This window comes from Sphingopyxis sp. SE2 (assembly GCF_032227185.1).
Classification (GTDB): Bacteria; Pseudomonadota; Alphaproteobacteria; order Sphingomonadales; family Sphingomonadaceae; genus Sphingopyxis.
Window position 1 is genome coordinate 4,000,451 of the sequence record NZ_JAPMXW010000001.1, and the last position, 227,010, is coordinate 4,227,460.

The window sequence follows — 227,010 nt, forward strand, 5'->3', positions numbered from 1 at the left end:
GAACGTCTTCACCTTCTTCGACCCGACCAATCCGCGCGTTTTCGCCGACATCGACCGGGCGAAGGCGAATGCGCTCGGCGTCCCGCCCGAGCGGGTGTTCGAGGCCTTGCAGGTCTATCTCGGCTCGGCTTTCGTGAACGACTTCAACCTGCTCGGCCGCACCTACCGCGTCACCGCGCAGGCCGATGCACCGTTCCGCCAGAGCGTCTCCGATATCGCGAACCTGCGCACGCGGTCCGATTCGGGCGCGATGGTGCCGATCGGGTCGGTCGCGAACTTCGAGGACCGCACGGGGCCGTACCGCGTCACGCGCTACAACCTCTTCCCCGCGGTCGAGATCGACGGCGACACCGCCCCGGGTTCGTCGTCGGGCGCATCGCTGACGACGATGGAAAAGCTCGCGAGCGAGTCGCTCCCGGCGGGTTACGGCACCGAATGGACGGGCATTGCCTTCCAGCAAAAGGCGGCCGCGAACACCGCGGGGATCGTCTTCGCGCTCGCGGTGCTGTTCGTCTTCCTCGTGCTCGCCGCCCAGTATGAAAGCCTCGTGCTGCCATTGGCGATCATCCTGATCGTGCCGATGTGTCTGCTCGCGGCGATGATCGGGGTGAATCTGCGCGGCATGGACAACAACGTCCTGACGCAGATCGGGCTCGTCGTGCTCATCGCGCTTGCGGCGAAAAATGCGATCCTGATCGTCGAATTCGCCAAGCAGGCCGAGGAACAGGACGGGCTGTCGCCGATCGACGCCGCGGTGCGCGCCGCGCGCGACCGTCTGCGCCCGATCCTGATGACGAGCTTTGCCTTCATCCTCGGCGCGGTACCGCTGCTCATCGCGAGCGGGGCGGGCGCGGAACTGCGCCAAGCGCTCGGCACTGCGGTGTTCTTCGGCATGCTCGGGGTGACGGCGTTCGGCCTTATCTTCACGCCGACCTTCTACGTCGTCTGCCGCGCGCTCGGCGACTGGTTCGCCGCGCGGCGCAAGCGCGGAGATGACGACCATGGCACGGCGCTGCCCGTGCCCGCGGAATAAGGAGAAAAACAATGACGCTCCGCAATCTCGTCACCGCCGCTTCGGCGCTCGCGCTCGCCGCCTGCGCGGTCGGCCCCGATTACAAGGCGCCGCAATCGGCGTCGGCGCCCGCCGCGACGGGGGCCTTCGTTTCGGCGAACAGTCCCGCGGTGTCGCTCGCGCCCGTCGCGGCCGACTGGTGGCGCCTCTATGACGATCCCGTGCTCGACGGGCTCGTTGCCGATGCGCTCGCCAACAATACGGATGTGCGTGTTGCGGTCGCGAACATCGCCAGGGCGCGCGCGGCGCTGCGCGGCGCGCGCGCCGACCGGCTGCCGCAGGGCGAGATCGGCGCGGGTGCCAATTACGGCCGCAACCCCGCGGGCCAGCGCCTTCCGGGCGCCGACCGCGAGGATTGGACCGTCGATGTCGGCGCCAATATTTCCTATGAGGCCGACCTGTTCGGCCGCGTGAGCCGTTCGGTCGAGGCCGCGCGCGGCGACGCCGAAGCCGCCGAAGCCAACGCCGACGCGGTGCGCGTGATCGTCGCCGCCGATACGACGCAAGCCTATGCGGACGCCGCATCGGGCGCCGCGCGGCTCGACGTCGCGCGGCGGATCGTTGACCTGCTCGATCAGCAGGTGAAACTCACCGAGCGGCGCAAGGAGGTCGGCATGGCGACCGGGCTCGACGTTGCGCGCATCACGACGCTCCGCGACCAGCGCGCCGCGGACATTCCCTCCATCGAGGCCGAGCGGCAGGCTGCACTTTTCCGCCTCGCGACTCTGACCGGTCGCGCGCCCGCTGCGCTCCCCGCCATCGCGGGCGACCGCAACATCAGCCTCGAAATCACCGATCCCATCCCGGTCGGTGATGGGGCGGCGCTATTGAAGCGCCGTCCCGACATTCGCGCCGCCGAGCGCCGCCTCGCCGCCGACACCGCGCGCATCGGCGTCGCGACGGCGGATCTCTATCCGCGCATCACGCTCGGCGCTTCGGCGGGCTCGACCGGTACCGGTTTCGGCGACGTGTTCGGCGGAGGGCCGCTGCGCTGGCTGCTCGGCCCTTTGCTCAACTGGGCCTTCCCGAATCAGGAACCCGCGCGGGCGCGAATCGCGGCGGCCGAGGCCGACACGCAGGCGTCCCTCGCCGAATTCGACGGCACCGTGCTGCGCGCGCTCGAGGAGACCGAGACGGCGCTCTCGTCCTACGCACGGTCGCTCGAACAAAGGCAGGCGCTGCGCGCCGCGCGCGACCAGGCCGAACGCGCGGCGCGGATCGTGCGCGCGAAGCGGCAGGAAGGCGCGTCGGATTCGCTCGAATGGCTCGACGCCGAACGCACCTTCGCCGAAACCGAAGCGGTGCTCGCGGCGCAGGACGGACAGATCTCGCGGCGCCAAGTCGCGCTGTTCCGCGCGCTTGCAGGGGGCTGGTCGAGTTAAGGCTGCGCGGGCCCGGCGCCGCGCCCCCACCATCGTTTACGCCGCTTTTACCAGTCCCGGTGCATAAGGTTTACCGATATTTATGGCTGGGGATAAATGATGGACAGCATGCGCGGCCTGCTTTCGGGCAGCCACGACCAGGAGGATGGGGCGATCGATGCGCCCGCGTCGGTCGGCGTCGATGAACGGCGGATGCAGGTCAGGGCCTATAATTACTGGGCGTCGCTGCTCGGCGATCGCGCTTATCCTTCGGTCGAGGACCTCGATCTCGAGAGCGCCGATTTCGGGCCTTATTCGGTGCTGCTCGACTTTACCGCGGGCGTCGAAAATCCGGGCTTGGCCTATATCGGCGAGACCCTTCGTACCGAGTCGCAGATCGACGAGGATGTCCATTATATCAGCCAGATTCCCGGCCGTTCGCTGCTGTCACGCCTGACCGACCATTATCTGCAGATCATCGCCAACCGCGCGCCGATCGGCTTCGAGGCCGAGTATGAGAGCGATCGCGGCGTCACGATCATGTACCGCGGCATATTGCTGCCCTTTTCGTCCGACGACGACACGATCGATTTCATCATGGGGGTGATCAACTGGAAGGAAGCGGCCCCCGCCGATCAGGCCGAGGAACTGCAATTGTCGGTCGAACAAGCGCTGCGCAGCGCCGCACCGCTGACCGCGCCGGTGCCGGTGTGGGCCGACGGCCCCGACTCGGGGCATCTGGGCGACGATGTCGACGCCGCTCCCGGCTTTGCCGCGCTGCAGGGCGAGGGTGATTTTTCTGTCGACCTGTCGGTCGACGACGATGTCGCGGCCGATCCGGGCGCGGACGCCGAACTCGCCGACTGGCTCGCGCTCGCGCGCGAAACCGCCGAGCGGGCCGTCGCCGCCGACAGCCGGAGCCGTGGTGCGCTCTATCAGGCGGTCGGCAAGGCATGGGATTTCGCGCTGGCGGCCGACGCGCAGCCCGAAGCCTTCGCCGCGCTGCTCGACGACGCCGGGCTGACGGTGCAGGATCGCGCGCCGATGACGCCGATCGTGAAGCTGGTCTTCGGCGCCGCCTATGACAAGACGCGGGTCGCCGAATATGCCTGCGTGCTCGGCCACGCAAAGGATCAGGCGGTCGGTCGCGGCGAACTCGCCGCCTATCTCGATCGCTATCCGGGCGGGCTCAAGGGTCTCGTCAAGGACGCGCGTGCGCGCCGCAAGCCGGCTGAGAGCGGCGAGCGGGCGAACGCGAAGCTCGAAGCGCTGCGCCGCGCGCAGCCCGCACTGATCCTCGAACATGATGCCGGCGACGCCGAATTCGTCGTGCTGATCGCGCGCGCGATGCCCGGCGGCCATATCGGGATCGTCGCCAAGGCGGCCGACGATCCGGCGCTGGTCGCGAAACTCGCGAAAAAGGCGGTCGCGATTACCCCCGGCGGCTGAACGGCGCTTGATAGCGTTCACGCAACAGACAATCCCAAAATTGAAATATTTTTACGCGGGGCCGCGAACGAGGCCTTGAGCCGCGCGCCGCTCGGGCGCATAGGAGGCGCAGCGAACGGACCCCCGCCGATCGTCGGCTGGGATCCCCCTCTTTGGTTCGGGATGCTGCATTTTATGTCTCAGAAACTGTCCGATACGCCGGAAACGGACACGCCGACCCCCTCCACCGTCAAAATCCCCCCAAAAGTCTCCGCCGCCTATCTGGCCGCGCTCGCCGGCAGCGCGCTGCCGGGCGAGGGCGACGATATGGACGAGGCCGCACTGGCCGACGCGAGCCAGTTCGCAGCGCGCGCCGCGCTCGACCGCACCGCCGAAACGCCGTCGCTGCTGCTCGAACCGATCGCCGCCGACGGCACCGATCGCCGGATGCGGCTTGCCATCATCAACGACGACATGCCCTTCCTCGTCGATTCGACTTCGCAGGCGGTCGCGGCGCAGGGGCTCGCCGTTCACCGCATCCTTCACCCCGTCGTCGCGGTGAAGCGCGATGCGAAGGGGCATCTGCAGGAAGCCGGCGAAGGCGGAACGCGTGAGTCGGTCATTTATATGGAACTCGAGCGCGGCGACGCGCGCGCGCGTCGGCGCCTGCTCGACGGCCTCGAAGCGGCGCTGCGCGACGTGCGCGCCGCGGTGCGCGACTGGCGAGCGATGCGCGCCGCGATGCTCGCCGACGCCGCGATGCGCGTCGACGGCGAAGGCGCCGAGCTGCTGCGCTGGTTCGAGGGCGGATCGATGACCCAGCTCGGCCACGAATGGCGCACGCGCGATGGCAAGGCACAGGATCCGCTGGGCATCAGCGAGAGCAGCGACAGCCAGCTCCTGTCGCCCGCGGCGCTCGAAGCCGCCTTTGCCTGGTTCGACGCCCGGGAAAAAGCGGGGGGAGGCCACGCGCCGCTGCTGATCAAGTCGAACCGGCTGTCGGCGGTCCATCGCCGCGTGCTGCTTGACCTCGTCGTTGTCCCAGAATTGAAGGGAAATAAGGTCGAACGCCTGTCGATCCACGCCGGCCTGTGGACCAGTCAGGCCTTGTCGTCGCCGCCGGCAAAGGTGCCGGTGCTGCGCGCGCAGCTCGAAGCACTGATGGCGAAATTCGGCTTCGATCCGACGGGCCATGCGGGCAAGGCGCTCGCCCATGCGCTCACCGCGCTTCCGCATGATTTGCTGATCGCGTTCGACTCGGCTTCGCTCGAAGCCTTGGTGCTGACCTCGATGTCGATCACCGATCGGCCGCGGCCCAAGCTGGTGACGGTGCAGAGCGCGCTCGGCCGCCACCTGTTCGCCTTCGTCTGGCTGCCGCGCGACGAAGTCTCGACCGGCCGCCGCCTCGCGGTCGAGAGCCTGTTGGTGCGCGAGGCCAAAGCGGGAGTCATCGGCTGGACGATGGTGCTCGAAGACGGCGGTGCGGCACTGCTGCGCTATACGCTCGACCTCAGGAGCGGCGGCGTCGTTCCCGATACCGAGGCGCTCAACGCGCAGCTCGAACAGATGGTGCGCGGCTGGCAGCCCGAGGTCGAGGCGGCGCTGGCGAAGCGCGGCGACCCGGGCCGCGCGGCGGCGCTCGCGGCGCGCTTTGCGCCGACTTTCCCGCCCAACTACCGCAACCTCTATAACCCCGAGGAAGCCGCGCGCGACATCCTGCGCCTGCGCGATCTCGACGCGGGCAATCCGCGCAGCGTGCGGCTCGCGCGGAAGAGCCTCGACGGCGACGACCGGCTGCGGCTCAAGGTCTACAGCGCCGCCGGCCCGCTGGCGCTGTCCGACGTCGTTCCCGCGCTCGAACATTTCGGCTTCGAAGTGCTCGAGGAAATCCCGACCACGCTGCAAGGCCGCACGCCGGGCGCCGAGGACGAAGACGAGTCGGCGATCGTCATCCACGATTTCACGCTGCGGCTGCCCGCCAATGTCGACGAGCTCGCGCTGCTTCCTTATGCCGAGGTGCTCGAAGGCGCGATCACGGCGGTGCTGGGAGGCCGCGCCGAGAATGACGCGTTCAACGAATTGGTGCTCACCAACCAGACCGACCCGCGCGCGATCGTGTGGCTGCGCGCCTGGTTCCGCTATTTGCGGCAGGGCGGCTCGGCCTATGGCATGGACACGGTGGTCAGCGCGCTGCGCCATGCGCCCAAGCTGACGGCGGCGCTGATCGAGCGTTTCCGTGCTCTCCACGACCCCAAGGCGCGCGATGCCAAGCGCGCCGAGGCGCTCGAAGCCGAGATCCTCGCCGACTTCGCCGACATCAAGTCGATCGACGAGGATCGCATCCTGCGCCTGTTCCACGCGGTGATCGGTGCGACGCTGCGCACCAACGCCTTCGCCCCTGCGGCCGAGGAAGCGCTGGCGTTCAAGATCGATTCGAGCCTCGTCCCCGGCCTGCCCAAGCCGCTGCCGTGGCGCGAGGTGTGGGTCTATTCGCCGCGCGTCGAGGGCGTCCATCTGCGCGCCGGCCCGGTCGCGCGCGGCGGGCTGCGCTGGTCCGATCGCCGCGACGACTTCCGCACCGAAATTCTCGGCCTGATGAAGGCGCAGCGCGTCAAGAACGCCGTCATCGTGCCGACCGGCGCGAAGGGCGGCTTCTATCCCAAGGCGCTGCCCGACGTGTCGCTCGACCGCGACGCCTGGTTCGCCGAGGGCACCGAATGCTATCGCATCTTCATCCGCTCGCTCCTGTCGATCACCGACAATCTGGTCGGCGGCAAGGTCGTGCATCCGAAGGGCGTGGCAATCCTCGACGGCGACGATCCTTATTTTGTCGTCGCCGCCGACAAGGGGACCGCGACCTTCTCCGACGTCGCCAATGCGCTCGCGATGGAGCGCGATTTCTGGCTCGGCGATGCGTTCGCGAGCGGCGGGTCGAAGGGTTATGACCACAAGGCGATGGGCATCACCGCCAAGGGCGCGTGGATTTCGGTCCAGCGCCACTTCGCCGAAATGGGCGTCGACGTGCAGACCGACACGATCCGCGTCGCCGGTTGCGGCGACATGTCGGGCGACGTATTCGGCAACGGCATGCTGCTGTCGAAGGCGATCCAGCTCACCGCTGCCTTCGACCACCGCCATATCTTCCTCGACCCCGATCCCGATCCGGCGAAAAGCTGGAAAGAACGCGACCGGATGTTCAACCTGCCGCGTTCGAGCTGGGACGATTATGACAAGAAGCTGATCTCGAAGGGCGGCGGCGTCTTCCCGCGCAGCCAGAAGAGCATACCGCTCTCCCCCGAGGTGCAGGCGCTGCTCGGCCTGTCGGTCAGCGAAATCGACCCGGGCTCGCTGATCTCGGCTATCCTGAAGGCGCCAGTCGACCTGCTCTGGTTCGGCGGTATCGGCACCTATGTGAAGGCCGCGAGCCAGAATAATGCCGAGGTCGGCGATCCCGCGAACGACGCGTTGCGCGTCGATGCCGAGGATCTGCGCGTCAAGGCGGTCGGCGAGGGCGCGAACCTCGGCGTGACGCAGGCCGCGCGCATCGCCTTCGCGGCGAAGGGCGGGCGGATCAACACCGACTTCATCGACAACAGCGCGGGCGTCGACTGCTCGGATAACGAGGTCAATATCAAGATCGCGCTCAATCGCGAGATGGCCGAAGGGCGCCTCAGCCAGGACGACCGCGACGCGCTCCTCGTGCGCATGACCGACAATGTGTCGGATCTCGTGCTCGAGGATAACCGGCTCCAGGCACTCGCGCTGTCGATCGCCGAAAAGGGCGGCTCTGCGGCGGTGCCGTCGCTGGTGCGGATCATGGAGACGTTCGAGGGCGCCGGCCGGCTCGACCGCAAGGTCGAGGGGCTCGCCGCGAACGACGAGCTCCTCCGCCGCGCGGGCGAAGGGCGCGGGCTGACGCGCCCCGAACTCGCGGTGCTGCTCTCGACCGCGAAGCTCGCGCTGCAGGACGCGATCGAGAACAGCGACCTGCCCGACGATCCGGCGCTTGGCGGCGACCTCGCTGCGGCCTTCCCTGACGAGATGCAGCGCGACTTCGCGCCGGCGATCGCCGATCACCAGCTGCGCCGCGAAATCATCGCGACCAAGATCGCGAACCGCATCATCAACCGCATGGGCATCGTCCATCCGTTCGAGCTGGTCGAGGAAGAAGGCTGCGCGCTCGGCGACATCGCCGCAGCGTTCGTTGCGGTCGAACGCCTGCTCGACATGCCGGCGATCTGGGAGGCGCTCGACGAAGCCAAGATCGACGAGGGCGTCCGCCTGTCGCTCTTCGCGCAAGCGTCGTCGGCGATGACCTCGCAGATGGCCGATCTCCTCCGCGTCACCCAGAGCCTGTCGCAGCCGGGCCCTGTCGTCGCGCGGCTCGAGCCGGGCGTCGATCGCCTGACCGCGGGCGTCGACGCGCTGCTCAGCCCGTCGGTCAAGCGCCAGTGGGATATGCTCGCGCAGCAATTGCTCGACGCCGGGGCGCCCGAGACGCTGACCGCCGCGGTCGTCCGGCTGTTCAAGACCGACGGCGCGATCGGCATCGTCGACCTCGCCGAACGCCGCGGCGACGACGAGGTCGCGGTGACGCGCGCCTTCACCCATCTGGGCGAAGCGCTCGGGCTCGACTGGGCGCAAACGCTCGCGGCGCATATGAGCCCCGCCGATCCGTGGGAACGCCTGCTCGTCAACAGCCTCGCGCGCGATTTCCAGCAGATGCGGCTGGCCTTCCTTGGCCAGCTGCCGAAGGGCGATCTCGACGCGGCGGTGACCAAATGGCTCGCCGACCATGCCCCGCGCGTCGAACAGTTCCGCAGCACCGTCGACCGCGCGCGGATGATTCCGAACCCCAATGGCGCGATGCTGTCGCACATCGCCGGGCAGGCGCGCGGATTGTTGGCGCGGTAATCAAATAAGGCCCTCCCCTGAAGGGGAGGGGCTTCAGGAAAGCTTCCCCTCCATGCCGTTCCAGCCCCGCGTCGCGATCCTGATCCCGGCGCCCGATTATGAAGAAAAGTGGCAGCCCGCCTTCGCCCGCAAGGCGGCGGCGCTGACCGCGGCCGGGCTGATCGTCGAGCAGCGCGTGTGGACCGATCCGGGCGATCTTACCGGTTATGACCTCGTGCTGCCGCTCTTTGCCTGGGGTTATCAGCGCGATGTCGCGGCCTGGTATGCTTTGCTCGACCGGATAGAGAGCGAAGGCCTGCCGGTGGTCAATCCGGTGCCGGTGCTGCGCTGGAACAGCGACAAGGCCTATCTCGCCGAGCTCGGCGCAAAGGGCGTCGCGGTCGTGCCGACGGTCGAGGTCGATGCGCTCGACGACGCGCGCCTCGCCGAAGCGATGGCCGAGCTCGGGGTCGACGAAGTCGTGATCAAGCCCGCGATTTCGGGCGGCGCCGACGGCACGCACCGCGTCGCGCCCGGCACGCCGATCCCCGCCGACGCGCTCGGCCAGCGCCGGCTCGTCCAGCCGCTGATGCAGGGCATCCTCACCGAAGGCGAATTTTCGCTCTTCTTCTTCGCCGGCAAATTCAGCCACGCGATCGTCAAGCGCCCGGCATCGGGCGACTTTCGCGTGCAGGAACAGTTCGGCGGGCGCGAGACGGTGTGGGACGCGAGCGACGCAGCGCAGCGCCTCGCCGCCGCCGCGCTGGCGGCCGCGCCCGCACCGCCGGTCTATGCGCGCGTCGACATGGTCGGCGATGCGGCGGGAACGCTCCACATCATGGAACTCGAGTTGATCGAGCCGTCGCTCTTCCTGCATCACGCCCCCGACAAGGGCGCGGCGTTCGGGCTGGCGGTTTACGGCGCCATCTGATCGGGTCGCCCCCGCCACAGCCATTGCCGGATCGCCGAGGTCAGGTTCGGCGGGTCCTCCGCCTCCATCCGTTCGACATCGATCCGCGCGACGAGCGCGTTGACCGGCAGCGCCTGCCGCACCGCTTCGGCTTCGAGCGCGTCCCAGAAGACGGGCTCGAGGCTGATCGAGGTCGGATGGCCGGCGATCGTCACCGAACGTTTGACCGGGGGATGAAGCGGCGGCGCCATGGTCCGGATTTATAACGCCTGTCCGGCGAGGGGTACGATTTATTTGGGGGTGACCGCGATTCGGGCGGCGCCTAGATTGGCGCGCGAATGGAAGCGAAACAGGCACGCCGATGACCGCGGGAATCCACACTCTCACCGAAAAGGAGAAAGAGACGCTGCGGCTGCTTGTCAGCGGCTATGACGCCAAGTCGATGGCGCGGCATCTCGGGCTGTCGGTCCATACGATCAACGAAAGGCTGCGCGACGCGCGGCGCAAGATGGCGGTGTCGAGCAGTCGCGAGGCGGCGCGCCAGCTGCGCGAGATCGAGCACCGGACCCCTCAAATATTGGCGGACAAGGCTTTGGGAGAAGCCGCTGCCCTACCCGATGTGGAAGACCGGACGACACCCGCCGAGGCGCCCCGCATGGTGCGGCCGCTCGGCTGGCTCGTTGGAGGTCTTCTGATGTCGCTTAGCTTGGCCCTGTTCGCTTTTTCCTCGATGACCGGCACCGCCGACACGCCCGCGGCGGCGCCGTCGACCGCGCCCGCCGAAAGCCCTGCGGTCGCGGCGGCGCGCGACTGGCTCGCGCTGGTCGAGAAGGGCGACTGGAACGGCAGCTGGGAGGCGACCGGCCAATCGTTCAAGGCGCTCAACTCGGTCGAGACCTGGGCGCGGGTCGCGCAACAGGTGCAGAGGCCGCTGGGGCCGGTTAAGTCGCGGGTTCTGATGAGCGACGAGTCGGTGCCCGCGCCGCCCTATGGCTATCAGATGGTCAAGTTCCGCACCGACTATGCGAACAAGACGGGCGCGATCGAGACGCTGTCGCTGGTGCGCGAGGGCGGAAGCTGGCGCGTGGTCGGGGTGACGGTGGAGTGAGGGTTGGAGAGGGTGGGCCAGAGATTTGAGACCACCCTCTTGTTCCGTTCGTGCCGAGCTTGTCGAAGCGCCGTTCTTCCTTTCGACGTCGCAAAGAAGGAACCAGGGGCGAACGCGTTACGGGGTAGAGTGAGCGGCGACGGCAAAGCCGCCGCCAAGACGTCAGACGGGGCGGCGATCTTTCGGATCGCCGCCCTCGGCCCGTCAATACATATGCTGCCCGCCATTGATCGACATCGTCGATCCGGTGACGAAGCCCGCATCCTCGCTGCACAGGAACGCTACCCCGCGCGCGATCTCGTCGGCCTGCCCCAGACGCCCGACCGGAATCTTGGCGACGATCTTTTCGAGCACCGGCGCCGGCACCGCGGCGACCATGTCGGTGTCGATATAGCCCGGCGCGATCGCGTTCACCGTGACGCCCTTCTTCGCGCCTTCCTGCGCGAGCGCCTTGGTGAAGCCGTGGATGCCCGACTTGGCGGCGGCATAATTGACCTGGCCATATTGGCCCGCCTGCCCGTTGATCGACCCGATGTTGACGATGCGGCCCCAGCCGCGCTCGACCATGCCGGCAAAGGTCGCCTTCGCCATGTTGAAACAGCCGCCGAGGTTGACGCGCATCACATCGTCCCAATCGTCGTAGCTCATGCGCGCAAGCGTGCCGTCGCGGGTGATGCCGGCGTTGTTGACGACGATGTCGATCGCGCCGAATTCCCCGGCGATGGCGGCGCAATTGTCGAGGCACGCCTGATGGTCGCCGACGTCCCATTTGCGCGCGGCGATGCCGGTCCGGTCAGTGAATTCGCGCGCCTTTTCGTCATTGCCGGCATAGTTGGCGACGACGGTGACGCCCTGTTCCTTCAGCTTCAGCGAAATCGCTTCCCCGATGCCGCGGCTGCCGCCGGTGACGATTGCGATGCGTGCCATAAATCAAGCTCTCCCACTGCGTTATCGCATCATGATTAGGCTGCGGCACGGAGCGCTGCAAGTTGACCGGAACGTCAATCGCAAAGCTATTCAGGAAGAAGATTGACCTAGCTGCCGAGCTGCGCCCGCACCTTCGAAAAATTCCCGATCGCCAAATCGGCCCGGTCGATGGTCACGACCAGATCGGCGTCTTCGCCGAATTTCCGGCTCATCAGCCCGCTGCTCGGCAGTTCGAGCAACACCACGTCGCGGCCGGCGTCAAAACCGGGCAGGGGGCGAACCGGTTCGCCGCCCATCGCCGCCATCTCGGACGCCGCCATCGCGCGCCACCGGGGTTCATAGAATGCGCGCGCCGGCGCCGACAGATTGTCGGGGTTGGCGCACCAGGCGTGCTTGGCGCGGTCAAACAGGATCGTCCGATAATCCTGAACCCAAAGATCGGCGTCGGGGCGATGCGTCGTCAGCGGCAGCGTGATCATCTCGATCCGCTCGGCGCCGGTTTCGGGATCGACGGTGCGAACCGCCTTGGCCCAGCGGATCGCGTGCAGCGCTGCCATCACCGCGGTCGCGTCGCCGGGCGAGAAGCTGTCGCGCGCCGCGCTGTCGTGGACGATAGCGATGATCTCGCGCGCGCGTTCGCAGGCGTCGCGGTTGATCGCGGCGCACTGGTTCGATGCCTCGTCATCGTCCATGTTCGCCGCCGCGTCCTGTTCGAGCCCGCCGAGCCGCATTTCGAGGAGCGCGACCATCGCGGTCATGCTGCCCCAGTCGAAAGGATGAAAGGCGGGATCGGCGATGTCATAGCCGCGATCGGCGCGCTCGCCGCCCGCCACCTGGGCATCGTCCGCGTCGCGCGGATCGGGATCGCCCGCGCGCACGGCGACCAGATCGACGGGCCATTCGGGAAAGGCGCGGATAGCGAAGGGCGCAAGGTCGCCTTGGCCGAGACCCCCATGGGGACCGAACCAGCCTTCGGCATCGTTGAGCGCGAACGGGGGCTGGGTCGGCATGCCGGTGTCGCGAAGATGCAGGACGCGCACCTCGGGCTTGCGGCGATGGATGAAAAAGGCGAGCGCCCCTTCGCGCGGCCCCAGCCCGCCCCACAGGTCGGCGGGCAGGTCGGTGCAATCGATCTGCGCGAGGAAATCGACCGGCTGGTCGTCGATCCGGGGCCACGCCATGCCCGCCGCGAGTCGCGGGCGGCCGCCCAGCCAGCTGTTGGTTGAAATCGCATCGCGCGGTGGAATTTGGGGAAGGAGGCGAAGCGCGACGGTTTCGGCCTCGTCGCGCTCGATCCGGTGCGCCTGCTCCGCGACTTCGGAGGCGATCGTTTCGAGCGTCGTTTCGATCGCGGCGGGCGATGCGGCCTCCAGGGGCGCAGCCGCGTCGGGCGCGGAGTCATAGCCGCTCTCATCAACCATGTCCGGCGGCGTCTGGCGGCGGATTCGCGCGAGCCGCGACGGTGAGATTTCGACGTCGTCGGGCGGAGCTTCGGCCCGGCGCGACAGTTTCGGCAAGCGATATTCGCGCGCGGCGCGCGGGGCAGGGCCGGGGGCGGCCGTGGCGGCGCGCGGATGCCGCGACCGCCAGATGGCATAGGCAAGTCCGACGAAAGTCAGCGTGACTCCGGCCAGCGTCAATGCCGCCGTCAGAATCTGGTCCATCGCCTGTCTCCATATGCGCAGGGGGTCGCGCCCTTTTGGCGCCGCGCCGGATCAATTTAGCACATGGTCCTAAACAGTTGGTAAGCACGCCTAGGCGAGCCACCCCGCAAGTTCGCGCCGCACCAGCGTTTCGATCATCGTCATGCCCGGCGCGTCGGCGTTGAGGCAGGGCAGATAGGCGAAATTCCCGCCCCCCGCTCCGGCAAATTGCTGTCGGCCTCGAATCGCCAGCTCCTCCAGCGTTTCGAGGCAGTCGGCGGCGAAGCCCGGCGCGAAGACCGTGACGCTCTTGCCCGCCTTGGCCAGTGCTTCGAGCCGGCTGTCGGTCGCGGGTTCGAGCCATTTGGCGCGGCCGAATCGCGACTGGAACGCGACCTCGACCGGGCGCCCGAGCCTTTCGGACAGCAGGCGAGCGGTCTTTTGGCACTGGCAATGATAGGGATCGCCCAGCTGCAAAGTGCGCTCGGGCATGCCGTGGAAGCTCGCGAGCAGCACGTCGGGCGCGAAATCGAGCGCGGCCAGCCCCGACGCCACCGACGCCCCGAGCGCGTCGAGATAGGCGGGATCGTCGTGATAGGGCGGCAGAAAGCGCAGCGTGGGTTGCCACCGCAGCGTCTTCAGATGATCGCCCACCGCATCGACCACGGTCGCGGTCGTCGCGGCGCAATATTGCGGATAGAGCGGCGCGACCAAGATGCGGCGGCATCCCGCCGCGACCAGCGCGTCGATCGCCGGACCGATCGCGGGCTCGCCATAGCGCATCGCATGCGAGACCACCGCCGCTTCGCCCAAGGCGCATTGCAACGCCTCGCCCTGCGCGCGCGTGATCGCGGCGAGCGGCGATCCCTTGTCGGTCCACACCTGCGCATAGGCGTGCGCCGATTTTTTCGGCCGGGTGGTCAGGATGAGGCCGCGCAGGATCGGCTGCCACAGGATCTGCGGGATCTCGACGACGCGGCGGTCGGACAGGAACTGGCCGAGGTAACGCCGCACCGAGCGCGCATCGGGCGCATCGGGGGTGCCGAGGTTGACGAGCAGCACGCCGACAAGCGGCGCCGCGACGGCGGGATGATCGGCCGGGCGGGTCATAGCGGATGCGCCGATAGCGGGATGCGGCGGATGCGCCGCCCGGTCGCGGCGAACATCGCGTTGGCGATCGCGGGGGCGACGACCGGAACGCCGATCTCGCCGAGCCCGCCGGGTTCGCGGTCGCTCTCGACGAGTTCGACCAATATCCGCGGCGTCTGCGACAGACGCGGCAGGCCGAGCTGGCCGAGCTTGCGCGCGGTCGCGAGACCGCCTTCATAATCGGTGGTCGCGCCGACCGCAGCGGCGAGGCCGAAGATCAGCCCGCCCTCGACCTGTTGGCGTGCGATCGCCGGGTTGACGATCCGCCCCGCGTCGACGACCGCGACCAATTGTTCGACCTGAAGGCCCCGGTCGCTCTGCCGCGCGGTCGCCATCAGCGCGATATGGCTGCCGCGCATCGAGTGGCAGGCAAGGCCCTGCGCGCTCCCCGGCAAGCCGCCCTCCCAGCCGCCGATGCTGGTCGCGGTGAGCAGGCAGCGCGCGAGCAGCGGCGCGTCGCCGAGCATCGCCATGCGATAGGAAAGCGCGTCGCTTCCCGCCTGCGCCGCCATTTCGTCGATGAAGCATTCGGTGAAAAAGGCCGTGTAGCTGTCGGCGTTGCCGCGCCAGCGCCCGGTCGGCAGCCCGATGTCGGCGGGGCAATGGTCGACCGCGCGGTGCGGGATCGCATAGCGCGTCATCGCCCCCTCGACCGCGGCGGCGTCGGCGCGGCCGGCGGCGGCGCGTTGCGCCTCGTCGGCGGGGCTATTGTCGAACAGCCGTGCGCGCACCTCGTGATTGGTCGCGGGCACCGCGATACGCGTCACCAGCGCGTCGATCCCGCCCGCGGCGTTGAGTGTCGCGGTAAGCTTGGCCCGCGCGGGCGCGCGCGGGGGCAGGCGCATGATTTCCTCGGCGCGCGACCAGGCGAGCTGAACCGGGCGTTTCACCTGCAACGCGACGATCGCCGCCTGCACCGCGACGCTGTGGTCGAGGCAGGCGTCGAACGACCCGCCCGCCATCATCGGGAATAAGGTGACGTTGGCGGGCGCAAGCCCGGTCGCGCGCGCGACCGCGTCGCGGCACTGGGCGGGCGCCTGCGTCGCGACCCAGAGGCGTAGCCCGTCACGATCGGGCGCGGCGGTCGCGGTGCGCGTTTCTACGGCCGCGTGAAGCGCGGGGGCGACGGCATATTCGGCGGCGATCCCTTTGCGGCCGTCCATCGCCTCGGCGACGTCGCCCTCGCTCGCGATGCGATAGCCATCGTCCTTCAGCGCTGCCTTCAGCGCGGTATCGACACGCGCGGTCGAAATCGGCGTGCCTTCGGTCTCGAACACCGGCGCGAAGCGGTCGAGCGCGTTGTTCGCCGCCCACCAGTTGCGCGCGACGGTCGCGACCCAGCGGTCGTGCGTGACGACATGCAGCAGACCGGGCGACGCCATCCCGCGCTTGCGGTCGATGCCCTTCAGCCGCGTCGCGCCGAGCGGCCCCTGCCGGATCGCGGCAAAGACCATGTCGGGAAGGCGGATGTCGCCGGCATAATTGGCCGACCCGTCGATCTTTGCCGGCAGGTCGAGCCGCGTCAATTCCTTGCCATAGAGCGGGTCGGCGGCGGGTGCGCGATAGACGGGCTCGGCAGGCGGGTCGAGCAGCGCCGCCGCCGCCGCGACCTCGCCGAAACGCAGCCTTTTCTTGCCGTGAAGGACGAAACCGTCCTGTGTGTCGCATTCTTCCCAGTCGGCGTCCCAGCGATCGGCGGCCGCCATCATCAACAGCGCACGCGCCTGCGCCGCCGCCGCGCGGCACGGGCCTTCGAACATGCGGACCGACGAGCTGTTCGCGGTGAGCATCACCGCGTTACGCACCGCCCATTCGCGGCGCGCCCAGCTCCGCACGTCGGACACGAAATCGGGGACACCCGACCGCGGCGTAAAGACCGCGCTATCCTCGTCGACGAGCAGCGTATTGGCATAGAGCGGGCTGATCGGAGCGGTTTCGACCGCGATCGTCCGCCAGTCGGCGCCGAGTTCGTCGGCCATGATCTGCGGCAGCAGCGTTGTGACGCCTTGCCCCATTTCGCATTGCGGGACGATCGCGCTGATATGGCCGTCGTCGCCGATCTTCAGGAAAGCGTTGAAGATATGCTCGTCGGGGGCGGCAGTCAGGTTCGGCTGGTAATCGCGCGGCCACAGGCTCCATGCGATCGCGAGGCCGCCCGCGGCGGTCGCGCCGACGAGTATCTGGCGGCGGCTGACCTGCGGCAGCCGCGATTTGCGCTTTCCAACCGTGTCGCGAATGCCCGCCATCGCCGATGCTGATAAGCGGGGCGAGTCTGAAGGGCAAAGGCTTTTGCCTCGATCGTCGCCCCCGCGAAGGCGGGGGCCGTTATCGGTGTTGCGCGACGCCTCCAGCGGCCCCCGCCTTCGCGGGGGCGACGAGCTATTACCAGCCCCAGGGTGAGGGCGGCGGGGTCACCGGCCGACTATAATCGAAAGTCACGCGAAAATGGCGCCCCTCGCGGTCGAGGCCATAGGTGAAACCATCGGCGGTCGTTTCGATCGACCAGATATTGCTGTTCGACACGCCGCGCCCGGTGCGGGTGAACAGCGCGATCGATTCGGCATCGACGGGGAAGGTCTGGCGCGTCGCGGTGCCGGGGCCGGCGGTGTCGCCGCCATACATGGTCAGCTCGTCCTTGCTGCCGTCGGCGTGGCGATGGTCGTGCTTCAGGCGGAGGCCGGCCGGCGTCCGGGTGACAATCCACGTGCGCGAGCGGTCCCAGCCGCCATCGGGGTCGAGCCCCTCGATATGAAAGGGGATTTCGATCCGGTCTGGCGTGCAATGACGGAGGTGCATCACCATCGCCTTGCCGCGCATGTCCGCGTCGGCTTCCTGATCGCTCGCGAGCTTCCCGGCATAGGCCTTGCCGCACCGCGCTGCGAGCGCATCGAAGAACGCGTCCTGCGGATTTGCGGTGGCGGGCGCCGGCGCTGCGCATCCCGCGAGCCCGGCTGCGGCGGCCAACGATAGCGCAGGCTTCACTTGAGCAGGCCGAGGCGCGGAATCTCGACCTTGGGGCAGCGGTCCATCACGACGACCAGCCCCGCGGCTTCGGCGCGCTTGGCGGCCGCCTCGTTGATCACGCCTATCTGCATCCACACCGCCTTCGCGCCATGGACGATCGCCTCGTCGACCGCGGCGCCGGCGCCTTCGCTGTTGCGAAAGATGTCGACGATCTCGGCCGGCGGCTCGACATTGGCGAGTGTCGCGACGACGGGCGCGCCGTGGATCGTCGACCCGGCGTGGCCGGGATTGACCGCGATCACGTCATGGCCCTGCCGCACCAGAAAGGCGAGGACGCCGTTCGACGGGCGTGCCGGGTTGGGCGAGGCGCCGACCACCGCGATGCGGCGCGGCCGGCCGAGCAGTTCGCGGATTTCGCCTTCGTCGTTGATCGCCATGTCAGCCTCCTTTCTTGCGCGCGTTCAGCCAGTCGGCGACTTTCGCCGCTATCGCGTGGAATGGTTCACCCGCGGGATCGGTTCCCGCCGCCGGCGGGACGCCGCCGTCGCTCGCAAGGCGGATGCCCATCGACAGCGGCACCCGGCCGAGGAAGTCGAGCCCCATCGTCCCCGCCGCGGCTTCGGCGCCGCCGCTGCCGAACGGGTCGCTGACCTCGCCGCAATGCGGGCAGGCGTAACCCGCCATATTCTCGACCAGCCCGATGATCGGCACGTCGGCCTGTTCGAACAGGCTGATCGCGCGCGTCGCGTCCATCAGCGCGAGGTCCTGCGGGGTCGACACGATCACCGCGCCCGCGGGCTTGTGCTTCTGGATCATCGTCAGCTGGACGTCGCCGGTGCCCGGCGGCAGGTCGACGACGAGCGTGTCGATGTCGCCCCAGCTCGCATCGACGAGCTGTTCGAGCGCGCGTCCCGCCATCGGCCCGCGCCACGCGATCGCCTGCCCGGGGGCCGCGATCTGCCCGGTCGACAGCATCGGCACGCCATAGGCGCTTTCGACCGGCGCGAGCTTCGATCCGCGCGCCTCGGGCTTCACGTTTTCGCTGTCCATCAGGCGGGGCTGCGACGGGCCATAGATGTCGGCGTCGACCAGCCCGACCTTGACGCCGAGCCGGCGCAGCGCGACCGCGAGGTTCGCGGCGAGCGTCGATTTGCCGACCCCGCCCTTGCCGCTGCCGACCGCGATGATCGTCATCGCCCTTTTCTCGGCGGTCATCGCGACGCGCACCTCGTTCACACCCGGCTGGTCGAGCAGGCCGGCGCGCAGCTTGTCCTCGAGCGGTTTTCGCGCTTCGGTCGCCAGCCCGGTGACGTCGAGAACCATCGCGAGCGTCCCCTTGTCGTCGAGAAAGCGAAGGCCCGAAGTGCGGCCGCCGGTGAGGTCGGCGGCGATGCTGGCGAGGGGAGCGGTGTCGGTCATGCTCGCGGCAGATAGGCATGCCGAAGCCGATTGCCAGCCATTTTCGCGCGCACCCCCTGTTAATCGCGCCCGCCGCCCCTATAAAAGCAGCATGAGCAACGAAAATGACGCCAGCATGGCCGGCCGCCGTCCGGGGGGATTGCGGCAATTTCTCCAGCAGATCAGCCAGATGGCGAACAGCCCGTGGGGCAATGGCCCCAAAGACGGCGACGATGGCAAAGGTGACGGCAAGCGCCCCGGGCCGCGCAACCCCTGGGTGACCCCCGATCCCGCCGACCAGCGGCGCGGCCCAAAGCCGCGCGGCCCCTCGGCGCTCGACGAGCTGCTGCGCAAGGGACGCGGCGGTTTCGGCGGCGGCGGATCGGGGGGCAGCGGCGGTCAGTTCAATCTGGGCGATTCGGCGAAGTTCTGGAAATGGGCCGTGCTCGCGGTGGTCGTCGCGTGGGTGGTCTTCTCCTCCTTCCACATCGTTCCGCCCGAAAAGGAAGGTGTGGTAACGCGCCTCGGCAGCTATTCGCGCACCGTCGGACCGGGCGTCAAATTTACTTGGCCTGCGCCGATCGAGCGCATCCGGATGGAAGACGTCCGCGCGATCCGCACGATGGCGATCGGTTCGCCCAACGCCACCGACGAGAATTTCGTGCTGACCCGCGACCAGAGCATCGTCGATCTCGCCTATGAGGTCCGCTGGTCGGTGCGCGATCCCGAGCTGTTCTTCTTCCAGCTCGCCGATCCCGAAGGCACGATCCGCGAAGTCGCCGAAAGCGCGATGCGCGCGACGGTCGCCAATTTCGACCTCGTCCAGGCGATCGGCCCGGGCCGCGTCGAAATCGAAGCACAAGTTCAGCAGCGGATGCAGGAACTGCTCGACCAGTATCGCGCGGGCGTGATGATCCAGGGCATCGCGATCCGCCAGGTCGATCCGCCGAGCCAGGTCGACGAGGCGTTCAAGGAGGTCACCGCGGCGCGCCAGGAACGCGAAGCGGCGATCAACCTCGCGCGCGCCTATGAGCAGCAGGTGCTCGAGCGCGCGCGCGGCGACACCTCAGCATTCGACCAGATTTACGCCCAATATCAGCTGGCCCCCGAAGTGACGCGTCAGCGCCTTTATTATGAAACGATGGAGACGGTGTTGTCGAACGTCGACAAGACGATTGTCGAAGCGCGCGGGGTGACGCCCTATTTGCCGCTCAACGAAGTGCAGAAGCGGCTGAAGGCGCCCGACGCCGCCCAGAAGGGAGGCGAATGATGTTCGGCTCGCTGTTCCGGAACCCGATCCGTCTGCTCGTCGTCGCGGTCGCGCTGCTCGTCATCCTGTCGCAGTCGCTGGCGATCGTGCCCGAGGACAAGCAGGCGCTGATCCTGCGCTTCGGCGAGATCGAGCGCACGGTGAACCGCTACAAACCGAACGAGGATTTCGGCCGCTCGGGCGCCGGGCTCGTCCTGCGCGTGCCGTTCACCGACGGCATCCAATATATCGACAAGCGCATCCTTGGCATCAACATGGAGCGCCAGCAGGTGCTGTCGACCGACCAGCAGCGCTTGCAGGTCGACGCGTTCGCGCGCTTCCGCATCACCAATCCGGTGCGCATGTACACCGCGATCCGCACCGAGGATAAATTGCAGACGCAGCTTGCGACGATCCTTGGCTCGTCGTTGCGCAACGAACTCGGCAAGCGCACCTTCGCCACCCTCTTGTCGCCCGAGCGCGGCGCGGTGATGGACAATATCCAGGTCGCGCTCAATCGCGAGGCGCAGAAATATGGCGCCGAGATCATCGATGTGCGCATCAAGCGCGCCGACCTGCCCGAAGGCGCGACGCTCGAAGCGGCGTATAACCGCATGCGCACCGCGCGGCAGCAGGAAGCGATCGCGATCCGCGCCGAAGGGCAGAAGGAAGCGCAGATCATCCGTGGCAGCGCCGACGGCGAAGCCGCGCGCATCTATGCCGCTAGCTTTGGCAAGGACCCCGAATTCTATGATTTCTATCGCGCGATGCAAAGCTATCGGCAGACCTTCCTCGGCGAAAACAATCAAGGTGGGACGTCGATCATCATGTCGCCCGACAATGAATATCTGAAGCGTTTCAGCGGCGGTTGAGGCGCCTGCCGCGGACGGCGGGCGCGATGAATGGAACCTGCAGCGTCCGTTCATGTTCAAACAGCGTTCAGCCGGCCCGCCGCAGACCGCCGCAGCCGGGGTTATTGGATTTTTTGAAGAACGAAGAGGATTTTTCGATCGTGCGTTATGTTTATGGCATCACTTCGGCCTTGCTGGCGGGTGGCACCGCGCTGGCGCTGGTCACTCAGTCGCCCGTCGGCGCGCAGGTTGCGCAGAACGAAAAGAGCGAGATCGCCAAGGCCGTTCCGCGCGCCGGCGCGCCCGAAAGCTTCGCCGACCTCGTCGAGCAGCTGCAGCCCGCGGTGGTCAACATCTCGACCAAGCAGGAGGTGACGCTCGGCGTCCGGCTCAATCCCTTTGCCGGAACGCGCGAGCCGATCACCCAGGAACAGCAGGGCGGCGGCTCGGGTTTCCTGATCTCGGCCGACGGCTATATCGTCACCAACAACCATGTGATTGCCGGCGGCCCGCGCGGTGAGCAGACCGTCGATCAGGTCACCGTGACGCTCACCAACCAGAAGGAATATACGGCGAAGATCATCGGCCGCGACGCCGCGTCGGACCTTGCGCTGCTCAAGATCGATGCGACCGGCATGCCCTTTGTGAAATTCGCCGACGGCAGCCCGGCGCGCGTCGGCGACTGGGTCGTCGCGATCGGCAATCCGCTCGGCCTCGGTTCGACCGTGACCGCGGGGATCATCTCGGCGGTCCAGCGCAACATCGGCCAGGGCGGCGCCTATGACCGCTATATCCAGACCGATACCGCGATCAACCGCGGCAATTCGGGCGGCCCGCTGTTCGACCTGCAGGGCAATGTCGTCGGCATCAACAATATGCTGATCTCGCCCGTCGGCGCGAACATCGGCGTCAACTTCGCGATTCCCGCCGACGCCGCGATCCCGGTGATCAACGCGCTGCGCGCCGGCGAGGCGCCGCAACGCGGCTATCTGGGTATCGGCATCGTACCGGTCAGCGAGGATATGGCGGCGGCGCTCGGCCTGCCCAAGGATCGCGGCGAGATCGTCCAGCGTATCGAGGACGGTCAGCCGGCGGCAAAAGCCGGGCTGAAGCGCGGCGACGTGGTGACCAGGATCAACGGCAAGGAAATCACGCCGCAGCAGACGCTGTCCTATATCGTCGCCAACATCAAACCGGGCACGCGCGTTCCGGTCGAGGTCATCCGCGAAGGCAAGACGCTATCGCTGTCGGCCGTCGTCGGCACGCGCCCGCCCGAAAGCGAACTGACCGGCGAGAATTTCGACCCCGAGGCCGAACAGACGCTGCCCGAGGATCCGACCGGCACCGCCGATCAGGCGATCCAGGATCAGCTCGGCATGGCGGTTCAGCCGCTGACGACCGCCATCGCGCGTTCGATCGGCGTCGAAGCCGACACCAAGGGGCTGGTGATCGCCGCCGTCGGCGGCAACAGCGACGCGGGCCGCAAGGGGCTGCGTCGCGGCGACATCATCCTCAGCGCCAACCGCAGCGCGGTTACGAGCAGCGAGGCGCTTTCGGGCGTCCTCGCGGCGGCGAAGAAGGCGGGCCGTAACGCGGTGCTGCTCGAAATCCTGCGCCGCGGCCAGCCGCCGGCGTTCATCGCGATCCGCATCGCCGAATAGGCCGGGCGCGACCCGAATCGAAAAGGGCGCCGCGGCCTTGGTCGCGGCGCCCTTTTCATTTGCCCGGACGGCCTAATGTTCCTATTATGTTCTAAGGCCAACGAGTCGGGAGATGGATGATGATCGGATATGTGACGCTGGGGACGAACGATCTGGCGCGCGCCGCCGCCTTTTACGATGCGATCGCCGCCGAACTCGAAACGCCGCGGATGATGGAATATGAAACATTCATCGCCTGGGGCAAGCCGGACGGCGGAGCGGGGATCGGCCTCACCAAGCCCTTCGACGGCAATGCCGCGTCGGTCGGCAATGGCGTGATGGTCGCGCTCGCGGCGAAGGATCAGGAGCAGGTCCAGCGCCTCTACGACATCGCGCTGGCAAACGGCGGCACCTGCGAAGGCCCCCCGGGACCGCGCGGCGAAGGTTTCTATGCCGGCTATTTCCGCGATCCCGACGGCAATAAACTGAACGCCTTCATCATGGGTTGAGCGCGCCGGTGCCGCTCCGGGGACGGGCCCTAGCTGTCGGCGGCTTCCTCCGCCACCGCGAGCCCGTTCTTCAGCATCACCGGCACCTGGCTCAGCGTGAAGAGGAAGGAGAGGGCGGTGACGCCCCAGACTTTGATCGTCAGCCACAGGTCGAAGTTCATGCGGCTGGACTGGATCAGCTCGTACATCACATGGTTGGCGATGCCGAGCGCGGCGAAGAACAGCCCCCAGTTGCGCGACAGCAGCAGCCAGCCGCGCTCGGTCAGCCCCTCGAGCGCCGACTGGAGCAGATATTTGAGCATCGGCCGCTTGAACCAGTATCCGCCGAGCAGCAGCACGGCGAAGGCGGCATAGATGATCGTCGGTTTCATCACGATGAAACGCTCGTCGTGGAACCAGATTGTCAGCGCGCCAAAGCCGAGGACGAGAATGCTCGACATCCACAGCATCGGCGAAATCTTGCCGAGCTTCCACCTCGACACCGCCATCGCGATGACGATCGCGACCATGAAGGCGACCGTGCCCTTGATCGCCGCGGTCGTCGCGGCGAAGGCGCCTTCGCCGCCCGACGAAAATTTATAGGCGAGGAAAAAGACGAGCAGCGGCCCGAAGTCGATCACGAAATTGAGCCAGCCATGTTTCGCCGGCGGCGGTGCCGGGACCGTTTCGGGCCCGGTCGGGAGCTGATCGCTCATCGGATATTTCCTGCAATGATGCCCGCGATCTCGTCGGCATCGAACGGGCGAAGGTCGTCGATGGTCTCGCCGATCCCGATCGCGTGGATGGGAAGGCCGTGGCGCTCGGCCGCCGAAACGAGCACGCCGCCGCGCGCGGTGCCGTCGAGCTTGGTCATGACAAGCCCGGTGACCCCCGCGACCTCGCGGAACACGTCGATCTGCGACAGCGCATTCTGCCCCGTCGTCGCGTCGAGCACGAGCACGACGTCGTGCGGCGCCGCGGGGTTCAGGCGGCCAAGCACGCGCTTGATCTTGGCCAGCTCGTCCATCAGCTCGCGCTTGTTCTGGAGCCGTCCGGCGGTGTCGACGATCAGCACGTCGATGCCGGTCGCAGTCGCCTGCTTGACCGCATCGAACACGATGCCCGCGCTGTCGCCGCCCTCGGGTCCTGCCATGATCGGCACGCCGAGCCGCTCGGCCCAGACCTTCAATTGCCCGATAGCCGCGGCGCGGAAGGTGTCGCCCGCGACGAGCATCACGCCATAATCCTGTTCCTGGAACAGGTGCGCGAGCTTGGCGATGGTGGTGGTCTTGCCCGACCCGTTGACCCCGATCACCAATATGACCTGTGGGCGCGGAAAGGCGTCGATGTCGAGCGGTTCGGCGACCGGACGCAGCACAGCGGCGATTTCGTCCGCGACGACCTTGCGCAGTTCCTCGGTACCGTTCGCGGCGATGTCGCGGCGCTCGGCGAGGCGGTCGCGGATGCGCGCGGCCATCGCCGGGCCGAGGTCGGCGGTGATCAGCGCTTCCTCGATGCGGTCGAGGTCGTCCTCGTCGAGCCGCGCCTTGCCGGTCAGCCCGGCGAGATTTTCGCCGAGCCGCTCCGACGTGCGGCGAAATCCGCCGAGCAGCCTTTCGCTCCAGCTTTGGCCGGTCATGCCGCGATATCCTTTGCTTCGATTTGGGTGGCGATCATCCGATCGCCGTCGCGCGCCGTCAGGCGCACGTCGATGATGGTGCCCGGCGCCGCGGGGGCGGCCAGTGTCACAGCGGCGAAATTTTCGGCGTGACCGGTCAGGCCGTCGCGTTCGACGAGCATCGTAGCGGTGCGGCCGGCCTGAGCGTCGAGCCAGCCCTGCCGCCGCCGCGCATTGGCCTCGCGCAGCGTCGCCGCACGTTCGCGTGCGACCGTGCGTCCGACCTGCGGCATCCGCGCGGCGGGCGTACCGGCGCGCTGGCTGTAAGGAAAGATATGGCCGAAAACGATGTCGCAATCGTCGATCAGCGCCAGCGAGTTCACGAACATCGCGTCATCCTCGGTCGGAAAGCCCGCGATCAGGTCGGCGCCGATCGCGATCTCAGGGCGTGCGGCCTTCAATCGTTCGATCAGGCGCACCGCGTCGGCGCGGCGGTGGCGGCGCTTCATCCGCGCCAGCACCATGTCGTCGCCTGCCTGCAACGACAGGTGGACGTGCGGCATCACGCGCTTTTCCTGCGTCAGCAGCGCGAACAGCGCATCGTCGATCCGGTCGGGATCGAGCGACGAGAGGCGCAGCCGCTCGACCGGCAGCACCAGCAGCGCCTCGACCAGCGTCGCAAGGCTGGTGCCGCTATCGTCGCCATAGCTCGCAAGGTCGACCCCGGTCAGGACGATCTCGCGCTGTCCGCGGGTCAGCGCGGTGCGCGCGGCGTCGAGCACCGCTTCGACGCTCGCCGACCGCGCCGTCCCGCGCGCCAGCACGGTCGCGCAAAAGGTGCAGCTATGCGAGCAGCCCGTCTGCACACCGAGGAAAGCGCGGGCGTGATGGGGGCCGGAGAGGGCGGGGGAATAGGGAGGGCGGGGCTTCGACAAGCTCAGCCCGAACGGAGAATCTGAGGTCGCTTTCCCCAACTCCGTTCGCCCTGAGCTTGTCGAAGGGCCGTTCTTTTCCTGTTCGAAGCGATAGCTCTCCGCCAACCCCTTGGCATCGTTGCGCACCACACGCGCGCCCATCGCAGCAAAGGTCTCGCGCTCCAGTTCCGCCGCGCACCCCGTCACCACGACCTCGGCCCCCGGCCGCTCGCGCAAGCTCCGGCGCACCGCCTGCCGCGCCTGCCGCACCGCCTCGTCGGTCACCGCGCAGCTGTTGAAGACGATCGTATCGCGCCGACCTGCGGCCTCGACGGCGGCCCGGATGGCCTCGCCCTCGGCGATATTCAGCCGGCAACCGAAATTGACGACCTTCTGGCGGTCGGCGAGAGCTGCGCTCATCCGAACTGCGCCCAGTCGGTCTCGCCCTCGTACACGCGCGTCGCGGCGCCGCTCATCACGATCGGCTCGCCGGGCGCCCAGCGGATGACGAGGTCGCCGCCGGGCAGCGATACCGTCACCGGCGACTGGACGATCCCGGCGCGGACCGCCGCGACCGCGGTCGCGCACGCGCCGGTGCCGCACGCCTGCGTCAGGCCCACGCCGCGTTCCCAGACGCGAAGTTGCAACTGGTTCTCGCCGTCGAGGCTCGCGACATTGACGTTGACGCGCTCGGGGAACAGCGGATCGGTCTCGATCCGTGGTCCCAGCTCGTCGAGCGCGACGGCGTCGGCCTCGGGCACGAAAAAGACGATGTGCGGATTGCCGACATTGACCGCGGCGCCATGCTCCAGCTCGTCCCACGCGACGGGCATGTCGCGTGTGTCCATCGGCATCGCGAGCGGGATATACTCCCAGTCGAAGACGGGTTCGCCCAATGTGACTTCGGCGCCGCCATCAGCCGGCGTGACGCGCAGCATGCCGCCCAGCGTCTCGATCACCGCGGGTTTGCCGATCAGCGTCGCGACGCAGCGCGTCGCATTGCCGCACGCCTCGACCTCGCCGCCGTCGGCGTTGAAGATCCGCATCTTCACGTCCGCACTCGCCGACGGTTCGAGCAGGATCAACTGGTCGCACCCGATGCCGTGACGGCGGTCGGCGATCGCATGCGCACGCGCCGGTGTCATCTCGACGGCATGCTCGCGCGCGTCGATCACGACGAAGTCGTTGCCGAGGCCGTGCATCTTGGTGAAGCGGTCTGCCATAGGGCGCATTTAGGGGGGCGGGGCAGCGAAGTCTAGCGAGGCGTCCGCGGTTTCCTGATCCTCCCCTCCCTGGAAGGGAGGGGTTGGGGGTGGGTCCCGCCGAGGCACTCGGCGGCCTGCGCGAGCAGATACTCGGCTGCTCCATCTGGATTGGTCATTACATCGGAATTCCATAGCCGGATGACCCGCCAGTTCATGCTTTCCAGATAGGCAGTTCACTTGCCGTCATATTCCTGTTGGTCGAGATGCTGGCTACCATCAAGTTCGATAGCGAGCTTCGCCTCACGGCACGCCAGATCGACGATGTAGGACCCAACGACAAGCTGTCTGGTGAAGGCTGGCCGGTAACCGGAAAGGATGCGCCAGAGTTTTCGTTCTGCTGGCGTGGCGTCTCGCCTTAGCTGTCGAGCACGCTCGGTCATTTCGGGCGGTACACGGTGCATCGCCAAAGGTATAGAGCGGCGAGCTTTGCTCGCCAACCCACCCCCAACCCCTCCCTTGCAGGGAGGGGAGGACTTATGCGCTCTTTCGCAGCGGCGTTCCCTCGCTGGTGTCCGATCCGACCTCCGGCACCATCGGCGCACGCAGCAGGCCGCGCTCGGCGAGCAGGCGGTCGGTGTCGGCGGCCGACGCGGCGCGGCCGAAGTGCCAACCTTGCCCCTTCGAACAACCAAGTCGGGTCAGTTCGATCGCGGTCGCCTCGTCCTCGACGCCCTCGGCGGTGATCGGCATTGCCAGGCTTTCGCCCAGCCGCACGATCGCGACGACGATCGCCTGCGCGTCGGGGCTGCCGCGCATCGCGGCGATGAAGCTGCGGTCGATCTTGATGCGGTCGAACGGCAGCGCGCGCAGGTGCGACAGCGAGCTGTAACCGGTGCCGAAATCGTCGAGGCTGAGCGACACGCCCTGATTTTTGAGGCTGGTGACGATCGAGCGCACCAGCGGCAGATTTTCGAACAGCGAGCTTTCGGTGATCTCGACCTCGAGCTGCGCGGCGGGGAAGCCCGTTTCGACGAGCAGCTTGGTCAGCTTCTGGCTGAACCACGGGTCCTTGAGCTGCTGCGGCGAGATATTGACGGCGAGCATGATCGACGGGTCCCAGCGTTTCGCGATCTCCATCGCATCGCGGATCACCTTCAGCGACAATTCGCCGATCAGCCCGCTTTCCTCGGCGACCGGGATGAAGCGTTCGGGCGGGATCATGCCATATTCGGGCGATTCCCAGCGCATCAGCATCTCGAAGCCGAGCAGCCGCCCGCTCGCGATATCGACCTGCGGTTCGAAATGCGGGACGAACTCGCCGCGCGGCATGCCGTCGCGGATCCCGGTCTCGATCTGGTTACGGACCTGCACTGCCATCTCCATCCCGGTCTCGAACCAGCAAAAGCGGTTCCGCCCTTCGTCCTTGCAATGATACATCGCGATGTCGGCCTGGCGGACCATCGTTTCCATCGTCATGCTCGCATCATTGGCTAGCGCGATGCCGAGCGACGCGCCGATGCGGATCTGCTGCGCGTCGTGCGTGATCATATTGTCGAGCGCCGTCACCAGCTCGGCGGCGAGCGCGTCGATGTCGGCGCGCGCCGCGGGCTCGAAGGCCAGCATCGCGACGAACTCGTCGCCGCCGAGCCGCGCCTTGGTGGCATTGGGCGGCAGGACGGCCGAGATGCGCTCGGCCGCGACCTGCAGCACGCGGTCGCCCGCGGCATGGCCGTGGATGTCGTTGACGGTCTTGAAATGGTCGAGGTCGAGCAGGAAAAGCGCGACGTGGCGTTTCTCGGCGGCGGCGCCCGCGATCATCCGCTGCCCCGCCGCGAGCAGCGCGCGGCGGTTGAGGAAACCCGTCAGCGGATCGGTGTCGGCAAGGTAGCGCGCGCGCCGTTCGGCCTCGGTGCGCTCGACGATTTCGCGGTTGAGATCCTTGTAGCGGCGCCAGCCGAAAAGGATCAGCGCGATGTTGAGCACCAGCGCCGTTGCGAGCGCGCGGTCGGGCCCGCCGCCGATGCCGATCAGCGCGCGAACCGCTGCCTGCATCACATTGCTGCCCGTGCCGACGAACAGCAGGATCGCCGCGACGACGATGCCGCCGGCGATGATGTCGCGTTTGGCGCCCTCGCTGCGGTCGAATGGCTTCGGCGTCGATGTCATATATATGGTCCCACCCTCGCGCGCCTTATCGGCGAAAGCGGTGAAATTTGGGTTAAGTGCGGTCCTCCCTGTCGCGCAGCGATGGGGAGGGGGACCGCCGCCGTAGGCGGTGGTGGAGGGGCGGCGGCGTCACGCCATTGCCCCTCCGTCAGCGGCTGCGCCGCTGCCACCTCCCCATGCCTACGGCACAGGGAGGAGCGTTGCTCTTGCCCTTCCGGCCGCTTTTGTATAGAGGCCTCCACGTCCACGCGCATATTGCGCACGGATTATCGATGTCCGCGACGGAAAGTCTGTCCACGGATAGCCGCTGGTTGGCGAGGTTTCGCTCACCGGCGTCTTTTGCGTTGCGGGCCTCGAAACGAAGGATTTGAGGCGCATGTTCGACAGTCTGAGCAATCGGCTTGGCGATGTTTTCGGAAAGCTCCGCGGCCGCGGCGCGCTGACCGAGGCCGACGTGCGCGCGGCGATGCGCGAAGTGCGAATCGCGCTGCTCGAGGCCGACGTCGCGCTGCCCGTCGTGCGTAGCTTCGTCGATCAGGTCACCGAACTCGCGATCGGCCAGAATGTCCTGCGCTCGGTGACCCCGGGACAGCAGGTGGTCAAGATCGTCAGCGATGCGCTGACCGAAATGCTCGGGTCCGAAACCGCCGAGCTCGATCTGAATGTCGCCCCTCCCGCCGTCATCATGATGGTTGGTCTGCAGGGCTCGGGTAAGACCACCACCACCGCGAAGATCGCGAAGCGGCTCAAGGAAAAAGAGCGCAAGAAGGTGCTGATGGCGTCGCTCGACGTCAACCGCCCGGCGGCGCAGGAGCAGTTGGCGGTTCTCGGCAGCCAGATCGACGTCGCGACGCTTCCGATCGTCGCGGGCCAGCAGCCGGTCGAGATCGCGCAGCGCGCGATGCAGGCCGCGAAGCTTCAGGGCTATGACGTGCTGATGCTCGACACCGCGGGCCGCCTCCACGTCGACCAGCAGCTGATGGACGAAATGCAGGCGGTGTCGCGCACCGCGAACCCCGCCGAAACCCTGCTCGTCGTCGACAGCCTGACGGGTCAGGACGCGGTGCAGGTCGCGCAGCGCTTCACCGATCAGGTGCCGCTCACCGGCGTCGTCTTGACCCGCATGGACGGCGACGCGCGGGGCGGCGCCGCACTGTCGATGCGCGCGGTCACCGGAAAGCCGATCAAGTTCGCGGGCACCGGCGAGAAACTCGACGGGCTCGAACTCTTCCAGCCGTCGCGCATCGCGGGCCGCATCCTCGGCATGGGCGACGTCGTCAGCCTCGTCGAGCGCGCCGCCGAGACGATCCAGGCCGAAGAGGCCGAGGCGATGGCGGCGAAGATGGCCAAGGGCCAGTTCGACCTCAACGACCTGCGCACGCAACTCAACCAGATGCGCCGCATGGGCGGCCTTGGCGCGCTCGCCGGGATGATCCCGGGGATCAAGAAGGCGCAGGCGGCGATGGCCGCGGGCGGCGCCGACGACAAGATGCTCGTCCATTTCGACGCGATCATGGGCTCGATGACCCCGAAGGAGCGCGCGAAGCCCGAACTGATCAATGCGAAGCGCAAGATCCGCATCGCCAACGGGTCGGGCACGACGGTGCAGCAGGTCAACAAGGTGCTGAAGATGCACCAGGAAATGGCCAGCGCGATGAAGAAGATCCGCAAGATGGGCGGGCTCAAGGGCCTCGGCGCGCTGTTCGGGCGCGGCGGCGGCATTCCGGGCATGCCCGGGCTTGGCGGCGGCGGAATGGGCGGCGGCGGGCTGCCCGGCCTCGGTGGCGGCGGTATGCCCCCCGACCTCGCCAACCTGTTGAATAAAAAGAAGTGATTTAACCGAATTTGAAGTTCAGACGTAGAAGGAATTACTCATGGCTACCTCCATTCGCCTCGCACGCGGCGGTTCGAAAAAGCGTCCCTATTACAAGATCGTCGTCGCCGATTCGCGCAGCCCGCGCGACGGTCGCTTCATCGAGCGCATCGGCAGCTACAACCCGCTGCTCGCCAAGGACAGCCCGGAGCGCGTCAAGCTCGACGCCGACCGCGCGAAGCATTGGCTGAGCGTCGGCGCCCAGCCGAGCGACCGCGTCGCCCGCTTCCTCGACGCCGCCGGCATCAAGGAACGCGCCGCGCGCAACAACCCGAACAAGGCGGTCCCGGGCGAAAAGGCCAAGGAACGCGCCGAGGAAAAGGCCCAGAAGCTGGCTGACGCCGAAGAAGCCGCGGCCGCCGCCGCCGCTGCTCCGGTACCGGAACCCGAAGCAGCCGAAGAAGCCGCTCCGGCTGCCGAAGAAGCTGCTGCTCCGGAGGCCGCTGAATCGGATGCGACCGGTTCGGTGAAGAGCGAGGAAACCGCCGAAGCCGTCGCCGACGCTGTGGCGGAGGAAGTCCCGTCCGACGCGACCGCCGAAGATGCGGCTGCGATCGCCGAAGAGGTCGCCGAAGGCGGCCCGGTTGCGCCCGAAGCCGAAGAAAAGGCCGAAGGCTAAACCTTTATGAACGCCGACCGTCCCGTCACCCTCGCCGCCATCGCCGGCGCGCATGGGGTGCGGGGCGAGGTGCGTCTCAAACTGTTCGGCGAAGGCGCGGAAGCTCTCCGCGCCTTTTCCGTTTTCGATGCGGGGGACCGCAAACTCACCCTTAAATCGGTGCGCCCCGCCAATCAGGGCGCGGTCGCGACCTTCGCCGAGGTCAATGATCGCAGCGCCGCCGAAGCCCTGCGCGGCGCCGTGCTCACTGTCCCGCGCTCGGCGCTACCTGCCTTGGCCGAGGGCGAATATTATCACCACGACCTGCTCGGCCTGCCGTGCGTGTCGACCGACGGCGCGGCGATCGGCCATGTCGCCGCGGTCGAGAATTTCGGCGCCGGCGACATTCTCGAAATCGAAAAGCCCGATCGCAAGCGCTTCATGGTTCCGATGACCGCGCAGGCGGTGCCGGCATGGAGCGCCGACGGCGTGACCGTCAACGCGGCGTTCGTCGAGTAACGGACCTCCCCTCCAAAATCCGTTCGCCCTGAGCTTGTCGAAGGGCCGATCTTCCTTTCTATGTTGCAAAGAGCGGTGCTTCGACAGGCTCAGCGCGAACGGAGGTTTTATGCGCGCAAGATTTGCTCTCATGCTGGCGGTGCTGACTATTCCGCTCCCCGCCACCGCGCAGCAATCCTCCCCCCAAACCCTCGACCAACTCGCCCCCGAGATCGACGCGTTGTTCGCGAAATATCAGGCCGAGCAGCATATCCCCGGCCTCGTCTACGGCGTCGTCAAGGACGGCAGGCTCGCCTATGTGAAGGGCATCGGCGTCCAGTCCCTGACCGACAAAAGCCCGGCCACGCCCGACAGCCTGTTCCGCATCGCCTCGATGACCAAGGCGTTCACCGCGCTCGCGATCCTGAAGCTGCGCGACGACGGCAAGCTCCGCCTCGACGACCTCGCCGAAGACCATATCCCCGAAATGAAAGGCTGGGCCTACCCGACGAAAGACAGCCCGCGCATCCGTATCAGCGACCTGCTCCAGCATGTCGCGGGCTTCGTCACCGACGATCCGTGGGGCGACCGGCAGCAGGTGCTGCCGCAGGAAGACTTCACCAGGATGATCGCCGCGGGCGTGCCGTTCAGCCGCGCGCCGCAGAGCCAGCATGAATATTCGAACTTCGGCTATGCGCTGCTCGGCCGCATCGTCGCCAATGCGTCGGGCATGGCCTATGCCGATTATGTCCGGCAGGCGATCCTGACCCCGCTCGGCATGACGGCGAGCGGCTTCGACGTCACCAAGGCGCCGAAGGCGCGTTATGCGCTCGGCTATCGCTGGGAAAACGGCCGCTGGTCGCCCGAGCCCGAAATGGCCGACGGCGCGTTCAATGCGATGGGCGGGCTGCAGGTCAGCGCCAATGATTATGCGAAATGGGTCGCCTTCCTGCTCTCCGCCTGGCCCGCGCGCGACGATGCAGACGCCGGTCCGGTGAAGCGGTCGACGGTGCGCGAGATAGCGCAGGGGCTTAATTTCGTGTCGGTGACCAATCGTATCGGCGCCAGCGGGGCGAGCGCGTGCAAGCAGGCCGCGGCCTATGGCATGGGCTGGCGCGTCGCGCAGGATTGCGACCTCGGGCTCACGCTCGCGCACGGCGGCGGCTATCCCGGTTACGGCAGCCATGTGATGCTGATGCCCGATCATGGCGTGGGCGTCTTCGCGCTGTCGAACCGCACCTATGCGGGCCCCTCGGCGCCCGCGTGGGATACGGCGGTCGCGATGGACAGGGCCGGGCTGCTCGAACCGCGGGTTGTCCCGTTGTCACCCGTAGTGGCGGAAGCCTATGCGGCGGCAAAGGCCGCTTATGCCGCGGGCAATCTCGGCCCGCTGCAAGGCAGGCTCGCGATGAATTTCCTGATGGACCGTTCGGCCGAAAATTGGGCGGCCGAACTTGCGGCGCTCAAGGAAGAGGTCGGCGAATGCCCGGCCGACGAGCCGCTCGCGCCGATGGGCGCGATGTCGACCGCCTTCCGGCTCAACTGCGAAAAGGGCAAGATCGACGGACTGTTGCTACTCGCCCCGACGACGCCGGCGACGGTGCAGGCGCTGCGCTTTCGCGTCGTGCCGCCCGATAAGGAATAATGAAAACGGGACGGGGTCTTTGCAAGGGACGACCCCGTCCCGTTTCGCCCTGGACCTTTTGAGAGGGGAGGCAGGGAGTTATCGCGCGCGGCGGCGCGGGCGGATGCCGCAACGCGCGGCGGCGCGGGTGAAGACGCTGTCTTCGCCGGGCGCGCTCGGCAGGGCGATCCACGCGCCAAGGCGGCGGAACGGGGCCGCGAGCCGGTGGAGGCCGCGGGTGATATCGGCGCTGAAATGATCATGACCGTCATTCCAAACGCGCATGAAATGCTCGTCTTTCATCGCTCATCTCCTTTCGCTTGAGTGCAGCCTAGATGCGCCTTTCCGCACCGCGCCGCCAACAAAAGGCGTGGACCATGGTATAAGTCTGGCTTATATGATCGCATGTCCCGCCTTCCGCCCCTCGCCGCCATACGAACCTTCGAGGCCGCCGGACGTCTGCAGAATTTCTCGCGCGCCGCCGAAGAGCTGGGGCTGACGCAGGCGGCAGTGAGCTATCAGGTCCGCCAATTGGAAGACCGGCTCGGCCGTGCGCTCTTCGTGCGCGAAAAGGGACGCGTGCGCCTCTCCGAGACGGGGCAGCGCCTGCTCCCCGCGATTTCGGGCGCCTTCGCCGCGATGGGCGACGCCTTTGCCGCCTTGGGCAGCGACGAGGCCGAAGTGCTCACAATCAACGCCGCGACCAGCTTCGGCGGCACCTGGCTCAGCGCGCGCATCGGCGGTTTCCAGCTCGCCTATCCCGAACTCGCGGTGCGTATGGCGATGAGCAACGAGCTGGTCGACTTCGACGCCTCGAACGTCGATGTCGCGATCCGCGTCGGCCCGGGAGGGTGGCCGGGGCTGCGCGCCAATTTTCTGATGCGCCAATATCTCGCACCGATGGCCTCGCCCGCCTTTATCGAGGCGCATGACATTCGTGAGCCTGCCGACCTGTTGCGCGTCCAGCGGCTCGCCCCCAACGATAGCTGGTGGGCCGAATGGTTCGCCGCCGCGGGAGTCGACACGCCGCCCGCGCCGTCGCGCCGCGGGATCGAGCTCGACAGCCAGCTGCAGGAAGCGAGCGCGGTGCAGGCGGGTTTCGGCGTCGCGATGATGACCCCGCTCTATTGGCTGGCCGAACTCGCGAGCGGGCGCATGGTCCAGCCTTTCGACACGCTCTATGTCTCGGCGCGATCGGGGATGTGGCTCGTTCATCGCGAGAATCGGGTGGGGGTGCGCAAGATCGAACGCTTCCGCGAATGGCTGCGTGCCGAACTCGACAAGGATCGCCACCTGCTCCCCGAGGCGCTATGGCAGCCGCCGTCATGAGTTTCACCGCCGTCCCCCTGACCCTCTATCCCGATATATTCCCCGGCCCGCTCGGGCACAGCATGGCGGGGCGCGCGCTCGAAAGCGGGACGTGGCATTGCGCGCCGGTGCAGATTCGCGACTTTGCGACCGACAGGCACCGCACCGTCGACGACACGCCCGCGGGCGGCGGCGCCGGCATGGTGCTCAAGGCCGATGTGCTCGCCGCCGCGATCGACCATGCGATAGAGGCACATCCGGGGCTGCCGGTCCTCGCGATGACCCCGCGCGGAACCCCGATCACACAGGCGCGCGTGCGCCAGCTTGCGGCGGGGCCCGGCGCGATCATCCTCTGCGGCCGCTTCGAGGGATTCGACGAACGCATCTTCGATGCAAGGCCGATCGAAGAAGTGTCGATGGGCGACATCATATTGTCGGGCGGCGAGATGGGGGCGCTGCTGCTGCTAGACGCTTGCATTCGGCTGCTTCCCGGCGTAATGGGCGCGGCTTCAAGCGGGGACGACGAATCGTTCGAAAACGGTTTGCTCGAATATCCGCACTATACCCGGCCCGTTACTTGGGAAGGGCGCACGATCCCCGAAGTGCTGCGATCGGGGGATCATGCGAAGATCGCGGCCTGGCGGAAACGACAGGCGGAAGATCATACACGGTTACGCAGGCCGGACCTTTGGGAGCGCCATGAGGGCGCTCGGGACCGACCTGCCTCTGGCGCGCGGCGAAAAGAAAAGGACTAGAGGACATGAACCTCATCCAGACGATCGAAGCCGAAGAAATTGCCAAGGCCGGCAAGACCATTCCGACCTTCCGTCCCGGCGACACGCTGAAAGTCGGCGTGAAGGTGGTCGAAGGTGAACGCACCCGCGTCCAGAATTTCGAAGGCGTGTGCATCGCGCGCTCGAACAAGGGCATGGGCTCCAACTTCACCGTGCGCAAAATGTCGTTCGGCGAAGGTGTCGAGCGCGTGTTCCCGCTCTACTCGCCCAACATCGATTCGATTACCGTTGTCCGTAAGGGCGCTGTCCGTCGTGCGAAGCTTTACTATCTGCGTGGGCGCACTGGTAAATCGGCACGTATTGCGGAGCGCCGCGATTACCGGTCGGAAGCCGGCGAAGGCTAAGGAGAGCTTCTCTCACCCAAAGCCGAAACAGCTTTCAAAAACGACCGGTTCCGCCAACAGGCAGAGCCGGTCGTTTTCTTTTGGGCAAAGCGAATCTGATGCGAGCACCCTCATCCTTCCAGCCGACACGGCGCGCCTTTCTCGGCGCGGTGCTCGCATTCGGCGTGTCGGGCGAAGCGATGGCGCTCACCCATGCGCAGCGGGTGGTGCGTGCGGCGCGGCGGCAGGTCGGGGTCACGCTGGCCTATGACCCCGCCTACAGCGTGCTGCGCTTTCCCAACGGCGACGTCGACCGCGCCAAGGGCGTCTGCACCGACGTCGTGATCCGCGCGTTCCGCGATGCGCTCGGCGTCGACCTGCAGGCCCTTGTAAACGCCGACATGAAGGCCAATTTTGGGGCCTACCCGAAAAACTGGGGCCTCGGACGCCCCGATCGCAACATCGATCACCGCCGCGTTCCCAATCTCGCCACCTATTGGCGGCGGCAAGGGGCGGCGCTCCCGGTCACCGACGATCCCGCCGATTGGCGGCCGGGCGATATCTTCACCCAGATGGTCGGCGGGCGGATGCCGCACACCGGCATCGTGTCCGACCGCAAGGATACCACCGGCGTGCCGCTCGTCCTCCACAATATCGGCGGCGGCACGCGCGAGGAGGACGCGCTGTTCGACCACCCGCTGACCGGCCATTTCCGCTGGAAAGTCTGATTAAGGTTTCAACCGAGTTTTGCACCGAGGAGTGAATAAATGGGTTATCGTATCGTAGTCGCCGGAGCCACGGGCAATGTCGGGCGCGAAGTGCTCGCCATTCTCGCCGAGCGCGAATTTCCCTACGACGAACTGGCGGCGGTCGCATCGTCGCGCAGCCAGGGCGACGAGATCGAAATCGGCGATACGGGCAAGACCGTCAAATGCCAGAATATCGAGAATTTCGACTGGTCGGGCTGGGACATGGCGATTTTCGCGATCGGCAGCGACGCGACCGCGATCCACGCGCCGAAAGCCGCCGCCGCGGGCTGCGTCGTGATCGACAACAGCTCGCTCTATCGCATGGACCCCGACGTGCCGCTGATCGTGCCCGAGGTGAACCCCGAGGCGATCGACGGCTACACCGCGAAGAACATCATCGCGAACCCCAATTGCTCGACCGCGCAGATGGTCGTCGCGCTGAAGCCGCTCCATGACGCCGCGAAGATCAAGCGCGTCGTCGTCTCGACCTACCAGTCGGTGTCGGGCGCGGGCAAGGCGGGCATGGACGAGCTGTGGAACCAGACGCGCCAGATCTTCGTGGGCGACGAGAAGGATATCAGCAAATTCACCAAGCAGATCGCCTTCAACGTCATCCCGCACATCGACAAATTCCTCGACGACGGCTCTACCAAGGAGGAATGGAAGATGGTCGTCGAGACCAAGAAGATCCTCGATCCCAAGGTCAAGGTCACCGCGACCTGCGTCCGCGTCCCCGTCTTCGTCGGCCATTCGGAAGCGATCAACATCGAGACCGAGGAGGAACTGTCGGCCGAGGACGCGCAGCGTATCCTGCGCGAAGCGCCGGGCGTCGTGCTCCATGACAAGCGCGAGGACGGCGGCTACACCACCCCCGTCGAATGCGTCGGCGATTTCGCGACTTTCGTGTCGCGCGTCCGCGAAGATCCGACGGTCGAAAACGGCCTCAACCTCTGGTGCGTCAGCGACAATCTCCGGAAGGGCGCCGCGCTCAACGCAGTGCAGATCGCCGAACTGCTCGGCCGCCGGCACCTCAAGAAGGGCTGAGGCTCACATCCTCCCTGTCGCGAAGCGATGGGGAGGGGACCATGCGAAGCATGGTGGAGGGGCCGCGACGGCGCGTTAAAGCCCCTCCGTCAGCGGTTGTGCCGCTGCCACCTCCCCATGCCCGCGGCACAGGGAGGATCGTCTGGGTGTCGGCGCGCGCGAGAGGCATCTCGACTTCGCTCGATGCGAACGGATAGGAGAGGGCGATGCCCGTTCCTCAATCCGCCATTCCCGCCGCCCAGCGCCGTCTGCTCGGCCTGCTCCTCGCGTTGCTGCTCGTCGCGCAGATCGACCAGCCCTATCCCGAAGTCGCGCTGCTTCAGCATATCCCGACGGCGCTGCTGCTCGCCCTCTCCCCGTGGCTGCTCCGCCGCTGGCCGATGTCGACCGCGTCGGTCGCGTGCCTCACCCTCTTCATGGCGCTCCACACGCTCGGCGGCCGCTACGCCTACAGCAATGTCCCCTATGACGAATGGGCCCGCGCGATGACGGGCACGAGCCTCGCCGACGCCTTCGGCTGGACGCGCAACCATTACGACCGTCTCGTCCATTTCGCCTTCGGCGCGCTGTCGGTGATCCCCGTCGCCGAAATCGCAAGGCGTTGGGGTGGGCTCGGATGGCGCGGCGCGGGGCTGGCCGTGCTCGGCTGGGTGCTCGCCATTTCGTGCCTCTACGAAATCTTCGAATGGCTGCTCACCATCGTCGCGGCGGGCGATACCGCCGACCGCTATAACGGGCAGCAAGGCGACATCTGGGACGCGCAAAAGGATATGGCGCTCGCGCTATCGGGTGCGATACTGGTGCTCGCGATCCCCTGCCGCGACAGGAGAGAGTCATGCGCAACTTCACCACCCTCGCGATGATCGGCCTGCTCGCGGCGTGCAATCCGGCGGCCGAGAAAGCGCCCGTGGATGCCGATCCGGCGCCGCCACCAGTGCCCGAGGCGAAGAATGACGGTCCCAACGCCGCGACCACCGCGGTCAGCCTCGACGGCGAAGGACTGCGTTTCGTTGACAAGACCAGCGGCAAGGCGAGCCTGCTCGCCTTCGGCGTCCCGCGCGCGCAGGCCGAAACGGCCTTGGCGAACGTCGCGGGCAAGGAGGACGACCGCAGCACCAATGCGGAATGCGGCGCGGGGGCGATGGAATTCACCCGCTACGACGCGATGACGCTCAATTTCCAGGACGGCAAATTCGCCGGCTGGTTCCTCGGCAACGAACCCGGTGCCGACAGCTATTCGACGATGAGCGGCATCGCGGTGGGCACGACGCGTGGGAAGGCGGCGGAATCGGTGACGATCGTGGACATCGAGGACAGCACGCTCGGCGAGGAGTTCAGCATCGGCACGGGCGACAAGGTCATCGGCGGCATGTTCGCCGCGCCGGGGGATGCGGCGAAGATCGACGCGCTGTTCGCTGGCGCGAACTGCTTCTTCCGGTAACGACCGGGATCGGACTTAATCTCCCCTCCCACTTGCGGAAGGGGAAGTCAGTACACGACCTCGACGTCCGTTCTCCACCCCAAGGCGGTCTTACGCATTGCGCGCCGTCAGTCCGCCGTCGACCGGGATCACGGCGCCGGTGATATAGCTCGCCGCGGGGAGCACGAGGCCGAGCGTTATATGCGCGACTTCCTCGGGCTCGCCATAGCGGCGGAGCGCGGTGCGGCGCCGCGCGAAGACCAGCTTATCCTCGTCGGGCACCTTGTCGGTCATGCCGGTGCGGATCGGGCCGGGGCAGATGCAGTTGACGGTGATGCCGTCCTTGCCGAGATCGACCGCGAGGCCTCGTGTCAGGCCAACCACGCCCGATTTGGCGGCGATATAGGGCGTGTCGCCGGGTGTCGCGCCGAGCCCTTCGGTCGAGGCGATGTTGACGATGCGCGCGGCGTCGCTTTTGCGGAGCCAGGGCAGCGCGGCGCGGACCATGCGCTGGTGCGCGGTGAGCATCACCGCGAGCGCGCGATGCCAGATCGCGTCATATTCGTCACCGGCGTCGAGCGCAGCGAAGCTCGAGACGCCGGCGTTGTTGATGAGGATGTCGATGCCGCCGAATTGCGCGGCGATCTCTGCGACGACGCGCTTGATCGCCTCGCCGTCGGCGACATCGAGCGCGACGGCCTGGGCGTTCGGCCCGCCCTCGGCCGCGACGGCTTCGCAGGCGGCGAGGTCGAGGTCGGTGACCGCAACCTTCGCGCCTTCGCTGGCGAGCAGCAATGCGGTCGCGCGGCCCATGCCGCTCGCGGCGCCGGTGACGATCGCGACGCGGCCGGCGATCGAGCGCGACAGCGTCAACGGAACGGCGGCTCGTTGAACGCGCGCAATTTCCGGCTGTGGAGCTTGGCGCCTTCATCGCGGAGCAGTTCGCAGGTGCGGATGCCGATCTGGAGGTGCGCGGCGATCGCCTCTTCGTAGAAGCGGTTCGCTTGTCCGGGCAGCTTGAGCTCGCCGTGGAGCGGCTTGTCGGAAACGCAGAGCAGGGTGCCGTAGGGGACGCGGAAGCGATAGCCCTGCGCGGCGATCGTCGCCGATTCCATGTCGATGCCGATCGCGCGCGACTGCGAGAAGCGCAGCGCGCTGTCGGTGTAACGCAGTTCCCAGTTGCGGTCGTCGGTGGTGACGACGGTGCCGGTGCGCATGCGCTTCTTGAGGTCGGCGCCGCTGGTGCCCGACACCGCCTCGGCGGCGCTGGCGAGCGCGACCTGGACTTCGGCGATCGGCGGGATCGGGATTGCGACCGGCAGCACCGCGTCGAGGATATGATCGTCACGAAGATAGGCGTGCGCGAGCACATAGTCGCCGATGCGCTGGCTGGGGCGCAGCCCGCCGCAGTGGCCGATCATCAGCCACGCCTCGGGACGCAGCACCGCGAGATGGTCGCAGATCGTCTTGGCGTTCGACGGGCCGACGCCGATGTTGACGAGGGTGATGCCGCCGCCATCGGGCGCGATCAGGTGATAGGCGGGCATCTGGTGCCGCCGCCACGCGCTGTCGGCGACCAGTGCGCTGGCGTTGACGCCGGGCTGGTCGACATAAAGCCCCGCGGCGCCCGCGAGCGCGGTATATTTGCCCTGGCCGACCTGCGCGCCCGCCCAAGCGACGAACTCGTCGACATAGCGGTGATAGTTGGTGAACAGGATATAACGCTGAAAATGCTCGGGCGCGGTGCCGGTGTAATGGCGAAGGCGCGCAAGGCTGAAGTCGGTGCGCAGCGCGTCGAACAGCGCGAGCGGCTGGTCGGCGGCGGGGTCCTGTCCGAACAGGCCGTCGGCGAGTTCGTCGCCGATATCGGCGAGCTCGGTCGTCGGAAAATGGCGCGCGAGTTCGAGCGGAGTGACGCCGCCCATGTCCGACCCGTCGCTCGCGTCGAGCACATAAGGGAAGGGAATTTGCTGCCCGGTGCGCGTCACTTCGAGCGTGATGTCGTAGTGGCGCGCGAGCAGCATCAGCTGTTCGCGAAGATAGTCGGCGAAAAGGTCGGGGCGCGTCACAGTGGTGACGAACTCGCCCGCGCGCTCGAAGCGGCCGAAGGCGAGATTATGGCCCTTCTGGCCCTCGCGCTGCTCGCCGGTGGTCGTGAGGCGGATCGCCGGATAGTCGAACAGTCCTTTGGCGGCGGCATCGACCGGCGGCGGCGTGCGGTCGCGCACATAGGCCGCGATCGCCGATTTGAGATTGGAGACCGAGATGCGGAAACGATCCTGCAGTTCGGCAATGATGCCGTCGACGAGCGCGGTGGGATCGGTGCTGTCTTGCGATGAGTTCGATGTCATCGCGTCGCTGTTGCATGAAAATGTGACAAAAGGGAAGGGGTGGGCAAACTATTCTCCCTGTGGCGAAGCGGCAGGGAAGAGCCCATGCGAAGCATGGTGGAGGGGCGATAGGAACCAGCCCCTCCGTCAGCCCTGCGGGCCGCCACCTCCCCATGGCTTCGCCACAGGGAGGATTTGAACTTTACAGCTGTTCGAGCATATGGTCGGCGCTCGACACCTTGAATTCGCCGGGCGCTTCAACGTTGAGCTGCTCGACGACGCCGTCGTTGACGATCATCGAGAAACGCTGGCCGCGCTTGCCCATGCCGAAGGCGGTGCCGTCCATGGTGAGACCCACGGCTTCGGCGAAGGCGCCGTTGCCGTCGGCGAGCATGGTGACGCTGTCGCCGGCATTGGCATTCTTGCTCCACGCGCCCATCACGAAGGCGTCGTTGACCGCGGTGCAGGCGATCTCATCGACGCCCTTGGCTTTCAGTTCGCCGGCCTTGTCGACGAAGCCCGGCAGATGCTTGGCCGAGCAGGTCGGGGTGAAGGCGCCGGGAACCGAGAAGAGCGCAACCTTACGGCCCTTGAAATAATCGGCGGTATTGACCTGTTCGGGACCGTTTTCGGTGACCTTTACGAAGGTCGCATCGGGCAGCTTGTCGCCGGTCTGGATCGTCATGGTCGGCATCCTTTTCGCTTGAGGGGTTTCGGTTCGGACGCGACATTGGGTGCGACGGCGCGCGAGTCAAGGACGGGAAGGGGCGCGGCGGTCGATTTGGAGGGGAGCGGTTGGCGGGCGAAACCCTTCGCCTGTCGTCCAGCAAAGAGGCTGGACCCTTTCGGCCTGTCGCGGCATTGTACGGATATGGAAACCGTCCCCACCTGGTTCACCGGCCAGCTGCTGCTCGCGCTGCCGGGCATCGGCGATCCCCGTTTCGAACATTCGGTGATCGCGATGATCAGCCATGACGAGGACGGCGCGATGGGGATCGGCATCGGCGACCCGATCGACGGAATGACCGTCGGCGCGGTGCTCGACCAGCTCGAGATCGAGCATGACGAACCGCTCGATCAGCCGGTCTTCCTCGGCGGTCCGGTCGAGCCGTCACGCGGTTTCGTGCTCCACAGCCGCGACTGGGGCGGGCAGGAAGCGGTGCAGGTCGGCGATCGCTGGATGATATCGAGTTCGCACGACATATTGCGCGCGATCGGCGAAGGGCGCGGCCCGTCGCGCTGGCTGGTGGCGCTCGGCTATGCGGGATGGTCGCCTGGGCAGCTCGAAGGCGAAATGGTCCGCCACGGCTGGCACGTCACCCCTGGTAGCGACGGCCTGCTCTTTGAAACGCCGCCCGCCGAACGATGGCAGGCGGCGTTCGCCGAAGCGGGAGTGGACGCCCGCCTGCTGACGACCGAGGGCGGCGAGGCCTAGCGAGCGAGCGCGAGAAGCGGTTTGCCCTGATTGAGGTTGGCGAGCGCGGTCCGCGCGGCCCAGCGCGAGTCCATATAGCGGCCGCTCGCCAGTTCGACATCATAGCGGATCGGGCTGCCGATCGCGGCGTCATAGGCGGCTGCGGCATCGGCGGTGCGACCCAGCCGGGCATAAGCGGTACCAAGATTGATCAGCCGCGAGGGGTCGCGGGCGTCGAGCGTCGTTTCGCCGGTCAGCTTTTCGACCGCGGCTTCATTCTCGCCGGCCTTGAGCTCGACATAGGCGACCGGCAGGATCTCCGAATCGGCCTGCGGCGCCGTCACGACGACGATCGATTGCGCCGCGGCGGGGCTCGCGAAGGCGAGAGCGACGAGCGGCAGCAGAAATTTTTTCATCCTTGTATCTCCCCAAAATCTTGAGGAGATTTTCTCGCGCATTCGGAAAATTGTCAATATTTCCGGGGCTTTGTAACACTGTTGTCACAAAGACGAATTAAGCTAATCGCAAGGCGCATTATAAGTCCGATTTTTCAGAATCTTGGGCTTTGCGACTCCATGTCACAATCGGGCCCGCCCGGTTGTCACAATTGCTGCGCGCAAAAATTATTTTTGCGGCGCGCGCATTTTTGCGCCGCCGATTCGTGCGTCCGCGCGCCGGGGCGGGCGGTGCTGCGAGTGCGATATAAAGAAAAGTTTATATTTGATCGACGACGGCGTTTCGGCTAGGGCGCGGGCGTGTTTTTCGTGGCCGCTCGCCTGCGGTCGTCTTTGCCAATATGGAGAATCCCCCCGTGGCTACTCTCGCCGCCGACGCCCGCGATTATGTCGTTGCCGACATCAGCCTTGCCGATTTCGGGCGCAAGGAAATCAACATCGCCGAAACCGAAATGCCGGGCCTGATGGCGCTGCGCGCCGAATATGGCGCGGCGCAGCCGCTGAAGGGCGCGCGCATCACCGGTTCGCTGCACATGACGATCCAGACCGCGGTGCTGATCGAGACGCTGACTGCGCTCGGCGCCGAAGTCCGCTGGGCGACGTGCAACATCTTCTCGACGCAGGATCATGCCGCCGCCGCGATCGCCGCGACGGGCGTGCCGGTGTTCGCGGTGAAGGGCGAGAGCCTTGCCGACTATTGGGATTATGTCGGCCGCATTTTCGACTGGGGCGTCGAAGACGGCACGACCTGCAACCTGATCCTCGACGACGGCGGCGACGCCACCATGTTCGCGCTGTGGGGCGCGAAGCTCGAGGCCGGCGAGACGATGCCGGCGCCCGAGAATGAGGAAGAGATCGAAATGCAGCGCGCGCTGAAGGCGTTCGTCGCGGCGAACCCCGGCTACCTCACCAAGACCGTCAAGGCGATCAAGGGCGTATCGGAAGAAACGACAACGGGTGTCCACCGCCTGTACCACATCGCCAAGAAGGGCGAGCTGCCCTTCCCCGCGATCAACGTCAACGACAGCGTCACCAAGTCGAAATTCGACAACCTCTATGGCTGTAAAGAGTCGCTGGTCGACGCGATCCGCCGCGGTACCGACGTGATGCTCGCGGGCAAGGTCGCGACCGTCGCCGGCTTCGGCGACGTCGGCAAGGGTTCGGCGCAGTCGCTGCGTAACGGCGGCGCGCGCGTGCTCGTCACCGAAATCGACCCGATCTGCGCGCTGCAGGCGGCGATGGAAGGCTTCGAGGTCGTGTCGATGGATGAGGCCGTGAAGCGTTCGGACATCTTCGTCACCGCGACGGGCAACGCCGACGTCATCACCGCCGAGCATATGGCGGCGATGAAGAATATGGCGATCGTCTGCAACATCGGCCACTTTGACAGCGAAATCCAGATCGCGGCGCTCGCCAACTATAAATGGACCGAAGTGAAGCCGCAGGTCGACTTGGTGGAATTCCCCGACGGCAAGCAAATCATCATCCTGTCGAAGGGCCGCCTCGTGAACCTCGGCAACGCGACGGGTCACCCGTCGTTCGTGATGTCGGCGAGCTTCACCAACCAGACGCTTGCGCAGATCGAGCTGTGGACGCGCAGCGAGCAGTACAAGAACGACGTCTATGTCCTACCGAAGCATCTCGACGAAAAGGTCGCGGCGCTGCACCTCGAAAAGCTGGGCGTGCATCTGTCGAAGCTGAGCCAGAAGCAGGCCGACTATATCGGCGTGCCGGTCGAAGGCCCGTTCAAGCCCGAGCATTATCGTTATTGATCGTTTCGGCGCTTTGTTGGTGGATCGAAAAGATTCGCGCAGAGGCGCAGAGGACGCAGAGAAAAGAAGGGAGAGGGCGGCTTTGCCGCCCTCTTTTGTTCCCGGGGATGCTGGACACCAGCAATTCCTGAATAATGTCTCGGCGCTCTCTGCGTCTCTGCGCGAATCCAATAATCCACCGCTACGGGTTAATCGGAAGGCGATGCACGGCAATTGGCTGTGACATGCGATTGAAACATGACTCCATCGCCTTTAGGGCAAGCGATCATGCGCGCGCGACATCCGGACAAACGAGGGCTTGAGGCGGGATGAGCGACGCGCTTTCCCCGGCCATGTTGTTCGCGCTCGGACTCTTTGCGGCGCTGTGGCTGCTCGCCGGATTGTGGGCGACGCTGCGCGGGATCGCGATGCAGCGGCGCTCGGCGTTCGTCGCGGGGCAGGCCGAACGGCTCGCGAACCTCGTCGAAGCGTCGCCGCAGCTCCCCGTGATCGTCCGCGCCGACTGGCGGATCGAGGCGAGCGAGCGGCTCGGGCGCTGGCTGGGGCTCGAACGCGGGCCGCGCAATTTTGACGAGCTTCGCGGGCTCGGCAGCGGGCTCGATGCCGAGGCTCATGACGCGTTGCGGCATGCGATCCTCGGGGCGCAGCGCGGCGCGAAGCCCTTTGTCCTGAGCCTGAAGCCCGACGGCAGCCACCGCACGATCATCGTTCATGGCGCCGCAGCGCCGCAGGCGGTCGGCGGGCCGGGCGGGGTGCTGCTGTGGCTGAGCGATGCGACCGACGGCCAGCAGGCGCTCGCGCACGCGCGCAGCGAGCGCGACGAGGCGATGGCGGCGTTCGAGGCTTTGTCGGGGCTGATCGAGGCAGCACCCTTCCCGATGTGGTTCCGCGACACCGATCTGTCGCTCGCGCTCGTCAACGGCGCCTATGTTCGCGCGGTCGAGGCGAAGAGCGCGGCGGCGGTGATCGACGGCGGGGTCGAACTGTGCGAGACCGTCGCGGGGGTGAGCGCCGCCGACGCCGCCGACGCGGCGCGCGCCGCGGGATCGGCGCAGATGCGTACGATTCCGGTGACGATCGAGGGCGAACGGCGGATCATGCGCGTCGTCGATGTGCCGCTCGCGCCAGAGGGCGGGCGGGTGATCGGCGTCGCGGGCTATGCGATCGACATTCAGGAGCTCGAAACCGAACGCGGGGCGCACCGCCGCTTCGTCGACACGCAGCGCGAACTGCTCGACCGGCTGTCGGCGGCGGTGGCGCAATTCGGTCCCGACCAGGGGCTGAGCTTCGCGAACCTGCCGTTCCGCCGCCTGTTCGCCCTGGAGGCCGAGGAGGTGGCCGAGGCGCCGCCTTTTGCGCGGCTGCTCGACGCGTGGCGCGAGGGCGGGCGAATCCCCGAAGTGCGCAACTATCCCGAATGGCGGCAGGCGCATGTCGACTGGTTCGCGCAGGCCGAGGCGAGCGAGGAAGACTGGCTGCTGCGCGACGGCACGCACCTGCACGTCGTCGCGCAGCCGACCCCCGACGGCGGCATGCTGCTGATCGCCGAAGACAAGACCGAACAGGTGCAGCTCGCGGGCGCGCGCGACACGCTGCTCCGCGTTCGCACCGCGACCTTCGACAATCTGTTCGAGGCGGTCGCGGTCTTCGCCCCCGATGGGCGGCTTCACCTTTGGAACCAGCGTTTCCGCCGCCTGTGGGGCATCGACGAACCGACGCTCGCGGCGCATCCGCGCGTCGATACGTTGATGGAAGGGCTCGCCGACCGATTGGTGAAACCGAACCAGATCAGCATCGTGCAGGAGGTCATCCGCGCCGCAACACTGGAACGCCAGCAGCGCGGCGGCGAGATCGGTTTCGCCGACGGGCGCTATTTCGATTTCGCGTCGATCCCGCTGCCCGACGGCAATGCGCTGCTCATCATGCTCGACATCACACCAAGCCGGAAGATGGAGGGCGCGCTGCGCGAACGCAACGAGGCGCTCGAGGCCGCCGACAAGGCCAAGACCGCCTTCCTGTCGCGGATGAGCTACGAGCTGCGCACGCCGCTGACCTCGATTGGCGGCTTCGGCGAGATGCTGCAGGCGGGCTATGCCGGCAAGCTCGGTGACCAGCAGCGCACCTATATCGACGCGATCATGGATTCGGTGGGCGTGCTCGGCCGCCAGATCGACAATGTACTCGACCTTGCGCAGGGCGAAGCGGGGACGCTCGCGATCGAGCGCGCGCCGGTCGATGTGAAAATTTTGCTTGAAGGCGCGCTCGCCGACGCCAAGCTCTTTGCGAAGAGCGAAAAGGTCGAGCTCGTCGGCAATATCGCGGCGAACCTCGGCAGTATCGAAGGCGACGCGCCGCGACTGTCGCGGCTCGTCGCGGGGCTGCTCGACAATGCGGTGCGCTTTACCGTGCCGTCGCGCAAGACGGGCGCGCGCGTCTTGCTGCACGCCGACGGCGATGCGCGCGGCGTCGACATCATCGTGTCCGACAATGGCCCGGGAATGCCCGACGCGGCGGTCGCGGTCGCCAAGGGGCAGCAGGCGGGCACCGCGGCCGGCGGCATCGGCCTCGCGCTCGCGCGCCAACTCGTCGCGGCGCACGGCGGGACGATGGAAGTGGTGAGCGAAGAGGGGCAGGGCACGCTCGTGCGGATCAGCCTGCCGCGCGGCGCATGACCGGCTTTTCGGTGCGCTACGACCTCGCCGATGCCGAAGGGATCGGTGCCGCGATCGGGGCGGCGCTGGCAGCGGGCGATGTCGTGCTGCTGTCGGGCGACCTCGGCGCCGGCAAGACGACGCTGGCGCGCGCGATGCTCAAGGCGCGCGGACTGGCAGGCGAAGCGCCGAGCCCGACCTTTGCGATCGTCCAGCCCTATGCGCCGCCCGAGACCGATCTGCCGATCGCGCATGTCGATCTCTATCGCATCGAGGATGCGGACGAACTGATCGAATTGGGGCTCGACGATTATCTTTACGACGGCGCCTTGCTGATCGAATGGCCCGAAAGGCTGGGCGGCGAAGGCTGGCCGGGCGCGCTGCTCCTAAGGATTTCGGGTGCGGGCGACGCGCGCGTCTTGACAGCCGCTGTGCCGACGTCTTGGGGGAGCCGATGGCCGCTCCGATGATTCCGCCTCCCCATGCGCCCGCCTTTCTTGCCGCGCATGGCTGGGGCGACGCCCAGATTTTGCCGCTCGCGGGCGACGCGTCCTTCCGCCGTTATTTCCGTGTCGTCGATGGCGGCCGGCAGGCGGTGCTGATGGACGCCCCGCCGCCGCACGAAGACCCGCGGCCGTTCATCGCGGTCGCCGAATATCTGTGCGGGCTGGGGCTCAATGCGCCGAGGATCCTCGCGCGCGACCTCCAGCAAGGGTTGCTGCTGATCGAGGATTTCGGCGACATACGTCTGCGCGAAACGGTCGATGCTGAGATCGACAAGGAAGCGCAATATTATGCAGGGGTGACCGATCTGCTCGTCCACCTCCACACGCAGCCGCCCATGGACGGGCTGCCCGTCCATGGGCTCGATCAATGGCTCGACGAGGTGATGCTGTTCAGCGACTGGTATTGCCCCGCCTTCGACCTGAAGGTCGACCGCGATGCGTTTCGCGCCGCGTGGGCCGAGGTGCTGACCCCGGTCGAGCATGATGGCCTGCCGCGCGTCACCGTGCTGCGCGACTATCATGCCGAAAATATCATGCTGGTGCCCGGCAAGGACGGCATCGCGCATTACGGCCTGCTCGATTTCCAGGACGCGCTCATCGGCCACCTCGCCTACGACCTCGCCTCGGTGCTCGAAGACGCGCGGCGCGACGTGAGCCCGGCGGTCGAGGCGGCGATGCTCGCGCGCTATAGCGAAGCGACGGGGCACGACATCGAGCACGCCTATTGGGCGCTCGCGGCGCAGCGCAACACGCGCATCCTCGGCGTCTTCGTCCGGCTGTGGAAACGCGATAACAAGCCGCATTACAAGAGTTTCCAGCCGCGCATGTGGGGGCTGCTCGAACGCGACCTCGCGCATCCGGCGCTTGTCCCGGTTCGGCAATGGTTCGACGCCAATGTCCCCGCTTCGAAGCGGGCGGAGGCGTGGTCGTGAGTACGAAGATCGAAAGCGCGATGGTGATGGCGGCGGGGCTCGGCAAGCGGATGCGTCCGTTAACGGCTACCCGGCCCAAGCCGCTGGTGCGCGTCGCGGGCAAGGCGCTGATCGATCACAGCCTCGACCGGATCGAGGCGGCGGGCGTCAAGCATGTCGTCGTCAACGTCCATTATCTGGCGGACGCATTGGAAGCCCATCTTGCGGCGCAGAAAAGGTCGTTCAGCATCTCGATTTCGGACGAGCGCGACCTGCTGCTCGAAACCGGCGGTGGAATGGTCAAGGCATTGCCGCAGCTGACGGGCGACCCGATCCTGATCGTCAACAGCGACAATATCTGGACCGACGGGCCGCAGGACAGCATCCGCCACCTCGCGCGCCATTGGGACGGCGAGCGGATGGACGCACTGCTACTGCTGATCCGGCAGGCGAGCGCGACGGGGCATGGCGGGCGCGGCGATTTCCACATGGACCCGGCGGGCCGGCTGTCGCGGCGCAAGCCGGGGCGGATCGCGCCCTTCGTCTATACCGGAATCCAGCTTATTTCGCCGCGGTTGCTCGATGGCGCCCCCGAGGGGCCGTTCTCGACCAATATCCTGTGGGATCGCGCGATCGCGGCGGGGCGGCTCTATGGGCTGTCGCACATGGGGCAGTGGTTCGACGTCGGCACGCCGGCGAGCATCGCGCCGACCGAAGCCGCGCTGACGGATGGCTGACGCAAGACCCACGCTTTTTTCCATCCCGGTCCAGCGGGCCTTCGCCGACGCGCTCGCGGGGGGGCTGATCGAGCGCTTTGCCGACGGCGCGCTCGGGCTCGCACAAGGGTTGATCCTGCTGCCGAGCAACCGCGCGCGGAGCGCGGTGCAGGCGGCGTTCGTGCGCGCTGGCGGCGCGGGGCTGCTGATGCCGCGGCTCGTCGTAATCGGCGATGCCGACCTCGACGAAAATGTGGCGCTCGCGCTCGACCCGATCGACGAGAGCGACGCGATTCCGCCGGCGATCGACGCGCTCAAGCGGCGGCTGATGCTCGCGGCGCTGATCGAGAAGCATAATGTGCCGGGCGAGGCGCCGATCACCGGCGCCGCGGCCTTCCAGCTGGCCGAAGGGCTGGGACGCGTGATCGACCAGCTCCATTATGAGGAGGTCGCGCCGGCGCGGCTCGCCGATATCGAAAGCGCGCTCGGCGATCTTGCGGGGCATTGGCAGGCGTCGTGGCGGCGGCTGTCGCTGCTCGTCGATGCGTGGCCGAAGCTGCTCGCGGCGACGGGACATGTCGACCGCGCCGACCGCCGCAACCGGTTGCTCGATCGGGTGACGCGTGGATGGCGCGTCGCGCCGCCGGCGCGCTTCGTCGTCGCGGCGGGCGTAACGACGGCGGCGCCCGCGATCGCGCGGTTGCTGCGCACCGTCGCCGACCTACCGCAGGGCATGGTGGTGCTGCCGGGGCTCGACCTCGGCATGGCGGGCGAGGAGTGGGAAGCGCTCGGGCCGGTGAGGGCCGACCCCGACAAGCCCGGAGAACGCCCGCTCGAAACGCACCCGCAATATCATCTGAAGCTGCTGCTTGGGCGGATGAGCGTTTCGCGCGAGGAGGTGCAGCCGTGGGATGGAACATCGCCGTTCGACGGCCCGGAGGCGCGCGCCTCGTTCACCTCGCTGCTCTTCGCGCCCGCTGCCTATACCGCGCGCTGGCAGCAGGCGGGCGACTTGCGTGCGGATATCGCGGGGGTCAGCGCCGCGACCTTCGCCGACGATGGGCAGGAGGCGCAGGGGATCGCGCTGATGATGCGCGCCGCGCTCGAAACGGGCGAACGCACCGCGGCGCTGGTGACGCCCGACCGCGCGCTCGCGACGCGCGTCGCGGCGGCGCTCGCGCGCTGGGACATAGCGGTCGATGACAGTGCGGGGCAGCCGCTGGGGCAGACGCCGCCCGGCGCGCTGCTGCTCGCGCTTGCCGAATTCGCCGCGGCGTTCGATCCGGTGCGGCTCGTCGCGCTGCTCGGGCACCCGCTGGTGCGCGCGGGCGAGGGCCGGCTCGGCTGGCTCGACCAGGTGCGGCGGCTCGATCTGGTGCTGCGTGGGCCGGGACTGGTGCCGGGCTGGGACGGGGTGACGATGCGGATCGCCGAGCGCGCAGCCGATCCGCAAGCGCGCGGCCATGACGCGGCGAAGCTGATCGATTTATGGTGGGCCGACGTCGCCTCCGGGCTGCGGGGGGCGCTCGCACCGTTCGCGGCTGGCGCCCCGGCGCCGCCTTCGGTCCTGCTGGGCGCATTGCAGGCGGCGCTCGGCTGGCTGACGGGCGAGGGAGCGTGGACCGGCCATGCCGGGCGCGCGCTGGCCGAGCTGTTCGACCGCTGGGCGCTGGCGAAGGGCGATGGCCCGGCGCTCGTCGCGCCCGCCGATTTCCCGGCGATGCTGGCCGATCTGCTCGCGAGCGAGAGCGTGCGGCCCCCCTATGGCGGGCACCCGCGCCTGTTCATCTGGGGGCTGCTCGAAGCGCGGTTGCAGCGCGCCGATCTGATGATTTTGGGCGGGCTCGACGAGGGGCGCTGGCCGCCGCAGCAAAGCCCCGATCCGTGGCTTGCGCCGGGCATCCGCCGCATGCTCGGGCTCGCGGCGCCCGAGCGCCAGCAGGGCGCGGCGGCGCACGACTTCGCGGGCGCCTTTGCAGCGCGCGAGGTGGTGGTGACGCGCGCGCTGCGCAGCGGCGGCGATCCGGCGGTGGCGTCGCGCTTCTGGCTGCGGCTCGCCGCGCTCGCGGGCGAATTGCGCGAGGCGCGGCTGGGGGACGCAAGCGTGACCGCACTCGCGGCGGCGCTCGACGTGCCGCCGGGCCCGATCGCGCCCGCGCCGATGCCGCAGCCGCGGCCGCCCGCCGACGCGCGGCCGGGCCAGATCAGCGTCACCGGCGTCGACCTGCTGGCGAAGGACCCCTACGCCTTTTACGCGGGGCGGATCCTGCGGCTTTCGGTGCTCGATCCGCTGCGCGCCGGGCCCGACCCGCGCTGGCTCGGGACGCGCGTTCACGCCTTCATGGAGGATTGGCAGCGGGCAGGGGCGACGCGCGAAGCGCTCGAGGCCGAGCTTGAGCGGCTGCACGACGACCCGGCGCTCGACGCGCTCGCGCGCGCTTTCTGGTTTCCGCGCATCGAGCCCGCGCTGCGCTGGGCGGCCGAACGCGTGTGGGACGCGCGCGCCGAAGGACGCGAACCGGTCGCGGCCGAGGTGTCGGGCGTGCATGAACTCAACGGCATTCGGCTGTCGGGAAAGGCCGACCGGATCGACCGGCTTGCCGACTCCAGTCTTGCGATCGTCGATTACAAGACCGGTGCGGCGCCGAGCGGCAGCGCGGCGGCCGACGGGCTCGACAATCAATTGGGACTGCTCGGGCTGATGGCCGAAATGGGCAAGATGGAGGGCATTGCGGCAGGGCCGGTCCACGCGCTCGAATATTGGAGCCTCAAGGTTGACCGCGCAAAGGGTGCGGACGGCAGCATCGCGCCCACCCACGGAAGCCGGCGCAAGCTCAAAACCGCCGAAGACGCGGTCGAGCGCGCCCATGCAGCCTTTGCCGACCTGACAGCACTCTACCTGCTGGGCGACGCGTCATTCGCGCCGGGCGACGCGGTGAAACGCTTCACCGATTACGATCAGCTGATGCGCCGCGACGAATGGTTCGGGCGCGGGCGCGATGCGAATGGGGACGCGCCATGACCCGGCTCCACGATCTCGACCCCGCACAGCAGGCGGCCGCACAGCCGGGCGAGCATGTCTGGCTCGGCGCGTCGGCGGGGACAGGCAAGACGCAGGTGCTCTCGGCGCGCGTGCTGCGGCTGATGCTCGCGGGCGTCGCGCCCGAGGCGATCCTCTGCATCACCTTTACCAAGGCGGGTGCCGCCGAAATGGCGCACCGCATCCACGAGCGGCTCGCGCTGTGGGTGCGGATGGACGACGGCGACTTGCGGCTCGACCTTCGCGCGCTCGGCGCCGATTGGGACCAGCCCGCCATTCTCGATCGGGCGCGGTCGCTGTTCGCGACGGTGATCGACAGCGCGGCGGGCGCGATCCGGGTCCAGACCATCCACAGCTTTTGCCAGACCCTGCTCGCGAGCTTCCCGCTCGAAGCGAAGATCATGCCGGGCTTTCGCGCGCTCGAGGAGGGCGAGGCGGCCGATCTGCAGCGGCGGGTGCTGAGCGAATTGCTCGCGCAGCCGGGCGCCGAAGGCGACACGATGCGCGGACAGGCGGCGATGCTGTCGCGGCGGATGGGGCAGGATGCGGCAATCGCGTTTCTCGTCCGCTGCGCCCATGCCTTTGCCGCGCCGTTTCGCGAGCGCATCCTGCCGCCGCGCGCGCAGGATTTGCGCGCGGCGCTGGGGCTTCCGGACGGCGCGCCCGACGCGTGGCTGACGGCGCGGATTGCGGGCGGCGCGATCGCCGACGATCTTGTCCGCATGGTCGCGGCGAGCGGCGCGAACTGGGGAACGAAGACCGGGCTCGCCTGCGCGGACGCGATGGCCCGCTGGCTCGCCGGCGATGCGCCGGCGCGCGCGGCGATGCTCGGCGACCTGCTCGGCTGTTTCCTCACCGGCAAGGGCGAGTTGCGCGCCGATTTCGCGGGCGACAAGGGGCGGATGACTGATTGCGCGGACAGCGCGGTGCGGATCGTCGATGCGGGGCAGGACCTGCTCGCCGCGGCCGCCGCGATGCGCATCGCCGACGAGCTGGCGGCGGCGTGGGATCTGGGCTCGCGCTTTGCTGAAGCCTATGCGCTCGCCAAGCGCGAAGGCGGGCTTGCCGATTTCGACGATCTGATTTCGATCGCGGGGTCGCTGCTGCGGCTCGGGCAGTTCGGCGAATGGGTGCGCTTCAAGCTCGACCAGCGCACCGACCATATCCTCGTCGACGAGGCGCAGGATACCAATACACGGCAATGGGCGATCGTCGCGGCGCTCGCCGAGGAATTTTTCGCCGGGGTGGGCGCGAAGGACGAGCGTGTGCGCACGATGTTCACCGTCGGCGACCGCAAGCAGGCGATCTTCGGTTTCCAGGGCACCGAGCCCGCGGCGTTCGAGGCGGCGCGCATCAGATTTGGGGAATGGGCGGCCGACGGCGGCCAGCCCTTTGCGGAGGTCGACCTGATCACCAATTACCGGTCGAGCCCCGCGGTGCTCGACGTCGTCGACGCGTGGGTGGCAGGCGGCGGCACCGAAGCGATGGGGCTCGCGAGCGACGAGCCGCCGCACCTGCCCTTTCGTAGCGCGCATCCGGGGCGGGTCGAGCTGTGGCAGCCGCTGCCGGTCGGCAAGGCGCTGACGGCTGACGCGGAGAGCGAGGAAGCGGGCGACGAGGATATCGCCGAGGGCGGCGATCCGCTCGCCCCCGCGAACGACCCCGCGAGCCTGCGGCTGTCGCGCGCGATCGCCGACGAGGTGCAGGAGTGGATCCTCCACGGCAAGGACGGGCGCAGCGTCGCGCCGGGCGATATATTGATCCTCGTCCGCCGCCGCCGCGACCTCGCGGCGCGGATCGTCGCGCGGCTGCAGTCCTTGGGCGTGCCGGTGGCGGGGGTCGACCGCTTCGCGCTGACCCAGCCGCTCGGGGTGCAGGACCTCTTGGCGGCGATGCGCTTCGCGGTGCAGCCGCTCGACGATCTCAACCTCGCCTCGCTGCTCGTGTCGCCGCTGATCGGCTGGTCGCAGGACGATCTCTTCGTCTTCGCGCACGGGCGCGGCAAGCGCGCGCTGTGGGAGCGGCTCCGCGATCGCGAGGCCGAGGTGCCGGCGGAAACGATGGCGGCGCTGCGCCACCTGCTCGGCATGGCCGATTTCACGACGCCCTATCGTTTCCTCGACCGCATATTGTCGGGGCCGATGCAGGGGCGGCGGCGGCTTTACGCGCGGCTGGGGCGCGAGGCGCGTGACCCGATCGACGAACTGCTCAACCAGGCGCTGGGCTTCGAGCGCCAGCATACGCCTTCGCTGCTCGCCTTCCTGAGCGAGGTCGAGGCAAGCCGCGCCGACATCAAGCGCCAGACCGAGGCGCGCAGCGACGTCGTGCGCGTGATGACGGTGCACGGGTCGAAGGGCTTGCAGGCGCCGATCGTCATCCTCGCCGACGCGACCGACGATCCGGTGCAGCGCCAGCGCGGGTTCGACCTGTCGCTGGAGGGCTGGGATCGGCTGCCCGTCTTCGGCCTGCCGAAGGAAGAGCGGCACGGGCCGGTCGCCATTGCTCACGATGACAAGGCGAAGGCTGAAATCCAAGAGCATTGGCGGCTGCTTTACGTTGCGATGACGCGCGCCGAGGAGTTGCTGGTGGTCGCCGGGGTCACCAAGAAGGAGGATCGCTCGCTGCCCGAACTCTGCTGGCACGCGGCGGTCGACGGGGTGATGGAGAATATGGGGCTCGGCTGGCAGGATGCCGGGCCGCGCTGGGGGCAGAAGCGTGTCCATACGGTGAACGCGAAGGCGTGGGCGCGGCAGCGCGAGAAGCCGGTTCGCGCCGCGCTGATGACCGCGATTCCAGACTGGGCAACCAAGCCCGCCCCCGAGGAAGCGCGCCCGCCGCGGCCGCTCGCGCCGTCGGCGCTCGGTGAGGACGATGTCGCGTCGCCGCCGCAGGGGGGCGAGCGGAGCGCCGCGGTGACACGCGGGCTGCTGCTTCACGCGCTGTTCGAGCGGCTGCCGCCCGTCGCACCCGAACGCCGCCGCGCCGCTGCGATGCACTGGCTGTCGGTGCAGGCCGCGGTATTGGGTGATGCGACGCGGGAGGCGATGGTCGATGAGGTGCTGGCGGTGCTGGGCGATCCGGCGCATGCGGCGCTGTTCGGGCCCGGCAGTCTCGCCGAAGTGCCGCTGTCGGCGGTGGTCGACGGCGTCGTCGTTGCGGGGATCGTCGACCGGCTGCTGGTGGCGGGCGATGCGGTGACGGTGATCGATTACAAGACCGGGCGGCATGTCCCGGCGAGCGCCGCCGAGGTCGCGCCCGCCTATCTGCGCCAGATGGCGGCCTATCGCGACGCGCTCCGCGTGATCTTTCCGCGGCGGCGGGTCGAGGCGGCCTTGCTCTATACTGCCGCGCCGCGACTGGTCCGCCTGGGCGACGCGCTGCTCGACGCGCACAAGCCGGGCTTGGCGGCAACCAAGGCGAATTTGCCGGGTTCTACCCTTGAGCCCGGCGCGCCGACGCCCTAGCTTGGAACCAACAGATTTTCAGGAGTTCAGACTATGGGTACGAAGGCCATCACCGACGCGAGCTTCCAGTCCGACGTGCTCGACAGCGACACCCCGGTGCTCGTCGATTTCTGGGCAGAATGGTGCGGTCCGTGCAAGATGATCGGCCCGGCGCTCGAGGAGATTTCGGATGAACTCGCGGGCAAGGTGGTGATCGCCAAGCTCAACATCGACGATCATCCCGACGCGCCGAGCAAATATGGCGTGCGCGGCATCCCGACGATGATCCTGTTCAAAAATGGCGAGATCGCCGACACCAAGGTCGGCGCGGCCCCGAAAAGCGCGCTCAAGGGCTGGCTTGAAGGCGCGCTTTAACGGTTGCGGGGAAAGACCGACCAATACTCGTGAGAGCGCGACGGTCTTTTATTGAATCGTCATCCGGCGAAGGCCGGGACCTCACCGTATCGGCCTGACGCGCCGGCGAGATCCCGGCCTTCGCCGGGATGACGATCGGGGCGGGGAAGATTTCTAGATCGCCCCCGCCTCGAGCTGCTTGACCGCATGGTCGGCGGCGCGCGCAGTTAGCGCCATGAAGGTGAGCGACGGGTTGACGCACGAGATCGACGCCATCTGCGCGCCGTCGGTGACGAACAGATTGGCGGCGTCGTGCGCCTGGCCCCATTTGTTGAGCACCGACTGGCGCGGATCGGCGCCCATGCGCGCGCCGCCCATTTCGTGGATCGCGTCGCCGGGCACATGTTCGCTGCGCCCGCTGGTGACATTGGTGAGCCCCGCCCGGCGCAGCATCGCCTCGCCTTCGCTGCGCGCATCGTCCATCATGCGGATCTCGTTCTCGCGGAAGGTGACGTCGAAGCGCATCAGCGGGATGCCGAAGCGGTCGACCTTATCGGCGTGCAGGCTGACGCGATTATCCTCATAGGGCAGGCATTCGCCGAACGCGCCCATGCCGAATTTCCACGGACCATAGCCGCGCATGCCGTGCTTCATCGACGCGCCGAAGCCCTCGGGCGGCAATGGATCGCGCCGCGCGCTGCCCTGATAGCCGTAGCCGCGCCTGAAACCGATCGCTTCCTCGCCGCCGACATTGCGGAAGCGCGGGACATAGACGCCGCCGGGGCGGCGGCCATATTCGATAAAGTCGGTCATCCCCGGAATATCGCCCGAGATTCCGACGCGGAAGATATGGTCCATCACATAACGGCCGAGGGTGCCGCTGGCGTCGAAATGGCTCTTGGCCGTTCCGGGGATGCGCGAGTTCATCAAGATCTGGGTCGAGGCCATGGCAGAGGCGCAGAGGAAGACGAGGCGCGCCGGGATCACCTCGGCCTGCTTCGTCTTCGCGTCGACCACGCGCACGCCGGTGACCTTCTTGGTCTTCGGATCATATTCGAGATTGGAGACCACCGCGTCGGACCGCAGCGTCAGCCGCCCGGTCGCGCGCGCCGCAGGCAGCGTAACCGCCTGCGTCGAGAAATAGGCGCCGAACGAGCAGCCGCGCCCGCACTGATTGCGGAACTGGCACTTGCTGCGCCCCTGATCCTCCTTGTCCTCGGTCATGTTCGAGAGGCGCGTGTTGATCAGCTTGCGCCCCGGCGAGGTCGCCTCGAGCCGCTCCTTCACCCATTTTTCCGCGACGTTCATCTGGATCGGCGGCTGGAACGCGCTGTCGGGCAGCTGCGGCAGATTTTCGCGCGATCCCGACACGCCGATATATTTTTCGACATAGTCGTACCATGGCGCAAGGTCGTCGTAACGGATCGGCCAGTCGATCCCGACATTCTCGCGCTTGTTCGCTTCGAAATCCTCCGGCGACCAGCGGAAACTCCAGCGCCCCCAGATCAGCGACTTGCCGCCGACCGCGGCGGGCCGGATCCAGTAGAATTTCTCGCCCTCGTCATAGGCATAGGGGTTGAGCCGGTCGTTATTGTAGAATTTCCGGTTCGACGGCGAGACATAGCCATGCTTGGCGATGAAATAATCGCTTTCCATCAGCGCCTTGGGCATCATGTCGCGCGCCGGGACCTCATAGGCCGCCTTGCCGTCATAGTCGTAATCGCCATGCTCGACCATCACCCCGCGGTCGAGCATCAGCACCTTGAGGCCCTTTTCGGTCAATTCCTTCGCGGCCCATCCGCCGCTGACTCCGGAACCGATGACGATCGCATCGAACTGGTCGGTCATGTCTTGTCCTCGAATATCGGTCAGGCGCGGAGGCGGCTGAGCGCGCTGAAGCTGGCGGTGATGTCGGGCAGGTAAGGCGCGGGCGACTGGTCGTTCTCGACATAGAAATGCTTGACGCCGGCGACGGCGTTGAGCGTGAAGATGTCGGCGAAATCGATGACGCCCTTGCCGACGCTGGTCATCTTGCCCTCGGCGGTGCGGTCCTTGACATGATAGGCATAGATGCGTCCGGCCAGGCGCCGGATGATCGCCTTGGAGTCCTCACCCGCGGCGACCGCCCAGAACAGGTCGAGCTCGATCTGCACGAGCGCGGGGTCGGCGTCGGCGATCAGCGTGTCGAACAGGCTGGTACCGCCCGGCTTCAGCGTGAACTCGAAATCATGATTGTGATAGGCGAAACCGAGCCCCGCTTTTTTAAGCCGCTCGGCATAGCGGTTGAAATCGGCGACCGCGGCCTTCCAGCTTTCGGCACTGCGGTGCGCTTCGCCCATATAGGGGACGATCAGCGTATCGGCGCCGAGCGCCTTGGTCATCGCGACCGCGCCGTCGAAATCGCTGGCGAGCGCTTCATAGCCGACATGGATCGAGGGCGATGTCAGCCCGAGCCGCTCCATCGTCTTGCGGAGCGCGGCGTGATCCATCTTGTCGTAACCGCCGCCGCCATATTCGACCTCGCGATAGCCGATCGCGGCGACCTGCTCGAGCGTCCCCATCGGGTCCTTCGCGAAGAGTTCGCGCACCGTGTAGAGCTGGATGCCGATCGGCTTTGATTTGAGGCTCTTTGCCATGAGTGGCCCCGCTGCGAGTGTCGCCCCAAGCGCGGCGCCGCCCGCCATCCATTGCCGCCTGCCGATCGTCATGACGAAAACACCTTCTTGATCTCGGAATAGGGATAGGCGCCGTCGTAGCGCCCGGGGACGGGCAGATATTCGCGTTCCTGCGTGATGCCGACTTCCGAGGTGAAATAGCCGGTGAGCACGAGCTGGCGGAACTTGTCGAAAAAGTCCGCGCCGCCCGGCAGCTTGTCTTCCATCGCGAGCGTCAGCAGCGCGTCCTGCTGCGCCGCCGTCGCCTTGTCGGCGGCGACCTTGTAATCGCTCCGGCTGCGCGCCTCGATCGTGTCGAGCCCGGCGAGGATCGGCTTGCGGTCGTCGGGCGACGCCCAGTCGGCGAGCAGTTTCTCGATATATTCGGGGACGCCCGCCGCGATCGCGCCGGGGGTGTCGGTCGTCGGCATCACGCGCTCGCTGAGCGCGGTCATCAGCGCGCGTTGCTGCGCGGTGAACACAGGGGTCGAGGGCGGCCCGTCGCTGATCGCCGGCAATTGCGCGGCGGCGGCACGGGCGATCGGCGCGAACAGACTGGCGCCGAACATCGCGGCCATGCCCGCGAGCGCGTCTCTGCGGTCGATGATCATTTCACCTCGCCTTCGAAATCATGGCTCGCCGCCGCTTCGGGCAGCGGGCGCACCCAGATGTTGCGGAACGAGACCGGGGAATGATGGTCCTGAAGCTGGATCGGCGCGGCATCGCCATGCGCCTCATATGTGGCGACCTTGCGCCAGACCGTGCTGCCGAGCCACGGCTGGCGGTTCTGCACGAGTACGCCGTTGAGGAAGGCGGTGACATAGGCCGGACGGACGAGCTTGCCGTCGGCGCCGAAGTGCGGCCGCTCGAAGATGATGTCGTAGCTCTGCCACTCGCCGGGCATCCGCGACGGGTTCACCAGCGGCGGCTTCCACGCATAGATCGACCCGACAGTGCCGTCGGCATAGGTCGGGTTCTGGTAGCCGTCGAGGATCTGGAGTTCGTAGCGCTGCATGAACCAGATGCCGCTGTTGCCGCGATCCTGCGAGCTCTTGCTCGGCGGATTGGGCGAGGCGAATTCGAGGTGGAGCTGGACGTCGCCGAAGCTTTGCTTGCTGACCAGCGCATTTTCGCCCTTGCCGTCGGCGCGCGGAGCCGAGGTCGCCGCGCCGTCCTTGACGATCCACGGCGTCGCCTGTGCCTGCCACGCGTCGAGCGATGTGCCGTCGAACAGGACGATGGCGTCGGAGGGTGGGGCGCCGGGGACATTGCCGGGCGTGACCACGGTCGGATGCGGACGGTCCGAATCATGCACATGCCACTTGCCGCCGGGCAGCATCGGCGTGTCTTTGAATCCGGGCTTTTCCTCTGCGGCGGCGGGGCTGACCGCCGCCACCGCGGCCGCGACGCCCGCGGCCCATGCGAAACGCTTCACCTGTCTCTCCCTCATGCCGCGTCGATCGCGCGATAGGCGGCGACGAGCCGCTCCTCGCCGGCGCGGCCTTCGACCGAATTGCCGTGCTCCATGCCGATCACGCCCGAAAAATTCTTCGCGCGGAGCCAGCGGACGACGTTGCGATAGTTGATCTCGCCGCTCCCCGGCTCGTTGCGGCCGGGGTTGTCGCCGAACTGGATATAGCCGATCTCGTTCCAGCAGCTCTCCAGCGTATTGATGAGGTTCCCCGCCTGAATCTGCTCGTGATAGAGGTCCGCCAGCACCTTGATCGCGGGGCTGTCGACCGCGCGCGCGACCGCATAGCCCTGCGGCACGGTCGACATGAAAACGCCCGGATGGTTCACCAGCGTATTGAGCGGCTCCATCACCATGACGAGCCCGTGCGGTTCGTAGATTTCGGCGGCGCGGCGCAGCACGTCGATCACGCGCGCGGTCTGGATCTCGACCGGCAGCTTGCGGTCCATGAAGCCGGGTACGATCGTCATATGTTTGGCGTTCAGCCGCTTGGCGACGTCGACCGAGCTTCGGATATCGGCCAGAAAACGCGCGCGATCGCCATCGTCGTTACCGCCGAGCTGCGGCCGGAAATCGCCCCAGCGCGGCATGCTCGCGACGAACACGCCCATCGTCATGCCGCGCTGCTGCAGCGCGCGTGCCATCGCGCTCTGGTCGGCGACCGAACGGCCGGCGGCTTCATTATCCTCCCACGCGGTGAAACCCTGATCGGCGGCGAAGGCGATCTGTTCGAGCCGCCCGCCGCGACTTTTGAAGCTGCCTTCGTGCGGGGCATATTTCAGCGAAAAGCGCGCCGCGTTCGATGGCGGCGCACCGGTGGCGGCCGTCGTTGCGGCCGCCACGGCGCCACTCGCCAACAGGGTTCGACGCGAGAGCGTCACGCCGCCTCGCCCGCGAGCGCCGCGCGCGACTTGCCGCGCTCGCGCAGCCAGATGAAGCCGAACACGGCGAGCAGGACGACGGGCAGGATCGCGAGCCGCTGGAAGGACAGCGACGCAGCGGCGTCCTCGACCGCGAGCTTGGCGCCGCCGGTGAGCCGCGCGAAGGCTTCGGGCCCGCCGGCGAACTCGATCTTGGCGCGGTCGAACATCGCGCCCAATTGCGGCAGCACGAAGAAGCTGGCGAGCGCACCCGCCGATCCGACCAGCCCCATCGCCCACGATCCACCGCGCGGATAGCGTTCGGCGACCGAGGCGAGCATCGTCGGCCACATCACGCAGACGCCGAGGCCCCAGACGGTCGAGGCGAGGATCGCCGCCACCGGCGACTGCGCCTGGCTCAGCATGAACAGGCCGATCGCCGCGAGCAGGCTCGACACCCAGAGCAGCCCGGGGTTCGAAATCTTGTTTGCGAGCCGCCCCGCGAAATGGCGGAAAACGAACATCAGCGCGTTGACATAGACGAGCAACAATATGCCGCGCATGCCGACGCGGTTCGACAGCGCGACGTCGATCCACTGGCCGGGGGCGAGTTCGGACGCCGCGGTCAGGAACATCGCGCCGAACCAGATGAAGAAGCTCGGGCGGCGAAACACTTCGCCCATCATCTCGCCGAAACTGACGCCGCTTTGCTCGCGCAGCGGCGGCGGAAAGCGTGTCGTTGCGGCGATGATCACGGTCGCGGCGGCGGGGATCATCACCAGCGCCATGATGCCCTGCCACGGCAGGGCGGCCGAAAGGAAGAAGCCCGCGAGCCCGCCGACGATGATGCCGCCGGGGAACCAGGCGTGCAGCACGTTGAGCCGGTGCGTCGTGTCTTCGGGATAGAGCTGCGCGGTCAGCGGATTGATCGCCGCCTCGGTCAGCCCCCAGCCGATGCCGCTGAGCAGCATGCCGGTCCAGACGAGCCAATAGATTGTCATGCCGGTCGCGACATGGCCCGCGGTGACGATCATCAACGGGCCGAGGATGAAGCATAGCCCCGCGCCCGCCAGACACCGCTTCATGCCGATCTGGTCGAGCAAGGCACTCGCCACGAACAGCGTGATCGCGAAGCTGAGGAACGCGGCGCCGAGCGCGGCGGCTATCAACTCGCCCGCCTGGAGCGGGGCGACCGGGTCGATCCATTCGGCCTTGAGCCCGCTGGCGATCGCGCCACGGATCGCGAGGCTCGCCGCGGCGGTGAACAGCGCGAGCACGCCCAGCCAGAATAATCGGCCCTTGTGCAATGTCGTGGTCATGCGTCCCTCTCCCCGCTTGTCGATTATTTTTGTCGATTATCTTTTCAGTCGAGCCCCAGCATCGCGCGGTTGAGCGCCGGATCGCTGCCGCCCGCGAAATCGTCGAACGCCTTGTCGGCCTTGCGGATCATATGCGCGGCGATGAAGGGCGCGCCTTCGCGCGCGCCGTCCTCGGGATGTTTCAGGCAGCATTCCCATTCGAGCACCGCCCAGCCGGAATAGCCGTACTGCGTGAGCTTCGAAAAAATCCCGCTGAAATCGACCTGTCCGTCGCCCAGTGAGCGGAAGCGCCCGGGGCGATCGACCCAGTCCTGAAAGCCGCCATAGACCCCCGAGCGCCCGGTTGGATTGAGTTCCGCGTCCTTGACGTGAAACATCCGGATCCGCTCGTGATAAATGTCGATGAACTGGAGGTAATCGAGCGCCTGCAGCACATAATGGCTGGGATCGTAGAGGATGTTGGCGCGCGGGTGATTATCGACGCCGGCGAGGAAGCGTTCGAAGGTGACGCCGTCGTGAAGGTCTTCGCCGGGATGAATCTCATAAGCGAGGTCGACGCCCTCTGCATCGAAGGCGTCGAGGATCGGCCGCCAGCGTTTCGCGAGTTCGGCGAAGGCTTCTTCGACCAGTCCCGCGGGGCGCTGCGGCCAAGGGTAGAGATAGGGCCAGGCGAGCGCGCCCGAAAAAGTCGCGTGGGCATTAAGACCGAGCCGCCGGCTCGCTTTGGCGGCAAGATGAAGCTGCTCGACCGCCCATTTCTGCCGCTCGGCTGGCTTGCCCTTCAGCGCATCGGGCGCGAAGGCATCGAATTGCGCGTCGTAAGCGGGGTGCACCGCGACCAACTGGCCCTGCAGATGCGTCGACAGCTCGGTGATCTCGACCCCCGCCTCGCGGCAGGTACCGGCAAGCTCGTCGCAATAATCCTGACTCTCGGCGGCTTGGACGAGATCGATGCAGCGGCTGTCCCAGGTCGGAATCTGGATGCCGACATAGCCCGCATCCGCCATCCAGCGCGCCGCCGAGGGCAATGTGTCGAACGGCGCCGCGTCGCCCATGAACTGCGCGAGGAATACAGCCGGACCCTTCATGCGCCTGCCTTCCCGGTCACTTGGTTTCGGCTTTGAGATAGGCGATCAGTGCCGCGCGGCGCGCCGGATCGGTCACTTTGACGACCATGCGCGTGCCGGGCACCTTCTTGGTCGGCGCGGCGAGATATTCGTCGAGCGATTTTTCATCCCAGCGAATTTTCGAGGCCTTGAGCGCCGGGCTGTAATTGAACCCGGCGACCGAGCCCGCCGTCCGGCCCATCAGGCCGTGCAGATTGGGGCCCATCACGCTTTTGCCGCCCGCTTCGAGCGTATGGCAGGCCTTGCACGCGGCGAACGCCTGCGCACCGGCACCTGTCGGGCCGGCATAGGCCGCGGGAAACGGCGCAAGCATAAATGCAGTAAATATGACACCCGCGAACGGCAGGGCGAACAGAAATTTCATTATCCTCTCCCGTCTGGCAACAGCCGGTGCGATGATGTAACCGTTTAAAAACGAATAATGCAAACAATTTTATGAATTCTGGCAGAGGGAATGCGATGAACGGTCGGTCGAAAATTCGCTATGGCATGGTGGGTGGTGGCGAGGGCGCTTTCATCGGTGCGGTGCACCGTATGGCCGCCGCGCTCGATAGCGAATATGAATTGGTATGCGGTGCGTTCAGCGCCGACGCGGCCCGCAACCGGCGGAGCGCCGAAGCGCTGGGACTCGATCCCGGTCGCGGCTATGCGACCTTCGACGCTTTGCTTGCCGCGGAAGCGGCGCTTCCCGCAGGCGAGCGGATGGAAGCGCTCGCGATCGTCACGCCGAATCATCTCCACGCCCCGATGGCGATCACGGCGCTCGACGCGGGTTTTCACGTCCTGTCCGAAAAGCCGATGGCGTTGAATCTGGCCGAAGCGCAGGCGATCGCCGCGGCGGTCGCGCGCAGCGGCAAGCTCTACGGGCTGACCTTCACCTATAGCGGCTATCCGCTGATCGAAGAGGCGCGCGTGCGCGTTGCGCGCGGCGATTTCGGCAAGATCCGGCTGGTGCAGGCCGAATATTCGCAAGGCTGGCTCAGCCGGCCGATCGACGCGGACGGCAACAAGCAGGCCGAATGGCGGACCGATCCGGCGCGGGCCGGGCTCGGTGGCTGTCTCGGCGATATCGGGACGCACGCCTTTCAGCTTGCCGAGCATGTCTCGGGGCTTGCGGTCGAATCGCTGAGCGCCGAACTGACCACGCATGTTGCGGGCCGCCGCCTCGACGACGATGTGGCGGCGCTGCTGCGTTTCGAAGGCGGCGCGCGCGGCGTGTTGAAGGCGAGCCAAGTCGCCGCGGGCGACGAGAATGGCCTGCGCCTGCGTATCCATGGCGAGGAAGGTGGGCTCGAATGGTCGCAGATGGAGCCGAACAGCCTGACGTTGCGCTGGCTCGACCGCCCGGCCGAAGTGATCCGCGCCGGCGGGCCGGGGCTCGATCCCTCGGCGATGGCGCGGCTGCGCACCCCGGCGGGGCATCCCGAAGGCTATATCGAGGCGTTCGCTAACCTCTATCGCAGCTTCGGCCGCGCGCTGCGCGCGGGCGACGCGACGCCGCCGCCGCGCGGCGCGGCCGGCTGGTTTCCCGGCATCGCCGACGGGTTGCGGACGATGGCCTTCGTCGAAGCGGTGGTCGCGAATGCGTCAGGCGATGCGAAGTGGACCGCGCTCGCGGACTGACGATCGCGCGGCGTCAGCTACGGTAATCGGCGTTGATGCTGATGTATCCGTGAGTGAGGTCGCAGGTCCAGACGGTCGCGCGGCCTTCGCCGAGCCCGAGGTCGGCGCCGATGCGGATGTCCTGCCCTTTGAGATGCGCCGCGACGGGCGCTTCGTCGTAACCATCCACCGGCAGCCCGTCCTTTGCGACCCAATGATCGCCGAAGCGGATCGCGAGGCGGTCGCGGTCGGCGGGTTCGCCCGCTTTGCCCACCGCCATGACGACGCGGCCCCAGTTCGCGTCCTCGCCCGCAATCGCGGTTTTCACCAGCGGCGAGTTGGCGATGGCGAGCGCGACGCGCTTCGCACTGTCGTCGCTGGTCGCACCGGTGACCTGGATTTCGATGAATTTCGACGCGCCCTCGCCGTCGCGCACCACCTGATGCGCGAGGTCGAGTGCGACTTCGCGGATCGCGGCGTAGAGGGCGTCGGCGCCGGGATCGTCGCGCGTGGAGAGCAGGGCGTTTCCGGCTTGCCCCGTTGCGAAGAGCAGCACCGTGTCGCTGGTCGAGGTGTCGCTGTCGACGGTGATGCTGTTGAAGCTGCCGCCGGTCGCTTCGTTCAGCATCTCCTGCAACAGCGCGGGCGCGACCGCGGCGTTAGTGAAGATATAGCCGAGCATCGTCGCCATGTCGGGCGCGATCATGCCCGAGCCTTTGACGATGCCTGCGACGTGGACGGTCGTGCCGCCGACGATCGCGCTCGCGGCGGCGCCCTTGGCAAAGGTGTCGGTGGTGCCGATCGTCTCGGCGGCGGCTTCCCACGAGCAGGGCTCGGCGGTGAGCGCGGCGTCGACGCCGGCGCGCGCCTTGTCCTTGGGCAAGGGAACGCCGATCACGCCGGTCGAGCTGACGAAGACTTCGCTTGGCGCGCAGCCGAGGTGGCCGGCGACCTGTTCCATGATCTGCTCGACCGCCTCGCGCCCGCGATAGCCGGTGAAGGCATTGCTGTTGCCCGCGTTGACGATGAGCGCGCGGCCCGATCCGCCCTTTACCTGTTCGCGGCCGAGTTCGACTTCGGACGAGCAGCAGACATTGCGCGTGAAGACGCCTGCGACGGTAGTGCCGGGCGCGAGCTCGACGAAGGTGAGATCGCAGCGGTCCCAATCTTTGTAGCGCGCGCGCGCGACGCGGCGCGTGACCCCGGCGATGTCGGGGAGCGCGGGGAAGGTGGCGGGGGCGAGCGGCGAATGGGTGGTCATGCCAGCGCGTGTAGCTTTCCGGTGCGCAAAGAAAAACCCCTCCCTGCAAGGGAGGGGCCTTTGATCCTCCCTGTCGCGAAGCGATGGCGAGGTGGCAGTCGCGTAGCGGCTGACGGAGGGGCTTGGGCGCGGCCCCTCCACCACCCGCTCCGCGGGCGGTTCCCCTCCCCACGGCTTCGCCGCAGGCAGGAATCGATTTACGCAGGAATGCCGCTGATCGATTTCACTTCCATAAAATCCTTCAGCCCGAACACGCCGCCTTCGCGGCCGTTGCCCGACGCCTTGTAGCCGCCGAACGCCGCGCCCGGGCCGGGGCCCCATGCGTTGACCGCGACCATGCCGGCGCGCAGCTTCGGCGCGATCTCGGCGGCCTTGGCCGGGTCGCCCGAAACGACGGCCGACAGGCCATATTCGGTGTCGTTGGCGATATCGACCGCCTGTTCGAGCGTGTCATAGGCCATGATCGTCGCGACGGGGCCGAACACCTCTTCCTTCGCGATGCGCATGTCGGGGGTGACGCCCGAGAAGACGGTCGGCTTGATATAATAGCCGCGGTTGACGTTCGAGGGCAGGCCGGTGCCGCCGGTCTCGAGCGTCGCGCCTTCATCGATCGCCGACTGGATCAGGCCCTGGATCTTGTCGAACTGCGCCTTGTTGACGACGGGGCCGATATGGCCGCCCTCGGCCTGTGGATCGCCGACCTGTGTGCCGTCGAACATCGCCTTGATCACGCCAACGGCTTCGGCCTCGCGCTCCTTCTGGACGAGGATGCGCGTCGGCGCGATGCAGCTCTGGCCGGTGTTGACGAGCACGCCCTGCACCGTCGGGGGCAGCACCGCGGCGAAATCGGCGTCGGGCAGGACGATGTTCGGCGACTTGCCGCCGAGCTCCTGATGGACGCGCTTGACGGTGTCGGCCGCCGCCTTGGCGACGAGGATCCCGGCGCGGGTCGATCCGGTGAAGCTCACCATCTCGATGCCGGGGTGCGCGCTGATCGCGTTGCCGACCGTCGGGCCGTCGCCCTGCACGAGGTTGAACACGCCGGCGGGGACGCCCGCGGCGTCGAGAATCTCGGCGAAGATCACCGCGTTGCCGGGGCATTCTTCGGAGGGCTTGAGGATCATCGTGTTGCCCGCGGCAAGTGCCGGGGCGACCTTGAGCGCGATCTGGTTGAGCGGCCAGTTCCACGGCGTGATCATGCCGACGACGCCGATCGGCTCATACGCGATCATGCCCGCGGCATATTTTTCGGTGAAGCTGAAATCCTTGAGCGCGGCGATCGTGCCGAGGAAGCCGCCGATGCCGGCGCCGACCTGCGCGGTGCCCGCGAAGCTGACCGGGGCGCCCATTTCGGAGGCCATCGACTTGGCGAGATCGGGCGCGCGCTTCTTATATTCCTCGACGATGCGGTTCAGCAGGTCGACCCGTTCTTCGCGCGTCGTCTGCGAGAAGCTCTTGAAGGCCTCCTTCGCCGCGGCGACGGCATCGTCGACGTCGGCGGCGGTACCGAGCACGACGGTCGACGCCGCTTCCTCGGTCGCGGGGTTGATCACGTCGTGAAGCTTGCCACCCTTGCTGTCGACCCAGCGGCCGCCGATGTAATTTTGTTTGAGGTGCGTTTCGGTGCTCATCATTCTTCTCCCATCGGCGGTCAATTCCGTCTCGGATTGCTACCTAATCACTGTGGCGGATGAATCAAGCAAGGCCAACTGCCAAATCTGGCGGGTCAGCGTTTTTCCGCAGCGAGCCGCGACATCAATATGGCGGCGCGCGTCGCCTGACGGCTGATGCTGGGGATGTCGACCGTCTCCTCGGGGCCGTGATCGCCCGTCGAATAGGCGCCGAGTCCCGCGAGGCTGTCGACGTGCGGCGCGACGAAGCTGATGTCGGCGGCGCCGCGCTTCAAGGGATCGAGCGCGGCCATTTCGGCGAGACCGAGGTCGCGGTTGACGGCGTTGAGCCGCGTCAGCAGCGCGCGGTTGCCGTCGGTCGGCGCCATTGCCGGATAGCCGCCGGGGTCGAAAGCGAGGGTGGCGCCGGTGCCGGGGGCATGATCGGCGACGATCGCCGCCATCTTGTCCTTCACGCGCGCCGCCTGTTCGGCCGACAGCGTGCGCAGGTCGCCGCGCGCGATCGCGGTCGCAGCGATGATATTGGTCTTGCCGTTCGCGCTCGCGCGAATCTTGCCTTCGTCGAGCGACACCTGCTCGCCGCCCGCGATCAGTCCGACGTTGAAAGTCAGGTTCGGTTCGGGCAGCTCGGTGCGAAAGCGGTGGATGATGCGCGCGAGCTCATAGATCGCGCCGTCGCCGGCATCGGCGCTGAAAATGCCCGAGCTGTGCCCCGTCTTGCCGGTCGCGGTGACCTGCCAGCTTTCCGACGAGCGCCGCGCGATCGAACTCATGTCGGCGCCGCCATCGCGGACCAGGCCTTCGAACCCCAGCGCGACGTCGACGCGCTTGCCCGCGGCGATCAGGTCGGCACGCGCGACCGCTTGCGGATGCCCCGTATCTTCCTCGTCGCCGGTCATGTGAAATTCGATATTGGCGCCCTTCAGCGTCCCCGCCTTGTGCATCGCGCGCAGCGCCGCGACGACGACGACCATCCCGCCCTTGTCGTCGCTGACTCCCGGCCCCTTCGCTTTGTCGCCCATGCGTTCGAAGCGCTGGAACGGCGAGTCGGGCTCGAACACCGTGTCGAGATGCGCGATGAGGAGCAGGCGCTTGGCGTCGGGCTTGCCGGCGTGCGTCGCGATCAGGTGGCCGGCGCGGCCGGTCTTGCGCATCGGCTTCCATTCGACCTTGAAACCCAAGGGTTCGAGTTCGGCGCGCATCATCGCACCGACCTTTTCAACCCCTTCGAGGTTGAGCGAGCCGCTGTTCTGGTTGACCAGTTTTTCGAGCAGCGCGAGGCTGCGACCCTGTTCGGCCTCCACCGTCTGCACCATCGCGCTCTCGGCTTTGCTCAGCTTCGCCTGCGCTGTGGGGGCAAGGGCGAGCTGGAGGGCGATGAGAGCGGCAAAGGGCAATGATTTCATGGGGACTCCGGATGATCCAAACGTCGCCCCCGTGAAGGCGGGGGCCGCCGGCAACCCTGCGCTACCTCTCTAGCGGCCCCCGCCTTCGCGGGGGCGACGGTCAGTTTGTGCCTCGCTTGAAGCCTTCGCGCAACCTCGTCAGCCCGGATAGGGCGCATCCTTCAGCAACCGCGCGAGATGTGCGGCGTTCGCCGCGACCATCCCGGCGGTCTCGGTCACCTTCTTCGGCGCTTCCTTCAAATCCTTGAAGTCCACCGAACCCATCGCCTCGCCGACCCAGTAACAGGCGGCGACTGCGGGGATCGTCCAGCCGACATCGTTCAGCGCCTGAAAGATTTGCGACGCAACATTATGCGCGCCATCCTCGTTGCCGACGATCGCGGCGACCGCGACTTTGGAATAGCTGGGCATCCGCCCCTTGGCGTCGGTTTCGGAGAGGAAGGCGTCCATCCGTTCCATCACGAGCTTGGCGACGCTCGATGCCTGTCCCATCCAGATCGGGGTGCCAAAGATCAATATGTCGGCGGCGAGGATGCGCTCACGAATCTTCGGCCAGTCGTCGCCTTCGCCCTCGTCCGATGTGACGCCCCATTTGATGTTGTGCGCGGCGATTCGGATCGGGTCCGCGACCGTCACCTCATGCGCGGCGAAATGTTCGGCGAGCACCGCGAGCATCGCGTCGGTCGAGCTTTTCCGCCCGCGGCTTGAGAGCGAGCAATTGATTGCGGTGGCGGTGAGGGGGGCGGCCATGATGGCTCCTTTGCGGGTTAGTCCCCCGCTCGAAAAAGCCGCGCCGCCGCGCTCAGGTTCCCTGGCGCACCATGAAAATATCGCCGCCAAGGCTGACGAGGAACAGATTGCCGGCGCTGTCCTCGCCGAAGGAGGCGATCGAGTTCAGTGTCCCCGCGTTGGGCGCGAAATCCTCGTTGCGCCGCGCGAAACGCGATGAGGCGAGCGTCTGGCCAGGGACAAGGCTGGAAAATGGGACCGTCCAGATATTGTCCGAGACGAAGTCGGCGAAGACATATTGACCCTGGAGCGAGGTCACCGGGCCGCGGTAGACATAGCCGCCGGTGACCGAATTGCCCTGCCGCGGACCGTCGCCGTGACCATATTCGGCGACCGGATCGATCAGGCCGCCGGGCGGCGTGCCGGTATAGGGCCGGGTGCCTTCCCTGAAACGCCAGCCGAAATTGAGGCCCGGCTGGGTGGTCGTCACCATATCGATTTCTTCGACCGCACCCTGGCCGACGTCACCTATGATCAGGGTCGATCCCGAGAAGGAAAAACGGAACGGATTGCGCAAGCCGGTCGCGTAGACATAGCGGTCGCCGCCGCCGGCCAGATAGGGATTGCCAGGGGCGGGCGCCAGGAAACCCTCATCGCTGGGAACCGATGCACCCGCATAGGGGTCTTCGACCACCCGGATCCGCAATATCTTGCCGAGCCGCGAATCGGGATTCTGGGCGTTATTACCCGGATCACCCGAGCCCCCGCCATCGCCCACCCCGACATAGAGCAAGCCGTCGGGGCCAAAGGCCATCGCGCCGCCATTATGGTTATTCGCCCCGGGATGCGGTATCGCAAGCCTCGCCAACACACGGGGCGATCCGGAGAGTGTTCCATATTCGCGAATCTCGATGTCACCGGAGGCATTGGTGCAATAGATCATGAAGCGATCCGAATTCGCCGGGTTGGGCAGCAGCGCCATGCCGAGCAGCCCGCGTTCGCCGTCGGTCGACAGGTCGCCGATCGTGAAGAGCAGCGTCTTCGCGCCGGTCGAAGGGGTCAGGCGATAAACGCCCCCGGCCTTTTCCAGCACATAGACGTCGCCGCTGCCCGGAATGCCGAGAAGGAAGGTCGGCTGATTAAAGCCGGTGCCGACGCGCTGGACGGATATGCCTTCCTTCGAATTGGTCAACGTGACATTGATCGTCTGGCTGACATCCGCTCTGCCGTCGCTGACGCTGAGCCGGACCGCATAGACATTGTCGCCGTCGGCATCGCCCGGAAGATCATAATCGGGAGCTGCGTTGAAGCGGAGCGCGCCGGCGGCGGTGACCGAAAAGCGCGCCGCGTCGGCGCCGCCGTCGATGGCGAAGGTTAGCGCATCGCCGTCTGGATCGGTCGCCGTTGCCTGATAGGCGGCCGTGCTGTTTTCGGCGACGCTGGTGGTCTGGAGCGAAGTGAATGCTGGAGACGTGTTTGCGGCGGGTGCCGTCCCGCCATCGCTTCCACCTCCGCCGCAACCGGTCAGAATCAGCGAGGAGAGTAAAAGGACGCGCATCCGCATGATCCAGAACCCCATTTCGTGATCAACGTCAGGGAAGGGTGACACTTGCCGGCGCAGCGCGCAAGCTCGGGTCTTGGCCGACGGATCGGAGAAATGCGTCAGGCGGCCTCGTCGATCTCCTCGAAATCGTCGAGCTTGCCGAGCGCGTCGCGCGCGATCCGTTTCAGCGCGGACCGGTTGACCTGAAGACCTTTCGCGCCGCCGCCGGTCAGTTCGTCGATGGTGAATGCGACCCGCGTGCGATCGGGCGCCAGTTCCTCGAAAGTGAATTTCAGCCCTGTCGTGAGTGCGCCGTCATCGACGCTGTAGATCAGATGCGCCTCTCGCGGGATTTCCATCGCGACGGCGACCTTGACTTTGTACGCTTCGGGCCGTTCGTCGGGGATCAGCTTTTCGAACCCGGGCTCGCCCTTTTCGGCGACAAGTTCGTAGAGCCGCGTCGATCCGCCGTTGGTGACGAGCGGCAGGCCGGCGAAGGCGCCGTCGTCGCCGAACATCTTGGCGAACACTTCCTCGCGTGGTGCGGCGACGGTGCGCGTCTGGTTCACCAGTTCGATCATCTTGTCGCAGCCGGCGGCGAGCAGGGTCGCGGCCGCCAGAATCACGATACGCATCATCGAACATCCCCCTCGATCTCGTCCGCCTTTTAACCGCGCCGGCTTACCAAAGCGTAATCGCGGCGCGGCGGAGGATGGGTGTAAAGAGTGTTTGACAGTTTGACGCGAAGCCTGTAAAGAGCTCTTGACAGGTGAAGGGATGGCCTTTGGAAAATCGGGTGCGCGAACATCGCGAAGGTGCGGGATGGAGCCAGGGCGAACTGGCCCGCCGGCTCGGCGTGTCGCGACAGACGATCAACGCGGTCGAAACCGACAAATATGACCCCAGCCTGCCGCTCGCGCTGCGCATGGCCCACCTGTTCGGGCTCGAAGTGCGCGAACTGTTTATCCATCACTGGATTCCGGAGGATGAAAAATGAGCCATTCGACGATCGACGACCGGACACGGCGGTGGAAAAAGACGGCATTCAGCGCGCTCGCCGGCATGGCGTTCGGCGCGAGCAGCTTTTCGCTGCTGATGTGGCTCGCGGGCGAGGGGCCGCTCGTCGCCATGCAGCCTTCGCGCGTGGCGTTGGCGGGTGTTGGACTGGTCTATCTGCTGACCACTGCGATGATCGGTTTCGGCCTCGCCGCGCCGCGCGCCGGGGCGCGGCTGCTCAACGTCGGCGACGCCGAGGAACTGGTCGACGACCGGGCCAAGCTGCTGCGCTCGGCGCTCTATATGGGATGGGCGGGCGTCACGCTCATGCTGGTCGCGCTCGCGCGGTCGCCCGGTTTCGCGGCCGGTCCCGTGGCGCCCGGCGTCGCGCTCGCGGCGCTGGCGGTCCTGCTGGTGGTGAGCTTGGCGTCGTTCCGCTGGCTCCGCGTCTATGACGAGTTCGACCGGCAACTCGGGCTGGAGGGCGGTTCCTGGGCCTTTTTGATCGCCTGCGCGATCCTTCTGCCCTGGGCGGCGTTCGACGCGCTCGGCTGGAACGCGTCGCTTTCGGCGATCGACGTTATCGCAGTGCTGGCGGCTTCGCTGATCGGCGGCAGCTTCGTCGCGGTCGGCAAGCGCGGCATGATGGTGCGGTAGTCCCAGATAACGCTCTAGCCGCCATCCGGATCGGCGGTTTCGGGCAGTGGCGTCACTTGGGCGTAGACCAGCCGCCAGCCGCCGTCGCGCCACAGCCAGTGATCGGCAAAGCGATGGCGATCGACGAAGGGTTCGCCATCGGCGGTGCCGCGCAACTCGTTGGTCGCGGCCAGCAGCGCGCTATTGCCTGAGATAATCCAGCGGGGTTCGCTCGCACGGAAGGGTTCGATGCGAATGGCGGGCGCCGTCAGCGCGCCGATGAAGTCCGCTTTGTCGCCCTTTGCGCCGCTACCGCGGACCCAGAGAAAATCCTCCGCGATCAGCCGCTCAAGCGCGGCTTCATCCTTTGCCGCGATCGCTGCGTCGAGCTCCAAAGCCGCCTCGCGATAGCCCGCCGGAGTGGTCGCGGGTTCCGCCCGATCGCTGGCGTAGGCGCACGCTGCCGTCAGAAGGAGCATCGCTGCCGCCGTATGGAGCCGCTTCACCAACTGTCTCTCCTCTTTGCGCGTTTGCAAAGGCTTGCCCGGGCTGGTCGCCGCGCGCAACTACGTCGGGGGTAAGCGGGCAAGGCGCGGCGAGCAAGCGCATAAGCAAAGGGGCGCCCGGTTCCCCCGAACCGGACGCCCCGCTACAAAGCCCCCTGTTGGTCAGGCGCTGTAGTACATATCGAACTCGACCGGGCTCGGCGTCTGTTCGAAGCGGTAAACCTCGTCCCACTTCAGCTCGACATAGGCCTCGATCTGGTCCTTGCTGAACACGTCGCCCTTCAGGAGGAAGTCGTGGTCGGCCATCAGGCTGTCGAGCGCTTCGCGAAGCGAGCCGCACACGGTCGGGACTTCGCTCAGTTCCTCGGGGGGCAGGTCATACAGATTCTTGTCCATCGCGTCGCCGGGGTGGATCTTGTTCTGGATGCCGTCGAGCCCCGCCATCAGCAGCGCCGAATAGCAGAGATAGGGGTTCGCCATCGCGTCGGGGAAGCGGAATTCGACGCGCTTCGCCTTGGCGCCCGCGCCGTAAGGGATGCGGCACGAGGCCGAACGGTTGCGGCTCGAGTAAGCGAGCAGCACCGGCGCTTCGAAGCCCGGGACAAGGCGCTTGTAGCTGTTCGTCGTCGGGTTGGTGAAGGCGTTCAAGGCCTTGGCGTGCTTGATCACGCCGCCGATGAAATAGAGGCACATGTCGGAAAGCCCCGCATAGCCGTTGCCGGCGAAGAGCGGCTTACCCTTTTCCCAGATCGAGATGTGGGTGTGCATGCCGCTGCCGTTGTCGTCCTTGATCGGCTTCGGCATGAAGGTCGCGGTCTTGCCATAGGCGTGTGCGACCTGGTGCACGACATATTTGTAGATCTGCATGCGGTCTGCGGTTTCGGTGAGCGTGCCGAAGGTCAGGCCGAGTTCGTGCTGCGCGGCGGCGACCTCATGGTGATGCTTGTCGCACGGCAGGCCCATTTCGAGCATCGTCGAGACCATCTCGCCGCGGATGTCGACCGCGCTGTCGACCGGGGCGACGGGGAAATAGCCGCCCTTGGCGCGCGGACGGTGCGCGAGGTTGCCGCCCTCATAGCTGCGGCCGGTGTTGGTCGGCAGTTCGATATCGTCGATCTCGAAGCCCGACTTGTTGTAGCCGGTTTCGAAACGCACGTCGTCGAACATGAAGAATTCGGCTTCGGGGCCGACATAGACGGTGTCGCCGATGCCGGTCGAGGCGACATAGGCTTCGGCGCGCTTTGCCGTGGTGCGCGGGTCGCGGGCATAGCCTTCGCCGGTCGAAGGCTCGACGATGTCGCAGAACATCACGAGCATCGGGGTTGCCGAGAAGGGGTCGTCATAGACGGCGTCGAGGTCGGGCTTCAGGATCATGTCCGACTCGTTGATCGCCTTCCAGCCTTCGATCGACGAGCCGTCGAACATCAGGCCGTCTTCGAGTTCGTCCTCGCCGAGGACCGAGGCAACCATGGTCAGATGCTGCCACTTGCCCTTGGGGTCGGTGAAGCGCAGGTCGACCCACTCGATGTCGTTTTCCTTGATCCGCGCGATGATATCCTTGGGCTTCGTAGCCATCGTTTAGCTTCCTTCTTGCGAAATGGTCCGGCGTGCCGGGTTGTCGGGTTGTCGAAAATGTGGAGAGATTAAAGCGCATCCTCGTTGCGTTCGCCGGTGCGGATGCGGAGCGCGGTCTCGACCGGGATGACGAAGATCTTGCCGTCGCCGATCCGGCCGGTCTGCGCGGCGGCGGCGATTGCCTCCACGACGCGCTCCGCCATCGAATCCTCGACGATGACCTCGAGCTTCACCTTGGGCAGAAAGTCGACGACATATTCGGCGCCGCGATAGAGTTCGGTGTGACCCTTCTGCCGGCCGAAACCCTTGGCTTCGGTGACGGTGATCCCGCTGACACCCACTTCGTGCAGCGCTTCCTTCACTTCGTCGAGCTTGAACGGCTTGATGATCGCCTCAATCTTCTTCACGCTTCTCGTCCCCCTTTGGGCTGGTCGCCGCTTTCGCACGTCAAGCCGGATCAGGCCTGCCTGTCCGGTCCGCCGTCGAGTCGGTGCGGTGTCCCGCCATCTTGCACCAATCAAAAGCCGTGCCAATTGGCGAATCGCGGGGATTTGGTAAGAATTTCGAAACGAAATGAGGCCGCTGCCCAAAGCGCGAGCAACGGCGTTATCCGGGTGCCTATAATTTGGGCAATCAGCGTCCCATCGGCGCCGACGCGTCGGGCAGGTTGGCTTTGGTCCAGTTCGAGCGGTCGATGACATAGGCGCGCAGCGCCTCAGCATCGGCGGGGCTCAGCACCTTGGCGAAGCTCACCATGCCGCGGTCCTTGAGCGCGCCGTCGATGATGACCGATTTCCAGGCGTCGGCATTGGCGAGCGTGCCCGAAACGCGCAGGTCGGGGGTGAAGCCGTTGCCGATCGCGCTGTCGCCGTGACACACGATGCAATAGCGCCCGAAATGCGCCTTGCCCGCCGCGACCTGAGCCGGCGTGCCGAACTGCGGCGGCGGGTTCCACGCGAGCGCCGCCGAGGCGGGCGGGGCGGGGAGTTTTACCGTGCCGCCGATCTTCATCACGATGAGGCGCGGGATATTGGGCACCTTGCGCGTCACCCCGCCCGCAACCCCGGCGACGAGCGGAAAGGCGCCGCCCTTGCTCGTCTGGAACGCGACATATTGGATGCCGCCGACGCGGAAGGTCGAAGGCGCGCTGACGATCCCCGACTGCATGTCGAGGTCGAGCAATTGTTTGCCGGTGTCGGCGGCATAGGCGCGAAAGCGCCCGGTACTTGTTCCCTGGAAAACGAGGTTGCCGGCGGTCGTCATCGTGCCGCCGTTCCACGCCGCGGGATAGTCGACGCCCCACGCGACCTTGCCTGTGCGCGGGTCGAAGGCGACGAGGCGGCCGGTCGTGGCCGCGACCGCGGCGCGGAACGCCGCCTTGTCGTCGGGCAGCAGCGTTCCGGTCAGCGAGGTGCCGACGTTGAAGCCGACGACCTTGCGCCGGTCGAGCTCGTTCATGTCCTGAAGATAGGCTTGCGGAATCTGCTGCGCGGGGATGTAGACGAGCCCCGTCGCCGGATTGTAGCTCATCGGGTGCCAATTGTGCGCGCCGAGCGCGCCCGGGATCGCGATGAAGGGCTTGCCGGTCTTGTAGAAGCGCGCCTCGGGATTTTCGATCGGGCGGCCGGTGGCCATGTCGTAACCCGCCGCCCAGTTGATCCCGTCGACAAACGGCTTGGCGTCGATCAGCTTGCCGGTCGTGCGGTCGATGGTGAAGAAGAAGCCGTTCTTCGGCGCATGGTACAGCACCTTGGTGGGCTTGCCGCCCACCGCCTGCTCGGCGAGAATGATCGGCTGCGTCGCGGTATAGTCCCACGTTTCGCCCGGCGTTTCCTGATAATGCCACTTGTACTTGCCTGTCGTGGCGTCGAGCGCGACGACCGACGAGAGGAACCAGTTGTCGCCCTCGCCGTTCGAGCGCGTGCCGTGGTTCCACGGGTTGCCGTTGCCGACGCCGAGATAGATCTGGTCGAGATCCTTGTCGTAGACGATCGCGTCCCACACAGTGCCGCCGCCGCCCGAGGTCTGCCATTCGCCCTTGTCGGACCAGGTTGCGTTGGCCTTGCTCGCGAAAATGTCGTCGCTGGCCGCGCCGTCCCTGGCCTTCGTCGGGTTGGGCGCGGTGTAGAAGCGCCAGCGCTCCTTGCCGGTGTCGGCGTCATAGGCGGTGACATAGCCGCGCACGCCGAATTCGGCGCCGCCGTTGCCGATCAGCACCATGTCCTTCACGACGCGCGGCGCGCCGGTGATGGTGTAAGGTTTCGAGGTGTCAAAGGTCTGCGTCGACCAGATTTCCTTGCCCGTCTTCCTGTCGAGAGCGATCAGCCGGCCGTCGAGCGCGCCGACGAACAGCTTGTCGCCCCAGACGGCGACGCCGCGGTTGACGACGTCGCAGCAGGCATGGACCGCGCGCTCACCCGGGACCTTGGGATCGAATTTCCATAGGGGTTTGCCCGTCGCGGCGTCCCAGGCGCTGACCTTCGACCAGGCGTGGCTCACATACATCACGCCGTCGACGACCACCGGGGTCGCCTCCTGCCCGCGCGCATCGTCGAGGTCGGCGGTCCAGGCGATGCCGAGCTGCCCGACGTTCGACGCGTCAATATCTTTCAGCGGGCTGAAGCGCTGTTCGTCGTAGCTGAAGCCGATCGCGCCCCAGTCGTCGCCGTTGCCGCCGGTCTTGAGCAGGGTCTCGCTGGCCTTTTCCGCCTCGTCGAGCGATCCGCCGCCCGAGATGCTGTCATTCTTCGATGCGTTGCACGCCGCCAATGCCAAAGCCGCGCAGCCCAGCAGCGCGGCCGAAAGGACCCGTTTCGCCATAACTTGCTCTCCCGTTCGACGCCTATCGTTGACGTTAACGTCAAGAGTGCGCGCGAAGGCGCATGGGCGCAAGCGGGAAAATGGGGGGTAGGAGAGGGGGCATACCGACACTCGTCATCCCGGACTTGATCCGGGGTCCACGAAGGCGAGTGCTGCGTTGAGTCATGGATCCCGGATCAAGTCCGGGATGACGAAACTGGAATCGTTGCGCCGCTTATTGCCAAGGCGGCGCGTTCAGGCCCTTGGGGCTGGCAGTGAAAATCTCGCAGCCGCTCTCGGTGATGCCGATGCTGTGCTCGAACTGCGCCGAAAGCGAGCGGTCGCGGGTCACCGCGGTCCAGCCGTCGGCGAGCATCTTCACCGCATATTTGCCGGTGTTGATCATCGGCTCGATCGTGAAGAACATGCCGGGGCGAAGTTCGGGTCCCGTGCCGGGGCGGCCGGCATGGACGACCTCCGGCGCGTCGTGGAACATCTGGCCGAGGCCGTGGCCGCAGAAATCGCGGACGACCGAATAGCGGTGCTTTTCGGCGTGCGTCTGGATCGCGTGCGCGACGTCGCCCATACGGTTGCCGGGCTTCGCCTGCTCGATCCCGAGCATCAGGCATTCATAGGTGACTTCGACGAGGCGCTTCGCCTTTACGCCCACGTCGCCGACCAGATACATGCGGCTGGTATCGCCGTGCCAGCCGTCGACGATGCTCGTGACGTCGATGTTGACGATGTCGCCCTCGCGCACCGGCTTGTCGTCGGGAATGCCGTGGCACACGACATGGTTGATGCTGGTGCAGCAGCTATGCGTGAAACCGCGGTAGCCGAGTGTCGCCGGAATGCCCCCGCCATCGAGCATCATCGTGCGGACGAGGTTGTCGATCTCCGCCGTGGTCACGCCGGGCTGGACGAAGGGAACGAGCGCGTCGAGGATTTCGGCCGACAGCCGCCCCGCCTTGCGCATGCCGGCAAAGCCCGCCTCGTCGTGCAGCTTGATCGTGCCGTCGCGGACGCGGGCGGGGGCCGATGTTTCGTCGGCGGTTACGGTGACATAGTCGTACATGGGGATGATATAGGCGATGCGGCGCCGAATTGCGAGGGCAGTAAGCCCCTCCCGCTTGCGGGAGGGGTTTGGGGAGGGGTTGTGGCGTTACAACCCTCCCCGCTGCGACTAGCGAGCAAGCTCGCAAGTCTCGCTGCCCCTCCCGCAAGCGGGAGGGGAGCTATTTGGCTTTACTCCGCCGCCTTCTCGGCCTTGCCCTTCGCCTTGCCCTTCGCGGCCTTCGGCGCGGCGGGGGTGATTTCGAAGGTCAGCGGGTTGCCGACATGGGCGTCCTCGCCGGTCTTCATCTTCACCTTGACCTCGCCGCCGTGGACGAGCTTGCCGAAGAGCAATTCCTCGGCGAGCGGCTGCTTGATCTTTTCCTGGATCAGGCGGCCCATCGGACGCGCGCCATAGAGCTTGTCATAGCCCTTGCCGGTCAGCCATTCGCGCGCCGCATCGTCGAGCTGGATGTGGACGTTGCGGTCGGCAAGCTGCAACTCAAGCTCGAGGATGAACTTGTCGACGACGCGCGCGACGACCTCGGGCGGCAGATAGCCGAAGGGCACGATCGCATCGAGGCGGTTGCGGAATTCGGGGGTGAACATGCGCTTCACCGCCTCTTCCTGCACATCCTCGCGCGTCGACTGGCCGAAACCGATCGACTCGCGCGCCATGTCGCTGGCGCCCGCGTTGGTCGTCATGATCAGGATGACGTTGCGGAAGTCGACGGTCTTGCCATGGTGGTCGGTCAGGCGGCCGTTGTCCATCACCTGAAGCAGGATGTTGAACAGGTCGGGATGCGCCTTTTCGATCTCGTCGAGCAGCAGCACGCAATGCGGGTTCTGGTCGATCGCATCGGTGAGCAGCCCGCCCTGATCGTAACCGACATAGCCCGGAGGCGCGCCGATCAGGCGCGACACGCTGTGCCGCTCCATATATTCGGACATGTCGAAACGCTGGAGCGGGATGCCCATGATCGACGCGAGCTGCTTCGCGACCTCGGTCTTGCCGACGCCCGTGGGACCCGAGAAGAGATAGTTGCCGATCGGCTTCTCGGGATCGCGCAGGCCCGCGCGGCTCAATTTGATCGCCGACGACAGCACTTCGATCGCGGTATTCTGACCGAACACCATGCGCTTGAGGTCGGTTTCGAGGCTGGCGAGCGTCGCCTTGTCGTCGGTTGACACCGACTTGGGCGGGATGCGTGCCATCGTCGCGATCACGGCCTCGATCTCCTTCGCGGTGATCGTCTTCTTGCGCTTCGACGGGGCGACGAGCATCTGCATCGCGCCGACCTCGTCGATCACGTCGATCGCCTTGTCGGGCAATTTGCGGTCGTTGATGTAGCGCGCCGACAGGTCGACCGCAGCGTTGATCGCATCGGGCGTGTAGCGCACCTGGTGGTGCGCCTCGAACGCGCTGCGGAGCCCTGCGAGGATTTTCTTGGTGTCCTCGAGCGTCGGTTCGACCACGTCGATCTTCTGGAAGCGGCGGAGCAGCGCGCGGTCCTTTTCGAAATGGTTGCGGAACTCCTTGTACGTCGTCGAGCCGATGCAGCGGATGACGCCGCCCGACAGCGCGGGCTTCAGGAGGTTCGACGCATCCATCGCGCCGCCGCTCGTCGCGCCGGCACCGATCACGGTGTGGATCTCGTCGATGAACAGGATCGCGTGCGGCAGGCCTTCGAGCTCGGTGACGACCTGTTTCAGCCGCTCCTCGAAATCGCCGCGATAGCGCGTGCCCGCGAGCAGCGCGCCCATGTCGAGCGAATAGATCACCGCGGGCAGTAACACCTCGGGCACGTCGCCCTCGATGATCTTGCGCGCGAGGCCTTCGGCGATCGCGGTCTTGCCGACGCCCGGATCGCCGACATAGAGCGGGTTGTTCTTGCTGCGGCGGCAGAGGATCTGGATCGTGCGGTCGACCTCGGCGTTGCGGCCGATCAACGGATCGACCTTGCCGGTCTTTGCCTTTTCGTTGAGGTTGACGGTGAACTGGTCGAGCGCGGTTTCCTTCTTGTTCTTGCCGCTGCTGTCCTTGTCCTTCGTCTCTTCCTTTTCCTCGGGTTCGGCCTGCGGCGAGGGTTTGCCGCCCTTGCCGACGCCGTGGCTCAAATAGGAGACGGCATCGAGGCGCGTCAGATCCTGCTGCTGCAGGAAATAGACGGCGTAGGATTCGCGTTCGGAGAAGAGCGCGACGAGGACGTTGGCGCCCGTCACCTCGTCCTTGCCCGAAGACTGAACGTGGAGGATCGCGCGCTGGACGACGCGCTGGAAGCCCGACGTTGGCGACGGGTCGCTGTGTCCCTCGACCTTCAGGCTATCGAGTTCGGTGTCGAGATAGTGGACGACCGCCGATTGCAGGTCGTCGAGCGCGACGCCGCACGCACGCATCACTTCGGCGGCATGATCGTCGTCGATCAGCGCGTAGAGCAGATGCTCGAGCGTCGCATATTCGTGATGGCGCTCCGAAGCGGCTTTCAGCGCGTTATGGAGGGTCTTTTCGAGGCTTTCCGAAAAGGACGGCATGGTCATTCATCTCCTTGCGGGGACCAGGCCGGGGAGAGGACGGCCCCCTTAGGAACATAACGTGGCGATGCCGCCGCCCCACCGCAAGGGAAAAGCGGTCGGCTTTGTGAAATTACAGTGACGGGGGTTGCACTATGGTTAACGGGGCGTCGAGGTTTGGTGACGATGGCGGTGCGGAAGTAGACGAAGTTGACACCCCTCGCGCGCGAGGACCTCGCCGGTCGAGGTCGAGAAGGGCGCGCACGGGTCATGGAGCGAGGCTAATGCGGCCGGATTTTGTAGGACAGCGATAATTTCGCGTGAAGTCCTGCGGGTAGCGGCAAAAGCCGGGCGACTACGGTCGTCAGCCGCCTTCATCTCCGCCCGTCCGGTCGACCATGTCCATGAAGTCGCGCGCCGTGTTGCGCTCGCCCTCGTCCTTGAACGCGACGTCGAGGTCGGGGGCGACGCCGAGCATGTACATCAGCGCCCACAGCGCGAAGCGGCGGCCGGGGTTGGTTTCGAGGCCGAAGTCGACGCGCATGCGTTCGGTGCCCGCGGCGTGCGCCTCGGGGCGGATCGCCGCGATGTCGGCGGTGCCGAAATAGTGGCGGAGCTGGTCGTCGAAATCCATGCCGCCCTTTTTGGCGCCTTCGCGCGGCTTGGCAAGATCGCGCGGCAAAATCCGCCGGTCCGAACCTCGCGCGGTTGTCTTTGCCCAAGCGCCCCGATAGGGCGGCCAGCGTGAAGACCAGCATCGACATCGGGACCGACAGTGCGGGGCAGGGCGTGCGCATCGACGTGCAGGAACTGCTCGCGACGCGCCTGCTCGTCCAGGGCAATTCGGGGTCGGGCAAGTCGCACCTGCTGCGCCGCATCCTCGAGGAAAGCGCCGCGCTGGTGCAGCAGATCGTGATCGATCCCGAGGGCGATTTCGTGACGCTCGCCGATGCCTATGCCCATGTCGTGATCAACGGCGGCGACTATAATGAACGCGAGATTGCGGCGATGGGCGCGCGCATCCGCGAGCATCGCGCGTCGATCATCCTCAGCCTCGAGTCGCTCGATATCGAGGCGCAGATGACCTGCGCCGCGGCGTTCCTGAATGCGCTGTTCGATGCGCCGCGCGAGCATTGGTTTCCGGCGCTCGTCGTGGTCGACGAGGCGCAGATGTTCGCGCCGAGCGTCGCGGGCGACGTCGCCGACAATGTCCGCCGCGCGAGCCTCGGCGCGATGACCAATTTGATGTGCCGCGGGCGCAAGCGCGGTCTGGCGGGGGCGATCGCGACGCAGCGGCTGGCGAAGCTCGCCAAGAATGTCGCCGCCGAAGCGAGCAATTTCCTGATGGGGCGCACCTTTCTTGACATCGACATGGCGCGCGCCGCTGACCTGCTCGGCATGGAGCGGCGGCAGGCCGAGACGATCCGCGACCTCGAACGCGGGCATTTCCTCGGGCTCGGTCCCGCGATCTCGCGGCGGCCGATCGCTGTGCGGATCGGATCGACTCAGACCTCGACACGCATGGGGACGCACGGGCTAATGCCGCTTCCGCAAGCGGGCGGCGAGGATATGCGCTCGATGCTCTTCACCGAGATGGAGGCGCCGGCCCAGCCGCGCGTCTTCGCGCCCGAACCCGAGCCCGTTGCAGCAAGCGAGGTGCTGGAACGCATCGCCGCGAGCGAAGCGTTGCACGAGGACGCCGACGCGCCGCCGGTGCTCGACATCGTCGAGGCGGCCGCGGAGGCCGAGCAGAGCGACGCGGTGGTGGTCGAGACGTTGCAGGAGATGCTCTCCGACCCCGATTGCGCCTTCCAGCCCGAAGCCTTCCTCTATCAGGATTTTTCGGTGCGCTGCCGGATGCAGAAATTGAAGAAGGTGCCGCTCGACCTCGCCGCCTTCCGCCGCCGCTTCGCGCTAGCCAAGGGGGGTGTGTTCGATCCTGCCGAGCCGCGCTGGCGCGAGGCGCTGATCGTCGCCGACCGGCTACCGCACGACATGTTCGCGCCCTTCCTCCAGATCGCGCGCGCCGCGATGGACGGCGAGCCCTGTCCCGACGACGAGATTCTCGGCCGCGCCTATGGCAGCCGCTCGCCCGGACGCATCCGCCGCCTCGTCGACTATATGGAAAAGCAGGGGGTGATCGTCGTGCGCGCCGATTTCGGCGGGCGGCGCTCGATCGGCATCCCCGAGCTCGGGCTCAGCACCGAAGCCGAATAGGCTCATCCCGTCGCGATTCCGCCGCGACCCGGCATGTTAATTCTGAATTAGCCACCTAAAATCTTGGGATTGCGCACGCGCGGGAGCAATCCTTGCCGCAGGTTCGCACCAGAACAGCGGATGTCAGCTCTCCTTGGTGGGTGGATCGTCCCGACCCAGACCATAACCAACAGGAGAGACTGCCATGCCTCGTCACGGCGTATATCCGCGCGACATCGTTCCGCCGCGCTCCAAATATTCCGACGCCGGCCGCTTCGGCCGCATGTTCGGCGAACTGCCGCCCTTTGCCGCCGACACCCCCGATGTCAGGGCTGCGCTGATCGAGATCGGCAAAGTCGGCGGCATCATGGATGCCAAGGACAAGCTGAACAAGACCCCCGCCGAACTGATCACCGACCCGGCGCTGTCAGCGAAGAACAGCGACAACCCGAACCTGACCGCGGGCTTCACCTTCCTCGGCCAGTTCCTCGACCATGACATGACCTTCGACCCGACGTCGAGCCTCGAGCGGCAGGCCGATCCCGAACAGATCGCCAATTTCCGTACGCCCAGTTTCGGGCTCGACAATGTCTATGGCGCCGGGCCGGGCGGCAGCCCGCATCTCTATGACACGCAGGGCGGCAAGGGCGGCAAGTTCCTGCTCGAACCCACGGGCACAGCGGACAGGTTCGACCTGCCGCGCAACAGCCAGAATGTCGCGCTGATCGCCGATCCGCGCGACGATGAAAATCTGATCATCGGCCAGCTTCAGGTCGCCTTCCTGAAGTTCCACAATCGCGTCGTCGACTATGTGAAGACCAAGATCAAGCTGACCGTTTCGGACGAGATTTTCGCCGAAGCGCAGCGGATCGTGCGCTGGCACTATCAATGGATGATCGTCCATGAATTCCTGCGCAAGACGTGCGGTGGTGCGGTGGTCGACGATGTGCTGACGAACGGCCGCAAATTTTACCGCTGGAACAACGAGCCCTATATTCCGGTCGAATTTTCGGTCGCCGCCTATCGTTTCGGGCACAGCCAGGTGCGTCCGTCGTATCGCGCGAATTTCACCGGCGAGGGCGGGAATCCCTTCTTTGCGATGATCTTCACCCCGACGCCGTCGGACCCCAACGACCCCGACGATCTGTCGGGCGGTTGCCGTGCACCGCGGCGCTTTATCGACTGGCCGACCTTCTTCGATTTCAGCGACGGCAATGTGAAGCCGAACAAGAAGATCGACACGACGCTGTCGACCTCGCTGTTCCGCTTGCCGGGCTCGGTCGTCCCGAACCCCGATCCCAAGACCAATCCGGCGTCGCTCGCGCAGCGCAATTTGCTCCGCCACCTGACCTTCTCGCTGCCCTCTGGCCAGCGCGTCGCGCGCGCGATGAAGCTGCCCGAATTGTCGAAGGGCGATTTGTCCGATCTCAAGCCGCACGGCTTCGACGACCGGACGCCGCTCTGGTTCTACATATTGCGCGAGGCGCAGGTGACGCAGAATGGCGAGCGGCTGGGACCCGTCGGGGCGCGGATCGTGACCGAGGTGTTCATCGGCCTGCTGCAGGGCGACAAGGGTTCCTATCTGTCGCAGGACCCCGAATGGCAGCCTTTCCTGCCGACGGTCGACGCCTCGAAAAAGGGCGACGATTTCACGATGATCGACCTGCTTCGCTACGCCGAGGTTGCGTAAGGGGCGATGTCGCCGGCGTTTCTTGCGGGCGCCGGCGATTTCCCGCTCAGCTTTTCCGGAACAGCGCTTCGGCCGCCGCCTTCTGGCTTGTCGCCGCGGCGCGGTGCGCCTTGATCCGCGCGATCTCGCCTTCGAGCGCGGCGATGCGGTCGTCGAGTTCGTTGACCGAAAGGGGTTCGAGCGGCTGTCGGGTCAGCGCCGTCAGAACATCGTCGCGGCGGCGGGGAAGGTCGTCATCGTCCATGGCGCATCCTCCTGGTCCCTAATGTGAATATGGGCGCGCGACTGTTGACCCGTGTCGCCGCACTGTCAATAAGGCGCGGCAGGGGTGATGGAACCGGGACCAGTGGGGGAATGAAGTGACCAGCGTGCCAGCAGAAATGACCGCCATCGCCATCAGTGCGCCGGGCGGGCCCGAAATGTTGCGGCCCGAAACGCGGCCCGTGCCGCAGCCGGCGCCGGGCGAGGTGCTGATCCGTGTCGCCGCGGCGGGGGTGAACCGCCCCGATGTGCTGCAGCGTATGGGTTTCTACCCGCCGCCGCCGGGCGCGTCGGACCTGCCGGGGCTGGAGGTCGCGGGGGTAATCGCGGCGGTCGGTCCGGGCGGCGATCCCGAGCTTCTCGGACAGGCGGTATGCGCGCTCGTCGCGGGCGGCGGTTATGCCGAATATTGCGTCGCGCCGGTCGGGAGCTGCCTGCCGGTGCCGAAGGGTTTTTCGATGGCGGAGGCGGCGGCGCTGCCCGAGACCATCTTCACCGTATGGCATAACCTGTTCGAGCGCGCCTGGGTGCGCGAGGGTGAGACGGTGCTGGTCCACGGCGGTACCAGCGGGATCGGGACGACCGCGATCGGGCTATGCAAATTGTTCGACATCAAGGTCATCGTGACCTGCGGCAACGCCGACAAATGCGCCGCCGCGACCGCGCTCGGCGCCGACCTGGCGGTCGATTATTCGAGCGAGGATTATGTCGAGGCGGTGAAGGCGTTCACCGGCGGCCGCGGCGTCGAGGTCGTGCTCGACATGGTCGGCGGCGACTATGTACCACGCAACCTCGAGTGCCTCGCCGACGACGGCCGCCATGTGACGATCGCCTTCCAGCGCGGCGCGAAGGTCGAGATCGACATTTCGCAGGTCATGCGCCGCCGGCTGACGCTGACCGGGTCGACGCTGCGTGCGCGAAGCGCCGCATTCAAAGCGGCGCTTGCCGACGAGATTCACGGCACGCTCTGGCCGCGGCTCGCCGAGGGCGCGTGGAAACCCGCGATGGATCAGAGCTTCGCGCTGACCGAGGCCGCCGCGGCGCATGAGCGGATGCAGGCGGGCGCGCATGTGGGGAAGATCGTGCTCCTCGTGGGATGAGCCGAGGGAACGACCCGCACTTTTCGGCGGTTGGGAAACGGGGGGCAATCAAGAGGATGATCTTTCCGAATGAATATGCGTAATCTTTTGTTTCCCGTTACAAGCCTTGCTCTTGCTCTCGCTGCCTGTTCACAGCCATCCCAGACCGAAACGGCGCCGACCGGATCCGCCGACAATGCCAAGGCGGCCGAGGCGCCCCCGCCGATCAAGCCGACCGACGTTCCGACGCGCGGCGGCGATGGCTCGCCGATCGAACTCGCCATGCTGACCGAGGCCGATGTCAGCGGTGCCAAGCTGAAAGGCGAACTCGCGTGCAGCTTCGCCGACGACGAAGGCGCGCAGCCGATCCTGCTCGCGCAGGGCGATGTCGCGTCCGAGGAGCCGTCGCGCGGTATCGTAAAGGTCGGCGACTCGATCGAGACGGTCTCCGCTAACGGCGGTTTCGACGCGATGGCGAAGGGCACGAAGTTCTACGCCAAGGGGCTGGAGCTGCGCGTCGCGCTGACCGGTCTGGCGCAGGGCGAGGGTGAATCGCCGCCGCGCCCCGCGACGCTGACCGCCGATCGTGCCGACGGCGCGCGGCGCGTCTTCGCCGGGCTCTGGCAGTGCGGCCCGTAGGAGCGCCGCGGTTTGAGGCGCCGATGCGATAGCGGTCAGGCGGCCACGCTTTCGTCCATTCCCGCGATCATCCGGTCCACCAGCGCGTCGACGGCGACTTCGGCGGCGGCGATCGACCGGGCGAGGCGTGCGTCGGCGAACTCGTCATATTCGATGGCGATCGACGTGGCGTCGCGAAGCCCGATATAGGCGAGGGGCGCTTTCAGGCCGGCCTCGACGAAATTGATGTCCGCCTGACGCCCGCCGGCGTCATAGCCATAATCGCCGCGCGCGCCGAGGACGACCAGCCGTTTTCCCGAAGGCAGCATCGGCCAGTAGGGCTCGCCCGCGCGTTTCCGGTCGAAGCCGAAGGTGACGCCGACGCGCACGATATTATCGACCCAGGCCTTCAGCGGCGCCGGCATGCCGAAATTATACATCGGTGCCCCGATGACGACGAGATCCGCCGCCACCAGCTCGGCGATCAGTCTGTCGCTTTCGGCCAGCCGGGCGCGCTGGTCGTCGCTACGCTTTTCGGGCGGCGAGAAGGCGGCGGCGATCCATTCGGCGTCGACATGCGACGGCGGGACCGCGCCGACGTCGCGGTAGGCGACCCGGTCTTGTGGCCGCGCGTCCGACCATCGGCGCACGAACCGCCCGCTCAAACGCCGGCTGTGCGAGCCGTGCCGGTCCCGACCCGAAAGGCCCGGCCGGGCGCTGGAATCGATGTGGAGTATGCGGAATGCTGGCGCTTCAGGGAGAGTCATGAGATAATCCAGTTCATTTGTTTTGACGACTGGATGAACCTATCTCGTTACAAACCCTCCGGTCGAACGCGAATATCTCAGCCAATGAATCAATTTACCTCATCCATGATGCGAAACCGGAAACTTCCGCCGCTTGGCGCCTTGCGCGCATTCGAGGCGGCCGCGCGCCATCTCAGTTTTCGAAAGGCCGCGGACGAGCTTGGGGTGACGCCGACGGCGATCAGCCACCAGATCCGGCTTCTGGAGGACATATTGGGCTTCGCGCTGTTCATTCGCCAAGTGCGGCAGGTCGCGCTGACCGAAGCGGCCGAACGGCTTTATCCGACATTGCGCGACGGCTTCGACATGTTCGAACGGACGCTTGCCGATCTTGCGCCGGCCCCGCGCCGCACGGCGGTCACATTGACGGCGACGATACAATTTACCGCGCGCAAGCTTCTGCCCGCACTCGGCTCGTTTCGCGAACGCTTTCCCGAGTTCGATCTGCGGCTGCATTCATCCGATGAGCCTGTCGATCTGACGGCGGGGCAGGCCGATGTGGCGGTTCGATACGGCCGGGGTCCTTTCGACGGGCTGGTCGGCCAACCGCTTTTTTCGGAACGCTTTGGATTGCTTTGCAGCCCGAAGCTGGGCCTGTCCGCGTCGCAAGACCTTTTGCGCGCCACCTTGCTGCATGTCGAATGGCGCCGGCCCGCGAACGCACCCGATTGGCAGCGATGGGCGGGGCTTGTCGGGGTGGAAGGGCTGGCGGTCGACGAAGGGCCGCGTTTCAATTCGGACGATCATGCCCTGCAAGCCGCGGTCGCCGGGCATGGCGTCGCGATCGGCAGCCTGATCCTCGCCCGGCCCGAGATCGACGCGGGGCTGCTAGTCCATCCCTTCGGCCCCGTCATCGAAGGCGACAGCTATCATATGCTCGCGACGCCGGCGAATATGGCCTGTGCCGATGTGCGGGCGGTCTGTGCCTGGCTCGTCGAATCCGTCGCCGGCCTCTCCTCTGCCGCCCACCCCTTGCCCGCAACCTAAAACAGGTCTACATCGACCGCCGAATGGCCGCCCCGCGAGGGGCGGCCCTTATTATTTCCGCATGGAGACTTTATCGTCATGGCCAATGCCAATCCGACCCCGCTGATGCCGCACGCGACCGCTGCCTGGCTGGTCGACAACACCGGGCTCACCTTCGGCCAGATCGCCGAATATTGCGGGATTCACATCCTCGAAGTGCAGGCGATCGCCGACGAGACCGCCGCGACCAAATATACCGGCCGCGACCCCGTCCGCGCGCACGAGCTTTCGATGGAAGAGATCGAAAAGGGCCAGAAGGACCCCAATTACAAGCTCAAGATGAGTGTGCAGGCGCAAGACACGATTCGCCGCACCCGCGGCCCGCGGTACACGCCCGTAAGCAAGCGCCAGGACAAGCCCGACGGCATCGCGTGGATCCTGAAGAACCATCCCGAAGTATCGGATGGCGCGATCGGCAAGCTGATCGGCACCACCCGCAACACCATCGGCGCGATCCGCGACCGCAGCCACTGGAACAGCGCGAACATCGTGCCCAAGGATCCGGTGACGCTCGGCCTCTGCTCGCAGCGCGAACTCGACGCGCTCGTCGCCAAGGCGGCGAAGAAGGCCGGCATCAAGGCGCCCGAGGACAGCCGCTTCGAAGGCGACCGCGAAGCACTGATCGAAGAGCTGCGCGCCGAACGCACCGCGGCGGCCGAAGCGCGCGCCGCCGAAGAGGCCGAAACCGACGGCGAAGACTGAGGCATGGCGGGGACGGACGAGGACAATATCCCGGCGGCCAGCGGCTCGCCGGACGCCTCGCTGACCCAGGACGACAGCTTCACGGCGACGAGCCATGCCGGCCTCACCTATCCGTGGGGCGACGCCGCGCCGGGGGCGGGCGAGACGATCCGCATCGCGAACGGCATCCGCTGGGCACGCATCCCGATGCCGGGGTCGCTCGGCCATATCAACAGCTGGTTGCTCGACGACGCCGATGAGCGCGGCGACGGCATGGCGGTGGTCGACACCGGCATCTGCCTCACCATGTGTTCCGACGCGTGGAAGGCGCTCTATGCCGGCGCGCTGAGGGACAAGCGCATCACGCGCGTCATCGGCACCCACCTGCACCCCGACCATATCGGGCTCGCGGGCTGGATCGCGAAGAAGCAGGGCGTCAAACTGTGGATGACGCGCGGCGAGATGCTGACGGCGCGCGCGATCGTCGCCGATTCATCCGACAGCGCGCCCGACGAAGTTCTCGCGCAGTCGCGCGCGGCAGGCTGGGACGAGGCGGCGATCGAGGCGCAGCGGGAGCGCGGCTGGAACATGTTCCAGCGGATGATCTTTGCGCTGCCGCGCTCCTATGTGCGGATCGCCGACGGTGAGACGCTCGATATGGGTGAGCACCGCTGGCGCGTCGTCACCGGATCGGGGCACAGCCCCGAGCACGCATGCCTGTGGAACGAGCGCGAGGGCGTGCTGGTGTCGGGCGATCAGGTGCTGCCGCGGATCAGTTCGAACGTTTCGGTCAACATTACCGAGCCCGACGCGGATCCGCTCGGCGAATGGCTCGCGTCGATCGACAAATTGCTCGCGACGGTGCCCGCCGACGTCACCGTCTGCCCCGCGCACGGCGAGCCGTTCAGGGGGCTGCACGTCCGCCTGATGGCGCTGCGCGACGAGCATCGCATGCGGCTCTACAACCTCGCCGAAGCCGCGGCGAAGGCGCCGATGCGTGCGGTCGACAGCTTTCCCCTGCTCTTCAATCGCCCGATCGGCGAGCATAATCAGGGGCTGGCAACCGGCGAGGCGCTCGCGCATCTCAAGCGGCTCGAGGTCGAAGGGCGCGTGAAGCGCGAGGAGCGCGACGGAGTGTGGTGGTATCACGGAGTGGCGTGAGGCTGCTTGTCTGACGTCGGCTTTGGGGTGGTGAGCGGCCATTCCCGATCCTATTTAGCCCCTCCCCTTCAGGGGAGGGGCAACGCAGACTTGGCAGCTTGCTGCCTAGTCGTAGTGGTGGGGGTCTATCGGCCTTGCGCAAGGCCGATAGACCCCACCCCAACCCAGTATCAGGTGAAACGTCCCCCGGACGTTTCAGATCGGTCCGGGGGACCGATCGACCTGATACTCCTGAAGGGGAGGGGCTTTCTTCTCTCAATGGCAGTTTCCGGTCGGAACCCTCCGGTGCTCCGTCTACCGCGGCCTTTGCATGATCCAGCTGAACGCCATCGCGTTGAAGATCGTATAGAGGCCATAGAGCATCAGCGCGGCGAACCAGTTCCGCGTCGCGATCGCCATCGCGCCGACGAGCAGCAGGAATTCGAAGACGTAGGTGATGTTCGGCCCGACCTTGTCCGCAAGCGGCTTCACCATCTGCTGGATCAGCGGATCGTCGCTTTCCATGAAGGCGCGGTGCATCGCGAAATTGCCGATTCCGGCACAGAAAATGGCGACAAGTGCGATATACATAGGTTTGCAGATGGGGCAGCCGGGGTGGAAATGCCAGAAACTTTCGGGTTATAGGAGCGCGTCGTCCGCGCGCCGGCCCCGCGCGAACGATCGAACGAACCCGGCTTCCGCCCCCGCAAGAAGGACGTCTTCGTTGACCGCTCTCCCCCGTCTGGTCGCGCTTTGCCTGCCTCTCGTGTTCGTCGCGGTTCCCTCACATGCCGCGCAGGAACCGGCCGATCCGGCGCCGCCCGAGCCGCTGGAGATCAATCCGGTGCTCGTCGACCCGGTGGTGGCGGCCCCGCTCCCGGTCGTGCTCGTGCCGCCCGATCCGCCGCTGCCCGACGCGCTGCGCGCAATGATCGACGCCGCCTTCGCGAGCGGCGACAATGACGATGTCGAAGCGGTAGCCAAGTTCGCCCGGCAGACGCATCCGGCCAATATCGGCGAAATCGACGCGCTGCTTGCCTATTACCGCAGTGGGCACCCGCCGGAGGTTCCGTTCAACCCGGTGCGCAACATGCTCGCCGCCGCGATGGCGAGCGGCAGGGACGCCGACGTCGAGGCGGTGGCAAAGCTTGCCAAGGCCACAATCCCGGAGGACGCCGCCGAAATCGAGGAGCAGGTCGTCGCCTATCGCGCCGAACGGCAGCGGCAGAAGGACGAGGCGGCGGCGGCGGCGCGCGCAAAACTGGCGGCGGCGAAATTCTGGGAGAATTGGAAAGGCGAGGGGCAGATCGGCGCGTCGCACAGCAGCGGCAACACCAGCTCGGCCGGCCTCAGCGCGGGCCTTTCGCTCGCGCGCAAGGGGATCGACTGGACGCACAAGCTGCGCGCGCAGGCCGATTACCAGCGCACGAACGGCAAGACGTCGGTCGAACGCTATCTGGCCGAGCTCGAACCGCAGTACCGGATCGACGAGCGTACTTTTGCTTATGGCCTTACCCGCTGGGAACATGACCGGATCCTCGGCTATGACACGCGCTGGAACCTGTCGGGCGGGCTTGGCTACAAGGTGGTCGACACCAAGAAGATGACGCTGAGCCTGAAAGGCGGCCCGGCGTTCCGCCAGACCGACTTCATCGACGGCAGCAACGACACCGAACTGACCGCGCTTGCAGGGCTCGATTTCGGCTGGCAATTGTCGCCGACGTTGCGGCTGACGCAGGTCGCCTCGACGATCATCGGCGAATCCAACGGTTCGACCAGTTCGCAGACCGCGCTCAACGCCAAGCTGACCGGCGCGTTGTCGGCGCGCATCGCCTATTCGGCGCAGATCGACACCAACCCCCCGCCGGGGATCGAAAGCGTCGACACGCAGACGCGCTTCACTTTGGTCTACGGCTTCTGAATCCTCCCTGCCGCGAAGCGGTGGGGAGGGGGACAATGCGAAGCATGGTGGAGGGGCCGCGAGGTTGCGTCATTGGCCCCTCCGTCAGCCTCTTCGAGGCTGCACCTCCCCATGGCTGCGCCACAGGGAAGATCCGCACTAGTCGAACGCGTTCGCGCCGCCGATCCGCTCGCCGTCGGCGAGCAGGCCGGTGCCGGGGACATGGTTGAATTCGACGCGGATGCCGTCGGGGTCCTCGAACAGCACCGAATAATAGCCCGGCGCCCACGGCTCTTCCTGCGGTTCGTGGACGATATGGATGTCGTCGCGGCGCGTGAGGAATGCATGAACCCGGTCGACCGCGGCGCGGTCGCGCATCCGGAAACATGCGTGATGCAGCCCCGGCGCGCCCTGATCGAAGCGCTTGCCGGCATTTTCGGGGCTACCGGTGCGGATGCCGATCGCGGTGCGCCCGCCGACGCCATAAAGCATATGCTCGCTGTCGAGCACGAGCTTCAATTCGAGATATTCGATCATCGCGCGCCAGAAGGCGGTCGATCGTTTGAAGTCGCCAGCGGTCAGGATGACGTGCGCGACGCCGTTGAGGTCGCTCATTTTATCGCCGCGAGGACATAGAGAAATTCGGCGAAGCCCATCGTCGCGTCGACGAGTCCGGCGACCTTCGGATTGGTCGAATCGATGAGGAAATATTCGTCGGGAGCATGCGCGCCCGACCCATGGCCGATGCCGAAATGCGCGGCGGGGATCGACACCGGCGGCGCGGTGAAGGTTGCGCCCGGCCAGCTGCCCGCCATGCGCGGGTTGAGGCTCGTTTCGATGCCGAGCTTCTTGTAGGTCGCGAGTTCGGAGCGGACGAGGCGGCTGTCCTCGGCGACCTCGGTCGGGTCGTAGCCGCCCGAAACATTGACCTCGACATCGGTGAAGCCATGCTTGTCGAGATGCGCGCGCAGCTTCTTTTCGGCCTCGGCGCGCGTCTGGTTGGGGACGAGGCGCAGGTCGAGCTTGGCGACCGCGCGGCCGGGCAGGATCGTCTTGCCGCCGGGGCCGGTATAGCCCGCGACGAGCCCCTCGATATTGACCGTCGGTTCCTGCGCGAGGCGGATCAGCGCGTCGTCGTAGGAAAGATTGTCGATCCAGTGGGTGATGCCGAGCGCCTGTTTCTGCGCGGCTTCGTCGCCGGCCTTCGCAGCCTCGCGGATCAATGTCTTTTCGCGCTCGGTCAAGGGACGGACATTTTCGAACCAGCCCTCGATCGCGGGCTTGTTGCCATCGGGGGTGACGAGCGTCTGGAGCGCCTGCACCAGCCGCCAGGCGGGCGAGTCGACCATCGCCTTGAGGCTGGAATGGACGTCGCCCTTCGGCCCGCGGCCCCATTTCTCGCCGCTCGCGACGAGTTCGAGTTCGATGATGCCTTTCGAGCCGAGGTTGACGGTGACGTTGCCGGTCTTGCCCTGCGAGGCGAAGGGGATGAAGATGCCCTCGCACTTCTTCAATGCGGCGAGGACGTTGGGTTTGGTCGCGATCTGGCGGAAGTGCGGCGAGCCGATCTCCTCCTCGCCCTCGCAGACGAGCACGATGTTCACCGGCAGCTTGCGCCCTGCCGCGCGGATCGCGTGGAGCGCGGCGAGGAAGGTCGCCTCGGGCCCCTTCTGGTTGACCGCGCCGCGGCCCATGATCGCTTGGCCGAAACCTTCGCGCTCGACCATCTTGCCTTCGAGCGGCGGCGACGACCATTCGGTCGGGTCGAACTGTTTGACGTCGTACATGAAATAGATGCCGAGCGTGCGTGGGGCGCCGACGTCGATCGTGCCGAACACGCCCGGATGGCCGTCGGTCGGCACGATCTCGACATTGGTGAAGCCCGCATCCTTCGCGAGCTCGGCCATATAGGCGGCGCCCTCTGTCATGTTGCGGTTCTCGGCGGCGATCGAGGGGAGCGCGATCCAGTCGCGGATGCGCTTGATCGAGGCGGCCTTGCCCGCCTCGGCCGCCTTGCGGATGTCGGCCATCGTTCCCGACTGCGCCCAGAGCGGGATCGGCTGCATGAAGGCCGTGCCCGCGCCGAGCATGGCGGTGCCGCGAATCACGTCGCGGCGGTTCAGCTTGTCGACGTTACGGAAATCCATGCTGCGTCCCCTGGCTGTTTATGTGGCGGGGAGTGTTGGACAAATTGAAGGGGATAGCAAGGAGGCACCGGCGGGATCCCGGCCTTCGCCGGGATGACTGAAATCGTCGTCATCCCGGCGAAGGCCGGGATCTCGCCACTTCGGCGAGGACCGTCAGCTCAGTAGCTGCTCGAACAGATCGTCCCAGTCGGGATTATTCTCGCTCACCAGCCGCCGCTTCCAGTCGCGATGCCATTCTTTTAGCGCCTTTTCGCGCGCAATGGCTTCGTGCATTTTGGCGTGAAACTCGACATGGACGAGCTTGTGGATGTTGTAGCGCCGGCAATGCGCCGATCCTTCGCCGGCTCGGTGCTGCATCATGCGCGCGGCGATGTCGCTCGTTACGCCAATGTAGAAGAGCTGGTTGCCGCGATTGGTGAGGATGTAGACGCAGGGCTGGCGCATGAAGCCTTCCTACCCTTCTTCGTCATTCCGGCGAAGGCCGGGTTCTCTCCGTTGCGGAGGTTTTAGACCGTGAGGGCGAGACCCCGGCCTTCGCCCGAGTGACGGAGAAAGTTTTGAAGCGAAGTTTGCGATTACGCTGGCCCCGCACTTGAACCAAAGGGCTTCCTCGCCTTCTCCCGGCGGTGCGGTCAACCAGCAGTCATTGTCGTTCATTGGGGCGATCCTTAAAGTCGGATCACCCCCTTAGTCGCGGAAAGTCCCCCTGTTCCAAATGATAAACATGCGAAACTAGGTTACGCTGCCGAATTCACACCTTCTCCAGCAACCCCTCGTCCGCGATCCTTTTCTGCCACAGCTTCGGCGCGTTGACGTGGACATTCTGGCCTTCGCTGTCGACCGCGACGGTGACGGGGAAGTCCTTGACCTCGAACTCGTAGATCGCCTCCATGCCAAGGTCGGCGAAGCCGACGACCTTGCTGCCCTTGATCGCGCGCGCCACCAGATAGGCGGCGCCGCCGACGGCCATGAGGTACGCGCTCTTGTGCTTCGCGATCGCACTGGTCGCGGCGGGGCCGCGTTCGGCCTTGCCGACGCAGGCGAGCAGGCCCTGACCCAGCATCATGTCCATGAACTTGTCCATGCGCGTCGCGGTCGTGGGCCCTGCGGGGCCGACGATTTCCTCGCCGACCGGATCGACCGGGCCGACATAATAGATGACGCGGCCCTTGAACTCGACGGGCAGCTGCTCGCCCTTCGCGAGCATGTCGGCGATGCGCTTGTGCGCGGCGTCGCGGCCCGTGAGCATCTTGCCGCTCAAGAGCAGGCGGTCGCCCTGTTTCCAGCTTGCGACGATTTCGGGAGTGAGCGTGTCGAGGTCGACGCGGATCGCGGCCTGATCGGGCTTCCAGTCGATCTGCGGATAATCGGCGAGCACCGGCGGTTCGAGGAAGGCGGGGCCGCTGCCGTCGAGGGTGACATGCGCGTGGCGCGTCGCGGCGCAGTTGGGGATCATCGCGACGGGCTTCGACGCGGCGTGCGTCGGCCAATCGGCGATCTTGACGTCGAGCACGGTCGCGAGCCCGCCGAGCCCCTGCGCGCCGATGCCGAGCGCATTGACCTTTTCATACAGCTCGATGCGCAGTTCCTCGGTCGGGTTCGCGGGGCCCCGCGCGAGCAGCTCGGTCATGTCGATCGGATCCATCAGCGACTGTTTGGCGAGCAGCATCGCCTTTTCGGCGGTGCCGCCGATGCCGATGCCGAGCATCCCCGGCGGGCACCAGCCGGCGCCCATCTGCGGCACCATTTCGAGCACCCAGTCGACGATCGAATCCGACGGGTTCATCATCTTGAACTTCGACTTGTTCTCGCTGCCGCCGCCCTTCGCGGCGACGTCGATCACGACCTTCGCACCGGGGACCATCTCGACGTTGAGGACCGAGGGCGTGTTGTCCTTGGTGTTGACGCGGCTGAAAGCGGGATCGGCGAGGATCGAGGCGCGGAGCTTGTTGTCGGGGTGGAGATAGGCCTTGCGCACCCCCTCGTCGACGACCTGTTGCAGGCTGCGAGGGCTGTCGAGGCGGCAGTCCATGCCCCATTTGATGAAGACGGTGACGATGCCGGTGTCCTGGCAGATCGGGCGGTGCCCCTCGGCGCACATGCGGCTGTTCGAGAGGATCTGCGCCATCGCGTCCTTCGCGGCGGGCGAGACTTCGCGCTCATACGCGGCGCCCAATGCGCGGATATAATCCATCGGATGGAAATAGCTGATGTACTGGAGCGCGTCGGCGATCGTTTCGATGAGGTCGTCTTCGCGAATGATCACGGTGTTCATGTGCAGCCTTTCGCCCATTTTGGGGATTCGCGGGCTTCCCTAGACCTGCATTGCCGCAGTGGAAAGGGGGTCAGGCGCGGCGCCGGCCAAAGACGCGGCGGGTAGGCAGGACGGCGCCCGGCGTAGCGGGCTCGGGCGCCGTGTGGCTCCAGTCGACGAGGGGGCGTTTGCGGGCGAGGGCCTGCCAACTGCCCGTAGCGGCGAGCGCGAGAAGGAGCAGCCAGCCGCCCGCCGCCGACGGGATCAGCGCCCAAGCGAAGGCCGCGGGGGTGACGATCGCCATCGCGGTCGGGATGGCGGCGAGGATCGCGAGCGTGCCGGCCAGCGCCCACCAGCGCCCGAACTGCGTCGCCGCCGCGCCGATCACGACGTTGGTCGCCGCGATAGCCAAGAATTTGGCGGCGACGGGGTAGGGAAGGCTCGCCATCGCGGGCGAATAGTCGCCGAGCGTGAAGGCCGCCTGGATCTCGAAGAGCAGCCAGTTTTCCCATGCGTCGCACAAGGCCGCGGCGACCGGCAGCACGGCGGCGGCGAGCAGCGCGCGATGCCGGAGCTCGCGCCATAAGGCGATGCAGCCGCTGACGAGAAAGCCCGCGTAGAGCAGCATATAGAGATAGTCGCGCTCGTTGCCGGTGCGCATCGCGGCGAGGCGCGTCACCTGCTGCGGGTCGGTGAAGAAGCCGAAGATCGCCTCGAGGTCGGCCTGGCTGCCCGCGAATTCGAATGCGAGCACCGGCGCGCCATAGCCCGGCGCGATGTCATGCCCCGTTTGCGGGAAGACCTGCGTCAGATGGAGGCCGAAGAGCAGGGTCGCGATCCCGAACGCGAGCGTCCAGATCCACGCGCGCGTCGGCGCGGATGGGCGCGCGTGCTGCGCCTCGATCCAATGCTGAAGCCCCCCGAACATGCTCTAACCGTCCGGTGGAGCGCGGCGGCTCACCTTATTGGCACTCGGCGCATTTGCCGCGCACCTCGATCACCGGGCGTTCGGCGGCGAAACCGGTGGCGTTCGCGGCGGCGCGGACCCCGGTCGACAGCTTGTCGTCGTCGACATGAACCGCGGTGCCGCAGCTGTCGCAGATCAGGAAGATGCAGTCGTGGAGGCAGCCCGGATGGCTGTTCGCGACGAAGGCGTTGGCGCTCTCGACGCGGCGGACGAGGTTGTTCGCGACGAACAGGTCGAGGATGCGGTAGACACTGTTCGGCGCGACGCGCTTGCCGCGCTTTTGCGAGACGATGTCGGCGATTTCATAGGCGCTCGCGGGCTTGCCGATTTCGGCGACCGCGTCGAAAATCTCGGCGCGCATGTCGGTCCAGGCTTCGCCCGCGCCCTCGAGCGCGGTCTGCGCCGCCTTGGCGAGCGAGGCGCCGCTGGCCTCGACGTGCGGATGATCATGCTTGCCCATCGGCGTTTCCTCATGCGCGGATAATTCCGCGCCAACTACGCTTTCAATGTAGGCTCTTTGGAGGGCGCCCGCAAGCCGCGGACCGGTCCGTTTCGGCGGACGCGTCAGTGCCGCGCGCGGCGGTTGAGGTCGTGGCCGAGTGCAACGACCGCAACGCCGATCATCGTTGCGAGCACTTCGCTGCCGTCGTGCGGCCGCGACAGCGCGCCCGCCATCATGCCGAGCCCGAAGCTACCGACCGCGAAGGGCATCATATAGCCATGGCTGAGCACGCCCGAAACGAGCGTGATGAGCGCAAAGCCGATCGCGATGATCAGGCCTATTTCGTGGAACAGATGGTTTTCGAGAAACACCCCGCCGACCGAGGCGATCGAGGCGAAGAAGATCGTCGTCGCAAGGCAATGGACAAGGCAGAGCCCCGACAACCCCATCGCCAGCTGGTCACCCGACAGCGACGTCAGCGGCCGCGAATCGCGTGCAGCCTGAACCAGCGCGGCCCCCCGTCTCAAGAAAGAGGCAGGGCGCGTCAGGACAGGGGCAGGGCTGGCGACATGGGTCACCCGATTCTCCGTTCAACGATTACGGGTCCTGATATGGCATAACATGACAAAGGTTACAACATCACACACGCGAATCTTTTTGACTTGGCCCGAGGGCAGGATCAGTCCGTTTTATGGAGAAAACCGGGTGAGGAGGGGCGGTTATGAGCCCATTATCGAAGCCGCTGAAACTGCCGTGCGGGGCGATGCTGCCGAACCGCATCGCCAAGGCGGCGATGACCGAGGGGCTGGCGACCCCCGACGGCCGGCCGACCCCCGAGCTCGACCGGCTCTATGGACTGTGGTCCGACGGCGGCGCGGGGCTGCTCATCGGCGGCAATCTGGTGATCGACCGCGACCATCTCGAACGCCCGGGCAACGTCGTGATCGACGGGGCGCCCGACGCCGAGATGATGGCGCGGCTGGCGCGATGGGCCGCGGCCGGAACGCGCGGCGGCAATCATTTCTGGCCGCAGATCAGCCATAGCGGGCGGCAGACTCCGGCGATCGTCAACCGGCACCCCAAATCGGCATCGGACGTTCGGCTGGGGCTTCCCGGCGGACAGTTCGGTCAGCCCGAGCCGCTGACGCGCGGCGAGATCGCCGGGCTAGTCGAACGCTGGGCGGTGGCGGCGAAAGCGTGCCAGGACGCCGGTTTCACCGGGGTGCAGGTGCACGCCGCGCACGGCTATCTGATGTCGCAGTTTCTGAGCCCGCTGTCGAACCGGCGGGCCGACGAATATGGCGGCAGCCTCGAAAATCGCGCGCGCCTGCTCCTCGATGTGATCGCCGCGATCCGCGCGGCGACGGGGCCGGCGTTCCCGATCTCGGTCAAGCTCAACAGCGCCGATTTCCAGAAGGGCGGTTTCGCTTTCGAGGACAGCCTGACCGTCGCGGGCTGGCTCGAAGCCGCGAGCGTCGACCTGATCGAGATTTCGGGCGGCAGCTACGAACAGCCCAAGCTCCTCGGGATCGAAGGCATGGAGGAAAGCGCCGCGCAGAATGTCGCGCCCTCGACGCTCGCGCGTGAAGCCTATTTCGTCGATTTCGCGCTCGCGATGCGGGCCGCTGTGTCGGTGCCGCTGATGGTGACGGGCGGCTTTCGAACGCGCGCCGCGATGGAACAGGCGCTCGAGCGCGGCGCGGCCGACGTGATCGGGCTCGGCCGCCCGATGTGCCTGACGACCGACGCCCCGAGACAATTGCTCGCCGGCGCCGAAATCTTGCCGCGTTACGAGGAGAGGCTGGGGCTGGTGCCCCGCTGGCTGGGCTTTCTGAAACGCCTCCAGATCGTCAAGGCGATCGACGGCTTTGCCGGCATCTACTGGTTCTACCAACAGCTCTGGCTGCTCGGCCATACGGGCCGGGCGGACGAACAGCTGAGCGTCTTTTCAGCCTTCCGCACGCTCGAGGCGCGCAACAAGGCGATCATGAAAGCGCGGGGTTAGGCCGCGCTCTCTTCCGCGCGCAACGCCTTGCGGTCGAGCTTGCCGATCATCGTCTTGGGGAGGTTCAACCGCACGTCCACCGCATTCACTCGCTCGTGCTTGCCGAGTTGGGGGTTGAGCCAGGCGGCGAGCGCCTCGCCGCTGACGTCGAAGCCCTCCTCGAGCGTCACGAAGGCTTTCGGCGCCTCGCCGCGATAGGCGTCGGGAACGCCGAGCACGATCGCTTCCTTGACCGCGGGATGTTCATAGAGATGCGCTTCGATCACGCTCGGGTAGACCTTGAATCCGCCGACCGCGATCATGTCCTTCAGCCGGTCGACGATGCGGATATAACCGCCCTCCTCGACCACGGCGACGTCGCCGGTGCGCAGCCAGCCGTCGTCGGTGAAGCTGTCCTTGTCGGCGTCGGGGCGGTTCCAATAGCCCTGCATGATCTGCGGCCCCTTTACCGCCAGTTCGCCGGGCTCGCCGTCGGGTGCGTCCTTGGTCGGGTCTTCCTTGTCGAGCAGGCGGATGTGCGTCGCGGGGATCGGCTGGCCGATCGTGCCCGGGCGCACCGGGCCTTCATAAGGATTGGTCGCGACGACGCCCGAGCTTTCGGTGAGGCCATAGCCCTCGACGAGCGACGCGCCGGTGGCGGCGACGAATTTCTCGCGCAGCTCGGCGGGCATCGGCGCGCCGCCCGAGATGCAGACGCGCAGGCTGGAGAAGTCGGTGGCGGCGAGCGACGGGTGATCGAGCAGCGCCTGATACATCGTCGGGACGCCGGGCAGGGCAGTGGTTTTCGTCCGCGTGATCGCCTGAAGCGCCTGTTTGGCGTCGAAGCGCGGCAGCATCGTGATCGTGCCGCCGTTGAGTATTGTGCGGTTGAGCACGCAGGTGTTGGCGAAGACGTGGAAGAAGGGGAGCACGCCGAGGATACGGTCCTCGGCATCATGGTCGGGGTCGATCGCGTTCACCTGCCGCGCGTTGGCGGTGAGGTTTTGGTGCGTCAGCTTGGCGCCCTTCGGCGTCCCCGTTGTACCCCCGGTGTACTGGATCAGCGCGATGTCGGTTTGCGGGTCGATCGCGACGGGGTCGGGGCGGCCGTCATTGTCGGTCAGCGCGGAAAAGCGGATGACGCGCGGATCGGCGGGAAGCGGCGCGACTTCGCTGCGTTTGAACAGGCGATAGAGCACCGACTTCGCCGCCGGCAAACCGCCCGCGACCGACCCGACGACGAGGCGCGTCAGGCTCGATCCGTCGAGCACCTTCAAGGCGGTGGGGAGGAGCGCCGCGGCGCTCAGCGTGAAGAGCGTGTCGGTGCCCGAATCCTCGACCTGCGCCTCCAGCTCGGCGACCGTATAGAGCGGCGAGAAATTGACCACGGTCGCGCCGGCCGCGAGCGCGCCATAATAGGCCGCGACATAATGCGGGACGTTGGGGAGGAAGAGGCCGACGCGGCTGCCCTTGCCGAGCCCCAGCTGCTGGAGTCCGCGCGCGACGCGCGCCGCGCCGCGCGCCACCTCGGCATAGCCGAACTCGCGGCCCAGAAAATCGAGCATCGGCGCGTCGCCTTTTCGCGCCACGCTGGCGGCGAGCATGTCGGGGAGCGAGAGCGGCGGATAATCCTGATCCCAGGCCGTCGGATGATGGTAATCGGTCGACCAGGAAAAGCGGCTGTCCATCGCGTGCGGGATCCTCTCGAATATTGTGCGGCTTCCTGACACTAGGGTCAGTAAGCTGCAACCGCAACCGGGCTCGCTTGCGGCGCGGCGTCGCTGCGGCTAGGCAGCGCATATCGTTCTCGCCAGGGGTTTTGCCATGCCGCAACTGTCATCGCGTGTCGCCGCGCCGCTCGTCCTTCTTGCCGGCGCGCTCGCCGTTCCGGCCGCGGCGAAGGACAAATTGCCTTCGGAACGCCCCGCGCAGATCCAGGAACTCTACGCGTGTCGCGACATCGCCGACGCGGCGGCGCGGCTCGCCTGTTTCGACCGCGAGGTCGGCGAATTGTCGAGCGCCGATCAGGCGCGCGAAATCACCTTTACCGACCGCGAAACGGCGAAAAAGGCGCGGCGCGGCCTGTTCGGTTTTTCCTTTCCCAAGCTCGGCGGAATTTTCGGCGGCGACGAGGATGAGGTCAAGGAGATCGAAACGACGATCCGTTCGGTAAGCCTCGATCGCTCGGGCAAATATACGCTGGCCATGGAAGACGATGCGGTGTGGACGCAGATCGACACGACGCGGCTGCCGCGCCAGCCCAAGGCGGGGCAGAAGGTCAAGATCAAGGTCGCGACGATGGGCAGTTATTTCGCCTCGATCGAGGGCGGCCGCACGATCCGCATGAAGCGCGACCGCTGATCGCCGCGGGCGCGCGACCGACCGTGAGATAGCGATGGCGGGCGGCGACGCGATCCCTTTGCCGGGGCCGGGCTGCCCGCCCTTCGTGCTGCTCGACGATGCACGCGCCGAGGGCGCGGCGGCGGCGCGGCTGTTCGCCGAGCCCGTCGAAATACTCACCGCCTGCTCCGCCGCCGAGGTGCCGGGCCTGCTTGCGGCGCTCGAGGGCGCGCGGGCGCGCGGGCTCCATGCTGCGGGCTATCTGTCGTACGAAGCGGGCAAGGGGCTCGGCCCCGCATGGAGGGGCGCGGTGGATACCACGGCCGGCGCGGTTCCGATCGGCTGGTTCGGTCTGTTCGAACGCGCCCGGCGGATCGCCGCCGATGCGGTGCCCGGCCTGCTGCCCGATCCCGATGCGGCGTGGGTCGGCAGGCCGCGGCCGCGCGTGGCATGCACCGACTATCTCGCGGCGGTGGAAGCCGTGCTGCGGCTGATTCGTGCGGGCGACATCTATCAGGCGAATTTGACCTTTCGCGCCGACGTGCCGGTGTTCGGCAATCCGCTTGCCGTCCATGCGCGGCTGCGGCGGACGGCACGCGCGGGCTATGGCGGGGTGATCTGGACGGGCGAGCAGGCGATCGTCTCGCACTCGCCCGAGCTTTTCTTCGCGCTGCGCGATAAGCAGGTGATGGCGCGGCCGATGAAAGGGACGGCGGCGCGGCTTGCCGATCCCGAAGCCGACGCGGCGGCCGCCCGCGAGCTTGCCGAAGATCCGAAGCAGCGCGCCGAAAATCTGATGATCGTCGACCTGATCCGCAACGACCTGTCGCGCGTCGCGGTGCCGGGGTCGGTCGCGGTGCCCGATCTGTTCCGCGTCGAAAGCTTTCCGACGATCCATCAGCTCGTGTCGGACGTCGGTGCGCGGCTGCCCGAAGGGCGCGGCGCGGTGGATGTGCTGCGCGCCGCCTTTCCGTGCGGGTCGATCACCGGGGCGCCCAAGGTGCGCGCGATGGAAATCATCGACGAACTCGAAACCGACGCGCGCGGACTTTACACGGGGTCGATCGGCTTTATCGAACCGGGGGGCGATGCCGCGTTCAATGTCGCGATCCGCACGCTCGTCTTCCCGCAAGGCGGGTTGCATGGCGGACCGGCTTGCGCCACGCTGGGACTCGGTTCTGGAATCGTCGCCGACAGCCAACCGGCTGAAGAATGGCGCGAATGTCTGGCCAAGGGGGAATTTGTGGTTGTAGCGGGCGAAAGCTTCGACCTGATCGAGACGATGCTTTTCGATCCGGTGGAGGGCATCCAGCGGCTCGAGGGGCATCTCGCGCGGATGAAGGCGAGTGCCGAAACGCTGGGCTTTATCTTCGACCGGCACGGTGCGCGCAACAGCCTGCAATCGGCGACCTTCCGCCTGCGCAGCGCCGCGCGGGTGCGGATGCGCCTCGCGCCATCGGGAGCGCTCGCGATCGAGGTGTCGCCGCTGCCCCGCCTTGCCGAATTGCCGGTGCCGGTCGCGGTGCGCTCGGCGCCGATGGCGGCGGGCGACTTTCGCCTCGCGCACAAGACGAGCCTGCGCGCCGCCTATGACACGGCGCGGCACGAGAGCGGCGCGGCCGAGGTCGTTTTCGTCGACGAACCGGGTTTCGTCACCGAAGGCAGCTGGAGCAACATCTTCGTCGAGCGCGAAGGGCAGTTACTCACCCCGCCGCTCGCGCTGGGGCTGCTCCCCGGCGTGCTGCGCGCCGAGCTGATCGACAAGGGGCGCGCGGTCGAATCGCACCTGCGCCTTGCCGATCTCGAAAGCGGCTTCTTCATCGGCAACAGCCTGCGCGGGCTGGTGCCGGCGCGGCTCGTCGACGCTGCGGCATCCTCGATAGGCTGACCTGCCCGCCGCATAGGTAAATTATCAAGCTGCGCGCTTGCGAATATCGGCCGGAGGCTTTAGGCGCGGCCGCGCGCAATTTCCTGTCCCTTTGCAGCCCGACCGCGCAAGCCACGGAAGATATCGTCATGTCGCTGAAGCCCCATGTCTCCGCCGCCCTCAACCGCATCCAGCCCTCGGCGACGCTCGCGATGACCGCGCGCGTCTCGGCGCTGAAAGCGTCGGGTGTCGATGTCATCGGGCTCAGCGCGGGCGAGCCCGATTTCGACACCCCCGATTTCGTCAAGGAAGCGGCGATCGAGGCGATCCGGAACGGGCAGACCAAATATACGCTGGTCGACGGCACGGTGGCGCTGAAGGAAGCGATCCGCGGCAAGTTCCGCCGCGACAACGGCCTCGATTTCGGGCTCGACCAGATTTCGGTCAATGTCGGCGGCAAGCATACCTTGTTCAACGCGCTCGTCGCGACGGTCGATCCGGGCGACGAGGTGATCATCCCGGCGCCCTATTGGGTCAGCTATCCCGACATCGTCGCCTTCGCGGGCGGCACGCCGGTGATCGTCGAGGGTACGGCGGCGCAGAACTACAAGATCACCCCTGCGCAGCTCGAGGCGGCGATCACCAAGAAGACGCGCTGGGTGATGCTGAACTCGCCGTCGAACCCGTCGGGCGCCGCCTATTCGGGCGAGGAGCTCGACGCGCTTGGCGAGGTCATCCGCCGCCATCCGCACGTCATGGTGATGACCGACGATATGTACGAGCATGTCTGGTACGCCGACTTCGAATTCACGACCTTCGCGCAGCGCTGTCCCGACCTGATCGACCGCGTCCTGACGGTGAACGGCTGTTCGAAGGCCTATGCGATGACCGGCTGGCGCATCGGCTATGCGGGCGGGCCCGCGTGGATCATCAAGGCGATGGGCAAGCTCCAGTCGCAGTCGACGTCGAACCCCTGCTCGATTGCGCAGGCCGCCGCCGCCGCCGCGCTTGGCGGGCCGCAGCAGTTCCTCGACGATCGGAATGCGGCGTTCAGAAAGCGCCGCGACATGGTGGTCGCGATGCTCAACGACGCACCGGGCCTCGACTGCCCGGTCCCCGACGGCGCTTTCTATGTCTATCCCGACGCATCGGGCTGCATCGGCAAGAAGACGCCCGCGGGCCATGTCATCGACAGCGACGAGGCCTTGATCGACTATTTCCTCGATTCGGCGCGCGTCGCGGCCGTTCATGGCGGCGCCTTCGGCCTGTCGCCGGCCTTCCGCGTCTCTTACGCGACGTCCGAAGCGGTGCTGAAGGAAGCGTGTGTGCGTATCCAGCAGGCGTGCGCAGCGCTAAGCTAAGCGTCGGTTTACCGCTGCATAGGAATTTTATACCGATCGGTCTTGTAATGTGGGCGGGCGGGCCTATTTGAACCTGAACGCCGGTTAAGCGCCCGGTTCACCGGATGGTAAGTCATCGCGTATAGAGTGACCGCCATCACCGACGGATGGCAAGGGGCGCGTCATATTGCCGGTGTAACCAGGGCGGCTCCGGCCGCGAACAAGATAATATGATAAGAGGCCCCTATGCTCTCCATGCTCCGCTCCGATTGGTTTTTGACCATGCTCGCCGGCTTCGCGATTGGCGCGACTTACATCGTCCTCAATCAGCCGGCGCTGCCGATCCCGGCATGACGCCGCTGCGGCGGGCGCTGTCGCTTCGCGCCGTCGCGGCGCTGGCGGCGGGCGCGATCGTCGCGCAATGCGCGCCCGCGCAGGCCGAAAGCGTCGTCAAGCTCCCCGCCGCAACCGTCGATCCCGCCGTCAAGGCCAAGCGCGCGACCGCGGTGCTCGCGGGCGGCTGTTTCTGGGGCGTCGAAGGCGTCTTTTCGAACGTGAAGGGCGTGATCTCGGTCGAATCGGGATATCATGGCGGCAGCGCCGCCACCGCCAAATATGAGCGGACGCATGACGGCAAGTCGGGCCATGCCGAGGCGGTGCGCATCGTCTATGACCCGAGCCAGGTCAGCTATGGCACGCTGCTCCGCATCCTCTTTTCGGTGGTCGCCGACCCGACCTTGAAAAACCGGCAGGGCCCCGACGTCGGCTCGCAATATCGCGCCGCGATCGTGCCCATGGACGCGAACCAGCGGCGGGTCGCCACCGCCTATCTGGCGCAGATCGGCGGCGGCAAATATTTCGCGAAACCGATCGTGGTGCCGGTCGAGGCCTACAAGCGCTTCTATCGTGCCGAGGCGAGCCATCAGGATTTCATGCGCCGCAACCCGCGCAACGGCTACATAATGCGCTGGGACGCGCCCAAGCTTGCGGCGCTGAAGCGGCTTTATCCGGACAAGGTTCGCGCGACGCCGGCACCCTGACGCTGGGTAAAAATCCCGCCGGTTCCCGCGATTGGTCGCGGCGAAAGAATCGTTCACCGCAAAACGCTGGCCCGTCCCGCGCGCCTGCGTGACGTGGGGACATGTCCGCGAGGGGTCGGGACAAGATATAAAAGTCGCAAGTGCGGGGTTTGAATGAAGCTTAGATTATCCGGCAGGCCGCTCCTCGCTGTGACGATGGGTGCCGCGGTTCTGGCAGGTTGTGTTAGCAGCGTCGCAATCGTGCCGCAGCCACGCGCGCAGCAACAACAGCAACCGGCGCCGGTGCGCGGCCCGGCCGGTTCGGTCACGGTACCGATCGGCGAGCCCGTTCGCTCGGCGATGCCGCGGCCCGCGGGGCCGATCGACCCCGGTTTCCGCCGCGCGCCCGCCGGGCTCGACGATCGCATTTTCGAGTTGTGGCGCGCCTTTCCCGGCAAGACCGGCATCGCGGTGCAGCGCATCGACGGCGAATGGTCGCTTTCGCAGCGCGGCGACGAGCTGTTTCCGCAGCAGAGCGTGTCGAAGCTGTGGGTTGCGCTGACGGTGCTCGACGCGGTCGATCAGGGGCGCCTGACGCTTGATCAGCGGGTGCGCATCGGTCCCGAGGACCTGACCCTGTTCCACCAGCCGCTCGCCGCGCGGGTGCGCTCCGAAGGTTCGGTGACGATGAGCGTCCGCGACCTTATCGAAACCGCGATCACCCACAGCGACAATACCGCGAACGACAGCCTGCTGCGCACCGTCGGCGGCCCCGACGCGGTGCGCGCCTTCATCGACAAGAAGGATCTGGGCGCAATCCGCTTCGGCCCCGGCGAACGTCTGTTGCAGGCGGGAACCGCGGGACTCAAATGGCAGCAGGCCTATTCGGTCGGGCGCGCCTTCTATCAGGCGCGCGCCGCGCTGCCCGATGCGACGCGCCTCGCGGCGCGCGACGCCTATCTCGCCAATCCGCCCGACGGCGCGAGCCCCGAAGCGATCGCGAGCGCGCTGACCCGGCTGGCGCGCGGGACGTTGCTGTCGCCCGATTCGACCGAATATCTGCTGGGCGTGATGAGCCGGACTCGAAGCGGCCCGCGCCGATTGAAGGCCGGTCTGCCCGCGGGCTGGAAATTCCTGCACAAGACCGGGACCGGACAGGATTACAAGGGCTCGACCGCCGGTTATAACGACATCGGTATCGCGACCGCGCCCGACGGCACCCGCTACGCCATCGTCGTGCTGCTTGGCGACACCAGCGCGTCGGTGCCCGCGCGCATGGCGCTGATGCAGGCGGTGTCGGGGGCCGTCGCCGACTATCACGGAAGGTAGGGGTGCCATGAAGCGCGTTCTTTTGCCGGTGCTCGCGCTCGCGCTGCTGCTCGCCGGCTGCGCGACCCCCGAAACGCGGCTGCGCACGGGCCTTCAGAACGCCGGCCTGTCGAAGGCGATGTCGGCGTGCATGGCAGAGCGCATGGTCGACCGGCTGTCGCTGCTCCAACTCCGGCGCCTTGCGTCGCTCGGCAGCCTCAAGGACAAGCATGTCAGCGACCTGACGCTCGACCAGTTCTTTCGCAAGGTGCGCGCGCTCAAGGATCCCGAAATATTGACCGTCTCGACGAGTTCGGCGGCGGTCTGCGCGCTGCGCTGACGGTCATTCGCCGGGGAAGCGCACGACGAGGTTCGGCGGGGGCAAGCTGTCGGTCACGGTTTCGGCGGCATTCGCCGCGGGCCATTTTTCGCCGCGCCCGAAGGCCTCGATCGAGGGATATTGCCCCAGGCTGACGAGCGAGGACAGGACATAAGGCTGACCCTCGGCGCCGAGGATCGACGCGCGGTCGGCGAGGTGGAAATGCAGGTGCGGCGCGCTCGCCTGGCCGGTAAAGCCGAGGAAGCCGACGACCTCGCCCGCCTTGACGCGATCCCCGACGGCGACCGGCGCTCCCTGTTTCAGATGTTCGTAGGTGGCGATGCGCCCGCCGCCGATGTCGAGCATGACATAGTTGCCGCTGGCGTCGGCGATCGAAGGATTCGTTCGGCCCGACCGCGTCGCGGGGTCGGGCACATCGTCGCGCAGCGCGACAACGGTTCCATCGGCGACCGCGAGCACTTCGGCGCCATAGCCATAGTGGTTCGCCGGATTGTCGGCATCGCCCGATGACCGCTTTCCGTTCGCATCGACCTTCATCCAGTCGATCGCAAAGCGGCCGGGCAGGGTCGCCGATCCTTCGGTGGCATAGAAGACGCGGCGGTGGCCGCGCTCCATGCCGGGGTCGTAGACCGCGACCCACGGCCCGCCGCGCAGCGGCGGCGACAGGCGGGGGAGGGCGGTCGTGTCCGGCGTCGCCGCGCCGCCTGAAAGCGTAAAGCTGGCCCCGTCGCCGCCGATCTTGCCGAGCGTGAAGCCGTGCGAGATCGACCGGGGCGCGGAGGCGGCTGCGACCGGCGCGTTGATATAAAGCACCGCGCGGCGGCCCGGCGGAATGATTCGCGTATCGGCCTCGGCTGGCCCGACGAGCCCGGTCGCCTTGGCGAGTTCGTCGTCGGCATAGCTTTTGAGCGGGGCGCCCGTGTCGTCGGCGATCGAAAGCCGGTCCAGCCGAAGCGGCAGGCCGGAAAAATTGGTGAGGTGCAGCTCGTAAACGAGCTGATCCGCCGCGCCGACGCGGACGATATGCGGGGCTTCGGGAATCGCGATGTCGAGCGACTGGTTCACCTGCGCCTTCGCCGGGCTGGCGCCGGCGAGCGTCAACAATGCAAAAACAAGAAGCTTTATCCGCATCTTCGGCTCCCTCATCCCGATCCTCGAGTCCACCCGACTATCAGCCCGGGCGCGGAACGTCATCCGGAAGACGGACCGGCTGGCCGCAAGCCTTAGCCGCACACAAGAATATCTGCGGTTTCCGGGGGTGGCGTTGCGGGCTAACTTGTGCTTAGGCGGCGCCGATCCTCTCCCTTACAGAGTCGAAAGGCCCGGTAGACCTCATGAACATCCACGAATATCAGGCGAAAGAACTGCTCGCGAAATTTGGCGTCGCCGTGCCCAAGGGCATCGCCGCGATGAGCGTCGAAGAGGCCGTTGCAGCCGCGAAGCAGCTCCCCGGGCCGCTCTATGTCGTGAAGTCGCAGATCCACGCCGGCGGCCGCGGCAAGGGCAAGTTCAAGGAACTCGGTCCCGATGCGAAGGGCGGCGTCCGTCTTGCGAAGAGCCTCGAGGAAGTCGAGGCGCATGCGAAGGATATGCTCGGCAACACGCTGGTGACGATCCAGACCGGCGAAGCGGGCAAGCAGGTCAACCGCCTCTACATCACCGACGGCGCCGACATCAAAAAGGAATATTATCTCGCGCTGCTCGTCGACCGCGCGTCGAGCCGCATCGCGGTCGTCGCCTCGACCGAAGGCGGGATGGACATCGAAACCGTCGCGCACAACACGCCCGAGAAAATCCACACGATCGTCATCGATCCCGCGACCGGGCTGATGCCGCACCACGGCCGCAGCGTCGCCGCCGCGCTCGAACTCGAAGGCGATCTTGCCAAGCAGGCGGCGAAGGTGCTGACCGGCCTCTACAACGCGTTCCTCGCGACCGATGCCGAGCAGATCGAGATCAACCCGCTTGCCGTCTGCGAAGGCGCGAACGGCGACGAGTTGCTCGTGCTCGACGCCAAATTGGGCTTCGACGGCAATGCGATGTTCCGCCACAAGGACATCGCCGAACTGCGCGACCTGACCGAGGAAGACCCGGCCGAGGTCGAGGCGTCGGAATATGACCTCGCCTATATCAAGCTCGACGGCAACATCGGTTGCATGGTCAATGGTGCCGGGCTCGCGATGGCGACGATGGACATCATCAAGCTCAATGGCGCCTTCCCGGCGAACTTCCTCGATGTCGGCGGCGGCGCGAGCAAGGAAAAGGTCACCGCGGCGTTCAAGATCATCCTGAAGGATCCGGCGGTCGAGGGCATCCTCGTCAACATCTTCGGCGGCATCATGAAGTGCGACATCATCGCCGACGGCATCGTCGCCGCGGCGAAGGAAGTGAATCTCTCGGTCCCGCTCGTCGTCCGCCTCGAAGGCACCAACGTCCAGCAGGGCAAGGACATCCTTGCAAACTCGGGCCTGCCGATCGTCGCGGCGAACGATCTGGGCGACGCGGCAAAGAAGATCGTCGCCGAGGTTGCCAAGGCGGCGTGATAGAGAATTGCCTCTCCCCTTGGGTGAGAGGCAGCGAGACTTGGCGGCTTGCCGCCTAGTCGCAGCGGTGAGGGCGGCAACGTCCGGACCCTCACCAAGTCCGACTAGGTCCTGCGGACCAAGTCTTCCTATCCTCTCCCTTAAAGGGAGAGGAACGAGGGACTGCTGGTTGACGTTTACGTAAACGCCAATTATGGCGCAGTGCACAATTTGCTGAGAGGAGCTTTGAGCCCATGAAAATCCTCGTCCTCGTCAAACGGGTGCTCGATTACAACGTGAAGCCGCGGGTGAAGGCCGACGGTACCGGCGTCGACCTCGCCAATGTGAAGATGTCGATGAACCCGTTCGACGAAATCTCGGTCGAAGAAGCGATTCGCCTGAAGGAAAAGGGCGTCGCGACCGAGGTTGTCGCGGTTTCCGTCGGCCCGGCAAAGGCGCAGGAAACGCTGCGCACCGCGCTCGCGATGGGCGCCGACCGCGCGATCCTCGTCCAGACCGACGATGCGGTCGAGCCGCTGGCGCTCGCGAAAATCTTCAAAGCCATTGCCGATGCCGAACAGCCCGGCCTTGTCATCCTCGGCAAGCAGGCGATCGACGACGACAACAACCAGACCGGCCAGATGCTTGCCGCGCTGACCGGCTGGGCGCAGGGCACCTTCGCCAGCGCGGTGAACGTCGAGGGCGACAGCGTCAATGTGACGCGCGAAGTCGACGGCGGCCTCGAAACGGTGAAGCTCAAGCTTCCCGCGATCGTCACCACCGACCTTCGCCTGAACGAGCCGCGCTATGCGTCGCTGCCGAACATCATGAAGGCGAAGTCGAAGCCGCTCGATACCAAGTCGCCCGCCGATTACGGCGTCGACACGGCGCCCCGCGTCAAGACGGTGAAGGTGTCCGAACCGCCCGTCCGCTCGGCCGGGGTCAAGGTCGCCGATGTCGATGAACTGGTTGCCAAGCTGAAGGCGATGGGAGTGCATTCATGAAAACGCTCGTTTGGGTCGAACATGACGGCAACGCCGTCAAGGATGCCACGCTCGCCGCGGTGACCGCTGCGTCGAAACTCGGCGAAGTCCATTTGCTCGTCGCCGGTGAAGGTGTCGATGGCGTCGCGAAAGTCGCTGCGCAGATTGTCGGCGTCGGCAAGGTCCACGTCGCCGACAACGCCGCTTTCGGTCATAACCTGCCCGAAAATGTCGCGCCGCTCGTCGCCGAGCTGATGGCCTCGCACGACGCCTTCGTCGCGCCCGCCACCACCACCGGCAAGAATATCGCGCCGCGCGTCGCCGCGCTGCTCGACGTGATGCAGATTTCGGAAATCCTGTCGGTCGAGGGTCCGAAGACCTTCACCCGTCCGATCTATGCCGGCAACGCGATCGCGACCGTCGAATCGTCGGACGCGAAGCTGGTCCTCACCGTCCGCGGCACCGCCTTTGAAAAGGCCGCCACCTCGGGTGGTTCGGGTGCGGTCGAAGCCGTCTCGGCGGGCGGCGACGCAGGCATTTCGAGCTTCGTCGGCGCTGAAATCGCCAAGCAGGATCGTCCCGAGCTGACCTCGGCGAAGATCATCGTGTCGGGCGGCCGTGCGCTGGGTTCGAGCGAGAAGTATGAGGAAGTCATCGTTCCGCTCGCCGACAAGCTCGGCGCCGCGCTTGGTGCTTCGCGCGCCGCGGTCGATGCGGGCTATGTCCCCAACGACTATCAGGTCGGCCAGACCGGCAAGATCGTCGCGCCCGAAGTCTATTTCGCGATCGGCATCTCGGGCGCGATCCAGCACCTTGCCGGCATGAAGGATTCGAAGACGATCGTCGCGATCAACAAGGATGAGGACGCGCCGATCTTTCAGGTCGCCGACTTCGGCCTCGTCGCTGACCTGTTCAGCGCCGTGCCCGAACTGACGGGCAAGATCTAACCGTCCGTCCATATGGCCGGCAATCATCCCGGGGTGCCCGGACTGGGCGACGCGCCGTTCAACGCCGGTGGTCGCCGGTCCGCGCGCCCCGGCGCCGGGCGCGAGGCCGACGACGACGACAATGGCATCGGCGACGACGATGTCCACGGGCGTGCGCTCGTTCTCGCGAGCGTCGCGCGCGACGCGCGGCTCAACCAGAAATTCCTGCTGCTGATCACGCTGTCGGCGGCGATCGCCACGCTCGGCCTGCTGCAGGGATCGGCGGCGGTCGTTATCGGCGCGATGCTCGTGTCGCCGCTGCTCGGTCCGATCATGGGCGTCGGCTTCGGGCTCGCGACGCTCGAAAGCAATCTGATCAAACGCTCGCTGATCACCATGGCGGCGGGGATGGCGGTTGCAGTTATCGTCGCGATGCTGATCATCTGGCTGTCGCCGATCAACGACGTCACGCCCGAACTCCGCGCACGGACGCAGCCGACATTGCTCGACCTCGGCGTCGCGGTGGTCGGCGGCATCGCCGGCGTCTATGCGATCATGCGCAAGCTGTCGGGGGTGATGGTCGGCGTCGCGATCGCGACCGCGCTCGTCCCGCCGCTCTCGACGATCGGCTTCGGCCTTGCGACCGGGCGTTTCGATTTCGCGCTCGGTTCGGCGCTGCTCTTCCTTACCAACACACTCGCTATCGCTTTCGCCGCGACGATCGTCGCGCGCGTCAATCGCTTCGGGCCGTCGCTGACCGCGCAGCATACGATGATGCAGGTCGCGGGGATCGTCGTGACGCTAGGTATCCTCTCGATCCCGCTTGCGCTTTCGCTCAATGCCATCGTCCGCGAGATCGGCGCGCGCAACGCGGTGCAAACCGAACTCGACCGGTTGCTCGACCCCAGCGACCGAGTCGACAGCCTCAACGTGCGGATGGAGGGCGACGATGTATCGGTCGACGGCGTCGTGCTGGTCGACCAATATGCCGCGCAGCTCAATCCCGCCCTGGCGCGGCAGGTGCAACGGAAGCTCAAGCGTTCGGTGCGGGTCAATATCGTCCAACTCCGGCAGCAAACCAATGCCGCTGCGCAGGTCGAAGAACAGCTCAATCGCCGCGTCACGACGCTCGAACAGCGCGAGGGCGACAGCCGCAACATCATTGCCGGGCTCACCGTCGGCGAACTGGTGCCGCGCGAGCGGGTGCTGGTCGATGCGCAGGCGCGCCGCGTCGTCGTGCAGCGCGACCGCGAGGCGGAGGGCGAGCAGGTCGCCGCGGCGATCGACCGCATCATGGCGTCGGTGCAGGCGAACCACCCGCAATGGCTGATCCAGAACGGCGCGCTGACGGTAGCGGAAGCACCCGCTGCGGAAGAGGCGGCGGCCGAATAGCCTGCCGCAGACCTATTCGGGTTGACCTGTCGCAACCGATCCCGTGGATAGGCGCCGAACCGCAGGGGAATGGCGGGACAGGGGAGAGGCGATATGCACGGCAAGCGACTGGCATTGGCGATGATGATGGCGTGCGCCGGTTTTGGTGCGACCGCCAAACCGGCGCAAGCGGCGGTGTCTGCGACCGAAAGCGTCAAAATCGACAAGGCGCGGATCGATGCCGCGCTCGCAGCGATGGTCGCCGACGGCCGCGCCGCGGGCACTTCGGCGCTGATCTGGCAGGACGGGCGCGAGGTCTATTTCGGAACCGCCGGCATGGCCGACCGCGCGGCGAAGCGCCCGATGCGCCGCGACACGATCGCGCAAATCTATTCGATGACCAAGCCGGTGACGGGCGTCGCGCTGATGCAGCTCTGGGAGGCGGGCAAGTTCCGCCTCGACGACCCGCTGGTGAACTATCTGCCCGAATATGCCGCGATGCGTGTCTATGCGGGGAAGGATGCCGCAGGCCAGCCGCGCTACGTGCCTGCCGAGCGGCCGATCAGCGTGCGCGATATCCTGCGCCACACGGCGGGTTTCGCCTATGGCGCCGGGCCGACGCCCGCGCACCACGCCTATGTCGCCGCCGAACCGCTCGCGCTGACGATCCCGCTCGCTGAGGCGAGCAAGCGGCTTGCGAACGTGCCGATGCTCTATCAACCCGGGACGCAGTGGGAATATAGCATCGCGGTCGATGTGCAGGCGGCGCTTGTCGAGAAGCTCTCGGGCCAGCCTTTCGCCGAATATGTGCGCACGCATATCTTCGAACCGCTGGGGATGACCGAGACCGCGTGGCGCCAGCCCGACGCGTGGCTGCCGCGCTTCGCGGCGATGAATGTGAAGAAGGACGGCAAACTGGTGCAGCAGCCGGCGGCCGAGGCGCAGACGCTGAACTTCAAGGATCATGCGCTGACTCCCGGCGGCTTCGGCCTCGCTTCGACGCTCGACGATTATTCGCGTTTCGCGCGCATGCTGCTGAATGGTGGCACCCTCGACGGCGCGCGAATCCTCAAACCTTCGACGGTCAAGCTGATGGCGACCGACCAGCTCGACCCAGCGATCACCGAGCGGGCATGGCTTCCCGGCAAGGGCGCGGTCGGCTTCGGTTTCGACTTCGCGGTGCGCAAGTCGCCGCCGCAAACCGCCGGGGAAAATCGCGGCGCGGTCGGCGAGTTTTTCTGGGACGGCATGGCCTCGACGCTGTTCTGGGTCGATCCGGCCAACAAGCTGACCGCGGTCTTCTTCGTCCAGACGATCCCCTATGACGGCACGCTGCACCGCGATTTCCGCGCCGCGGTCTATGGACCGGACTACAAGGGCCCCGCGGACGACTAATTGTCATCCCATTGTCATCGTCTTGCCGTTGAGCGGGGCCGAGGAGTTTCGAGATGGCCCAGTCCGACAAACGCGCGCTGCTCGCCGAAGGTCTCGCCGCCGGGGACGATGATGCCGCGCTCCATGCGCGCCTCGTCGATGCGGGCATCTCGGCGGCAGCGGCGAAATATGAGGTCGATCGGCTCGCCAAGGATCCGATGGCGGCGATGCTCCGGCGGCAGGCGGCGCGGATGGCGAAGCAGGATTGGCTGTTCGCCAACCAGCAGCGGCTTGCGTTCGAGGCCGAGGGCGGTTTCGCGCTCGACGTGCTGGCCGACCCCGAGCCCGCTTCCTTCTATCGCCACCATTATGAGGCGAACCGGCCCGCAAAGCTCAGCGGCATCATCGATCATTGGCCCGCGCTCACCCGCTGGTCGCTCGACCATTTTGCGGCCGTCGCGGGCGACGCGGTCGTCGAGGCGCAGGTCGAGCGCGAGCGTGATCCCGACTATGAACTCGCGAAAGACGATCATCGCCGCCTGATCCGCTTCGGCGAACTGATCGGCTGGCTCCGCAAGGACGAGGCGAGCAACGATATATACCTCACCGCCTATAACAGCGGCGCCAACGCCGCGGCGCTGGCCCCGCTATGGGACGATATGGCGCCGATCGCGATCCTTGACGACACCCGGCCGCGCGACGGCTTTTTCTGGCTGGGGCCGAAAGGCACGCTCACCCCGTGGCATCACGACCTCACCAACAATCTGCTCGTGCAGGTGCTGGGCCGCAAGCGCGTGCGCCTGGCGCCGCCCTGGGCGTTCGCGCGGATGCGCGACAGGCGCCATTGCTTCTCCGACTGGGGCAATGAGGCGTTGCTTGCGGGCGAAGGCGACGCGACGAACCCGCCCGTGCTCGAAACAATCATCGGGCCGGGCGAAGCCGTCTTTCTGCCCGTCGGCTGGTGGCATCAGGTCGAAGCGCTCGACCTGTCGGCGAGTATGAGCTTCACCAGCTTCCGCCGCGCCAACGCGCATGTCGACGATTATGCCTCCTATGGAGCGGTCGGCTGATTGTGCTTTCGATCCCTGCTATAATCTGGCTTCCCAACCAAAGGGGGCCGGCATGGACCGCCGTCCCCGCCCGCACAGACTTCACCGTTTCCGCACGAACTCGGCGCGCAGCACCAGCCCCTTGATCCCGGCGTGGCGGCAATCGATTTCCTGCGCGTCGCCGGTCAGGCGGATCGATTTGATGACGGTCCCGACCTTCAACGTCTGCCCCGCGCCCTTAACGTTGAGGTCCTTGACCAACACAACCGAATCGCCGTCGGCGAGCAGGTTGCCGACCGCGTCGCGCACTTCGGGGCCGGCCGCTTCGGCTGCGTCGCGCGCGGCAACATCGCTCACCGACAGCCACTCGCCGCTTGCTTCGTCATAGACATAATCGTCGTCGGCCATGATTTTCCTATTCCGGTTTGCGAAAGCGCAGCGCGAACTGGTCGGTCTTGCCGCGGATTTCCTTGTCGAAGACATTGGCGGTACGCGGATCGTCGGGGCGGCGATAGAGGTCGTTTTCGGCGTCGAGTTTGAACCCCGCGCCGGTCAGCGCGGCGACGACCGCATCCTTGTCGATCCGGTGCAGGCTGTCGGACAAGGTCGTGCCGCTGCCGTCGGCGGCGCTATGGTCGACGACGACCAAAGTGCCGCCGGGTTTGAGCGCCGCGAACAAGGCCGCGCTCGCCTTGGCGCCGGTGCCTTCGGGAAAGGGCTTCAGATACAGGTCGTGGAAATTCTGCACGGTGATGATCGTGTCGAGCGGCTCGGGAAAGGCGGGCGCCGCGAACGGCCCTGCGGCGGCATCGACATTGGTATAGGCGGCGTCGACCGCCGCCTGATCGTCGCCATATTGTTTCTTGAAGGCGATGAATTCGGCGGGCTGGAAGCCGTAAACCTTGCCCGCCGGGCCGACCGCGGCGGCGAGCAGGCGCGTAACATAGCCGCCGCCCATGACGAAATCGCCCACCTTTTCGCCGGGCGCGATCTCGGCGAACGCGAGCAACTCGGCGGGCTTGCGCGCGGCATCGCGGTCGCGGTCGGCGGCGGGGCGCGCGGGATCGGCGAGCGCAGCCTGATAGGCGGAGGCGGCCGCTTCCTTGGCGGCGAGCGGGGTTGCCGACACGGTGAGCAGCAGGGCGAGGGCAAGCGGGCGGATCATGGCATCGACTCCCTTTAGTGTATCGCGTCAATATAACAGCATCGGGCCGCCTTTGCCCCGCTTATTTGCATCTCACGATTTTGATGATAGGTTTTTCTGTGAAACTAAAAATCGGGAGAGCAGACATGTATGATCTGGTGATTCGCGGCGGTACCGTTGTCGATGGTTCGGGTGGGAAACCCCTGGTCGCGGACGTCGCGATCGACGGCGACCGGATCGTCGCAGTGGGGGAAAACCTGGGCGCTGGCGCCAAGGAAATCGACGCCGCTGGCAAGATCGTCACCCCCGGCTTCGTCGACGTCCACACCCATTATGACGGGCAGGCGACATGGGACGCCGAAATGGCGCCGTCAAGCTGGCACGGCGTCACCACCGTCGTGATGGGCAATTGCGGCGTCGGCTTCGCGCCCGCCAAGCCCGATCGCCACGACTGGCTGATTTCGCTGATGGAAGGCGTCGAGGACATCCCTGGCACCGCACTTGCCGAGGGCATGTCGTGGGATTGGGAGACGTTTCCCGAATATATGGACGCGCTCGAAAAGCTGCCGCGCACCGTCGACGTCGCGTGCCACGTCCCGCACGGTGCTGTGCGCGCCTATGTGCTCGGCGACCGGGAAAAGCCCGGCGCGATCCCGACCGACGCCGACATCGCCGAAATGTCGCGCATCGTCGAGGAAGGCGTGCGCGCGGGCGCGCTCGGCTTCTCGACCAGCCGCACCGTGCTCCACAAGTCGATCGACGGCGAACTCGTCCCCGGCACCACCGCGACGGCGGAGGAACTGATCGCGATCGGCCGCGCGATGGGCCGCGTCGGTTACGGCGTGTTCGAAATGGCGAGCGACCTCAAGCGCGAATGGAACGAGTTTCAGTGGATGGGCGATTTGAGCCGCGAAACGGGGCTGCCGGTGACTTTCGCCGCGCTCCAGTCGATCGCCAAGGAATTGCCGCTCGAGGAGCAGATCGAGGAGATGCGGCGCCAGAATGCGAGCGGCGCGAACATCGTCGCGCAGATCGCGCTGCGCGGCAACGGCGTGATCATGGCGTGGCAAGGCACCGTCCACCCGTTCCGCTTCAAGCCCGCGTGGGAAGAGATCATCGACCTGCCGTGGGAAGAGCAGCTCGCGAAGCTCAAAGACCCCGCCTTCAAAAAACGCATGATCGAAGAGGACAATATCTGGCCCGAAAGCGACATCATCGACTTTCTGAAAGTCGTCGCGCTCGGCTGGCCCGTCCAGTTCGAAATGGACCCCGATTTCAATTACGAGCCCAAGATGGGTGAAAGCATCATGGCGCGCGCTGAGGCGGCGGGCGTCTCGCCGGCCGAATATGCCTATGACCTCCTCATGAAGGACGATGGCAAGGGCTTCATCTATTTCCCGATTTTGAACTATCGCGACGGCAACCTCAATTTCCTCGAGGATCTGCAGGCGGCCGACGACACGGTGAACAGCCTCTCCGACGGCGGCGCGCATTGCGGGACGATCTGCGACGCCGCCTCGCCGACCTTCATGCTCCAGCATTGGGTGCGCGACCGTAAAGGCCATCGCATCGCGCTCGAACATGCGATCAAGCGCCAGTGCCGCGATACCGCGATGCTTTACGGGCTCGAGGATCGCGGCGTGCTCGCGCCGGGCTATCTCGCCGATCTGAACGTGATCGACATGGAGGCGCTGAAGCTCGGCAAGCCGTGGCTCGCCTTCGACCTGCCCGCGGGCGGCAAGCGCCTGCTGCAAAAGGCCGACGGCTATGTCGCGACGGTGAAGTCGGGGGTCGTGACCTTCCGGGATGGCGAAATGCAGGGACCGACCCCCGGCGGCGTGATCCGCGGCCCGCAGCGCGTCGAAATGGCGATGGCGGCGGAGTGATGCGCGGCGTCCGGCTGCGCGCACCCGCTTCGCTCGACAATCTGACGCTCGCCGACCTGCCCGACCCCGGTGATCCGGGGCCGGGCGAAATCCGCGTGCGGCTGGCGGCATCCTCGCTCAATTTTCACGACTATGCGGTCGTGACCGGAATGATCCCGGCCGCCGATGGACGCATACCGATGTCCGACGGTGCGGGGACGGTCGAGGCAGTCGGGGAGGGCGTGACGCAGTTCAAGCCGGGCGACACCGTCGTGTCGATCTTCTTCCCCGAATGGATCGACGGCGCGCCGCCCGCAACGGCGTTTCGCGGCGTGCCCGGCGACGGCATCGACGGCTACGCGCGTGAGGCGGTGGTGACGCCGGAGCACTGGTTCACGCGCGCGCCGGAGGGCTATTCGGCCGCCGAGGCGGCGACACTGACCTGCGCCGGGCTGACCGCGTGGCGCGCGCTGTTCGTCGATGGCCGGACGCGGCCGGGTTCGACCGTTCTGGTGCAGGGCAGCGGCGGCGTATCGGTGTTTGCGCTGCAATTTGCGAAGGCCGCGGGCGCGCGGGTGATCGTAACAAGTTCCTCCGATGCCAAGCTCGAACGGTTGAAGGCGCTCGGCGCCGACGAGATCATCAATTACAAGGAGGTGCCCGCCTGGGGCGCACAAGCGCTCGAGCTGACCGGCGGGACGGGGGTCGATACCGTCGTCGAGATCGGGGGCGCCGGGACGCTCGACCAGTCGATGGTCGCGGCTCGTGTCGGCGGGCATGTCGCCCTGATCGGCGTGCTCGCCGGATTCTCGGGTCCCGTTCAGACGGCGCTGCTGATGGCGAAGAATCTGCGTGTGCAGGGACTGACCGTCGGTAGCCGCCAGCAGCAACTCGATATGATCGCGGGAATAGAAGCAAACGGAATCAGGCCCGTCATCAGCGACCATTTCCCGCTTGAAAAGCTGGCCGATGCTTTTCGGCATCAGGCGGCGAACGCCCATTTCGGCAAGATCGTCGTCGATATTTAGCGCGCTAGCAAGTCCGACGGCAGCGTTGGTTCGCTGACGATTTTCGCCATGCGCCGCCACATTTCGTCGCGCGAGGGCCGGCCTCGCTCGACCCAAGCGCGCACCATCGTCTCGCCGAGGCCGTAGTTGATTACATAGCTGCGATATTGATCGGTGAAGCTGATCGATTGTTCAGCCCGTTGCGGTGAGACGAGCATATATTTCTGCGTCAACGCCACCGCGGTCGGGCGGTCGATCTCGCCGTCGAGATATTGCTGCGCGATCGTCAGCCGCGCACCCGACGCGCGCTTGATCGCTTTCAATAGCTGCCAATAGCGGTCGTCGGACGGCACCGCGATCCCGGCGATCGGCATCAGCACATCGCGTTCGGTGTCGGCCTTGCCGCTTTCGGGAAAGGCTAGGTCGATGCCGTAATTGGCGCTGCCCTCGGCGATCAGGCTTTGCGGGCTGTAGAGCGGATAGACGCTGAACTCGCTCCAGCCGTTTTCCCTCACCAGCCTCTCTTCGAGTTTCATGTTGAGGAGATGGTGGCCCGGATAACCTTCGTGACAGCCGAGGTCGAGCGCGCGCGACAGGCGGATCGGCAGGTCGGTGTTGACCTGGATCAGGCTGTGATAGCCGCCCTGATAATAATTATAGCCGCTCCAGCTCTTGCCGGTGACGAATTCGAGGCGAAAGCTCTCGTCCGCCGGCATCGGAATATGCGCTATGCTGCGCCCGCGGCAGCGCGCGATCGCGGCGTCGAAGGTCTTCTGCAGCCGATCCTTGGGAATGGTGAAGCCGTCGAGATAGGCCTCGACACGGTCGGCGAGCGCGCCGTCGCCGGGGACGAGCTTTTCGATCTTCGCGAGTTCGGCGTCGTAGCTTGCGAGCGGCTTGAGGCGAGGCCGCACGCCGAACAGCCGCTCGGCCTCGTCGGCGAAGGCGAAGCGCGTGCCCTGCATCATCTGCAATCGCGTCTCGGCGGCGCGGAGTTGCGCGCGGAGGAAGGCGGCGCGGCGGCGGTCGAGCGGATCGGAGATACGCCGCGCGGCAAGGTCGATCTGCGCCATCAGCCCGCGCGTCGCCGCGAGCAGCGCCGCCTTGTCGCGCGGCGCCGCTTCGGCCGCCTTTTGGAGTTCGGGCGGGCCGTAATAGGCGTCGATATAGCCCGGCTCATGCGTTCCGATTTCGAGGCTGAGGCGCAGATAGGCGGCGGCGATTTCGTCGAGGGCTTTGGTTGAGGCCGCCGTGCGGCGCACGTCGAGCGTCGCCACACCGGGCTCGGCGGCTGCGCTTTTCGGCCCGGCGGCGGCGCAGCCCGAGAGGAGCGCGGCGGCGACCAGTGACAGCGAAACGAGTGTCTTCATGCCCGGCTGCTTAGCCGTGGGCTTCGGACGTGTCACGCACATCGCCGTCGGTGGCGATCTCGCCGTTCGAAGCGCTTTCGACCGCGCTGTGCTGCGGATGAAGCGGCGCGAAGCGGAGTATGGCAAAGCCGGCGAGTGCCGCCACGAGCGAGCCCATCAAGATGCCGATCTTCGCTTCCTCGATCAGCAGCGCGTTGCCGGGGAAGGCGAGCCCGCCGATGAACAGGCTCATCGTGAAGCCGATCCCGCACAGCATCGCGACGCCATAGACCTGCAGCCAGGTCGCCCCGCGCAGCCGGCCCGCAATGCCGAGTTTGACCGAAAGCCAGACGCTGCCGAAGATACCGATCTGCTTGCCGAGGAACAGGCCCGCCGCGATGCCGAGGGGCAGCGGCGCGAAGACCTGGTCGATGCCCAGGCCGCGGACGTCGACCCCGGCGTTGGCGAAACCGAACAGCGGCACGATCGCGAAGGCGACCCACGGGTGCAGCGCATGTTCGAGCCGGTGCAGCGGCGAGGTCTGGCTGTCGGGTGCGCCGGGCGTGCGCTCGAAGGGGATCATTATTGCGGCGAGCACACCGGCGATCGTCGCATGGACGCCCGAGAGCAGCATGGCGTACCAGAGGAGAAGGAACATCAGCAGATAGAGGATGAGGCTCTTCACCCCCGCGCGGTTCATCGCGAACATGAGGGCGAGGATCGCCGCGGCGGCACCCAGCGCAGCCACGTTGATCTTGGCGGTGTAGAAAAGGGCGATGATCGCGACCGCCCCCATGTCGTCGACGATCGCAACGGTGACGAGGAACAGCTTGAGCGAGGTCGGTGCGCGCTTGCCGAGCAGCGCGAGCACCCCCATCGCAAAGGCGATGTCGGTCGCCGCCGGGATCGCCCAGCCCTGCGCGAGCCCCGGTTCTTTCCCGGCGAAGAGCATGTAGAGCGCCGCCGGCACCGCCATACCCGCCGCCGCGGCGATGAAGGGCAGCCGCCGCCGGTCCCAGCTCGCGAGCCGGCCATCGACGAACTCGCGCTTGATCTCGAGCCCGACGAGCAGGAAAAACACCGCCATCAGCCCGTCGTTGATCCACAGGTGAACCGTCATCGGACCGAGCTTGTCGGTGAGAACAGGGCCGGTCACCGCATGAATAGCGTGTTCGTAAGTCTCGGCGAACGCCGAATTGGCGACAATCATCGCCAAAATGGCGGCGAAAATGAGCAGCATGCCGCCGGCGCTCTCGCTCTCAAGAAAATCGCGCAATGCAGAACGGGGCGGAAAACTGCGAGTCATGGGTAAGCTATTTCCTTATTTCGTCAGCGAATTTGACAGTTAAGCGTTGATATGGGCCCGGCTTTACAAACCGGGCCCATTCACTAGCACTATAGATGGGAATGACATTAGGTCATCGAGGGGCGCGGGGCTAGCATATTGGGGCTGTCGACCGCATGGCTGGAATGGCTGGCGCTGGGGGCCGGTCATGAACTGATGCTGTTCGCATCGGTCGGAATATTGTTGTTCGGGCTCGACGACCTGCTGTTCGACGCCTTGTGGCTGGCGACGCGCGGCCGCGATCCGGCGCGGGTTACCGACGCGCCGCCGATCGAGGGGCGCTTCGCGGTGTTCGTGCCCGCGTGGGACGAAGCCGAAGTGCTTCCCGCGATGCTGCACCGCACGCTCGCGGCGTGGCAGGGGGAGGATTTCCGGCTTTATGTCGGCTGCTATCCCAACGACGCCGCGACGCTGTTCGCCGTGTCGCCGCTGATCGCGCGCGACCGGCGGCTGCGGCTGGTGATCGGGGGCCGCGACGGGCCGACAACCAAGGGCGACAATCTCAACCGGCTTTGGACGGCGCTGGGCGAGGATGAGCGCGCCGAAGGCAAGCGTTTTGCCGCGATCGTCCTTCACGATGCCGAGGATCATGTCCACCCCGAGGAACTCGCGCTTTATCGCCGCTATCTGGGCGAAGACGCGATGGTGCAAATCCCCGTCGTTCCCCTCATCAAGCGCGAGGAGCGGTGGGTTGGCGGCCATTATGGCGACGAATTTGCCGAGGCGCATGGCAAGGAACTGGCCGTTCGCTCGCGCCTTGGCCTGCCCTTGCCTTCGGCGGGCGTGGGTTGCGCGCTGACGCGGAGCACGCTCGCGCTGCTGGCGATCGAGCGCGGGGGCGAGCCCTTTTGCTGCGACAGCCTGACCGAAGATTATGAGATCGGCATGCTGATCGGGGCCTATGGCCTTGGCACGCGCTTCATCGACACGGTCGGACCCGCCGGCGACCGGATCGTGTCGCGTGGCGCTTTTCCGGGCGAGGTTGAAAAGGCGGTGCGACAAAAATCGCGCTGGATCGCGGGTATCTCGCTTGCCGGATGGGATCATCTGGGCTGGCCGGGTTCGCGGCAGGTCGACGCGGGGGTCTCCGCCAACCGCGCGTGGCTCGCGCGGTGGATGCTGTGGCGCGATCGCCGTGCGCCGCTCGCCGCCCTTGTCCTCCTCGCCGCCTATGCCGGGGCGATCCTGACCGGACTGGGCCTGGCGGGGCAGTCGCTTTTCGGCTGGGATGCGATCGTCATCGGAGAGGATATGCGGCTGCTCCTCGCGCTCAATCTGCTGCTGCTCTGCTGGCGGCTGGGAATGCGCGGCCATTTCACGGCGCGCTGGTATGGCCTAGGCGAAGCGCTGGTTTCGGTGCCGCGCGCCTTCGTCGCGAACGTCATCGCGATTCTCGCGGCGCGCCGTGCGGTCATGCTCTACTGGCGAATGCTGCGATCGGGCGAAGTGGTGTGGGACAAGACCGACCATTGCCGAAGCGAACCGGTCCCTGAGGATGCCTTCGTCCGGAGAGCCGCGCGATGATGGCGCGGCGCATCGGCGCGCGCCGCGATGCACCGGCGCTGCGCTTCCTGCTGCTGTGCGTCGGCGGCTGGATCGCCCTGCGCGTCATGATGACGTGGAATCCCGCCATGTCGGTGCCCCCCGATGTGCCGGCGATGCCGTGGGCGCCGCCTTCATCCTTTGTAACCGGAGGCGGCTTGGCGGACGGCCGGTCCTTTGCCGATGGCGTGCCGGAGAAGGCCATATCGGCGCAACGCGCGGGCCTCGATCGTCCTTCGGCGGCCCCGCGGCCAGATGACTCCAATGCACCCCCCTCCGCGGAGACCGGGACGCCTTCGGGGGGCTTTGCCGCCGACCGCCACAACCTCCGCCTTGCGCTGATGGCGCGGCTGTTGCCGTCGCGGCCGGGAGAGGTCGCGCGTTCGGCGGTGGGCGGGAGCGCGCCCTTATGGTTCCCGCCGGCCGCGACGACAATAGCCGCGCCCGGACAGGGCGCCCCCTTCTGGATCCGGCGTCAGCTTTCGAGCTGGTCGCTCGGAAGCTGGCTCTATCTGCGCCAGGGGTCGGGGGATGCGCCCGAAACCATTGTCGGTGCTGGCCAGCTCGGGGGCAGCCAGGCGGGCCTTCGGCTCGCTTATGGTTTCGGGGACACCGGCCGTTTGCGCGCCTTTGGCCGTGCGACGATCGCGCTGCAACGGACGCGCCAGCGCGAGCTGGCCTTCGGTCTCGCCTTTGCCCCGCTGGCGCAATTGCCGGTCGATCTCGCGATCGAGCAGCGCGTTGCGGCCGGACCCGAAGGCCGCACCGCGCTCGCCGTCATGGCCAGCGGCGGTGTTTCGGATGTCGCACTTCCCGCCGGCTTCCGGCTCGATGCCTATGCGCAGGCCGGCATCGTCGGCGCGCGGCGGCGCGACGGCTTTGCCGACGGGGCTATCGTCGTCGATCATCGCCTCGGCGCCCGCGAGACCTCGCTGCGGCTTGGCGCGCTTGCCGCGGGCGCGGTGCAGCCCGGCGTGGCGCGCGTCGATGTCGGGCCGCGGCTGACGCTGCGCCTTCCCGATGTGGGCGAAGGCAGCCGGATCGCGCTCGACTGGCGTCAGCGCGTCGCGGGCGACGCGCGCCCCGAGAGCGGCCTTGCCCTGACCCTCGCCGCGGACTTCTGATTGAGCACGAAATAAGGCGCTACAGCCGATTCCCCGTGCCGGAAAAATGGTCTAGGGTCCTTGGAATCGGCGCTCTTCCGGCGTCGTCGATACGCATTCGGGGCCCATGGATCTCTATCTCCCAGTTGCCAATCTTTCGGTCAATGCGCTGGTCATCATCCTGCTCGGTGGCGGGGTGGGCTTTCTGTCGGGCATGTTCGGCGTCGGCGGCGGCTTCCTCACCACGCCGCTGCTCATCTTCTATGGCATTCCGCCAACGGTCGCCGCCGCTTCGGCCGCGACGCAGGTCACCGGCGCCAGCGTGTCGGGCGCGCTCGCGCATCTCGAGCGCGGCGGGGTCGACCTGCGCATGGGAACGGTGCTCGTCGCGGGCGGCCTCGTCGGCTCGCTGATCGGCGCGGGACTGTTCGAACTGCTCACCGCATGGGGTCAGATCGATACGGTGATCAACATACTCTATGTCGTGCTGCTCGGCTCGGTCGGCGGGATCATGGCGCGCGAGGCGTTGGGCGCGCTGCGCACCATGCGCGCCGGGCTGCCCGCGCCGGCGCGCAAACGGCGCCACCACCCGATGGTCGCCAACCTGCCGCTGCGCTGGCGCTTCTATCGTTCGGGCCTCTATATCTCGCCGCTCGCGCCGCTGATCCTCGGCATGGCGGTCGGCATATTGACGATGCTGCTCGGCGTCGGCGGCGGCTTCATCATGGTGCCCGCGATGATCTTCCTGCTCGGCATGGGGACGCAGGTGGTCGTCGGGACCTCGCTGTTCCAGATCTTGTTCGTGACGATCGCGACGACGATGGTCCACGCGATGACGACGGGCGCGGTCGACATCGTGCTCGCCGGACTGCTGCTGCTCGGCAGCGTCACCGGGGCGCAGATCGGCGCGCGCTTCGCCCAGCGGGTGAAACCCGAATATCTGCGCATGGCGCTGGCGGTCATCGTGCTGCTCGTCGCGGCGCGCATGGCGGTCGACCTCTTCATACGCCCCGACGAAATCTACACGGTGCAATGACCCGGGTTCGCGCCTTTGTCCTTGCGCTCGCATTCGCGCTGCTGCCAACAGCTGCGGCGAGCGCCGCCGATCCGCGGCTCGTCCCCGACGTATCGAGCCGCGCGATCGACATCCAGTACAGCTTCACCGGCGAGGAACTGCTGCTGTTCGGCGCGATCCTCTATCCCGGCCAGCGCCTGCCCGACGACCGCGCCGACATCGTTGTCGTGCTCAAGGGGCCGGTGCGGCCGATCGTGCTGCGCGAAAAGCGCCGTGTGGCGGGGATATGGGTTAATGCGAACAGCATCCGGCTGCGCACCTCGCCCGGCTTCTATGCGATCGGATCGTCGCGGCCGATCGACAAGCTGGTCGACGAACGGACCGCGGCAATCTTCGAGCTCGGCCTTGCCAATCTGTCGATGTCGCCGACCGGATTTCCGGAAGCGAAAACGCTCGGACGGTTCGAAGCGGGGCTCATCGACCTTTATCGCCGCGCGGGGCTATTCGTCGAAAACCCCGCCGCGGTCGAAATCACCGAGGGCGTGCTCTATCGCGCCCGCATTCCCGTGCCGGCGCGCGTGCCGGTGGGTACCTATCGCGCCGAAACCTATCTGATCAGCCGCGGCCGGGTGCTCGCGGTCGCGGCGCGCGACGTTCAGATCCGCAAGGCCGGGTTCGAACGCTTCGTCGCGCTCGCAGCGGAGCGCCATGGCTTTCTCTATGGTCTTTCCGCGGTGCTCCTGTCGCTCGTGCTCGGCTATGGCGCGTCTGCGATTTTCCGCCGCCGTTAGAGACAAGCTTTTAGTCCTAAGTTCACGGCCTATTTACCCTCGTCTGCGATAGCTGGAGCCGGGACCACAATAGGCGGGGCGGATATATGGACATGCAGGGTGGCGGATTCGGCGCCGGGGATTTGACGGCGGCGCAGCATGTGCGTCTGGCGGGCGGTGGCGTGGCGGCGCCGGTCGTGCCGGTAGCCAACCATCATCGCGATGACCTGATGATCGGCGAAGTCGTCGATATTTCCGGCTCGGCCTCGCGCATCCTGCTCGATTCCGCGGTGATCGGAAAATTGGCGTCGTCGACCGATGCTGCGGTGGCGATGGCCGGGCAGGTCGGGGCGCAGGTAAAGGTGCGCGTCGGCAATGTCTGGCTGATCGCGAGCATCCGCGACCAGCAACTCGACACGCGCGGTGAAGGGCTGATTATCGCGACGATCGATTTTCTTGGCGAGGGCGAAGAGGAAAAGATCACCGGCCGCATCCATAATTTCCGCCGCGGCGTCACGCGCTATCCGATCCCGGGCAGCCAGGTTTTTGCCGCGACCAGCGCCGACCTCAAACAGATTTACGCCGCCGACGAGCGCGCGCATGTCGAGATCGGCACCGTCTATCCGACCAAGGATATTCGCGGTTCGCTCTATGTCGATGCGATGCTCGGCAAGCATTTCGCGCTGCTCGGCTCGACCGGTACCGGCAAGTCGACGAGCGCCGCGCTGATCCTCCACAAGATTTGCGAACTCGCGCCACAGGGCCATATCGTGATGGTCGACCCGCACGGCGAATATTCGGCCGCCTTCAAGGGCACCGGCGCGCTGTTCGACGTCGACAATCTCGCGATGCCCTACTGGCTGATGAATTTCGAGGAACATTGCGAAGTGTTCGTCACCGCCGAAGGACGCGACCGCCAGGCCGACTGCGACGTGCTCGCGCGCTGCCTGCTCCAGGCGCGGACCAAGAACCGGCTGGCAGAGGGCATGACCAAGATCACGGTCGATTCGCCGATTCCCTATCTGCTCTCCGATCTGCTCAACATCCTCCAGAACGAAATGGGCAAGCTCGACAAGGCGACCTCGTCGGCGCCGTTCATGCGCATCAAGGGCAAGATCGAGGAAATGCGCGCCGACCCGCGCTACAATTTCATGTTCTCGGGGATGCTCGTCGCCGACACGATGGCGAACTTCCTCGGCAAGATCTTCCGCCTGCCGTCGGACGGGCGGCCGATCTCGATCATCGACGTGTCGGGGGTGCCGTCGGACATCACCGGCGTCGTCGTCGCGGTGCTGTCGCGCCTGACCTTCGACTATGCGATCTGGTCGCGCGGCGAGCCGCAGCGCCCGATCCTGCTCGTCTGCGAGGAAGCGCATCGCTACATTCCGTCGAAGGACGTCGGGACCGGGCAGGCGGTGCGCAAGATCCTCGAACGCATCGCCAAGGAAGGCCGCAAATATGGCGTGTCGCTGGGGCTCATCACCCAGCGCCCGTCGGATCTTGCCGAAGGCGTGCTGTCGCAGTGCGGCACGATCATTTCGATGCGCCTCAACAACGAACGCGACCAGCATTTCGTGAAAGCGGCAATGCCCGAAGGCGCACGCGGCTTCATCGATTCGATCCCGGCGCTGCGCAACCGCGAATGTATCATCTGCGGTGAAGGCGTCTCGATCCCGATCCGCGTTCATCTCGACACGCTCGAAGAGGAAAAACGGCCGGCGTCGAGCGATCCGCTCTTCTCGAAGCTGTGGCGCGAAACCGGCGGTGAGGCGGAAATCCTGGAACGCGTCGTCAAGCGGTGGCGCAGTCAGGGGCGGTAAATCGCTTCACCCACCTCGCGAAAACCGCGAGCGCTGCGTTCAGCCCGAGCCGAAAGCCTCAGCCTTTCCACTCACCGCTCTTGAGGAATTCCTCGCGAATCTGGCCTGACTGGTTAAGCCGCGGATCGGTGTAGGTCGGCGTCGCGGCGGGCGGCGGCGCGGTGGTCGCCGGCGGCGTTATCGCGCCGGGCAGCGGCGCCGGGGTGACATCGGGCAGCGGCGCGGCGGGACCGCCGAGCATCGGTGCGGGACCCGCGCCGGGGGCGAGGCCCTGGCCCTTGAGGATCGCGAGCTGCTGCGCGAGCGGCAGATAGGGACCGGGAACCGGTTCGCGGCCCGGATAGGGCGCACGGAACGCGTCGGGCATTCCCCAGCGGCCGCGCCAGCGGTGAAAGATGTGCGCGCCGACGATATTGGTCATCACCAGGCTTTTGCCCCAGCGCGGCCAGATCGCCTGCGTGTGATAATGGGTCGCCAGCCCGACTTTCGGGAAGACAAAGCCTCCCAGCGCGGCCGATGCGATACGGCTCGCGCGCAGCCAGTTCCGCCGTTCGGGCGCGCGCGCCATCGCACCGTCGCAGCTGAAGGTGAATTGGCACACGCCCGCGCGCTGCGATCCCTGGAAGACGACGCCGCACACAGTGTTGGGAAAGCTCGGATGGCGGACGCGATTGATCACCGTCTGCGCGACCCCGCGCATGCCGTCGTCGGTCTCGGACGCCGCCTCATAATAGAGGGCGGCGGTCAGGCAATAATGCGCGCGCTCGCGATCGAGCGCGGTGACCCCGCGAAAGACATAGGGTTTGGCGGCCGGTCCGACGAAGGCCTCCTCGCGCAGCAGCGCGGGATCGGCGGGGGGCAGCGCGGTTGCATTGCTATATCCGATGCTCGTCGGATCGGGCAGCGACGGGTCGATTTTCAGCGCCGCCTGATAATCTTCGGCATTCATGATCGCCCAGCGTTCGGGGTCATAGGCCCGGAAATCGATCGGCACCGACACGCTGTACGGGCCGAAGACCGCGGGTGCGCGCATTTGACCGCTCGACAACAGGAAGGCGAGGCACGCGACCGCAACCACTCCGACGATCGCCGCCCAAAAAGCGCGCCCCGGCCCTGCCGGTTTTTCCGGCACCGGGTCGCGCCACGTCGAGCGGGCGGTGAGGGACAGTTCGGGCTTCATGCGCGTTTCAAATTCCGTCGGCGCTCGGCGCGCGATTCGCGCGAAGCGGCCAACCCGCCTTATACGCCGAAACGCCAATAAAATGTTTCGCCGTCGTCAGGCGCGTTCAGCAAGCGCGACGACGAAGAGGATCAGGGCCGCGGTCGAGGCGAGTGTGCGGATATGATTCCAGGCCGTCCACTCCTTGAGAAAGCGTGCCCAGACCGTCTGCCCCCCGGCTGTCATGGGATCGCTCGCGTCGAGCGCATTGTTGCGCGGGACGTTGAAGATCATCGTCACAACGAACATGCCGAGGAAATAGACCACGCCCCCGGCCAGCGCCGCGCAGGCGCCCGCTTCGTCCCAATGCAGCGCGCTGATCACCGCGAGCGCGAGGCTCGACAGGCTCGATCCAGCGAAAAGCGGCATGAAAAGCGAGCGCTGGATCACGCGATTGATGCTGTTCATTGCCGCGACGCCCGCGGGGATGTCGATGCGCGCGAACGCTGTCATCACGAAGGCAGAGAATGCGAAATAGAGTCCGGCGAGCAGCCCGCAGGCGACGATCGAGAACCAGAGCAGGGCGGTGATCAAAACGTCGGCCATGTTGAACTCCGTATGAGAGGCGGCCACCCATAGTCTCTTTCGTCGATCGCGCGAAGGCGTTCGACGGGCCATGGTCCATTCCCCCTTGCCGACTCACCGTGGCAAGCCTATATGCGGCCTACTTCTTGACATGGTTAGCCAGTTGGGACGTCGGGGCCGCGGGCCGCGGCGGCCATAGCTGCATGGCTTTCCGGTCATCCGAATTGGAAAGACGGACTTGGTCGATTTCGACGCCCTCAATGCGATCATCGCGCCCGAAGCCGAGGCGATGGGCCTTGCGCTCGTGCGCGTCGCCTTTTTTGGCGGCGATAGCGACCCGACGCTGCAGGTGATGGCCGAACGGCCCGACACGCGCCAGTTGACGATCGACGATTGCGCCGACCTGTCGCGCCGCATTTCGGACCGGCTCGACGCGCTCGAGGAAGCGGGCAAGGACCCCATCGACGCCGCTTACCGGCTCGAAGTCTCGTCGCCCGGCATCGACCGCCCGCTGACTAGGCCCGCCGACTTCGCCGACTGGGCGGGGCACGAGGCGAAAATTGCGCTGAAGGAGAAGCGCGACGGACGCCAGCGCTTCAACGGCGAGTTGGTTGGCATCGACCCTAAGGGCGATGTCGTGATGATTACTGATAAAGAAGGTGTGCAGCATCATCTGCCGTTCGACGCGATCGACACAGCAAAGCTCGTTCTCACCGACAAATTGATTGCCGCAACCGTCCCGCTCTCGACCGAGGGCGCCGACGAAATGGAAGAAGAAGGACAGGACTGATGGCCACTGCCATTTCCGCCAACAAGGCCGAGCTGCTCGCGATTGCCAACAGCGTCGCCAGCGAGAAGATGATCGACAAGGGCATCGTCATCGAGGCGATCGAGGAAGCGATCCAGCGCGCGGCGCGCGCGCGTTATGGCGCCGAGAACGACATTCGCGCCAAGCTCGACGCGCAGACCGGCGACCTCCGTTTGTGGCGCGTCGTCGAGGTGGTCGAGCAGGTCGAGGATTATTTCAAGCAGGTCGATCTCGCTTCGGGCCAGAAGCTGCAGAAGGACGCCAAGATCGGCGACTTCATCGTCGACCCGCTGCCCGCGGTCGATCTTGGGCGCATCGACGCCCAGTCGGCGAAACAGGTGATCTTCCAGAAGGTGCGCGAAGCCGATCGCGAGCGCCAATATGAAGAATTCAAGGACCGCGCGGGTGAGATCATCACCGGCGTCGTGAAATCGGTCGAATTCGGCCACATCGTCGTCAACCTCGGCCGAGCCGAAGGCGTGATCCGCCGCGACCAGCAGATTCCGCGCGAGCTGATGCGCGTCGGCGACCGCGTCCGCGCGCTGATCCTGTCGGTGCGCCGCGAGAACCGCGGCCCGCAGATTTTCCTCAGCCGCGCGCATCCCGACTTCATGAAGAAGCTATTCGCGCAGGAAGTGCCTGAAATCTATGACGGCATCATCGAGATCAAGGCGGCCGCCCGCGACCCGGGTTCGCGCGCCAAGATCGGCGTGATCAGCTACGACGGTTCGATCGATCCCGTCGGCGCCTGCGTCGGCATGAAGGGCAGCCGCGTGCAGGCGGTCGTCCAGGAAATGCAGGGCGAAAAGATCGACATCATCCCCTGGTCCGAAGATACCGCGACCTTCGTTGTCAACGCGCTACAGCCCGCCACGGTGCAGCGCGTCGTCATCGACGAGGATGACAGCCGCATCGAAGTCGTCGTCCCCGACGACCAGCTGTCGCTCGCCATCGGCCGCCGCGGCCAGAACGTCCGTCTCGCCAGCCAGCTGACCGGCAGCCAGATCGACATCATGACCGAGGCCGACGCGAGCGAGAAGCGCCAGCGCGAATTCGTCGAACGCTCGACGATGTTCCAGGAAGAACTCGACGTCGACGAAACGCTCGCGCAGCTGCTCGTCGCCGAAGGTTTCGGCGAACTCGAAGAAGTCGCCTATGTGCCGCTCGACGAACTGGCGAGCATCGAGGGCTTCGACGAGGAACTCGCGCAGGAACTGCAAAGCCGTGCCGCCGAAGGGCTCGAACGCCGCGAAGAGGCGTCGCGCGCCGAACGTCGCGAACTCGGCGTCGAGGATGCGCTCGCCGATATTCCGCATCTGACCGAAGCGATGCTCGTTGTGCTCGGCAAGGCCGGGATCAAGACGCTCGACGACCTCGCCGACCTCGCGACCGACGAACTGATCGCCAAGAAGCGCACCGACAACCGCCGCGGCCCGCCGCGCAGCGAGCGCGCCGAGGACAAGGGCGGCGTGCTCGGCGAATATGGCCTCAGCGAAGAGCAGGGCAACGAGATCATCATGGCGGCGCGTGCGCACTGGTTCGACGACGAACCTGAGGAGGCGGCTGCGCCTGCCGAAGCCGGGCCCGCGGCGGAGCCGCAAACCGGGGAGGCCGCCGATGCGGACCCCGCGCAATGATCAGCTAAGCGAAACCGACCGCGCAAAGGGGCGCGGCCACCATGTGCCCGAGCGGCGCTGCGTCGTGACCGGTGAGGTTTCGCCGGCGGAGCGGCTCGTGCGCTTGGCGCTCGGCCCCGACGGCAGCATTGCCCCCGACGTCCATGGCAAGGCGCCGGGGCGCGGCGCATGGATCGGCGTCAATCGCGCCGACCTCGAAGCGAGCCAAGTCAAGGGCAAGCTCAAGGGCGGGCTCGCGCGCGCTTTGCACGAAGGCAACATCGCGATTCCCGACGATCTCGGCGCGCGGATCGAGGCACAGCTCGCGCGCGCGACGCTCGACCGGCTGGGGCTCGAATCGCGTGCGGGCACGCTGATCAGCGGCAATGACAAGATCGAGCAGGCGGCGCGCCGCGGGCAGGTTCGCCTGCTCCTTCACACGAGCGATGCGGGCGAGGACGGCCGCAAGAAATTGGCGCAGGCGTGGCGCGTCGGCGAGGACGACGAAGGCTCGGGCCGCGAGGGTCTGGTCTTGCCGGTGGACCGCGGCACCCTATCTATGGCATTGGGGCGCGAGAATGCGGTGCATCTGGCGATTGTCGACGCCCGCGCCGCCGACCGGGTGCTGGCGCATTTGAGCCGCTGGCAGTTTTTCACCGGATGGAGTAGGGACGCGGCCAATCGCGTTTCGAACACAGCTTCCCGCACGTCGGGGACAGGGGATACGTCCGCGGCTTCCGCCGTTTCGGACGCGTTTTGAAGGAATGATGGTTTTCGATGAGTGACGAACAGGACAAGCCGACCCTTAGCCGCAAGCCGCTCGGGCTGAAGCGGACGGTCGAGGCCGGACAGGTGCAGCAGCAATTCAGCCACGGCCGCCGCAATACGGTGGTGGTCGAGGTGAAGCGTCGCCGCGTGCTTGGCCGTCCGGGCGAAGCCGCCCCGGCACCCGAGGCCGAAGAGGTCCAGGCCGCTCCGGCGCCTGCGCCCGCCCCCGCGCCCGCGCCGACCTCCAAGCCTGCCGCGCCGAAGCCCGCGCCCGACAGCCTGATGACGCGTCAGGAACGTCAGGCGCAGTTGCTGCGCGAGGCCGAGGAAGCGCGCATGGCTGCGCTTGAGGAAAACCGTCGCCGCGACGAAGCCGCGCGCGCCCGCGCCGCCGAGGAAGAAAAGGCCCGTGCCGAGGCGCGTCAGGAACAGGCGGCTGCCAAGGCTGCCGAACCCGCGCCCGCTCCGGCGGCACCCGAACCTGCCGCCGAAGCGCCCGCCGCTGCCGAACCGCAGGGCGAGGCCGCCGCGCCGCGCCCGGCGACGACGGCGAGCGCCGCGCCCGCGCCGCGCCGCTTCACCCCGGTCGAGGCGCCGAAGCGCCCCGAACCCAAGCGCCCCGAACCCAAGGCGAACCGCGGCGCCGACAATCGCCGCCAGTCGGGCAAGCTCACCGTCACGCGCGCGCTCAACGAGGATGAAGGTGCGCGCGCGCGCAGCCTTGCGGCGCTGAAGCGCGCCCGCGAAAAAGAAAAGCGTTCGCACACCGCCTCGTCGGGTCCGCGCGAGAAGCAGGTCCGCGAAGTCGTCGTGCCCGACACGATCACGGTGCAGGAACTGGCGAACCGCATGGCCGAAAAGGGCGCCGATCTGGTCAAGGCACTGTTCAAGATGGGCATGCCGGTCACGGTCAACCAGACGATCGATCAGGACACTGCCGAACTGCTCGTCACCGAATTCGGGCACGAGATCAAGCGCGTCAGCGAAGCCGATATCGACATCCGCCACGACGAGGATGTCGACGATGCCGCGCAGCTCAAGCCGCGCGCGCCGGTCGTGACGATCATGGGCCATGTCGACCACGGCAAGACCAGCCTGCTCGACGCACTGCGCGGCGCCAATGTGGTGTCGGGCGAAGCCGGCGGCATTACGCAGCATATCGGCGCCTATCAGGTGAAAACTCCCGACGGGAGCCAAGTCACCTTCCTCGATACGCCGGGCCACGAAGCCTTCACCGAGATGCGTCAGCGCGGGGCGAACGTCACCGACATCGTCATTCTGGTGGTCGCCGCCGACGACGGGCTGAAGCCGCAGTCGATCGAGGCCATTGCCCATGCGAAAGCCGCGGGCGTGCCGATCATCGTCGCGATCAACAAGGTCGACAAGGAAGGCGCCAATCCGCAGCGCGTCCGCGAACGCCTGCTCGAGCACGAGCTGGTGGTCGAGGAAATGGGCGGCGACGTCCAGAATGTCGAAGTGTCGGCGCTCAAGAAAACGGGCCTCGACAAGCTGCTCGATGCGATCGCGGTGCAGGCCGAGATCATGGAATTGAAGGCCAACCCCGACCGCGCCGCCGAAGGTACGGTGGTCGAGGCGAAGCTCGACAAGGGCCGCGGCCCGGTGGCGACGATCCTCGTGCGCCGCGGCACGCTGAAGGTCGGCGACATCTTCGTCTGCGGCGCCGAAAGCGGCCGCGTCCGCGCGCTCGTCGACGATCAGGGCAAGCAGGTCAAGGCCGCGGGTCCCTCGATGCCGGTCGAAGTGCTCGGCCTCGGCGGCGTGCCGATGGCGGGCGACACGCTGACCGTCGTCGAGAATGAAGCGCGCGCCCGCGAAGTCGCCGCCTATCGCCAGAGCGAAGCGCTCAAGAAGCGCACCGCGCAGGCGCCGGTCAGCCTCGAGGGCATGTTCTCGGCGCTCGCCGACAAGGCGAAGGTCATCGAATATCCGGTGGTCATCAAGGGCGACGTGCAGGGCAGCGTCGAAGCGATCGTCAACGCGCTCAACCGCCTCTCGACCGACGAGATCCGCGTTCGCGTGCTCCAGTCGGGCGCCGGCGCGATCACCGAGAGCGATGTGACGCTGGCTGCGGCGACGGGGGCGCCGATCATCGGCTTCAACGTCCGTCCGAACGCCAAGGCGCGCGAGATCGCGAACCGCGAAAAAGTGCGCTTCATGTATTATGACGTCATCTATCACCTGACCGCCGACGTGGCGAAGGAGATGGCGGGCGAGCTGGGTCCGGAGCGTATCGAAAATGTCGTCGGCCGCGCCGAGGTCAAGGAAGTCTTCCCGGCCGGCAAGCGCGACAAGGCCGCCGGCCTGCTCGTGCTCGAAGGTTCGATCCGCAAGGGGCTGCATGCGCGCCTCACGCGCGAGGACGTCATCGTCTCGGCAACGACGATCGCTTCGCTGCGTCGCTTCAAGGACGACGTCGCCGAAGTGCGCGCCGGCCTCGAATGCGGTGTCGTGCTGGCCGATACGAACGACATCAAGCCGGGCGACCATCTCGAAGTCTTCGAGGTCGAGCTGCGCGAACGTACGCTGTAATCAAGACCTTCTCCCGCCGGGAGAAGGATATGAAGCCTTGCCGCGGAGCGGCTAGGCGGAGTTGGATGAGGGTGGGGATAGCCCTCACCCAGCTGCGACTAGCGGGCAAGCCGCAAGTCTTCGCATCCCTCTCCCGGCGGGAGAGGGGAGGGTGAAATGAGACACAAGGAACAATCCGAAGGACCTTCCGTCCGCGTGCTGCGCGTGGGCGAACAGGTGCGCCATGTGCTGAGCGAAATCCTCGCGCGCGGCGATGTGCATGACGATATTCTCGCGACGCATCCGGTCAGCGTGACCGAAGTGCGCATGTCGCCCGACCTCCGCCACGCGACCGTCTTCGTAAAGCCGCTGCTGGGCAAGGATGAGGAGGCGGTGATCAAGGCGCTGCGCACCAACACCGCCTATCTCCAGCGCGAGGTCGCGCACCGTATCCGCATGAAATATGCGGCGAAGCTCAAATTCCTCGCCGACGAAAGCTTCGACGAGGCGAGCCATATCGACAAATTGCTGCGCGACCCGAAGGTAATGCGCGATTTGGGCGAGCCTGGGGCCGAATAATCCGTCGCCCCCGCGAAGGCGGGGGCCGCTGGCAGCTTTGCGCCACGACGATGGCGGCCCCCGCCTTCGCGGGGGCGACGGCTATTCCTACTTCCCCTTGATCCCCGCCGCCGACTCCAGCTCGACCAGCGCTTCCTCCAGATAGTCGATCATCCGCTGCGCGTGCGGGACGCTGCGGCGGCACGCGGTGATGCCGAAGTCGATATTCTTGAAATTCGACACCTGCGTGATGTTCATCGCCATGCCGTCGACCGGGATGCTCGCGGGATACATGCCGTCGAGCCTAGCGCCGTTCCAGTACATCTGCTCGCGCGGGCCGGGGACGTTCGAGATCGTCACCGAATAGGCGGGAAATTTGTCGGCGGTACGCGTCAGCGCGGTCAGCATCATCGGGAAGCTGGTGATCGCGGTATAGAGCTGGATCTGCGCCGCCGTCATCGCGCGCAGCTGCGCCTTTGCCGAATTCATCGATTCCTGGATCATCGCCATGCGCGTCGCTGGATCGTCGACATGCGTCGCGAGGTTCGCGGTCACCGACGCGACCGAATTGCCCGAATCGACATCGTCCTTAGGCCGGATCGACACCGGTGCCATGGCTTTCAATGGCTTGTCGGGCAGCTCGTTCAGCGATTGCAGATATTTGCGCATCGCCCCCGCGCACATGCCGAGCACCGCGTCGTTGATCGTGCCGTCATAGGCCTTGCCCATCGCCCTGACCCGTTCCAGCGACCAGCTTTGCGCGACGAAGCGCCGCGCGCCGGTGATGTTGCGGTTGAAGCTGGTGCGCGGCACCCCGGCAAAGGGCGTCGCGAGGCCGTCGCCGCCGATGCCGAACATCGCCGCGAGATACTGGTTCATCGCTTTCGTCACGCCGACGCTGTTGCCCCACTGCTCCTTCAGGAAGTCGCCGATCGCCTTGATGTCGGTGAGGTTCGGGCGCGCGGGTTTCTTCGGCGGTGGAAACTGGCGCTTGTAGGCCTCATAGGCTTCGACCGACAGCGGTGAGGCGGCGCGGCGTTCCGCGGGATCCGCCGACAGCATCGAATTATAGAAATGGATGCTCGCGGCGCCGTCCATCAGCGCGTGATGGACCTTCTTGAAGGTCGCGATCTGGCGGTTCGGCAGTCCCGAGATCAGCGTGATCTCCCATAAGGGCCGCGTGCGGTCGAGCAGCCCTGAGTGCAGCCGCGAGGCGAGCTCGAACATTTCACGATAGCGCCCCGGCTTTGGCAGCGCGGCGGCGCGGACATGATAGTGCATATCGATGTCGCGGTCGGGGGTGAGGCGGATCGGGCCGTACTGGCCGAAGGGTGTCAGTTTCAGCACCTCGCTGAACGGCCGCCGCAGGCCCTCGGACTGGCGGAGCAGCGCAAGCTGGTCGTTCAGCCACTCGGTCTCGTCGGCGCCATCGGGCAGCGTATAAAGGTTGATGCCGCCGATGTGCATCGGCATCTCGCGGCTCTCCCCCCACAGGAACATCGCGTCGGTCACCGGCATCAGGCGCATCGGCAGCTCTCCCCGCTCAAAAATGCTGCATCTTTTGCGCGCAGCATGGCATCCGCCGGGAACGAGTCAAGCGAGGCATAATAGTTGACATTGACAACCAATTGTACGACGGTTGCGCCATGGCTCCTTCCACTTCCCCTGATCCGCGCCCGACGCTCGTGCCCGCCGTTGCCGCGCTGCGACGATTCAACCGCTTCTATACCCGGCGGATGGGTGCGCTCGATCCGCACTATATGGGCAGCGAACTGTCGCTCGTCGAAGCGCGGATCTTGTACGAGATCGCGGTCGGCGAGCCCGCCCTCGCCAAACAAATTCAGGAAGGGCTGGGCGTCGACGCCGGTTATCTCAGCCGGATTATCGGCAAGTTCGTGCGGCGCGGCTGGATCGCGCGCGGGCGCGGCGTTGACGCGCGCGAGCGGCCGATCGTGCTGACCGCCGAAGGTCGCGCGGCCTTTGCCGCGCTCGATGCGCGAACCTTCGACCAGACGGCACAGCTTCTGGGCGGGTTGCCCGACCCGGATATCGCGGCACTGGGCGCAGCCGTCGACTGGATCGCCGACCGGCTGGGTCGCGGCGCGAGTGAGCCCCATCGCGTCAGGACGTGGGCGGTGGGCGACATGGGAATGATCACCGCGCGGCAGGCGATCCTCTACCACCAGGCCTATGGCTGGGGATCCGGCATGGAAGCGCTGATCGGCGAGATCACCGCCGCCTTCATTCGCGGTTTCCAGCCCGGCCGCGAGCAATGCTGGATCGCCGAGCGCGCGGGGCGCATGATGGGTTCGGTCTTTCTGGTCGCCGAGGACGAGGGCGTCGCGCGGCTGCGCCTCCTCTATGTCGAGCCCGAGGCGCGCGGGCTCGGGATCGGTGCCGACCTCGTCGCCCGCTGCGTCGAATTTGCGCGCGCGGCGGGGTATCGGGAGATCGTGCTCTGGACGCACGCCGTGCTGACCAGCGCGCGCAAAATCTACGCGGCGCAGGGGTTCACGGTCGAGTCGGTCGAAACGCATGACGATTTCGGCAAGCCCGAAGTGAGCGAAAGCTGGCGGTTGCGGCTCACCGCTTGAACGGGGTGGAACGCCGCCCGGATTGCTCCTAAGCACCGGCCATGGCCAAGCTCTATTTCTACTACGCCAGCATGAATGCGGGCAAATCGACGACGCTGCTGCAGGCGGATTTCAACTATCGCGAGCGCGGCATGGAAACGATGCTGTGGACCGCCGCGCTCGACGACCGTTATGGCGCCGGGCAGATCACCAGCCGCATCGGCCTGCTTGCCGAGGCGCATAAATTCGATCCCGACAGCGACATGTTCGCGGCGGTGACCGGGGAAAACCGCCAGCGCCCGCTCGCCTGCGTGCTCGTCGACGAGGCGCAGTTCCTGTCGCGTGGGCAGGTGCTGCAGCTGGCGCGGCTCGCCGACGAGGCGGACATCCCGGTGCTCTGCTATGGCCTGCGCACCGATTTCGCCGCGAACCTCTTTCCCGGCTCGGCGGCGCTGCTCGGGCTCGCCGACGCACTTGTCGAGCTGAAGGCGGTGTGCGAATGCGGGCGCAAGGCGACGATGAACCTGCGCGTCGACGAGAACGGCCGCGCGGTGGTCGAGGGGGCGCAGACCGAGATCGGCGGCAACGACCGCTATGTCGCGATGTGCCGGCGTCACTTCATGGCGAAGCGGCGCGAAGCCGCCGGAGTGCTTGCCGATGCTTGATCGTCTTTACACCGAACTCGCCGACGGCGACCTCCGGCTCGTCAAGCTGGCCGAGCCCCACCGCGAAGCGCTCCGAGCCGCCTGCGCCGCCGACGCCGACGTCTGGCCGATCTATTCGTCGAGTTTCGATCCGGAGCATTTCGATCAGAGCTTCGATACGCTGATCGGCGGCAAGTTCCGCATGCCCTATGCGATCTTCGACGGCGAGCGGCTCGTCGGCATGACCGCCTGGCTGCGTCCCGACATGTCGGCGCAGACGGTCGAGATCGGCAACTCCTATATCCATCCCGACGCGCGCGGCACCGGCCTGAACGGGCGGCTCAAGAAGCTGATGATCGACCATGCCTTCGCGGTCGGCATCCGCCGCATCGAATTCCGCATCGACGAACGCAACAAGCGCAGCCAGGCCGCGGTCGCCAAGCTCGGCTGCACCAAGGAGGGCGTGCTGCGCTCCGAGCGCATCACCTGGACGGGCTATGTGCGCGACACCGGGCTCTGGTCTTTGCTCGCGGGTGAGTGGGGGCGATAAAGACGGGGTCAGCACGGGTTCAGACTCGATCTGCTATGCGCACCGTCACTATGAAATCGAAACTCGCACTCTCCCTGGCCGCCTTGCTGCTTCCCCTTTCTGCGGCGGCGGCCATCGAGCCCGCGGGGGAAGCGCGCGCGCTCGGCGTCGAGGCCAGCATCATATTCCCCAGCGACAGCTCGATCCGCAACTGGAAGGCCGACCGCGGCCGCGGCATCTGGATTCAGGACCGCCAGCGCAACTGGTATTACGGGACCTTCGCCGGTTTTTGCCGCGACGTCGATTTCGCGCAGGCGATCGGTGTAGAAACGCGCGGCGCCGGGCGGCTCGATAAATTCGCGTCGATCATCGTGCGCGGCGAACGCTGCCCGCTCTCCTCCTTCGTCACCTCGGCGCCGCCGCCGTCGAAGCGCGACAAGACAAAGGACATCATGGGCGAAAAGCCCGCAGCAAATTGACAATTGCTGCCTGGCACGCCTAGCGGCGCTGCGATGAACGGCTGGATCATTCTCGACAAACCCGTGGGACTCGGCTCGACGCAAGCGGTCGGCGCGGTGAAGCGCGTGTGCCGCGAGGCGGGGCTCGGCAAGGTCAAGGTCGGCCATGGCGGGACGCTCGACCCGCTGGCGTCGGGGGTGCTGCCGATCGCGCTCGGCGAGGCGACCAAGCTGTGCGGGCGGATGCTCGACGCGTCGAAGATCTATGACTTCACCATCGCCTTCGGAACCGAGACCGCCGGGCTCGATGCGGAAGGTGAGGTTGTCGCTTCGAGCGATGTGCGCCCGACGCTCGCCGAAATCGAAGCGGTGCTGCCGCGTTTCACGGGGGCGATCGAGCAGGTGCCGCCCGCTTATTCGGCGATCAAGATTGATGGCGAGCGGGCGTATGACCGTGCGCGGAAGGGCGAGGCGGTCGAGATGAAGGCGCGCGCGGTGACGGTCTTCTCTCTTCGTCATGCCGGACTTGATCCGGCATCCATTCCGACAGGGCGTGAATGGACCCCGGATCAAGTCCGGGGTGACGAGAATGGGGAAGGCGCACTGGAATCCATCACCCTCACCGCGCATGTCTCGAAGGGCACCTATATTCGCAGCGTCGCCCGCGACATCGCGCGCGCGGTCGGCACGGTCGGGCATGTCACCATGCTTCGCCGCACCAAAGCGGGGCCATTCACGCTCGAACAGGCGATTTCGCTGGACAAATTGAACGCATTCGGCCAAGGGGCCGCGCAATCAGAAATATTTCTGCCGCTCGAGGCAGGGCTGGTCGACATCCCGGCTCTGAACCTTTCCCCGGAAGCGGCAGGGGCGATCCGTCAGGGTCGCGTCTGGACCGGGGGGTGCACCGAAGACGGGCTCTATTGGGGAAGGGACAGCGACATGCGTCCCGTTGCCCTGATCGAGGCTTTGGCGGGAACGCTGAAGGTCGTCCGGGGCTTCAATCTGTAACAAGGATGTTCGAGGAAAACTATTTATGTCGATTACCGCCGAGCGCAAAGCCGAAGTCATCAAGGACAATGCCCGCGAAAAGGGCGACACCGGTTCGCCGGAAGTCCAGGTCGCGATCCTGACCGACCGCATCAACACGCTGACCGAGCATTTCAAGGCGCACCACAAGGACAACCACAGCCGCCGCGGCCTCCTCATGATGGTCAACAAGCGCCGCAGCCTCCTCGACTATCTGAAGAAGAAGGACGAGGCCCGCTATTCGGCGCTGATCGCGAAGCTGGGTCTCCGCAAATAAGAGTTTCTGGCGGCCCCGGACTTCCGGGGCCGCTGTCATATTGGCTCCGCGCAAAGTGCCGGACCACAGGGCCGCTCCCGCATCCGGCGGGACCGCCATAGGGCAGACAGACGCCCTGAACCGCCCCGGGCCGGACTGCCCGGAATCAGAGGCCCCGCCCGGCATAGGGCCCGGCGGGCGAAGGAAACCACATGTTTGACGTGAAAAAAGTATCGATCGAGTGGGGCGGTGAAACGCTGACGCTCGAAACGGGCAAGGTTGCCCGCCAGGCCGACGGCGCCGTGATGGCGACGCTGGGCGAAACGGTCGTTCTGTGCGCCGTGACCGCCGCGAAGTCGGTGAAGGACGGGCAGGACTTCTTCCCGCTCACCGTCCATTATCAGGAAAAATATTCGGCCGCCGGGCGCATCCCGGGCGGCTTCTTCAAGCGCGAACGCGGCGCGACCGAAAAGGAAACGCTGGTCAGCCGCCTGATCGACCGTCCGATCCGTCCGCTGTTCCCTGAAGGTTTCTACAACGAAATCAACGCCATCGCTCAGGTTTTGAGCTATGACGGCCACAATGAGCCCGACATCCTCGCGATGGTCGCGGCCTCGGCTGCGCTCACCATTTCGGGCGTGCCCTTCATGGGCCCGATCGGCGCCGCGCGCGTCGGTTATATCGATGGCGAATATATCCTGAACCCGACCGACGCGCAGGTTGCCGAAGGCGACCTAGACCTCGTCGTCGCCGCGACCTACGACGCCGTGATGATGGTCGAATCCGAAGCCAATGAGCTGTCGGAAGAGGTCATGCTCGGCGCCGTCCTGTTCGCGCACGATGCGTGTAAGGAAGTCGTCAAGGCGATCGTCAAGCTCGCCGAACAGGCCGCCAAGGATCCGTGGGAAGTCGCCTCGGGCGACGACAATGCCGCGATCAAGGACAAGCTCAAAAAGCTCGTCGGCAAGGACATTACAGCCGCCTACAAGCTGACCGACAAGTCGGCGCGTTCGAACGCGCTCAACGAAGCGCGCGCGAAGGCGAAGGAACAGTTCGTCGCCGACGGTCTCGATCCGCAGAGCGTCATGGCCGGCATCAAGCTCGTCAAGAAGCTCGAAGCCGAAATCGTCCGCGGTGCTATCCTGAAGGACGGCAAGCGCATCGACGGCCGCACGACGACGCAGATCCGTCCGATCGTCGCCGAAACGCACTTCCTGCCGCGCGCACACGGCTCGGCGCTGTTCACCCGCGGCGAGACGCAGACGATCGCGACCTGTACCCTTGGCACCAAGGACGCCGAGCAGATGATCGACGGCCTCAATGGCCTGTCGTACCAGAACTTCATGCTGCACTATAACTTCCCGCCCTATTCGGTCGGCGAAGTCGGCCGCTTCGGCGCGCCGGGCCGCCGCGAAGTCGGTCACGGCAAGCTTGCATGGCGTGCGCTGCACCCCGTGCTGCCGACGAAGGACGAGTTCCCCTACACGATCCGCCTCACCAGCGACATCACCGAGTCGAACGGCTCGTCGTCGATGGCGTCGGTGTGCGGCGGCAGCCTCGCGATGATGGACGCCGGCGTGCCGATCAAGCGTCCCGTCTCGGGCATCGCGATGGGCCTGATCCTCGAAGGCAAGGATTATGCGATCCTGTCGGACATCCTCGGCGACGAGGATCACCTCGGCGACATGGACTTCAAGGTCGCTGGCACCGCCGACGGCATCACCACGATGCAGATGGACATCAAGATCGCGGGCATCACGCGCGAGATCTTCGAAGCCGCGCTGAACCAGGCGAAGGAAGGCCGCGCGCACATCCTCGGCGAAATGGCGAAGGCGCTGGGCGAAGCCCGCACCGAGCTGTCGGCGCACGCGCCGCGCATCGAGACGATGCAGATCGACAAGTCGAAGATCCGCGACGTCATCGGCACCGGCGGCAAGGTGATCCGCGAGATCGTCGCGACCACCGGCGCCAAGGTCGACATCGACGACGAAGGCCTGATCAAGATCTCGTCGAGCGACCTCGACCAGATCGAGGCCGCGCGCAAGTGGATCAGCGGCATCGTCGAAGAAGCCGAAGTCGGCAAGATCTATGACGGCAAGGTCGTCAACCTCGTCGATTTCGGTGCGTTCGTGAATTTCATGGGCGGCAAGGACGGTCTCGTCCACGTCAGCGAAATCAAGAATGAGCGCGTCGAAAAGGTCGCCGACGTTCTGGCCGAAGGCCAGGAAGTCAAGGTCAAGGTCCTCGAGATCGACCCGCGCGGCAAGGTCCGCCTGTCGATGCGCGTCGTCGATCAGGAAACCGGCGAGGAACTCGAAGACACCCGCCCGGCCCGCGAACCGCGCGAGCGCGGTGACCGTGGCGATCGCGGCCCGCGTCGCGACGGCGGCGACCGTGGCCGCGGCGGCCGCGATCGTGGTCCGCGCCGCGACGGCGGTGACCGCGGGGGCCGCGATGGCGGACCCCGCCGCGAGCGCAGCGAAGACGGTCCTGAGGATCAGGGCCACGTGCCCGACTTCCTGAAGGACTAAGGCCTTCCGCTTCCGGAAAAGAGAAGGGCCGCCGAAAGGCGGCCCTTTTTTTGTTGTCACGAAATGACGGCTTAGAGGTGGGAGCGGACGTTGAGGCAATTAGCCCCTCCCCTTCAGGGGAGGGGCAACGCAGACTTGGCAGCTTGCTGCCTAGTCGTAGTGGGGTGGGGTCTATCGGCCTTGCGCAAGGCCGATGGCCCCCACCCCAACCCAGTATCAGGTGAAACGTCCCCCGGACGTTTCAGATCGGTCCGGGGGACCGATCGACCTGATACTCCTGAAGGGGAGGGACTTTCTTCCTCAATGGCAGCTTCCGGTCGTTTCCAGCCATGGCGGAAGGGCCGCAGGCGCGGCCCTTCCCATCGGAATCGCAGGCAAATCAGCCGAACAGCCGCTCGGCATAGGCGTCGCGCAGCCGGACCCAATTGTCCCAGTGCGGCGCGGCCTGCGTTTCGCGCGCGCGCGCTTCGAGGACGTCGAGATGCGCGTGCCAGCCGGCGCTGACGTTGAGCAGCACTTCGGGATCCTCGATGCGCTTGTGGACGATCGTGAGCAGCACCTCGTCACCGCGTTCGTCGAGCGTGAAGGTCACGCCGCCGGTACTGCCCCAGCTGATCGACAGGAGGCGCGGCGCGTCGATCGCGACGATCTCGCACGTCATCCGGTGCTCGTCACCGAAACCTTCGGGCCGCTTCCCCGGCGGATCGGTGAGTTCGTCGTTGCGCCACACGAGTTCGACCGGCGCGCCCACCATCTGTTCCATCGCGCCTGCGGCAAGCCATTGGCGGCGCAGTTCGCTGTCGGTCAGATAGGCCCAGACGCGTTCGGCGGGGCCGGGGAGGAGGCGCTCGATCCGCAGCGTCGCGGGCTCGGCCAGTGTGCCGAAATGGTCTTGGTCAAGCATCGTCGTCATCGTCATTCTCCTTCTTTCCCGGGGAGGGGCTTCTTGGGGGAGGCGGTGCGGCATCGTCGGCGCGCAGGATTTTCTCGAGTAGGTCGAGGCGATCGGTCCAGAAGCGGCGGTAGATGCCGATCCACTGGTCCGCGCGCATCAGGGGGACGGGGTCGAGGCTGCAGACATGCGTGCGGCCGCGGATGTCACGACGGACCAGCCCGGCGGCTTCGAGCACTTTGATATGCTTCGATGCCGCCGCAAGCGACATCGCAAAAGGTTCGGCGAGTTCACCCACCGTCCGTTCGCCGGCGGCAAGCTCGCCGAGCATCGCGCGGCGCGTCGTGTCGCCGAGGGCGTGGAAGATCGTATCGAGCCTGTGCGAATCATGTTCAACCATGTGGTTGAATATGGAGTCTCAATTTTTATTGTCAACCGATTGGTTGAATTATTTGGCGGCCACCCCGCCGATCCGCTTTCCCGCGTCCTCGCGATAGAGCGACCAATTGGCCGGGCATTTGTTCACCGGCTTCGGCAGCCCCTGCATTCCTTCGGTGATCCAGCAATCGTTGAAGATCGAGCAATAGCAGGAACGAACCTTCAGCTTCCATCGCTCCTTGTTGAACGTCTGCCACAGCTTTTCGGATTCGGGAGTGCGCGGAAAGCTCACGAATTCGATGGTTTCTCCGGGCCGGACGGCAATGCCGGTCGACGGCGAGGTGGAAAGGCGCACGCCCTGCATGCCGGCTTTCGCGCAGCAGGTCTTGAGGAGCTCGACCGGCGTATCGATCGGCTTGCCTTCATAGCGGACTTCGATCGGACCGAGGATAGCGGGGCCGACGCCATTGTTCGTCAGTGACAGCGAAATATCCTGATTGCCATCCTCGTCCCCATTGCTCGTTCCGAAGGTGACGAAGGGCATCACGCCGCCGGTCTGCATCTTCTGCGTCGCGTCGGCCTGCACGAATGCGAACCAGGCGAGCGCGAGCGAGGCGATCAGCGCGGGCAGTCCGATCACGAAATGCGCGATGGTGATGAAGGGCAGGTAGCGCAGGAAACGCGAGCCCAACTCGGTCGCCGTCGAGGACGGGCGGTCCGCGGCGGGTTCGGCTTTGCGGTTCGGCGTCTCGTCCATCGCGTCTGTACCTTGATCGTTCGGGAGCGGGCGAAGCGTGCCTAGCCTGCCTCGCGCGCTTTTCCAACCGCCGGCTGGCGTCCGGCGGGGCGGACGTCGGCTCGCAAAACCGCTCGCATCGGCGGCGCGATTGCGCTTATGATCGGTTTATGCTGACCCTCCTCACCGCGCTCGCGCTCGCCGCCCAATCGACCCCCGTACCGCCGCAGGCGACGCAATTGCCGCCGCCGGTCCCGCCCGTTCCGGCGCTCGTCACTCCGGTCGTCGAAGCCGACACGCGGCCTTATGTCGCGCTCGTTACCGATCTCGGCACGATCACCGTGCGGGTCGAGAACAAGCGTGCGCCCGTCACCGCCGCCAACTTTCTCCGCTACGTCGACGCGAAACGGCTCGACGGGTTCAAATTCTACCGCTCGACGAAAAGCTGGGGGCCGGCGAACCAGCTGATCCAAGCGGGCAATCGCGGCGACGCGCGCCTGAACTTCCCTCCGATCGCGCACGAGCCGACGACGACGACCGGCCTCACCAACTGCAAGGGCGCGCTGTCGATGGCGCGGCTCAACCCCGGCGACGCGACGAGCGATTTCTTCCTGCTCCTCTCCGACATCAAGGGTTTCGATGCCGATGCGGTGGGCGGCGACGGCGCGGGTTTCGCGGTGTTCGGCGAAATGGTGGCCGGCGCCGAGGTGGCCGAGGCGATTTTCAACGCCCCGATTTCGCCCACTGCGGGCGAAGGTGTGATGGTCGGCCAGATGCTCGAACCGCAGGTGACGATCAAGACTGCGCGCCGCGTGCCGGCGCCGGCCAGCGTGCCGCAGGGTTGCGTGGTCAAGGCGCCGTAAAGCTGCGCCGAGCCCCCATCATTTATTTTGCGTTCATGCGCGCTGTGGCTATACCGCGCGCATGACTCAGCGTTCCTCCTTGCGCGTCACGACGCGCCTGCTCGCCGCCGCTCTCGTGATCACTCCGATGCTGGCGGCCTGCGCCGGTGGCGGCGGGGTCAAGAAGGATACGCGTTACGTCGCACGTGACGTCAATACGCTGTACCGCGCGGCGCAGGACCGGCTCGACCGCAAGCAATATGGGCTGGCTGCGGCGCTGTTCGACGAGGTCGAACGTCAGCACCCCTATTCGCCCTGGGCGCGCCGTGCACAGCTGATGAGTTCGTTCAGCTATTATATGGACCGCGAATATACGCCGGCGATCGAGGCCGCGCAGCGCTTCCTCGCGATCCACCCGGGCAACAAGGACGCGCCATACGCCTATTATCTGATCGGCATTTCCTATTATGAGCAGATCAGCGACGTCACACGCGATCAGAAGATCACCCAGCAGGCGCGCGCCGCGCTCGGCGAGGTGATTCGCCGCTATCCCGACAGCCGCTATGCTGCCGATGCGCGGCTGAAGGTCGATCTGGTGCAGGACCATCTCGCGGGCAAGGAAATGGAGATCGGCCGTTTCTACCAGCGCAGCTCGAACTGGCTCGCGGCATCGATCCGTTTCCGGGAGGTCGTCGACAAATATCAGACGACCAGCCACGCGCCCGAGGCGCTCTATCGCCTGACCGAATGCTATCTCGCCCTCGGCATTCCCGTCGAGGCGAAAAAGTCGGCAGCCGTGCTCGGCGCCAATTATCCGGGCAATGAATGGTACGAACGCGCCTACAAGCTGATGCAGAGGCACGCACCCAGCGCGTGATCGCGCCGGGAATAGATTCTGCCTTTGTTCTGCGGTAAGGGCGGGGCATGCTGACGGCGCTGTCCATCGCCAATATCGTTCTCATCGAACGGCTCGACCTCGATTTCGAGGCGGGGCTCGGCGTGCTCACCGGCGAAACGGGGGCGGGCAAGTCGATTCTGCTCGATGCGCTGGGTCTCGCGCTCGGCGCGCGCGCCGACAGCGCGCTGGTTCGGCAGGGTAGCGACAAGGCACAGGTGACTGCCAGCTTCACCCCGCCCGCGGCGGATACGCCGCTCGCGGTGCTGCTCGCCGATAATGAGATCGCGCCGGAGGCGGGCGAGCCGCTGCTGATCCGCCGGACATTGAAGGCCGACGGCGGCAGCCGCGCCTTCCTGAACGACCAGCCCTGTTCGGCGGCGTTGCTGCGCGAAGTCGGCAGCTATCTGGTTGAAATCCACGGCCAGCACGACGACCGCGGCCTACTCGCACCCGCCGGGCATCGCGCCTTGCTCGACGCCTATGCGCGTGCCGACACCGGCGCCGTGGCGGCCGCCCATGCGGCGTGGCGCGCCGCCGAGGACAAGCTCGCCGCCGCGCGCGCCGCGATTTCCGAAGCCGAGCGCGACCGCGAATGGCTCGAACATTGCGTTGCCGAACTGCAGGCGCTCGCACCCCAGCCGGGCGAGGAAGCCGAACTCGCCGAAGCGCGCGCCGCGATGCAGAAGGGAGAGCGAATCGCGGGCGATCTCGGCGCGATTCTCGAGGCCTTCGACGGCAGCGCGGGCGGCCCGGCGCTGCTGCGCGGCGCGGCGCGACGGCTCGACCGGCTCGCGGGCGATCACCCGCTGCTCGCCGAGGCGCTCGCGGGGCTCGACCGTGCGATCATCGAGGCCGACGAGGCCGAAACGAAGCTCAACGAAGCCGCGCGCGCGATGGAATATGATCCCGAGCGGCTCGAGGCGACCGAGACGCGCTTGTTCGAACTGCGCGCGATGGCGCGCAAACATAACGTCCAGCCCGACGAACTCGCCGAACTCACCGGCACACTCGCCGCGCGGCTCGACGCGATCGAGGGCGGCAGCGCGGGGCTCGCGAAACTCGAAGCTGCGGTTGCCGAGACCGCCGCCGCATACACCCATGCGGCGACCGCGCTGTCCGACCAGCGCGCCAAGGCCGCAGCGCGCCTCGACGTCGCGGTCGCGGGCGAACTCGTCCCGCTCAAGCTCGACGCCGCGCGATTCCAGACCGCCATCGAACGGCTGCCCGCCGAACGCTGGGGCGCCGATGGGATCGACCGCGTCGAATTTCTCATCTCGACCAACCCCGGCGCGCCTTTCGCACCCCTCGCGAAGATCGCGTCGGGCGGCGAACTCTCGCGCTTCATCCTCGCATTGAAGGTCGCGCTCGCCGAAGAGGGCGGGGCCGACACGATCATCTTCGACGAAATCGACCGCGGCGTCGGCGGCGCCGTCGCCAGCGCGATCGGCGAACGGCTGGCAAGGCTCGCGGGCGCGGGCAAGCAATTGCTCGCGGTCACGCACAGTCCGCAGGTCGCGGCCAAAGGCGCCTTCCACTTCATCATCGCCAAATCGAGCGAAGGCACGGTCACGCGCACCAGCGTCCATACGCTCGACGACGCCGGCCGCCGCGAGGAAATCGCGCGCATGTTGTCGGGGGCAGAGGTCACCGAGGAAGCGCGCGCGCAGGCCGAGCGGCTGCTGGACGTCGCGGCGTGACGGCGCATCCGCTCGATCGCCCGATCCGGTCGATGCTCACCGGACGGCAGGCGCATCTGGCCGAAGGAGACGCGCGGGCGCTCAGGATCGATCGCGGCTATGGCGTGTTCGGGGTCGCGGCCGATACCGGCGCCGCGGCGCAGGCGGCGCTGGCCGCATTGGTACCCGACGATGGTGAACTCTGGATCGTCGAGGGCGAGCCTTGGCCGGTGCCCGATGGTACGCGCGAGGTGAAGCGCGCGGTGCTTGCGCAGATGGTTGCTGAGGGCCCGCCGCCCGTGCCGCGCGATGGCGAATCGGCGATCCTCGCGCTCGGCGAGGCGGACGCGACCGAAATGGCCGCGCTCGCCGAGCATGCGAAGCCCGGCCCATGGGGGCCGAAGACGCATCTTTACGGTCCTTTCTTCGGCATCCGCGAAAACGGCCGCTTGCTCGCGATGGCGGGGCAGCGCATCCTTGTCCCCGGCATGGCCGAGGTCAGCGGTGTCGCGACCTGGGAAGACTGCCGCGGCCGCGGCCTTGCGCGGGCGCTGATCGGCCATGTCATGCGCGCGATGGTCGCGCGCGGCGAAACGCCGTTCCTGCACAGCTATGCCGACAATGCGGGCGCGATTGCGCTTTACGAGTCGCTCGGTTTCCGTATCCGGCGTCAGGTGCATGTACTGGTGATCGCCAAATGAACCGGCGCGAGCATCTCGCGGCACTGCTGGCGATGGCGGCGGCCCTGCTCCCCGCGACGAAACTCTGCGCATTGGAGGCCAAGATGGAAGAAGCCGATCCGCAATATGGCTTGCTCGGCCAGATGATGGCGCAGCCGGGAAAGCGGGCCGAACTGGTCGCGATCCTTGGCGAAGGGACGGACAAAATGCCCGGCAATATCGCCTATCTGATCGGCGAGGACAGCGCGAACCCCGACGCGATCTGGATCGTCGAGCTGTGGGACAGCAAGGCGGCGCACACCGCCTCGCTAAAGCTCCCCGCGGTGCAGGCGGCGATCGCCAAAGGGCGATCGCTTATTGCTGGATTTGGTACTCGCGCCGAATTCAGGCCGGTGGCAAAGGCCGGTGCATGACCGAAATCGAATCGCTTTCCGAGGCCGAGGCTGCCAATGAATTGATGCGGCTGGCGAAGCAGATCGCCCACCATAACAAACTCTATCATGCCGAGGATTCGCCAGAGATTTCGGACGCCGAATATGACGCGCTCGTCCGCCGCAACAATGAAATCGAGAATGCCTTCCCGCACCTGATCCGCGTCGACAGCCCGAACCGGCTCGTCGGCGCCGCGGTCGAAGCGTCGCCGCTCGCCAAGGTGACGCATGCGGTGCGCATGATGAGCCTCGACAACGCCTTTGCGGCCGAAGATGTCGAAGAATTCGTGGCGCGCGTCCGGCGCTTCCTCAACTTGGGCGCCGATGAGGTGGTCGTACTGACCGCCGAGGACAAGATCGACGGCCTCTCCTGCTCGCTGCGCTATGAAACGGGAAAGCTGGTGCAGGCCGCGACGCGTGGCGACGGCAGCGTCGGTGAAGATGTCACCGCTAACGTCCGTCACATCGCCGACATCCCGCAGGAACTGAACGGAGATGCACCCGACGTTTTCGAGATCCGCGGCGAAGTCTATATGGCGAAGACCGACTTCGTGGCGCTCAACGCGCGATTGATGGAGGAGGGCAGGGCCCTCGCGGCACAGCGCGAACAGGATTTCGATCCCGCCGCGGTTCGCCAGTTCGCCAACCCGCGTAACGCCGCCGCGGGCTCGCTCCGCCAGAAGGACGCCAGCGTCACCGCATCGCGCCCGCTGCGCTTCTTCGCGCACGGCTGGGGCGAGGTCGGCGCGCTTCCCGCCGACACCCAATATGATGCGATGAAGGCGATCGAGGGCTGGGGCGTCCCGGTCTCGCCGCTGCTCAACCGCTTCGAGAGCGTCGACGCCGTCCTTGCCCATTATGCCGAAATCGAGCGCCGCCGCGCCGAGATGGACTATGACATCGACGGCGTCGTCTACAAGGTCGACCGGCTCGACTGGCAGCAAAGGCTGGGCTTCGTCGCCAAGGCGCCGCGCTGGGCCATCGCGCATAAATTCCCCGCCGAACGCGCGCAGACGACGATCGAGGCCATCGACATCCAGGTCGGCCGCACCGGCAAGCTTACCCCCGTCGGGCGGCTTACCCCCGTCACCGTCGGCGGCGTGGTGGTGTCGAACGTCACGCTCCACAACCGCGACGAGATCGGCCGGCTCGGCGTGCGCCCGGGCGACCGCGTCGTCATCCAGCGCGCGGGCGACGTGATCCCGCAAGTCGTCGAAAATCTGACCCGCGAGAAGGATCGCGCGCCCTTCGTCTTTCCCGACCATTGCCCGGTGTGCAACAGTGAAGCGGTCGCCGAGGAGGGCGAGGTCGATGTGCGCTGCACCGGCGGCCTCATCTGCAACGCGCAGAAATTCGAGCGGCTGCGCCACTTCGTCAGCCGCGGTGCGCTCGATATCGAGGGGCTCGGCGAAAAGAGCATCGCCGAGTTTCTGGAGCTCGGCTGGCTCGACAAGGGGCCCGCCGACATCTTCCGCCTCAAGACGCATCGCGACGAGCTGCTCGGGCGCGAGGGGTGGAAGGAAAAGTCGGTCGACAATCTCTTCGCCGCGATCGAGGCGAAGCGCGAACCCGATGCCGCGCGGCTGCTCTTCGGGCTCGGGATCCGCCACGTCGGCGCGGTGACCGCGCGCGACCTGCTCAAGGGGCTGGGCGACATAAAGCGGCTCCCCGAAAAGGCGGCCGAAATACACGCCTATCTGGAAGCGAACCCGCAAGGGGAGGGCGAATCCGACGGCAAATATACGACGCGCAAGGTCGAGGCGTTTAAGGCGATCCTTGAGGTCCGCGCCGATGGCATCGGCCCCGCTGTCGCCGAGGCGCTCGCCGATTTCTTCCACGAACCGCACAATCAGGCGCTGTGGGACGACCTCCTCTCCGAAGTCGCGCCGCCGCTTTACGTCGTCGAGACGCGCGAGAGCGAGGTGTCGGGGATGACCGTCGTCTTCACCGGCAAGTTAGAGACGATGAGCCGCGACGAAGCGAAGGCGCAGGCCGAGGCGCTCGGTGCCAAGGCCGCGGGGTCGGTGAGCGCCAAGACCGACCTCGTCGTCGCGGGCCCCGGCGCGGGGTCGAAGCTCAAGCAGGCGAGCGCACTCGGCATCCGCGTGATTGATGAAGCTGAATGGGCGAAGATCGTGGAAGCGGCGGGATAAGCAACCCCCTCGTCGCCCCGGACTTGATCCAGGGTCCATAACGCCGGTGCAGTGGGGCAATCTGTCCGCTTGCCAGCATCGCGCGCGCGCCATAAGGCGCGGCGCGTGGGCCTGCTCGCCGCCTTTCGCCGTCCCGGCATCCTGCTGCTCGTGCCGCTGCTCCTCGCGCTTGCTGCGCGGGTGCTCGTCGCGCCGGGCTGGATGATCGAGAGCGATGCCGGCGGGTCGATCACCGTGCGCATCTGTTCGGATCCCGCCAATCCTGGCGGCACGATGACGATCCCGCTTGAGAAGGCGGGAAGCCACGACGCCGGCGAAACACAGCAGCATTGCCCGTGGGGCGCGCTCGCGAATGCGCCGATCGTCCCCGATCTGCCGGTGCTCGCCGCAGCGCCGCTTGCCGCCGAGCCCGCGCCCGTCGCGCTATCATCGCTCGGTTTCGCGCCGGGCGTCGCATCGCCGCTTCCCCCGAGTACGGGACCACCTTCTCTGACATAAAATTCGGTCACCCCGGCGAAGGCCGGGGTCTCGCCCTCGCGCTCTGACGCGGCGTCGAGATCCCGGCCTCCGCCGGGATGACGATATATGTCGTCGCGCCAGCCCTGTGCGCGGCCCCCCCATGCCTGTTTCCGGGGAAGAAATTTCCAATGACCAAATATGCCTATCAAGCGGCGCCCTTGCTGGCGCTCGCAACCTGTCTCGCCGCCGGTCCCGTCCGCGCCGAAGAAGCCGACTCGACGATCATCGTCACCGCGCCGCAGCTCACGAACGAAGCCGAGGAGCGCGCCGCAAAAACCGCCGGCGGCACCGACGTCGTCGGCCATGAAGATTATGCCGACAAGTCGATCGTCAGCCTGCGCGACACCCTCGCCTTTTCGCCCGGCGTCTATCTCCAGCCGCGCTACGGGCAGGAGGTGCGCATCTCGATCCGCGGCTCGGGCCTGTCGCGTGGCTATCATATGCGCGGGCTGACGCTGCTGCAGGACGGGGTGCCGATCAACCTCGCCGACGACAATGGCGATTTCCAGGAACTCGAACCGATCTTCTTCGACCATCTCGAGGTCTATCGCGGCGCCAACGCGCTGCGCTTCGGATCGGGCACGCTCGGCGGCGTGATCAACGGCGTGACGCCGACCGGACGTACGGCCGAGGGCGTCTATCTGCGTGCCGACGCCGGCAGCCTCGATAGCCTGCGCGGGCTCGTCTCGGCGGGCGTCGCGAGCGGCGCGATCGACGCATGGGGCGCGATCAGCGCCGATACGTCGGACGGCGACCGCGATCATGCGAAGCGCCGCAGTTTTCGCTTCAACGGCAATGTCGGCATGCAGTTGAGCGAGGTGGTGTCGAACCGCCTCTATGTCAGCTTCAACAATATCGATCAGCAGATCCCGAGCGCGCTGACGATGGAACAGGCGCTGACCACGCCGCGCCTCGCGACCGCGGGGACGCTCGCAGGCGACCATGGGCGCGACATCGATTCGATCCGCATCCAGAACCGGACGCGCTTCGACTGGGGCGCGGTGAAGCTCGACGTCGGCGCCTTCGTCAACGCCAAGTCGCTCTACCATCCGATCTTCGAGCTGGTCGATCAGGAGGGCCTCGATCGCGGCGGCTATTTCCGTCTCCATTACGCCGGCGGCATAGTCGAAGCCACGCTGGGCGGCGAGTTGCGCGTCGGCGACATCCGGGCAAAGCGCTTTGTCAATCAAGGCGGCAAGCGCGGCGCGCTGCGCGTGAACGCCGACCAGCATGCCCGCGCGGCATCGCTCTATGGCGAAGTCCGCGTCCGCCCCGTGCCGATGCTCACGCTGATCGCGGGCGGCATCTACGCCGACGGAAAGCGGCGGCAGACGATGAACTTCAACGCTTCCGCGCCGGCGCAGAACGGCACGGTCGGGCACGCCGATTTCGACGCATTCTCGCCCAAGATCGGCCTGTTGTTGGAACCCGTGGCGGGGGCGCAGGTTTACGCCAACTACAGCCGGTCGGTCGAATTTCCGGGATTCATCGAATTGGGGCAGGTCGCCGCCTTCGTCCCGCTCGACGCGCAGCGCGCGTGGACGGCCGAGGTCGGGACGCGCGGCAAGAGAGGGGTGCTGCGCTGGGATGTCACCTATTACCGGTCGACGATCAAAGGCGAATTGCTGCAATTCGACATCGGCCCCGACATTCCGGCGTCGACCTTCAACGCCGGCAGCACGCTCCACGAAGGCGTCGAGGCGGCGCTCGAGGTGCAAGTGGCAGAGTGGTTGAAGCTGCGCCAAGTTTACACCTACAGCAACTTCCGCTTCCGGGGTGACGCGCAATTCGGCAACAATCGCCTGCCGGTCGTGCCGAAGCACGTCTATCGCGCCGAACTGCGGATCGGAACCGATGCGCTGCACGTCGCGCCGAACCTCGAATGGGTGCCCGATGGTCCCTTCGCCGATTACCGCAACCGGGTGTCGACCCCGGGCTATGCGCTGATCGGCGTGACCGGCGGCGCGACGATCGCCGGCGGCATCGACGCCTTCGTCGATGTCCGCAACATCACCAGCCAAAAGGCGATCGGCGACATCAGCGCGGCGATCGCGGTGACGCCCACCTCGGCGATCTATTACCCGGTCGAACGCCGCGCGGTCTCCGCCGGCATCCGCGCGCGGTTCTAGGAGGGCGGGGGATGACCGACAGCAACCCAGTCCCGCTCTATCGCACGATCTGGCGCTGGCATTTTTATGCCGGGCTGTTCGTCATTCCCTTCATCCTCATCCTGTCGGCGACGGGCGCCGCCTACCTGTTCAAGCCCGATCTCGACCGGTGGGAGGAGCGCGCGTGGCGCGGGTTGCCCACCGCGGGCGCGGTCGACGCCGACGCGCAGGTCGCCGCCGCACTCGCCGATTTTCCGGGCGCCAGCGTTCATTATTACCGCATAGCCGAAGCGCCCGGCGACGCCGCGGTCGTTCACCTCGGCCTGCCGAACGGCACGATGCGCGACGTCGCGGTCTCGCCGCGGGGCCGGGTGATCGGCTCGACCGATCCCGAGCGGCGCCTATCGGCGTGGCTGTCGGCGATCCACGGCAGCCTGCTGATCGGCCGCGCGGGCAGCCTGCTGGTCGAGCTTGCCGCGAGCTGGGCGATCGTGATGATCCTGACCGGCCTTTATCTCTGGTGGCCGCGCGGGCGCGGGCTCGCGGGGGTGGTGTGGCCGCGCCTGTCGCTCGGCGCACGCACCGCGCTGCGCGACCTTCACGCCGTCACCGGCTTCTGGGTCTCGGGCCTCGCGCTCGTCCTGCTGTTCACCGCGCTGCCGTGGACCGATGTCTGGGCGAGTGGTTTTCGTACAATCCGCGCCGAAATGGGCTGGGTGTCGGGGGTGCAAGACTGGAAGGGCGGTGTGGACCCGCACGCCGCGCACGATCATGAAGCGATGGTCGATCATTCGGCGCACACGACCCCGGCAATCCCGCTCGCCCGCATCGTCGAACGCGCGCGCGCCGAACATATGCCCGCCCCCGCGATCGTCCAGCCGCCGGGCGCGCCTAATCTTTTCGGACCGCCGAACGGCGACACATGGACGCTGACCACGCAGACGCAGAACCGGCCGCTGGTGCGCAAGATCAGCTACGATCCCGCGACCGGCGCCGAGGTCGCGCGCAGCGGCTTCGCCGACAAGCATGTCATCGACCGCGTCGTGAACATCGGCATCGCCTGGCACGAAGGCCAGCTGTTCGGCCGCATCAACCAGCTGATCGGCGCCCTGACCGCGCTCGCGCTGTTTACGCTCACGGTCTCGGGCTTTTTGATGTGGCGCCGCCGCAAGCCCGAAGGGACGCTGGGCGCGCCGCCGGCGGCGCGCGACCCGGCGCGGCTCCGCGGCGTCGCAGCGATCATCCTGCTGCTCGCCGCGTTGCTGCCCTTGCTCGCCGCCTCGCTGATCCTGCTCTGGATCGCCGAACGGCTGTTGCTACCCCGCCTGCCGCGCGCCGCGCGCTGGCTCGGCGTCACCACCTAAGACGTAGCGGCCACGCTCGGCGCCGACGGCACGGCGCCGGGAATGCGCGCGTCCATATCCCTGTTCTCGGGAAAGATCGGCCACAGCAATTGCTGTCCCAGCGTCGCGGGCGGCAGATTTTCGACGCCATAGCTTTGCGGATAATGCCGCGTGATCTTCGCGGTGCCGAACAAGACGTCCCAGAAGAAGAGCAGATTTCCGAAATTGCCCTTGTAATTCACCGCCGGGTCGTCGGCGTGGCGACCGTGATGCGCGTGGTGCGTCGCCGGCGTGCTGATCGTGCGTTCGACCACCCACATCAGCGGCGACAGCGCCTTGATCCGGTAGAGCGGGGCGTCCCACGCGACATCGCTGTGCGCGCCGATGATCACCGCCATCTTGACCACCAGATAGCCGGCATAGAACCAGCCGAGCCCGAGATAGACGAGCACCCCCGCGAACCAGATGCTCGGCATCATCGCATAATAGATGATGTTGTTCCGGTAGACGAGGCGCACGCTCATATAGCGCGCGTTGTGGTGCGCGCGGTGCAAATTGTAGAGCCAGGCGAAGCTGTGGCTCGCGCGGTGCCACCAATATTGCATCATATCCTCAAAGACGAGGAAGAGCGCAAGCGCGGCGAGGAAGGGGATGTCCGCGAGCGCGCCTTCATAGTGCGGAAAGAAACGGTGACCGAGCGCGCCGACGACCAGCAGGATCGCCGGCTGGGTGACGATCAGCAGCATGAAGGTGCTGACGATCTCGATGATCCCGTCGTGGCGCGATTGCTCGCCCTTCGCGAACAAGCGCGTGCGGATCAGCTCGATCAGGCAGAAGCCGAGATAGATCGCCGCGACGATCGCGCTCGACTGGGCGGTGGTCAGGTGCATCCTCAATCTCCCTTCGCGGTCTCGCCGCTTGTTATTGCGCGCATCGTGTCGCAAAAGCGGCGACAGAAATGCAAAGATCTTATCAATTGGCACTTGCCGAGCGCACCCGCCTCGCTGGCGAGGAACGCGACCGTCTGCTCGCGGCGCGCGAGCCGCGCGGTTTCGTCGACGGCCAGTTCGTCCAGCATCAGGGCGATCCGGGCGACGCCTTCTGGGCGGTGATCGAGGGGCATGTGCTCGTCGGCCGCTATGCCGAGGATGGTGCCTTCACCGCCTTCGCGGTGCTCGGGCCCGGCGACATTTTCGGCGAACTCGCTTTCTTCACCGGCTTGGAGCGGCAGGTCGATGCGATCGCCAGCGGCCCTGCGCGGCTGGTCGCCATCGATCGCCCGCTGCTCCGCCGGCTGATGCAGGAGGATGTCGGGTGGGCCGAACTGTTGCTGCGCAGCCTGGGGCGCCAGCTTGCGGTATCGCTCGACATCATCGACGCCGAACGGCGGCTGCCGACCGCCGAACGACTGCGGCGTCTGCTCGCGGCGATGGCCGCCGACGCGCCCGACGGCCGGACGATTCGCTCGACGCAGCAGCAACTTGCCGACCTGCTCGGCGTCTCGCGCGTGACGCTCGGCGCCGCGCTCCGCTGCCTTGAAGGCCGCGGCGAGATCGCCCGTGGCTACCGCCATATCCGGCTGCGCGCGCCGCTTTCGCCGGGTGGGTGAGGGCGCTATAGCTTTGCCGATGGCCCGTTTCCTCCACCTGTTCGCGCTGCTCTTCGCCTTGTTGCTGACGCCCGCCGCGATCGCACAGGAGCGCGGACCGGTGGTGCTTGCGGCGGCAAGCCTGCAGGAATCGCTCACGGAAGCGGCGAACGCCTGGGCGGCGAAGGGTCACGCTAAACCCGTCCTCTCCTTCGCGGCCTCGTCGGCGCTTGCGCGACAGGTGATCGCGGGCGCGCCCGCCGACCTCTTCCTGTCGGCCGACGAACCGTGGATGGATGCGGTGGCGAAAGCGGGCATGCTGCGTGCGGGAACGCGCGCGACCTTGCTCGGCAACCGCCTCGTGCTGATCGCCCCCGCGGCGAGCCGGACAAAGCTGACGATCGCGCGCGGCTTCCCGCTCGCAAGAGCACTCGGCACCGGCCGCCTCGCGCTCGCCGACCCCGATGCGGTGCCGGCGGGCAAATATGCGAAGGCCGCGCTGAGCCGTCTTGGCGTATGGACCGGCGTTGTCGCAAAGGTCGCGCCTGCCGAAAACGTCCGCGCCGCGCTGGCGCTCGTCGAGCGCGGCGCCGCGCCGCTGGGCATCGTCTATGCGACCGACGCACGCGCGTCGAAAGCGGTGCGCGTCGCGGGCACCTTCCCCGCGACCAGCCATCCGCCGATCCGCTACCCGGTCGCGCTGCTCAAGGCATCGCGCCACAAGGATGCGGCCGCCTTCCGCACCTTTCTCTTCTCGAAACAGGGCCGCGCCATCTTCGCTCGCCACGGCTTTTCGGCGCCCTGATGCTATCCGCCGAAGAGTGGGGGATCGTCGCGCTGTCGCTGAAGGTCGGCGGCCTCGCGGTGCTCGCGACGCTTCCTGTCGCCTTCGGCCTTGCGTGGGTTCTCGCGCGCTACCGTTTCCCGGGGCGCGTGATCGTCGACGGGCTCGTTCACCTGCCGCTCGTCCTGCCGCCCGTCGTCACCGGCTGGCTGCTGCTCATTGCCTTCGGCCCGCTCGGCCCCGCGGGCCGCTGGCTCGAAAGCTGGTTCGGCGCGACCTTGATGTTCCGCTGGACCGGCGCCGCGCTCGCCGCGGCGATCATGGCGCTGCCGCTGATGGTGCGCGCGATGCGGCTGTCGATCGAGGGGATCGACCGGCGGCTCGAGGGCGCGGCGCGCACATTGGGCGCGGGGCGCTGGCATGCCTTCCGCACGATCAGCCTGCCGCTCGCGCTCCCCGGCATTCTCGCCGCGCTCGTGCTTGGCTTCGCGCGCTCGATTGGCGAGTTCGGCGCGACGATCACCTTCGTCTCGAACATCCCGGGCGAGACGCGCACCTTGCCGCTAGCCATCTATTCGGCGCTGCAGGTGCCGGGGGGCGAGGCGATGGTGACGCGGCTTGCGCTGCTGTCGGTTTTGCTCTCGCTCGGTGCGCTGATTCTCTCCGAATGGCTCGTCCGCCGCACCCATGGCGAAAGGCAGCGCCGTGGCGATTGATATCGACATATCGCGCCGCCTCGGCGACCGGGTCATCGCCGCGCGCTTTACCGCCGGCCCGGGGCTGACCGCGCTCTTCGGCCCGTCGGGGGCCGGCAAGACGAGTATCCTGGGCATGGTCGCGGGGCTGCTCCGCCCCGATCGCGGGCATATCCGCATCGGCGACCGCACCTTGTTCGACAGCGCCACAGACCTGCCGCCCGAGGCGCGCCGCGTCGGCTATGTCTTTCAGGACGGCCGGCTCTTCCCGCATCGCCGCGTCCGCGCGAATCTCGTCTATGGCCTCGATCTCGCGCCGCCCGCGAACCGCTGGATGAGCCTCGACGAAGCGACGCGCTTCCTGGGAATCGACCACCTCCTCGACCGCTGGCCGCAAAGCCTGTCGGGCGGCGAGGCGCAGCGCGTCGCGATCGGCCGCGCGTTGCTCGCGGGTCCCGAAATCCTGTTGATGGACGAGCCCTTGTCCTCGCTCGACGCGGCGCGACGGGGGGATATCATGGCGGTGATCGAGCGGATTCGCGACGAACTCAAACTGCCGATCCTCTATGTCAGCCACGACCGCGCCGAGGTCGATCGCCTCGCGACGCAGGTCGTGGAGATCGGAGAATAAAGTTTCACTTGAAACCATATTGATGATAGAAGCTGTCCTATGGAAAGCCAGTTTACCCACGTCCACGACACGCCGCCGCCGGGCGCCGCGGCCGACTGGACGATTCCGCAAGATTGGGACGCTTTCACCGCCGACGAACATGCGATGTGGGATCGCCTCTTCGCGCGCCAGTCGGAGATGCTGCCCGGCCGCGCGTCCGAAGCCTTTCTGCGCGGCATCGACGTGCTGCGCCTCGAAAAGCCGGGCATTCCCGATTATCGCGAACTCAATGCGCGCCTGACGGCGGCGACGGGGTGGCAGGTCGTCGCGGTGCCCGGCCTCGTCCCCGACGATGTGTTTTTTGACCATCTCGCGAACCGGCGCTTTCCCGCGGGCAATTTCATCCGCACGCCCGAACAGCTTGATTACCTCCAGGAACCCGACGTCTTCCACGACGTCTTCGGCCACGTCCCGATGCTCGCCGACCCGGTCTTCGCCGACTATATGGTCGCCTATGGCGAAGGCGGGCTGCGCAGCCTTAAATTCGATGCGCTGAAGCAACTCGCGCGGCTTTACTGGTATACGGTCGAATTCGGCCTGATCCGCGAGGCGGGAGCCTTGCGCATCTATGGCGCGGGCATCGTCTCGTCCTTCGCCGAAAGCGTCTTCGCGCTCGATTCGGACAGCCCGAACCGCATCGGCTTCGACCTCGCGCGCGTGATGCGCACCGACTACCGGATCGATGATTTCCAGCAGAATTATTTTGTCATCGACAGCCTCGACCAGCTGCTGAGCACGACGGTGAACACCGATTTTGCGCCGCTCTACGCCGCCAACGCCGCGCTGCCGCCGATCCCGATCGCCGACATCTTGCCCGGCGATGCGGTGATCACCCGCGGTACGCAGGACTATGCCCTCGCCAAGAGCGGCTGACGCTCAATCCTCACCCCGGCGGACGGCCCCCACCAGCCGGTTTCGGTGTTGGTAGGCTTCTCGGTCGGGCGGCAGGCTGTATATGCCGCGTAGCAGCGCCATGTCTTTGCCCGACAGATCGCGATGTTCCGGCTCGTCGCCGAACAGTCCCATGATCGAATCGCTGGGCGGCGGCGGATCGCCGTTGAGCTCGGCGAGCGCGACCATCGCCGTATAGGACGCGACCGAATCGAGCAACGTACCGTCCGCCCGCTCAGCATCGACGATCACCGTCGCCGAGCGCAACGCGCGCACCACCTGCGTGCTCACGATGCTGCTGTTATATTGCTTGAGCACGCCGCTGTTCGTCGGCATGCCGTCGCGGCTTTCCTCGCGCGTGCCATACCACCAGCGGATCGGCCCGTCGCCGTGCACCAGCCGTTCGCGTTCGGTCGGCGACAGGGCAGCGACCTGTCGCGGCGATTTGTCGAAGATCGCACGGGTCAGGCCGTCGCCGTCGTCGGTGAAGATCACCGCAATATTCGGGGTGCAGGGCTTTGGCGCGATGGGCGCTCCCGCTGCTTCCGCGACATCGCGGATCCGGTCGTCGACGATTCCCGCGACCTTGGCATCGACGCCGATCGTGCGGGGACAGACGGGTGCGATCCAGCGCGCGACGGGGTTTAGCGTGGCGACGCCTGTGCGGCGGACAAATTCGGCGGCACGTTTTCGCTCTTCGCGCTTGGCTTCGGGGGTCCCGGTCACGATGATCGAATCGGGGTCTTCCCCGGCGGCGGGTGCGGCGGCGAGCAGGGCGAGGGCGGCAAACAGGCTCATGGCCGATTCTCCCGATGACATGCAAAAAGCTAGCAAATCACCGGTAAAATTCAACCATTTGGCTACCAGCTCCCGAAACTGGCATCCGACGGGCTCGCGCGGTGCAGTGCGCGTTCCCTGCGCCGCCAGCCATAGCGGCGGCGTTTGACGAGCAGCAGGCACGGCCATTCGGCGCTGCCCCCGCGCGCAGCGAGGCGAAAGCCCTGCGCGCGATAGGCGGCGAGCACGGGATCCATCTGGCGCGCGATCAGCCCCGCAAGGATCGCATGGCCGCCCGGCGCGGTCGCGGCGGCGATATCGGGGGCGAGGGTGATCAGCGGCCCCGCGAGGATATTGGCGATGACGAGGTCATAGGGCGCGCGGTGGCGGATCGCGGGATGGTCGGTGCCCGGCGCGACCGCGAGCGCCAGCCGGCCGCCGCCGCGGCCCAAGGACACGCCGTTGATCCCCGCATTGTCGCGCGTCACAAAGATGCTCGCGGGGTCGATGTCCGACGCTATGACCTTCGCACGCCGCCATAATGCCATCGCCGCAAAGGCCAGCAATCCGGTCCCGGTGCCGATGTCGGCGATGTTGCGCGGGCTCGCGCCTTGTCGCGCCAGCCGGTCGAGCATGGCCAGACAGCCCGCGGTCGTATCGTGTCCGCCGGTGCCGAACGCCTGGCTCGCGTCGATCAGGAACGGCGTCGTCCCCGGCGGCACACGGTCGGCGCAGCTGCTCGTATGGACGAAAAAGCGTCCCGCCCGCACGGGCTCGAGCCCCTGCTGCGACAGGGTCACCCAATCCTCTTCGGGAAGTTCCGCGACGACCGGCTGCTGACTCTTCGCGCTTGGCACGAACGACTGCAACAGCTTCAACAGCGCCGCGCCCGGCTTGGCGTCCATATAGGCGTCGAGCTGCCACAACCCCGCATCCTCATCGATCTCGCGCGTCACGATGACGGGTGCCTCGGGCATCGCGTCGAGTTCGGGAATTTCGCCCGACAGCGCTTCGGCCTCGTCGCGCGTGCAGGGAAGGGAGACGGTCCAGCTCATCTAGCGCACATAGCTCGCGCCATTGACGTCGAGCACCGCGCCGGTCATCGACGCGGGCGCATCGAGCGCGCACCAGCGCGCCATCTCGCCCACTTCGTCGGGCATCGCGACGCGCCCCAGCGGAATGTCGGCGAGCAATTTGTCGCCGCCACGGCTCGCGAGATAGTCGTCGGCCATGCCCGTCATCGTGAAGCCGGGACAGATCGCAAAGGCGAGGATGCCGTCCTTTGCATAGGCGCGCGCGATCGTCTTGGTCATCGCGACCATGCCCGATTTCGACGCCGCATAATGCCAGTGCGCGGGGCTGTCGCCGCGATAGGCGGCGCGGCTCGCGATATTGACGATGCGGCCGGGAGCGCCGCGTTCGTGCCAATGCAGCACCGCATGGCGGCACAATTGCGCGCTAGCGGTCAGATTGACCTGCATCGTGCGGTTCCAGTTCGCGAGCCAGTCGGCATTGGCGTCGCCCAGCGGATTGCGCTCGAACACGCCGGCGTTGTTGACGAGCACATCGATGTGGCCGTCGAGCTTGTCGAGGCTCGTCTGCCACAGCCGGTCGGGGGTCGCGGGATCGGAAAGGTCGCCATCGGCGCTCGACAGCGCGACGACTTTGGTCGCGTCGCCGGTCAGTGCCTCCGCGATCGCGGCACCGATACCGCGGCTCGCGCCGGTGATCAGGATATGCGTGCTCATGCCCGTGCCTTAGGCAGCGGCGCGGGGCTTGCCAAGTTACCGCGGCCCATCAACCGCCGTCATCCCGGCGAAGGCCGGGATCTCGTCGGTGCGTCAGGCTCCAAGGGCGAGATCCCGGCCTTCGCCGGGATGACGGTGAATGGGGGAAGGCATGTTTACGCCACCCGGCGGCTGAATTCGCTCGCGGCCTGTTCCAGCTGCTGGAGGCGCCCGCCCATCTTGGCGAATTCCTGGCTCAGCACGCTGATCTCGTTCGCGACCATGCCCGAATCGTTGCGGATGCTCGCGATCGTCGACGACATGCTGTCGGCGGCGAGCGCGGTCTCGTCGACGGCGGCGGTGATCGAGGTGACCGTCTGCGCCTGCGCGTCCATCGCGTCGCGGATGCGCTGCGCCGAGGTCTGCACCTCGACGATCGTCTGCTGGATCGACTGGTTCGCGCTCACCGATCCCCGCGTCGCCTGCTGGATCGCGGTGATCTTGCCCGCGATATCGTCGGTCGCGCGCGCGGTTTCGTTGGCAAGGCTTTTCACTTCCTGCGCGACGACGGCAAAGCCGCGGCCCGATTCGCCCGCGCGCGCCGCCTCGATCGTGGCGTTGAGCGCGAGAAGATTGGTCTGCCCCGCGATCTCGCGGATCAGGCCGAGGATCGATTCGATCGACTCGGCGTGGTGCGACAGCGTTTCGGACATGGCGACGGCTTCGCCCGCCTGTTCGGACGCGCGCGTCGCGACGCTCGCCGACGCTTCGACTTCGCTGCGGGCATCCTCGATCGCGCGGATCAGCCCCGCGGCGGTCGACGCGGCCTCGCGCATCGCCATCGCCGATTGTTCGGACGCGGCGGCGACTTCGCTCGTCTTGGCGATCATGCCCTTTGCCGCTTGATCGGCCGAGGCCGCCTGCCGCGCGAGCTGTTCGCGCACGCCGTCTGTGTCCTGCACCAGCGAGGCGATCGAACGGTCGAAATCGCCCGCGAGCGTTTGCCGCTCGCTCGAAAACACCGCGCGGTCCAGCTTCGCCGCGTAACGCTGCATGATGTCGAATTCGAGCAGCGCGAGCCGGTTGATCGCGCTCGTCAGCCGCGCCAGCCGCTCGGCATCGCCGATGCACGCCTCGACGACATATTCGATCGTCAGGCGCTGGCTTTCGGCGATGCACGACATGACCGAGGCGAGCGGCAGCTTCACGCGACGCGCCATATGCGTGTTCTGGCACGCGATCGTCGCGACCTCCTGGCCCGCGGCGTCGGCATATTTGACCGCCGTGTGGCGCGCGCTGCCGCGGACATAGCTGTCGTAAAGCTCGCCCTCGACCTTGCGGTCGACGCCGGGAAGCTTGTTGAACGCGTCCCAATAGGCGCGCGCGACCGCTTCCTCGCGGCCGGCGATGATTGTGTGGATTTCGGCCCCGCAGGCGGCGAGCTGGCCGTCGAGATCGTAAAAGGGAAAACGTTCCGACATCAAAATCGGATCGATCTGCTGCTTATGAATCGGATTTTCCTTCACCATGATCTTGGCTTCCTGATCGATCCCAAACGCGCGAGTCTGCCGCTCGCAACGCATCCCGCGAAACTGGTGAACAGGATATGCGATAGAAGTGGTAAAGGCGGTGTTAACCGGCCGCAGGCACCGGATAGCCCTCAAACGCCTTGATCGTGCGCAGTGCAAAGGCACTGTGCATCGCCGCAACGCCGGGCAGCCGCGACAGGCAATGGCGGTGCAGCCGGTCGAAATCGGCGACGCTCCGCGCCGCGACGCGCAGCCGGTAATCCGACGCGCCCGAAAGCAGCTGGCATTCCAGTATCTCGTCGAAGCTTTTGACCGCGCTTTCGAACGCGGTCAGCGCCTCCTCGCTCTGCGACGTCAGGCTGATGTCGACGAAGACGTCGAGGCCCAGCCCGATGCGCTCGGGGTCGAGCCTCGCGGTATAGCCGGTGATAATCCCCGCCGCCTCGAGCGCCCGGATGCGGCGGTGGCACGCCGAGGCCGAAAGCCCGACGATGTCGCCGAGTTCGGCCGCCGGACGCGGGCCGGTGCGTTGCAGCAAGTCGAGCAGCTTTGTATCGATCCTGTCGATCATTGTGCGTCCTCAGGCCCATTCGCGCATAATCCGTGCGCACATCTCGCGAATCCGGCCGGCATATGCAAGCACCTCGCGGAGCTTTTCTGCTAAAAGCGCCGACAAGTTTTCGGCGGCGCATGACGATCGCCGATGACATCCCAATTCGGAGAGCGACCATGATCATCGGCACCCCCAAGGAAATCAAGAATCACGAATATCGCGTCGGCCTGACCCCCGAAAGCGCGCGCGAACTCGTCGTCCACGGCCACCGCGTGCTCGTCCAGACCGGCGCGGGCGAAGGCATCGGCGCGCACGACCGTTTCTACGAAGAGGCGGGGGCGGAGATCGTCGCGACCGCTGAAGAGATTTTCGCGCAGTGCGACATGGTCGTAAAGGTCAAGGAACCCCAGCCGGTCGAACGCGCGATGCTGCGCGAAGGCCAGATCCTCTACACCTATCTCCACCTCGCCCCCGATCCCGACCAGACGCGCGACCTTATGAAATCGGGCGCGGTGTGCATCGCCTATGAAACCGTCACCAGCCCGCACGGCGGCCTGCCGCTCCTCAAGCCGATGAGCCAGGTCGCGGGCCGCATGTCGATCCAGGCGGGCGCGACCGCGCTCGAAAAGGCGCATGGCGGCCGCGGCGTGCTGCTCGGCGGCGTGCCGGGCGTGGCACCGGGCAAGATCTGCGTGATCGGCGGCGGCGTCGTCGGCTTCAACGCGGCGCAGATGGCGGCGGGGCTCGGCGCCGACGTCACCATCCTCGACCGCGATCCCGAAGTGCTCGAACGCGTCGGCACCTTCTTCGAGGCGCGGGCGAAGACGCGCTTCTCGAACCGCGCCAACTTGGCCGAATGCGTCGCCGAGGCGGACCTTGTCATCGGCGCGGTGCTGATCCCCGGCGCCGAGGCGCCCAAGCTCGTCACGCGCGAGATGCTCGGCACGATGCGCCCCGGCTCGGTCCTTGTCGACGTCGCGATCGACCAGGGCGGCTGCTTCGAGACGAGCCACGCGACCACCCATGCCGACCCAACCTATGTCGTCGACGGCATCGTCCATTATGCCGTGGCCAACATGCCGGGCGCGGTGGCGCGCACCAGCACCTATGCGCTCAACAACGTCACGCTGCCGCATGCGCTGCGCATCGCCGATCTCGGCTGGAAGGATGCTTTGAAACGCGACGTGCATCTTGCGCAGGGTTTGAACGTTTGGAACGGTAAGGTGACGTTCGAGGCCGTAGCCGAAGCGATCGGAACCGATTATGTGCCTGTCGAACAGGCACTCGCCTGACAATAAGGAACGACAGAGACGATGACCGACCAAGTGCCGCCTCCCCCGCCCGAACAGGAAGAAGAAAATGAAGTGCTGCGCGCCTCGCGCGAGCTGCAGCAACAAAAGGAAGCGGCCGACGCCGCCGAGGCGGCCGACAGGGAAGCCGCAAGGGGCAAGCGCGCCGGCTGGAAAACTGCCGCCGCGGCGGGCATCGGCATCGGCTCGGCCGCGGTGATCGCCGCGCTGCTCTATGCGAACCGCGACAAGATCAGGTAATTCGGCCCGAAAGCCGGTTGGAGAGGGGGCCGTGCGCCGCCTGAGGCCCCATCGGCGGTTATGGGGTGGTGAGCGGACATTCCACAACCGTCGCCCCCGCGAAGGCGGGGGCCGCTAGCGGCCTTACTCAGCGGCATTGTGTAAAACGACAGCGGCCCCCGCCTTCGCGGGGGCGACGGCTAGGTTCGGTCGTTTCCGGCCTTTCGTCATGCCGGACTTGGTCCGGGATCCATTCTTCCCAACGTCGGCGACTGGACCCCGGACCAAGTCCGGGGTGACGATGATTTATAGGAAGCAGTCGGTCGCTTTCAGCCTTTTGCGACCTCGATCAGAATATAATTGCAAATGACTCGCAATAACATATAAGCCCGCCGATGCCGCTCCCATGCGCGTTGGAAAGGGAATCGATGTACGCCTTTGTCGACCGGCCGATGGAGAGTCTCTGCAACCCCGGGCGCTTCCTGCTCTGGGCGATGCGGGGGTGGGTCTCGGCCGCCGAGCGCGGTCAGTGCCCGCCGCAGAAGCTGCACCGGGGTTTCGTTGCCGTGAATGCGGCGGGGGCGCTGCCCGATTTCCATGTCGCGATGGCGCTGCTCGGCGACGACGCGGTGGGAACGCTCGTCCTCGCCCCGATGCCGTGCCTCCAGATTTCAGAGGATGAAGCAATTCTGCTTGGACTCTGGCGCGATATTTCGCTTGGGGATGTGGCAAATGCCCACGCGACGCTGGCCTTGCTGGCCGAGGGAGACGGCGTCGGCCCGATCGCAAAGGCGATGGGCGCCGCGGCCGACCGGTTGGTCGCGGCAGGGTTCGATATGCCGGCTCTCGCGGCCGGCACCATGACACATCAGGAAAGTTCAAAGTGATGAGTGACCGTATCGCCGAAGCCGCCAAGCTCGCCCCCTCCGCCTCGCTGACCGTCGAGGAGGTGCGCTCGGTGCGCCACTGGAACGAGCATCTGTTCAGCTTCACGATCACCCGCCCGCCGAGCTTTCGCTTCCGATCGGGCGAGTTCGTGATGATCGGCCTACCGGGCGAGGGGCGCCCCTTGCTGCGCGCCTATTCGATCGCCAGCCCCGCCTATTCCGACGAACTCGAATTCCTGTCGATCAAGGTGCCCGACGGCCCGCTGACCTCGCGGCTGCAGAAGATCCAGCCGGGCGACCCCGTCTATCTCGGGCGCAAGCCGACCGGCACGCTCGTCGCCGACGCGCTGACCCCCGGCCGGCGGCTGTTCATGCTCTCGACCGGCACCGGGCTCGCGCCCTTCCTCAGCCTCGCGCGCGATCCCGACATCTACGATCGCTTCAACCAGATCGTCATCGTCCATTGCGTGCGGCAGGTCAGCGACCTCGCCTTCCGCGAGGAGCTCGAAAGCCAGCTCGCCGGCGATCCGCTGGTGCAGGATCAGGCGCTGCTGCAATTCCATTATCTGCCGACGGTGACCCGCGAGCCCTTCCGCACCACCGGCCGCATCGACGCGCTGATCGCCGACGGTTCGCTCTTCGGTCATCCGCTGACCGGCCCGACGCAGTTCGATCCCGCGACCGACCGCGTCATGATGTGCGGCAGCATGGCGATGATCCGCGACCTGCAGGCGCGTTTCGAGGAGCTGGGTTTCCAGGAAGGCTCCAACGCCGCGCCGGGCGACTTCGTGATCGAGCGCGCGTTCGTCGGCTGATCCGCCGCCCCTTCCTCGCCCCTTGCGCGGCGCGTGGCTTTCGCGCAATCGGTGCCGAGGGAAGGGGAGCAGGTGTGACACCGATGGAAGACGACCCGCCGGGGCTGGTGGCGCGCGCCGTGCGCCGCCTGCTGCTTTTGCTGTACCGGCTGCGCGGCTGGAAAGCCGCGGGCGTGGTGCCCCGGCCGCGGCGCTTCATCCTGATCGCGGCGCCCCACACCAGTAATTGGGATTTCGTCAATTTCCTCGGCCTGACCGCCGACCTCGACATCCGCCCGCATTTCATGGCGAAGCTGTCGCTGTTCCGCTGGCCGCTTGGCGGCTTCATTCGCCAGATGGGCGGCGTCCCGGTCGACCGCCGCGGCGGCAGCAATGTCGTCGAGCAGATGGTGCGGGAATTTGCGCGCCGAAGCGAATTCATGCTCACCGTCGCGCCCGAGGGAACGCGCGGCAAGGCCAAAAAATGGCGCACCGGATTTTACCAGATCGCGCTCGCGGCCAAGGTGCCGATGGTCGTCGGGCTGATGGATTATGGCACCAGAACCGGTGGGATCGGCCCGCTGATCTGGCCGAGCGGCGATTTTCGCGCCGACATGATGAAGGTGCTGGAAAGCTATAAAAATTGCGTTCCCCGATTTCCCGAGCGTGCGGTCCGGTCGATCGATGATATAGTCGGCGCCGATGAGGAACCGGACATGCGTGCATGAGTGACGCCCTTTCGCTGCTCGGCGTCAATTTCGCGGGATTGCTTGGCGTGATCCTGCTGCTGTGGGGCGTGGCGAGGCTGATCCGCGACGTCTCGTTCATCGATGCCTTCTGGGCGTTCGGAATGGTGCTTCTCGCATGGGGCACCGCGTGGCAGGCGGGTTTCGACGCGCCGCATGCGAAGCTGCTTCTCGGCGTCACGACGCTTTGGGGGCTGCGGCTTGCGATCCACCTCATAATCCGCTGGGCGCGCGACGGCGAAGACCCGCGCTACCGGAAAATGCTCGCGAACAGGATCGAGAAGCGCAAGTGGAGCTGGGCGAAGACCGCGCTGCTCACCGTTTTCCTGACGCAGGCACCGTTGCTGTTCCTCACCTGCCTGCCCGCGCAGATCGGCATCTGGGCGAGCGCGGGCACCCCGCAGAACGTTGGGATCGTCGGATGGCTCGGCGCCGCTGCGGCGCTCGCCGGCGTCGCATTCGAAAGCATCGGCGACGCGCAGCTCGACGCCTTCCGCAAGGATCCCGCGAACAAGGGCAAGGTGCTCGACACGGGCCTGTGGCGCTATACGCGCCATCCCAATTATTTCGGCGACGCGCTGACCTGGTGGGGCATCTGGCTCGTCGTGCTCGATCTCGGCTGGGGACCCGCGCTCGCGAGCCTCATCGGGCCGGTCTTCCTGACCTTCACTCTTACCAGATGGTCGGGCAAGGCCTTGCTCGAAAAGGGGCTGCACAAGACGCGGCCCGCTTATGCCGACTATGTGAAACGTACGTCGGGCTTTATTCCATGGCCGCCAAAGACCAAGGTTTAGGCGGCGATGAACGCCCGGCGGATGTGTCGGCGCTCGGCGACGCGCCGCGCATCCGCGCGATATTGATCGAAGCGGCGCGCGCGGGGCGCAGCGTCAGCTACTCCGAACTGCTCGGCGACCTCGGCTTTCGTTTCACGCGGCCCAAGATGCGCGCGGTGTGCCGGACGCTCGAAGAGGTCGACCGGCTGAGCGCGGCCGACGGCGAACCCGACCTTGCGGTGCTCGTGGTCCGCGAGTCCGACCGCTTGCCGGGGCAGGGCTGGTGGGTCGGCGGCACCGCGCTGCTCCTGGGCTACGACGGGCCGTGGGAGGGCGCCGCCGCAGCACGCTTCATCCGCGAGCAGCAGCAGGCGGTGTTCGATTATTGGGCGGGGCGATAGGAGGAAACCTCAGTCGCCGGTGAAGCCCCGCGCCGCCAGCCAGCTCGCCAGCAGCGCGAAATATTCGGGCGAATCGGGACGTTCGGTGCCGTCGTACTTGGGGTCGAGCGATGTCTTGAGATCCTGCGACATCTGCATCGCATGGTCGGCGCCGGCAATCACATGCACCTCCATATTGGGCATCTGCGGCGCGACGGCCTTCAGGCGCTTGGCCGAATCGGCGACCGGAACGACCGCATCGTCGGCGCCAAAGAGGATGAGGGTCGGCACGGTGACCGCCTTCAGATTGACCAGCGGATCATTTTCGATCTCCTTGCGCCAACCCGATACGTCGCGGTCGCGGAAGGTTTCGCCCATATAGAGATATTTGAACCACGGCTTGGCCTTGATCCCGTCGAGCTTCGCCTGCGCTTCGGCGCGGCTCACGGTGCCGCGCATATAATCGTCGACCGCCTTTCGCGCCGCGACCATCTGCTCGATATCGGCCGCTGAATAGCCATTGGCCTTCAAATGGTTCGTCGAGGAAAAGATCATCTGGACGTCGGCGGTCACCACCGGCGCCGACACCGCGACGACAAAGGCGATGTCGGAGCTCCGCGACGCGGCGAGCGGCGAAATCCAGCCGCCCTGACTCAGCCCCCAGGTGCCGATGCGCCGCGGATCGATGCGCGGATCGCTCTTCAGGCTCCGCGCGGCGGCGATCGCATCGTCGGCGAGGAGCGTGAAATCGCCCCCGGCATTCTGGCTGCCCGACTGGCCCGATCCGCGCCGGTCGTAAGTGAAGACGGCGATGCCCAGCGCCGGCAGCATCGTCTTGAGATGATCGTAGAGCGACGCCGAACCGAGCGGCGACGAGGCGCTGTGCGTCACGACCACCGCCGCGACGGGCTTGCCGCTGCGCGGTATGTGGAGCGTTCCCGCCAGCTCGCGATCGCCGTTAGTGAACCGGCGCTCCTCGGTTACGACCTCGGTCGTCGCGGGCGCGCTCCACGGCAGGCTAGGCGATTTCGGCGCTGCCTGGGCCGCGGAGGGCGAAGCGAGGCTCGTCACCAGCGCGAACAGCGCGACGGCGGTGCGCATCACTTCTTCAGCCCGATCTCGCGCAGCCGTTCCTGCAGATACTCGTCCGCTGTAATCGGCGTCGGATAGAGGTTCGGGTGCGATGCGTCGATGCAGCTTTCGAGCGTTTCGATCGGATAGTCCGAGCGGAAGTGGAGGAAGAAGGGCATCGAATAGCGGGCGACGCTCGCGCGGCCCGCATCGGGGTTGCGGACGCGGTGCGTCGTCGACGGCAGGCGGTTGTTGGTGAGCCGCTGGAGCATGTCGCCGACGTTGACCGCCATCGCGCCCGGCGGCGGGCTGACGGGAAGCCAGCTGCCGTCCTTGTCGAGGATTTCGAGCCCCGCTTCCTCGGCGCCGAGCAACAGCGTGATCGTGTTGATATCCTCATGCGCTTCGGCGCGGATGCCCTTCGCGGGCGCTTCGACCGGCGGATAATGGAGCAGGCGCATCACGCTGTTGCCGTCCTTCACCGTATCGTCGAAGAAATCGGGCGCGAGGCCGAGGTAGCGCGCGATTCCCGACAGCAGGCGCCCGCCGACGCGGTCGAATTCGGCGAACAGCCTGTCATAGGCGGCGCGGAAGCCGTCGACTTCCTTTGGCCAGACATTGTTCGGCTGCTGCGCGGCGAGCCGGTGGCCCGCGGGCAGGTCGCGGCCGACGTGCCAGAATTCCTTGAGGTCGACTTCCTTCGCGCCCTTGGCGATTTCGGTGCCGAACGGCGTATAGCCGCGCGCGCCGCCGCCGCCCGCGATATGATAGGCGCGCTTCACCTCTTCGGGCAGCGCGAAAAATTCCTTCGCCTTCGCCCAGGCTTCGTCGATCAGGTCGGGATCGATGCCGTGATCGGTGATCATCGCAAAGCCGAAGCGTTCGAACGAGGCCCCGAAATCCTTCGCGAACTGGTCGGCGGGAAGCGACATGGAAATGACGGGAACGGCAGCGGTCATGCGGGGTAAGTCCATCTGATAAGGGGCGGCGCCACAGGCGCGTCATGAGTCGCGATTTAGGCGCTGCGTGGCGACGGTTAAAGGGAAAAAGGCGGTTCCGTCCGCCGCGCGGCTCGGCTAAGCCCGCCGCCATGGCAAAGCAATATTGGCTGATGAAATCCGAACCCGACGCCTATGCGTGGGACCAGCTCGTGCACGACGGCACGGGCATCTGGGACGGCGTGCGCAACCACACCGCGAAGCTCAACATGATGGCGATGAAAAAGGGCGACGAGGCGCTCTTCTATCACAGCAATATCGGCAAGGAATGCGTCGGGATCATGGAGATCACCGAGGAAAGCTTCCCCGACCCGACCGCCGACAAGGGATCGCCCTGGGTCGTGGTGCGCGTCGCGCCGGTGCGCGCGCTCGCGCACCCGGTGACGCTCGCGGCGATCAAGGCCGATCCGAAGCTCGCCGACATGGACCTCATCCGCCAGTCGCGGCTGTCGGTCGGACGCGTGACGCCCGCCGAGTGGAAACATATATTGAAGAAGTCGGAAAAGCCCGAGGGCTGATCTGTATTCCTCCCTGTCGCGCAGCGATGGGGAGGATATGTCAGACTTGCCGCAGTTTCGCCTGCAGATGCTGGGCGACCGACACATGGAGCGGGTGGACGAACTCGCAGCCGTAATTATTGCCGTCGGCGCGGCGGACGACGGCTTCCAGAGGCTGGAGCCCGGGCAGGTTCACCCAGATATGCTTGCCGATCTGCGGCCGGAAAGACGTCACCATGCGAAAGCCGGTCGACGACAGGTCGAACAATTCGACGTTGAAGGGGTTGAGCCCCGGTTCGCGGAAGCGCGCGCGCGCGGTTACCGGCGCGCGCTCGGCGCCGCGCCCACCCTTGGGCGCCTTTACGGCTTCGATGGTGCGATTCCCCAACACGGATTCGGTCCCTGCATGTCATTCTTGGTCGCCGCGAATTTAGGACATCGCTGGTTATCGCAAAGTGAAGCGATATGGTGAAATCCGTCTATACCGGCGGCGCGTCTCCGACCGCCATCGACTGGCCGGGAAAGGGGACGGCGAGCGCCACCGCGGCGCGCCATTCGCCGCAGAGCCAGGTCGCATGATCGTCGCGGTGCAGGATCACCGGCATGGCCTTTGGCTGGTGATGTCCGATCAGCCGGTTCGCGTCGGTCGTCAGCATTGCGAAGCACGGCCAGTCCTCGCCCTGCCGCACCACGCCGGCAAAGGCGAAGATCGGCTGCGACGGCACCCAAAACCAGTGCTGCCGCCGCGCGCCGCCCGCTCCCGACCAATAGGCAAAGGCGGTCGCGGGGATCAGGCAGCGCAGTTCGGCATGGCGCAAGGTGCCGATCCAGAACGGGCTGGTCAGGTTGCGGACGTGCGTGACGGGTTCCGTGCCTTGCGGTGGAGGCGGCACGCCCCACAGCTTCGGGCGCAGCCAGCGCCGCGATCCGCCGCGCCCGTCGCTGACGATTACCGGCGCGGGGCGTGCGGGCGCGACATAATCGCCCGTCCACGGGTGGTCGCCGGCTTCGGCGCCGAACGTCGCGGCGATCGTGCTCGCGGGCGCATCGAGGCGGTAGAGGCTGGTCAACAGGGCGTCAGTCGATGCCGCGCACCCGCCCGCGTCCGGCCTTGATGCTGCTGCGCGCCTTCTTGCTATCGACGCGCTTCGCCTTGGCGGCCTTGCTCGGCTTGGTCTTGATGCGGCGTTCGGGGCGCACGAGCGCGGCGTCGACCAGCTCGTTCAGCCGCGCGCGCGCATCGGCGCGGTTCGCTTCCTGGGTGCGGAAACTCCGCGCGAGGATGACGAGTTCGCCCGCCGAAGTCATCTTGCTCCCCGCGAGCGCCTTCAGCCGGCGATAGGCATCGGGCGCGAGGCCGAGCGCGAACACATCGACGCGCAGCTGGCACGCGGTCGCGACCTTGTTGACATTCTGGCCCCCCGGACCCGACCCCGCGAGAAACTTCTCGCTGATCGCGCTTTCGGGAATCTCAGCCACGCGTCGGCTCCGCTCCCTCCGGCGCCGCGAAGCCCAGCGTAACGAACGCGTCGGGGAAGGGTGCCTCGGCAATTATCGATGGCTTGACGTCACGTTTTACGACCAGCCTTTCAGCATGGAGCAGCGTGCGCGTCTTCGTGCCGCCGCGCCCATAAACGGGATCGCCGACGAGCGCAAAGCCAAGCCCTTCGAGCGCGTGGACACGCAGTTGGTGCGTGCGGCCGGTTTCGGGACGAAAGCGGAGCAGCGCGCGGCCCTCGACCACCGCGAGCTTCTCCCAGTGCGAGACCGACGGCTTGCCTTTCGGGTCGCCGACCATGCGCCAGCCGGTCTCGGCGGTCGAGGTCTTGGCGAGCGGCAGGTCGATCGTACCGCTGTCTCCGTCGGGCACGCCGTCGACGATCGCGAGATATTGCTTCTCGACCTCGCGGCTTTCGAACGCGCGCGTGAAGCGGCCGTGCGCTTTGGGATTGCGCGCGAGCAGCAGGCAGCCCGACGTGTCGCGGTCGAGCCGGTGGACGGGAAGCGGCCAGCGCTTGAAGCCGAACCGCAAGGAATCGAGATGGTTTTCGAGGCTGAGGCTGCCGTCGCGCGGCGCGTCGACGGGAAGCCCTGCGGGCTTGTCGATGACGAGGGCCTCGCCGTCGAGGAAAAGGACACGATCTGAAAGGAGCATGGCGCGCTATAGGCGCGCCGCTGCCTAGTCGAAAGCGTAAACGTCCATCGCGAGCAGGCCATAGGTCACGCTGTGATGCAGCCGTTCGCCCTTTAATGGCGTCCCGCCCGCGCCCATCGCGACAAAGAGCGGCAATATATGGTCGGGGGTCGGGTGATTGTCTGCGCCGTGCGGTGCGCGCTCGACGCTGTTCAGCACGTCGTCGACGGCTCCCACAGACATCCGTTCGGCAACCCAGTCGGTAAAATCGGTGACCCATGCCGGCGCGGGGGCGTCGATCGGCGGGCGCGCCGAAAACAGCGCGCGCAGGTTGTGGGTGATACTGCCCGACCCGACGATCAGTACGCCTTCGTCGCGCAGCGGCGCGAGCGCCTGGCCAAGCGCGTAATGCCATTCGGGCGTGGCATTCGAGGCGATCGAGAGCTGGACGACGGGAATGTCGGCGTCGGGATAGATGAGTGAGAGCGGCACCCACGCGCCGTGATCGAGGCCGCGGGCCGCATCGGCGGTGACGTGAAGACCGCGGCCCGCGAGCAACTCGACAACCCGTGCCGCCAGCGCCGGATCGCCCGGCGCGGGATAGCGCATCGCGAACAGCTCGTCGGGGAAGCCGCCGAAGTCGTGGATCGTCGGCGGCGCGGTCGACGCGGCCACCGTGGCCCGCCCGCCCTGATACGCCGCGTCATGATGCGCCGACACGACGAGGATCGCGCGCGGGCGCGGCAAATGGGCACCCAACCCGGCGAGGAAGTCCCGCGCCGGGCTGGGCTCGAGCGCCATCATCGGCGAGCCGTGCGAAAGGAAAAGGCTCGGCGGACGGCGCATCGGTTCAGGCCGCTTGGCTCAGCTCGCCGATCGCGGCGGTTGCGCGATTGAGGGCGTCGCCGTCCATCAGATGTCCGTCGGCGGCGATGATGGTGACATCGGTAATGCCGACGAAACCAAGGATGTGTTTGAGGTAACCGCTCGCGAAATCGACCTCGCTGCCCAGCGGCACGCCGCCCGAGGCGAAGACGATGAAAGCGCGCTTGCCCTTCAGCAACCCTTCGGGACCGGCTTCGGTATAGCGGAAGGTGCGGCGCGCGCGGGCGATCAGGTCGACCCAGGCCTTGAGCGACGCGGGGATCGCGAAATTATAGATGGGAGCGGTGATGACGATCGTGTCGGCGGCTTCGAGTTCGGCGATCAGCTCGTCCGAGCCGGCAAGCAGCGCCTTCTGTTCGTCGCTGCGCTCGGCCTCGTCGGTGAAATTGGCGCCGACCCAGCCTTCGGTCAGCAGCGCCGGCGGCGCGGCGTTGAGATCGCGGCGGGTCAGCGTCGCGCCGTAATTCTGTTCGACGAGGCGGTTGACGAGCTGGTCGGCAAGCAAGCGGGTGGTCGACCCTTCGTTGCGGGCGCTGGCATCGATGCGAAGAATATGGGCCATCGTAAATACTCCTTTTGCGGTTGGGGAGAGGGAAAGCGCGAGCCGCCGTTTCGGAGAGGCTCGCGGCGGGTGGCCGCCACCAGGGGAGGGCGGCAGCCGAGGTTTCGTCAGAGGCTGTCCACGGCACCAGTTCGGCGTCGTCGAGCGCCTCGACGCTGATCGTGCCGACATCACGAAGCGCGATGCCGTCGCGCGGATCGGCATCCTCGCCGTTGACGCGGATCCGGCCCTTGGCGGCGACCAGATAGGCGTGGCGTCCGGCGTCGAGGTCGTAGGAGACCGTTTCGCCGGCGTTCACCGTTGCCGCGGCGACGCGGGCATCGGCGCGGATCGGCAGCGCATCCTCATCGCCCTCGATCCCGCTCGCCAGCGTTACGAACCGGCCCGAGCGGTCGGCCTTGGGAAACTGGCGCGCGCCCCAGCCGGGGTTGCCGCCTTCGCGATCGGGGATGATCCAGATCTGGAACAGCGTCGTTTCCTCATCCTCGAGGTTGAACTCGCTGTGCGTCACGCCCGTCCCGGCGCTCATCACCTGAACGTCGCCCGCCGCGGTGCGGCCGGCATTGCCCATGGAGTCGCGATGGTTGATCGCGCCGGTGCGGACATAGGTGATGATTTCCATGTCGCGGTGCGGGTGCGGGGGGAAACCCGACTGTGCCGCGATGGCGTCGTCGTTCCAGACGCGCAGCGCGCCCCAGCCCATCCGCTTCGGATCATGGTAGTTCGCGAAGGAGAAATGGTGACGGGCATCGAGCCAGCCATGGTCGGCGTGGCCCAGCGTGTCGAATTTGCGAATATCGATCATTGGCCTTGTCCTTTGCTTGCCGCCCCTTGGGCCGGGGTGCCCGGCGGCTCATCTGTTGAGGACAAGATAGGCGGTTGGATCGTTTCGAAAATAGCGTAGATAGAAAACCATCGTTTCCAATTGAGAGATATTCCATGGCGCTTCCCGACTATGAAGGCTGGGCCTGTTTCGTCGCCGTCGCCGAGGGCGGCAGCTTCACCGCGGCCGCCGCCGCGCTCGGCCTGTCGAAGGCGAGCGTGTCGAAGGCGGTGACGCGGCTCGAGGCATCGCTCGGCATCACCCTGCTGCACCGCAGCTCGCGCGTCGTCGCGGTGTCGACCGCGGGCGCGGGCCTGCTCGACGAGGCGCGCGCGATGGTCGCGGCGGCGACCGCGGCGACCGAGGCTGCGCGCGGCGACCGCGTCGACCTCGCGGGTCCGATCCGCCTCGCCGCGCCGATGAGCTTCGGGATCAAGGTGCTCGGCCCGCCGCTCGCCGCCTTCCTCGAACGGCATCCCGCGGTCGAGATCGAGGTGCTGCTGAGCGATGCGCGCAACGATCCGGTGGCGGAGGGGATCGACCTGACGCTGCGCATATCGCCGCTCGCCGATTCGAGCCTGCTCGCGCGGACGATCGCGCCGGTCGCGGCTTCGGTGATCGCGAGCCCCGCCTATCTGGAGAAGCACGGCACGCCCAAGCATCCGCTCGATCTCTCGGGCCACCGGCTGATCGGTTACGGCCACCGTCAGCGCGCGATGCCGCTCCATTTCCACCGCAAGGATGAGGAAGCGACGGTGCTCCCCACCGGCCCCTTGTTCGCGAACAATGGCGATATCGCGGTGCCGCTCGTCGTCGCGGGGGTCGGGATCGCGCTGCTGCCCGACTTCATCGCCGCCGACGCGCTGGCGTCGGGCGCGGTTGTCCCGATCCTCGCCGACTGGTCGCCGCCGCAGTCGCATCTGCACCTGTTGTCGCCGCCCTCGCGGCTGCGTCCGGCGCGCGTGCGCGCGCTTTCGGACCATCTCGTCGACACGCTCAAAATGTCCTGTACCGGGGCACATGATCGCCATGTGGCGCTTCACCATGATCCGAAAACGGTCTGAGCGAGTGTTGCAAATTGGACGCGACTCGTGGACTTCCGCGGGTTAAATCAAAATTAACCTTTTCCCTTCATTGCTTTCATGGTTAATGTTCCGGCAGTCCTGCAACGGGGGTTGGTCGGTGACATCCTTGATGGTCATGCGATCGGTTCGCGGGATTATCGTGGGAAAAAGGGGTGCCCAATGCGCGTACTGCTGATCGAGGACGAGCCGACGACCGCGAAAGCGATCGACACGATGCTCACCACCGAGGGCTTCAACGTCTATACGACCGATCTGGGCGAGGAAGGCCTGGATCTCGGCAAGCTCTATGATTACGACATCATTCTGCTCGACCTGAACCTGCCCGACATGCACGGCTATGACGTGCTGAAAAAGCTGCGCACTGCAAAGGTGCAGACGCCGGTGCTGATCCTGTCGGGCATTTCCGAAATGGATTCGAAGGTGCGCTCGTTCGGCTTCGGCGCCGACGATTATGTCACCAAGCCGTTCCACCGCGACGAGCTGGTCGCACGCATCCATGCGGTTGTCCGCCGCTCGAAGGGCCACAGCCAGAGCGTCATCAAGACTGGCAAGCTCGCGGTCAATCTCGACACCAAGACGGTCGAGGTCGACAGCATCCGCGTGCATCTGACCGGCAAGGAATATCAGATGCTCGAACTGCTTAGCTTGCGCAAGGGCACGACGCTGACCAAGGAAATGTTCCTGAACCACCTTTACGGCGGGATGGACGAGCCCGAACTCAAGATCATCGACGTCTTCATCTGCAAGCTCAGGAAGAAGCTGGCGCTGGCTTGTGGGGGTGAAAATTATATCGAGACGGTCTGGGGCCGCGGTTATGTCCTTCGCGACATCGACGACGAAGGCAATGAGGTGCGCCGCGTCGCCTGACGCGTAACGCTTCAACGATTACCGAGGGAAGCCGGCGCGGAGCGATCCGCGCCGGTTTTCTTTTTGGCGGTGGTTGTGCGCGCTGGAAGGCAGCTAGCGACCGGTTGCGGACAATGGCAATGAGTGCAATCAATCTGACATGAGCGGCAATGATGTATACCTTTCCGAACTCGACAAATTCGTAAGGCCATTTATCGGCTATCCGGCTTGGGGAGCAAGGCAAGGCTATGGCAGCTTCCTGACGTTTGAGTTTGGCGATCCTGAATTAAAAGTCGAAGAGCGAAACTCCGAGAAACGCGGGTTACGCCGCGACGCTTATGTTCAAGGCGAATGGCACGTTTGGATCTACTGCTGCGTTTGGCGGTTTTCTTCGCACGGCCACCAGATCGCGTGGAGTGAAGATCCAAAGGATCAAATTTATCGCGCTACCGGGATGCTTGACGGGCAGAAGCTGGTGAGCGTCCACGTAAATCCATCGAAAGGCCAATCAAGGTTTGATTTTGACTTGGGCGGACTTCTTGAAACGTGGCCGGTCGGTGACGACCTAACTGAAGAGCAATGGTTCATTTACAGCCCGCACAATGTTTTCACATATCGCGCAGACGGTAAATATAGCCTGGAAACTCCAGATACGAGGGCAGAGCAGGAGCGTTGGCTCCCGTTTACTTAACGTCCGCTTCCCACCTCAAAGCAGACGCCGCCCTAGAAGCTCAGCTCGTCATAGATTTTCGAAAGATCGTGGTTCCACGGTCCTTCGTAGCGGTCGAGCAGGTCGTGCGCGGGCGATTTGCCGCTTTTGGCGATGCGGCGGAGCGGTTCGAGGAAGCCGACCTCGTTGTCGCCCATCGAATTGACCTCGCCGCGCGCCTTGAGCCCCGCAGCCGCGATGTCGAGCACGTGATGCGCCAGCTCGCCGACCGTGCTGCCGCCGGGCGCGAGCGCGTCGAGGCCTTCGCTTGGCACTGCGTCGCGCAGGCTCTGCTGCTCCTCGATGCTCCAGCCCTTGACCAGATCCCACGCGGCGTCGAGCGCGCCCTGGTCGTAAAGCAGCCCGACCCACAGCGCCGGTAGCGCGCAGATGCGATTCCACGGGCCGCCGTCGGCGCCGCGCATTTCGAGGAAGCTTTTGAGGCGCACTTCGGGAAATGCGGTCGACAGATGGTCGTTCCAGTCGGAGAGACGCGGCTTCTCGCCGGGGAGCGCGGGTAGTTCGCCCTTCAGGAAGTCGCGAAAGCTTTGTCCCGCGGCGTCGATATATTTGCCGTCGCGAAAGACGAAATACATCGGCACGTCGAGCATATAATCGACATAGCGTTCGTAGCCGAAGCCCTCGTCGAACACGAAGGGCAACATGCCGGTGCGCGCGGGGTCGGTGTCGGTCCAGATATGGCTGCGGTACGACATGAAACCGTTCGGCCGCCCTTCGGTGAACGGCGAGCTGGCGAAGAGCGCGGTCGCGAGCGGCTGGAGGGCGAGGCTGACGCGGAATTTCTGCACCATGTCGGCCTCGCTCGCATAGTCGAGGTTGGTCTGGATCGTGCAGGTGCGCAGCATCATGTCGAGCCCGAGGCTGCCGACGCGCGGCATATGTTCGAGCATGATCTTGTAGCGCCCCTTGGGCATGATCGGCAGTTCTGCGCGCGTCTTGTCGGGCCACATGCCGAGGCCGAGGAAGCCGAGACCGAGCTCGGCGCCGACTTCCTTCACCTGCTTCAGATGCCGGCCGGTCTCGGCGCAGGTCTGGTGCAGATTTTCGAGCGGCGCGCCGGACAGTTCCAATTGGCCCGCGGGTTCGAGGCTGACGGTGCCGTCGCTGCCCGCCAGCGCGATGACCTTTCCGCCTTCGATCACCGGCTCCCAACCGAAGCGGGTGAGCGCCATCAACAGGTCGTGGATACCGCCGGGCTCGTCATAGGAGGGCGCGCGATGATCGGCGGTGCGATAGACGAATTTCTCGTGCTCGGTGCCGATCCGCCAGCGATCCCTGGGCTTTTCGCCCTTGATCATGGGCGCCGCGAGCTGGTCGCGGGTTTCGACGATGGGATCGTTGCTGTCGGAGGCGGTGCGCGTGCTCATGCCGCGCATTTAGACTATCCGGTATAGAATGCAATCGGGGCCGGTCGTCAGTCGATCGCGACCTCGAACGCGATCGCCATCGCGGCCGCGGGCAACAGCGTCGCGGTGGTCGCGGCGACCGTCGTGCCCGCGACCGACGCGCCGAACGGATCGCTCTCGTCGGCGCCGTTCGCATTGTCGTCTTCTACGCTCGTCGCGCCCGCGCAGCTCGTGCCGCTGCGCAGCGATCCGGCGATGAAGCTCATTCCGGCCGGCAGCGCATCGGCGACGGCGATGCCGGTCGCGGTGCCGCTGCCATTGTTGGTGACGAGGATGCAGTATCGCATCCGGGCGCCCGGAATCGCCTTGGCATTGGCCGTGCCGTTGACCGAGTCGCTGACGACGCTGCTTGTCTTCGCGATCACCAGATTGGCGGTCGGGCGGCAGAAGATAATGTCGTGGAGTGCCATGCCCTGCTGCCCCGGATTGGCGGGGGCGAGGCTGTGGCTGCCATATTCGATGGTGATGCCGTCGACGGGCGCGTTGAAGGTCACGGTGACCGTGCCGTCGGCGCTGCCGTCGGCCGACAGCACGTCGCCATAGGCGCTGTTCCCGATCACATAATTGGCGGTGCCGTTAGTGAGTATGGGCGTAACGGCGACGCCATTATAGGTTCCCGTGACGGTGACGCGGTCGGCGAACTGGCCCGACGCATAATCGACGTCGAACAGCCTGAACTGCGCGCCGGGAACCGCGGTCGGCAGTGTGATTGTGGTGGTGACACTCCCCGCCTGGCTGGTGAAATCGACGAGCTCGAAGATCGAATATTGCGCGGGCGTCAGCCCGCCGGTGACGACATTCTGCCGCGTCGGCGACTGGCCGCCATAGGTGGCATTGCTCAAAAAGCTTCCGCCGCTGACCGCGATGTTGAAACTCGCGCTGCCGATCGCGATCAGCGCCGCGCCGGCGCTGGTCGTGCCCGCGGGCCAGGTGACGCTGTCCCAGTCGTGCACCGTCGTTCCGACCGGGCAGACGAGCGCCGGCGGTGTCCCCGCGACGCGCGTCCCCGATACGGTGAAACTCGCACTGTCGGAATCATCCTCGCCCGCCGCGCCATTGCCGGGGGTCGAATCGAAATCGAACGCCGAGGAGGCGCCGATTTCGGCGCTGTTGGTGACGCTCGCGCCCACGGTCGCGGCGACGGTGCCGCTGATCGTCAAGGTCCGCGTCGTCCCCGCCGGGACGCTCCCCACGGTCCACACGCCCGTCGCGCTGTTATAGCTGCCGAAACCCGACGCGCCCGTGAAGTTGAACCCTGCGGGCAGATTGTCCTGCACCGTCACGCCGGTCGCGGTCAGCGTCGACCCGCTCGCATTGGTGACGCTCAGCACATAGTCGATGCTCGCCCCGAACGCCGGGGCGGCGTTGCTGACCGATTTGGTCAGCGAAAGGTCGGCATAGCTCGACGGCACGCCGGTGAGGTAAAGGTCGGCGCGCACGAAATTGCCGTTGTCGGCCGACGGATATTGGTCGCAAATCTCGAGCCGCCAGGTCCCGGCGCTGTTCTCGCCGTTGAAAGCCGACAGCGGCGCATTGGGGCTGAAGACATTCTGATAGGGCGGCGCGCTGTTCGAATGATTGGTGCCATTGCCGTCGGTATTGACCGTCTGCGCCGCGTCGTCGTCGAGGCGGACGTTGAAATTATTGCCGTCGATGCTGCCAGTATCGCCGTTGACGAGCTGGACGCGCGTTCCGGCGGGCGATTGCAGCGTGACGCGCAGGTCGCCGCGCCAGCTGTGCGTCGCGAGCAGGCCAAGATCGACGTCGCCGACGATATGGCTGGCGCCGACGGTGAAATTGCGCACGAGCGGCGCGGTGCAGGTGGTCGCGGCGTTGATCGTGCCCGCGGTGGTGTTGCTGTAGGTCGTGGTGGTCTGCGCGATGGCGGGATTGGCGGCAAGCGTAAACGCCAGCCAGACGAGCATGATACAGGCTCGCGCAGACTGCAAACACTGGCCCCCCAGCCAGCGGTATCGGCTCTGGTCCCGCCGTTGCATGGATGCGCTATGGGCGCGGGATAGCTAATATCGGGTTAAAATTGCGATGTGGGTAGGGATTCTGTCCGGTGGCGGGACAGTTTTCCGGGCCAGTGAGGGGGCGGCGGGTTTCGACCGGGAGCTGCCATTGAGAGAAGAAAGCCCCTCCCCTTCAGGGGAGGGGTTGGGGTGGGGGCCATCGACCTTGCGCAAGGCCGATGGCCTCCACCCCAAAGCAGACCCCGCCGCATATGAAAAAGGGCGGCCGCCCTTTCGGACGCCGCCCTTGATCTTTTGGCGAAGAGGCGAAGCTCAGGCTTCGGCCATGTCCTCGTCGAACTGTTCGACCGGGCCGGAATCCTGGCCCTTGGCGTCGACGTCGCGGTCGACGAATTCGATGACGGCCATCGGCGCCGCATCCGAGGCGCGGATGCCGGCCTTGATGATGCGGGTATAGCCGCCGTTGCGGTCCTTGTAGCGTGTCGCGAGGACGTCGAACAGCTTGGTCAGCTGCGCATCGTCCATCAGGCGGCTCATCGCGAGGCGGCGGTTGGCAAGGCCACCGCGCTTCGCCAGCGTCACCAGCTTTTCGACATAGGGGCGCAGTTCCTTCGCCTTGGCGACGGTCGTCGTGATTTGCTCGTGCTTGATGAGCGAGGCCGACATGTTGCGGAACAGGGCCGTGCGATGCGCGCTCGTGCGCTGAAGCTTCCGGCCACCCGATTTATGACGCATAATCCATTCCTTCGTTTGTCAGAGGGGCCGTTTAGCGGGTTCCCATCAAAGTAGCACTTTGATGGGGCCCATCTGGTACCCCAAGCCAGGTCGATGTGCGGGCCGACCCATTCCCGTTGTACGCCCCTCTCCCGTCGGGAGAGGGTTGCGAAAGCTTGGCAACTTGTTGCCTAGCTGGAGCTGGGTGAGGGGATCGGCCCTATCACGAGAGCGCAGAACCCCTCATCCAACTTCGCCTAGCCGACAAGTCGGCAAGGCTGCGTATCCTTCTCCCGACGGGAGAAGGTTCAGAATTAACCCAGCAGTTCCTGCTCCAGCTTCTTGGCCATTTCCTCGATATTCTCCGGCGGCCAGCCGGGGATGTCCATGCCGAGACGCAGGCCCATCGACGACAGCACTTCCTTGATTTCGTTCAGGGACTTGCGGCCGAAGTTCGGCGTGCGGAGCATTTCGGCTTCGGTCTTCTGAACGAGGTCGCCGATATAGATGATATTGTCGTTCTTGAGGCAGTTGGCAGAACGGACCGACAGTTCGAGCTCGTCGACCTTCTTGAGAAGGAAGCGGTTGAGCTGGTTGACGTCCGACTCGTCGGCGGCCGCCGACGGCGCCGCCATGCCGATCAGGCCGCTGTCGTTCATCGCTTCTTCGAAGTGGACGAAGACCTGGAGCTGGTCCTGAAGGATGCGCGCGGCATAGGCGACGGCATCTTCGGGGGTCACCGTGCCGTCGGTTTCGACGGTCAGGTTCAGCTTGTCATAGTCCAGCTCCTGACCGATGCGGGCATTGTCGACCTTGTAGGCGACCTGGCGCACGGGCGAGTAGAGCGAGTCGACCGGGATCAGGCCGATCGGCGCGTCGACCGGACGGTTGGCGGTCGCGGGGACATAGCCCTTGCCGGTGTCGGCAACGAGTTCCATGTTCAGCGTCGCGCCATCGTCGAGGTGGCAGATGACATGGTTCGGGTTCATCACCTTGATGTCGCCCGACACCATGATATCGCCGGCCTTGACGGTCGCGGGACCGGTCGCCGAAAGCTGAAGCCGCTTCGGGCCTTCGCCTTCCATCTTGAGTGCGACCTGCTTCACGTTGAGCACGATGTCGGTGACGTCTTCACGCACGCCGGCGAGGCTCGAGAATTCGTGGAGCACATTCTCGATCTTGATCGACGTGATCGCCGCACCCTGGAGCGACGAGAGCAGCACGCGGCGCAGCGCGTTGCCGAGCGTCAGGCCGAAACCGCGCTCAAGCGGTTCGGCGACGAACGTCGCCTTGCGCTTGCCGTCGCTGCCAGCCTTGATTTCCAGGTTGCTGGGCTTCTTCAATTCCTGCCAGTTCCGGATATTGACAGTCATGGATTTCCCTTTGCTTTGGGCGGGACGGGCGGGGGTCGGCCACCTGTCCAGCGAGGAGTTTTATGCGGGCGGCGCCCCGGCGGTGGGACGCGCCCGAAAAGACGTCAGACGCGGCGGCGCTTGGCCGGGCGGACGCCATTGTGCGGGATCGGAGTCACGTCGCGGATCGACGTGATGTGGAAACCGACAGCCTGCAGCGCGCGGAGCGCCGATTCACGGCCGGCGCCGGGGCCCTTGACTTCGACTTCGAGGGTGCGGACGCCGTGCTCGGCGGCCTTCTTGCCGGCGTCTTCGGCGCAGACCTGCGCCGCATAGGGGGTCGACTTGCGGCTGCCCTTGAAGCCCATCATGCCGGCGCTCGACCATGCGATTGCATTGCCCTGCGCGTCGGTGATGGTGATCATCGTGTTGTTGAAGGTCGCGTTGACGTGGGCCACACCCGACGAGATATTCTTGCGTTCGCGCCGACGAAGGCGCTGCGGTTCACGAGCCATGATGAAATCCTAACCTGTATCCTGAATGGCCGGTGGCGGATGGATCGCCGCTCTCCGGCAGGGAAAGAAACAAGGAAGCGCGTCATGAAGGCGCGCTCGACCTTATTTCTTCTTGCCGGCGATCGGCTTCGCCTTGCCCTTGCGGGTGCGCGCATTGGTGTGCGTGCGCTGGCCGCGGACGGGAAGGCCCTTGCGATGACGCAGGCCGCGATAGCAGGCGAGGTCCATCAGGCGCTTGATGTTCATCGCCGTGTTGCGGCGCAGGTCGCCCTCGACCGTGTGGTCGGCGTCCAGCGTTTCGCGGATCTGCAGGACTTCGGCGTCCGACAGGTCCTGAACGCGGCGGCTGTGGTCGATGCCCAGCTTGTCGGCGATGTCGACGGCGGTCTTGCGACCGATGCCGTGGATGTAGGTGAGCGCGATGATCACGCGCTTGTTGGTGGGCAGGTTGACGCCCGCAATACGTGCCATTGGTAACTTTCTCCTGCTCCACAGGGCGCGCTGGCAATCGGCCCCATCTCAAAGCGTCTGAATTTCCAACGCAAAAAACGGACCACGATGCGCACGAAAACGCTTCGCCGTCCGGTCAGGCTGTCGGAATGCTCGGGCAGTTAGGGTGAGTCGCGTAGAAAGTCAAGCGAACTGCGGTGAATGGCGGTGAGTCCTCCCTGTGGCGAAGCCATGGGGAGGTGGCCAGCGCGCAACTCGCGGACGGAGGGCAGTGACGCGAGGTTGCGGCCCTCCACCCCTTCGGCGGCCCCTCCCATGGCTGCGCGACAGGGAGGATCGATTAGGGCTGCGCCGTCAGCGCGACCGCCCGGTCGTGCAAGCGGCTGACGACAGCCCGATGGATTCCGGGGGCGCAGGCGATGACGCCGAACGCCTGCGCGCGCGGGGTGTTGAACCGCAGTGGCTCGCCGAAGGCATCGGTCACCGCCGCCCCCGCCTCGGCCGCGATCAGTGCCGCCGCGGCGACGTCCCACTCGAAACCCCAGCGCAGCGTCGCGACGAGGTCGGCGCGGTCGTCGGCGACGAGCGCCATGCGGAGCGCGATGCTGTTCGGCTTGGTCACCATGATCAGGTCGCGGTCGATCTTGGGCAGGCTGTCGGCGGGCACGCGCGACCCGTCGAAGATCATACGGCGGCTGGCGCGCAGCGCCTCGCCGTTGAGCGTCGCGCCCTTGCCCTTTTGCGCGACCCACAGCTCGTCGAGCGCGGGGGCGTAGAGCACGCCGAGTTCGGGCGCGCCATCGATGACGAGCGCGACCGACACGCACCAGCCCGGACGGCCGCGGATGAAGTCGCGCGTGCCGTCGATCGGGTCGACGCACCACATCACGCGGCACGCCAGCCGGTCTTCATTGTCGGCGGTTTCCTCGGACAGCCACCCCGCCTCGGGCACCATCGCGCCCAGCACGGCCTTCAGCCGCGCGTCGACGGCGAGATCGACGTCGCTCACCGGATTGTCGTGCGACTTGTGCCACACGTCGACCGGCCGCCCCTCGCCGCGCCAGCGCGCCATCGCCATGTCGCCGACCTCGCGTGTCGCGGCAATTACGGCTTCGAGGTTGCGCGCGGGCATCGCCTCGCCCCTTTAGCTGCTCGCGACGGTCATGCCGTCGATGCGCAGCGTCGGCGCGTTGGTGCCGTGGCGAAACTCGAGGTCGTTCGCCGGAGTGAGCGCGGCGAACATGTCGATCAGATTGCCCGCGATCGTGAATTCGGCGATCGGCCCCGCGAGTGCGCCGTCCTTGATCAGGAAACCAGACGCGCCGCGGCTGTAATCGCCGGTCACCGGATTGACTCCCTGGCCGATCAGTTCGGTGATATAGACGCCCTCGGCGACACCCTCCATCAGCGCCGCCGGCGTCGCGCTACCCGCGGCGAGGTGGAGGTTGCTCGCGGCGACCCCCGAGGCGCCGCCGCCGCGGCTCGCGTGGCCGGTCGGTGTCAGACCGAGCTGCTTCGCCGAGGCGGTGTCGAGCAGCCAGCCGGTAATCCGGCCGTCCGCCACGATGTCGCGCGCCGCGGTCGGCACACCCTCGCCGTCGAAGGCGCGGCTGCGCAACCCGCGTGCGCGGTGCGGTTCGTCGCGGATCACGATGCCGCTGTCGAACAACATCGCCTCTTCCTTGCCAAGCAGGAAACTCGTCCCGCGCGCGATCGCCGGCCCCGCGATCGCGCCGAGCAGATGGCCGACGATGCTGCTGCTGATCCGCGGGTCGAGCAGCACCGGAAGCTTGCCGGTCGGCGCCTTGCCGGGGTTCAGCCGCGCGACCGCGCGCGTGCCGGCGCGGGTGCCGATGTCGGCGGCGCTTTCGAGATCCGACAGATGGTGCGCGCTGTGCCATCCGTAATCGCGCTGCATCGCCGCGCCTTCGCCCGCGATGACGCTCGCCGACAGGCTGTGGCCGCTCGATCCGTATCCGCCGGCAAAGCCGTGGCTGGTCGCGAGCGCGAAGCGCGTGCGGCTGTGGCTCGCGCTGCCGCCTTCGCTGTTGGTGACCCCGGCGACGGCGCGCGCCGCTTCCTCGACGGCAAGCGCGGCTTCGCGCAAGGACTGGGGATCGGCGTCGCTGCCGTCGTCGAGGTCGAGATCGGGAACGGGGCCCTTGAACAGCAACTCTTCAGGCGCGAGCCCGGCATAGGGATCCTCGGGCGCCTCGCGCGCCATGGCGACGCAGCGGGTCACGAGCTTCGCAAGCTCGCCCGCGTCCATGTCGGCGGTCGACACGCTCGCGCTGCGCTGCCCGACGAAGACGCGCAGCGAAATATCCTGCCCCTCCGACCGCTCGACATCCTCGAGCGCGCCGAGCCGCATCGAAACCGAGGTCGCGGCATTGCAATAATAGAGGGCATCGGCGGCGTCGGCGCCGGCTTGGGTCGCGGCGTCGCAGAGCATCTGCGCGCGGTCGAGAGCTTCGGAAACGGTCAGCATTGCCGCGCCCTATACGGCGCGCGGGCCAGCGTCAAACCTGGCTGCGGGCGATCAGCCGGTGATTGCCGCGATTGCGTCGGTGGCGGCGATGGCGCCGCTGATCCACAGGAAGGGCAGCGTCAGCGCGGCGAACCACAGGCGGCGAACGTCGCGGCGGAAGCGTGCGTGCAGGCCCCAGCTCGCGAGCGCCTGGCGGCTCAGATGATACCAGTGGCGTTCGGTCGAGCGTGCGACCGGAAGTGCGAGCGCGAGCAGAATGACGAGCGCGACGACGATGAAGGCGGACGGCGCGCCCGCGGCGACCACGCTCATCACGAGCCAGATCTGCAGCGCGGCGAAGGCGAGGAGGGCGGCGGCGGCATGCCACGTCATTCGGCGGCCGAGGCTTCGTGCCGGCGGCACGCTGACTGCCGTGCGCCTCCACAGGCGCGGTTCGAATGCTGATGCCATGTTACAGCCCCCTAGGCTGGCGATTCCCAGAACCGCACGTTTTGCCCCAAAAATTCCCAAGTCAAGACAGCTTGCCAGCGATTCGTTAATTTTTGCACTCGATTCGGCTCGGATTCGCAACCAAACCGCGCCGAGCCGCTGGAATCATTGCGAATCTGGCACCGTTCGTTCCGTCCGGCAGACGGGAGGGGTGAAAATACCCTCGGCCGAATGGAAGCGGCGGGCTTGACCGCGCCGCGGACCGCGGCGTAGCGCCATCACGTTCCCTCGATCGACGGAGACGCGATGCGCCGGCCCAAATTGCTCGATACGGCACACGACTATAGCTTGCCGCTCTTCCGCGCCGATGCGCTGGCCGGGGTCAGCGTCGCGCTCGTTGCCTTGCCGCTCTGTATCGCGATCGCCATCGCATCGGGCAGCACGCCATTTGTCGGACTGGTTACCGCGATCGTCGGTGGCTTCGTCATTTCGGCGACCAGCGGCAGCCGGGTGCAGATCGGCGGGCCGACCGGCGCCTTCATCGTCGTCGTCTATGGTGTGATTCAGGATCATGGCATGGACGGGCTGATCGTCGCGACGATCATGGCGGGCATCTTGCTGATTGTCGCCGGCTTCTTTCGCGCCGGCCGGCTGATCGCGCTGGTCCCCGAACCGGTGATCGACGGCTTCACCATCGGCATCGCAGGGATCATCGCCGCCAGCCAGTTTCAGGACGCGCTCGGCCTGTCGGCGGGCAAGGTCCCCGCCGACATGATCCCGAAGCTCGAGGCGCTGTGGGCGGCGCGCGCCACGCTCAGCCTTGCGGCGCTGGGGGTGACCGCGGCGACGGTGGCCGCCATCCTGCTGCTGCGTCGCTGGCGCCCGCGCTGGCCGGTGCTGGTGATCGCCGTCGGCGCGGCGTCGCTCGCGGTGCTCCTGTTCCACCTGCCGGTCGATACGGTCGGTTCGCGTTTCGGAGCGTTGCCGAGCGGATTTCCGGCGCCGCACTGGCCGGAAGTGACGACCGACCGGATCGTCGCCTTGCTCCCGTCCGCGATCACGATCGCCTTTCTGGCGGGCGTCGAATCGCTGTTGTCGGCGATCGTCGCCGACCGCATGTTCGACGGCCGCCACCGCCCCAGCGCCGAACTGCTCGCGCAGGGCTATGCCAATGTCGTGACGCCGCTGTTCGGCGGACTGCCGGTCACCGGCGCGATCGCGCGCACGGCGACCAACGTCCGCGCGGGCGGACGCACGCCGGTCGCGGGCATGGTCCATGCGGCGGTTATCCTGATCGTCGTGCTCGCCGCCGGAGGGCTCGCGGGCGCGCTCGCGCTGCCTGCGCTGGCGGCGGTGCTGCTGGTGACCGCCTATAATATGGCGGAGCCCGAGAAATGGCGCGAGCATGCGGCGCTGCCGCGGGACGAACTGTTGCTGCTGCTCGTCACCTTGCTGCTGACAATATTCGCCGACCTGACGATCGCGATCGGTACCGGCGTCGCGCTCGGTTTCATCCTGCGCTGGTGGAAGGGGCGCGGCGCGAGGCTCTGGACCCCGCGCGAGCGTTAGGGCTGCGGCGGGGTCGGAAGCGGCTCGGCGTCGGCTTCGTCGGGAGCGGTCGGCGCCGCCGGAGCCTCGCCATTCGCCTGCCGCTCGAGTTCCTCGGCCGCCTTCTGCCGTTCGGCGAGCGCGCGCTCTTCGGCGACCACGGCGGCTTCGACCTCTTCGGCCGCGGCGTCGATACCTGCGAGGCGCTTGGCGCGCTCGTCGGCGATCATCGCCTGCCAGTCGGTCTTGTCGGCGGCGCGTCGTTCGGCGCGTGCACCCGCGAGCAGCGCCTGCGTACAACCGGTAAAGCCGCCCAGGCCGGTCGGCGAGCAGCTGTCGGTGCCGAAGCGGCCGACGCGTTCGAGCGCGACGACCTTGTTCGCCCAGGCTTCGTTGCGCGGATCGAGCGGGTCGCCGCGCAGCATCTCGGGCACGCGATAGCGTTCGGTTTCGGGCAGGCGGTTACAGACGACGATTTCGTCGGGGCTCGACTGTTCGCACTTGTCGTTGCCGTAGACGATGACCTGGTTGATCTTTTCGGCGTCGACCGTGGCTTCCTGTGCGGCGGCGGGCAGGGCGGCGGCGCTGCCGGCGAGGATCAGCGCGAACAGGGGGAGACGGGTCATCGGATCTTCCTTTGTCAATTTGACGCGGCGTGGCACCGCGACCCTGCATCGGTCATGAACGACGCGGGGGCTTTCCTGTATCAGATACGTTTCGACAGCGCGATGGCTGCACGGCAACCCGCGCGGATCGCCAGGCTCAGGATCGGGTATCCGGGGGCGCTTTCGGCGCCAGCCTTCAGCGCGGCTTCCTTATGCTCGAGCTCTTCGGCACGGAAATCCTCGACCGCGGCGCTGAGTTCGGGGTCGCGGTCGCCGAGTTCGTTCAGCTGATGCTGATAATGGCGGTCGATCTCGGTCTCGACCGCGGCGGTGCACGCCATCGCCGCGCGCGGCCCCATCGCGGCGGTCACCGCGCCGAGCGCGAAGCCCGCGACGTTCCAGACCGGCTGAAGCGCGGTCGGACGCACGCCGCGCCGCGCGATCATCGCGTCGAAGAATTTGCGGTGCCGCTCTTCCTGTTCGGCCATATGCGCGATCTCGCGCGCCATCGGGTGGCGGTCGCCCATCACCGCGAGCTGGCCGGCATAGATGCGCGTCGCGCCATATTCGCCCGCCTGGTCGACGCGGATCATCGATGCGGTGCGCTTGTTTGTCATGTCACCGATGTGGTCTTCCGGCGCAGCAAGGTCAAGACGAACGCGGCCGCCGCGAAGGAGAAGATCGCGTTGAAGCCCGCGAGCGAGATGCCGAACAGCGACCATTGCACCGCGTCGCAGCGGATCAGCGGCGCGTTCATGATCGAATCGAGCGTGACGGGGCCGCCGGCACCCGTCGCGCAGGTCGTGACGCCTTCCCAGAATCCATATTCGACCCCGGCGTGAAAGACGCCGATCGCGCCGCTGACCGCAATGGCGACGGCGGCGAGCAGCGTGAGCGCGCGCATCGCCTTGTCGTTCCGGCGCATCAGCAGCGCGGCGAGCGCCAGCAGGATCGCCGCCTGATGCGGCCATCGCTGCCAATAGCACATCTCGCAAGGGTGGAGGCCAAAGCCATATTGCGAGACGAGCGCGCCGCCATAGAGCAGGAGCGGCGCCGCGAATGCGACGAGCGGCGCGGCGAGGCGCGATTTCAGCATATAAGAACCCCGGAAATCAGATCGTCATCCCGGCGCAGGCCGGGATTTCGCCGGTGCGTCAGGTTGCGAGGTCGAGATCCCGGCCTGCGCCGGGATGACGAATAGGAGGACATGGCCAAGGCGCTGACTAGTTGCGGCGCGCAGGCTTGGCGCCGGGTTTGCCGGCCTGCGCCATGCGCGCCGTTCCCGGGCCGATCCGCCCGATCGTCTGCAGCGCATAGTGGAGCTGGAAATCCTCGATGCCCTTGGCCTTCAGCTCCTCCGCGGTCGCGGTGAAGCGCGGGTCGGCCTTTTCGTCCTGTTCGAGCAGGCCGTCATCGACCTTCTTCTCGTTGATCAGGTGACGGCGCAGGTCGCTTTCACGGAATTTGGGCCGCGAGGCGTAATCGGGGTCGCTGAGCTGCGGCACCTGGATGTCGGGGTCGATCCCGCCTTCCTGCACGCTGCGGCCCGACGGCGTGTAATAACGCGCGGTGGTCAGGCGCAGCGCGGTGGTGTCGGTCAGCGGCAGCACCGTCTGTACCGATCCCTTGCCGAAGCTGCGTTCGCCCATCACGACCGCGCGATGCTGGTCCTGCAGCGCGCCCGCGACGATCTCGGAGGCCGAGGCCGATCCCGAATCGATCAGCACGATCACCGGCGCGCCGCCGGCGGCGTCGCCCGGTTCGGCGAAATAGCGTTCGATGTCGCCCTTCTTGCGCCCGCGCTGCGACACGATCTCGCCGCGTTCGAGGAACAGGTCGCTGATCCCGACGGCTTCGTCGAGGAGCCCGCCGGGGTTCGAGCGCAGGTCGAGGATCCAGCCGCGCGGCGTCTTGCCCAGCGACTTTTCGACCGCCATCATCGCGGCCTTGAGGTCGGCGGTCGCATCGGCCGAGAAACTGGTGACGGTGAGCACGCCGACGTCGCCGCTGACTTCCCATTTCACGGGTTTCAGGTCGATGATCTCGCGCGTCAGCGTCATTTCGATCGGCTTGTCCTGACCCTCGCGGACGACCGTGATCTCGATCGGCGTGCCCGGGCGGCCGCGCATCTGCTCGACCGCTTCGTCGAGCGTCATGCCGAAGATCAGTTCCTTGTTGATATGAGTGATATAATCGCCCGCCTTGATCCCCGCCTTGTCGGCCGGAGTGTCGGCGGTCGGCGCGATCACCTTGACGACGCCGTCCTCCATCGTCACCGACAGGCCCAGCCCGCCGTATTCGCCGTCGGTCTGGGTTCTGAGGTTCGAAAAACCGCGCGCGTCGAGATAGCCCGAATGCGGGTCGAGGCTGGCGAGCATGCCGTTGATCGCGCCTTCGATCAGCTTCGAATCCTCGACCGGTTCGACATAATTCGACTTCACTTCGAGGTAGACGTCCATGAAGCGCGCGATTTCTTCCTGCGTCTTCGAATCGACGGTCGCCATCGCGCCGGTCGCGAGCGGGACGAGCGCCAGCGTCGAAAGCGCGGCGGCGCCCTGCCACAAGGCGAAGCGGCGTTTCGGAGAAGCGGCGGTCTTGGTCGAGTCGGTCATTTCCATCTTTCACGCGGGCGAGATCAATCTTGCCTTATAATCCCCGGCGCGCCATCCTCCTACGCAAATCTGCGGGCGTCAAGCGGCGCATCCCTATTGCGGGGCAGGGAAGGAAGCACGTCTGAATCGTCATCCCGGCGTAGGCCGGGATCTCGACCTTGCCTTCTGATGCGCCGGCGAGATCCCGGCCTACGCCGGGATGACGAAGTTGTAGAGGCGGCGCTTCGATCCAGAATGATCAAGCCCCAAGGATCAGCCGATCATCGCGACGACGTCGACGGGGCGGCCGGCGCGGCGAAGTTCGACGGTGATGCGGCTGTCGTCCGATCCCGCGCGGCCGACCGGCGCGCCGGCATCGACCGTATCGCCGACCCCGACCGACAGCGCGATCATTCCGGTAAGCAGCGAGACCCAGCCGCCGCCATGGTCGATGATGACGATCTTGCCATAGCCGCGATAATCGCCGGCGAAGCCGACGCGGCCGGGTGCGGGAGCGACGACCTGTCCGCCGGGACGCGCGGCGATCGTGATCCCGCGCGATCGCACGCCGCTTTCATTGACCTCGCCAAGCCCGGCGACGATGCGCCCGACGACGGGCAGGCGATAGGCGCCGCGGGTCAGCTCGGCCTCTGCGGTGGCGGGCGGCGCGACGCTTCCGGTTACGCTCGCTTCGGGGTTGCGGGGGCGCGGGATCGGCCCGGCGAGCTCAGCGAGTTGGGCGCGTACCGCGCCGTCGGCTTCGAGCGAATCCATCAGTTCGACGATGTCGCGCGCCTTCTCGCCGAGCCCCAGCGCGCGGTCGGCCTCGAGCTGCGCGCTACTCATCAGCTCGCGCGAGCGCAGCCGGCCTTCGTTTTCGAGCCGGGTGAGCGCGTCGCGGCGACGCGCGAGCTGCGCCTTGCTCGTCGACAGCGCCTTCAGTGCGATCGCCTGCTGCCGCCGCGTCGTGTCCAGCGCGGTCAGCTCGCGGCGGACGCCCGCGGTGCGCCGTTCGATCACCGGCATCGCGGCGTCGATCACCGCGCGCGCGTGGACCATGTCGGACAGCGAGCCCGGCTGCGCGAGCACGCTGACCGGCGGCTGGCGGCTCAGCTGCTGGAGCGACGCGGCGAGTTCGAGCAAGGGTTGCTGTTGCTCGGCGAGCCGCGCGCGCTGCGCCGACAGCCGGCGGGTGACCAGCGCGACACGCGCCTCGCCGGCGCTGATATCGGCTTCGGCCGACTGGATGCGCGCGGCGAGCGCGGCGCTGCGTTTCTTGAGGCGGTCGGCCTCGCTGCTTGCCGCCGCCGCCTGTTTTTCGAGCAGTGCGCTCCGCGCCATCGCCGCCGCCGACTGCTGCTTCGCGTCGATCAGCTGTTCGCGTTCGTGCGCGGCGATCGCCGTTGGATCGAAAATATCGCCCTGCGCCAGCGCGAGTGCGCCGCCCGCGAAGACGGCGACCGCCGCAAGCCCCGCGAGCGCGCGTCTCATTGCCGGCCTTCGCGATGATAGGGGTGGCCCGCGACGATGCTCGTCGCGCGCCACAATTGCTCGGCGAGCATCGCGCGCGCCATCAAATGCGGCCAGGTCGCGCGGCCGAAGGCGATGACCTTGTCGGCACCCTCGCGCTCTTGCGCGGTGAAGCCGTCGGCGGCGCCGAGGCAGAAACGCGCTTCGCGCACCCCGCCGTCGCGCCACTTTTCGAGGAGCCTTGCGAATTCGAGCGACGACATCTGCTCGCCGCCCTCGTCGAGCAGGATGGTGCGGCTGTTGTCGGCCGCGGCGGGCATCCGCCCGCCGGTGTCGGGAAGTTCCGAAATCTTCTGCGCCCAGGTCACGCGCTTCATATAGCGGTCGACCAGCTCGGCCTCGGGCCCGCGCCCGATGCGCCCGCGCGCGATGATGTGCAGCAACATGGAATATTCGTTCCTGGCGGAAGCGGTACCAGCCCGCTCCCCCACCCGGCCTCCCAAACCAGTTTACCCTGTGGGTGGCCGGGTGGGGGAGCGGGCTGGTACCGCTTGGGTTCGGACGTTAGTCCGAACAGAATAGCGCCGTCAATTCGCTGCCGCGACCGGCGGCGCGTCGCCGAACGACCACATGCGCTCGAGGTTGTAGAAGCTGCGCACCTCGGGGCGGAACAGGTGGACGATGACGTCGCCCGCGTCGATCAGCACCCAATCGGCGTTGGGCAGGCCTTCGACGCGAACGCTGCGGCCCGCTTCCTGCTTGATCCGCTGCGCCAGCTTCTCGGCGATCGCCGAGACATGGCGCGTCGAACGGCCGCTCGCGATCACCATATGGTCGGCGATGCTGCTCTTGCCGGCAAGCGGGATGGAGATGGTTTCCTGGGCCTGATCCTCGTCCAGCTGGTGGAGGATCAGCGCGTGGAGCGAGTCCACGCTGTCGTCCGAAGACGTCGGGGCGGGTGCGGCGCCGGGCGCGTCACCCTTGTCGGCGGAGATCAAATGCGTCCTTTCTCGGTCGGTTCCACCAGCCACGAACGCGTCACGGGGTCGCGCAGCGCGCGGCCTTCATAGCGTTCGAACCAGCGGGGGTTGGCCTGCCGTATCGCAGTCGCGGATCGCACATCGGGCGAAAATCGCAAGAACACGAGGGCGGGCGGTCTCCAGTCTGTCCAATGGCTTTTCTGGTCTGCGGGCCGGACAAAGCGCCGCAGCCATCCCATCGCACGTCTTGCATGGGCGCGGTCGTTATAGCCCGGACGCGCAACAACCGCAATCGGCATCAATCGCGCGATCTCCCGCCAGTCGCGCCATTGGGGCAGCTGGACCAGATTGTCGGCGCCCATGATCCAGATGAACCGGCGGTTCGGGTAACGCCGGACGAGCCTTTTGAGCGTATCGACCGTATAGCGCGTGCCGAGTTCGGCCTCGATCGCGGTCGCGCGGATCGGTGCGCGCCGCGCCATGCGCTGCGCCGAACCGAGCCGCGCGGGGAGCGGGGCCATGCCCGCCTTGGGCTTCAAAGGATTGCCGGGCGACACCAGCCACCACAGCTCATCGAGCCCCAGCGCGTCGATGGCATTCAGGCTGATCGCGCGATGCCCGCCGTGCGCGGGGTTGAAGCTGCCGCCGAGGAGGCCGGTGGGGCTCACAGGAAGGTTTGCCAGTCGCTGCGAAGGTGGGCGACACGCAGGATCAGAACCCGCTTCGCATCGACTTGATAGAGCAAGGCATAGGGCAGTTTCCCCAAGCGCCACTTGCGGCCGCCTTGCGCGCCGAGCGGTGCTCCGGCCCGCGGTGAGGTCGCGAGGAAAATGGTTGCTTTGGCGGCTTCTTCGAGCAGGGCCTGGGCCGTCTCGAAATCCGCATCGACTTTTCGATCGACAGTGTTGTTCAGATCTTCGCGTGCAAGACGCGACCAGCGAACCGGCGTCACGCCGCTTCTTTATTTCGCTTGGCTTGTATCTCTTTTCGTTTGGCGGCAATCCAGTCCAGCATCTCGTCCGAAGAAATCAGAGGTTCCTCCCGCGCCGACCGTTCGCCTTCCTCAATGAAGGCGAGCATTTCGCTCTCACGTTCGGCATATTCCCGAACCGCTTGAGCGACCAGCCATGAGCGCGAACGGTCATAATATTCGGCCAGCCGGTCGAGCGTTTCGCGCGTGGCAGCGTCGAGGCGCGCCGTAACGGGTGATGTAGACTCCATAGACCGCTTATATCATTTGTATACAAATGATTCAAGGTCGCGTCTGCCCGCTCCCCCACACCAGCCATTTATAGGTGGTGAGCCCTTCCAATGCGACGGGCCCGCGCGCGTGCAGCCGTCCCGTCGCGATGCCGATCTCGGCGCCCAATCCGAATTCGCCGCCGTCGGCGAATTGCGTCGAGGCGTTGTGCATCACGATCGCGCTGTCGACGCCGGTCAGGAAGCGCTCGGCGACCCCCGCATCCTCGGTGACGATTGCATCGGTGTGCCTGCTCGAATGCGTGTCGATATGCGCGAGCGCGCCCGCGATGCCGCCGACCATCGCGACCGAGACGATCGAGTCGAGATATTCGGTGTCCCAGTCGGTTGCCGAGGCAGGGTCCACATGCGGGCTCAGCGCCGCGACGCCCTTGTCGCCGCGCACTTCGCAGCCCGCGGCGATCAGCGCGTCGATGATCGCGAGCGGGGCGGAATAGGCGCGGTCGATCAGGATCGTCTCGGTCGCGCCGCAGACGCCGGTGCGGCGCATCTTGGCGTTCACCGCCAGCGCCACCGCCTTTTCGGGATCGGCGGCGCCGTCGATATAAAGGTGATTGATGCCATCAAGGTGCGCGAGCACGGGCACGCGCGCCTCGTCCTGCACGCGAGCGACAAGGCCCTTGCCGCCTCTGGGTACGATGATGTCGATCAGCCCCTGCGCGCGCAGCATCGCGCCGACCGCGGCGCGGTCCTGCGTCGGGACGAGTTGCACCGCATCGGCGGAGAGCCCGGCCTCGACCAGCCCCACCGCGAAGGCCGCGTGGATCGCGCGGTTCGAATGCACCGCCTCGCTGCCGCCGCGCAGGATCACGGCATTGCCCGACATCAGCCCGAGCGCCGCGGCGTCGGCGGTCACATTGGGCCGGCTTTCATAGATGATGCCGATGACGCCCAAGGGTACGCGCACGCGGCTCAGCACCAGCCCGTTGGGGCGGGTGACGCGGTCGATCTCGCCGCCCACCGGATCGGGAAGCCCTGCGACCGCGTCGATCGCATCGGCGATCGCGCCGAGCCGCGCCTCGTCGAGCCGCAGCCGGTCGAGCATCGCGCCCGACAGACCGTTTTTCTGTCCTGCCGCCATGTCCTCTTCGTTCGCCGCGAGGATGTCGGCGGCGCGGGAACGGATTGCCGCCGCCGCCGCGCGCAGCGCCGCCGCCTTGTCGGCGGTCGGCGTCAACGCCAGCCGTTTCGCCGCGGCGCGCGCGCGCGCGCCCATGTCGGCGATCAGGGCGGTGGCATCGCCGGGGAGCGGCGGGACGGTGAGGGCTTCGGCGTTCATGGCGCGGCCACTACCATGTTTTTCGTAACTCTCGAAAGCCCCGTTGCGCGGCGCCGCGCGCATCTTTAGGCAGGGCGCCATGACAGGGGATATCGAGGGTATCGGCAGCGCGGTGACGGCGGGCCTCGCGGCGCGCGCGGTCGAATCGCGCCACGGCGAGGGCAAAGCGCACGGCCATGCGCCGCTGCGCTGCCTCAATTGCGGCACCAGCCTGACGGGTTCGCATTGCCACCATTGCGGACAGCGCGCCGATGTCCACCGCAGCTTCGGCGCGATCGGGCACGACCTCGTCCACGCGATCTTCCATTTCGAGGGCAAGATCTGGAACACGCTGCCGCTTTTGACCTGGCGGCCGGGCGACCTGACGCGGCGCTATATTCACGGCGAGCGTGCGCGCTTCATTTCGCCGCTCGCGCTGTTCCTGTTCGCGGTCTTCCTGACCTATGCGGTGCTCGCGATGGTCGGCAGCGGCGGCGGCTTCGGCGAGGTGATAGCGAAGGAGGCTGCCGAGCAAACGCGCACCGCGGCGATCAAGGACAGCATGCAGGTCGAGGTCGACCGGATCGACGCCGAACTCGCAAAGGCCGATCTGCCCGCCGCCCGGCGCAGCGAACTCGAAACCGAACGCGACATCCTCCAGAAAAGCGCCGGCTATCTCGGCGTCGCGCGCACCCGCAGCAAGAAGGAACGTGCCGCCGACCGCGCTGCCGGTCCGCCCGTTCTCGAAAATCCGGTCGAGCAGGTGGTGACGAGCGCTGACTTCATCTCGCGCAACAAGGTCGATACGGGGGTGCTCTTCATCGACCATGGGCTCGAAAAGGCCTTCGCGAACCCCGCGCTGGTGCTCTACAAACTCCAGGCGAACGCCTATAAATTCGCTTGGGCGCTGATCCCGCTGTCGCTGCCCTTCATGTGGCTGCTGTTTCCGTTCAGCCGCCGATTCCACACTTATGACCATTTCGTCTTCGTCACTTACTCGATTTCGTTCATGCTGCTGCTGTTCGTGGTCGTGCGGCTTTTGAACCTGACCATCTTCGGCGATCTCGCGATCTTTTTCGCGATGCTCTATGTGCCATTCCACATGTATCGCCAGCTGCGCGGCGCCTATCGCTCGTCGCGGTTCGGCGCATTTGTGCGCGCGAATCTGTTGCTCTTTTTCAGCCTGTTCGCAGTGATCTGGTTCATGCTGCTGCTGCTCGCGCTCGGGATCAGCGGATAGAGGTGAAGCTGTAACAAAGACCGGCCACAAACCCGGCGATGCGGGAGGATATGCAGTGCATCCATTGTGGCACGAGATCGATCGCCGTCTGCTCATCAAACTCGGCACCGCGGGGCTTGCCGCGCTTTCCTTGCCCGGCGCCGCGGCCGCCGCGATGGCGCAGGGCTTCACCCACGGCGTCGCGAGCGGCGAGCCGGGCGCCAATTCGGTGCTGCTGTGGACGCGCTATGCCGCGGCGAATGACGCGCTCCTGACCGTCGAGCTATCCGAAAGCGCCGACTTCGCGCGCATCGCGGCGGGCGGCAGCGTCACCGCGAAGGGCGAGCGCGATCATACCGCTAAAATCGCCATCGACGGGCTCGAACCCGGCCGCTGGTATTTCTACCGCTTCGTCGCGCCCGACGGGGCTAAGTCGGTCACCGGCCGCACGCGCACGCTTCCCGCCGGACCGACGAGCGCCTTCACCATCGCGCTCTTCTCCTGCTCGAACCTGCCCTTCGGCTGGTTCAACGCCTATGCCCACGCCGCGGCGCGCAGCGACATCGACCTCGTGGCGCACGTCGGCGACTATCTCTACGAATATCGGGTCGGCGAATATCCCTCGCTGAAGGATGCGCTGCCCGGCCGCGACATCCAGCCGACGCACGAGATGGTCAGCCTCGCCGACTATCGGCTCCGCTACGCCGCCTATCGCGCCGACCCCGATCTCCAGCGCCTCCATGCGCTGTTCCCGATGATCGCGCAGTGGGACGATCATGAGTTCGCGAACGATGTGTGGAAGGGCGGCGCCGAAAATCACAGTGAAGGCGAGGGTGACTGGCGCGTCCGCGAAGCCGCCGCCGAACGCGCCTATCGCGAATGGATGCCCGTCGCCGAAACGCGGTGGCGCCATTATCAGGCCGGCGATCTCGCGACGATCTTCCTGCCCGAAACGCGCATCACCGCCCGCGACCGCCCCTTTCAGCTGGGCGAGATACTGGAAGGCAAGGCCGATCCCGCGGCGGCGCTGAAGCAATTCGCCGAAAGCGATTACCGCGACCCGGCGCGCCAATTGATGGGCGCCGATCAGGAACGATGGCTGTTCGACGGATTGGCGCAATCGGTGAAGGGCGGCACGCGCTGGCAGATTTGCGCGCAGCAGATCGTGATGGGCAGCCTGTTCACCCCGCCCGAATCGCGGGGCTGGTTCGGTGCCGACCAGCCCGATACCGTCCGGCGCCGCGTCGAGACGGCGCAGGTCGCGGCGCGCGCCGGCCTGCCGCTCAACATGGATAGCTGGGACGGCTATCCCGCGGCGCGCGCGCCTGCTCGCGGCATCGCAGCGCGCCGACGCCGATCTGGTCACCTTGTCGGGCGACAGCCACAACGCGTGGGCGTTCGACCTGACGCACGACCACCGCCCCGCCGGTATCGAGATCGCGGGCCACAGCGTCACCTCGCCGGGGTTCGAGGCCTATACGCCCGGCATATCGGACGCCACGCGCGTGGCGGCGCTGCGCGCCGTATCGCCGCAGCTCAAATGGGCGAACACCGCGGATCGCGGCTATGTGACGGTGCAGATGACCCGCGACCGGGTGACCGCGAACTGGCACAGCGTCGAAACGATCCGCAGCCATAGGCCGGGGCTCAAGGGCACGCACAGCATGACGGCGACGCGCGGGCGCAGGAAATACGACGCTTGACACATTCATAACTCGATGGTTATGAGAAATCCATAGCCACGGAGTTATGGATTAAATGACGTCGTCCCCCGACCTGCTGTTCAGAGCGCTCGCCGACCCGACGCGCCGCGCGCTGTTCGAGCGGCTTTGTCTCGAAGGCGAGCAGACGGTCGGCGCGCTCACCGCCGAAGCCGGAATTTCGCAGCCCGCGGTGTCTAAACACCTCGGCGTGCTCAAACAGGCGGGGCTCGTGCACGATCGGCACGAAGGCCGCCAGACGCATTACAGCGCGCAGCAACGCGCGCTCGCGCCGCTGGTCGACTGGACCGGGCGCATGACCCGCTTCTGGGAAGCGCGGTTCGACGATCTCGAAGATTTGCTGAAAAGGATGGATCAATGACCGATAGCGACGTGCGGTGCGTGACCGTGGAGCGCGAGATTTCGCACCCGCCCGAAAAAATCTGGCGCGCGCTGACGACGCGGCATCTGATCGAGGAATGGCTGATGAAGAACGACTTCGGCCTCGACCTCGGTCATCGTTTCCAGCTGCGCGGCGACTGGGGGCATGTAGATTGCGAGATCCTTGATGTCGATCCGGGGCGGAGCCTTTCCTACACTTGGAATCACGCGCACGACGACCCGGCCTACCGGCTCGACAGCAAAGTCACCTTCACGCTCGAACCCACCGCCGCCGGCACCTTGCTGCGCATGGAACAGGTCGGCTTCCGTCCCGACCAGAAGCAGGCCTTCGGCGGGGCCAAGGGCGGCTGGAAGATCCACCTCGAAAATCTCGAGAAGGTCGTAGCGACGCTCGACTGAGCCGTCGTGACATTCTTCTTGCGTCATCCCGGCCTTCGCCGGGATGACGGATTGAAACCAAGGGGAGAGAGTAATGAACTGGAGCCCGTGGATCCGGCAGTTTCACCGCTGGGTATCGATTCTTTTCACCGCGATCGTCATTGCCATCTTCGTAATGCTTGGCGCGGGACAGCAGCCGGCCGAGTGGGTCTATTATCTGCCGCTGCCGCCGCTTTTCCTGCTGATGGTCTCGGGCCTCTACATGTTCTTCCGGCCATATTTCAGGAAACGCGGCGGCGCGACCATCACCTGAAGCGTCATCCCGGCGAAGGCCGGGATGACGCAGGGGGATAGGTCAGCTGTACGGCGGCGCGTCCTCGAACTCGTCGAAGCTGGGATAGTCGTCCGCGACGCTCGCGGTGAAATTGGGCGCGCGCTTTTCGAGGAAGCTCGTCACGCCCTCGGCGGCGTCGGGGCTGCGGCCGCGCGAAAAGATCACGCGGCTGTCCCAGCGGTGCGCGCTCATCGGGTGCGGCGCACCCAGCATCCGCCATAGCATGTGGCGCGTCAGCGCGACCGACACCGGGGCGCTGTCGGCGGTCATCTCGCGCGCCTTGGCGATCGCGGCGTCGATGAGGTCGCCGGGCGCGTGGACCGACTGGACGAGGCCTTTTTCCTTCGCTTCGGCGGCCGAAATCAGGCGCCCCGAATAGCAAAGGTCGACCGCGTTCGCGATCCCGACGAGGCGCGGCAGGAACCAGCTCGACGCCGCCTCGGGCACGATTCCGCGCCGTGCGAAGACAAAGCCGTAGCGCGCGGTGTCGCTCGCGAGTCGCGCATCCATCGGCAGCGTCATCGTCGCGCCGATGCCGACCGCGGCGCCGTTGATCGCGCCGAGCACGGGCTTTTTCGCCTCGAAGATACGCATCGACACGCGCCCGCCGCCATCGCGGATCAGCGGGTGCGACCAGTTTATCGTGCCGTCCTCGGCGACGGGGCTCGCGGACATGCCCTCGGGCAGCATCGCCAGCTTGTCGCTGCGCTTGTCATAATCGAAGGTCGCGGCGCCGCCGCCGAGGTCGGCGCCCGCGCAATAGGCCTTGTCGCCATGCCCGGTGAAGATCACCGCGCGCACGCCGTCGTCGGCGTCGCACTCGTCGAGCGCGGCGATGATCTCCAGCATCATCTCGCCGGTAAAGGCGTTCATCCGGTCGGGCCGGTACAGCGTCAGCAGCGCGATGCCTTCGTGGCGGTCGAGGCGAATCTGGTCGAAGCTCATCCATCTCTCTCCTTGGCTTTATGGTCATGGTTGCAAGCGCGGAGGGTGATGGCAAGCACTTTACGTAAACGTAAATCAATCGTCGCCCCCGCGAAGGCGGGGGCCGCTGGCAACCTTGCGCGAGGCCGATTGCGGCCCCCGCCTTCGCGGGGGCGACGTGAATGATGACGCGCCCTCGCTTTGTCGCTATAGGCGCCCCAACCGCCCCGGCGTCGCGCTCGCATTTGAGTCGCTTTGCCGGGGCCATTCATTTGGTTCCGACAGAAAGTTGACCGCCATGGCCCGTCGCCGCCAGATATACGAAGGCAAAGCCAAGATCCTCTACGAAGGCCCCGAACCGGGCACTTTGATCCAGTATTTCAAGGACGACGCGACCGCGTTCAACGCGCAAAAGCGCGGCACGATCAACGGCAAGGGCGTGCTCAACAACCGGATTTCGGAGCATGTCTTCACGCTGCTCGGTAACATCGGCGTGCCGACGCACTTCATCCGCCGCCTCAACATGCGCGAACAGCTGATCCGTCAGGTCGAGATCGTGCCGATCGAGGTGATCGTGCGCAACGTCGCCGCGGGCACGCTGTCGAAGCGGCTCGGGATCGAGGAGGGGACGCAGCTTCCCCGCACCCTGATCGAATATTGCTACAAGGACGACGCGCTCGGCGATCCGCTCGTCGCCGAGGAGCATATCGCCTGCTTCAACTGGTGCAGCCAGGACGAGCTTCACGACATTCAGGACATGGCGATCCGCATCAACGACTTCATGAGCGGCATGTTCGCCGCGGTCGGCATACGCCTCGTCGACTTCAAGCTCGAGTTCGGGCGTCTTTACGAAGGCGATTTCAGCCGCATCATCCTCGCCGACGAGATCAGCCCCGATGGTTGTCGTCTGTGGGACATGACGACGAACGAAAAGCTCGACAAGGACCGCTTCCGCCGCGACCTCGGCGGCGAGGTCGAGGCCTATCAGGAAGTCGCGCGCCGGCTGGGCCTGATGCCCGAGGGCGGCGAAAATGCTGTGCTCGACCTCGAGAGCCACCGCAAGAAAAAGGGCAGCTGACCAGATCGTGGCCCCCGCGAAGGCGGGGGCCGCTATTGGTGTAGCGCAAGGTTGCCAGCGGCCCCCGCCTTCGCGGGGGCGACGGGTTCGATCAGATATTGATGCTCGTCGGGATCAGGCTCGGCTGCAGATAGGGATAGGGCTGCATCCGCTGCGCATTGCGCGCCACGATTTCCGCCTCGACACCCTGCAGCGCCGCCTGGAACCAGGCGAGGGGACCTTCGGCGCCCGTCACCCGCGGGTCCTGAAACCATAGCGGATAGGGAAAGGCGTTGCTGCGATAATCGCCGAGCGGGCGGTAATGCACCGAGCCCAGCAGCTCGAGCACATTCAATTGCTCGAGCGCGAGCGCCATCGGCGGCATCATTGCGAGCCAGCCCGCCTTGTCATGCCCGCGCTGGCCGTTCGGCGCCGCCTGCCAGCCCGCGCCGGTCACCGCGGGCGCAAAAGCCATAATGTCCTTCTGTGGGAAATTGACCGCGGCATGCTGCGCGCTCGCGGTGAACATCACCATCGCGCACACTTTGGCCAGCTGCGCACGCGTCGCGATCGCGCCGAAACCCTTGATCTTCGCCTCGCCCGCAAGGCACGCCGCCCATGCGGCAAGCTCGGTGTCGGCGACGACGTCGGCGTCATGCGCATAATAAAGATCGACATATTGGCGCGCCCATTCGTGGATCGCATCCCACACGAGCAGCGCATCGTCGCGATAGGGATAGTCTGCGAGCGCCGAATCGACACCGACGCCGCGCGCGGCGAAATCGGCGTGCGGCATCTTGCCATAGAAATCGAACGCGAGCCGCGCGTCGACCGCGGCGAGCTGGCTCGATACGATCGTGCCCGCGAAAATATGGTCGATCGGGCCGTTCGCGGCGATCAGCGAGGTCGCCGCCGCTTCGTTGATGAAGAGCGTGCCCTCAAAATGCGGGACGAGCAGCGCCCAGACCGGGTGCACTTCGGCCAGATGGCGATGCGTCGCGACCGCGAACGCCTCGATCACCAGATGCGTGCGCGCGAGATGGGTGAACAGCTCGTGATAATTGCCATCGGCGACCTCGACGACGAACTTCGCCATTTCCCAGCCCCAAAGCTTGTCGGCGGCGGGCGAGGGGGTGAAGATCGGCCATTCGGCAGGATCCTGCCCGCACTGGATCGCGACGGGCACCAGCGACGATCCGCCCGGCGGCACCGCGAACAGCGCCATCGGCTGCCAGGCATATTTGGCGAGGGTGCCGTAAGTTCCGGGGTCGAGCACCTCGAGCGGCTTGTAGTCGAGCAGGAACAGCCGCCCGTCGGCGAGCGCGGCCGCCAGCGTGTCGCCGTTCACCACCGCGGCATATCGGGCGGCGCTCAGCGGGAAGTTGGCGGGCAGGGCGCCCTCGACCGCGGCGATCAGCATGCAGTTCGGCCCCTGCACGCGCAGCCGCGCGAACTTGGCATCGCCCTCGAACATATAGGAGATTCCCGGAACCGGCAGCGTCGCGAACAGCGCGCGATACGCCTCGACGCTCCGCACCGTCTTGCTGCCGAGGCCGAGCGCTTCGTCGACCTTCATCAATTCCTCGAGCCGCTCCTTATAGCCCTTGAGCAACGCCACATGCGCATCGCGCTCGGCTACGGCGACGGCATTTTCGACGTCGCCGATCATCCGTTCGAAGATTTTGCCGCCGCTGTGCACGCCATGCTCGGCCGCGATCTTGGCGGTCGAGGCTTCGATCGCGTTGCATTCGGCGAGCGCGGCCTCGTAATCGGCGCGCGGGCTATCGAGCTCGCCCTTATCGACCCCGCCAAGCTTCACCGCCAGCGCGTTGCGCACGATGTCCAGCCCGACGCCGATCAGGATCACGAGCCACGCGATCGTCGGCTCGTCATTCTTCGGCACGTCGGTCGCGAGCGGCACGCCGGGCAGCGTCGGGATGTCGGTGGTCCATGTATAGACGGCCTGCGTCGCGACGAGCTGCGCCGCGCGCGCCGCCTGTTCTGCGGGCGTGTCGTCCTGCGGCAGCGTGGGCGCCGCGGACGGCATCGCCGCCGCCGGCGCGGCGGTGGAGGGGGCAAGCGGCGGCATCGGATAAGACATGGCGTGGCTCCTGTCGGGCGCGAAACTTGTAGGGCATTATTGGACCGCGCATATCGGCGAACATGGTTAATATTTCGCAAGCCATCCGACCCCGATAGGTCCTTAGAGCCGTGATAAGACGGACTTTCATTCCTTAACCCCTGCTTTACCCGGCCTTGCTATCCCGCCCCCATGACGGGGGTCTATCTCACGCTGCAGGCGCGCTTCTTTCCGCCGATTCCGGATGCGATTCGGGACGATGTCGCGGTGCTGCGCGCCAATCGCGTCGAGACGCTGACGCCGATGCTGTTCCTGATGCTCGCGGCGACGACGCCGACCGCCATCTACGCCGGGGTCGATACCGTGCATCCGGTGATCCGCATCGGTTTTCCGGTCACCCTCGCCATTGTCGGCGTGCTCGGCTTCCTGTTCCTGCGCCACAACCGCGGACGCCGGATGAGCCCGCGCCGGGCGCGACGCGTCATCCGCGAAGCGAGCTGGGTGTCGGGCATCACCGGCGCGATGTGCAGCCTGTGGACGGTGACCAACTGGCTCGCCGCGCCGCCCGAGGCGCACAGCTATTATGCGATGATCATGGCGATGGGGTCGCTCGCGACCGCTTACTGCCTGTCGTCGATCCGCTTCGCGACCTTCCTCAACCTCGGCGTCGGGCTCGCGCCGGTGTCGGCGCTGATGCTGACCTCGGGCAATCCGCCCGAAATCGCGGCGGGCACCAGCCTCGTCATCGCGACGCTGTTCCTGCTGCGCATGGTCGTCCAGCAGCACGGGCAGGTGATCGACCTGCTCGAACTGCAGCGCCAGATGCGCGAGCTCGCCCACACCGACCCGCTCACCGGCCTCGCCAACCGCCGCGAATTCGACCTCAGGCTCGACGAGGAGATCGCCAGGGCCGACGGCGCCGGCCGGTTCGCGATCGCGCTGCTCGACCTCAACGGGTTCAAGCCGATCAACGACCGGCACGGCCACGCGATCGGCGACGGCGTGCTTTGCGAGCTCGCCGACCGCCTGCGCCGCGCCTGCGGAAACCACGCGATCGTCGCGCGTCAGGGCGGCGACGAATTCGCCATCCTCGTGCCTGCGGGCTCGCCGCTGCTGGGCACCGCGCTCGCCGACCATATCCTCGCCGCCTTGGCGGCGCCCTACCGCATCGACGGGCGTTCGATCGGTGTCGGGGCGGGCATCGGCACCGCCTATTGGCCCGAACATGGCGACAGCGCCCGCCAATTGCTCGAAGTCGCCGACCGCGCGCTCTATGCCGCCAAGGCCGCCAGTCGCCCCCCGACGTCGTCTGTCGAAAGCGTCGGCCGGGTCGCATGACGACGGCTTGACCGCCCGCCGGGCGGCCTCCACATCGAGGGTCATGACCAAAAACCTCGTTCGGCGCGCCGCAACCGCGCTGTCGCCCCTCGTCCTCCTCATCGCCAGCACCGCGCCCGCTTACGCCAGGGAAACGCCCGCGAAAGCGGCGGCGCCCGCGGCGGTCGATCCGCAGGACGCGGCGGCAAAGGCATGGAATTTCGCCGCCAGCGACATTCCGGTCGACCCGAACATCGTTTTCGGCGTGCTCCCCAACGGGATGAAATATGCGCTGCTCAAAAACAGCACGCCCAAGGACAGCGTCGTGCTCCGCATGCGCTTCGACGTCGGAAGCTTCGCCGAAGCCGACGATCAGCGCGGGCTCGCCCATTTCCTCGAACATATGGCGTTCAACGGATCGACCAACGTGCCCGAGGGCGAGATGATCAAGCTGCTCGAACGCAAGGGGCTGGCGTTCGGGGCCGACACCAACGCTTCGACCGGCTTCGACGAAACGGTCTACAAGCTCGACCTGCCCAACGCCTCGGACGATCTGATCGACACGGGGCTGATGCTGATGCGCGAGACCGCGAGCGAGCTGACGATCGATCCCGCCGCGGTCGACCGCGAGCGCGGCATCATCCTCTCCGAACGCCGCGCGCGCGACACCTATCAGCTGCGCAGCCTGATCGACCAGCTCGACTTCCAGATGCAGGGAATGACGGTCGCGAGCCGCATCCCCGTCGGCACCGAACAGGTGATCCGCACCGCGCCCGCGGCGCGCATCCGCGATCTTTACGACCGCTATTACCGGCCCGAGCGCGCGACGCTCGTGATGGTCGGCGATTTCGATCCCGCGGCGGTCGAGGCGAAGATCAAGGCGCGCTTTGCCGACTGGCAGGGGCGCGGCCCCGCGGGCGCCGATCCCGATATCGGCGATGTCGATTACAGCCGCGCCGCCGCCGCCGACGATTTCGTCGACCCTGCGATCCAGGATTCGGTGACGATCGCGCGCTTCAAGCGGTGGACCCTCGAACCCGACACCAAGGCGAAACGCGCGCGCAAACTCGCCGAGGATGTCGGCGAGGCGATCGTCAGCCGCCGGCTCGCGAAGATCGCGCTGAAGGAAGATTCGCCGATCCTCACCGGCTATTTCAGCGACGCCGAGGGCTGGAAGATTTTCGATCAGGTCACCGTCGGCGCGGTCGCCAAGGAAGGCGCGTGGAAAGAGGCGCTCGCGCTCGTCGAGCAGGAACAGCGCCGCGCCGTCGAGCATGGCTTCACCCAGGCCGAGGTCGACGAGCAGTTCGCGATCCGCCGCACCGCATTCCGCAATGCCGTCGCGGGCGTGACGACGCGGCGCAGCGAGACGCTCGCCGACGCGCTGGTCGCGGCGGCCGAGGGCGATTTCGTCTTCACGCGCCCCGAAACTTCGCAGGCGCTGTTCGAAGCGGCGGCGGCGCCGCTCGATGCCGCCGCGGTCACCGCCGCCTTTCGGGCGCGCATGGAGGGGCTCAGCCCGCCGCTCGCGCGCGTGACGACGAAGGTCCCGGTCGAGGGCGGCACCGCCGCGATCCTCGCCGGCCTGCAGGCTTCGGCCGAGGTCGCGGTCGCGCCGCCGTCCGAGGCCGCGAATGCCGCCTTCGCCTATGACGATTTCGGCACGCCCGGAAAAATCGTCAGCGACGAACGCGTCGAGGATCTCAATATCCGTCGCATCCGCTTTGCCAACAATGTGATGCTCAACATCAAGACGACCGATTTCCAGAAGGACAAGGTCATGCTGTCGCTGCGCGTCGACGGCGGCAACCTGCTCGCGACGAAGGGCGATCCGACGAAGGTGTCGCTCGCGGGGTCGCTGATGCTCGGCGGGCTCGAGGCGCACAGCTATGACGAGCTGCGCTCGATCCTCGCGGGCAAGACGATCAGCCCGGTCTTCGGCAACGCCACCGATAGCTTCGGTGGCAGCGCGGTGACCTCGCCCGAGGATTTCGCGCTGCAGGCGAAGCTGATGGCCGCCTATATCACGCACCCCGGCTATCGCGCCGACGGGCTCGCGCTGATCCGCCGCGTGCTGCCGCAGCAATATGCCGCGAACGATGCGACCCCGGCGGCGGTGATCGGCCGCGACGCGGGCGGCATCCTCGCCAATGACGACCCGCGATCGCAGACCCCGCCGCTCGCCAAGGTGATGGCGCTCGACTGGGCGCAGCTCAAACCCGTGGTCGCCGACAGCTTCGCGCATGGCGCGATCGAAATCGGCGTCGTCGGCGACATCGGCGAACAGGCGGCGATCGACGCGATCGCGGCGACCTTCGGCGCCTTGCCCGAACGGCGCGCCGCCTTCGACCCCCGAACCGAGGCGCGCGTGCGCCAATATGCGACCGACCGCAGCGAACGCACGCTGATCCACAAGGGGCCGGCCGAACAGGCCGAACTGCGCGTCTATTGGCCCGCGCGCGACGACAGCGACCTTGCCGAGGCGATGCGACTCAACCTGCTCGCGCGCGTGATGCAGCTCAAGCTCACCGAGGAACTGCGCGAGCGGCTCGGCGAAAGCTACAGCCCCGGCGCGGCGGCGAGCCTGTCGGACGAATTTCCGGGCTACGGCCACCTCTTCGCCGCGAGCAATGTCGATTATCAGGATCTCGTGACGACGCGCGCCGCGATCTTCGCGATCGCGAGGGAACTGCGCGATCAGCCCGTCGACGCCGACCTGCTCGACCGCGCGCGGCGGCCGCTGGTCGAGGCGATGGTCAAGGCGCGGCGCGAGAACAGCTATTGGCTGAACTATGTCGCCGAGGCCGCGACCCACGCCGACCGCCTCGACCGCAGCCGCAACGGGATCGGCGAGGTCGAGGCGGCGACGCCCGCCGAGCTTCAGGCGCTGGCGAAACGCTACCTCGTCGACGACAAGGCGCTGGTGATCAGGGCGGTGAGCGACAAGGCGGGAAGCTGAGCGGCCGGTTTCGGCCGATTATTGCCGTCTCTCCTCCCGCTTGCGGGAGGGGATGACTGAAACCCACCCCAAAGCCGCCGTTACAGCATATCGGCGCCAGCCAATCGGCACCGCCGATACTGCCCTGTCTCCCAAACCCGACTATCCCCTTGGAACGGACAACAAATACGGGCATCGTCGGCGAACGGGTCGAAACGCGCCGGCGCGCGATTCCGATGGTCAAGACAGGGGAGCAGCAAGATGACGACGCGTTCGCACCATAAGCATTTCATCGCCGGGGGCCTTGCTCTTGCCGGGGCGCTGGCGCTTGCCGGGTGCGCCGGGATGGGCGGGAAGGCGACGAGCACACTACCGCCCGCCGACGCCTATGCCCAGCTCACCGATTCGAGGGGTGCCGACCGCGGCCGCGCCGACATTTACCGCGACGGCAGCGGCCTGCGCGTCGAACTCGTCGCGCGCGGCTTCGGCCCCGGCACCTATGGCATGCACGTCCACGCGGTCGGCCAGTGCACGCCGCCCGACTTCGCGAGCGCGGGCCCGCACTGGAACCCGACCGGCGCGCAGCACGGCCGCGAAAACCCGATGGGCGCGCACCATGGCGACCTTCCCAATCTCGTCGTCGAACCCGACCAGATCGGCCGTGCGACCTTGCGTCTCGTCGGCTCGCGCTTCGAGGGCGACGGCGGGCTGCTCGACGCCGACGGCGCCGCCTTCGTCATCCACGCCGGGCCCGACGATTACAAGACCGACCCCAGCGGCAACAGCGGCGGCCGCGTCGCCTGCGGCGTGATCGTTCGCGGCGACAGCGAGTAACGCCGCCGCCCGCGCGCCGGCTTTAGGTTCCTGACCCTAGGCTGGCGCGCCCGCCGCGGCCGCGGCCGCGCGCTCGGCGATCGTCGCTTCGGCCTCCGGCACCGCGCGATAGGCATAGAGCAGTAGCGCGACCGCGATCGGCGCGACGCCGATCAGCGACAGGATGCCGGTGCGCAGGTCGCCGACGGGCTTGCCGTCGACGATCGTGCCCGCGAGGTCCGAAATCTGCCCGACCAGATAGGGACCGAACGACAGCCCGACCAGCGTGGTGCCGAGGAAGAAGGCGGCGGTCGCCGTGCCGCGCATCCGCGGCAATACCAGGTCCTGCGTCGTCGCCGCCGCCGCGCCCAGCGCCGCCGCGCCGAACATGCCGGCGAGGAAGTTCATGACATAGAAAAGCGTGCCGTTCGCGGTGGTATAGCCGATCCAGATCGGGGCGATCGGCGCGATCACGCCGAACAGGATCATCAGGATGCGCCCGGCGGGGTTGCGCGCGCGCAGCGCGTCGGCGATGCGGCCGCCGATGATCACCCCGACGAAGCCCGCGAGCGCGCCATTGGCGCCGAGGATGAAGGCGAGTTCCTGCTTGGGCAGCCCGAGGACGATTTCGGCATAGGGCGCCGACCAGAAGGCGAGCCCGTACGCGGCGAGCGCAACGAGGCCATAGCCCAGCGTCGTGCAGAGGAACGCCGGGGTCCCCCAGATCAGCCGGAAGGTCGCGGGGTCGTGCGCGCGCAGCGTGCAGGCCCAGGAAAAGACCGCATAATAGCCGAGCGCGACCGCCGACCATTGCGGGAAATTGCCGGTCAGCTCGATCATCCACCACGCGAAAGCGGCGATGGCGGCGGCGAAGCCGAGGTTGATCGCCAACGCTGCCGGACCGCGCTTCCACGCTCCCCAGAGCGTCAGCGGCGGCACGATCATCGCCAGATCCTTGCCGAACTCGCGGAAGGGCGCCGGCGAACTCGGGCTCGGGGTCCCGTCCATCGCGCCGCGCACGGGCTCGCGGAGGCTCGCGACCCACAGCGCGAGCAGCAGCCCGGGAATGCCGACCGCGAGAAAGGCCGCCTGCCAGCCGACGAGCCCCAGCGGACCGCCGGCGGGATAGGCGTTGTTCCACGCCTCGACGATCAGCGCGCCGATGAACAGCGACACGCCGCCGCCCAGATAAAGCCCCGACGAATAGATGGCGAGCGCGGTCGCCTTTTGCCGTTTCGGGAAATAGTCGGAGATCAGCGAATAGGCGGTCGGGCTCGCGGTCGCCTCGCCGACCCCGACGCCCATGCGCGCGAGCGTCAGCGTGAACTGGTTATAGGCGAGGCCCGAAAAGGCGGTCATCGCCGACCATAAGGTCAGCCCGATCGACAGCAGTTTCACGCGGTTCCAATTGTCGGCGAGGCGGCCGAGCGGAATGCCGAACAGCGCGTAGAAGACCGCGAAGGCCGCGCCGCCGAGGAAGCCCATGTCGCCGTCGGACAGGCCGAGGTCGGCCTTGATGTCGACCGCGAGGATGCTGATGATCTGCCGGTCGATGAAATTGAGGATATAGACGACGACGAGCACCGACAGGACGTACCAGCTGTAACCGGTGGCTTTCGGCTCTGTCGCCACCGGCGCACCGCGCGTGTCATCTTCGGCCATTGGCAACCCTCTCCCTCATTCCTTATCGTTGCGGCCCATGGCTAGCAGAGCCGGACGCGGGCGCAAGTTGAAAGTCGGTTCAACTTTATACGGAGGCAAATCGAATATGCGTGAAGATGGTGAAATTGCGAAACCCGCGATCCTCTTCCTCTGCCTCGGCAACATCTGCCGCTCGCCGCTCGCCGAAGGCGCGGCACGCGCCGCCTTCGCGCGCGCCGGCATCGACGCCAAGCTCGATTCGGCGGGCACCGGCGACTGGCACGTCGGCCACGCCCCCGACCGCCGCGCGCAGGCCGAGGCTCGCCGCCGCGGCATCGACATTTCGGCGCTGCGCGCGCGCCAATTGTCGCCCGACGATTTTTACGATTTCGACCTGATCCTCGCTGCCGACGAAACGAACCTGCGCGATGCGCGGGCGATCCGCCCCGCCGGTGCGACGGCGGACCTCATGCTGATGCTCGACCTCCTCCCCGGCCGCAAAGGGCAGGGCGTGACCGACCCCTATTATGGCAAGGACGACGGCTTCGCGTCGACGTGGGACGACGTCGAAGCGATCGCGTCGGCGCTTGTCGCCGAATTTTCGGCCAAGGGGTAACGCGCCACCGGATGGTAGCGCGAGCCGCCATGTCCCATCTCGCTTTCATAGAGCGTGACATGGCCGAATTCGAACGGCGGGCTCGCAAGGTCGCTGTTGAGCGCAAGAAAGGGTGCGACCGGTCCCGATCCGCGGTTCAGCCGCGCCAGTGTGATGTGCGGCAAGAAGGCGCGCGTTTCGGGTGCGACCCCGACGCGCGCGAGCAATTGGTCGACCTTGCGGTGCAGCGCGCCAAGCGGCTCGTGCGGCTCGACTCCCGCCCACAGCATATGCGGCCGCCCCTGCCGTTCGAACAGGTCGACGCCGGCGATCCGCGCCGTGACGGCGGGCGCGTAAATTGCGCCGAGCGCCGCCGCGATATCTTCTGCGCGGTGGCGATCGACCTCGCCGATGAAGCGCAGGGTCAGGTGAAGTTGCTCCTCGCTTTGCCAGCGCGCGCCCGAGACGCCGTGCATCGCGGAAATCAGCATTTCGCGGATGGCGCGCGGCGGGCGCAGCGCGACGAACAGGCGGTGCGTGGACATGCCGGTGAGCATAAGCGGCGATGTTCCGCGCCGCGACCCCTGTTTGCACACGGGACAATAATATTGCTGGAATATTGCTGATGTCCGGTTTCGCTTGAAACGCGCGGGCAAACCCCCGATATTGTCGATACGGCCGGTATGGGCTGGCCAGTTATGGAGATGAAAAATGGCGAATTGGAACGACCCCAATATGGCGGCTTCCGGTTTCGGCGCCGGCGCGAACGCAATGGACCAGGCCGTCGATGCCGGTCTGCGGTCGTACATGCTGTCGGTTTACAATTATATGGGCTCTGGCGTGCTGCTGACCGGCATCGTCGCAATGCTTGCGTTCAACAGCGGCTTTACCGCCTCGATGATCGGCAGCCCGCTGATGTGGGTGGTGATGCTCGCGCCGCTGGCCTTCGTGCTGGTGCTGAGCTTTGGCATCAACAAGCTCTCGACCGGCGCCGCACAGGCGCTGTTCTGGGTCTATGCCGCGGTGATGGGTCTGTCGATGTCGACGATCTTCCTCGCCTTTACCGCGACCTCGATCGCGACGACCTTCTTCGCGACCGCGGCGGCCTTCCTCGGTCTCAGCCTCTACGGCTATACGACCAAGAAGGATCTGTCGGGCTTCGGTACCTTCCTGATCATGGGCGTCGTCGGCATCCTCGTCGCGATGCTGATCAACATGTTCGTGCAGTCGAGCGCGCTCAGCCTCGCGATCAGCGTCATCGGCGTGCTGCTCTTCGCGGGCCTCACCGCCTATGACACGCAGAAGATCAAGAGCATGTATTTCTATGTCCGCGGGACCGACTTCGTCGGCAAGTCGGTGGTGATGGGCGCGCTGACGCTCTACCTCGACTTCGTCAACATGTTCACCTTCCTGCTCAACCTGCTCGGCAGCCGCGAATAAGCGGACCGGACACGGACGACATCAACGAGCCCGGCGGAGCGATCCGCCGGGCTCTTTCTTTTTGGGGGAGCGCGCGGGCGTGTTCGTTATGCCTGCGCCCCCGCCCGCGACAATCGTTCGACGAACGATGTGTATTATTCGAATAAAACCCCTTGCCAAGCACGCGCTACAAATGTAGCACGCTACAAATGTAGCGCATGAGGTGATTCGAATGCTGTCCAGTCTGCCCCCGCGGGAACGCGAAATCGTCGACATATTGTACGAGCGCGGCGCGTCGACGGTCACCGAGATCGGCGACGCGCTCGCCGACCCGCTGTCGGGTTCGGCGATCCGCGCGATGCTGAAGCGGCTCGAGACCAAAGGCTTCGTCGCACGCGAAGGGTCGGAGCGCGGCTTTGTCTACGCGCCGAGCGTGTCGGACAAGACCGCGCGCAAGTCGGCGCTGAGCCAGGTCGTGCGCGTCTTCTTCAACGGATCGGCGACGAGCGCCGCGGCAGCGCTGCTCGGGATGCAGGACGAGATGACGGGCGACGAACTCGACGAGCTCGAAAAGATGATCGCCAAGGCACGCGAAGGGAGAGGGTGATGCTGACCACCGCCATGTTGCTGGGCCTCGCCTGGAAATCCGCCGTCATTGCGGCACTGACGCTGGCGTTGCTCCGCCTCGCGCGGGCGCGTTCGGCGGGCGAGCGGTCGATGATCGCGCATGCAGGGCTTGCCGCGCTGCTCGCGCTGCCCGCCGCGATCCTGCTGTTGCCGCAATGGGCGCCGCTTCCCGCGAACTGGTTCGCGGCGCCAGCCTCGCTCGCCCTCGAAACACAGGCAACCGGGGGGTCGGCGGTCGATCCGGCCGTCGCCACGGCCCCGGTCCCTGTCGTGGTGGATGGGGCCGGATCGACGCCGATCGTTGTCGACTGGAGCGACCTTGCCCCCTTTCTCTATCTTGTCCCGCTCGTCCTGCTGTGCGGAGTGATGGCGCTGGCGGTCGTGCGGCTGTTCGCGATGCGCGGGCGCGCCGAAATATTGGTCGAACGTTCGTGGCTGTCGGCGCTCGCCGAGGCGCAGCGGCGCATGGGGTTCAAGCATGGCACCGCGCTTTTGGTGAGCAAGGAGCTGCGTTCGCCGATCAGCTGGGGCGTGCTGCGCCCGACGATCGTGCTGAGCCCGAAGGCCGTCGCGGCTTCGGGTGAGGCCGAGGCGATCATCGCGCATGAACTGGCGCATGTCGCGCGGCTCGACTGGGCGAAATTGCTCGGTGCGCGGGTCGCCTGCGCGGTCTTCTGGTTCAATCCTCTGGTGTGGGTGCTGGCGCGTGAGAGCCATCAATTGCGCGAGGAAGCGGCCGACGACGCGGTGCTGATGGCAGACATCGACGGCCCCGACTATGCGACGCTGCTGGTCGGCGCGGCGCGCCACGACAATCAGGGCGCGCTGCTCGCCGCGCACGGCGTCGCGCCGGGCAAGGACAGCCTGAAACGCCGCATCACCCGCGTGCTCGACGGCAGCCTGCGGCGCGGCCCGGCGAGCGCAAGCTGGATGCTGATGAGCCTCGTGCTGCTCGCCGGCGTCACCGCGCCGCTCGCCGCCTTTTCGGCGACGGCGAAGCCCGAGGCGGCGGCGGAAGTCCACACTGTCGCCGCCTCCACCACAACAAAGGCAAGCGTGACGTCGCGGGCGGCTGCGGTTGCAAGCAACGCTGCGGTCGATGGGGCCGCGACAGCCACGTCGAAGCCACTGACCGCCGAACAGCTCGTCGGGATGCGCGCGGTCGGCGTGACCCCCGAATATGTCGAGAAACTGCGCGAGAATGGCGGGTCGATGGATGCCGACGACATCATCTCGGCCAAGGCAAGCGGGATCGATCCCGCCTATATCCGGCAGATGCGCGCCATCATCCCCGGCGCCGGGTTTGACGATCTGGTGGGCGCACGCCACGTCGGCATCGATGCGGCCTTCGCCCGCGACATGCGCTCGCATTTCCCGGATGTGGGTATCGACGATCTGATTGCGCTGAAGGCAATGGGGGTCGACTGCGATTTCGTCACCGAGATGCAGCGGTCGGGTGTCAGGATGCGCGACGCCGACGATGCGATCGAATTGCGAGCGATCGGCGCGTTCCGGCCCGCGGCGAAATCGCGCCCCCCCGCGAAGTCGCGGCCGGTCACGAAGGCGGTGCGCGGCGGCGATGTCGCGATCCTCGACATGGAACGCGGCGTGATCGAGGCGCGCCGCGCCGATGGCCGCACCGCCCGGATTGAAATACCGGCGACCCCCGAGCCGCCGGCGCCGCCGAGGGCGCCCGACGACTGACGCCCGGACGTTCATCCGGACGCACCGACGATTGATCGAAACCTTGTTTGAAAAACGCCGCTGCGGCGGCGAGCGATGGCGCTCGCCTGGCGCACGGAGGGAGGAGTGCACCATATGAAGGCCCTGTTTTTTGCTGGCGGCTCCGCGCTGCTGTCGATCCTCGCCTGTTCGGCGCCGACCGCCGCCGCCGATCCGCTGGTGCTGACCGACGTGCGCTGGATCGCCGAGCCCGCGAGCGGGAAGAAGAGCGCGCCGCGCATCCGCATCCAGCACCGGCAGTCGAGCAGCGATCAGAGTTTCGACGGATCGCGCCGTTACTTCGCGGGTGCCGAAGCGGCGCTGCGCCGCAAGACACCCGGACCCGTCAGCTTTCAGATCGCGCACGACGCGGGCACGCTGTCGTGCACCGGCACACTGACAGGAGCCTTCGAAGGGCAAGGCGCGTGCCGCTTTACCTCCGATCCCACGTTCGAAAGGGCGCTCGGCGAGCGCGGCCTCGCGCCCGACCAGCGTTCGTCGCTGCTCGCGATGCTTCTCGTCGACGCGTCGATCGAGCTGGCCGACGGGCTGACGCGCGAGGGGGTGCGGCCCAAGGATGCCGACGACCTGATCGCCGCCGCCGCGCTCGAGGTGCGGCCCGAATATGTGCGCGACCTGAAGTCCGAGGCGCTCGTGTTGACCGACGTCGAGGATGCGATCGCCTGCAAGGCGCTCGGCGTCGACGGCGCCTATGTGCGCGGGCTCGCCGCCGCGGGATACCGGAAATTGAGCGCCGACGAGGTCGTCGGCATGAAGGCGATGGGCGTGACGGGCGAATATGCGCAGGCGATGAACCGCGCGGCGGGGGGAAAAGCCAAGTGATGCGATGGACCAGCTTCGCGGCGATCGCCACCGCGCTTTCCAACCCGGCGCTCGCGCAGGAAACGCCCGTGCCGAGCGGCGATACGGCGCCGCCCGCCGCGACCGAGGTCGCACCCACCGCGACCACCCCGGCGCGGCAGGTCTATACTCCCGCCGACTTCGCGCGCTACGCGCCCGTCAACGCCTATGACATGCTGATCCAGGTGCCGGGGTTCCAGATCCGCGACAGCGAGGAGCTGCGCGGGCTGGGGCAGGCGACGGGCAATGTGCTGTTCAACGGCAAGCGGCCGTCGAACAAGGCCGACGACATGTATACGCAGCTGTCGCGTATCCCCGGCGGCAATGTCGAGCGGATCGAGATCGTCGACGGCGCGACGCTCGACATCCCCGGACTGTCGGGACAGGTCGCCAATATCGTCTATCGCGCCGACGGCATTTCGGGGCAATTTTCGTGGAAGCCGCAGTTCCGGCCGCATTACACCGACCCGCTGTTCACGCGCGCCGACGTGTCGGTGCGCGGGCGGTCGGGCGAGATCGAATATGAGGCCTCGCTCAACAACGACGATTCGGCGCGCAGCGGCGCGGGCGGCCCGACTTTGATCTATGACGGCGCGGGCAATATCATCGAACGGCGCAAGGACATCTGGCACACCCATTTTGACACGCCGAAGCTGTCGGGGCGCATCACATGGGATCCGGCGGGCGACACCGTCGCCAATCTTGGCGGCCATTATCAGCGCAAATACGACCGCTATTACGAGGATGGCGTGCGCACCGGTCCCGGGCTGCCCGACCGCATCCGCACCGTGCGCGAAAAGGCCGACAGCTGGAATTACGAGATCGGCGGCGATTATCAGTTCGGGCTCGGGCCGGGGAAGTTGAAACTGATCGGGCTGAGGCGCTTCAGCCACGAACCCTATTCACAGGAAATCGTGACAACGCCCGACGGCGGCATCGCGACGGGCGACCGCTTCATGCAGACCGGCGACCTTGGCGAGACGATCGGGCGCGGCGAATATCAGTGGAAGATGTTCGGCGGCGACTGGCAACTGTCGGGCGAGGCGGCGTTCAACACGCTCGACAATGTCGCGTCGCTCGCGGTGCTGGGTCCCTCGGGCGACTTCGTCGACATTCCGTTCGAAGGCGGCACCGGCGGGGTGAGCGAGGATCGCTACGAAGGGCTTTTGAGCTTCGGGCGCAAGCTCACCGACAAGCTCAATTTCCAGATCATCGCGGGCGCCGAGCATTCGACGATCACCCAGACGGGCGTGAATGGCCTCACGCGCAGCTTCTTCCGGCCCAAGGGGTCGATTTCGCTCGCTTGGGCGCCATCGGCCGATTTCGACATATCGGTGAAGCTCCGGCGGCGGGTGCTACAGCTCTCCTTCTATGATTTTCTCGCGCGCGCCTTCCTCAACGACGGCAACCAGAATGCGAGCAACAACGACCTGCGTCCCCAGCAGGACTGGACCTATGAGGGCGAGATCAACAAAAAGCTGGGCCCTTGGGGGTCGACCAAGCTGATCTTCATCTACCGCGACGTCGAGGATCGCGTCGACGTGATCCCGATCGGCGAGACGGGTGAGGCGGTCGGCAATATCGCGAAGGCCAAGGCGGGTGCGATCGACTGGACATCGACGATCAATCTCGACCCGGCGGGGCTGAAGGGGGTGCGGCTCAACACGCGTCTGCTGCTGCAGAAAAGCTCGCTGCGCGATCCCTTCACCGGCGAGAAGCGGCAGTGGAGCGGTTTCACCGACACCGTAGTCGAGCTGGGCCTGCGCCACGATATTCCCGCGAGCGACTGGGCGTGGGGCGGCGACTTGGAATATTCGCATTACCAGCCCAATTACCGCCGCAACCAGACCGACAAGGTCTGGGAAGGGCCCATATGGGCGTCGCTGTTCGTCGAGAACAAGGACGTGTTCGGCCTCACCGTTCGCGCCCAGATCTCCAACATGGTGAACGCCCGGTCGAAACGCGACCGCATCGTCTATACCGGCGTGCGCGGCGGCAGCCCGGTTTCCTTCATCGAGCAGCGCGACCGGTTGATCGGGCCGATCTTCGTCTTTTCGGTGCGCGGGACATTCTGACGCGATAGGAACTCCCGGTGACGAAGCGACGCATCAAAATCTATTTCGACGGCGGATGCCGGCCCAATCCGGGAAAGATGGAAACCGCCGTGGTGACCGGCGGCGCGGCCGTCGTCGTGCGCGACGCGGGGATCGGCAGCAGCCAGGATGCCGAATGGCTCGCGTTGATCGCGGCGCTGCGGCTTGCGCGCGACCTGGGGCTGGCGAATTTCATCCTGCTCGGCGACGCGGCGGGGGTGGTGGCGCAGGCGAACGGCACGGTGCGCGCCCGTGGCGAAACGGCGGAACATCTCGCCCATTTTCGTGCGCTCGCCGGCGACGGGCCGGCGCCCGCCGTGCGCCATATCAAGCGGACGCAGAATCTGGCGGGGATCGCGCTGGCGCGCGGACGATAGCGCCGAAAGGCTGTCAAAAAGCCTCACCAGTTGTTAAGTGCTGGCCGTCCATCTTGACGGATCCAGCGAAAGACCAGCGCGTTGAAGCCGACCTATCCCTTGCCCGTCCACCACAGTTGGCCGCTCTACGAGCGAGCGCGCTTTTTCGAACTGGGGCAGCTGCACCGGTGCGAGACGCTCGACCCGATTCCCGACGTCGTCGATGTCGCAGCGCGGCTGGGACCGGGGCGCATCGGGATCGGGCACTGGGAATGCGACCTCACCGACAACAACCGTCTGAGCTGGTCGGACGAAGTCTATGATATTTTCGGGATACCGCGCGGCGCGGCGGTCGCGCGCGAAGAGGCGGCGGCACTGTATGCCGAGGGATCGCGCGCGGCGATGGAGAAATTGCGCGCTTATGCGATCCGCCACCGGCGCGGCTTCACGCTCGACGTCGAAATTTGCCCTGCGCAGGCGCCGCGCCGCTGGATGCGGCTGATCGCGGCGCCGCTGTGCGAGGGCGATCGGATCGTGAAACTGCAGGGCCTCAAATTGCGCCTTCCGGGCTCGGCTGACCCCGAATTTTGAACCGTTCGATCAACCGAACCTGAGAAACAACCGTTCTGGCAGTATTGGTGGCGGCTTTCGTTGACGCGTCGGCGGGTTCGACGCAGTCGATCATGAGACCAGACGTTGTGGGCGCCGAAGGGCCGGCACGCCTGATCCTTCCGTTCATTCCCGAAGGCATTTGCCCCGCATATGAAGTTTTTTAATCGGTTTGCGTCGGCCGCGCACAATATGGCCATCGACCTGGGTACCGTGAATACTGTCGTCTATGTGCGCGACAAGGGCATCGTCCTCAACGAACCGTCGGTCGTTGCGCTCGAAACGCGCGACGGCATCCGCCGGGTCAAGGTCGTCGGCAACGAAGCCAAGCCGATGATGGGCAAGACCCCCGACAATATCCAGGCGATCCGCCCGCTGCGCGACGGCGTCATCGCCGACATCGACGTCGCCGAACAGATGCTCAAGCATTTCATGGACAAGGCGCAGGGCGGGCCGAGCCGTTTCGTCCAGCGCAGCCATGTCGTGATCTGCGTGCCGTCGGGGTCGACGATGGTCGAGCGCCGCGCGATCCGCGACGCGGCGAGCAATGCGGGCGCGGCATCGGTCCAGCTTATCGAGGAATCGCTTGCCGCCGCGATCGGTGCCGGCTTGCAGGTCGCCGAGCCCAGAGGGGCCATGGTCGTCGACATCGGCGGTGGTACGACCGAGGTCGCGATATTGTCGCTGAGTGGCATCGCCTACAGCAATTCGGTGCGCGTCGGCGGCGACAAGATGGACGACATGATTTCGTCGTTCATCCGCCGCAAACACAACCTCATGGTCGGCGAAATGACCGCCGAGCGCGTCAAGCTCACGATCGGCTGCGCGACCCCGCCGACGGGCGACGGCATGGTCATGGGGGTCAAGGGCCGAGATCTGGTGACCGGACGCCCGGCCGAGGTGCGGGTGACCGAGGCCGAGGTCGCCGAGGCGCTCGCCGAACCGGTCGGGCAGATCGTCGGCGCGGTGCGCGCGGCGCTCGAACAGACGCCGCCCGAACTGTCGGCCGACATCATCGACGAAGGCATCACGCTGACCGGCGGCGGCGCGCTGCTCCGCCGCATGGACGAAGCGATCGCGCGCGCCACCGGGCTGCCCGTCGTGGTCGCCGACGACGCGCTGATCTGCGTCGCGATGGGCGCGGGGCGCGCGTT

The 227,010-nt window shown here is 66.6% G+C and carries 215 protein-coding genes and 3 pseudogenes (2 of these 218 only partly in view); 117 read left to right on the plus strand and 101 right to left on the minus strand.

The window, feature by feature from the left end; all coding sequences use genetic code 11:
• The 5 genes from OVY29_RS18995 to OVY29_RS19015 form a co-directional block, all read left to right on the plus strand.
• Positions 1-1,033, plus strand: partial view of a multidrug efflux RND transporter permease subunit gene (locus OVY29_RS18995; protein ID WP_313911926.1) — the 3' portion only. It extends 2,156 nt beyond the left edge of the window; only the last 1,033 of its 3,189 coding nucleotides appear in the window; its start codon lies off the left edge, out of view; it ends in the stop codon at positions 1,031-1,033.
• 11 nt (positions 1,034-1,044) lie between these two features.
• Positions 1,045-2,454, plus strand: coding sequence for a TolC family protein (locus OVY29_RS19000; RefSeq protein WP_313911927.1), 1,410 nt, complete (start codon positions 1,045-1,047; stop codon positions 2,452-2,454).
• Between the two features lie 108 nt (positions 2,455-2,562).
• A complete protein-coding gene (locus tag OVY29_RS19005; protein ID WP_313911928.1) occupies positions 2,563-3,882 on the plus strand; it encodes a hypothetical protein in 1,320 nt (439 codons plus the stop codon).
• Between the two features lie 174 nt (positions 3,883-4,056).
• Positions 4,057-8,775, plus strand: a complete 4,719-nt coding sequence (locus OVY29_RS19010) for an NAD-glutamate dehydrogenase (protein ID WP_052182025.1) — start codon at positions 4,057-4,059, stop codon at positions 8,773-8,775.
• A gap of 52 nt (positions 8,776-8,827) precedes the next feature.
• Entirely contained in the window at positions 8,828-9,685 is an 858-nt protein-coding gene (locus OVY29_RS19015; RefSeq protein WP_313911929.1) for a hypothetical protein, read from the plus strand.
• Here OVY29_RS19015 and OVY29_RS19020 read toward each other — a convergent pair.
• Positions 9,670-9,915: a ribbon-helix-helix domain-containing protein gene (locus OVY29_RS19020; RefSeq protein WP_052182016.1), complete on the minus strand. Its 246-nt coding sequence runs from the start codon at positions 9,913-9,915 to the stop codon at positions 9,670-9,672. The two genes, OVY29_RS19015 and OVY29_RS19020, sit on opposite strands and share 16 nt — an antisense overlap.
• Before the next feature lie 110 nt (positions 9,916-10,025).
• Between OVY29_RS19020 and OVY29_RS19025 the strand changes: the two genes are divergently transcribed.
• Positions 10,026-10,772 carry a DUF4019 domain-containing protein gene (locus OVY29_RS19025; RefSeq protein WP_313911930.1) on the plus strand — a complete coding sequence of 249 codons (747 nt, stop codon included), beginning with the start codon at positions 10,026-10,028 and terminating at the stop codon, positions 10,770-10,772.
• Positions 10,773-10,976: 204 nt separating this feature from the next.
• Here the strand turns inward: OVY29_RS19025 and phbB are convergent, their stop codons facing one another.
• The 7 genes from phbB to OVY29_RS19060 form a co-directional block, all read right to left on the minus strand.
• Entirely contained in the window at positions 10,977-11,699 is a 723-nt protein-coding gene (gene phbB / locus OVY29_RS19030; protein WP_037553728.1) for an acetoacetyl-CoA reductase, read from the minus strand.
• Positions 11,700-11,806: 107 nt separating this feature from the next.
• Positions 11,807-13,363 carry a DUF1963 domain-containing protein gene (locus OVY29_RS19035; RefSeq protein WP_313911931.1) on the minus strand — a complete coding sequence of 519 codons (1,557 nt, stop codon included), beginning with the start codon at positions 13,361-13,363 and terminating at the stop codon, positions 11,807-11,809.
• A 90-nt stretch (positions 13,364-13,453) separates the two neighbouring features.
• Positions 13,454-14,452 carry a ferrochelatase gene (hemH, locus tag OVY29_RS19040; RefSeq protein WP_037553726.1) on the minus strand — a complete coding sequence of 333 codons (999 nt, stop codon included), beginning with the start codon at positions 14,450-14,452 and terminating at the stop codon, positions 13,454-13,456.
• Positions 14,449-16,737, minus strand: a complete 2,289-nt coding sequence (locus tag OVY29_RS19045; RefSeq protein WP_052182015.1) for a xanthine dehydrogenase family protein molybdopterin-binding subunit — start codon at positions 16,735-16,737, stop codon at positions 14,449-14,451. Before OVY29_RS19045 ends, hemH begins: the two co-directional genes overlap by 4 nt.
• Positions 16,738-16,873: 136 nt before the next feature.
• Positions 16,874-17,455, minus strand: a complete 582-nt coding sequence (locus OVY29_RS19050) for a hypothetical protein (RefSeq protein WP_235211428.1) — start codon at positions 17,453-17,455, stop codon at positions 16,874-16,876.
• Between the two features lie 14 nt (positions 17,456-17,469).
• Positions 17,470-17,892 (minus strand): CoA-binding protein, encoded by a 423-nt coding sequence (locus OVY29_RS19055; protein WP_037553724.1) that lies wholly within the window; start codon positions 17,890-17,892, stop codon positions 17,470-17,472.
• Between the two features lies 1 nt (position 17,893).
• Positions 17,894-18,874 (minus strand): Mrp/NBP35 family ATP-binding protein, encoded by a 981-nt coding sequence (locus tag OVY29_RS19060; protein WP_037553722.1) that lies wholly within the window; start codon positions 18,872-18,874, stop codon positions 17,894-17,896.
• A 91-nt stretch (positions 18,875-18,965) separates the two neighbouring features.
• Here OVY29_RS19060 and hflK point away from each other — a divergent pair, with 91 nt between their 5' ends.
• The 4 genes from hflK to OVY29_RS19080 all read left to right on the plus strand — a co-directional run bounded on the left by hflK (position 18,966) and on the right by OVY29_RS19080 (position 23,102).
• Entirely contained in the window at positions 18,966-20,123 is a 1,158-nt protein-coding gene (hflK, locus tag OVY29_RS19065; protein ID WP_081932969.1) for a protease modulator HflK, read from the plus strand.
• Positions 20,123-20,974, plus strand: a complete 852-nt coding sequence (hflC, locus tag OVY29_RS19070; protein ID WP_037553720.1) for a protease modulator HflC — start codon at positions 20,123-20,125, stop codon at positions 20,972-20,974. Before hflK ends, hflC begins: the two co-directional genes overlap by 1 nt.
• A 140-nt stretch (positions 20,975-21,114) precedes the next feature.
• Positions 21,115-22,614 (plus strand): trypsin-like peptidase domain-containing protein, encoded by a 1,500-nt coding sequence (locus OVY29_RS19075; RefSeq protein ID WP_037553823.1) that lies wholly within the window; start codon positions 21,115-21,117, stop codon positions 22,612-22,614.
• 119 nt (positions 22,615-22,733) lie between these two features.
• The gene (locus OVY29_RS19080; protein ID WP_037553822.1) at positions 22,734-23,102 is read left to right on the plus strand and encodes a VOC family protein; all 369 of its coding nucleotides are present in this window, start codon (positions 22,734-22,736) and stop codon (positions 23,100-23,102) included.
• A gap of 29 nt (positions 23,103-23,131) precedes the next feature.
• On the opposite strand, the gene OVY29_RS19085 is transcribed toward OVY29_RS19080, so the two are convergent.
• The 6 genes from OVY29_RS19085 to OVY29_RS19110 all read right to left on the minus strand — a co-directional run bounded on the left by OVY29_RS19085 (position 23,132) and on the right by OVY29_RS19110 (position 28,984).
• Complete coding sequence (locus OVY29_RS19085; protein WP_313911932.1) at positions 23,132-23,797, minus strand: inner membrane-spanning protein YciB; 666 nt, start codon at positions 23,795-23,797, stop codon at positions 23,132-23,134.
• On the minus strand, positions 23,794-24,720 hold the full coding sequence (gene ftsY, locus OVY29_RS19090; RefSeq protein WP_037553716.1) for a signal recognition particle-docking protein FtsY: 927 nt from the start codon (positions 24,718-24,720) through the stop codon (positions 23,794-23,796). Before ftsY ends, OVY29_RS19085 begins: the two co-directional genes overlap by 4 nt.
• Positions 24,717-26,033 (minus strand): MiaB/RimO family radical SAM methylthiotransferase, encoded by a 1,317-nt coding sequence (locus OVY29_RS19095; RefSeq protein ID WP_313911933.1) that lies wholly within the window; start codon positions 26,031-26,033, stop codon positions 24,717-24,719. Before OVY29_RS19095 ends, ftsY begins: the two co-directional genes overlap by 4 nt.
• Complete coding sequence (gene dapF / locus OVY29_RS19100; protein WP_037554988.1) at positions 26,030-26,836, minus strand: diaminopimelate epimerase; 807 nt, start codon at positions 26,834-26,836, stop codon at positions 26,030-26,032. The genes OVY29_RS19095 and dapF overlap by 4 nt, the downstream gene beginning before the upstream one ends.
• A 215-nt stretch (positions 26,837-27,051) precedes the next feature.
• The gene (locus OVY29_RS19105) at positions 27,052-27,258 is read right to left on the minus strand and encodes an endonuclease domain-containing protein (RefSeq protein WP_313911934.1); all 207 of its coding nucleotides are present in this window, start codon (positions 27,256-27,258) and stop codon (positions 27,052-27,054) included.
• A 94-nt stretch (positions 27,259-27,352) separates the two neighbouring features.
• Positions 27,353-28,984, minus strand: coding sequence for a putative bifunctional diguanylate cyclase/phosphodiesterase (locus OVY29_RS19110; RefSeq protein WP_037554989.1), 1,632 nt, complete (start codon positions 28,982-28,984; stop codon positions 27,353-27,355).
• A gap of 376 nt (positions 28,985-29,360) precedes the next feature.
• On the opposite strand from OVY29_RS19110, the gene ffh reads away from it, so the two are divergent.
• From ffh to OVY29_RS19130, 4 genes and pseudogenes are all read left to right on the plus strand, one after another.
• On the plus strand, positions 29,361-30,818 hold the full coding sequence (gene ffh, locus OVY29_RS19115) for a signal recognition particle protein (protein ID WP_037554990.1): 1,458 nt from the start codon (positions 29,361-29,363) through the stop codon (positions 30,816-30,818).
• A gap of 40 nt (positions 30,819-30,858) precedes the next feature.
• Positions 30,859-31,317: pseudogene (gene rpsP, locus OVY29_RS19120) on the plus strand (30S ribosomal protein S16); the annotation flags it as partial.
• Positions 31,318-31,482: 165 nt separating this feature from the next.
• Positions 31,483-31,974 carry a ribosome maturation factor RimM gene (gene rimM / locus OVY29_RS19125; RefSeq protein WP_037554994.1) on the plus strand — a complete coding sequence of 164 codons (492 nt, stop codon included), beginning with the start codon at positions 31,483-31,485 and terminating at the stop codon, positions 31,972-31,974.
• Positions 31,975-32,083: 109 nt separating this feature from the next.
• Positions 32,084-33,598 (plus strand): serine hydrolase domain-containing protein, encoded by a 1,515-nt coding sequence (locus OVY29_RS19130; RefSeq protein ID WP_037554996.1) that lies wholly within the window; start codon positions 32,084-32,086, stop codon positions 33,596-33,598.
• Positions 33,599-33,676: 78 nt separating this feature from the next.
• Here OVY29_RS19130 and OVY29_RS19135 read toward each other — a convergent pair whose 3' ends face one another.
• Positions 33,677-33,880 carry a hypothetical protein gene (locus tag OVY29_RS19135; RefSeq protein WP_052182182.1) on the minus strand — a complete coding sequence of 68 codons (204 nt, stop codon included), beginning with the start codon at positions 33,878-33,880 and terminating at the stop codon, positions 33,677-33,679.
• 102 nt (positions 33,881-33,982) lie between these two features.
• Here OVY29_RS19135 and OVY29_RS19140 point away from each other — a divergent pair, with 102 nt between their 5' ends.
• From OVY29_RS19140 to OVY29_RS19170, 7 genes are all read left to right on the plus strand, one after another.
• Positions 33,983-34,906 (plus strand): LysR substrate-binding domain-containing protein, encoded by a 924-nt coding sequence (locus OVY29_RS19140; RefSeq protein WP_313911935.1) that lies wholly within the window; start codon positions 33,983-33,985, stop codon positions 34,904-34,906.
• A complete protein-coding gene (gene trmD / locus OVY29_RS19145) occupies positions 34,903-35,640 on the plus strand; it encodes a tRNA (guanosine(37)-N1)-methyltransferase TrmD (RefSeq protein ID WP_037555045.1) in 738 nt (245 codons plus the stop codon). The genes OVY29_RS19140 and trmD overlap by 4 nt, the downstream gene beginning before the upstream one ends.
• 5 nt (positions 35,641-35,645) lie before the next feature.
• Positions 35,646-36,023 (plus strand): 50S ribosomal protein L19, encoded by a 378-nt coding sequence (rplS, locus tag OVY29_RS19150; RefSeq protein WP_037555002.1) that lies wholly within the window; start codon positions 35,646-35,648, stop codon positions 36,021-36,023.
• A 98-nt stretch (positions 36,024-36,121) separates the two neighbouring features.
• Positions 36,122-36,730, plus strand: a complete 609-nt coding sequence (locus OVY29_RS19155; RefSeq protein WP_081933057.1) for a DUF1287 domain-containing protein — start codon at positions 36,122-36,124, stop codon at positions 36,728-36,730.
• A gap of 39 nt (positions 36,731-36,769) precedes the next feature.
• The gene (locus OVY29_RS19160) at positions 36,770-37,795 is read left to right on the plus strand and encodes an aspartate-semialdehyde dehydrogenase (protein WP_037555003.1); all 1,026 of its coding nucleotides are present in this window, start codon (positions 36,770-36,772) and stop codon (positions 37,793-37,795) included.
• 206 nt (positions 37,796-38,001) lie between these two features.
• On the plus strand, positions 38,002-38,658 hold the full coding sequence (locus tag OVY29_RS19165; protein ID WP_313911936.1) for a DUF2238 domain-containing protein: 657 nt from the start codon (positions 38,002-38,004) through the stop codon (positions 38,656-38,658).
• Entirely contained in the window at positions 38,631-39,236 is a 606-nt protein-coding gene (locus OVY29_RS19170) for a hypothetical protein (protein WP_313911937.1), read from the plus strand. Before OVY29_RS19165 ends, OVY29_RS19170 begins: the two co-directional genes overlap by 28 nt.
• Positions 39,237-39,326: 90 nt before the next feature.
• Here OVY29_RS19170 and OVY29_RS19175 read toward each other — a convergent pair whose 3' ends face one another.
• The 3 genes from OVY29_RS19175 to OVY29_RS19185 form a co-directional block, all read right to left on the minus strand.
• Positions 39,327-40,088 (minus strand): SDR family NAD(P)-dependent oxidoreductase, encoded by a 762-nt coding sequence (locus OVY29_RS19175; protein ID WP_037555005.1) that lies wholly within the window; start codon positions 40,086-40,088, stop codon positions 39,327-39,329.
• Positions 40,085-41,566, minus strand: coding sequence for an AMP nucleosidase (locus OVY29_RS19180; protein ID WP_052182184.1), 1,482 nt, complete (start codon positions 41,564-41,566; stop codon positions 40,085-40,087). Before OVY29_RS19180 ends, OVY29_RS19175 begins: the two co-directional genes overlap by 4 nt.
• 181 nt (positions 41,567-41,747) lie before the next feature.
• Positions 41,748-42,230, minus strand: coding sequence for a peroxiredoxin (locus tag OVY29_RS19185; RefSeq protein ID WP_037555049.1), 483 nt, complete (start codon positions 42,228-42,230; stop codon positions 41,748-41,750).
• Between the two features lie 186 nt (positions 42,231-42,416).
• Here OVY29_RS19185 and OVY29_RS19190 point away from each other — a divergent pair, with 186 nt between their 5' ends.
• Positions 42,417-42,980: a YqgE/AlgH family protein gene (locus OVY29_RS19190; RefSeq protein WP_313911938.1), complete on the plus strand. Its 564-nt coding sequence runs from the start codon at positions 42,417-42,419 to the stop codon at positions 42,978-42,980.
• Here OVY29_RS19190 and OVY29_RS19195 read toward each other — a convergent pair.
• Entirely contained in the window at positions 42,977-43,375 is a 399-nt protein-coding gene (locus OVY29_RS19195; protein ID WP_037555007.1) for a hypothetical protein, read from the minus strand. The two genes, OVY29_RS19190 and OVY29_RS19195, sit on opposite strands and share 4 nt — an antisense overlap.
• 395 nt (positions 43,376-43,770) lie before the next feature.
• Here OVY29_RS19195 and ahcY point away from each other — a divergent pair, with 395 nt between their 5' ends.
• From ahcY to trxA, 8 genes are all read left to right on the plus strand, one after another.
• Positions 43,771-45,186 carry an adenosylhomocysteinase gene (ahcY, locus tag OVY29_RS19200; RefSeq protein WP_037555008.1) on the plus strand — a complete coding sequence of 472 codons (1,416 nt, stop codon included), beginning with the start codon at positions 43,771-43,773 and terminating at the stop codon, positions 45,184-45,186.
• A gap of 308 nt (positions 45,187-45,494) precedes the next feature.
• Positions 45,495-47,858, plus strand: a complete 2,364-nt coding sequence (locus OVY29_RS19205; RefSeq protein WP_052182185.1) for a PAS domain-containing sensor histidine kinase — start codon at positions 45,495-45,497, stop codon at positions 47,856-47,858.
• Complete coding sequence (gene tsaE / locus OVY29_RS19210; RefSeq protein ID WP_037555009.1) at positions 47,855-48,307, plus strand: tRNA (adenosine(37)-N6)-threonylcarbamoyltransferase complex ATPase subunit type 1 TsaE; 453 nt, start codon at positions 47,855-47,857, stop codon at positions 48,305-48,307. The genes OVY29_RS19205 and tsaE overlap by 4 nt, the downstream gene beginning before the upstream one ends.
• Positions 48,304-49,275, plus strand: coding sequence for an aminoglycoside phosphotransferase family protein (locus tag OVY29_RS19215; protein ID WP_037555051.1), 972 nt, complete (start codon positions 48,304-48,306; stop codon positions 49,273-49,275). The genes tsaE and OVY29_RS19215 overlap by 4 nt, the downstream gene beginning before the upstream one ends.
• Positions 49,272-49,991, plus strand: coding sequence for a nucleotidyltransferase family protein (locus OVY29_RS19220; RefSeq protein ID WP_200880168.1), 720 nt, complete (start codon positions 49,272-49,274; stop codon positions 49,989-49,991). Before OVY29_RS19215 ends, OVY29_RS19220 begins: the two co-directional genes overlap by 4 nt.
• Positions 49,984-52,992, plus strand: coding sequence for a double-strand break repair protein AddB (gene addB / locus OVY29_RS19225; protein WP_037555011.1), 3,009 nt, complete (start codon positions 49,984-49,986; stop codon positions 52,990-52,992). The genes OVY29_RS19220 and addB overlap by 8 nt, the downstream gene beginning before the upstream one ends.
• Positions 52,989-56,474: a double-strand break repair helicase AddA gene (gene addA / locus OVY29_RS19230; RefSeq protein ID WP_037555013.1), complete on the plus strand. Its 3,486-nt coding sequence runs from the start codon at positions 52,989-52,991 to the stop codon at positions 56,472-56,474. The genes addB and addA overlap by 4 nt, the downstream gene beginning before the upstream one ends.
• Positions 56,475-56,507: 33 nt before the next feature.
• The gene (trxA, locus tag OVY29_RS19235; protein WP_037555014.1) at positions 56,508-56,828 is read left to right on the plus strand and encodes a thioredoxin TrxA; all 321 of its coding nucleotides are present in this window, start codon (positions 56,508-56,510) and stop codon (positions 56,826-56,828) included.
• A gap of 153 nt (positions 56,829-56,981) precedes the next feature.
• Here the strand turns inward: trxA and OVY29_RS19240 are convergent, their stop codons facing one another.
• The 8 genes from OVY29_RS19240 to OVY29_RS19275 are packed head-to-tail and all read right to left on the minus strand — an operon-like array spanning position 56,982 to position 64,551.
• The gene (locus OVY29_RS19240) at positions 56,982-58,655 is read right to left on the minus strand and encodes a GMC family oxidoreductase (protein ID WP_037555016.1); all 1,674 of its coding nucleotides are present in this window, start codon (positions 58,653-58,655) and stop codon (positions 56,982-56,984) included.
• Positions 58,656-58,675: 20 nt separating this feature from the next.
• A complete protein-coding gene (locus OVY29_RS19245) occupies positions 58,676-59,515 on the minus strand; it encodes a sugar phosphate isomerase/epimerase family protein (RefSeq protein ID WP_037555018.1) in 840 nt (279 codons plus the stop codon).
• The gene (locus OVY29_RS19250; RefSeq protein WP_037555053.1) at positions 59,512-60,069 is read right to left on the minus strand and encodes a gluconate 2-dehydrogenase subunit 3 family protein; all 558 of its coding nucleotides are present in this window, start codon (positions 60,067-60,069) and stop codon (positions 59,512-59,514) included. The genes OVY29_RS19245 and OVY29_RS19250 overlap by 4 nt, the downstream gene beginning before the upstream one ends.
• A complete protein-coding gene (locus tag OVY29_RS19255; RefSeq protein WP_037555019.1) occupies positions 60,069-60,896 on the minus strand; it encodes a DUF1080 domain-containing protein in 828 nt (275 codons plus the stop codon). The genes OVY29_RS19250 and OVY29_RS19255 overlap by 1 nt, the downstream gene beginning before the upstream one ends.
• Positions 60,897-60,907: 11 nt before the next feature.
• Positions 60,908-61,774, minus strand: coding sequence for a hydroxypyruvate isomerase family protein (locus tag OVY29_RS19260; RefSeq protein ID WP_235211490.1), 867 nt, complete (start codon positions 61,772-61,774; stop codon positions 60,908-60,910).
• 35 nt (positions 61,775-61,809) lie between these two features.
• A complete protein-coding gene (locus tag OVY29_RS19265; protein WP_037555023.1) occupies positions 61,810-63,111 on the minus strand; it encodes an MFS transporter in 1,302 nt (433 codons plus the stop codon).
• A 44-nt stretch (positions 63,112-63,155) separates the two neighbouring features.
• Positions 63,156-64,199, minus strand: coding sequence for a sugar phosphate isomerase/epimerase family protein (locus OVY29_RS19270; protein WP_037555025.1), 1,044 nt, complete (start codon positions 64,197-64,199; stop codon positions 63,156-63,158).
• 16 nt (positions 64,200-64,215) lie between these two features.
• On the minus strand, positions 64,216-64,551 hold the full coding sequence (locus OVY29_RS19275; RefSeq protein ID WP_052182193.1) for a c-type cytochrome: 336 nt from the start codon (positions 64,549-64,551) through the stop codon (positions 64,216-64,218).
• Positions 64,552-64,697: 146 nt separating this feature from the next.
• Between OVY29_RS19275 and OVY29_RS19280 the strand changes: the two genes are divergently transcribed.
• Positions 64,698-65,861 carry a Gfo/Idh/MocA family protein gene (locus OVY29_RS19280; protein ID WP_037555027.1) on the plus strand — a complete coding sequence of 388 codons (1,164 nt, stop codon included), beginning with the start codon at positions 64,698-64,700 and terminating at the stop codon, positions 65,859-65,861.
• 13 nt (positions 65,862-65,874) lie between these two features.
• Here the strand turns inward: OVY29_RS19280 and argJ are convergent, their stop codons facing one another.
• The 6 genes from argJ to OVY29_RS19310 form a co-directional block, all read right to left on the minus strand.
• Positions 65,875-67,101 carry a bifunctional glutamate N-acetyltransferase/amino-acid acetyltransferase ArgJ gene (gene argJ / locus OVY29_RS19285; protein WP_037555028.1) on the minus strand — a complete coding sequence of 409 codons (1,227 nt, stop codon included), beginning with the start codon at positions 67,099-67,101 and terminating at the stop codon, positions 65,875-65,877.
• 197 nt (positions 67,102-67,298) lie between these two features.
• Positions 67,299-68,732 (minus strand): aldehyde dehydrogenase family protein, encoded by a 1,434-nt coding sequence (locus OVY29_RS19290; protein ID WP_037555056.1) that lies wholly within the window; start codon positions 68,730-68,732, stop codon positions 67,299-67,301.
• Positions 68,733-68,827: 95 nt separating this feature from the next.
• Positions 68,828-70,138: a M20/M25/M40 family metallo-hydrolase gene (locus tag OVY29_RS19295; protein WP_037555030.1), complete on the minus strand. Its 1,311-nt coding sequence runs from the start codon at positions 70,136-70,138 to the stop codon at positions 68,828-68,830.
• Between the two features lie 138 nt (positions 70,139-70,276).
• On the minus strand, positions 70,277-70,888 hold the full coding sequence (locus OVY29_RS19300) for a flavodoxin family protein (RefSeq protein ID WP_037555032.1): 612 nt from the start codon (positions 70,886-70,888) through the stop codon (positions 70,277-70,279).
• A gap of 52 nt (positions 70,889-70,940) precedes the next feature.
• Positions 70,941-72,425, minus strand: a complete 1,485-nt coding sequence (locus tag OVY29_RS19305; RefSeq protein WP_161786540.1) for a PQQ-dependent sugar dehydrogenase — start codon at positions 72,423-72,425, stop codon at positions 70,941-70,943.
• Between the two features lie 104 nt (positions 72,426-72,529).
• Complete coding sequence (locus tag OVY29_RS19310) at positions 72,530-73,048, minus strand: SRPBCC family protein (RefSeq protein ID WP_037555033.1); 519 nt, start codon at positions 73,046-73,048, stop codon at positions 72,530-72,532.
• Between the two features lie 146 nt (positions 73,049-73,194).
• Between OVY29_RS19310 and OVY29_RS19315 the strand changes: the two genes are divergently transcribed.
• Together OVY29_RS19315 and OVY29_RS19320 are read left to right on the plus strand one after the other, a co-directional pair.
• Complete coding sequence (locus OVY29_RS19315) at positions 73,195-73,407, plus strand: helix-turn-helix transcriptional regulator (protein ID WP_037555034.1); 213 nt, start codon at positions 73,195-73,197, stop codon at positions 73,405-73,407.
• Positions 73,404-74,063, plus strand: a complete 660-nt coding sequence (locus tag OVY29_RS19320) for a hypothetical protein (RefSeq protein WP_037555035.1) — start codon at positions 73,404-73,406, stop codon at positions 74,061-74,063. Before OVY29_RS19315 ends, OVY29_RS19320 begins: the two co-directional genes overlap by 4 nt.
• A gap of 14 nt (positions 74,064-74,077) precedes the next feature.
• Here the strand turns inward: OVY29_RS19320 and OVY29_RS19325 are convergent, their stop codons facing one another.
• From OVY29_RS19325 to OVY29_RS19355, 7 genes are all read right to left on the minus strand, one after another.
• The gene (locus OVY29_RS19325; RefSeq protein ID WP_152567602.1) at positions 74,078-74,548 is read right to left on the minus strand and encodes a nuclear transport factor 2 family protein; all 471 of its coding nucleotides are present in this window, start codon (positions 74,546-74,548) and stop codon (positions 74,078-74,080) included.
• A 162-nt stretch (positions 74,549-74,710) separates the two neighbouring features.
• A complete protein-coding gene (gene glnA / locus OVY29_RS19330) occupies positions 74,711-76,123 on the minus strand; it encodes a type I glutamate--ammonia ligase (RefSeq protein ID WP_037555036.1) in 1,413 nt (470 codons plus the stop codon).
• A gap of 68 nt (positions 76,124-76,191) precedes the next feature.
• Entirely contained in the window at positions 76,192-76,530 is a 339-nt protein-coding gene (locus tag OVY29_RS19335) for a P-II family nitrogen regulator (RefSeq protein ID WP_037518110.1), read from the minus strand.
• Between the two features lie 226 nt (positions 76,531-76,756).
• Positions 76,757-78,943, minus strand: coding sequence for a PQQ-dependent dehydrogenase, methanol/ethanol family (locus OVY29_RS19340; protein WP_037555037.1), 2,187 nt, complete (start codon positions 78,941-78,943; stop codon positions 76,757-76,759).
• Positions 78,944-79,157: 214 nt separating this feature from the next.
• The gene (gene map, locus OVY29_RS19345) at positions 79,158-79,997 is read right to left on the minus strand and encodes a type I methionyl aminopeptidase (RefSeq protein WP_037555038.1); all 840 of its coding nucleotides are present in this window, start codon (positions 79,995-79,997) and stop codon (positions 79,158-79,160) included.
• A 170-nt stretch (positions 79,998-80,167) separates the two neighbouring features.
• On the minus strand, positions 80,168-82,507 hold the full coding sequence (gene clpA, locus OVY29_RS19350) for an ATP-dependent Clp protease ATP-binding subunit ClpA (RefSeq protein WP_313912080.1): 2,340 nt from the start codon (positions 82,505-82,507) through the stop codon (positions 80,168-80,170).
• 343 nt (positions 82,508-82,850) lie between these two features.
• Positions 82,851-83,120 (minus strand): hypothetical protein, encoded by a 270-nt coding sequence (locus OVY29_RS19355; RefSeq protein WP_037555061.1) that lies wholly within the window; start codon positions 83,118-83,120, stop codon positions 82,851-82,853.
• Positions 83,121-83,230: 110 nt separating this feature from the next.
• Between OVY29_RS19355 and OVY29_RS19360 the strand changes: the two genes are divergently transcribed.
• Positions 83,231-84,703: an ATP-binding protein gene (locus tag OVY29_RS19360; protein WP_037555039.1), complete on the plus strand. Its 1,473-nt coding sequence runs from the start codon at positions 83,231-83,233 to the stop codon at positions 84,701-84,703.
• A gap of 184 nt (positions 84,704-84,887) precedes the next feature.
• On the plus strand, positions 84,888-86,372 hold the full coding sequence (locus OVY29_RS19365; RefSeq protein ID WP_037555040.1) for a peroxidase family protein: 1,485 nt from the start codon (positions 84,888-84,890) through the stop codon (positions 86,370-86,372).
• A 46-nt stretch (positions 86,373-86,418) separates the two neighbouring features.
• Here OVY29_RS19365 and OVY29_RS19370 read toward each other — a convergent pair whose 3' ends face one another.
• The gene (locus OVY29_RS19370; RefSeq protein ID WP_037555041.1) at positions 86,419-86,616 is read right to left on the minus strand and encodes a DUF1192 domain-containing protein; all 198 of its coding nucleotides are present in this window, start codon (positions 86,614-86,616) and stop codon (positions 86,419-86,421) included.
• Between the two features lie 136 nt (positions 86,617-86,752).
• On the opposite strand from OVY29_RS19370, the gene OVY29_RS19375 reads away from it, so the two are divergent.
• Both OVY29_RS19375 and OVY29_RS19380 read left to right on the plus strand, forming a co-directional pair.
• Positions 86,753-87,733: an NAD(P)H-quinone oxidoreductase gene (locus OVY29_RS19375; protein ID WP_037555042.1), complete on the plus strand. Its 981-nt coding sequence runs from the start codon at positions 86,753-86,755 to the stop codon at positions 87,731-87,733.
• A 69-nt stretch (positions 87,734-87,802) separates the two neighbouring features.
• Positions 87,803-88,351, plus strand: a complete 549-nt coding sequence (locus tag OVY29_RS19380; RefSeq protein ID WP_052182189.1) for a hypothetical protein — start codon at positions 87,803-87,805, stop codon at positions 88,349-88,351.
• 35 nt (positions 88,352-88,386) lie between these two features.
• On the opposite strand, the gene OVY29_RS19385 is transcribed toward OVY29_RS19380, so the two are convergent.
• Positions 88,387-89,097, minus strand: a complete 711-nt coding sequence (locus OVY29_RS19385) for an FMN-dependent NADH-azoreductase (RefSeq protein ID WP_037555043.1) — start codon at positions 89,095-89,097, stop codon at positions 88,387-88,389.
• On the opposite strand from OVY29_RS19385, the gene OVY29_RS19390 reads away from it, so the two are divergent.
• From OVY29_RS19390 to OVY29_RS19400, 3 genes are all read left to right on the plus strand, one after another.
• The gene (locus OVY29_RS19390; protein WP_313911939.1) at positions 89,014-90,123 is read left to right on the plus strand and encodes a LysR substrate-binding domain-containing protein; all 1,110 of its coding nucleotides are present in this window, start codon (positions 89,014-89,016) and stop codon (positions 90,121-90,123) included. The two genes, OVY29_RS19385 and OVY29_RS19390, sit on opposite strands and share 84 nt — an antisense overlap.
• Positions 90,124-90,228: 105 nt before the next feature.
• Entirely contained in the window at positions 90,229-90,864 is a 636-nt protein-coding gene (locus OVY29_RS19395; protein ID WP_313912081.1) for a DUF1013 domain-containing protein, read from the plus strand.
• A gap of 3 nt (positions 90,865-90,867) precedes the next feature.
• Positions 90,868-92,004: an MBL fold metallo-hydrolase gene (locus OVY29_RS19400; RefSeq protein ID WP_052182191.1), complete on the plus strand. Its 1,137-nt coding sequence runs from the start codon at positions 90,868-90,870 to the stop codon at positions 92,002-92,004.
• Positions 92,005-92,298: 294 nt separating this feature from the next.
• On the opposite strand, the gene OVY29_RS19405 is transcribed toward OVY29_RS19400, so the two are convergent.
• Entirely contained in the window at positions 92,299-92,574 is a 276-nt protein-coding gene (locus OVY29_RS19405; RefSeq protein ID WP_037557250.1) for a hypothetical protein, read from the minus strand.
• Positions 92,575-92,707: 133 nt separating this feature from the next.
• Between OVY29_RS19405 and OVY29_RS19410 the strand changes: the two genes are divergently transcribed.
• Positions 92,708-93,904, plus strand: coding sequence for a DUF481 domain-containing protein (locus tag OVY29_RS19410; RefSeq protein WP_313911940.1), 1,197 nt, complete (start codon positions 92,708-92,710; stop codon positions 93,902-93,904).
• Positions 93,905-94,042: 138 nt separating this feature from the next.
• Here the strand turns inward: OVY29_RS19410 and OVY29_RS19415 are convergent, their stop codons facing one another.
• From OVY29_RS19415 to OVY29_RS19445, 7 genes are all read right to left on the minus strand, one after another.
• Positions 94,043-94,498: a VOC family protein gene (locus OVY29_RS19415; RefSeq protein ID WP_313911941.1), complete on the minus strand. Its 456-nt coding sequence runs from the start codon at positions 94,496-94,498 to the stop codon at positions 94,043-94,045.
• Positions 94,495-96,030, minus strand: coding sequence for a M20/M25/M40 family metallo-hydrolase (locus OVY29_RS19420; RefSeq protein WP_313911942.1), 1,536 nt, complete (start codon positions 96,028-96,030; stop codon positions 94,495-94,497). Before OVY29_RS19420 ends, OVY29_RS19415 begins: the two co-directional genes overlap by 4 nt.
• Before the next feature lie 153 nt (positions 96,031-96,183).
• The gene (locus tag OVY29_RS19425) at positions 96,184-96,474 is read right to left on the minus strand and encodes a GIY-YIG nuclease family protein (protein WP_037557253.1); all 291 of its coding nucleotides are present in this window, start codon (positions 96,472-96,474) and stop codon (positions 96,184-96,186) included.
• 307 nt (positions 96,475-96,781) lie between these two features.
• Positions 96,782-98,305: a fumarate hydratase gene (locus OVY29_RS19430; RefSeq protein ID WP_037557264.1), complete on the minus strand. Its 1,524-nt coding sequence runs from the start codon at positions 98,303-98,305 to the stop codon at positions 96,782-96,784.
• Between the two features lie 70 nt (positions 98,306-98,375).
• Positions 98,376-99,212, minus strand: coding sequence for a hypothetical protein (locus OVY29_RS19435; RefSeq protein ID WP_200880216.1), 837 nt, complete (start codon positions 99,210-99,212; stop codon positions 98,376-98,378).
• A gap of 34 nt (positions 99,213-99,246) precedes the next feature.
• Positions 99,247-99,711 carry a Fur family transcriptional regulator gene (locus OVY29_RS19440; protein WP_037557254.1) on the minus strand — a complete coding sequence of 155 codons (465 nt, stop codon included), beginning with the start codon at positions 99,709-99,711 and terminating at the stop codon, positions 99,247-99,249.
• Positions 99,712-99,815: 104 nt separating this feature from the next.
• Positions 99,816-100,271 (minus strand): MerC domain-containing protein, encoded by a 456-nt coding sequence (locus OVY29_RS19445; protein WP_081933213.1) that lies wholly within the window; start codon positions 100,269-100,271, stop codon positions 99,816-99,818.
• A gap of 143 nt (positions 100,272-100,414) precedes the next feature.
• On the opposite strand from OVY29_RS19445, the gene OVY29_RS19450 reads away from it, so the two are divergent.
• A complete protein-coding gene (locus tag OVY29_RS19450; protein WP_037557255.1) occupies positions 100,415-101,698 on the plus strand; it encodes an NADH:flavin oxidoreductase/NADH oxidase family protein in 1,284 nt (427 codons plus the stop codon).
• Here OVY29_RS19450 and OVY29_RS19455 read toward each other — a convergent pair.
• Positions 101,695-103,365, minus strand: coding sequence for an AMP-binding protein (locus OVY29_RS19455; protein ID WP_037557256.1), 1,671 nt, complete (start codon positions 103,363-103,365; stop codon positions 101,695-101,697). The two genes, OVY29_RS19450 and OVY29_RS19455, sit on opposite strands and share 4 nt — an antisense overlap.
• Before the next feature lie 136 nt (positions 103,366-103,501).
• Here OVY29_RS19455 and OVY29_RS19460 point away from each other — a divergent pair, with 136 nt between their 5' ends.
• The 6 genes from OVY29_RS19460 to OVY29_RS19485 all read left to right on the plus strand — a co-directional run bounded on the left by OVY29_RS19460 (position 103,502) and on the right by OVY29_RS19485 (position 109,891).
• Positions 103,502-104,038: a hypothetical protein gene (locus tag OVY29_RS19460; protein ID WP_037557258.1), complete on the plus strand. Its 537-nt coding sequence runs from the start codon at positions 103,502-103,504 to the stop codon at positions 104,036-104,038.
• Positions 104,039-104,072: 34 nt separating this feature from the next.
• Positions 104,073-105,905 (plus strand): aminodeoxychorismate synthase component I, encoded by a 1,833-nt coding sequence (gene pabB / locus OVY29_RS19465; RefSeq protein ID WP_200880217.1) that lies wholly within the window; start codon positions 104,073-104,075, stop codon positions 105,903-105,905.
• A 128-nt stretch (positions 105,906-106,033) separates the two neighbouring features.
• Positions 106,034-107,245 carry a pyridoxal phosphate-dependent aminotransferase gene (locus OVY29_RS19470; protein ID WP_037557260.1) on the plus strand — a complete coding sequence of 404 codons (1,212 nt, stop codon included), beginning with the start codon at positions 106,034-106,036 and terminating at the stop codon, positions 107,243-107,245.
• Positions 107,246-107,574: 329 nt separating this feature from the next.
• The gene (gene msrA / locus OVY29_RS19475) at positions 107,575-108,264 is read left to right on the plus strand and encodes a peptide-methionine (S)-S-oxide reductase MsrA (RefSeq protein WP_313911943.1); all 690 of its coding nucleotides are present in this window, start codon (positions 107,575-107,577) and stop codon (positions 108,262-108,264) included.
• A gap of 153 nt (positions 108,265-108,417) precedes the next feature.
• Positions 108,418-109,572, plus strand: a complete 1,155-nt coding sequence (bla, locus tag OVY29_RS19480; RefSeq protein ID WP_037554511.1) for a class A beta-lactamase — start codon at positions 108,418-108,420, stop codon at positions 109,570-109,572.
• Positions 109,573-109,579: 7 nt separating this feature from the next.
• Positions 109,580-109,891 carry a hypothetical protein gene (locus OVY29_RS19485; protein ID WP_037554509.1) on the plus strand — a complete coding sequence of 104 codons (312 nt, stop codon included), beginning with the start codon at positions 109,580-109,582 and terminating at the stop codon, positions 109,889-109,891.
• 3 nt (positions 109,892-109,894) lie between these two features.
• On the opposite strand, the gene OVY29_RS19490 is transcribed toward OVY29_RS19485, so the two are convergent.
• On the minus strand, positions 109,895-111,022 hold the full coding sequence (locus OVY29_RS19490) for a M23 family metallopeptidase (RefSeq protein WP_152567582.1): 1,128 nt from the start codon (positions 111,020-111,022) through the stop codon (positions 109,895-109,897).
• Positions 111,023-111,225: 203 nt separating this feature from the next.
• Between OVY29_RS19490 and sucC the strand changes: the two genes are divergently transcribed.
• The 6 genes from sucC (at position 111,226) to OVY29_RS19520 (ending at position 118,137) form a co-directional block, all read left to right on the plus strand.
• Positions 111,226-112,434, plus strand: coding sequence for an ADP-forming succinate--CoA ligase subunit beta (gene sucC / locus OVY29_RS19495; RefSeq protein WP_037554506.1), 1,209 nt, complete (start codon positions 111,226-111,228; stop codon positions 112,432-112,434).
• Positions 112,435-112,667: 233 nt separating this feature from the next.
• Entirely contained in the window at positions 112,668-113,417 is a 750-nt protein-coding gene (locus tag OVY29_RS19500) for an electron transfer flavoprotein subunit beta/FixA family protein (protein WP_313911945.1), read from the plus strand.
• Positions 113,414-114,343 (plus strand): electron transfer flavoprotein subunit alpha/FixB family protein, encoded by a 930-nt coding sequence (locus OVY29_RS19505; protein WP_037554502.1) that lies wholly within the window; start codon positions 113,414-113,416, stop codon positions 114,341-114,343. Before OVY29_RS19500 ends, OVY29_RS19505 begins: the two co-directional genes overlap by 4 nt.
• A 12-nt stretch (positions 114,344-114,355) precedes the next feature.
• Entirely contained in the window at positions 114,356-115,714 is a 1,359-nt protein-coding gene (locus tag OVY29_RS19510) for a DUF389 domain-containing protein (protein ID WP_037554501.1), read from the plus strand.
• Positions 115,715-115,807: 93 nt separating this feature from the next.
• Positions 115,808-117,088: a serine hydrolase domain-containing protein gene (locus tag OVY29_RS19515; protein ID WP_313911946.1), complete on the plus strand. Its 1,281-nt coding sequence runs from the start codon at positions 115,808-115,810 to the stop codon at positions 117,086-117,088.
• Between the two features lie 53 nt (positions 117,089-117,141).
• Positions 117,142-118,137: a cupin-like domain-containing protein gene (locus tag OVY29_RS19520; protein ID WP_052182124.1), complete on the plus strand. Its 996-nt coding sequence runs from the start codon at positions 117,142-117,144 to the stop codon at positions 118,135-118,137.
• Between the two features lie 81 nt (positions 118,138-118,218).
• Here the strand turns inward: OVY29_RS19520 and OVY29_RS19525 are convergent, their stop codons facing one another.
• Complete coding sequence (locus tag OVY29_RS19525) at positions 118,219-118,524, minus strand: alkylphosphonate utilization protein (protein WP_037554498.1); 306 nt, start codon at positions 118,522-118,524, stop codon at positions 118,219-118,221.
• Between the two features lie 7 nt (positions 118,525-118,531).
• Entirely contained in the window at positions 118,532-119,281 is a 750-nt protein-coding gene (locus OVY29_RS19530; RefSeq protein WP_313911947.1) for a methyltransferase, read from the minus strand.
• A gap of 125 nt (positions 119,282-119,406) precedes the next feature.
• Here OVY29_RS19530 and OVY29_RS19535 point away from each other — a divergent pair, with 125 nt between their 5' ends.
• Positions 119,407-121,146: an N-acyl-D-amino-acid deacylase family protein gene (locus OVY29_RS19535; RefSeq protein ID WP_037554495.1), complete on the plus strand. Its 1,740-nt coding sequence runs from the start codon at positions 119,407-119,409 to the stop codon at positions 121,144-121,146.
• A complete protein-coding gene (locus tag OVY29_RS19540; protein ID WP_037554493.1) occupies positions 121,146-122,153 on the plus strand; it encodes a zinc-dependent alcohol dehydrogenase family protein in 1,008 nt (335 codons plus the stop codon). The genes OVY29_RS19535 and OVY29_RS19540 overlap by 1 nt, the downstream gene beginning before the upstream one ends.
• On the opposite strand, the gene OVY29_RS19545 is transcribed toward OVY29_RS19540, so the two are convergent.
• Both OVY29_RS19545 and nhaA read right to left on the minus strand, forming a co-directional pair.
• Positions 122,150-123,502, minus strand: coding sequence for a hypothetical protein (locus tag OVY29_RS19545; protein WP_313911948.1), 1,353 nt, complete (start codon positions 123,500-123,502; stop codon positions 122,150-122,152). The two genes, OVY29_RS19540 and OVY29_RS19545, sit on opposite strands and share 4 nt — an antisense overlap.
• Before the next feature lie 10 nt (positions 123,503-123,512).
• Entirely contained in the window at positions 123,513-124,787 is a 1,275-nt protein-coding gene (gene nhaA, locus OVY29_RS19550; protein WP_037554488.1) for a Na+/H+ antiporter NhaA, read from the minus strand.
• Positions 124,788-124,925: 138 nt separating this feature from the next.
• Between nhaA and OVY29_RS19555 the strand changes: the two genes are divergently transcribed.
• The 5 genes from OVY29_RS19555 to OVY29_RS19575 all read left to right on the plus strand — a co-directional run bounded on the left by OVY29_RS19555 (position 124,926) and on the right by OVY29_RS19575 (position 131,076).
• Positions 124,926-126,350, plus strand: a complete 1,425-nt coding sequence (locus OVY29_RS19555) for a glycosyl transferase family protein (protein ID WP_081933027.1) — start codon at positions 124,926-124,928, stop codon at positions 126,348-126,350.
• Entirely contained in the window at positions 126,347-127,492 is a 1,146-nt protein-coding gene (locus OVY29_RS19560) for a hypothetical protein (protein ID WP_152567581.1), read from the plus strand. Before OVY29_RS19555 ends, OVY29_RS19560 begins: the two co-directional genes overlap by 4 nt.
• Before the next feature lie 106 nt (positions 127,493-127,598).
• Positions 127,599-128,507, plus strand: a complete 909-nt coding sequence (locus OVY29_RS19565) for a sulfite exporter TauE/SafE family protein (RefSeq protein ID WP_037554486.1) — start codon at positions 127,599-127,601, stop codon at positions 128,505-128,507.
• Positions 128,504-129,277, plus strand: coding sequence for a TIGR02186 family protein (locus OVY29_RS19570; protein ID WP_037554483.1), 774 nt, complete (start codon positions 128,504-128,506; stop codon positions 129,275-129,277). The genes OVY29_RS19565 and OVY29_RS19570 overlap by 4 nt, the downstream gene beginning before the upstream one ends.
• A gap of 209 nt (positions 129,278-129,486) precedes the next feature.
• The gene (locus tag OVY29_RS19575) at positions 129,487-131,076 is read left to right on the plus strand and encodes an ATP-binding protein (protein WP_235211470.1); all 1,590 of its coding nucleotides are present in this window, start codon (positions 129,487-129,489) and stop codon (positions 131,074-131,076) included.
• A 58-nt stretch (positions 131,077-131,134) separates the two neighbouring features.
• Here the strand turns inward: OVY29_RS19575 and OVY29_RS19580 are convergent, their stop codons facing one another.
• A complete protein-coding gene (locus OVY29_RS19580) occupies positions 131,135-132,256 on the minus strand; it encodes a cell wall hydrolase (protein WP_037554481.1) in 1,122 nt (373 codons plus the stop codon).
• Between the two features lie 96 nt (positions 132,257-132,352).
• The gene (locus OVY29_RS19585; RefSeq protein ID WP_037554480.1) at positions 132,353-132,841 is read right to left on the minus strand and encodes a DUF1772 domain-containing protein; all 489 of its coding nucleotides are present in this window, start codon (positions 132,839-132,841) and stop codon (positions 132,353-132,355) included.
• A 217-nt stretch (positions 132,842-133,058) separates the two neighbouring features.
• Here OVY29_RS19585 and rimP point away from each other — a divergent pair, with 217 nt between their 5' ends.
• The 5 genes from rimP (at position 133,059) to rbfA (ending at position 139,120) form a co-directional block, all read left to right on the plus strand.
• A complete protein-coding gene (gene rimP / locus OVY29_RS19590) occupies positions 133,059-133,610 on the plus strand; it encodes a ribosome maturation protein RimP (RefSeq protein ID WP_037554478.1) in 552 nt (183 codons plus the stop codon).
• Positions 133,610-135,265 carry a transcription termination factor NusA gene (gene nusA, locus OVY29_RS19595; protein ID WP_037554475.1) on the plus strand — a complete coding sequence of 552 codons (1,656 nt, stop codon included), beginning with the start codon at positions 133,610-133,612 and terminating at the stop codon, positions 135,263-135,265. The genes rimP and nusA overlap by 1 nt, the downstream gene beginning before the upstream one ends.
• Entirely contained in the window at positions 135,246-136,004 is a 759-nt protein-coding gene (locus OVY29_RS19600; protein ID WP_313911949.1) for a DUF448 domain-containing protein, read from the plus strand. Before nusA ends, OVY29_RS19600 begins: the two co-directional genes overlap by 20 nt.
• Before the next feature lie 17 nt (positions 136,005-136,021).
• Positions 136,022-138,562, plus strand: coding sequence for a translation initiation factor IF-2 (gene infB, locus OVY29_RS19605; protein ID WP_037554471.1), 2,541 nt, complete (start codon positions 136,022-136,024; stop codon positions 138,560-138,562).
• Positions 138,563-138,718: 156 nt separating this feature from the next.
• Positions 138,719-139,120, plus strand: a complete 402-nt coding sequence (gene rbfA / locus OVY29_RS19610; protein WP_037554469.1) for a 30S ribosome-binding factor RbfA — start codon at positions 138,719-138,721, stop codon at positions 139,118-139,120.
• An 87-nt stretch (positions 139,121-139,207) separates the two neighbouring features.
• Here rbfA and OVY29_RS19615 read toward each other — a convergent pair whose 3' ends face one another.
• The gene (locus OVY29_RS19615; protein ID WP_037554468.1) at positions 139,208-140,626 is read right to left on the minus strand and encodes a WS/DGAT/MGAT family O-acyltransferase; all 1,419 of its coding nucleotides are present in this window, start codon (positions 140,624-140,626) and stop codon (positions 139,208-139,210) included.
• A 119-nt stretch (positions 140,627-140,745) separates the two neighbouring features.
• Here OVY29_RS19615 and OVY29_RS19620 point away from each other — a divergent pair, with 119 nt between their 5' ends.
• From OVY29_RS19620 to pnp, 7 genes are all read left to right on the plus strand, one after another.
• Entirely contained in the window at positions 140,746-141,693 is a 948-nt protein-coding gene (locus OVY29_RS19620; protein ID WP_052182121.1) for a bifunctional helix-turn-helix transcriptional regulator/GNAT family N-acetyltransferase, read from the plus strand.
• Between the two features lie 41 nt (positions 141,694-141,734).
• Complete coding sequence (locus OVY29_RS19625) at positions 141,735-142,337, plus strand: thymidine kinase (RefSeq protein WP_037554464.1); 603 nt, start codon at positions 141,735-141,737, stop codon at positions 142,335-142,337.
• Entirely contained in the window at positions 142,330-142,866 is a 537-nt protein-coding gene (locus OVY29_RS19630) for a GNAT family N-acetyltransferase (protein WP_037554462.1), read from the plus strand. The genes OVY29_RS19625 and OVY29_RS19630 overlap by 8 nt, the downstream gene beginning before the upstream one ends.
• Before the next feature lie 50 nt (positions 142,867-142,916).
• A complete protein-coding gene (locus OVY29_RS19635) occupies positions 142,917-143,324 on the plus strand; it encodes a DUF6491 family protein (protein ID WP_052182120.1) in 408 nt (135 codons plus the stop codon).
• A gap of 33 nt (positions 143,325-143,357) precedes the next feature.
• Positions 143,358-144,314: a tRNA pseudouridine(55) synthase TruB gene (gene truB / locus OVY29_RS19640; RefSeq protein ID WP_037554461.1), complete on the plus strand. Its 957-nt coding sequence runs from the start codon at positions 143,358-143,360 to the stop codon at positions 144,312-144,314.
• 25 nt (positions 144,315-144,339) lie between these two features.
• Positions 144,340-144,609, plus strand: a complete 270-nt coding sequence (gene rpsO, locus OVY29_RS19645; protein WP_037554459.1) for a 30S ribosomal protein S15 — start codon at positions 144,340-144,342, stop codon at positions 144,607-144,609.
• 191 nt (positions 144,610-144,800) lie between these two features.
• A complete protein-coding gene (gene pnp, locus OVY29_RS19650; protein ID WP_037554457.1) occupies positions 144,801-147,119 on the plus strand; it encodes a polyribonucleotide nucleotidyltransferase in 2,319 nt (772 codons plus the stop codon).
• A 379-nt stretch (positions 147,120-147,498) separates the two neighbouring features.
• On the opposite strand, the gene OVY29_RS19655 is transcribed toward pnp, so the two are convergent.
• From OVY29_RS19655 to OVY29_RS19665, 3 genes are read right to left on the minus strand one after another with little or no spacing between them, the layout of a single operon-like run.
• Complete coding sequence (locus OVY29_RS19655; protein ID WP_037554530.1) at positions 147,499-148,032, minus strand: SRPBCC family protein; 534 nt, start codon at positions 148,030-148,032, stop codon at positions 147,499-147,501.
• Positions 148,016-148,411, minus strand: coding sequence for an ArsR/SmtB family transcription factor (locus tag OVY29_RS19660; protein WP_037554455.1), 396 nt, complete (start codon positions 148,409-148,411; stop codon positions 148,016-148,018). The genes OVY29_RS19655 and OVY29_RS19660 overlap by 17 nt, the downstream gene beginning before the upstream one ends.
• Before the next feature lie 48 nt (positions 148,412-148,459).
• Positions 148,460-149,146 carry a hypothetical protein gene (locus OVY29_RS19665; RefSeq protein WP_037554454.1) on the minus strand — a complete coding sequence of 229 codons (687 nt, stop codon included), beginning with the start codon at positions 149,144-149,146 and terminating at the stop codon, positions 148,460-148,462.
• Positions 149,147-149,295: 149 nt separating this feature from the next.
• Between OVY29_RS19665 and OVY29_RS19670 the strand changes: the two genes are divergently transcribed.
• The 9 genes from OVY29_RS19670 (at position 149,296) to OVY29_RS19710 (ending at position 159,796) form a co-directional block, all read left to right on the plus strand.
• Complete coding sequence (locus tag OVY29_RS19670; protein ID WP_037554453.1) at positions 149,296-149,988, plus strand: peptidylprolyl isomerase; 693 nt, start codon at positions 149,296-149,298, stop codon at positions 149,986-149,988.
• 61 nt (positions 149,989-150,049) lie between these two features.
• Positions 150,050-150,844, plus strand: coding sequence for an outer membrane protein assembly factor BamD (locus tag OVY29_RS19675; protein WP_037554451.1), 795 nt, complete (start codon positions 150,050-150,052; stop codon positions 150,842-150,844).
• Positions 150,845-150,891: 47 nt separating this feature from the next.
• Positions 150,892-152,562, plus strand: a complete 1,671-nt coding sequence (gene recN, locus OVY29_RS19680) for a DNA repair protein RecN (RefSeq protein ID WP_037554448.1) — start codon at positions 150,892-150,894, stop codon at positions 152,560-152,562.
• Complete coding sequence (locus OVY29_RS19685) at positions 152,559-153,242, plus strand: GNAT family N-acetyltransferase (protein ID WP_235211468.1); 684 nt, start codon at positions 152,559-152,561, stop codon at positions 153,240-153,242. The genes recN and OVY29_RS19685 overlap by 4 nt, the downstream gene beginning before the upstream one ends.
• Positions 153,239-153,634, plus strand: a complete 396-nt coding sequence (locus OVY29_RS19690) for a putative quinol monooxygenase (RefSeq protein WP_037554447.1) — start codon at positions 153,239-153,241, stop codon at positions 153,632-153,634. The genes OVY29_RS19685 and OVY29_RS19690 overlap by 4 nt, the downstream gene beginning before the upstream one ends.
• A complete protein-coding gene (ligA, locus tag OVY29_RS19695) occupies positions 153,631-155,805 on the plus strand; it encodes an NAD-dependent DNA ligase LigA (protein ID WP_037554446.1) in 2,175 nt (724 codons plus the stop codon). The genes OVY29_RS19690 and ligA overlap by 4 nt, the downstream gene beginning before the upstream one ends.
• A 105-nt stretch (positions 155,806-155,910) precedes the next feature.
• Complete coding sequence (locus OVY29_RS19700; RefSeq protein ID WP_152567580.1) at positions 155,911-156,303, plus strand: DUF2946 family protein; 393 nt, start codon at positions 155,911-155,913, stop codon at positions 156,301-156,303.
• A 149-nt stretch (positions 156,304-156,452) separates the two neighbouring features.
• On the plus strand, positions 156,453-158,453 hold the full coding sequence (locus tag OVY29_RS19705; RefSeq protein WP_313911950.1) for a TonB-dependent receptor family protein: 2,001 nt from the start codon (positions 156,453-156,455) through the stop codon (positions 158,451-158,453).
• An 11-nt stretch (positions 158,454-158,464) separates the two neighbouring features.
• Positions 158,465-159,796, plus strand: a complete 1,332-nt coding sequence (locus OVY29_RS19710) for a PepSY-associated TM helix domain-containing protein (protein ID WP_037554443.1) — start codon at positions 158,465-158,467, stop codon at positions 159,794-159,796.
• Here the strand turns inward: OVY29_RS19710 and OVY29_RS19715 are convergent.
• A complete protein-coding gene (locus OVY29_RS19715; protein WP_037554439.1) occupies positions 159,793-160,665 on the minus strand; it encodes a sterol desaturase family protein in 873 nt (290 codons plus the stop codon). The genes OVY29_RS19710 and OVY29_RS19715 overlap by 4 nt on opposite strands.
• Positions 160,666-160,733: 68 nt before the next feature.
• On the opposite strand from OVY29_RS19715, the gene OVY29_RS19720 reads away from it, so the two are divergent.
• From OVY29_RS19720 to phhA, 5 genes are read left to right on the plus strand one after another with little or no spacing between them, the layout of a single operon-like run.
• Positions 160,734-161,384: a Crp/Fnr family transcriptional regulator gene (locus OVY29_RS19720; RefSeq protein WP_081933025.1), complete on the plus strand. Its 651-nt coding sequence runs from the start codon at positions 160,734-160,736 to the stop codon at positions 161,382-161,384.
• A gap of 19 nt (positions 161,385-161,403) precedes the next feature.
• Positions 161,404-162,168 carry a molybdate ABC transporter substrate-binding protein gene (gene modA / locus OVY29_RS19725; RefSeq protein ID WP_037554436.1) on the plus strand — a complete coding sequence of 255 codons (765 nt, stop codon included), beginning with the start codon at positions 161,404-161,406 and terminating at the stop codon, positions 162,166-162,168.
• Positions 162,168-162,863, plus strand: a complete 696-nt coding sequence (gene modB, locus OVY29_RS19730; RefSeq protein ID WP_313911951.1) for a molybdate ABC transporter permease subunit — start codon at positions 162,168-162,170, stop codon at positions 162,861-162,863. Before modA ends, modB begins: the two co-directional genes overlap by 1 nt.
• Positions 162,853-163,473, plus strand: coding sequence for a molybdenum ABC transporter ATP-binding protein (locus OVY29_RS19735; protein ID WP_037554523.1), 621 nt, complete (start codon positions 162,853-162,855; stop codon positions 163,471-163,473). Before modB ends, OVY29_RS19735 begins: the two co-directional genes overlap by 11 nt.
• A gap of 39 nt (positions 163,474-163,512) precedes the next feature.
• Positions 163,513-164,385: a phenylalanine 4-monooxygenase gene (gene phhA / locus OVY29_RS19740; RefSeq protein ID WP_037554433.1), complete on the plus strand. Its 873-nt coding sequence runs from the start codon at positions 163,513-163,515 to the stop codon at positions 164,383-164,385.
• 3 nt (positions 164,386-164,388) lie between these two features.
• Here phhA and OVY29_RS19745 read toward each other — a convergent pair whose 3' ends face one another.
• The 5 genes from OVY29_RS19745 to OVY29_RS19765 all read right to left on the minus strand — a co-directional run bounded on the left by OVY29_RS19745 (position 164,389) and on the right by OVY29_RS19765 (position 169,007).
• Positions 164,389-165,201 carry a hypothetical protein gene (locus tag OVY29_RS19745; protein ID WP_037554431.1) on the minus strand — a complete coding sequence of 271 codons (813 nt, stop codon included), beginning with the start codon at positions 165,199-165,201 and terminating at the stop codon, positions 164,389-164,391.
• 62 nt (positions 165,202-165,263) lie between these two features.
• Complete coding sequence (locus OVY29_RS19750; RefSeq protein ID WP_037554430.1) at positions 165,264-166,235, minus strand: 50S ribosomal protein L11 methyltransferase; 972 nt, start codon at positions 166,233-166,235, stop codon at positions 165,264-165,266.
• Positions 166,236-166,928 (minus strand): SDR family NAD(P)-dependent oxidoreductase, encoded by a 693-nt coding sequence (locus OVY29_RS19755; protein ID WP_037554428.1) that lies wholly within the window; start codon positions 166,926-166,928, stop codon positions 166,236-166,238.
• A gap of 155 nt (positions 166,929-167,083) precedes the next feature.
• Entirely contained in the window at positions 167,084-168,436 is a 1,353-nt protein-coding gene (locus OVY29_RS19760) for a methyl-accepting chemotaxis protein (RefSeq protein WP_313911952.1), read from the minus strand.
• A 103-nt stretch (positions 168,437-168,539) separates the two neighbouring features.
• Entirely contained in the window at positions 168,540-169,007 is a 468-nt protein-coding gene (locus tag OVY29_RS19765; RefSeq protein ID WP_200880151.1) for an Lrp/AsnC family transcriptional regulator, read from the minus strand.
• A gap of 158 nt (positions 169,008-169,165) precedes the next feature.
• Here OVY29_RS19765 and ald point away from each other — a divergent pair, with 158 nt between their 5' ends.
• The 7 genes from ald to OVY29_RS19800 all read left to right on the plus strand — a co-directional run bounded on the left by ald (position 169,166) and on the right by OVY29_RS19800 (position 174,119).
• Positions 169,166-170,281, plus strand: a complete 1,116-nt coding sequence (gene ald, locus OVY29_RS19770; RefSeq protein ID WP_037554427.1) for an alanine dehydrogenase — start codon at positions 169,166-169,168, stop codon at positions 170,279-170,281.
• A 21-nt stretch (positions 170,282-170,302) separates the two neighbouring features.
• Positions 170,303-170,539, plus strand: coding sequence for a hypothetical protein (locus tag OVY29_RS19775; RefSeq protein WP_037554426.1), 237 nt, complete (start codon positions 170,303-170,305; stop codon positions 170,537-170,539).
• A 407-nt stretch (positions 170,540-170,946) separates the two neighbouring features.
• Positions 170,947-171,405: a hypothetical protein gene (locus tag OVY29_RS19780; protein WP_313911953.1), complete on the plus strand. Its 459-nt coding sequence runs from the start codon at positions 170,947-170,949 to the stop codon at positions 171,403-171,405.
• Positions 171,405-172,220: a ferredoxin--NADP reductase gene (locus OVY29_RS19785; RefSeq protein ID WP_313911954.1), complete on the plus strand. Its 816-nt coding sequence runs from the start codon at positions 171,405-171,407 to the stop codon at positions 172,218-172,220. The genes OVY29_RS19780 and OVY29_RS19785 overlap by 1 nt, the downstream gene beginning before the upstream one ends.
• An 83-nt stretch (positions 172,221-172,303) precedes the next feature.
• Entirely contained in the window at positions 172,304-172,927 is a 624-nt protein-coding gene (locus OVY29_RS19790; protein WP_313912082.1) for a lysophospholipid acyltransferase family protein, read from the plus strand.
• The gene (locus OVY29_RS19795; protein WP_313911955.1) at positions 172,924-173,739 is read left to right on the plus strand and encodes a DUF1295 domain-containing protein; all 816 of its coding nucleotides are present in this window, start codon (positions 172,924-172,926) and stop codon (positions 173,737-173,739) included. The genes OVY29_RS19790 and OVY29_RS19795 overlap by 4 nt, the downstream gene beginning before the upstream one ends.
• Entirely contained in the window at positions 173,715-174,119 is a 405-nt protein-coding gene (locus tag OVY29_RS19800; RefSeq protein WP_037554419.1) for a hypothetical protein, read from the plus strand. Before OVY29_RS19795 ends, OVY29_RS19800 begins: the two co-directional genes overlap by 25 nt.
• 9 nt (positions 174,120-174,128) lie before the next feature.
• Here OVY29_RS19800 and OVY29_RS19805 read toward each other — a convergent pair whose 3' ends face one another.
• Both OVY29_RS19805 and OVY29_RS19810 read right to left on the minus strand, forming a co-directional pair.
• On the minus strand, positions 174,129-175,199 hold the full coding sequence (locus OVY29_RS19805; RefSeq protein WP_313912083.1) for an alpha/beta hydrolase family protein: 1,071 nt from the start codon (positions 175,197-175,199) through the stop codon (positions 174,129-174,131).
• A complete protein-coding gene (locus OVY29_RS19810; protein ID WP_313911956.1) occupies positions 175,199-176,128 on the minus strand; it encodes a 2-oxoglutarate and iron-dependent oxygenase domain-containing protein in 930 nt (309 codons plus the stop codon). Before OVY29_RS19810 ends, OVY29_RS19805 begins: the two co-directional genes overlap by 1 nt.
• A 131-nt stretch (positions 176,129-176,259) precedes the next feature.
• Between OVY29_RS19810 and OVY29_RS19815 the strand changes: the two genes are divergently transcribed.
• Positions 176,260-176,685 (plus strand): EVE domain-containing protein, encoded by a 426-nt coding sequence (locus tag OVY29_RS19815; RefSeq protein ID WP_313911957.1) that lies wholly within the window; start codon positions 176,260-176,262, stop codon positions 176,683-176,685.
• Between the two features lie 40 nt (positions 176,686-176,725).
• Here OVY29_RS19815 and OVY29_RS19820 read toward each other — a convergent pair whose 3' ends face one another.
• The 7 genes and pseudogenes from OVY29_RS19820 to OVY29_RS19850 all read right to left on the minus strand — a co-directional run.
• Positions 176,726-177,055, minus strand: a complete 330-nt coding sequence (locus OVY29_RS19820; protein ID WP_313911958.1) for a PilZ domain-containing protein — start codon at positions 177,053-177,055, stop codon at positions 176,726-176,728.
• Positions 177,056-177,143: 88 nt separating this feature from the next.
• A complete protein-coding gene (locus tag OVY29_RS19825) occupies positions 177,144-177,734 on the minus strand; it encodes an SOS response-associated peptidase family protein (RefSeq protein ID WP_313911959.1) in 591 nt (196 codons plus the stop codon).
• 7 nt (positions 177,735-177,741) lie between these two features.
• Positions 177,742-178,143, minus strand: coding sequence for an alternative ribosome rescue aminoacyl-tRNA hydrolase ArfB (arfB, locus tag OVY29_RS19830; RefSeq protein ID WP_037554410.1), 402 nt, complete (start codon positions 178,141-178,143; stop codon positions 177,742-177,744).
• Positions 178,136-178,819 (minus strand): RNA pseudouridine synthase, encoded by a 684-nt coding sequence (locus tag OVY29_RS19835; protein WP_313911960.1) that lies wholly within the window; start codon positions 178,817-178,819, stop codon positions 178,136-178,138. The genes arfB and OVY29_RS19835 overlap by 8 nt, the downstream gene beginning before the upstream one ends.
• 24 nt (positions 178,820-178,843) lie before the next feature.
• Entirely contained in the window at positions 178,844-179,644 is an 801-nt protein-coding gene (locus OVY29_RS19840) for a class III extradiol ring-cleavage dioxygenase (RefSeq protein WP_313911961.1), read from the minus strand.
• Positions 179,645-179,648: 4 nt separating this feature from the next.
• The gene (locus OVY29_RS19845) at positions 179,649-180,245 is read right to left on the minus strand and encodes an FMN-dependent NADH-azoreductase (protein ID WP_313911962.1); all 597 of its coding nucleotides are present in this window, start codon (positions 180,243-180,245) and stop codon (positions 179,649-179,651) included.
• A 124-nt stretch (positions 180,246-180,369) separates the two neighbouring features.
• Positions 180,370-181,050, minus strand: a pseudogene (locus OVY29_RS19850) (pirin family protein); the annotation flags it as partial.
• A gap of 134 nt (positions 181,051-181,184) precedes the next feature.
• Here OVY29_RS19850 and OVY29_RS19855 point away from each other — a divergent pair.
• The 3 genes from OVY29_RS19855 to OVY29_RS19865 all read left to right on the plus strand — a co-directional run bounded on the left by OVY29_RS19855 (position 181,185) and on the right by OVY29_RS19865 (position 183,690).
• Entirely contained in the window at positions 181,185-182,132 is a 948-nt protein-coding gene (locus OVY29_RS19855; RefSeq protein ID WP_313911963.1) for a LysR family transcriptional regulator, read from the plus strand.
• 180 nt (positions 182,133-182,312) lie between these two features.
• On the plus strand, positions 182,313-183,020 hold the full coding sequence (ctrA, locus tag OVY29_RS19860; protein ID WP_037557325.1) for a response regulator transcription factor CtrA: 708 nt from the start codon (positions 182,313-182,315) through the stop codon (positions 183,018-183,020).
• A 139-nt stretch (positions 183,021-183,159) separates the two neighbouring features.
• Positions 183,160-183,690 carry a hypothetical protein gene (locus OVY29_RS19865; protein WP_313911964.1) on the plus strand — a complete coding sequence of 177 codons (531 nt, stop codon included), beginning with the start codon at positions 183,160-183,162 and terminating at the stop codon, positions 183,688-183,690.
• A 32-nt stretch (positions 183,691-183,722) separates the two neighbouring features.
• Here the strand turns inward: OVY29_RS19865 and OVY29_RS19870 are convergent, their stop codons facing one another.
• The 9 genes from OVY29_RS19870 to OVY29_RS19910 all read right to left on the minus strand — a co-directional run bounded on the left by OVY29_RS19870 (position 183,723) and on the right by OVY29_RS19910 (position 193,080).
• Positions 183,723-185,096: a glutamate--cysteine ligase gene (locus OVY29_RS19870; protein ID WP_313911965.1), complete on the minus strand. Its 1,374-nt coding sequence runs from the start codon at positions 185,094-185,096 to the stop codon at positions 183,723-183,725.
• Positions 185,097-185,143: 47 nt separating this feature from the next.
• Positions 185,144-187,060 carry a proprotein convertase P-domain-containing protein gene (locus OVY29_RS19875; RefSeq protein WP_313911966.1) on the minus strand — a complete coding sequence of 639 codons (1,917 nt, stop codon included), beginning with the start codon at positions 187,058-187,060 and terminating at the stop codon, positions 185,144-185,146.
• Positions 187,061-187,423: 363 nt separating this feature from the next.
• Positions 187,424-187,846 (minus strand): 50S ribosomal protein L17, encoded by a 423-nt coding sequence (gene rplQ / locus OVY29_RS19880; protein ID WP_037557327.1) that lies wholly within the window; start codon positions 187,844-187,846, stop codon positions 187,424-187,426.
• Between the two features lie 293 nt (positions 187,847-188,139).
• On the minus strand, positions 188,140-189,198 hold the full coding sequence (locus OVY29_RS19885) for a DNA-directed RNA polymerase subunit alpha (RefSeq protein ID WP_037557329.1): 1,059 nt from the start codon (positions 189,196-189,198) through the stop codon (positions 188,140-188,142).
• 104 nt (positions 189,199-189,302) lie between these two features.
• Entirely contained in the window at positions 189,303-189,692 is a 390-nt protein-coding gene (rpsK, locus tag OVY29_RS19890; protein ID WP_003040416.1) for a 30S ribosomal protein S11, read from the minus strand.
• Positions 189,693-189,794: 102 nt separating this feature from the next.
• On the minus strand, positions 189,795-190,163 hold the full coding sequence (gene rpsM / locus OVY29_RS19895; protein WP_037553668.1) for a 30S ribosomal protein S13: 369 nt from the start codon (positions 190,161-190,163) through the stop codon (positions 189,795-189,797).
• A gap of 319 nt (positions 190,164-190,482) precedes the next feature.
• Positions 190,483-191,274 carry an inositol monophosphatase family protein gene (locus OVY29_RS19900; RefSeq protein ID WP_313911967.1) on the minus strand — a complete coding sequence of 264 codons (792 nt, stop codon included), beginning with the start codon at positions 191,272-191,274 and terminating at the stop codon, positions 190,483-190,485.
• 12 nt (positions 191,275-191,286) lie between these two features.
• Positions 191,287-192,630: a TldD/PmbA family protein gene (locus OVY29_RS19905; protein ID WP_313911968.1), complete on the minus strand. Its 1,344-nt coding sequence runs from the start codon at positions 192,628-192,630 to the stop codon at positions 191,287-191,289.
• Between the two features lie 51 nt (positions 192,631-192,681).
• On the minus strand, positions 192,682-193,080 hold the full coding sequence (locus OVY29_RS19910) for a hypothetical protein (protein WP_037553664.1): 399 nt from the start codon (positions 193,078-193,080) through the stop codon (positions 192,682-192,684).
• A gap of 285 nt (positions 193,081-193,365) precedes the next feature.
• Between OVY29_RS19910 and OVY29_RS19915 the strand changes: the two genes are divergently transcribed.
• On the plus strand, positions 193,366-194,628 hold the full coding sequence (locus tag OVY29_RS19915; protein ID WP_313911969.1) for a SulP family inorganic anion transporter: 1,263 nt from the start codon (positions 193,366-193,368) through the stop codon (positions 194,626-194,628).
• On the opposite strand, the gene OVY29_RS19920 is transcribed toward OVY29_RS19915, so the two are convergent.
• The 11 genes from OVY29_RS19920 to OVY29_RS19970 all read right to left on the minus strand — a co-directional run bounded on the left by OVY29_RS19920 (position 194,625) and on the right by OVY29_RS19970 (position 202,792).
• Positions 194,625-195,233, minus strand: coding sequence for a hypothetical protein (locus OVY29_RS19920; protein WP_037553707.1), 609 nt, complete (start codon positions 195,231-195,233; stop codon positions 194,625-194,627). The two genes, OVY29_RS19915 and OVY29_RS19920, sit on opposite strands and share 4 nt — an antisense overlap.
• 80 nt (positions 195,234-195,313) lie before the next feature.
• Positions 195,314-195,829, minus strand: coding sequence for a demethoxyubiquinone hydroxylase family protein (locus tag OVY29_RS19925; protein WP_136173353.1), 516 nt, complete (start codon positions 195,827-195,829; stop codon positions 195,314-195,316).
• A complete protein-coding gene (locus tag OVY29_RS19930) occupies positions 195,826-196,308 on the minus strand; it encodes a disulfide bond formation protein B (RefSeq protein ID WP_313911970.1) in 483 nt (160 codons plus the stop codon). Before OVY29_RS19930 ends, OVY29_RS19925 begins: the two co-directional genes overlap by 4 nt.
• A 127-nt stretch (positions 196,309-196,435) precedes the next feature.
• Positions 196,436-197,824, minus strand: coding sequence for a S41 family peptidase (locus OVY29_RS19935; protein ID WP_052182014.1), 1,389 nt, complete (start codon positions 197,822-197,824; stop codon positions 196,436-196,438).
• Positions 197,825-198,076: 252 nt separating this feature from the next.
• On the minus strand, positions 198,077-199,294 hold the full coding sequence (locus tag OVY29_RS19940) for a murein hydrolase activator EnvC family protein (RefSeq protein WP_313911971.1): 1,218 nt from the start codon (positions 199,292-199,294) through the stop codon (positions 198,077-198,079).
• Positions 199,291-199,719 carry a 23S rRNA (pseudouridine(1915)-N(3))-methyltransferase RlmH gene (locus OVY29_RS19945; RefSeq protein ID WP_037553657.1) on the minus strand — a complete coding sequence of 143 codons (429 nt, stop codon included), beginning with the start codon at positions 199,717-199,719 and terminating at the stop codon, positions 199,291-199,293. The genes OVY29_RS19940 and OVY29_RS19945 overlap by 4 nt, the downstream gene beginning before the upstream one ends.
• Positions 199,720-199,860: 141 nt before the next feature.
• On the minus strand, positions 199,861-200,271 hold the full coding sequence (rsfS, locus tag OVY29_RS19950) for a ribosome silencing factor (protein ID WP_136173357.1): 411 nt from the start codon (positions 200,269-200,271) through the stop codon (positions 199,861-199,863).
• Positions 200,268-200,921 (minus strand): nicotinate-nucleotide adenylyltransferase, encoded by a 654-nt coding sequence (locus OVY29_RS19955; RefSeq protein WP_313911972.1) that lies wholly within the window; start codon positions 200,919-200,921, stop codon positions 200,268-200,270. Before OVY29_RS19955 ends, rsfS begins: the two co-directional genes overlap by 4 nt.
• Complete coding sequence (locus OVY29_RS19960; RefSeq protein WP_313911973.1) at positions 200,918-201,205, minus strand: type II toxin-antitoxin system RelE/ParE family toxin; 288 nt, start codon at positions 201,203-201,205, stop codon at positions 200,918-200,920. Before OVY29_RS19960 ends, OVY29_RS19955 begins: the two co-directional genes overlap by 4 nt.
• The gene (locus tag OVY29_RS19965; protein ID WP_037553651.1) at positions 201,202-201,474 is read right to left on the minus strand and encodes a CopG family ribbon-helix-helix protein; all 273 of its coding nucleotides are present in this window, start codon (positions 201,472-201,474) and stop codon (positions 201,202-201,204) included. The genes OVY29_RS19960 and OVY29_RS19965 overlap by 4 nt, the downstream gene beginning before the upstream one ends.
• A gap of 31 nt (positions 201,475-201,505) precedes the next feature.
• Positions 201,506-202,792: a glutamate-5-semialdehyde dehydrogenase gene (locus tag OVY29_RS19970; RefSeq protein ID WP_313911974.1), complete on the minus strand. Its 1,287-nt coding sequence runs from the start codon at positions 202,790-202,792 to the stop codon at positions 201,506-201,508.
• A gap of 79 nt (positions 202,793-202,871) precedes the next feature.
• Between OVY29_RS19970 and OVY29_RS19975 the strand changes: the two genes are divergently transcribed.
• From OVY29_RS19975 to OVY29_RS19995, 5 genes and pseudogenes are all read left to right on the plus strand, one after another.
• On the plus strand, positions 202,872-204,011 hold the full coding sequence (locus OVY29_RS19975; RefSeq protein WP_313911975.1) for a DUF3667 domain-containing protein: 1,140 nt from the start codon (positions 202,872-202,874) through the stop codon (positions 204,009-204,011).
• Between the two features lie 154 nt (positions 204,012-204,165).
• A pseudogene (locus tag OVY29_RS19980) lies at positions 204,166-205,693 on the plus strand (alkaline phosphatase D family protein).
• A gap of 55 nt (positions 205,694-205,748) precedes the next feature.
• Positions 205,749-206,072 (plus strand): ArsR/SmtB family transcription factor, encoded by a 324-nt coding sequence (locus OVY29_RS19985; protein ID WP_037553646.1) that lies wholly within the window; start codon positions 205,749-205,751, stop codon positions 206,070-206,072.
• Entirely contained in the window at positions 206,069-206,491 is a 423-nt protein-coding gene (locus OVY29_RS19990; protein ID WP_313911976.1) for an SRPBCC domain-containing protein, read from the plus strand. The genes OVY29_RS19985 and OVY29_RS19990 overlap by 4 nt, the downstream gene beginning before the upstream one ends.
• 73 nt (positions 206,492-206,564) lie before the next feature.
• Positions 206,565-206,783, plus strand: coding sequence for a hypothetical protein (locus OVY29_RS19995; protein WP_313911977.1), 219 nt, complete (start codon positions 206,565-206,567; stop codon positions 206,781-206,783).
• A 42-nt stretch (positions 206,784-206,825) separates the two neighbouring features.
• On the opposite strand, the gene OVY29_RS20000 is transcribed toward OVY29_RS19995, so the two are convergent.
• On the minus strand, positions 206,826-207,749 hold the full coding sequence (locus OVY29_RS20000) for a crotonase/enoyl-CoA hydratase family protein (RefSeq protein WP_313911978.1): 924 nt from the start codon (positions 207,747-207,749) through the stop codon (positions 206,826-206,828).
• 277 nt (positions 207,750-208,026) lie between these two features.
• Here OVY29_RS20000 and purC point away from each other — a divergent pair, with 277 nt between their 5' ends.
• Positions 208,027-208,806 (plus strand): phosphoribosylaminoimidazolesuccinocarboxamide synthase, encoded by a 780-nt coding sequence (gene purC / locus OVY29_RS20005; RefSeq protein WP_037553641.1) that lies wholly within the window; start codon positions 208,027-208,029, stop codon positions 208,804-208,806.
• Between the two features lie 91 nt (positions 208,807-208,897).
• On the opposite strand, the gene OVY29_RS20010 is transcribed toward purC, so the two are convergent.
• Positions 208,898-210,886, minus strand: a complete 1,989-nt coding sequence (locus OVY29_RS20010; RefSeq protein ID WP_313911979.1) for a lipoxygenase family protein — start codon at positions 210,884-210,886, stop codon at positions 208,898-208,900.
• 171 nt (positions 210,887-211,057) lie between these two features.
• Between OVY29_RS20010 and OVY29_RS20015 the strand changes: the two genes are divergently transcribed.
• The 3 genes from OVY29_RS20015 (at position 211,058) to OVY29_RS20025 (ending at position 215,954) form a co-directional block, all read left to right on the plus strand.
• Positions 211,058-212,203, plus strand: coding sequence for a diguanylate cyclase domain-containing protein (locus OVY29_RS20015; RefSeq protein WP_313911980.1), 1,146 nt, complete (start codon positions 211,058-211,060; stop codon positions 212,201-212,203).
• Positions 212,204-212,246: 43 nt separating this feature from the next.
• Positions 212,247-215,141: an insulinase family protein gene (locus OVY29_RS20020; RefSeq protein ID WP_313911981.1), complete on the plus strand. Its 2,895-nt coding sequence runs from the start codon at positions 212,247-212,249 to the stop codon at positions 215,139-215,141.
• A 240-nt stretch (positions 215,142-215,381) separates the two neighbouring features.
• Positions 215,382-215,954: a superoxide dismutase family protein gene (locus tag OVY29_RS20025; protein WP_052182005.1), complete on the plus strand. Its 573-nt coding sequence runs from the start codon at positions 215,382-215,384 to the stop codon at positions 215,952-215,954.
• 36 nt (positions 215,955-215,990) lie between these two features.
• Here the strand turns inward: OVY29_RS20025 and OVY29_RS20030 are convergent, their stop codons facing one another.
• On the minus strand, positions 215,991-217,595 hold the full coding sequence (locus tag OVY29_RS20030) for an MFS transporter (protein ID WP_313911982.1): 1,605 nt from the start codon (positions 217,593-217,595) through the stop codon (positions 215,991-215,993).
• Positions 217,596-217,701: 106 nt separating this feature from the next.
• On the opposite strand from OVY29_RS20030, the gene OVY29_RS20035 reads away from it, so the two are divergent.
• Positions 217,702-218,190, plus strand: a complete 489-nt coding sequence (locus OVY29_RS20035) for a low molecular weight phosphotyrosine protein phosphatase (RefSeq protein ID WP_313911983.1) — start codon at positions 217,702-217,704, stop codon at positions 218,188-218,190.
• On the opposite strand, the gene thpR is transcribed toward OVY29_RS20035, so the two are convergent.
• On the minus strand, positions 218,100-218,714 hold the full coding sequence (gene thpR / locus OVY29_RS20040) for an RNA 2',3'-cyclic phosphodiesterase (protein ID WP_037553698.1): 615 nt from the start codon (positions 218,712-218,714) through the stop codon (positions 218,100-218,102). The two genes, OVY29_RS20035 and thpR, sit on opposite strands and share 91 nt — an antisense overlap.
• Before the next feature lie 166 nt (positions 218,715-218,880).
• On the opposite strand from thpR, the gene OVY29_RS20045 reads away from it, so the two are divergent.
• The 8 genes from OVY29_RS20045 to OVY29_RS20080 all read left to right on the plus strand — a co-directional run.
• Complete coding sequence (locus OVY29_RS20045) at positions 218,881-219,609, plus strand: Bax inhibitor-1/YccA family protein (protein WP_037553637.1); 729 nt, start codon at positions 218,881-218,883, stop codon at positions 219,607-219,609.
• A gap of 211 nt (positions 219,610-219,820) precedes the next feature.
• Entirely contained in the window at positions 219,821-220,195 is a 375-nt protein-coding gene (locus tag OVY29_RS20050; protein WP_037553635.1) for a BlaI/MecI/CopY family transcriptional regulator, read from the plus strand.
• Complete coding sequence (locus OVY29_RS20055; RefSeq protein WP_313911984.1) at positions 220,195-221,919, plus strand: M56 family metallopeptidase; 1,725 nt, start codon at positions 220,195-220,197, stop codon at positions 221,917-221,919. Before OVY29_RS20050 ends, OVY29_RS20055 begins: the two co-directional genes overlap by 1 nt.
• A gap of 114 nt (positions 221,920-222,033) precedes the next feature.
• Entirely contained in the window at positions 222,034-222,780 is a 747-nt protein-coding gene (locus tag OVY29_RS20060; protein WP_313911985.1) for a hypothetical protein, read from the plus strand.
• Entirely contained in the window at positions 222,780-224,873 is a 2,094-nt protein-coding gene (locus tag OVY29_RS20065; protein WP_313912084.1) for a TonB-dependent receptor plug domain-containing protein, read from the plus strand. Before OVY29_RS20060 ends, OVY29_RS20065 begins: the two co-directional genes overlap by 1 nt.
• Positions 224,874-224,890: 17 nt before the next feature.
• The gene (locus OVY29_RS20070; RefSeq protein WP_313911986.1) at positions 224,891-225,268 is read left to right on the plus strand and encodes a reverse transcriptase-like protein; all 378 of its coding nucleotides are present in this window, start codon (positions 224,891-224,893) and stop codon (positions 225,266-225,268) included.
• Positions 225,269-225,349: 81 nt separating this feature from the next.
• On the plus strand, positions 225,350-225,838 hold the full coding sequence (locus OVY29_RS20075; RefSeq protein WP_313911987.1) for a hypothetical protein: 489 nt from the start codon (positions 225,350-225,352) through the stop codon (positions 225,836-225,838).
• Positions 225,839-226,009: 171 nt separating this feature from the next.
• On the plus strand, positions 226,010-227,010 hold the 5' portion of the coding sequence (locus OVY29_RS20080) for a rod shape-determining protein (RefSeq protein ID WP_037553627.1). The gene runs 40 nt beyond the window's last position; only the first 1,001 of its 1,041 coding nucleotides appear in the window; its start codon is at positions 226,010-226,012; the stop codon falls past the right edge of the window.

Coding starts and splice junctions, on each gene's coding strand:
- OVY29_RS19935 (WP_052182014.1), bottom strand. CDS start 197,824: ATGACCGACTCGACCAAGACCGCCGCTTCTCCGAAACGCCGCTTCGCC.
- OVY29_RS19280 (WP_037555027.1), top strand. CDS start 64,698: ATGAACGGTCGGTCGAAAATTCGCTATGGCATGGTGGGTGGTGGCGAG.
- OVY29_RS19215 (WP_037555051.1), top strand. CDS start 48,304: ATGATTCCGCCTCCCCATGCGCCCGCCTTTCTTGCCGCGCATGGCTGG.
- OVY29_RS19025 (WP_313911930.1), top strand. CDS start 10,026: ATGACCGCGGGAATCCACACTCTCACCGAAAAGGAGAAAGAGACGCTG.
- ctrA (WP_037557325.1), top strand. CDS start 182,313: ATGCGCGTACTGCTGATCGAGGACGAGCCGACGACCGCGAAAGCGATC.
- OVY29_RS19385 (WP_037555043.1), bottom strand. CDS start 89,097: ATGACTCTCCCTGAAGCGCCAGCATTCCGCATACTCCACATCGATTCC.
- OVY29_RS19670 (WP_037554453.1), top strand. CDS start 149,296: ATGCTGACCCTCCTCACCGCGCTCGCGCTCGCCGCCCAATCGACCCCC.
- OVY29_RS19490 (WP_152567582.1), bottom strand. CDS start 111,022: ATGCGGATAAAGCTTCTTGTTTTTGCATTGTTGACGCTCGCCGGCGCC.
- trxA (WP_037555014.1), top strand. CDS start 56,508: ATGGGTACGAAGGCCATCACCGACGCGAGCTTCCAGTCCGACGTGCTC.
- rimM (WP_037554994.1), top strand. CDS start 31,483: ATGAACGCCGACCGTCCCGTCACCCTCGCCGCCATCGCCGGCGCGCAT.
- hflC (WP_037553720.1), top strand. CDS start 20,123: ATGTTCGGCTCGCTGTTCCGGAACCCGATCCGTCTGCTCGTCGTCGCG.
- rplS (WP_037555002.1), top strand. CDS start 35,646: ATGAACCTCATCCAGACGATCGAAGCCGAAGAAATTGCCAAGGCCGGC.
- OVY29_RS19915 (WP_313911969.1), top strand. CDS start 193,366: ATGCGCCGGCCCAAATTGCTCGATACGGCACACGACTATAGCTTGCCG.
- OVY29_RS19620 (WP_052182121.1), top strand. CDS start 140,746: ATGGCTCCTTCCACTTCCCCTGATCCGCGCCCGACGCTCGTGCCCGCC.
- nusA (WP_037554475.1), top strand. CDS start 133,610: ATGGCCACTGCCATTTCCGCCAACAAGGCCGAGCTGCTCGCGATTGCC.
- OVY29_RS19875 (WP_313911966.1), bottom strand. CDS start 187,060: ATGCTCGTCTGGCTGGCGTTTACGCTTGCCGCCAATCCCGCCATCGCG.
- OVY29_RS19190 (WP_313911938.1), top strand. CDS start 42,417: ATGGAAACCGTCCCCACCTGGTTCACCGGCCAGCTGCTGCTCGCGCTG.
- OVY29_RS19965 (WP_037553651.1), bottom strand. CDS start 201,474: ATGGAGTCTACATCACCCGTTACGGCGCGCCTCGACGCTGCCACGCGC.
- hemH (WP_037553726.1), bottom strand. CDS start 14,452: ATGACCCGCCCGGCCGATCATCCCGCCGTCGCGGCGCCGCTTGTCGGC.
- OVY29_RS19275 (WP_052182193.1), bottom strand. CDS start 64,551: ATGCTTGCGCCGTTTCCCGCGGCCTATGCCGGCCCGACAGGTGCCGGT.
- OVY29_RS19805 (WP_313912083.1), bottom strand. CDS start 175,199: ATGCGCACCGCCGTCGCGCTGTTCGCGCTGGTGACGAGCCTCGCTTCG.
- OVY29_RS19525 (WP_037554498.1), bottom strand. CDS start 118,524: ATGGCCGACGACGATTATGTCTATGACGAAGCAAGCGGCGAGTGGCTG.
- OVY29_RS19865 (WP_313911964.1), top strand. CDS start 183,160: ATGAGCGGCAATGATGTATACCTTTCCGAACTCGACAAATTCGTAAGG.
- modA (WP_037554436.1), top strand. CDS start 161,404: ATGGCCCGTTTCCTCCACCTGTTCGCGCTGCTCTTCGCCTTGTTGCTG.
- OVY29_RS19715 (WP_037554439.1), bottom strand. CDS start 160,665: ATGCACCTGACCACCGCCCAGTCGAGCGCGATCGTCGCGGCGATCTAT.
- OVY29_RS19180 (WP_052182184.1), bottom strand. CDS start 41,566: ATGACATCGAACTCATCGCAAGACAGCACCGATCCCACCGCGCTCGTC.
- OVY29_RS19270 (WP_037555025.1), bottom strand. CDS start 64,199: ATGAAGGGTCCGGCTGTATTCCTCGCGCAGTTCATGGGCGACGCGGCG.
- OVY29_RS19355 (WP_037555061.1), bottom strand. CDS start 83,120: ATGGATTTCGACGACCAGCTCCGCCACTATTTCGGCACCGCCGACATC.
- OVY29_RS19010 (WP_052182025.1), top strand. CDS start 4,057: ATGTCTCAGAAACTGTCCGATACGCCGGAAACGGACACGCCGACCCCC.
- OVY29_RS19055 (WP_037553724.1), bottom strand. CDS start 17,892: ATGGCGATCAACGACGAAGGCGAAATCCGCGAACTGCTCGGCCGGCCG.
- truB (WP_037554461.1), top strand. CDS start 143,358: ATGAACGGCTGGATCATTCTCGACAAACCCGTGGGACTCGGCTCGACG.
- OVY29_RS19995 (WP_313911977.1), top strand. CDS start 206,565: ATGAACTGGAGCCCGTGGATCCGGCAGTTTCACCGCTGGGTATCGATT.
- OVY29_RS19430 (WP_037557264.1), bottom strand. CDS start 98,305: ATGAACACCGTGATCATTCGCGAAGACGACCTCATCGAAACGATCGCC.
- OVY29_RS19425 (WP_037557253.1), bottom strand. CDS start 96,474: ATGCGCCAGCCCTGCGTCTACATCCTCACCAATCGCGGCAACCAGCTC.
- OVY29_RS19160 (WP_037555003.1), top strand. CDS start 36,770: ATGGGTTATCGTATCGTAGTCGCCGGAGCCACGGGCAATGTCGGGCGC.
- OVY29_RS19630 (WP_037554462.1), top strand. CDS start 142,330: ATGCTTGATCGTCTTTACACCGAACTCGCCGACGGCGACCTCCGGCTC.
- OVY29_RS19625 (WP_037554464.1), top strand. CDS start 141,735: ATGGCCAAGCTCTATTTCTACTACGCCAGCATGAATGCGGGCAAATCG.
- OVY29_RS19815 (WP_313911957.1), top strand. CDS start 176,260: ATGGCAAAGCAATATTGGCTGATGAAATCCGAACCCGACGCCTATGCG.
- OVY29_RS19745 (WP_037554431.1), bottom strand. CDS start 165,201: ATGAGCCTGTTTGCCGCCCTCGCCCTGCTCGCCGCCGCACCCGCCGCC.
- OVY29_RS19295 (WP_037555030.1), bottom strand. CDS start 70,138: ATGAAATCATTGCCCTTTGCCGCTCTCATCGCCCTCCAGCTCGCCCTT.
- OVY29_RS19975 (WP_313911975.1), top strand. CDS start 202,872: ATGACAGGGGATATCGAGGGTATCGGCAGCGCGGTGACGGCGGGCCTC.
- OVY29_RS19320 (WP_037555035.1), top strand. CDS start 73,404: ATGAGCCATTCGACGATCGACGACCGGACACGGCGGTGGAAAAAGACG.
- rpsK (WP_003040416.1), bottom strand. CDS start 189,692: ATGGCTCGTGAACCGCAGCGCCTTCGTCGGCGCGAACGCAAGAATATC.
- OVY29_RS19130 (WP_037554996.1), top strand. CDS start 32,084: ATGCGCGCAAGATTTGCTCTCATGCTGGCGGTGCTGACTATTCCGCTC.
- tsaE (WP_037555009.1), top strand. CDS start 47,855: ATGACCGGCTTTTCGGTGCGCTACGACCTCGCCGATGCCGAAGGGATC.
- OVY29_RS19580 (WP_037554481.1), bottom strand. CDS start 132,256: ATGAAGCCCGAACTGTCCCTCACCGCCCGCTCGACGTGGCGCGACCCG.
- OVY29_RS19705 (WP_313911950.1), top strand. CDS start 156,453: ATGACCAAATATGCCTATCAAGCGGCGCCCTTGCTGGCGCTCGCAACC.
- OVY29_RS19340 (WP_037555037.1), bottom strand. CDS start 78,943: ATGGCGAAACGGGTCCTTTCGGCCGCGCTGCTGGGCTGCGCGGCTTTG.
- glnA (WP_037555036.1), bottom strand. CDS start 76,123: ATGGCTACGAAGCCCAAGGATATCATCGCGCGGATCAAGGAAAACGAC.
- OVY29_RS19135 (WP_052182182.1), bottom strand. CDS start 33,880: ATGAAAGACGAGCATTTCATGCGCGTTTGGAATGACGGTCATGATCAT.
- OVY29_RS20035 (WP_313911983.1), top strand. CDS start 217,702: ATGCGTGAAGATGGTGAAATTGCGAAACCCGCGATCCTCTTCCTCTGC.
- OVY29_RS19015 (WP_313911929.1), top strand. CDS start 8,828: ATGCCGTTCCAGCCCCGCGTCGCGATCCTGATCCCGGCGCCCGATTAT.
- OVY29_RS19755 (WP_037554428.1), bottom strand. CDS start 166,928: ATGAGCACGCATATCCTGATCACCGGCGCGAGCCGCGGTATCGGTGCC.
- OVY29_RS19460 (WP_037557258.1), top strand. CDS start 103,502: ATGCCGCAACTGTCATCGCGTGTCGCCGCGCCGCTCGTCCTTCTTGCC.
- OVY29_RS19165 (WP_313911936.1), top strand. CDS start 38,002: ATGCCCGTTCCTCAATCCGCCATTCCCGCCGCCCAGCGCCGTCTGCTC.
- OVY29_RS20060 (WP_313911985.1), top strand. CDS start 222,034: ATGAAGGCCCTGTTTTTTGCTGGCGGCTCCGCGCTGCTGTCGATCCTC.
- OVY29_RS19420 (WP_313911942.1), bottom strand. CDS start 96,030: ATGGATTTCCGTAACGTCGACAAGCTGAACCGCCGCGACGTGATTCGC.
- OVY29_RS19265 (WP_037555023.1), bottom strand. CDS start 63,111: ATGACCACGACATTGCACAAGGGCCGATTATTCTGGCTGGGCGTGCTC.
- pabB (WP_200880217.1), top strand. CDS start 104,073: ATGGCGGGCGGCGACGCGATCCCTTTGCCGGGGCCGGGCTGCCCGCCC.
- OVY29_RS19080 (WP_037553822.1), top strand. CDS start 22,734: ATGATCGGATATGTGACGCTGGGGACGAACGATCTGGCGCGCGCCGCC.
- OVY29_RS19470 (WP_037557260.1), top strand. CDS start 106,034: ATGTCGCTGAAGCCCCATGTCTCCGCCGCCCTCAACCGCATCCAGCCC.
- rpsM (WP_037553668.1), bottom strand. CDS start 190,163: ATGGCACGTATTGCGGGCGTCAACCTGCCCACCAACAAGCGCGTGATC.
- OVY29_RS19600 (WP_313911949.1), top strand. CDS start 135,246: ATGCGGACCCCGCGCAATGATCAGCTAAGCGAAACCGACCGCGCAAAG.
- ald (WP_037554427.1), top strand. CDS start 169,166: ATGATCATCGGCACCCCCAAGGAAATCAAGAATCACGAATATCGCGTC.
- OVY29_RS19690 (WP_037554447.1), top strand. CDS start 153,239: ATGAACCGGCGCGAGCATCTCGCGGCACTGCTGGCGATGGCGGCGGCC.
- OVY29_RS19000 (WP_313911927.1), top strand. CDS start 1,045: ATGACGCTCCGCAATCTCGTCACCGCCGCTTCGGCGCTCGCGCTCGCC.
- OVY29_RS19925 (WP_136173353.1), bottom strand. CDS start 195,829: ATGACAAACAAGCGCACCGCATCGATGATCCGCGTCGACCAGGCGGGC.
- OVY29_RS19540 (WP_037554493.1), top strand. CDS start 121,146: ATGCGCGGCGTCCGGCTGCGCGCACCCGCTTCGCTCGACAATCTGACG.
- phbB (WP_037553728.1), bottom strand. CDS start 11,699: ATGGCACGCATCGCAATCGTCACCGGCGGCAGCCGCGGCATCGGGGAA.
- recN (WP_037554448.1), top strand. CDS start 150,892: ATGCTGACGGCGCTGTCCATCGCCAATATCGTTCTCATCGAACGGCTC.
- nhaA (WP_037554488.1), bottom strand. CDS start 124,787: ATGACTCGCAGTTTTCCGCCCCGTTCTGCATTGCGCGATTTTCTTGAG.
- OVY29_RS19760 (WP_313911952.1), bottom strand. CDS start 168,436: ATGGTGAAGGAAAATCCGATTCATAAGCAGCAGATCGATCCGATTTTG.
- addA (WP_037555013.1), top strand. CDS start 52,989: ATGACCCGGCTCCACGATCTCGACCCCGCACAGCAGGCGGCCGCACAG.
- msrA (WP_313911943.1), top strand. CDS start 107,575: ATGACGCCGCTGCGGCGGGCGCTGTCGCTTCGCGCCGTCGCGGCGCTG.
- OVY29_RS19395 (WP_313912081.1), top strand. CDS start 90,229: ATGCCGCACGCGACCGCTGCCTGGCTGGTCGACAACACCGGGCTCACC.
- OVY29_RS19790 (WP_313912082.1), top strand. CDS start 172,304: ATGGAAGACGACCCGCCGGGGCTGGTGGCGCGCGCCGTGCGCCGCCTG.
- OVY29_RS19035 (WP_313911931.1), bottom strand. CDS start 13,363: ATGGACCAGATTCTGACGGCGGCATTGACGCTGGCCGGAGTCACGCTG.
- modB (WP_313911951.1), top strand. CDS start 162,168: ATGCTATCCGCCGAAGAGTGGGGGATCGTCGCGCTGTCGCTGAAGGTC.
- OVY29_RS19775 (WP_037554426.1), top strand. CDS start 170,303: ATGACCGACCAAGTGCCGCCTCCCCCGCCCGAACAGGAAGAAGAAAAT.
- OVY29_RS19615 (WP_037554468.1), bottom strand. CDS start 140,626: ATGCGCCTGATGCCGGTGACCGACGCGATGTTCCTGTGGGGGGAGAGC.
- OVY29_RS19835 (WP_313911960.1), bottom strand. CDS start 178,819: ATGCTCCTTTCAGATCGTGTCCTTTTCCTCGACGGCGAGGCCCTCGTC.
- map (WP_037555038.1), bottom strand. CDS start 79,997: ATGTACGACTATGTCACCGTAACCGCCGACGAAACATCGGCCCCCGCC.
- OVY29_RS19910 (WP_037553664.1), bottom strand. CDS start 193,080: ATGGCATCAGCATTCGAACCGCGCCTGTGGAGGCGCACGGCAGTCAGC.
- OVY29_RS19415 (WP_313911941.1), bottom strand. CDS start 94,498: ATGAGCGACCTCAACGGCGTCGCGCACGTCATCCTGACCGCTGGCGAC.
- OVY29_RS19405 (WP_037557250.1), bottom strand. CDS start 92,574: ATGTATATCGCACTTGTCGCCATTTTCTGTGCCGGAATCGGCAATTTC.
- OVY29_RS19380 (WP_052182189.1), top strand. CDS start 87,803: ATGAATATGCGTAATCTTTTGTTTCCCGTTACAAGCCTTGCTCTTGCT.
- OVY29_RS19400 (WP_052182191.1), top strand. CDS start 90,868: ATGGCGGGGACGGACGAGGACAATATCCCGGCGGCCAGCGGCTCGCCG.
- OVY29_RS19310 (WP_037555033.1), bottom strand. CDS start 73,048: ATGATGCGTATCGTGATTCTGGCGGCCGCGACCCTGCTCGCCGCCGGC.
- OVY29_RS19970 (WP_313911974.1), bottom strand. CDS start 202,792: ATGAACGCCGAAGCCCTCACCGTCCCGCCGCTCCCCGGCGATGCCACC.
- clpA (WP_313912080.1), bottom strand. CDS start 82,507: ATGCCGTCCTTTTCGGAAAGCCTCGAAAAGACCCTCCATAACGCGCTG.
- OVY29_RS19585 (WP_037554480.1), bottom strand. CDS start 132,841: ATGGCCGACGTTTTGATCACCGCCCTGCTCTGGTTCTCGATCGTCGCC.
- OVY29_RS19660 (WP_037554455.1), bottom strand. CDS start 148,411: ATGGTTGAACATGATTCGCACAGGCTCGATACGATCTTCCACGCCCTC.
- rbfA (WP_037554469.1), top strand. CDS start 138,719: ATGAGACACAAGGAACAATCCGAAGGACCTTCCGTCCGCGTGCTGCGC.
- OVY29_RS19900 (WP_313911967.1), bottom strand. CDS start 191,274: ATGCCCGCGCGCAACCTCGAAGCCGTAATTGCCGCGACACGCGAGGTC.
- OVY29_RS19575 (WP_235211470.1), top strand. CDS start 129,487: ATGATCGGCGAAGTCGTCGATATTTCCGGCTCGGCCTCGCGCATCCTG.
- OVY29_RS19140 (WP_313911935.1), top strand. CDS start 33,983: ATGTCCCGCCTTCCGCCCCTCGCCGCCATACGAACCTTCGAGGCCGCC.
- OVY29_RS19710 (WP_037554443.1), top strand. CDS start 158,465: ATGACCGACAGCAACCCAGTCCCGCTCTATCGCACGATCTGGCGCTGG.
- OVY29_RS19940 (WP_313911971.1), bottom strand. CDS start 199,294: ATGAGACGCGCGCTCGCGGGGCTTGCGGCGGTCGCCGTCTTCGCGGGC.
- OVY29_RS19855 (WP_313911963.1), top strand. CDS start 181,185: ATGGCGCTTCCCGACTATGAAGGCTGGGCCTGTTTCGTCGCCGTCGCC.
- OVY29_RS19185 (WP_037555049.1), bottom strand. CDS start 42,230: ATGACGATCCAGACCGGCGACAAGCTGCCCGATGCGACCTTCGTAAAG.
- rplQ (WP_037557327.1), bottom strand. CDS start 187,846: ATGCGTCATAAATCGGGTGGCCGGAAGCTTCAGCGCACGAGCGCGCAT.
- OVY29_RS19485 (WP_037554509.1), top strand. CDS start 109,580: ATGAAGCGCGTTCTTTTGCCGGTGCTCGCGCTCGCGCTGCTGCTCGCC.
- OVY29_RS19780 (WP_313911953.1), top strand. CDS start 170,947: ATGTACGCCTTTGTCGACCGGCCGATGGAGAGTCTCTGCAACCCCGGG.
- OVY29_RS19535 (WP_037554495.1), top strand. CDS start 119,407: ATGTATGATCTGGTGATTCGCGGCGGTACCGTTGTCGATGGTTCGGGT.
- ftsY (WP_037553716.1), bottom strand. CDS start 24,720: ATGACCGGCCAAAGCTGGAGCGAAAGGCTGCTCGGCGGATTTCGCCGC.
- OVY29_RS19205 (WP_052182185.1), top strand. CDS start 45,495: ATGAGCGACGCGCTTTCCCCGGCCATGTTGTTCGCGCTCGGACTCTTT.
- OVY29_RS19765 (WP_200880151.1), bottom strand. CDS start 169,007: ATGATCGACAGGATCGATACAAAGCTGCTCGACTTGCTGCAACGCACC.
- ffh (WP_037554990.1), top strand. CDS start 29,361: ATGTTCGACAGTCTGAGCAATCGGCTTGGCGATGTTTTCGGAAAGCTC.
- OVY29_RS19155 (WP_081933057.1), top strand. CDS start 36,122: ATGCGAGCACCCTCATCCTTCCAGCCGACACGGCGCGCCTTTCTCGGC.
- OVY29_RS19440 (WP_037557254.1), bottom strand. CDS start 99,711: ATGGGCAAGCATGATCATCCGCACGTCGAGGCCAGCGGCGCCTCGCTC.
- OVY29_RS20055 (WP_313911984.1), top strand. CDS start 220,195: ATGCTGACCACCGCCATGTTGCTGGGCCTCGCCTGGAAATCCGCCGTC.
- OVY29_RS20050 (WP_037553635.1), top strand. CDS start 219,821: ATGCTGTCCAGTCTGCCCCCGCGGGAACGCGAAATCGTCGACATATTG.
- OVY29_RS20010 (WP_313911979.1), bottom strand. CDS start 210,886: ATGTCTTATCCGATGCCGCCGCTTGCCCCCTCCACCGCCGCGCCGGCG.
- OVY29_RS19375 (WP_037555042.1), top strand. CDS start 86,753: ATGACCGCCATCGCCATCAGTGCGCCGGGCGGGCCCGAAATGTTGCGG.
- OVY29_RS19105 (WP_313911934.1), bottom strand. CDS start 27,258: ATGACCGAGCGTGCTCGACAGCTAAGGCGAGACGCCACGCCAGCAGAA.
- OVY29_RS19300 (WP_037555032.1), bottom strand. CDS start 70,888: ATGGCCGCCCCCCTCACCGCCACCGCAATCAATTGCTCGCTCTCAAGC.
- OVY29_RS19245 (WP_037555018.1), bottom strand. CDS start 59,515: ATGACGATCGGCAGGCGGCAATGGATGGCGGGCGGCGCCGCGCTTGGG.
- OVY29_RS19990 (WP_313911976.1), top strand. CDS start 206,069: ATGACCGATAGCGACGTGCGGTGCGTGACCGTGGAGCGCGAGATTTCG.
- hflK (WP_081932969.1), top strand. CDS start 18,966: ATGAGCAACGAAAATGACGCCAGCATGGCCGGCCGCCGTCCGGGGGGA.
- OVY29_RS19505 (WP_037554502.1), top strand. CDS start 113,414: ATGAAAACGCTCGTTTGGGTCGAACATGACGGCAACGCCGTCAAGGAT.
- OVY29_RS19435 (WP_200880216.1), bottom strand. CDS start 99,212: ATGTTCGGGGGGCTTCAGCATTGGATCGAGGCGCAGCACGCGCGCCCA.
- OVY29_RS19785 (WP_313911954.1), top strand. CDS start 171,405: ATGAGTGACCGTATCGCCGAAGCCGCCAAGCTCGCCCCCTCCGCCTCG.
- OVY29_RS19515 (WP_313911946.1), top strand. CDS start 115,808: ATGCACGGCAAGCGACTGGCATTGGCGATGATGATGGCGTGCGCCGGT.
- OVY29_RS19520 (WP_052182124.1), top strand. CDS start 117,142: ATGGCCCAGTCCGACAAACGCGCGCTGCTCGCCGAAGGTCTCGCCGCC.
- OVY29_RS19840 (WP_313911961.1), bottom strand. CDS start 179,644: ATGCGCCGTCCGCCGAGCCTTTTCCTTTCGCACGGCTCGCCGATGATG.
- OVY29_RS19085 (WP_313911932.1), bottom strand. CDS start 23,797: ATGAGCGATCAGCTCCCGACCGGGCCCGAAACGGTCCCGGCACCGCCG.
- OVY29_RS19020 (WP_052182016.1), bottom strand. CDS start 9,915: ATGGCGCCGCCGCTTCATCCCCCGGTCAAACGTTCGGTGACGATCGCC.
- OVY29_RS20045 (WP_037553637.1), top strand. CDS start 218,881: ATGGCGAATTGGAACGACCCCAATATGGCGGCTTCCGGTTTCGGCGCC.
- OVY29_RS19720 (WP_081933025.1), top strand. CDS start 160,734: ATGCAAAGATCTTATCAATTGGCACTTGCCGAGCGCACCCGCCTCGCT.
- OVY29_RS20015 (WP_313911980.1), top strand. CDS start 211,058: ATGACGGGGGTCTATCTCACGCTGCAGGCGCGCTTCTTTCCGCCGATT.
- OVY29_RS19370 (WP_037555041.1), bottom strand. CDS start 86,616: ATGGACGATGACGACCTTCCCCGCCGCCGCGACGATGTTCTGACGGCG.
- OVY29_RS19365 (WP_037555040.1), top strand. CDS start 84,888: ATGCCTCGTCACGGCGTATATCCGCGCGACATCGTTCCGCCGCGCTCC.
- OVY29_RS19005 (WP_313911928.1), top strand. CDS start 2,563: ATGCGCGGCCTGCTTTCGGGCAGCCACGACCAGGAGGATGGGGCGATC.
- OVY29_RS19570 (WP_037554483.1), top strand. CDS start 128,504: ATGACCCGGGTTCGCGCCTTTGTCCTTGCGCTCGCATTCGCGCTGCTG.
- pnp (WP_037554457.1), top strand. CDS start 144,801: ATGTTTGACGTGAAAAAAGTATCGATCGAGTGGGGCGGTGAAACGCTG.
- OVY29_RS19045 (WP_052182015.1), bottom strand. CDS start 16,737: ATGGCGGGCATTCGCGACACGGTTGGAAAGCGCAAATCGCGGCTGCCG.
- argJ (WP_037555028.1), bottom strand. CDS start 67,101: ATGACCACCCATTCGCCGCTCGCCCCCGCCACCTTCCCCGCGCTCCCC.
- infB (WP_037554471.1), top strand. CDS start 136,022: ATGAGTGACGAACAGGACAAGCCGACCCTTAGCCGCAAGCCGCTCGGG.
- OVY29_RS19945 (WP_037553657.1), bottom strand. CDS start 199,719: ATGTTGCTGCACATCATCGCGCGCGGGCGCATCGGGCGCGGGCCCGAG.
- OVY29_RS19635 (WP_052182120.1), top strand. CDS start 142,917: ATGAAATCGAAACTCGCACTCTCCCTGGCCGCCTTGCTGCTTCCCCTT.
- OVY29_RS19885 (WP_037557329.1), bottom strand. CDS start 189,198: ATGACTGTCAATATCCGGAACTGGCAGGAATTGAAGAAGCCCAGCAAC.
- OVY29_RS19510 (WP_037554501.1), top strand. CDS start 114,356: ATGGCCGGCAATCATCCCGGGGTGCCCGGACTGGGCGACGCGCCGTTC.
- OVY29_RS19095 (WP_313911933.1), bottom strand. CDS start 26,033: ATGAGCGCAGCTCTCGCCGACCGCCAGAAGGTCGTCAATTTCGGTTGC.
- sucC (WP_037554506.1), top strand. CDS start 111,226: ATGAACATCCACGAATATCAGGCGAAAGAACTGCTCGCGAAATTTGGC.
- OVY29_RS19455 (WP_037557256.1), bottom strand. CDS start 103,365: ATGGACAGCCGCTTTTCCTGGTCGACCGATTACCATCATCCGACGGCC.
- OVY29_RS19675 (WP_037554451.1), top strand. CDS start 150,050: ATGACTCAGCGTTCCTCCTTGCGCGTCACGACGCGCCTGCTCGCCGCC.
- trmD (WP_037555045.1), top strand. CDS start 34,903: ATGAGTTTCACCGCCGTCCCCCTGACCCTCTATCCCGATATATTCCCC.
- OVY29_RS19795 (WP_313911955.1), top strand. CDS start 172,924: ATGAGTGACGCCCTTTCGCTGCTCGGCGTCAATTTCGCGGGATTGCTT.
- ligA (WP_037554446.1), top strand. CDS start 153,631: ATGACCGAAATCGAATCGCTTTCCGAGGCCGAGGCTGCCAATGAATTG.
- OVY29_RS19845 (WP_313911962.1), bottom strand. CDS start 180,245: ATGGCCCATATTCTTCGCATCGATGCCAGCGCCCGCAACGAAGGGTCG.
- thpR (WP_037553698.1), bottom strand. CDS start 218,714: ATGTCCACGCACCGCCTGTTCGTCGCGCTGCGCCCGCCGCGCGCCATC.
- purC (WP_037553641.1), top strand. CDS start 208,027: ATGGCCCGTCGCCGCCAGATATACGAAGGCAAAGCCAAGATCCTCTAC.
- OVY29_RS19565 (WP_037554486.1), top strand. CDS start 127,599: ATGGATCTCTATCTCCCAGTTGCCAATCTTTCGGTCAATGCGCTGGTC.
- OVY29_RS19545 (WP_313911948.1), bottom strand. CDS start 123,502: ATGAAGACACTCGTTTCGCTGTCACTGGTCGCCGCCGCGCTCCTCTCG.
- OVY29_RS19750 (WP_037554430.1), bottom strand. CDS start 166,235: ATGAGCTGGACCGTCTCCCTTCCCTGCACGCGCGACGAGGCCGAAGCG.
- OVY29_RS19870 (WP_313911965.1), bottom strand. CDS start 185,096: ATGAGCACGCGCACCGCCTCCGACAGCAACGATCCCATCGTCGAAACC.
- rpsO (WP_037554459.1), top strand. CDS start 144,340: ATGTCGATTACCGCCGAGCGCAAAGCCGAAGTCATCAAGGACAATGCC.
- OVY29_RS19920 (WP_037553707.1), bottom strand. CDS start 195,233: ATGACCCGTCTCCCCCTGTTCGCGCTGATCCTCGCCGGCAGCGCCGCC.
- OVY29_RS19560 (WP_152567581.1), top strand. CDS start 126,347: ATGATGGCGCGGCGCATCGGCGCGCGCCGCGATGCACCGGCGCTGCGC.
- OVY29_RS19930 (WP_313911970.1), bottom strand. CDS start 196,308: ATGCTGAAATCGCGCCTCGCCGCGCCGCTCGTCGCATTCGCGGCGCCG.
- OVY29_RS19060 (WP_037553722.1), bottom strand. CDS start 18,874: ATGACCGACACCGCTCCCCTCGCCAGCATCGCCGCCGACCTCACCGGC.
- OVY29_RS19170 (WP_313911937.1), top strand. CDS start 38,631: ATGCGCAACTTCACCACCCTCGCGATGATCGGCCTGCTCGCGGCGTGC.
- OVY29_RS20020 (WP_313911981.1), top strand. CDS start 212,247: ATGACCAAAAACCTCGTTCGGCGCGCCGCAACCGCGCTGTCGCCCCTC.
- OVY29_RS19110 (WP_037554989.1), bottom strand. CDS start 28,984: ATGACATCGACGCCGAAGCCATTCGACCGCAGCGAGGGCGCCAAACGC.
- bla (WP_037554511.1), top strand. CDS start 108,418: ATGAAGCTTAGATTATCCGGCAGGCCGCTCCTCGCTGTGACGATGGGT.
- OVY29_RS19290 (WP_037555056.1), bottom strand. CDS start 68,732: ATGAGCACCGAAACGCACCTCAAACAAAATTACATCGGCGGCCGCTGG.
- OVY29_RS19195 (WP_037555007.1), bottom strand. CDS start 43,375: ATGAAAAAATTTCTGCTGCCGCTCGTCGCTCTCGCCTTCGCGAGCCCC.
- OVY29_RS19665 (WP_037554454.1), bottom strand. CDS start 149,146: ATGGACGAGACGCCGAACCGCAAAGCCGAACCCGCCGCGGACCGCCCG.
- OVY29_RS20065 (WP_313912084.1), top strand. CDS start 222,780: ATGCGATGGACCAGCTTCGCGGCGATCGCCACCGCGCTTTCCAACCCG.
- OVY29_RS19985 (WP_037553646.1), top strand. CDS start 205,749: ATGACGTCGTCCCCCGACCTGCTGTTCAGAGCGCTCGCCGACCCGACG.
- OVY29_RS19500 (WP_313911945.1), top strand. CDS start 112,668: ATGAAAATCCTCGTCCTCGTCAAACGGGTGCTCGATTACAACGTGAAG.
- addB (WP_037555011.1), top strand. CDS start 49,984: ATGGCTGACGCAAGACCCACGCTTTTTTCCATCCCGGTCCAGCGGGCC.
- OVY29_RS19810 (WP_313911956.1), bottom strand. CDS start 176,128: ATGACCGCTGCCGTTCCCGTCATTTCCATGTCGCTTCCCGCCGACCAG.
- OVY29_RS19905 (WP_313911968.1), bottom strand. CDS start 192,630: ATGCTGACCGTTTCCGAAGCTCTCGACCGCGCGCAGATGCTCTGCGAC.
- OVY29_RS19450 (WP_037557255.1), top strand. CDS start 100,415: ATGAGCCCATTATCGAAGCCGCTGAAACTGCCGTGCGGGGCGATGCTG.
- dapF (WP_037554988.1), bottom strand. CDS start 26,836: ATGGCAGACCGCTTCACCAAGATGCACGGCCTCGGCAACGACTTCGTC.
- OVY29_RS20025 (WP_052182005.1), top strand. CDS start 215,382: ATGACGACGCGTTCGCACCATAAGCATTTCATCGCCGGGGGCCTTGCT.
- OVY29_RS19305 (WP_161786540.1), bottom strand. CDS start 72,425: ATGCGCGTCCTTTTACTCTCCTCGCTGATTCTGACCGGTTGCGGCGGA.
- phhA (WP_037554433.1), top strand. CDS start 163,513: ATGGAAAGCCAGTTTACCCACGTCCACGACACGCCGCCGCCGGGCGCC.
- OVY29_RS19655 (WP_037554530.1), bottom strand. CDS start 148,032: ATGACGACGATGCTTGACCAAGACCATTTCGGCACACTGGCCGAGCCC.
- OVY29_RS19530 (WP_313911947.1), bottom strand. CDS start 119,281: ATGATCCGCCCGCTTGCCCTCGCCCTGCTGCTCACCGTGTCGGCAACC.
- OVY29_RS20030 (WP_313911982.1), bottom strand. CDS start 217,595: ATGGCCGAAGATGACACGCGCGGTGCGCCGGTGGCGACAGAGCCGAAA.
- OVY29_RS20000 (WP_313911978.1), bottom strand. CDS start 207,749: ATGAGCTTCGACCAGATTCGCCTCGACCGCCACGAAGGCATCGCGCTG.
- OVY29_RS19800 (WP_037554419.1), top strand. CDS start 173,715: ATGGCCGCCAAAGACCAAGGTTTAGGCGGCGATGAACGCCCGGCGGAT.
- OVY29_RS19240 (WP_037555016.1), bottom strand. CDS start 58,655: ATGACCGACCAGTTCGATGCGATCGTCATCGGTTCCGGAGTCAGCGGC.